This is a genomic window from Pseudomonas sp. MWU12-2319, from assembly GCF_023242525.1.
Classification (GTDB): domain Bacteria; phylum Pseudomonadota; class Gammaproteobacteria; order Pseudomonadales; family Pseudomonadaceae; genus Aquipseudomonas; species Aquipseudomonas gingeri_D.
The window spans coordinates 1-230,686 of record NZ_JALJES010000006.1; the positions used below are offsets into that span (position 1 = coordinate 1).

189 protein-coding genes and 5 pseudogenes (1 of these 194 cut by a window edge) are annotated in these 230,686 nt (G+C 62.4%); 114 read left to right on the plus strand and 80 right to left on the minus strand.

Going from position 1 to position 230,686, the window contains the following annotated elements; translation table 11 throughout:
• The 3 genes from M5C01_RS11565 to M5C01_RS11575 form a co-directional block, all read left to right on the plus strand.
• Positions 1-4,900 (plus strand): non-ribosomal peptide synthetase (locus M5C01_RS11565; protein WP_248764312.1); only part of this gene is annotated, 4,900 nt, incomplete at its 5' end.
• Between the two features lie 64 nt (positions 4,901-4,964).
• Positions 4,965-6,122 carry a macrolide transporter subunit MacA gene (gene macA, locus M5C01_RS11570; RefSeq protein ID WP_152738620.1) on the plus strand — a complete coding sequence of 386 codons (1,158 nt, stop codon included), beginning with the start codon at positions 4,965-4,967 and terminating at the stop codon, positions 6,120-6,122.
• A 2-nt stretch (positions 6,123-6,124) separates the two neighbouring features.
• Positions 6,125-8,086, plus strand: a complete 1,962-nt coding sequence (locus M5C01_RS11575) for a MacB family efflux pump subunit (protein ID WP_152738622.1) — start codon at positions 6,125-6,127, stop codon at positions 8,084-8,086.
• 118 nt (positions 8,087-8,204) lie between these two features.
• Here the strand turns inward: M5C01_RS11575 and M5C01_RS11580 are convergent, their stop codons facing one another.
• Complete coding sequence (locus M5C01_RS11580) at positions 8,205-9,539, minus strand: diaminobutyrate--2-oxoglutarate transaminase family protein (RefSeq protein ID WP_152738625.1); 1,335 nt, start codon at positions 9,537-9,539, stop codon at positions 8,205-8,207.
• 277 nt (positions 9,540-9,816) lie between these two features.
• On the opposite strand from M5C01_RS11580, the gene M5C01_RS11585 reads away from it, so the two are divergent.
• From M5C01_RS11585 to M5C01_RS11595, 3 genes are read left to right on the plus strand one after another with little or no spacing between them, the layout of a single operon-like run.
• Positions 9,817-11,247, plus strand: a complete 1,431-nt coding sequence (locus M5C01_RS11585) for an efflux transporter outer membrane subunit (protein WP_152738628.1) — start codon at positions 9,817-9,819, stop codon at positions 11,245-11,247.
• Positions 11,244-12,347, plus strand: coding sequence for an efflux RND transporter periplasmic adaptor subunit (locus tag M5C01_RS11590; RefSeq protein ID WP_152738631.1), 1,104 nt, complete (start codon positions 11,244-11,246; stop codon positions 12,345-12,347). The genes M5C01_RS11585 and M5C01_RS11590 overlap by 4 nt, the downstream gene beginning before the upstream one ends.
• A complete protein-coding gene (locus M5C01_RS11595; RefSeq protein WP_152738634.1) occupies positions 12,344-15,376 on the plus strand; it encodes an efflux RND transporter permease subunit in 3,033 nt (1,010 codons plus the stop codon). Before M5C01_RS11590 ends, M5C01_RS11595 begins: the two co-directional genes overlap by 4 nt.
• A 47-nt stretch (positions 15,377-15,423) precedes the next feature.
• Here the strand turns inward: M5C01_RS11595 and M5C01_RS11600 are convergent, their stop codons facing one another.
• Positions 15,424-16,248, minus strand: a complete 825-nt coding sequence (locus tag M5C01_RS11600; RefSeq protein WP_152738637.1) for a helix-turn-helix transcriptional regulator — start codon at positions 16,246-16,248, stop codon at positions 15,424-15,426.
• A gap of 72 nt (positions 16,249-16,320) precedes the next feature.
• On the minus strand, positions 16,321-17,082 hold the full coding sequence (locus M5C01_RS11605) for an acyl-homoserine-lactone synthase (RefSeq protein WP_152738640.1): 762 nt from the start codon (positions 17,080-17,082) through the stop codon (positions 16,321-16,323).
• A 379-nt stretch (positions 17,083-17,461) separates the two neighbouring features.
• Here M5C01_RS11605 and M5C01_RS11610 point away from each other — a divergent pair, with 379 nt between their 5' ends.
• Entirely contained in the window at positions 17,462-18,061 is a 600-nt protein-coding gene (locus M5C01_RS11610; RefSeq protein ID WP_152738643.1) for a threonine transporter RhtB, read from the plus strand.
• Positions 18,062-18,135: 74 nt separating this feature from the next.
• Here M5C01_RS11610 and M5C01_RS11615 read toward each other — a convergent pair whose 3' ends face one another.
• Positions 18,136-18,867: a LuxR family transcriptional regulator gene (locus M5C01_RS11615; protein WP_178129823.1), complete on the minus strand. Its 732-nt coding sequence runs from the start codon at positions 18,865-18,867 to the stop codon at positions 18,136-18,138.
• Positions 18,868-19,257: 390 nt separating this feature from the next.
• Here M5C01_RS11615 and M5C01_RS11620 point away from each other — a divergent pair, with 390 nt between their 5' ends.
• The 5 genes and pseudogenes from M5C01_RS11620 to M5C01_RS11640 all read left to right on the plus strand — a co-directional run.
• Positions 19,258-20,025: a hypothetical protein gene (locus M5C01_RS11620; protein WP_152738648.1), complete on the plus strand. Its 768-nt coding sequence runs from the start codon at positions 19,258-19,260 to the stop codon at positions 20,023-20,025.
• Positions 20,026-20,053: 28 nt separating this feature from the next.
• Positions 20,054-20,503, plus strand: a complete 450-nt coding sequence (locus M5C01_RS11625; protein WP_152738651.1) for a hypothetical protein — start codon at positions 20,054-20,056, stop codon at positions 20,501-20,503.
• Positions 20,504-20,634: 131 nt separating this feature from the next.
• Positions 20,635-21,300, plus strand: coding sequence for a response regulator (locus M5C01_RS11630; RefSeq protein WP_103498117.1), 666 nt, complete (start codon positions 20,635-20,637; stop codon positions 21,298-21,300).
• The gene (locus M5C01_RS11635) at positions 21,276-22,634 is read left to right on the plus strand and encodes an ATP-binding protein (protein ID WP_152738654.1); all 1,359 of its coding nucleotides are present in this window, start codon (positions 21,276-21,278) and stop codon (positions 22,632-22,634) included. Before M5C01_RS11630 ends, M5C01_RS11635 begins: the two co-directional genes overlap by 25 nt.
• 272 nt (positions 22,635-22,906) lie before the next feature.
• A pseudogene (locus tag M5C01_RS11640) lies at positions 22,907-23,635 on the plus strand (2OG-Fe(II) oxygenase family protein); the annotation flags it as partial.
• Here the strand turns inward: M5C01_RS11640 and M5C01_RS11645 are convergent.
• Complete coding sequence (locus M5C01_RS11645; RefSeq protein WP_103498111.1) at positions 23,613-24,356, minus strand: GntR family transcriptional regulator; 744 nt, start codon at positions 24,354-24,356, stop codon at positions 23,613-23,615. The pseudogene M5C01_RS11640 and the gene M5C01_RS11645 overlap by 23 nt on opposite strands.
• A gap of 141 nt (positions 24,357-24,497) precedes the next feature.
• On the opposite strand from M5C01_RS11645, the gene M5C01_RS11650 reads away from it, so the two are divergent.
• The 6 genes from M5C01_RS11650 to M5C01_RS11675 all read left to right on the plus strand — a co-directional run bounded on the left by M5C01_RS11650 (position 24,498) and on the right by M5C01_RS11675 (position 30,251).
• Positions 24,498-25,346 (plus strand): ABC transporter ATP-binding protein, encoded by an 849-nt coding sequence (locus M5C01_RS11650; protein ID WP_152738656.1) that lies wholly within the window; start codon positions 24,498-24,500, stop codon positions 25,344-25,346.
• Positions 25,343-26,344 (plus strand): ABC transporter substrate-binding protein, encoded by a 1,002-nt coding sequence (locus M5C01_RS11655; protein ID WP_152738659.1) that lies wholly within the window; start codon positions 25,343-25,345, stop codon positions 26,342-26,344. The genes M5C01_RS11650 and M5C01_RS11655 overlap by 4 nt, the downstream gene beginning before the upstream one ends.
• Positions 26,345-26,352: 8 nt before the next feature.
• The gene (locus M5C01_RS11660) at positions 26,353-27,102 is read left to right on the plus strand and encodes an ABC transporter permease (RefSeq protein ID WP_152738662.1); all 750 of its coding nucleotides are present in this window, start codon (positions 26,353-26,355) and stop codon (positions 27,100-27,102) included.
• A 49-nt stretch (positions 27,103-27,151) separates the two neighbouring features.
• The gene (locus M5C01_RS11665; RefSeq protein WP_178129824.1) at positions 27,152-29,521 is read left to right on the plus strand and encodes a hypothetical protein; all 2,370 of its coding nucleotides are present in this window, start codon (positions 27,152-27,154) and stop codon (positions 29,519-29,521) included.
• A gap of 104 nt (positions 29,522-29,625) precedes the next feature.
• On the plus strand, positions 29,626-29,787 hold the full coding sequence (locus tag M5C01_RS11670; protein ID WP_218171277.1) for a hypothetical protein: 162 nt from the start codon (positions 29,626-29,628) through the stop codon (positions 29,785-29,787).
• Positions 29,788-29,921: 134 nt separating this feature from the next.
• Positions 29,922-30,251, plus strand: coding sequence for a DHCW motif cupin fold protein (locus tag M5C01_RS11675; protein WP_152738665.1), 330 nt, complete (start codon positions 29,922-29,924; stop codon positions 30,249-30,251).
• A gap of 176 nt (positions 30,252-30,427) precedes the next feature.
• Here the strand turns inward: M5C01_RS11675 and M5C01_RS32965 are convergent.
• From M5C01_RS32965 to M5C01_RS11690, 4 genes and pseudogenes are all read right to left on the minus strand, one after another.
• Positions 30,428-30,530: pseudogene (locus tag M5C01_RS32965) on the minus strand (diaminopimelate epimerase); the annotation flags it as partial.
• A gap of 59 nt (positions 30,531-30,589) precedes the next feature.
• Positions 30,590-31,039, minus strand: a complete 450-nt coding sequence (locus M5C01_RS11680) for a hypothetical protein (RefSeq protein ID WP_152738669.1) — start codon at positions 31,037-31,039, stop codon at positions 30,590-30,592.
• Positions 31,040-31,252: 213 nt separating this feature from the next.
• Entirely contained in the window at positions 31,253-32,320 is a 1,068-nt protein-coding gene (locus M5C01_RS11685; protein ID WP_152738672.1) for an NAD(P)-dependent alcohol dehydrogenase, read from the minus strand.
• Between the two features lie 135 nt (positions 32,321-32,455).
• The gene (locus M5C01_RS11690) at positions 32,456-33,121 is read right to left on the minus strand and encodes an O-methyltransferase (RefSeq protein WP_152738675.1); all 666 of its coding nucleotides are present in this window, start codon (positions 33,119-33,121) and stop codon (positions 32,456-32,458) included.
• 81 nt (positions 33,122-33,202) lie between these two features.
• On the opposite strand from M5C01_RS11690, the gene M5C01_RS11695 reads away from it, so the two are divergent.
• Positions 33,203-33,835 (plus strand): TetR family transcriptional regulator, encoded by a 633-nt coding sequence (locus tag M5C01_RS11695; protein WP_152738678.1) that lies wholly within the window; start codon positions 33,203-33,205, stop codon positions 33,833-33,835.
• A gap of 14 nt (positions 33,836-33,849) precedes the next feature.
• Here the strand turns inward: M5C01_RS11695 and M5C01_RS11700 are convergent, their stop codons facing one another.
• Positions 33,850-35,382 (minus strand): MFS transporter, encoded by a 1,533-nt coding sequence (locus M5C01_RS11700; RefSeq protein ID WP_152738681.1) that lies wholly within the window; start codon positions 35,380-35,382, stop codon positions 33,850-33,852.
• A gap of 180 nt (positions 35,383-35,562) precedes the next feature.
• On the opposite strand from M5C01_RS11700, the gene M5C01_RS11705 reads away from it, so the two are divergent.
• Entirely contained in the window at positions 35,563-36,540 is a 978-nt protein-coding gene (locus M5C01_RS11705; RefSeq protein ID WP_178129825.1) for a LysR family transcriptional regulator, read from the plus strand.
• A 9-nt stretch (positions 36,541-36,549) separates the two neighbouring features.
• On the opposite strand, the gene M5C01_RS11710 is transcribed toward M5C01_RS11705, so the two are convergent.
• On the minus strand, positions 36,550-37,023 hold the full coding sequence (locus M5C01_RS11710) for a MarR family winged helix-turn-helix transcriptional regulator (protein WP_248764313.1): 474 nt from the start codon (positions 37,021-37,023) through the stop codon (positions 36,550-36,552).
• A 290-nt stretch (positions 37,024-37,313) separates the two neighbouring features.
• Here M5C01_RS11710 and M5C01_RS11715 point away from each other — a divergent pair, with 290 nt between their 5' ends.
• From M5C01_RS11715 to M5C01_RS11735, 5 genes are all read left to right on the plus strand, one after another.
• Entirely contained in the window at positions 37,314-40,502 is a 3,189-nt protein-coding gene (locus tag M5C01_RS11715) for an efflux RND transporter permease subunit (protein WP_152738684.1), read from the plus strand.
• A 1-nt stretch (position 40,503) separates the two neighbouring features.
• Positions 40,504-41,676, plus strand: a complete 1,173-nt coding sequence (locus M5C01_RS11720; protein WP_152738687.1) for an efflux RND transporter periplasmic adaptor subunit — start codon at positions 40,504-40,506, stop codon at positions 41,674-41,676.
• Positions 41,669-43,156 (plus strand): efflux transporter outer membrane subunit, encoded by a 1,488-nt coding sequence (locus M5C01_RS11725; RefSeq protein ID WP_152738690.1) that lies wholly within the window; start codon positions 41,669-41,671, stop codon positions 43,154-43,156. The genes M5C01_RS11720 and M5C01_RS11725 overlap by 8 nt, the downstream gene beginning before the upstream one ends.
• A 20-nt stretch (positions 43,157-43,176) precedes the next feature.
• Positions 43,177-44,055 (plus strand): glutathione-dependent disulfide-bond oxidoreductase, encoded by an 879-nt coding sequence (gene yghU / locus M5C01_RS11730; protein WP_152738693.1) that lies wholly within the window; start codon positions 43,177-43,179, stop codon positions 44,053-44,055.
• 132 nt (positions 44,056-44,187) lie between these two features.
• On the plus strand, positions 44,188-44,373 hold the full coding sequence (locus tag M5C01_RS11735; protein ID WP_103496126.1) for a ribbon-helix-helix protein, CopG family: 186 nt from the start codon (positions 44,188-44,190) through the stop codon (positions 44,371-44,373).
• Between the two features lie 30 nt (positions 44,374-44,403).
• Here the strand turns inward: M5C01_RS11735 and M5C01_RS11740 are convergent, their stop codons facing one another.
• The 3 genes from M5C01_RS11740 to M5C01_RS11750 form a co-directional block, all read right to left on the minus strand.
• A complete protein-coding gene (locus M5C01_RS11740; RefSeq protein ID WP_152738696.1) occupies positions 44,404-46,050 on the minus strand; it encodes a SulP family inorganic anion transporter in 1,647 nt (548 codons plus the stop codon).
• A gap of 116 nt (positions 46,051-46,166) precedes the next feature.
• Positions 46,167-46,433 (minus strand): hypothetical protein, encoded by a 267-nt coding sequence (locus M5C01_RS11745; RefSeq protein ID WP_152738699.1) that lies wholly within the window; start codon positions 46,431-46,433, stop codon positions 46,167-46,169.
• 5 nt (positions 46,434-46,438) lie between these two features.
• Entirely contained in the window at positions 46,439-47,236 is a 798-nt protein-coding gene (locus tag M5C01_RS11750; RefSeq protein ID WP_152738702.1) for a thioredoxin family protein, read from the minus strand.
• 122 nt (positions 47,237-47,358) lie between these two features.
• Here M5C01_RS11750 and M5C01_RS11755 point away from each other — a divergent pair, with 122 nt between their 5' ends.
• Together M5C01_RS11755 and M5C01_RS11760 are read left to right on the plus strand one after the other, a co-directional pair.
• Entirely contained in the window at positions 47,359-48,579 is a 1,221-nt protein-coding gene (locus M5C01_RS11755) for a helix-turn-helix domain-containing protein (RefSeq protein ID WP_152738706.1), read from the plus strand.
• Positions 48,580-48,588: 9 nt separating this feature from the next.
• Complete coding sequence (locus M5C01_RS11760; protein ID WP_152738709.1) at positions 48,589-49,221, plus strand: PQQ-binding-like beta-propeller repeat protein; 633 nt, start codon at positions 48,589-48,591, stop codon at positions 49,219-49,221.
• A gap of 114 nt (positions 49,222-49,335) precedes the next feature.
• Here M5C01_RS11760 and M5C01_RS11765 read toward each other — a convergent pair whose 3' ends face one another.
• Positions 49,336-50,103, minus strand: a complete 768-nt coding sequence (locus M5C01_RS11765; protein ID WP_152738713.1) for a DeoR/GlpR family DNA-binding transcription regulator — start codon at positions 50,101-50,103, stop codon at positions 49,336-49,338.
• Positions 50,104-50,365: 262 nt separating this feature from the next.
• Between M5C01_RS11765 and M5C01_RS11770 the strand changes: the two genes are divergently transcribed.
• The 4 genes from M5C01_RS11770 (at position 50,366) to M5C01_RS11785 (ending at position 55,607) form a co-directional block, all read left to right on the plus strand.
• Positions 50,366-51,646 carry an HAD family hydrolase gene (locus tag M5C01_RS11770; RefSeq protein WP_103496119.1) on the plus strand — a complete coding sequence of 427 codons (1,281 nt, stop codon included), beginning with the start codon at positions 50,366-50,368 and terminating at the stop codon, positions 51,644-51,646.
• 243 nt (positions 51,647-51,889) lie between these two features.
• On the plus strand, positions 51,890-52,603 hold the full coding sequence (locus tag M5C01_RS11775; protein ID WP_152738716.1) for a hypothetical protein: 714 nt from the start codon (positions 51,890-51,892) through the stop codon (positions 52,601-52,603).
• A 92-nt stretch (positions 52,604-52,695) separates the two neighbouring features.
• Positions 52,696-54,318: a methyl-accepting chemotaxis protein gene (locus M5C01_RS11780; protein WP_152738719.1), complete on the plus strand. Its 1,623-nt coding sequence runs from the start codon at positions 52,696-52,698 to the stop codon at positions 54,316-54,318.
• A gap of 53 nt (positions 54,319-54,371) precedes the next feature.
• On the plus strand, positions 54,372-55,607 hold the full coding sequence (locus tag M5C01_RS11785; RefSeq protein WP_152738722.1) for an HD-GYP domain-containing protein: 1,236 nt from the start codon (positions 54,372-54,374) through the stop codon (positions 55,605-55,607).
• A 3-nt stretch (positions 55,608-55,610) separates the two neighbouring features.
• On the opposite strand, the gene M5C01_RS11790 is transcribed toward M5C01_RS11785, so the two are convergent.
• On the minus strand, positions 55,611-56,507 hold the full coding sequence (locus tag M5C01_RS11790) for a LysR family transcriptional regulator (RefSeq protein ID WP_152738726.1): 897 nt from the start codon (positions 56,505-56,507) through the stop codon (positions 55,611-55,613).
• Positions 56,508-56,712: 205 nt separating this feature from the next.
• Between M5C01_RS11790 and M5C01_RS11795 the strand changes: the two genes are divergently transcribed.
• Positions 56,713-56,913 carry a co-regulatory protein PtrA N-terminal domain-containing protein gene (locus M5C01_RS11795; protein ID WP_103496115.1) on the plus strand — a complete coding sequence of 67 codons (201 nt, stop codon included), beginning with the start codon at positions 56,713-56,715 and terminating at the stop codon, positions 56,911-56,913.
• 180 nt (positions 56,914-57,093) lie between these two features.
• Here M5C01_RS11795 and tal read toward each other — a convergent pair whose 3' ends face one another.
• Both tal and M5C01_RS11805 read right to left on the minus strand, forming a co-directional pair.
• A complete protein-coding gene (gene tal, locus M5C01_RS11800; protein ID WP_103496114.1) occupies positions 57,094-58,014 on the minus strand; it encodes a transaldolase in 921 nt (306 codons plus the stop codon).
• A 132-nt stretch (positions 58,015-58,146) separates the two neighbouring features.
• Entirely contained in the window at positions 58,147-59,040 is an 894-nt protein-coding gene (locus tag M5C01_RS11805; protein WP_152738729.1) for a LysR family transcriptional regulator, read from the minus strand.
• A gap of 147 nt (positions 59,041-59,187) precedes the next feature.
• Here M5C01_RS11805 and M5C01_RS11810 point away from each other — a divergent pair, with 147 nt between their 5' ends.
• The 8 genes from M5C01_RS11810 (at position 59,188) to dctM (ending at position 67,908) form a co-directional block, all read left to right on the plus strand.
• Positions 59,188-60,015, plus strand: a complete 828-nt coding sequence (locus tag M5C01_RS11810; RefSeq protein ID WP_103496112.1) for a MaoC family dehydratase N-terminal domain-containing protein — start codon at positions 59,188-59,190, stop codon at positions 60,013-60,015.
• Positions 60,016-60,036: 21 nt separating this feature from the next.
• On the plus strand, positions 60,037-61,200 hold the full coding sequence (locus M5C01_RS11815) for an acyl-CoA dehydrogenase family protein (RefSeq protein ID WP_152738732.1): 1,164 nt from the start codon (positions 60,037-60,039) through the stop codon (positions 61,198-61,200).
• Between the two features lie 10 nt (positions 61,201-61,210).
• Positions 61,211-62,560: an MmgE/PrpD family protein gene (locus M5C01_RS11820; protein WP_152738735.1), complete on the plus strand. Its 1,350-nt coding sequence runs from the start codon at positions 61,211-61,213 to the stop codon at positions 62,558-62,560.
• Positions 62,560-63,774, plus strand: a complete 1,215-nt coding sequence (locus M5C01_RS11825) for a CaiB/BaiF CoA-transferase family protein (RefSeq protein ID WP_152738738.1) — start codon at positions 62,560-62,562, stop codon at positions 63,772-63,774. Before M5C01_RS11820 ends, M5C01_RS11825 begins: the two co-directional genes overlap by 1 nt.
• 187 nt (positions 63,775-63,961) lie before the next feature.
• Complete coding sequence (locus M5C01_RS11830) at positions 63,962-64,774, plus strand: CoA ester lyase (RefSeq protein WP_103499832.1); 813 nt, start codon at positions 63,962-63,964, stop codon at positions 64,772-64,774.
• A 193-nt stretch (positions 64,775-64,967) separates the two neighbouring features.
• Positions 64,968-65,954 (plus strand): TRAP transporter substrate-binding protein, encoded by a 987-nt coding sequence (locus M5C01_RS11835; RefSeq protein ID WP_152738741.1) that lies wholly within the window; start codon positions 64,968-64,970, stop codon positions 65,952-65,954.
• Positions 65,955-65,986: 32 nt separating this feature from the next.
• Positions 65,987-66,625, plus strand: coding sequence for a TRAP transporter small permease (locus M5C01_RS11840; protein ID WP_103499830.1), 639 nt, complete (start codon positions 65,987-65,989; stop codon positions 66,623-66,625).
• Positions 66,625-67,908, plus strand: coding sequence for a C4-dicarboxylate TRAP transporter large permease protein DctM (gene dctM, locus M5C01_RS11845; protein WP_100941087.1), 1,284 nt, complete (start codon positions 66,625-66,627; stop codon positions 67,906-67,908). Before M5C01_RS11840 ends, dctM begins: the two co-directional genes overlap by 1 nt.
• A 123-nt stretch (positions 67,909-68,031) precedes the next feature.
• Here dctM and M5C01_RS11850 read toward each other — a convergent pair whose 3' ends face one another.
• Entirely contained in the window at positions 68,032-68,358 is a 327-nt protein-coding gene (locus tag M5C01_RS11850) for a hypothetical protein (protein WP_152738744.1), read from the minus strand.
• A gap of 153 nt (positions 68,359-68,511) precedes the next feature.
• On the opposite strand from M5C01_RS11850, the gene M5C01_RS11855 reads away from it, so the two are divergent.
• Genes M5C01_RS11855 through M5C01_RS11865 form a run of 3 tightly spaced genes read left to right on the plus strand, consistent with a single transcriptional unit; the run spans position 68,512 to position 70,776 of the window.
• The gene (locus M5C01_RS11855) at positions 68,512-69,237 is read left to right on the plus strand and encodes a TonB-dependent outer membrane receptor (RefSeq protein ID WP_248764314.1); all 726 of its coding nucleotides are present in this window, start codon (positions 68,512-68,514) and stop codon (positions 69,235-69,237) included.
• Between the two features lie 5 nt (positions 69,238-69,242).
• Positions 69,243-69,791 (plus strand): sigma-70 family RNA polymerase sigma factor, encoded by a 549-nt coding sequence (locus M5C01_RS11860; protein ID WP_100941089.1) that lies wholly within the window; start codon positions 69,243-69,245, stop codon positions 69,789-69,791.
• 49 nt (positions 69,792-69,840) lie between these two features.
• Positions 69,841-70,776: a FecR domain-containing protein gene (locus tag M5C01_RS11865; protein ID WP_152738747.1), complete on the plus strand. Its 936-nt coding sequence runs from the start codon at positions 69,841-69,843 to the stop codon at positions 70,774-70,776.
• Between the two features lie 172 nt (positions 70,777-70,948).
• On the opposite strand, the gene M5C01_RS11870 is transcribed toward M5C01_RS11865, so the two are convergent.
• Together M5C01_RS11870 and M5C01_RS11875 are read right to left on the minus strand one after the other, a co-directional pair.
• The gene (locus M5C01_RS11870) at positions 70,949-71,560 is read right to left on the minus strand and encodes a prepilin-type N-terminal cleavage/methylation domain-containing protein (protein WP_152738753.1); all 612 of its coding nucleotides are present in this window, start codon (positions 71,558-71,560) and stop codon (positions 70,949-70,951) included.
• Entirely contained in the window at positions 71,557-72,009 is a 453-nt protein-coding gene (locus tag M5C01_RS11875) for a GspH/FimT family pseudopilin (protein ID WP_103497942.1), read from the minus strand. The genes M5C01_RS11870 and M5C01_RS11875 overlap by 4 nt, the downstream gene beginning before the upstream one ends.
• A 247-nt stretch (positions 72,010-72,256) precedes the next feature.
• On the opposite strand from M5C01_RS11875, the gene M5C01_RS11880 reads away from it, so the two are divergent.
• Positions 72,257-72,688, plus strand: coding sequence for a general secretion pathway protein GspC (locus M5C01_RS11880; protein ID WP_152738755.1), 432 nt, complete (start codon positions 72,257-72,259; stop codon positions 72,686-72,688).
• Here the strand turns inward: M5C01_RS11880 and gspI are convergent.
• The 10 genes from gspI to hutH form a co-directional block, all read right to left on the minus strand.
• Complete coding sequence (gspI, locus tag M5C01_RS11885; RefSeq protein ID WP_103497940.1) at positions 72,648-73,064, minus strand: type II secretion system minor pseudopilin GspI; 417 nt, start codon at positions 73,062-73,064, stop codon at positions 72,648-72,650. The genes M5C01_RS11880 and gspI overlap by 41 nt on opposite strands.
• Positions 73,065-73,193: 129 nt before the next feature.
• Positions 73,194-73,931 (minus strand): histidine utilization repressor, encoded by a 738-nt coding sequence (gene hutC, locus M5C01_RS11890; RefSeq protein ID WP_100941096.1) that lies wholly within the window; start codon positions 73,929-73,931, stop codon positions 73,194-73,196.
• Positions 73,932-73,934: 3 nt separating this feature from the next.
• Entirely contained in the window at positions 73,935-75,068 is a 1,134-nt protein-coding gene (gene hisC / locus M5C01_RS11895; RefSeq protein ID WP_103497939.1) for a histidinol-phosphate transaminase, read from the minus strand.
• Positions 75,065-75,904 (minus strand): amino acid ABC transporter ATP-binding protein, encoded by an 840-nt coding sequence (locus M5C01_RS11900; RefSeq protein ID WP_103497938.1) that lies wholly within the window; start codon positions 75,902-75,904, stop codon positions 75,065-75,067. The genes hisC and M5C01_RS11900 overlap by 4 nt, the downstream gene beginning before the upstream one ends.
• 50 nt (positions 75,905-75,954) lie before the next feature.
• The gene (locus M5C01_RS11905) at positions 75,955-76,626 is read right to left on the minus strand and encodes an amino acid ABC transporter permease (RefSeq protein ID WP_103497937.1); all 672 of its coding nucleotides are present in this window, start codon (positions 76,624-76,626) and stop codon (positions 75,955-75,957) included.
• On the minus strand, positions 76,623-77,282 hold the full coding sequence (locus M5C01_RS11910) for an amino acid ABC transporter permease (protein WP_152738758.1): 660 nt from the start codon (positions 77,280-77,282) through the stop codon (positions 76,623-76,625). The genes M5C01_RS11905 and M5C01_RS11910 overlap by 4 nt, the downstream gene beginning before the upstream one ends.
• 73 nt (positions 77,283-77,355) lie before the next feature.
• A complete protein-coding gene (locus tag M5C01_RS11915) occupies positions 77,356-78,192 on the minus strand; it encodes a transporter substrate-binding domain-containing protein (protein ID WP_100941101.1) in 837 nt (278 codons plus the stop codon).
• A 101-nt stretch (positions 78,193-78,293) separates the two neighbouring features.
• Complete coding sequence (locus M5C01_RS11920; protein WP_103497935.1) at positions 78,294-79,670, minus strand: FAD-binding oxidoreductase; 1,377 nt, start codon at positions 79,668-79,670, stop codon at positions 78,294-78,296.
• Positions 79,667-80,872: an alpha-hydroxy acid oxidase gene (locus M5C01_RS11925; protein ID WP_152738761.1), complete on the minus strand. Its 1,206-nt coding sequence runs from the start codon at positions 80,870-80,872 to the stop codon at positions 79,667-79,669. Before M5C01_RS11925 ends, M5C01_RS11920 begins: the two co-directional genes overlap by 4 nt.
• 58 nt (positions 80,873-80,930) lie before the next feature.
• Positions 80,931-82,460 (minus strand): histidine ammonia-lyase, encoded by a 1,530-nt coding sequence (gene hutH / locus M5C01_RS11930; RefSeq protein ID WP_103497933.1) that lies wholly within the window; start codon positions 82,458-82,460, stop codon positions 80,931-80,933.
• A 521-nt stretch (positions 82,461-82,981) separates the two neighbouring features.
• Between hutH and gspG the strand changes: the two genes are divergently transcribed.
• The 7 genes from gspG to gspF are packed head-to-tail and all read left to right on the plus strand — an operon-like array spanning position 82,982 to position 91,137.
• Positions 82,982-83,428: a type II secretion system major pseudopilin GspG gene (gspG, locus tag M5C01_RS11935; protein WP_103497932.1), complete on the plus strand. Its 447-nt coding sequence runs from the start codon at positions 82,982-82,984 to the stop codon at positions 83,426-83,428.
• Positions 83,429-83,436: 8 nt separating this feature from the next.
• A complete protein-coding gene (gspK, locus tag M5C01_RS11940; protein WP_152738764.1) occupies positions 83,437-84,420 on the plus strand; it encodes a type II secretion system minor pseudopilin GspK in 984 nt (327 codons plus the stop codon).
• Positions 84,417-85,574 carry a type II secretion system protein GspL gene (gene gspL / locus M5C01_RS11945; protein WP_152738767.1) on the plus strand — a complete coding sequence of 386 codons (1,158 nt, stop codon included), beginning with the start codon at positions 84,417-84,419 and terminating at the stop codon, positions 85,572-85,574. Before gspK ends, gspL begins: the two co-directional genes overlap by 4 nt.
• Positions 85,567-86,109, plus strand: a complete 543-nt coding sequence (gspM, locus tag M5C01_RS11950; protein ID WP_178129826.1) for a type II secretion system protein GspM — start codon at positions 85,567-85,569, stop codon at positions 86,107-86,109. The genes gspL and gspM overlap by 8 nt, the downstream gene beginning before the upstream one ends.
• A complete protein-coding gene (gene gspD / locus M5C01_RS11955; RefSeq protein WP_152738770.1) occupies positions 86,106-88,511 on the plus strand; it encodes a type II secretion system secretin GspD in 2,406 nt (801 codons plus the stop codon). The genes gspM and gspD overlap by 4 nt, the downstream gene beginning before the upstream one ends.
• On the plus strand, positions 88,508-89,926 hold the full coding sequence (gene gspE / locus M5C01_RS11960; RefSeq protein WP_100941110.1) for a type II secretion system ATPase GspE: 1,419 nt from the start codon (positions 88,508-88,510) through the stop codon (positions 89,924-89,926). Before gspD ends, gspE begins: the two co-directional genes overlap by 4 nt.
• The gene (gene gspF / locus M5C01_RS11965) at positions 89,926-91,137 is read left to right on the plus strand and encodes a type II secretion system inner membrane protein GspF (protein WP_103499064.1); all 1,212 of its coding nucleotides are present in this window, start codon (positions 89,926-89,928) and stop codon (positions 91,135-91,137) included. The genes gspE and gspF overlap by 1 nt, the downstream gene beginning before the upstream one ends.
• Before the next feature lie 144 nt (positions 91,138-91,281).
• Here the strand turns inward: gspF and M5C01_RS11970 are convergent, their stop codons facing one another.
• Complete coding sequence (locus M5C01_RS11970; RefSeq protein WP_152738773.1) at positions 91,282-94,374, minus strand: efflux RND transporter permease subunit; 3,093 nt, start codon at positions 94,372-94,374, stop codon at positions 91,282-91,284.
• Between the two features lie 2 nt (positions 94,375-94,376).
• The gene (locus tag M5C01_RS11975) at positions 94,377-95,534 is read right to left on the minus strand and encodes an efflux RND transporter periplasmic adaptor subunit (RefSeq protein ID WP_103499073.1); all 1,158 of its coding nucleotides are present in this window, start codon (positions 95,532-95,534) and stop codon (positions 94,377-94,379) included.
• A 154-nt stretch (positions 95,535-95,688) separates the two neighbouring features.
• Between M5C01_RS11975 and M5C01_RS11980 the strand changes: the two genes are divergently transcribed.
• Together M5C01_RS11980 and M5C01_RS11985 are read left to right on the plus strand one after the other, a co-directional pair.
• Positions 95,689-96,390, plus strand: coding sequence for a response regulator transcription factor (locus M5C01_RS11980; protein WP_103499074.1), 702 nt, complete (start codon positions 95,689-95,691; stop codon positions 96,388-96,390).
• Positions 96,391-96,394: 4 nt separating this feature from the next.
• Entirely contained in the window at positions 96,395-97,699 is a 1,305-nt protein-coding gene (locus M5C01_RS11985) for an ATP-binding protein (protein WP_103499075.1), read from the plus strand.
• Positions 97,700-97,723: 24 nt separating this feature from the next.
• On the opposite strand, the gene rarD is transcribed toward M5C01_RS11985, so the two are convergent.
• The 3 genes from rarD to M5C01_RS12000 are packed head-to-tail and all read right to left on the minus strand — an operon-like array spanning position 97,724 to position 100,037.
• The gene (gene rarD / locus M5C01_RS11990) at positions 97,724-98,605 is read right to left on the minus strand and encodes an EamA family transporter RarD (protein ID WP_103499076.1); all 882 of its coding nucleotides are present in this window, start codon (positions 98,603-98,605) and stop codon (positions 97,724-97,726) included.
• 7 nt (positions 98,606-98,612) lie between these two features.
• A complete protein-coding gene (locus tag M5C01_RS11995) occupies positions 98,613-99,587 on the minus strand; it encodes a class I SAM-dependent methyltransferase (RefSeq protein WP_152739297.1) in 975 nt (324 codons plus the stop codon).
• A 48-nt stretch (positions 99,588-99,635) separates the two neighbouring features.
• Positions 99,636-100,037 carry a RidA family protein gene (locus M5C01_RS12000; RefSeq protein WP_152738777.1) on the minus strand — a complete coding sequence of 134 codons (402 nt, stop codon included), beginning with the start codon at positions 100,035-100,037 and terminating at the stop codon, positions 99,636-99,638.
• Positions 100,038-100,290: 253 nt separating this feature from the next.
• Here M5C01_RS12000 and M5C01_RS12005 point away from each other — a divergent pair, with 253 nt between their 5' ends.
• The 3 genes from M5C01_RS12005 to M5C01_RS12015 are packed head-to-tail and all read left to right on the plus strand — an operon-like array spanning position 100,291 to position 103,334.
• On the plus strand, positions 100,291-101,610 hold the full coding sequence (locus tag M5C01_RS12005) for an MFS transporter (protein WP_152738780.1): 1,320 nt from the start codon (positions 100,291-100,293) through the stop codon (positions 101,608-101,610).
• A gap of 27 nt (positions 101,611-101,637) precedes the next feature.
• On the plus strand, positions 101,638-102,390 hold the full coding sequence (locus M5C01_RS12010; RefSeq protein ID WP_103499078.1) for an Asp/Glu racemase: 753 nt from the start codon (positions 101,638-101,640) through the stop codon (positions 102,388-102,390).
• Positions 102,391-102,449: 59 nt separating this feature from the next.
• Complete coding sequence (locus M5C01_RS12015; protein ID WP_152738783.1) at positions 102,450-103,334, plus strand: LysR substrate-binding domain-containing protein; 885 nt, start codon at positions 102,450-102,452, stop codon at positions 103,332-103,334.
• Between the two features lie 23 nt (positions 103,335-103,357).
• On the opposite strand, the gene M5C01_RS12020 is transcribed toward M5C01_RS12015, so the two are convergent.
• Both M5C01_RS12020 and M5C01_RS12025 read right to left on the minus strand, forming a co-directional pair.
• Positions 103,358-104,800, minus strand: coding sequence for a SulP family inorganic anion transporter (locus tag M5C01_RS12020; RefSeq protein WP_152738786.1), 1,443 nt, complete (start codon positions 104,798-104,800; stop codon positions 103,358-103,360).
• An 82-nt stretch (positions 104,801-104,882) separates the two neighbouring features.
• Positions 104,883-105,467: pseudogene (locus M5C01_RS12025) on the minus strand (LysR substrate-binding domain-containing protein); the annotation flags it as partial.
• Between the two features lie 38 nt (positions 105,468-105,505).
• Here M5C01_RS12025 and M5C01_RS12030 point away from each other — a divergent pair.
• Together M5C01_RS12030 and M5C01_RS12035 are read left to right on the plus strand one after the other, a co-directional pair.
• A pseudogene (locus M5C01_RS12030) lies at positions 105,506-105,712 on the plus strand (tautomerase family protein); the annotation flags it as partial.
• A gap of 94 nt (positions 105,713-105,806) precedes the next feature.
• Positions 105,807-106,493, plus strand: coding sequence for a GNAT family N-acetyltransferase (locus M5C01_RS12035; protein WP_103499083.1), 687 nt, complete (start codon positions 105,807-105,809; stop codon positions 106,491-106,493).
• Positions 106,494-106,496: 3 nt separating this feature from the next.
• Here M5C01_RS12035 and M5C01_RS12040 read toward each other — a convergent pair whose 3' ends face one another.
• Positions 106,497-107,348 (minus strand): CAP domain-containing protein, encoded by an 852-nt coding sequence (locus M5C01_RS12040; protein WP_152738795.1) that lies wholly within the window; start codon positions 107,346-107,348, stop codon positions 106,497-106,499.
• 410 nt (positions 107,349-107,758) lie between these two features.
• Between M5C01_RS12040 and mqo the strand changes: the two genes are divergently transcribed.
• On the plus strand, positions 107,759-109,405 hold the full coding sequence (gene mqo / locus M5C01_RS12045; RefSeq protein ID WP_152738798.1) for a malate dehydrogenase (quinone): 1,647 nt from the start codon (positions 107,759-107,761) through the stop codon (positions 109,403-109,405).
• A gap of 121 nt (positions 109,406-109,526) precedes the next feature.
• On the opposite strand, the gene M5C01_RS12050 is transcribed toward mqo, so the two are convergent.
• A complete protein-coding gene (locus M5C01_RS12050) occupies positions 109,527-110,453 on the minus strand; it encodes a LysR family transcriptional regulator (protein ID WP_152738801.1) in 927 nt (308 codons plus the stop codon).
• 157 nt (positions 110,454-110,610) lie between these two features.
• Between M5C01_RS12050 and M5C01_RS12055 the strand changes: the two genes are divergently transcribed.
• Together M5C01_RS12055 and M5C01_RS12060 are read left to right on the plus strand one after the other, a co-directional pair.
• Entirely contained in the window at positions 110,611-111,471 is an 861-nt protein-coding gene (locus M5C01_RS12055) for a pirin family protein (protein ID WP_152738806.1), read from the plus strand.
• A gap of 144 nt (positions 111,472-111,615) precedes the next feature.
• On the plus strand, positions 111,616-113,421 hold the full coding sequence (locus M5C01_RS12060; RefSeq protein ID WP_247263187.1) for a sensor domain-containing phosphodiesterase: 1,806 nt from the start codon (positions 111,616-111,618) through the stop codon (positions 113,419-113,421).
• A gap of 9 nt (positions 113,422-113,430) precedes the next feature.
• Here the strand turns inward: M5C01_RS12060 and M5C01_RS12065 are convergent, their stop codons facing one another.
• Complete coding sequence (locus M5C01_RS12065) at positions 113,431-114,444, minus strand: aldo/keto reductase (protein WP_103499088.1); 1,014 nt, start codon at positions 114,442-114,444, stop codon at positions 113,431-113,433.
• Positions 114,445-114,758: 314 nt separating this feature from the next.
• On the opposite strand from M5C01_RS12065, the gene M5C01_RS12070 reads away from it, so the two are divergent.
• A complete protein-coding gene (locus M5C01_RS12070) occupies positions 114,759-114,998 on the plus strand; it encodes a hypothetical protein (protein ID WP_152738809.1) in 240 nt (79 codons plus the stop codon).
• Between the two features lie 74 nt (positions 114,999-115,072).
• Here M5C01_RS12070 and M5C01_RS12075 read toward each other — a convergent pair whose 3' ends face one another.
• On the minus strand, positions 115,073-116,386 hold the full coding sequence (locus M5C01_RS12075) for an MFS transporter (RefSeq protein ID WP_103499090.1): 1,314 nt from the start codon (positions 116,384-116,386) through the stop codon (positions 115,073-115,075).
• A 171-nt stretch (positions 116,387-116,557) separates the two neighbouring features.
• Here M5C01_RS12075 and M5C01_RS12080 point away from each other — a divergent pair, with 171 nt between their 5' ends.
• From M5C01_RS12080 to M5C01_RS12105, 6 genes are all read left to right on the plus strand, one after another.
• A complete protein-coding gene (locus M5C01_RS12080; RefSeq protein WP_152738812.1) occupies positions 116,558-117,688 on the plus strand; it encodes a sugar diacid recognition domain-containing protein in 1,131 nt (376 codons plus the stop codon).
• 99 nt (positions 117,689-117,787) lie between these two features.
• Entirely contained in the window at positions 117,788-118,939 is a 1,152-nt protein-coding gene (locus tag M5C01_RS12085; protein ID WP_152738815.1) for a glycerate kinase, read from the plus strand.
• A gap of 83 nt (positions 118,940-119,022) precedes the next feature.
• Entirely contained in the window at positions 119,023-119,640 is a 618-nt protein-coding gene (locus M5C01_RS12090; protein WP_103499093.1) for a ParB-like protein, read from the plus strand.
• Between the two features lie 22 nt (positions 119,641-119,662).
• Positions 119,663-121,321 carry a SulP family inorganic anion transporter gene (locus M5C01_RS12095; protein WP_248764319.1) on the plus strand — a complete coding sequence of 553 codons (1,659 nt, stop codon included), beginning with the start codon at positions 119,663-119,665 and terminating at the stop codon, positions 121,319-121,321.
• Positions 121,322-121,441: 120 nt separating this feature from the next.
• Positions 121,442-122,716 carry an AAA family ATPase gene (locus M5C01_RS12100; RefSeq protein ID WP_152738821.1) on the plus strand — a complete coding sequence of 425 codons (1,275 nt, stop codon included), beginning with the start codon at positions 121,442-121,444 and terminating at the stop codon, positions 122,714-122,716.
• Entirely contained in the window at positions 122,713-123,444 is a 732-nt protein-coding gene (locus M5C01_RS12105; RefSeq protein ID WP_152738824.1) for a hypothetical protein, read from the plus strand. The genes M5C01_RS12100 and M5C01_RS12105 overlap by 4 nt, the downstream gene beginning before the upstream one ends.
• Positions 123,445-123,468: 24 nt before the next feature.
• On the opposite strand, the gene pncA is transcribed toward M5C01_RS12105, so the two are convergent.
• The 6 genes from pncA to M5C01_RS12135 all read right to left on the minus strand — a co-directional run bounded on the left by pncA (position 123,469) and on the right by M5C01_RS12135 (position 127,513).
• Positions 123,469-124,119, minus strand: a complete 651-nt coding sequence (gene pncA, locus M5C01_RS12110) for a bifunctional nicotinamidase/pyrazinamidase (protein WP_152738827.1) — start codon at positions 124,117-124,119, stop codon at positions 123,469-123,471.
• 139 nt (positions 124,120-124,258) lie between these two features.
• Positions 124,259-125,047: a transcriptional regulator gene (locus M5C01_RS12115; protein ID WP_152738830.1), complete on the minus strand. Its 789-nt coding sequence runs from the start codon at positions 125,045-125,047 to the stop codon at positions 124,259-124,261.
• Positions 125,044-125,541, minus strand: a complete 498-nt coding sequence (locus M5C01_RS12120) for an RNA polymerase sigma factor (RefSeq protein ID WP_152738833.1) — start codon at positions 125,539-125,541, stop codon at positions 125,044-125,046. Before M5C01_RS12120 ends, M5C01_RS12115 begins: the two co-directional genes overlap by 4 nt.
• A gap of 54 nt (positions 125,542-125,595) precedes the next feature.
• The gene (locus M5C01_RS12125) at positions 125,596-126,135 is read right to left on the minus strand and encodes a tetratricopeptide repeat protein (protein ID WP_152738836.1); all 540 of its coding nucleotides are present in this window, start codon (positions 126,133-126,135) and stop codon (positions 125,596-125,598) included.
• 221 nt (positions 126,136-126,356) lie between these two features.
• Complete coding sequence (locus tag M5C01_RS12130; protein WP_152738839.1) at positions 126,357-126,836, minus strand: nuclear transport factor 2 family protein; 480 nt, start codon at positions 126,834-126,836, stop codon at positions 126,357-126,359.
• 113 nt (positions 126,837-126,949) lie between these two features.
• Positions 126,950-127,513 carry a TetR/AcrR family transcriptional regulator gene (locus M5C01_RS12135; protein ID WP_152739300.1) on the minus strand — a complete coding sequence of 188 codons (564 nt, stop codon included), beginning with the start codon at positions 127,511-127,513 and terminating at the stop codon, positions 126,950-126,952.
• Positions 127,514-127,711: 198 nt separating this feature from the next.
• Between M5C01_RS12135 and pssA the strand changes: the two genes are divergently transcribed.
• The gene (gene pssA, locus M5C01_RS12140) at positions 127,712-129,055 is read left to right on the plus strand and encodes a CDP-diacylglycerol--serine O-phosphatidyltransferase (protein WP_152738842.1); all 1,344 of its coding nucleotides are present in this window, start codon (positions 127,712-127,714) and stop codon (positions 129,053-129,055) included.
• 54 nt (positions 129,056-129,109) lie between these two features.
• Here pssA and efeO (M5C01_RS12145) read toward each other — a convergent pair whose 3' ends face one another.
• The 5 genes from efeO (M5C01_RS12145) to M5C01_RS12165 all read right to left on the minus strand — a co-directional run bounded on the left by efeO (M5C01_RS12145) (position 129,110) and on the right by M5C01_RS12165 (position 133,987).
• Positions 129,110-129,934: an iron uptake system protein EfeO gene (efeO, locus tag M5C01_RS12145; protein ID WP_152738845.1), complete on the minus strand. Its 825-nt coding sequence runs from the start codon at positions 129,932-129,934 to the stop codon at positions 129,110-129,112.
• Positions 129,935-129,959: 25 nt separating this feature from the next.
• Positions 129,960-131,270 carry an iron uptake transporter deferrochelatase/peroxidase subunit gene (efeB, locus tag M5C01_RS12150; protein WP_152738848.1) on the minus strand — a complete coding sequence of 437 codons (1,311 nt, stop codon included), beginning with the start codon at positions 131,268-131,270 and terminating at the stop codon, positions 129,960-129,962.
• Positions 131,271-131,289: 19 nt separating this feature from the next.
• Positions 131,290-132,483 carry an iron uptake system protein EfeO gene (gene efeO, locus M5C01_RS12155; RefSeq protein ID WP_152738851.1) on the minus strand — a complete coding sequence of 398 codons (1,194 nt, stop codon included), beginning with the start codon at positions 132,481-132,483 and terminating at the stop codon, positions 131,290-131,292.
• 8 nt (positions 132,484-132,491) lie between these two features.
• Entirely contained in the window at positions 132,492-133,334 is an 843-nt protein-coding gene (gene efeU, locus M5C01_RS12160; RefSeq protein ID WP_103499104.1) for an iron uptake transporter permease EfeU, read from the minus strand.
• A gap of 386 nt (positions 133,335-133,720) precedes the next feature.
• Positions 133,721-133,987: a DUF2790 domain-containing protein gene (locus tag M5C01_RS12165; RefSeq protein WP_152738854.1), complete on the minus strand. Its 267-nt coding sequence runs from the start codon at positions 133,985-133,987 to the stop codon at positions 133,721-133,723.
• A 430-nt stretch (positions 133,988-134,417) separates the two neighbouring features.
• Between M5C01_RS12165 and M5C01_RS12170 the strand changes: the two genes are divergently transcribed.
• The 8 genes from M5C01_RS12170 to M5C01_RS12205 all read left to right on the plus strand — a co-directional run bounded on the left by M5C01_RS12170 (position 134,418) and on the right by M5C01_RS12205 (position 141,091).
• On the plus strand, positions 134,418-135,260 hold the full coding sequence (locus M5C01_RS12170; protein ID WP_103499106.1) for a transporter substrate-binding domain-containing protein: 843 nt from the start codon (positions 134,418-134,420) through the stop codon (positions 135,258-135,260).
• Positions 135,261-135,313: 53 nt separating this feature from the next.
• A complete protein-coding gene (locus tag M5C01_RS12175; protein WP_152738858.1) occupies positions 135,314-135,976 on the plus strand; it encodes an amino acid ABC transporter permease in 663 nt (220 codons plus the stop codon).
• Between the two features lie 9 nt (positions 135,977-135,985).
• Positions 135,986-136,648: an amino acid ABC transporter permease gene (locus M5C01_RS12180; protein WP_100941151.1), complete on the plus strand. Its 663-nt coding sequence runs from the start codon at positions 135,986-135,988 to the stop codon at positions 136,646-136,648.
• Positions 136,645-137,421: an amino acid ABC transporter ATP-binding protein gene (locus tag M5C01_RS12185; RefSeq protein ID WP_100941152.1), complete on the plus strand. Its 777-nt coding sequence runs from the start codon at positions 136,645-136,647 to the stop codon at positions 137,419-137,421. Before M5C01_RS12180 ends, M5C01_RS12185 begins: the two co-directional genes overlap by 4 nt.
• A 22-nt stretch (positions 137,422-137,443) precedes the next feature.
• On the plus strand, positions 137,444-137,830 hold the full coding sequence (locus tag M5C01_RS12190) for a RidA family protein (RefSeq protein WP_103499108.1): 387 nt from the start codon (positions 137,444-137,446) through the stop codon (positions 137,828-137,830).
• Positions 137,831-138,007: 177 nt separating this feature from the next.
• Positions 138,008-138,772: an IclR family transcriptional regulator gene (locus tag M5C01_RS12195; RefSeq protein WP_152738862.1), complete on the plus strand. Its 765-nt coding sequence runs from the start codon at positions 138,008-138,010 to the stop codon at positions 138,770-138,772.
• A 37-nt stretch (positions 138,773-138,809) separates the two neighbouring features.
• On the plus strand, positions 138,810-140,027 hold the full coding sequence (locus M5C01_RS12200; protein ID WP_152738864.1) for an amino acid deaminase: 1,218 nt from the start codon (positions 138,810-138,812) through the stop codon (positions 140,025-140,027).
• Between the two features lie 137 nt (positions 140,028-140,164).
• Entirely contained in the window at positions 140,165-141,091 is a 927-nt protein-coding gene (locus M5C01_RS12205) for a sugar kinase (RefSeq protein WP_152738865.1), read from the plus strand.
• A gap of 157 nt (positions 141,092-141,248) precedes the next feature.
• On the opposite strand, the gene M5C01_RS12210 is transcribed toward M5C01_RS12205, so the two are convergent.
• Together M5C01_RS12210 and M5C01_RS12215 are read right to left on the minus strand one after the other, a co-directional pair.
• Positions 141,249-141,524, minus strand: a complete 276-nt coding sequence (locus tag M5C01_RS12210) for a peptidylprolyl isomerase (RefSeq protein ID WP_103499111.1) — start codon at positions 141,522-141,524, stop codon at positions 141,249-141,251.
• Positions 141,525-141,581: 57 nt separating this feature from the next.
• Positions 141,582-143,225 carry an ATP-binding protein gene (locus tag M5C01_RS12215; protein WP_247263186.1) on the minus strand — a complete coding sequence of 548 codons (1,644 nt, stop codon included), beginning with the start codon at positions 143,223-143,225 and terminating at the stop codon, positions 141,582-141,584.
• Between the two features lie 135 nt (positions 143,226-143,360).
• On the opposite strand from M5C01_RS12215, the gene M5C01_RS12220 reads away from it, so the two are divergent.
• Complete coding sequence (locus tag M5C01_RS12220) at positions 143,361-144,530, plus strand: PilT/PilU family type 4a pilus ATPase (RefSeq protein WP_103495651.1); 1,170 nt, start codon at positions 143,361-143,363, stop codon at positions 144,528-144,530.
• Positions 144,531-144,633: 103 nt separating this feature from the next.
• Here M5C01_RS12220 and M5C01_RS12225 read toward each other — a convergent pair whose 3' ends face one another.
• From M5C01_RS12225 to M5C01_RS12260, 8 genes are all read right to left on the minus strand, one after another.
• On the minus strand, positions 144,634-145,572 hold the full coding sequence (locus M5C01_RS12225) for a carbohydrate kinase (RefSeq protein WP_152738867.1): 939 nt from the start codon (positions 145,570-145,572) through the stop codon (positions 144,634-144,636).
• A 6-nt stretch (positions 145,573-145,578) separates the two neighbouring features.
• Positions 145,579-147,069, minus strand: a complete 1,491-nt coding sequence (gene xylB / locus M5C01_RS12230) for a xylulokinase (RefSeq protein WP_152738869.1) — start codon at positions 147,067-147,069, stop codon at positions 145,579-145,581.
• A gap of 128 nt (positions 147,070-147,197) precedes the next feature.
• Positions 147,198-148,682, minus strand: a complete 1,485-nt coding sequence (locus tag M5C01_RS12235; protein ID WP_152738871.1) for a mannitol dehydrogenase family protein — start codon at positions 148,680-148,682, stop codon at positions 147,198-147,200.
• A gap of 18 nt (positions 148,683-148,700) precedes the next feature.
• Entirely contained in the window at positions 148,701-149,804 is a 1,104-nt protein-coding gene (ugpC, locus tag M5C01_RS12240) for a sn-glycerol-3-phosphate ABC transporter ATP-binding protein UgpC (RefSeq protein WP_103495647.1), read from the minus strand.
• 21 nt (positions 149,805-149,825) lie between these two features.
• Positions 149,826-150,662 (minus strand): carbohydrate ABC transporter permease, encoded by an 837-nt coding sequence (locus M5C01_RS12245; RefSeq protein WP_100941163.1) that lies wholly within the window; start codon positions 150,660-150,662, stop codon positions 149,826-149,828.
• 10 nt (positions 150,663-150,672) lie between these two features.
• Entirely contained in the window at positions 150,673-151,572 is a 900-nt protein-coding gene (locus M5C01_RS12250; protein WP_248764320.1) for a sugar ABC transporter permease, read from the minus strand.
• A gap of 177 nt (positions 151,573-151,749) precedes the next feature.
• Positions 151,750-153,060 carry a sugar ABC transporter substrate-binding protein gene (locus M5C01_RS12255; protein ID WP_103495653.1) on the minus strand — a complete coding sequence of 437 codons (1,311 nt, stop codon included), beginning with the start codon at positions 153,058-153,060 and terminating at the stop codon, positions 151,750-151,752.
• Positions 153,061-153,347: 287 nt separating this feature from the next.
• Positions 153,348-154,319 (minus strand): DNA-binding protein, encoded by a 972-nt coding sequence (locus M5C01_RS12260; protein WP_152738873.1) that lies wholly within the window; start codon positions 154,317-154,319, stop codon positions 153,348-153,350.
• Between the two features lie 177 nt (positions 154,320-154,496).
• On the opposite strand from M5C01_RS12260, the gene M5C01_RS12265 reads away from it, so the two are divergent.
• From M5C01_RS12265 to ahpF, 3 genes are all read left to right on the plus strand, one after another.
• Positions 154,497-155,441, plus strand: a complete 945-nt coding sequence (locus M5C01_RS12265) for a site-specific integrase (protein WP_103495644.1) — start codon at positions 154,497-154,499, stop codon at positions 155,439-155,441.
• A 132-nt stretch (positions 155,442-155,573) separates the two neighbouring features.
• A complete protein-coding gene (ahpC, locus tag M5C01_RS12270; RefSeq protein WP_100941167.1) occupies positions 155,574-156,137 on the plus strand; it encodes an alkyl hydroperoxide reductase subunit C in 564 nt (187 codons plus the stop codon).
• Between the two features lie 125 nt (positions 156,138-156,262).
• Positions 156,263-157,828: an alkyl hydroperoxide reductase subunit F gene (gene ahpF, locus M5C01_RS12275; RefSeq protein WP_103495642.1), complete on the plus strand. Its 1,566-nt coding sequence runs from the start codon at positions 156,263-156,265 to the stop codon at positions 157,826-157,828.
• A gap of 66 nt (positions 157,829-157,894) precedes the next feature.
• On the opposite strand, the gene gloA is transcribed toward ahpF, so the two are convergent.
• From gloA to M5C01_RS12295, 4 genes are all read right to left on the minus strand, one after another.
• Positions 157,895-158,425 (minus strand): lactoylglutathione lyase, encoded by a 531-nt coding sequence (gene gloA, locus M5C01_RS12280; protein WP_103495641.1) that lies wholly within the window; start codon positions 158,423-158,425, stop codon positions 157,895-157,897.
• 610 nt (positions 158,426-159,035) lie between these two features.
• The gene (locus M5C01_RS12285) at positions 159,036-159,392 is read right to left on the minus strand and encodes a histone-like nucleoid-structuring protein, MvaT/MvaU family (RefSeq protein ID WP_103495640.1); all 357 of its coding nucleotides are present in this window, start codon (positions 159,390-159,392) and stop codon (positions 159,036-159,038) included.
• A 242-nt stretch (positions 159,393-159,634) separates the two neighbouring features.
• Entirely contained in the window at positions 159,635-161,206 is a 1,572-nt protein-coding gene (locus M5C01_RS12290; protein ID WP_152738875.1) for an EAL domain-containing protein, read from the minus strand.
• 149 nt (positions 161,207-161,355) lie between these two features.
• Positions 161,356-162,228: a LysR family transcriptional regulator gene (locus M5C01_RS12295; protein WP_152738877.1), complete on the minus strand. Its 873-nt coding sequence runs from the start codon at positions 162,226-162,228 to the stop codon at positions 161,356-161,358.
• An 88-nt stretch (positions 162,229-162,316) separates the two neighbouring features.
• On the opposite strand from M5C01_RS12295, the gene M5C01_RS12300 reads away from it, so the two are divergent.
• Positions 162,317-163,258, plus strand: coding sequence for an EamA family transporter (locus tag M5C01_RS12300; protein WP_152738879.1), 942 nt, complete (start codon positions 162,317-162,319; stop codon positions 163,256-163,258).
• 246 nt (positions 163,259-163,504) lie between these two features.
• A complete protein-coding gene (gene hppD / locus M5C01_RS12305; RefSeq protein WP_152738881.1) occupies positions 163,505-164,581 on the plus strand; it encodes a 4-hydroxyphenylpyruvate dioxygenase in 1,077 nt (358 codons plus the stop codon).
• A gap of 122 nt (positions 164,582-164,703) precedes the next feature.
• Here the strand turns inward: hppD and M5C01_RS12310 are convergent, their stop codons facing one another.
• The gene (locus tag M5C01_RS12310; protein ID WP_152738883.1) at positions 164,704-165,345 is read right to left on the minus strand and encodes a DUF1345 domain-containing protein; all 642 of its coding nucleotides are present in this window, start codon (positions 165,343-165,345) and stop codon (positions 164,704-164,706) included.
• Positions 165,346-165,746: 401 nt separating this feature from the next.
• Between M5C01_RS12310 and M5C01_RS12315 the strand changes: the two genes are divergently transcribed.
• From M5C01_RS12315 to M5C01_RS12450, 28 genes are all read left to right on the plus strand, one after another.
• Positions 165,747-166,925, plus strand: coding sequence for a substrate-binding domain-containing protein (locus tag M5C01_RS12315; protein ID WP_152738885.1), 1,179 nt, complete (start codon positions 165,747-165,749; stop codon positions 166,923-166,925).
• A 214-nt stretch (positions 166,926-167,139) separates the two neighbouring features.
• Entirely contained in the window at positions 167,140-179,544 is a 12,405-nt protein-coding gene (locus M5C01_RS12320) for a filamentous haemagglutinin family protein (protein ID WP_152738887.1), read from the plus strand.
• Between the two features lie 221 nt (positions 179,545-179,765).
• Positions 179,766-180,368 carry a transposase gene (locus tag M5C01_RS12325; protein WP_152738889.1) on the plus strand — a complete coding sequence of 201 codons (603 nt, stop codon included), beginning with the start codon at positions 179,766-179,768 and terminating at the stop codon, positions 180,366-180,368.
• 73 nt (positions 180,369-180,441) lie between these two features.
• Entirely contained in the window at positions 180,442-182,052 is a 1,611-nt protein-coding gene (locus M5C01_RS12330) for a ShlB/FhaC/HecB family hemolysin secretion/activation protein (RefSeq protein WP_248764321.1), read from the plus strand.
• A gap of 22 nt (positions 182,053-182,074) precedes the next feature.
• Positions 182,075-183,913, plus strand: coding sequence for a MotA/TolQ/ExbB proton channel family protein (locus tag M5C01_RS12335; RefSeq protein ID WP_152738891.1), 1,839 nt, complete (start codon positions 182,075-182,077; stop codon positions 183,911-183,913).
• 11 nt (positions 183,914-183,924) lie between these two features.
• Positions 183,925-184,350 carry a biopolymer transporter ExbD gene (locus M5C01_RS12340; RefSeq protein WP_152738893.1) on the plus strand — a complete coding sequence of 142 codons (426 nt, stop codon included), beginning with the start codon at positions 183,925-183,927 and terminating at the stop codon, positions 184,348-184,350.
• 2 nt (positions 184,351-184,352) lie between these two features.
• Positions 184,353-185,057 (plus strand): energy transducer TonB, encoded by a 705-nt coding sequence (locus M5C01_RS12345; protein ID WP_152738895.1) that lies wholly within the window; start codon positions 184,353-184,355, stop codon positions 185,055-185,057.
• Positions 185,058-185,097: 40 nt separating this feature from the next.
• Entirely contained in the window at positions 185,098-186,795 is a 1,698-nt protein-coding gene (locus tag M5C01_RS12350) for a putative porin (protein WP_152738897.1), read from the plus strand.
• A gap of 16 nt (positions 186,796-186,811) precedes the next feature.
• Positions 186,812-187,459 (plus strand): DNA repair protein, encoded by a 648-nt coding sequence (locus M5C01_RS12355; RefSeq protein WP_152738900.1) that lies wholly within the window; start codon positions 186,812-186,814, stop codon positions 187,457-187,459.
• 20 nt (positions 187,460-187,479) lie between these two features.
• On the plus strand, positions 187,480-187,968 hold the full coding sequence (locus tag M5C01_RS12360) for a YbjN domain-containing protein (protein ID WP_152738903.1): 489 nt from the start codon (positions 187,480-187,482) through the stop codon (positions 187,966-187,968).
• Entirely contained in the window at positions 187,965-188,918 is a 954-nt protein-coding gene (locus M5C01_RS12365) for a peptidylprolyl isomerase (RefSeq protein ID WP_178129827.1), read from the plus strand. Before M5C01_RS12360 ends, M5C01_RS12365 begins: the two co-directional genes overlap by 4 nt.
• A gap of 57 nt (positions 188,919-188,975) precedes the next feature.
• The gene (locus M5C01_RS12370) at positions 188,976-189,953 is read left to right on the plus strand and encodes a LysR family transcriptional regulator (protein ID WP_152738907.1); all 978 of its coding nucleotides are present in this window, start codon (positions 188,976-188,978) and stop codon (positions 189,951-189,953) included.
• 331 nt (positions 189,954-190,284) lie between these two features.
• Entirely contained in the window at positions 190,285-191,217 is a 933-nt protein-coding gene (locus M5C01_RS12375; RefSeq protein ID WP_152738910.1) for an NAD-dependent epimerase/dehydratase family protein, read from the plus strand.
• A gap of 79 nt (positions 191,218-191,296) precedes the next feature.
• Complete coding sequence (locus tag M5C01_RS12380; RefSeq protein WP_152738913.1) at positions 191,297-194,107, plus strand: bifunctional glycoside hydrolase 114/ polysaccharide deacetylase family protein; 2,811 nt, start codon at positions 191,297-191,299, stop codon at positions 194,105-194,107.
• On the plus strand, positions 194,085-197,675 hold the full coding sequence (locus M5C01_RS12385; RefSeq protein ID WP_152738916.1) for a tetratricopeptide repeat protein: 3,591 nt from the start codon (positions 194,085-194,087) through the stop codon (positions 197,673-197,675). The genes M5C01_RS12380 and M5C01_RS12385 overlap by 23 nt, the downstream gene beginning before the upstream one ends.
• A gap of 28 nt (positions 197,676-197,703) precedes the next feature.
• Complete coding sequence (locus tag M5C01_RS12390; protein WP_152738919.1) at positions 197,704-198,225, plus strand: penicillin-binding protein activator LpoB; 522 nt, start codon at positions 197,704-197,706, stop codon at positions 198,223-198,225.
• A 5-nt stretch (positions 198,226-198,230) separates the two neighbouring features.
• Entirely contained in the window at positions 198,231-199,601 is a 1,371-nt protein-coding gene (locus M5C01_RS12395) for a PelD GGDEF domain-containing protein (RefSeq protein WP_152738922.1), read from the plus strand.
• A complete protein-coding gene (locus tag M5C01_RS12400; protein ID WP_152738925.1) occupies positions 199,579-200,568 on the plus strand; it encodes a HEAT repeat domain-containing protein in 990 nt (329 codons plus the stop codon). The genes M5C01_RS12395 and M5C01_RS12400 overlap by 23 nt, the downstream gene beginning before the upstream one ends.
• Complete coding sequence (pelF, locus tag M5C01_RS12405) at positions 200,565-202,082, plus strand: GT4 family glycosyltransferase PelF (protein ID WP_103494082.1); 1,518 nt, start codon at positions 200,565-200,567, stop codon at positions 202,080-202,082. Before M5C01_RS12400 ends, pelF begins: the two co-directional genes overlap by 4 nt.
• On the plus strand, positions 202,083-203,453 hold the full coding sequence (gene pelG, locus M5C01_RS12410; RefSeq protein WP_103494083.1) for an exopolysaccharide Pel transporter PelG: 1,371 nt from the start codon (positions 202,083-202,085) through the stop codon (positions 203,451-203,453).
• A 113-nt stretch (positions 203,454-203,566) separates the two neighbouring features.
• A complete protein-coding gene (locus M5C01_RS12415) occupies positions 203,567-204,085 on the plus strand; it encodes a GNAT family N-acetyltransferase (RefSeq protein ID WP_152738928.1) in 519 nt (172 codons plus the stop codon).
• Between the two features lie 109 nt (positions 204,086-204,194).
• Positions 204,195-204,689, plus strand: coding sequence for a hypothetical protein (locus M5C01_RS12420; protein ID WP_103494085.1), 495 nt, complete (start codon positions 204,195-204,197; stop codon positions 204,687-204,689).
• Between the two features lie 161 nt (positions 204,690-204,850).
• Positions 204,851-205,351 (plus strand): thiol peroxidase, encoded by a 501-nt coding sequence (tpx, locus tag M5C01_RS12425; protein WP_152738931.1) that lies wholly within the window; start codon positions 204,851-204,853, stop codon positions 205,349-205,351.
• Between the two features lie 194 nt (positions 205,352-205,545).
• Positions 205,546-206,046, plus strand: a complete 501-nt coding sequence (gene tpx, locus M5C01_RS12430; RefSeq protein WP_152738934.1) for a thiol peroxidase — start codon at positions 205,546-205,548, stop codon at positions 206,044-206,046.
• Between the two features lie 190 nt (positions 206,047-206,236).
• Positions 206,237-207,541, plus strand: a complete 1,305-nt coding sequence (locus tag M5C01_RS12435) for an MdtA/MuxA family multidrug efflux RND transporter periplasmic adaptor subunit (RefSeq protein ID WP_152738937.1) — start codon at positions 206,237-206,239, stop codon at positions 207,539-207,541.
• Positions 207,538-210,639, plus strand: coding sequence for an MdtB/MuxB family multidrug efflux RND transporter permease subunit (locus M5C01_RS12440; protein ID WP_103494088.1), 3,102 nt, complete (start codon positions 207,538-207,540; stop codon positions 210,637-210,639). Before M5C01_RS12435 ends, M5C01_RS12440 begins: the two co-directional genes overlap by 4 nt.
• Entirely contained in the window at positions 210,636-213,743 is a 3,108-nt protein-coding gene (locus tag M5C01_RS12445) for a multidrug efflux RND transporter permease subunit (protein ID WP_152738939.1), read from the plus strand. Before M5C01_RS12440 ends, M5C01_RS12445 begins: the two co-directional genes overlap by 4 nt.
• Positions 213,740-215,230, plus strand: coding sequence for an efflux transporter outer membrane subunit (locus M5C01_RS12450; protein WP_152738942.1), 1,491 nt, complete (start codon positions 213,740-213,742; stop codon positions 215,228-215,230). Before M5C01_RS12445 ends, M5C01_RS12450 begins: the two co-directional genes overlap by 4 nt.
• A gap of 185 nt (positions 215,231-215,415) precedes the next feature.
• Here the strand turns inward: M5C01_RS12450 and M5C01_RS12455 are convergent, their stop codons facing one another.
• The 7 genes from M5C01_RS12455 to argH all read right to left on the minus strand — a co-directional run bounded on the left by M5C01_RS12455 (position 215,416) and on the right by argH (position 222,534).
• Positions 215,416-216,588, minus strand: coding sequence for an MFS transporter (locus tag M5C01_RS12455; protein ID WP_178129828.1), 1,173 nt, complete (start codon positions 216,586-216,588; stop codon positions 215,416-215,418).
• 70 nt (positions 216,589-216,658) lie between these two features.
• The gene (locus tag M5C01_RS12460) at positions 216,659-217,564 is read right to left on the minus strand and encodes a polysaccharide deacetylase (RefSeq protein ID WP_152738949.1); all 906 of its coding nucleotides are present in this window, start codon (positions 217,562-217,564) and stop codon (positions 216,659-216,661) included.
• On the minus strand, positions 217,557-218,399 hold the full coding sequence (locus tag M5C01_RS12465) for a polysaccharide deacetylase (protein WP_152738951.1): 843 nt from the start codon (positions 218,397-218,399) through the stop codon (positions 217,557-217,559). The genes M5C01_RS12460 and M5C01_RS12465 overlap by 8 nt, the downstream gene beginning before the upstream one ends.
• Positions 218,400-218,415: 16 nt before the next feature.
• Complete coding sequence (locus tag M5C01_RS12470) at positions 218,416-219,234, minus strand: ABC transporter substrate-binding protein (RefSeq protein WP_152738956.1); 819 nt, start codon at positions 219,232-219,234, stop codon at positions 218,416-218,418.
• A 38-nt stretch (positions 219,235-219,272) separates the two neighbouring features.
• Positions 219,273-220,037 carry an amino acid ABC transporter ATP-binding protein gene (locus M5C01_RS12475; RefSeq protein ID WP_103494095.1) on the minus strand — a complete coding sequence of 255 codons (765 nt, stop codon included), beginning with the start codon at positions 220,035-220,037 and terminating at the stop codon, positions 219,273-219,275.
• 20 nt (positions 220,038-220,057) lie between these two features.
• The gene (locus M5C01_RS12480; RefSeq protein WP_152738959.1) at positions 220,058-220,936 is read right to left on the minus strand and encodes an amino acid ABC transporter permease; all 879 of its coding nucleotides are present in this window, start codon (positions 220,934-220,936) and stop codon (positions 220,058-220,060) included.
• Between the two features lie 170 nt (positions 220,937-221,106).
• Positions 221,107-222,534: an argininosuccinate lyase gene (gene argH, locus M5C01_RS12485; RefSeq protein WP_152738962.1), complete on the minus strand. Its 1,428-nt coding sequence runs from the start codon at positions 222,532-222,534 to the stop codon at positions 221,107-221,109.
• A gap of 299 nt (positions 222,535-222,833) precedes the next feature.
• On the opposite strand from argH, the gene M5C01_RS12490 reads away from it, so the two are divergent.
• Positions 222,834-223,805: a LysR family transcriptional regulator gene (locus M5C01_RS12490; RefSeq protein WP_152739309.1), complete on the plus strand. Its 972-nt coding sequence runs from the start codon at positions 222,834-222,836 to the stop codon at positions 223,803-223,805.
• A gap of 24 nt (positions 223,806-223,829) precedes the next feature.
• Here M5C01_RS12490 and M5C01_RS12495 read toward each other — a convergent pair.
• The 5 genes and pseudogenes from M5C01_RS12495 to M5C01_RS12515 form a co-directional block, all read right to left on the minus strand.
• Positions 223,830-223,961 (minus strand): annotated as a pseudogene (locus tag M5C01_RS12495) (type VI secretion system contractile sheath small subunit); the annotation flags it as partial.
• A 371-nt stretch (positions 223,962-224,332) separates the two neighbouring features.
• Positions 224,333-225,610 (minus strand): HlyD family efflux transporter periplasmic adaptor subunit, encoded by a 1,278-nt coding sequence (locus tag M5C01_RS12500; RefSeq protein WP_152738964.1) that lies wholly within the window; start codon positions 225,608-225,610, stop codon positions 224,333-224,335.
• On the minus strand, positions 225,600-227,090 hold the full coding sequence (locus M5C01_RS12505) for a TolC family protein (RefSeq protein WP_152738967.1): 1,491 nt from the start codon (positions 227,088-227,090) through the stop codon (positions 225,600-225,602). Before M5C01_RS12505 ends, M5C01_RS12500 begins: the two co-directional genes overlap by 11 nt.
• A complete protein-coding gene (locus M5C01_RS12510; protein WP_152738970.1) occupies positions 227,083-228,282 on the minus strand; it encodes an ABC transporter permease in 1,200 nt (399 codons plus the stop codon). The genes M5C01_RS12505 and M5C01_RS12510 overlap by 8 nt, the downstream gene beginning before the upstream one ends.
• Entirely contained in the window at positions 228,279-228,983 is a 705-nt protein-coding gene (locus tag M5C01_RS12515) for an ABC transporter ATP-binding protein (protein ID WP_152738973.1), read from the minus strand. The genes M5C01_RS12510 and M5C01_RS12515 overlap by 4 nt, the downstream gene beginning before the upstream one ends.
• A gap of 466 nt (positions 228,984-229,449) precedes the next feature.
• Between M5C01_RS12515 and M5C01_RS12520 the strand changes: the two genes are divergently transcribed.
• Entirely contained in the window at positions 229,450-230,205 is a 756-nt protein-coding gene (locus tag M5C01_RS12520; RefSeq protein WP_103494101.1) for a TetR/AcrR family transcriptional regulator, read from the plus strand.
• A gap of 176 nt (positions 230,206-230,381) precedes the next feature.
• Positions 230,382-230,686: the start of a formate dehydrogenase-N subunit alpha gene (gene fdnG / locus M5C01_RS12525; protein WP_152738975.1), read on the plus strand. Its footprint extends 2,761 nt past the window's final position; 305 of the gene's 3,066 nt are visible here — the first part of the coding sequence; its start codon is at positions 230,382-230,384; its stop codon lies beyond the right edge, outside the window.

Sequence of the window (230,686 nt, forward strand, 5' to 3'; positions counted from 1 at the left end):
TCTGCTGCCATTGGTCAATCTGACCCAGGTGCAGATCGACCGGGTAGTGGCGAGCGTACCGGGTGGCGCGGTGAATATTCAGGACATCTACCCGCTGGCACCGTTGCAGGAGGGGATTCTCTATCACCACCTGGCGGCGGAGCAGGGCGATCCCTATGTGCAGCAGGCGCTGTTCTACCTGGAAGACCGCGCGCGGCTGTTGGCGTTTATCGACGCCTTCGAGGGTGTGATCGGTCGCCACGATATCCTGCGCACCGCCGTGTTGTGGGAAGGCCTGGACGAGCCGTTGCAAGTGGTGCTGCGTCGGGCACCGATGGTGCTGGAAGAAATGACCTTTGCGCCTGAGTCCGGTGATATCGCCAGCCAGCTGCGTGGGCATTTCGATCCGTTGCACTACCGGCTCGATGTGCGTCAGGCGCCATTACTGCGCCTGGCCTGCGCCTACGACGCCGCTCAGCAGCGTTGGGTCGCCTTGCTGCTGTTCCACCACATGGCCCTCGACCACACCGCGCTGGACGTGGTGCGCCACGAGATGCAGGCCTATCTGCTGGGGCAGCAGGCGCAACTGGGGGCGGCGGTGCCGTATCGCAACTACGTGGCCCAGGCCCGTCTGGGTGTCAGCCAGGCCGCTCACGAAGCCTTCTTCCGCGACATGCTCGGCGATGTCGACGAGTCGACCCTGCCGTTCGGCCTGGCCGATGTGCAGGGTGACGGCAGCGCCATCGAGCAGGCCCACCTGATGGTCGACGAAACCTTGAGCCTGCGCTTGCGTCAATGTGCACGCCAGCTCGGCGTCAGCGCCGCCAGCTTGCATCACCAGGCCTGGGCCCAGGTGGTCGGCGGCCTCAGCGGTCGCGAGGACGTGGTGTTCGGCACCGTGCTGATGGGCCGGATGCAAGGCGGCGAGGGGGCGGATCGGGCGTTGGGGATGTTTATCAACACCTTGCCTTTGCGCATCGAGGTCGGAGCGCAGGGTGCTCGGGCCGGTGTCCGGGCGACCCATGCCCGCCTGAGCGCCTTGCTCGGTCACGAGCACGCTTCCCTGGCCCTGGCCCAGCGTTGCAGCGGCGTCGCCGCTCCGGCACCGCTGTTCAGTGCCTTGCTCAACTACCGGCACAGTGGCGGGCAGCTCGACAACCAAGCCCAGGCGGCGTGGAACGGGATCGAGAGCCTGGGTGGCGATGAGTGGACCAACTACCCGCTGTCCCTGAGTATCGATGACCTCGGCGAAGCCTTTGTGCTGACCGCGCAAGTGGTGGCCGAAATCGGTGCCCAGCGCATCTGCGGCTACATGCATGCGGCGCTGGACAACCTGGTGGAAGCGCTGGAACGCACGCCGGAAATGCCGTTGCACGATCTGCCGATCCTGCCGCTGGCGGAACGTCGGCAGTTGCTGCTCGACTTCAACCGGACCGAACGTGCCTATCCCCACGGCCAGTTGATCCATCAGCTGTTCGAGGCCCATGCGGCGGCACGGCCACAGGCAATCGCGGCTCGTCAGGGTGAGTTGACTGTGAGCTACGGTGAACTTGATACCCGCGCCAATGCCTTGGCCCACAACCTGCGCGAGCAGGGCGTGGTGCCGGGTACCCGGGTGGCGATCCTGCTGGATCGTTCGATTGACTTGCTGGCGAGCCTGTTGGCGACCCTCAAGTGCGGCGCCGCTTACCTGGCGCTGGATCGCCTGGCCCCCGAGGAGCGCGTGCGCTTCATGCTCGAGGACAGCGAGGCAACGGTGCTGCTGACCCGCAGCGACCTGTCGGCCCCCGAAGGCACGCCACGCCTGAACCTGGATACCCTGGAGTCGCTGACCCTGGCGGTCAACCAGGCGCCACCGGCACTTGAGGGCAACACGGCGGGAGACACCCCGGCCTGCATCATCTACACCTCCGGTTCCACCGGTCAGCCCAAGGGTGTGATCGTCAGTCACAACGGCCTGGCGCGTCTGGTCCAGGACAATGGCTACTACGATTTCTCTCCCGAGGATCGCGTGGCCTTCTCCTCCAACCCGGCGTTCGACGCCAGCAGCCCGGAGATCTGGGGTGCCTTGCTCAATGGTGGGCAGTCGGTGATTGTCGAGCATCAGGTGCTGCTTGAACCGACGGCCTTTGCCCAGTTGCTGCAGCGCAGCGAAGTGACGGTGTTGATCACTTCCACGGCCTTGTTCAACCTGTATGCCGGGTTGATCCCCGAAGCCCTGGCGGGACTGCGCATGGTCATGTGCGGTGGCGAGCGGGCTGATCCGGCGTCGTTCCAGCGGGTGCGCGAGCACTCGTCCACGGTCCGCCTGTTCAACGGTTACGGTCCGACCGAAGCCACCACCTGCGCCAGCCGTTACGAGGTGTTCGACATACTGCCGGGCACCCTCGGCCTGCCGATCGGCCAGCCCAACGCCAACGTGCGCATCTATGTGCTCAATGCCCGGCGCGAGCCGGTGCCGGTGGGTGTGGTCGGCGAGATGTATATCGGCGGTGCCGGGGTCGCGCTGGGTTACCTGAATCGCCCGGAAATGACCGCCGAACGCTTCAGCGACGACCTGTTCGCCGAGCATCTCGGTGGCCGGCTCTACCGCACCGGTGACCTGGCGCGCTGGCTGCCGGACGGCAACCTCGAGTACCTGGCGCGCAACGATGGTCAGGTGAAGATCCGTGGTTTCCGCGTGGAGCTGGGGGAAATCGAGACCTGCCTGCATCACTGTGCCGGTGTGCGCAACGCCGTGGTGGTGGCGCGCGAGGACAGCCCGGGCGACAAGTACCTGGTGGCTTATTACACCGTGCAAGCCGACGGCGAAGTCCCGGAGTCCGAAGCTCTGCGTGCGCAACTGGCCGCCGACTTGCCGGAATATATGGTCCCGGGTGTCTGCATGCGCCTGGATGCCTTGCCCCTGACGCTCAACGGCAAGGTTGATGTGCGGGCACTGCCGGCACCGGAGGCGGAGCAGTTCGCCACCCACGCCTTCGAGGCGCCGCATGGCGATCTGGAACATCGTCTGGCGCAGGTCTGGGCCGAGGTGCTCGACCTGGAGCGGATCGGGCGGCATGACAGTTTCTTCGCCCTGGGCGGTCATTCGCTGCTGGCGGTGCGCCTGGTCAGCCAACTGACGCTGGCCGGGTTGCCGGTGTCGCTGGCCGAGCTGTTCCAGCACGCCAGTGTCGCGGCGCTGGCCGGGTTGCTGGAAAGTCGCACAGGTGAAGTGCGTTCGAATGAGCAACTGGTGCCGGTACGCACCACCGGTAGCCAACGGCCGTTGTTCCTGGTTCACGAGTTCACCGGCCTGGACCTGTACTTCCCGACCCTGGGTCAGCATATCGACAGCGATATCCCGGTCTACGGCCTGCCTGGCGTGGCCCTCGGGCAGACGCAGTTGCAGACCATGGAATGCCTGGCGACCCGTCTGTTGCACCTGATGCGCACGGTCCAGCCGCAAGGGCCTTATCGCCTGGCCGGCTGGTCGTTCGGCGGGGTGTTGGCCTATGAGATCGCCATCCAGTTGGTTGGCCTCGACGAGGAAGTGGAGTTCGTCGGCTTGATCGACACTTATCTGCCGCGCCTGGTGGATCAGGGCCGGGCCCGCTGGAATTCGGATAATGCGCACCAACAGCATCTGCTGGAACACTGCGAGCGGTTCTGGACGGGGCGCGCGGAGTCTGCGGATGTCCTGGCGCGGTTGGAGGCGTTGCGTGCGCAACTGCAGTCCTTCGATTTCGACGGCCTGCTGCAACGCTGCCGCGAACAGGGCGTGCTGCCGCCGGAGCTCGATGTCTACGGGACCCAGGATCTTTGGCAGTACCTGGATCGCGAAGTCGCCCACGGTCATGCCCAAGCTCACTACACGGTGTACGCCAACAGCGTGCCGGTGCATCTGTTTACCGCCAGCGAGCGGGCCCATGACGCACCGGCCCATAGCGGCTACCTGGGTTGGGATGATGTGCTGCCGCTGAGCCAGTTGCACAGCATCAAGGTGCCGGGTGATCACCAGAGCCTGATGCAGGCGCCGCATATCGAAGGTCTGGCGCAGGCGATCAACACGGCGCTGGCCGGTCTGGCCGGTCGTCCGTCGCCGACCCGCGGTGTTCACCAACCGTTGCTGACGATCCAGGGCGGGAGCCGCGATCACACGCCGGTGTTCTGCGTGCCGGGGGCCGGCGACAGTGTCACGGGCTTTATCGGCCTGACCGATGCGTTTGGTCCGCACTGGCCGATCCATGGCCTGCAACCGCGCGGGCTGGATGGTCGCACGGTGCCCTACAGCCTGGTGGAGACGGCCGCCGAGGCTTATCTGCTGGCCATCGACAGCGTGCATCCGACCGGGCCGGTGCATCTGCTCGGTCACTCCTTCGGTGGCTGGGTGGTCTTTGAAATGGCCCAGCGCCTGACGGCGCGGGGTCGCGAGGTGGCTTCGCTGACCTTGATCGACAGCGAGTCGCCGGGGGGCAACGGTGTGGTGGGTAAACCTTATACGGCGATGGGCGTTCTGGAGCGCCTGATCGAGACCATGCAACTGGCCGCGGGCAAGTCGATGGAGGTCGATCAGGCCGCCTTCGCGGCGCAGGACGATGCCGGCCAGATGCGCTTGCTGCATGCCGGGATGGTGCGGGCCGGGTTGTTGCCGCAGCGTTCGGCGCCGGACTCGATGCGTGGGCCGGCACGGGCTTTCGGCACGGCCTTGCGTACCCGTTATCAACCGTCGTCGATCTACACCGGGCCGGTTCGCCTGGTGCTGGCCGACGACCCGGTGCTGGACGCGGCGGGCAACCAGCGCGAGCAGCAGTCGATGGTCGCCGGCTGGCGCCGTTGTGCACCGGATCTCACCGTCTGGCGTGGGCCGGGCAACCATTTCACCATCCTCAAGGCGCCGCATGTGCAACATCTGGCGAGCTGGTGGCGAACCCATCAATAACACAGTCTCTTCAAGCCCGGCGGCGGGGCCGCCGGGTCAACCCTCAACACATTCGTGGCTTTCTATGAAAAAGTTGAAGTTTCGCAAAGTGGTAATCGTGGTAGTGCTGCTGGTTCTGGCGGCGATTATTTTCTACAGCGTGCAGGCCCCGGCAAAACCGCCGGAGTACCTGACCGCCAAGGTCGAACGCACGGATATCGAGAACTCCGTGCTGGCCAGCGGGGTACTGCAAGGTATCAAGCAGGTCGATGTCGGTGCGCAGGTCTCGGGCCAGCTCAAGTCGCTGAAGGTCAAGCTCGGCGACAAGGTCACCCAGGGCCAGTGGCTGGCGGAAATCGATCCGGTGGTGCTGCAGAACGCCCTGCGCCAGACGCAGGTCAATGAAGAGAACCTGATCGCGCAGAAACAGGCGGCGGCCTCGCAACTCAAGGATGCCAAGGCGACCTACGAGCGCTACAAGCTGCTGCGTGAGGACGACGCGATTTCCAAGCAGGACTTCGAGACCGCGCAATCGAACTTCGAGGTCAAGAGTGCCAACCTGCTGTCGCTGGAAGCGCAGGTCAGGGACGCACGGATCCAGGTCGAGACCGCCCGGATCAATCTGGGCTACACCCGTATCGTCGCGCCGATCAACGGTGATGTGGTGGGCATCGTGACCCAGGAAGGCCAGACCGTGATCGCCAGCCAGCTGACGCCGGTGATCCTCAAGCTCGCTGACCTGGACACCATGACCATCAAGGCCCAGGTCTCCGAGGCCGACGTGATTCATATCGTCCCGGGCCAGGAGGTGTATTTCACTATCCTCGGTGACGCCGACAAACGTTATTACGCCAAGTTGCGCGGCACTGAGCCGGCGCCGCAGAACTTCCTCGATGCCCAGGCCACCGGCGCCAGCAAGCAGAACACCGCGGTCTTCTACAACGCCTTGTTCGATGTGCCGAACCCGGATCATCGCCTGCGCATTTCCATGACCGCCCAGGTGCATATCGTCCGTGACCAGGCCAAGACCGTATTGACGGTGCCGGTGGCGGCACTGGGTGACAAGAACCAGGACGGCACCTTCCCGGTACGGGTGGTGGATGATCAGGGCCAGGCGCAGATCCGCAATGTGCAGACCGGCATCAACAACAATGTGCGGGTCGAGATCAAGAGCGGCCTGGCCGAGGGTGACAAAGTCGTGATCGGCGAGCCGTCGGCAACACCTGTGGTAGCGGGAGCCTGACCATGAGCCGACCCCTGCTGGAACTCAAGGGCATTACCCGCCGTTTCGTCGCCGGTGAGAAGGATTTCATCGCGCTCAATGACATCAACCTGACGATCAATGCCGGCGAGCTGGTGGCGATTACCGGCGCCTCGGGCTCCGGCAAGTCGACCCTGATGAACGTGCTCGGTTGCCTGGATCACGCCAACAGCGGCAGCTACAAGGTCGACGGGCGTGAAACCAGCACCCTCAGTGACGATGAGCTGGCGGAGTTGCGCCGGGATCACTTCGGCTTCATTTTCCAGCGCTATCACCTGTTGCCGCACCTGGGGGCGACCCACAACGTCGAAATGCCGGCGGTCTATGCCGGCACCGGCGAGACCAAGCGCTACAGCCGCGCCCAGGAACTGCTGGTGCGCCTGGGCCTGGCGGGGCACCTGGAACATCGGCCGAGCCAGTTGTCGGGCGGTCAGCAGCAGCGGGTCAGTATCGCCCGGGCGTTGATGAACGGTGGCGAAATCATCCTCGCCGACGAACCCACCGGGGCCCTGGACAGCGTCAGCGGCAAGGAGGTGATGAAGATCCTGCTGGAGCTCAACAGCGCCGGGCACACGGTGATCCTGGTGACCCACGATGAAAAGGTCGCGGCCCATGCCGAGCGCATCATCGAGATGCGTGACGGCGAGATCATCGCCGACCGGGTCAACGCCAATCGCCCGGTGGTCAACGAGAAAGCCAGCGAGCGCCTACCGGCCAAGCCCAAGCAGGGCAACCGGCTGATGGCCAGTCTGGCGCTGTTCCAGGAAGCCTTCGTGATGGCCTGGGTGGCGCTGATCTCGCACCGTATGCGGACCTTGCTGACCATGCTCGGGATCATTATCGGCATCACTTCGGTGGTGTCGATCGTGGCCATTGGCGAAGGGGCCAAGCGCTATGTGCTCAAGGACATCCAGGCCATCGGCAGCAACACCATCGAGATCTTTCCCGGTAGCGACTTCGGCGACAACAAGGCGGGGTCCATCGAGACCCTGGCACTGTCCGATGTCGCGGCCTTGAGCGGCTTGTACTATATCGACAGTGCCTCGCCGAATATCGGGCGCAACCTGTTGGTGCGCTACCGCAACCTCGATGTGACGGCGACGGTCAGTGGGGTCAGCCCGAGTTACTTCCAGGTGCGCGGCACCAAGATAGGCTCGGGGGTGTCCTTCACCAAGGACGACGCCAGGCGCCAGGCGCAGGTGGTGGTGATCGACTACAACACCCGTACCCGCCTGTTCGGCCCGACGGTGGACCCGCTGGGCCAGGTGATCCTGGTGGATAACCTGCCGTGTACGGTGATTGGCGTGACCGAGGACAAGAAGAACATCTTCAACACCAGCAAGAACCTGAATATCTGGATGCCCTACGAAACCGCGGCGGGTCGGGTGTTGGGCCAGAGCTTCCTGGACAGCATCACGGTGCGGATGAAGGATGGCCAGCCGAGCAAGGTGGTCGAGGACAACGTCAGCAAGCTGATGGAGAAACGCCACGGGACCAAGGACTTCTTCACCTACAACCTCGACAGCGTGATGCAGACGGTACAGAAGACCAGCCAGTCGCTGGCGTTGCTGTTGTCGTTGATCGCGGTGATCTCGCTGGCGGTGGGGGGCATCGGGGTGATGAATATCATGCTGGTGTCGGTGACCGAACGGACCCGTGAGATCGGCATTCGCATGGCCGTGGGGGCTCGTCAGTCGGATATCCGCCAGCAGTTCCTGGTGGAGGCGGTGATGGTCTGCCTGATCGGCGGGGTGATCGGCATCAGCCTGTCGTTCGGCATCGGCTATGTGTTTTCCCTGCTGGTCAAGGAGTGGCAGATGGTGTTCTCGGTGAGCTCGATTGTCACTGCCTTCATCTGTTCGACGCTGATCGGTATCGTCTTCGGCTTCGTGCCGGCACGCAATGCCGCGCGGCTTGATCCGATCGAGGCGTTGGCGCGGGATTAAGAAGAAGGGCCCGTCGTTTGTACGACGGGCCCTTTTTGATCTCTCAGGGTGACGCTGATCGTGTGGGAGCGGTGCCTGCCCGCGAAGCTTTCAGCGTCGCGGGCAAGCACCGATGGGCTCAGCCTACCGCGCTGACGCTGGTAACCCGTGCCGCGCTGCTGCTCTTGAGAGCCTGTTCGAAGCGATCGAGGACTTGGCCCACTTCCGACTCGGTAATGTTCAGGGGGGGCAGGAAGCGCAGGACCGCGCTATGGCGTCCGCCGGTCTCGATCATCATGCCGTTGTCGAAGCACTCCAGCTTGATCGCCCGCGCCCGTGCGCCATCACCCAGCCCTGGACGCGAGCCGGTGCCCGGCTTGACGATTTCCACCCCGAGCATCAGGCCACGGCCGCGCACATCGCCGATAAAGGGGAAGTGCCGGGCAATATCCTCCAACCCGCTTTGCAACTGCTCGCCGCGCCGCGCGGCATTGCCCACCAGGTCGTGCTCCCTGATGTAGCGCATGGTCGTCGCCCCGGCGACCATGGCCACCTGGTTGCCACGGAAGGTCCCGGCGTGCATGCCCGGGCCCCAGGTGTCCAGGTGCTCGGCATAGACGATCACCGACATCGGGTAGCCGCCACCGATGGCCTTGGACAGCACCAGGATATCCGGCGTGATCCCGGAATGTTCGATGGCGAACAGGCTGCCAGTACGCCCCAGTCCGGTCTGCACTTCGTCGATGATCAGCAGGATGCCCTGCTCACGGGTGATCTCGCGCAGGGCCCGCAGCCACTCGGCCGAGGCCGCGATGCAGCCACCTTCGCCCTGGACCACTTCGACCACCACCGCCGCGGGCTTCGACACACCGCTTTCCGGGTCACAGAGCACGGTGCGGATGTAGTCGATGGAGAGACGGTCGGTGTGTTCGCCATCGGTGCCGAACGGGCAGCGGAAGCGGTAGGGGAACGGCAGGAAGTGGGTGCCCTGGGCTATCAGGCCCGCCTTGGGATTGAGGTTGCCCATGGCCGACAGTGCCCCGGCGGTCATGCCGTGGTAGCCGCCATGGAAGGCCATCAGTGGGGAGCGTTGAGTGTAATGGCGGGCCAGCTTGATCGCCGCTTCGACCGCGTCCGAGCCGCTGGGGCCGCAGAAGAGGATCTTGCTGTGGTCACGCAGGCCGGCCGGCAGGGTCGCGAACAGCTCCTGGACGAAGGCGTGCTTGGCCGGGGTGGCCAGGTCCAGGGCCTGCTGCAGGTGATCGCTGTTGAGAAACTCGATCACCGCATCACGCACCACCGCTGGGTTGTGACCCAACGCGAGGGTGCCGGCATTCGACAGGCAGTCGAGGTACTCCTGACCGTTGGCATCCTTGACCCGCATGCCCCTGCCGCTGACAAACAGGCGTTGGAACGTCGCTGCATAGGTGCGCGCGTTCGACTCCAGTTTCTTGAGATTACTTAACTCTTCCATAGTCGATCACTCATTGGCACAGGTGCGAATTCATTGGCGGCTCATTTCGAGCTGAGCCCGATTCTGTAAGAGCCCTGCGGTGATCGCCACTTTATTGCGTCCGGGATGTCCCCGTTTTCCACGCCAGACAGGCCGTGGCTGCTGGGGTTAAATGCGTGCCACGAAAGGACTTTATGGCGCGGGAAGAAAACACCGCGCCGGCCCTCGTAGCCGTCTGCGCCATCACCCGTTTTCCTATTTCCCAGGACGCCTGTGCCTAGGTGTCTTCGAGAGCGTTATGCCTATCGCCAAACCTGCCGCCCACCGCCTGCTGTCGATGTTGTTCGCGACGCTGTTGGGTGGTTGTACCTTGGGGCCGGATTACCACTTGCCGGCAGTGGCCGTGGCCCGCCAGTGGCATGCGCCGTTGCCCCATGGGGCCTCGGTGGTGGGGTTGCACGATTGGTGGCAGCAGTTCAATGACCCGGCGCTGGCGACCCTGCTGCAGCTGGCCGAGGCGGACAGCCCTTCCCTTGATCGGGCCCTGGCGCGTATCGCCCAGGCCCGCGCAACCCTGGCCGGCAGCATCGCCGACGCCCAGCCGCAGCTCAACGGCGGGCTGACCAAGGCCCGGGCCGGCCTGCGCCAGAGCGGGTTGAAGCAGCGCGGCACCACCTCCGGTGCCACCCTTGATGCGGCCTGGGAACTGGATCTGTTCGGCAAGCTGCGGCGCAACGACGAAGCGTCGCGCAACTTGCTTGAGGCCCGTGTCGATGACTGGCACGACGCCCGGGTGTCGCTGGCCGCCGAGGTCGGTGATGACTTCGTGCAATACCGCGGCTGCCAGATGCTGGTGAACGCTTACCGAGACCAGGCGCAATCCCAGGGCCAGACCGCACGTCTGACCCGGCTGTCGTTCCAGGCCGGCTTCACCTCCGCCGCCGACGCCGCGCTGACCGATGCCAGCGCCGCCGCCAGCAGCGCGACCCTGACCAATCAACAAAGCGAGTGTGATGTGTTGCTCAAGAGCCTGGTGGCCCTGACCGGCGGCGCCGAAGAACAGGTGCGCGAAGTGCTCGCCCAGACGCCGGCGCGGCTGCCCGAGCCGGCGTTGCTGGACGTGCGGGAAATTCCCGCCAACCTGTTGCGCCAGCGCCCGGACCTGGCCTCCAGCGAACGCGAGCTGGCCGCGGCGAATGCACAGATCGGCGCTGCCCAGGCCGACCGACTGCCGAGCCTGGGCCTGGTCGGCTCGTTTGCCGTGGGCAACACCAGCGGCGCCTACAGCCGCAACTGGAGCCTCGGCCCGCAACTCAGCGTGCCCCTGTTCGATGGTGGCAAGCGCCGGGCTGCGGTGGACTCGGCCCGGGCCGGGTACGACGCGGCCCTGGCGACCTATCGACAGACCCTGCGCACGGCGGTCATGGAGGTCGAGCAGTCGCTGGTACGCCTGGATGCCACGCGGCATTCGGAAGTCGATGCGCAGCGCGCCACCGACGGTTACCAGGAGTATTTTCAGGCCATCGATCGTAACTGGCACGCCGGCAACGCCAGCCTGCTGGATCGTGAGTTGGCCCGTCGTTCGGCGTTGTCGGCGCAGATCGAGCTGATCACCTTGCAGCAGAATCAGGTGCGCTACTGGATCGCGCTGTACAAGGCCCTGGGCGGTGGCTGGCAGGATAATCGCGCGGGACTTGCCGGCGCCGCGCCGACGCGAGGCGGGGCATGAAGCCGAGCCTGGGTTATGGGCTGCTGGCGGTTGCCGCCCTGGCACTTTCGGGGTGGCTGCTGTTTGGCCGCGCCGCCTCGGCACCGGCCGCCGCGGTCGTGCCGGCCACCAGCCTGAGTGTCGAGACGGTTCAGCCGCGCCGCGAAGACTGGCCGCAGGAGTTGCTGGCCAGCGGTGCGCTCGCGCCCTGGCAGGAAGCCGTGATCAGTGCCGAAACCGGCAGCCTGCGCATCGCCAGCTTGAACGCCGATATCGGTGACCGGGTGAAGCAGGGCCAGGTGCTCGCGACCTTGGCCGATGACAGCGTGCTGGCCGAGGAAAACAAGCAGAAAGCCGCGGTCGCCCAGGCCGTTGCGCAGTTGCAGGAGGCCCGTTCCAATGCGCGGCGTGCGGCATTGGTCGGGCAGAGCGGGGCCTTGTCGGAGCAGCAACTGGAAGAATATCGGGTCAAGGTGCAGACCGCCGAGGCCAATCTGGCGGCGGCGAACGCCGACCTGCGCACCACCCGCATCAAGCTGACACAGACCCGCATCGTCGCGGTGGACGACGGGATCATCTCCGCCCGCAAGGCCTTGCTCGGCGACGTGGTGGCAGCTGGCGCCGAACTGTTCCGGATGATTCGTGATGGCCGTATTGAATGGCAGGCTGAGCTGGACGCGCAACAGTTGTCGGGAGTGCGGGCCGGCCAGCCCGCCCGCGTGACGCTGCCAGGTGGCACGCAGGTCGAAGGGCGGGTGCGGCTGGTCTCGCCGGTACTCGACAGCAAGACCAGCCGGGCGCTGGTCTATGTGTCCTTGCCGAGGGGCTCCATGGCGCGGGCCGGCATGTACGCCAGCGGCCGTATCGAACTGCCGACCCGTGCGGCGCTGACCGTTCCGGACACCGCCGTGGTCCTGCGCGATGGGCGTTCCTACGTGTTTGTGCTGGGCCAGGACATGCATGTCAACCAACAGGGCGTAGAGGTCGGGCGCCGTCGCGGGCAGGCGCTGGAGATCGTCGGCGGCCTGGCGGAACAGGCGCGGATCGTGCGCAGTGGCGGCGCATTCCTCAGTGACGGGGCGAGTGTGACCCTGGTCGGCAGCGAGGCCCAGGTCCGATGAATATTTCCGCGTTGTCGATTCGTTACCCGGTCCCGGCGGTCATGCTGTTCGTGCTGCTTACCCTGTTCGGTGTGTTCGGCCTGGAACGCCTCGGCATCCAGGACTTCCCGGACACCGATCTGCCCACAGTCGTCATCAGTGCCTCGCTGGAAGGCGCGGCGCCCGAGCAGCTGGAAACCGAGGTGGCACGCAAGATCGAGGACAAACTGACCTCGCTACGGCTGTTGCAACATGTCACCACGCTGATTGCCGACGGCAGCGTGAGCATCAACGTGACCTTTGCCATCGACAAGGACGGCAACGAAGCCCTCAATGAAGTGCGCAATGCGGTGGACAGCGCCACGCCGGAGTTGCCGGCGAACCTCGATACGCCGTCGGTATCGCGCCTGACCACCAATACCTCGGCGCTGCTGACCTATGTCATCGGCGCACCGCGGATGGACGAAGAGGCCTTGTCGTGGTTTGTCGACAATGAACTGAGTAAGCAACTGCTGGCGGTACGCGGGGTGGCCAAGATCGTCCGGGTCGGTGGCGTGGACCGCGAAGTCCAGGTCGACCTCGACCCGGCGATGATGGCCGGCCTGGGCCTGAGCGTGAACGACGTGGCCGGCCGCCTGCGGGCCATGCAGAAAGACAATTCCGGCGGCCAGGGTGACCTCGGCAGCGGCCAGCAGGCCTTGCGCATCCTCGGCGCTATCGACGATCCGGCGGCGCTCGGGGCCATCCGCATTCCCATCAGTGACGGGCGCATGCTCGCCTTGCAGCAGTTGGCCACGGTGCGTGATACCCATGCCGAGCGCAGCACCCGGGCTTATCGCGACGGCCAGCCGCTGATCGGCTTCCAGGTGATCCGCTCCCTGGGCTTTTCCGACGTCGGGGTGACCGCCGATGTCCGCCAGGCGATGAGCCGGTTTGCCGGGCAACACGAGGATATTCACGTCGAAGAGGCGAGTAACACCGTTGCACCGGTGCTGGACAACTATCGCGGTTCCATGGCGCTGTTGTACGAGGGCATGTTGCTGGCCGTCCTGGTGGTCTGGTGGTTTCTGCGGGACTGGCGGGCCACCATTGTCGTTGCCACGGCACTGCCGCTGTCGATCATCCCGACCTTCGGCGTGATGTATTTCGCTGGCTTCACCCTCAACACCATTTCCCTGTTGGCCCTGGCCCTGGTGATCGGCATCCTGGTGGACGATGCCATCGTCGAGGTGGAGAACATCGCGCGGCACCTGCGTATGGGCAAAAGTCCACGGCAGGCGGCGATCGAGGCTTCCGACGAAATCGGCCTGGCGGTGCTGGCAACCACCGTGACCCTGGTGGCGGTGTTCCTGCCCACGGCCTTTATGGGCGGGATTTCCGGCAAGCTGTTCCGGCAGTTCGGCGTGACCGCCAGCACGGCGTTGATCTTTTCCCTGTTGGTGGCGCGCTTGTTGACGCCGATGATGGCGGCGTATGTGCTCAAGGCCGGGCCGCATGTCGAGCATGACAGCCGCTTGATGACTCGTTACCTGGGCTGGATCCACGCCAGCCTGACCCGGCGCAAGACCACCATGGCCCTGGTCGGCGTGCTGTTGCTCGGCTCCCTGGCGCTGATTCCGCTGCTGCCCACCAGCTTTCTGCCGGCCCAGGACAATGCCCGCAGCACCATCAGCCTGGAATTGCCGCCGGGCAGCAGCCTGGCGCAGACTGCGGCGATCACCCTGCAGGCCGATGCGCGCCTGCGCGCCATCGCCGAAGTGGCCCACGTTTTCGCCGCAGTGGGCAGTGGCGATATTGCCGGCGGTGGTAATCGCAAGTCGGTCCTGACCGTCGACCTGCTACCGCGCAACCAGCGCGAGCTCAAACAGTCGGCGGTCGAAGCGAAGATGCGCGACGCCCTGCGGGGGTTGCCCGGGGTGCGGGTCAATGTCGGCGGCGACGGCAGTGGCGAACGCCTGCAAATCGTCCTGGCCAGCGATGACGGCGACTTGCTCGAGCGTACCGCCGCGGCCCTTGAGCCGCAGTTGCGGCAACTCAAGGGCATCGGCAACGTGACGTCGAGCACGGCGGTGCAGCGCCCGGAAATCCAGATGCGTCCGGATTTTGTCCGCGCAGCCGAACAAGGTATCAGTAGCCAGGACATTGCCGACACCTTGCGCATGGCCACCTACGGCGATTTTTCATCGTCCCTTGGCAAGATCAATCTGTCCCAGCGCCAGGTGGATGTCCGGGTGCGCATGCAACCGCAGGTGCGCAGTGACCTGGAGACCATCGCCCAGTTACGGGTCAAGGGCCGTGACGGCCAGGTCGCGCTGGCTTCCCTGGGGCAGATCAGCATGGGCAGCGGCCCGGCGCAGATCGATCGGCTCGATCGCCTGCGCAATATCACCCTGTCCATTGAACTCAATGGGCGCAATCTGGGCGAGGTGATGGAGCAGGCCAGGCAGTTGCCGGTGATGCAGCACCTGCCGGCCCAAGTGAAACTGGTGGAGCAGGGCGAGTTGCAGTTGATGAGCGAGTTGTTCGGCAACTTCAGCCTGGCCATGGCCGTCGGCGTGTTCTGTGTCTATTCGGTACTGGTGCTGCTGTTCCATGACTTCATGCAGCCGCTGACCATCCTCTCGGCCTTGCCCCTGTCGTTGGGCGGAGCCTTGTTGGCGCTGTTGATCGGTGGGATGAGCTTTTCCCTGGCCTCGGTCATCGGCTTGCTGATGCTGATGGGGATCGTGACCAAGAACTCTATTCTATTGGTGGAGTACGCGATCATGGCCCGTCGTGACCAGGGCATGAGCCGCTATGAGGCGTTGATCGATGCCTGCCACAAACGGGCGCAGCCGATTCTGATGACCACCATCGCAATGGGCGCGGGCATGCTGCCGACGGCGCTGGGATGGGGAGGGGAGTCGAGTTTCCGCCAGCCGATGGCGGTGGTGGTGATCGGCGGCCTGTTGGCCTCGACGGTGCTCAGCCTGTTGGTGGTGCCGGTGATCTTTACGTATATCGATGATGGGCTTGAAGGGGTCAAGCGGTTCTTTCGCACACCTCGATAGATGCAACAGGCTGCTATCGAGGTGTTTTCACGAATGAGAGCAAAACGTCAGAGGGCGTTTTGCAGGGCGAGGGTGTTTTCCAGGCCCGTCCTGGCGTCCGCCGAATGCATCCAGCGGATCAGCGAACGACGGCCGCCGATGCCCATCTTGATGGAGGCACGCTTGAGATAGCTTTCCACTGTATTGACCCGTAGCGCCAGCTGGTCGGCCAGTTCCGGTGCCGTACGCCCGGCCAGCAGGCCGACGCAGACTTCGGTTTCCCGTGAGGACAGATTCAACCCGGACATCTCCAGGCGTTCGATAAAGCGCTGACGCAAGGCATCCATGCCGCCGTTTTCCAGCTCCTGGGTGATCGAGAGGGCTTCCTGACGGACCGGCGTCGGCAACAGGGCCTCGATATGCTCGCCTATCATGGGCAGCAACAGGCAGGAGAAATCCTGGAGGAGCGCGCGTTCCTGCGTGGAAAACCCCAGGGACGGATTGGATCGATAGACCGACAGCGCGTAGCAGCGATTTTTCGTGCGGCATATCAGGTGCAGGTGGTTGGGGGAAGCGTGCTGCGTGGACGCTCGCTGGCAGCAGGCCAGCTCGGTTTGGGGGGCCGGCCAGGTGTCGTCACCTGGCTGGGCGGGCTGCTTGACCGACGAGGCATTCATCAGGGTGTCGGTGCAGATCGGGCTGATGCCCACGCCACCGATACTCGAGGTGATCGACTGTGCGGCATTCGCGGTGTCGATCCGCAGCTCGGTGATGTGCGTGGCGTCGACGGGCAGTTGGGCAGCAATCAGGTCATGCAGCACGCGCGGAAAATTACGGTTGCCGGTGCTGGCAATCACTTTGCCGACTGACGGGAAAAGTCTTTGCAAGTTCATCCGTTCTCCATTTTTTTATTCTGGGCACATCGGCAAGCGCCGCCCACGGTCCATGAGGATTATTGGTGCGTATTAGTTTATTTGGGTCATATAACGAGTTGCGTTGCTTAAATGAGTCGCGCCGTAATCGACGGCAGGCAATGCAATCAACGGCGGCTGATCGCCTGTCAGGCACTGCATATGATTTATCTTGAGCATATTGTCATAGATTCTGGGCGTACACTCCAAGGTGCCATAGATGACTTTCTCACCCTTGCTGCCTTGTGCCACATTGTGTCGATGGAGGGCCCAGCCAGAGCGCCTTAGAATTTTTTCCATCATGGCATCTACAATAACCTCATAAGTGCTGACCTCTTGGCTACGGGCAAACTGTAACATTGCCATGAACAGTGCGGCGGTACGAAAATCAACTTTGGTCTTGCTGAAGTCGTTGCTCGATGTGTCGGTGCTCAACAGTGCAAAGCGGGTGGCCTCCCAGCAGTCAAACGGGTCGGGCCTGGACAGATCGTCACTGAGCATGAAGCTCAAGGCGCCACACATCAGGGTCGGTTTACAGGAGGGGCGAAGTCTGACACAACCGGTCACCAGTGGCCCTTTGTGGGAGTAAATATAGATCGCATCATCATTGTCATATTCATCGAATTCATAATCGCTGCCGGCGTAGCTTTCAATATCCCATTTCCGGCGATCGATAAAAGCGGCTTTGCGGATACTGAGTATTTGCTCTAATGCCTGGGTCGGCAGTTCGCTGTAGCTGGCGATAGCGATATGCACGTCGGAGAAAATGTACGAGTGCTCGGAGAAAATGTACGAGTGAGGGAAATAGCCGATCATAAGTACGTCGCGGATAGGGAGGAGGTGCTTATTTATAGTGATCCTGTATAAGCGCGGCAACTGTACTTAAGTGCAGGTGGCTGGCGAGGGCAAAGTACTGTTTAATTGTCGTCGTGAGACTTTCGCTGACCCGGCTGTTTATCGGCGTTTGGCAGGTTGTACGATAACTGTGATGGGTGGGGGGGGATTATAAGAATGTGGTCCCCGTCGCTGTGACAATGCTCACGAGTTGGCCTTCTATTTGAAGAGTCTGGACGCGAATTCATCAAGCTGCAACAAAGGCAAGGGTGTTTTTGCTGTTAATAGGAAAACGGATTTTCCACTCTGGAAAATAAGTCGACTGGAAAATAAATCTATTTTGGATTTTCGGGGGGGGGTCATGTATTACATTGCAATTGCAATGCTCACGGTATTACTGGTGCCAGGGCCGACCAATTCGCTGCTGCTGCAGTCTGGGGTCAGTCGCGGTCTGGGCGGTTATTCGCTGAAGTTGATTCTTGCCGAATGGACGGCCTACCTGATCCAGATTTCCGCCTGGGGTATATCCATCGATGCGCTGACCGCCAATTACGGCTGGGTGGTGGTGGCGACGAAGATCCTCGCGGTGGTTTTCCTGTTCTACATTTCGCTGAAGCTGTGGTTTTCGGTGCATCTGGATACGTCAGGCAAGCCCGCTGCCATCTCGGTTTCGGCGCTGTTCCTGGCGACACTGACCAATCCGAAAGGGCTGTTTTTTGCTTCGTTCGTTGCCCCCGCCGGAACCTTCATGCACCTGGAAAGTTATCTTTCATTCATGGCGATCTTCTCCCTGGTTATTCTTCCCGTGGGGATTGTTTGGGTGGGACTGGGAGCGGTCTTTGGGCGCAATCTGCCATCGATAATATCTGGTAATCGGGTCAATAGATTTGTTTCATTGGTCATTGGTTTGTTTGCCAGTATGGCATTGTATAACTTGGCCTCGAATGTAATATTGGCGTGACGAGAACACGTGAGTCGGCCCCGCAAGTGCGAGACCTGTGCGGCGATGAAGGGGGGCGACTCGAGCGTGGACAGTTAAAAGATATTGTGCCGAATGGCCTTGACCATGGCCTGCTTGACATTGGTACAGCCCATTTTTTCGGTGATTTTCTTGGCGTAGAATTTCACCGTCCTTTCAGTGATACTCATGATCAGGCCGATTTCCTGGTAATTCTTGCCGAGGGCCAGCCAGTGGAGGAATTCAATTTCCCTGGGACTCAGCGAGAGGAGCTCTTCCTGGCTCACCTCAATCGGTCGATATTGATGGGCAATGGTCCCGATGGCCTTGATCAGGAACATGTTCGACTGGACGATACGATCAAAGTCAGGGTCGCCCTCAACACAGGGCAGGTGCAGGGAACCAAAGGCGCTGCCGGGTTCATGAAGGGGAATGCTGAAGCCTTGATCAATGCCATAGCGCGCGGATTGTTCGAAGACTTTGCTGGGCGCATGAGTGCAATCGTTTACCGTCGTCCAGAAGAACGGCCGCGAAGTGATGGCCGCGTTGGCCATCACCGGGTCGGACTTGTAGAGCGCCTGCTTGCGGTAGGTCTCAACCCATTCGGCGGGGTAGCTGCTGTGGATCGAGATATCACCGTTATCAACTAAGTGCGAATCGAGGTAGACATAGGCAAATCGTGTTATTTCCAGTTTATAGAATACCCAGGTCAAGACATCTACATAGGTTTTTGTGCTGGCCCCAGGGATGTTGTTCTCAACTTCTCTAACCAAGTCAAACGTATGTTTGATTGTGCGGAGTTTAGGCATGACAAGCGGGCTCCGGTTGGCTGGATGTGCTCTGTTATATGGATCCAAATGGGGTATGTCTGACTTATAGCATCGCCCGAAAACCATTTCAATATGTGTCAAATAGAAAACATAATTTGACGCAAGGGTGATTAAATCACTTATTTTTGACGCTTTGTGCTTTCGCCTGCTCGGCCAAGTGGTCAAGTTTTCTCGATGATTAAGGGCGTATTAAGAGTTTCGGGATAATCGCAGGGGGATGTAATGGGATCAGAGCGCCGTTCTCTTCATTCCTCCCTCAGGCCTGAGGGAACCTGTCGATAGCGCCGCCCCCCCCTCAGTCTCAGCTAAGTTTACCTGGGTAGTCTCCTCCCTGCGCCGATTGTGGCGCCGTTAAGGAGACGCCCGCAGATGAAAGCGCTGACCACAGCCGACTGGCTGAACAAGGTTCCGGAAGTGACACTGTCCTTCTGGGTGATCAAGATCATGTCCACCACCGTGGGCGAAACCGCGGCCGATTTCCTCGCTGTCGACGCCGGCCTGGGGCAGGGCCTGACCAGCATCGGCATGGCCGTACTGCTGGCCATCGCCTTGTTCGGCCAGTTGCGAACCCGTGCCTATACCCCTTGGATCTATTGGCTCAGCGTGGTGCTGGTGAGTGTGGTCGGGACGCAGATCACCGACCTGCTCACGGACAAGCTGGGCATCAGCCTGTATGTCAGCACGGCGATCTTCTCGGTGTTGCTGGCGATCAATTTCGGTATCTGGTATGCCCGCGAACGCAACCTTTCGATCAATGAAATCGTTACGCCGCGCCGGGAGTGGTTCTACTGGACGACAGTGCTCTGCACCTTTGCTCTCGGTACGGCGGCGGGCGACCTGGCCACCGAGGCCCTGGGGCTTGGCTTCACCCTCGGTTCGCTGATTTTCGCCGGGTTGATCGCCTTGACCCTGATCGCCTGGCGCCTGGGCGGCAACGCCGTGCTGACTTTCTGGATCGCCTACATCCTGACCCGTCCGTTCGGTGCGTCCCTGGGTGACCTGCTGACCCAGGCCAAGACCTACGGCGGCCTGGGCATGGGCGCCGCCTGGACCAGCGCGATCTTCCTCAGCGTCATCCTGATCCTGGTGGTCGTCGCGCAGTTCAGCGTCGGCAACCGCAAGCTCGCCACTCGATAACCCATTCAAATACACCCAAGGAATTGTCATGTTCAACGTTCAAACCGTTATGCGCAAAGCCGCTGTTCTTTCCGTGATTGCCGTCCTCGGCCTGGCCGCCGGCTGCTCCAAACCCACTGACGCGGCCAAGGTTGCCGCGGCACCGGGCACGGCCAGCGCACCTGTGGCAGCAAGCCAGGCCACGGCCTCGAAACTCGGCGACCTGTCGGCCTTCCAGAACATTGCCGTCGATGTCGCCGCCCTGGTCGAGAAGAACGATCTGGCGGGCGCCAAGACGCGGATCAAGGACCTGGAGCTGGCCTGGGACTCCGCCGAAGCCGGCCTCAAACCGCGTGCCGCGAGCGATTGGCACGTGCTCGACAAGGCCATCGACAACTCGCTGGATGCCCTGCGTGCCGGCAGCCCGAAACAGGCCGACTGCAAGGCGACGATGGATGAGTTGCTGAAAACCTTCAACGCCATGCAAGGTAAAAAATGATCTTGAGTCACCCGGTTCGAATTTTGTTGGCCGGATAAATCGCTTCGTGCACGGGTGAACAGATGCTTCAATGCAGGCTCGGCAATCATCACGCAGGATGAGCGCCGAGTCTTTTTTTTGCGGAGAGGGATATGCGGGTATTACTGGTCGAAGACGATCCCATGATCGGCGAGGCGATCCAGGGCGCATTGATGGATGCCAGTTACGCCGCCGACTGGGTCAACAACGGCACGACCGCCCTCACGGCGCTGGACACCCAGCACTATGACCTGGTGCTGCTCGACCTCGGCCTGCCGGGCAAGGACGGGCTCGAAGTGCTGGGTTGTATTCGCGCTCGCGGTAACGGCGTGCCGCTGTTGATCATCACCGCCCGCGACAGCCTCGATGATCGCCTGGAGGGCCTGGATGGTGGTGCCGACGACTATCTGCTCAAACCTTTCGACATGGCTGAATTGCTCGCGCGCATGCGCGCCGTCCTGCGCCGCAAGGGTGGTACCGCGCTGTCGCAACTGAGCAACGGCGTGGTCTCCCTCGACCTGATCTCGAAACAGGCCAGTACCGAGGCAATCCCCGAGGTCCAGCTCTCCAGTCGCGAGTTTGCCTTGTTGCAGGCCCTGCTGATCCGACCGGGGGCAATTCTCTCGCGCAGCGATCTGGAAGACCGGATCTATGGTTGGGACAACGAAGTGGAAAGCAACGCGGTGGAGTTTCTGATCCACGGCTTGCGACGCAAGCTGGGCAGCCATGTGATCAAGAACGTCAGGGGCATGGGATGGATGGTTTCAAAAAACGCCTGAGTGAGTCGGTCCAGCTCAGGCTGTCGGTCTCGCTGTCGCTGGCGATTCTGATCGTCGCCCTGCTGGCCGGGGTCTTTGCCTTTGTCTCGGCTTTCGACGAGGCCCTCGAAATGCAGGACAACACCCTGCATCAGGTGGCCGTGCTGTTCGAACGTCAGCAGATGACGCTGACCTATCCACGGCCGGAGGGCGTGGTTGCCGGCGACGATGAAGAGTCCCGGGTGACCGTGCAGTATCTGGGCGATGACAAGCGAGCCCCGGCCAATGTCGAGACCGGTGGACCGCTGCCGCTACCGGCGACCCTGGCCGATGGCCTGTCGACGCTGACGGTTGCTGGCGAACCGTTCCGGGTGCTGGTCAGGACCTTGGGCAACGGTCAGCGCATCGCGGTGTCCCAGGAAACCGGTATCCGTGACAGGGATGCCCGTGAAAGTGCCTGGCGCGGCCTGTTGCCGTTTCTGATCCTGTTTCCCGTGCTGCTGTTGGTGGTGGCTGACCTGTTGCGCAAGTTGTTCCGGCCTATCACGGTGCTGGCGGCGGAGATCGATCGGCGTGGCGAGCAGGAGCTCCACGCGATTGACGAAAATCATGTTCCGGCAGAAGTCCGGCCCTTTGTGCTGGCGATCAATCGCCTGCTCGGCCGGGTCGCCCAGTCGATGGAAAGCCAACAGCGTTTTGTTGCTGACGCCGCCCACGAATTGCGTTCGCCTCTGACTGCACTGTCCCTGCAAGCCGAGCGGCTGGCTGCCAGCGAGATGTCGGGTCTGGCCCGGGAGCGCCTGTTTGTCTTGCGGCGTGGCATCGAGCGGGGCAAGAGCCTGATCGAGCAACTGTTGGCGCTGGCCACCGCCCAGTCGAACGCGACGCCGTCCAGTGCGCCGGTCTCGGTGCACGCGGTCTATCGTCGGGTACTGGAGGACTTATTGCCGCTGGCCGAACTCAAGCAGATCGATATCGGCGTCGAGGGGGCAGAGGACGTGCACCTGGCGCTCAGCGAGATCGACCTGCTGGCGCTGGTCAGGAATCTGGTGGACAACGCCATTCGTTATACGCCCGCCGGTGGCCGTGTCGACCTATGGGTCAGCCGGGAGCAGGGGGGAGTGCTATTGCAGGTCAAGGACAGCGGCCCCGGTATCGGCGTTGAAGAACGCGAGCGGGTGTTCGATCCCTTCTATCGCAGCCTGGGCAGCCAGGCAGTCGGTTCCGGGCTAGGGCTGTCCATCGTCAAGGCCATCGCCGAGCGTAGCGGAGCGCATATCCGCCTGGAGTATTGCGACGAAGTGGCACAACGCGGGTTATGCGTTTCGCTGTGGTGGCCGCTGACGACAGCCTAAGCTAATGCAAAAAAGATATTTATTGAGGGTTTTTAAGATCGTATAGCTTTAACCCAGTGCTGATCAATCGCTGGGTTCCTTGTCTTTCCCCTGCCTTGAGCAGCTGTTTATCGGCGTGTCAGTTCGACTGATTGCGGGATGAATACCTTTTCAAATCACAGGGGAGTGAACCATGCCGAACTCGCTGGACATCACCGCGCTGCCTTTGCTGGACCTGTCCTTGCTCGAGGGCAGTTGCGAGCAGCGTCAGGGCTTTCTCGATGCACTGCGCCATGTCGCTGCGCCTGCTGCGGGCTTTCGCCCAGGCCCTGTCATTGCACGAACAGGCTTTCGACCCGCTGTATGGCGACAGGCCCAATGAATATATCAAGCTGATCCGCTACCCCGGCCGCGCACCAGGCGAAAGCCGCCAGGGCGTGGGTGCCCACAAGGATTCCGGCTTCCTCGGTTTCCTCTTGCAGGACCAGCAGGCGGGTCTGCAAGTGGAGGTCGAGGAGGGCCGCTGGATTGATGCGTTGCCCCGGGACAATACCCTGGTGGTGAATATCGGCGAATTGCTCGATCTGGTCGGCCTGGGGGGCAAGGCCGAGGCATTTCCTTCGCAACTGTCCGGCGGGCAGAAACAGCGGGTAGGTATCGCCCGGGCCCTGGCGGCGCGGCCGGCCTATCTGCTCTCGGATGAAGCCACCAGCGCCCTCGACCCGGAAACCACGGCATCGATTCTTGAGCTGTTGCGCGATATCAATCGCCGGTTGGGGCTGACCATTGTGCTGATCACCCATGAGCTGGACGTGATCAAGTCGATCTGCGATCACGCGGCTGTGCTGGATCAGGGACGGCTGCTGGAGTCCGGGCCCCTGGAAAGATTACCGGCCGAGCGGGATTCGTCTCTCGATCGCTCCTTGAGATCGGCGACTGCATCCTGGTGGTCCGAGAGGGCAGAGTGGGGAGACCGAAGTCGATTGCCAGGCTCTGCTTTCAAGAAGCGGGGCTGGATTTGAACACTCCGCTGAGGACAAACGCATAGCGCTCCGGACGGATAAAAAAGGTGGTCCGGTCACAGCAGCGGCCATCGGCAAAATACGAGGTGCGCTCCATCACCAGCAGCGCCGCGCCACGTTTCACATTCAGGGTATTGGCCAGGTGCTTGTCGGCTTCCTGGGCGCGAATCGCCATATCGGCGCGGGTGACCGGGGCGCCGGTGATCGATTCCAGGATCGAATAGATCGGGCGGTTCTCGACAGCCGTCCACACTACATTCGCCAGTTCGGCCGGCAGATGGCTGCGGCCCAGGGCGATGGGGTCGTCGTCGACAAAGTGCAGGCGCTCCAGCAGCAGGCACTGGTCGGTCTCCGCAAACAGGGCGTGCAGCGCCTCGGGCACCGGCTGCAACTGATGATCGAGGACCCGCATGCTCGGCTTGAGGCCTTGCAACAACAGCGCCTCATGAAAACTGCGCAAGGCATCGAGACCATGGCGAACCTGCTTGGCCGCGACGAAGGTGCCTTTGCCTTGCTTGCGTTCCACTACGCCGTCGTCGCTGAGCTTGCCCACGGCCAGGCGGATGGTCACCCGGCTCACCGCAAAGCGCTGGCCCAACTCGGCCTCCGAGGGCAGCTTGCCACTGGGTTCGTAGGCGCCGCGCTGAATCTCCTCCAGCAACTGATGGGCTATCTGTTCGTAGAGCGAGGTGGTGCTGTCACGAAGAATGGGCGTGGACACTGCGGGGTTCCGTGATCTGAGAAGCCTGGCGCCCGGCGGAGCCTTCACTTCTAAGGTTATAAAAATCGGTTATTGGGATGACTTGTATTAATACGTATTATGTCAGGTATTCCCATTGTAGACGACCTGACGACACTTGCCATGCCAGAAAACCTCCTTCGTGCGCCGCAGCCAGCCGATGCATTGAGCGTCGAGCAGATCAGCTTCAGCTACCCCAATGGTCATCGGGTGTTTTCCTCCTTCAGTCTCAGTGCCGCCCCCGGTGAGTTTGTCGCAATTCTCGGGCCGTCCGGCTGTGGCAAGACCACCTTGCTGAACCTGTTGTCGGGGTTTGTCCGACCGCAGGCGGGGCAGATCCGTTTGAACCAGGCCACGGTGAGTCCGGAGCGTTCGGAGTTGGGTTATGTGTTTCAGTCGCCGCAGTTGTTTCCCTGGCTGACAGCCCTGGAAAATGTCCGTTTCGGCTTGCGCATGGCCGCTGATAGCAGCGAGTCGCAGCAGCGCGAACAGGCCATGCAGTACCTGCGCCTCGTCGGCTTGGAGCAGGCCGCGCAACGTTTGCCCCATCAGCTTTCCGGCGGGATGCAGCAACGGGTCTCGCTGGCTCGTACCCTGGCGCTGGAGCCGGAGGTCTTGCTGATGGATGAGCCGTTCGCCGCACTGGATGCCATCAGCCGTAACCACATGAATGAAGAAACCCTGCGCATCTGGGCCGAACTGGGCCAGACCGTATTGTTCATTACCCATGACATCGACGAAGCGGTGTTCCTGGCGGACCGGGTCATCGTCCTCAATATTGCCCCGGGCGGTATTCACAGCGAACTGAAGATCCAGCTGCCACGGCCACGCTCCAATCTGAAAACCCGCCGCCTGCCGGCTTTCCTCGATTACCGCAATGAACTGATGGAGCGTATTTCCCAGGTCATGGCGCTGTCCGAGGCCCGTGTTTCCTCTCCCTCTCCCTGCCTTGAACTCGAGTCGATCCAATGATCAAACGTACGCTGCTTGCCCTTTCATTGTCGGTTGCCGCCATGGCCGGCAGTTCATTGGCCGTCGCTGGGGAAGCCAAGCCGCTACGGGTGGGGTATGTCTTCGCCATGGCCAACGCCCCGGCATTGATCGCGGACAAGGAGGGGTACTACCGTGACGAAGGCCTGAACGTGGATCTCCGGGCGCTGGGTGATGGTCCGGTGATCCAGCAAGCGCTGGCGGCCGGTGAGCTGGACGTGGCCTATGTCGGTACGCCACCGGTGTACCAGTGGTTTTCCCGAGGCTTGCAGAGCCGGATCCTGGCCAAGGTCAATTACGGCCAGGCGGCGGTGATCGTCGACAGCAAAAGCCCGATCAACGCCCTGGCCGAGCTCAAGGGTAAAAAACTTGCCGGGGTGAAGAAGGGCAGCGGCATGGACGTGCTGCTGCGCGGCTATGTGCTCAAGGAAAAAGCCGGGCTCAACCCTGACCATGATCTCGATATTATCGACATGCCCCCCGGCAATATGAACGCGGCCCTGGAGCGTGGCATTGTCGATGCGGCGTTCTCCTGGGAACCCTTTGTCAGCCAATCCTTGCTGCGGGGTTCGAGCCGGGTCCTGTTCGATGTCAACCAGGCCTTGCCCCAGTACCCCTGGTACGTGGTGATCGCGCTGCCGAAAACCTTGCAGGAACGCCCGGACGACGTGGTCAAACTGCTGCGCGCGCATCGCAAGGCCATTGCCTTTCTCAACGAACATCCTGACGAGTCGAACCGGATCATCGCCGAGGCATTCAAGCTTGAAGCGGTGCAAGGGCCGGACGGCAAGACCATCGCCCCGGAAACCATCGTTGCCCAGGCCCGTACCCGGCTGGGGTGGTCGGCGGACCTGGAGGCCACGGACATCCAGTTTATCCAGCGCCTGATGAACTACTCCCATGACCTGGGTTTTATCGACACCACGCTCAAGACCGAGCAGATCGTCGACACCTCCTACCTGGAAAAAGCTTCGCGCTGAGTCTGCCCATGTCCTTGCCAAAACCGAATTGGGGATGGGCCTCGCTGCCGTTCCTGCTGTTGATCTGGGTGGCCCTGGCCAGTCGTTTTCCCACCTACATTTTGCCGCAACCCTGGGACGTCGCTCGTGAGGCCCTGCGTTGGCTGGGCGACGGCTCGCTCTGGCAGCACTTGCAAGCCAGTGTCCTGGAAGAGCTCGGCGGGTTCTGCGCGGCGGTGATTGTCGCCGTACTGCTGGGGGCGGCGGGTGGGTTGTCTTCGCGCTTGCGTGACTTCATCGCACCACTCAACAGCCTGTTCATGGCCATCCCGCCGATCGCCTGGGCGCCGCTGATCATGATCATCTTCGGCCTGGGTTATGTGTCCATCGTGCTGGTGATCTTTATCGCCGCGGTGTTCCCCATGGCGGTGACGATCCAGGAGGGCGTGCAGGGCATTCGCGGCGGGGAAGTTCGCGCGGCCCGCACGCTGGGGGCCAGCCCCTGGCAGTTGCTGGCCCATGTCTACCTGCCGGCCTCGCTGCCGTTTGTCACGGCGGCCCTGCGCATCGGCTTCAGCCAGGGTTGGCGGGCGCTGGTGGCGGCGGAAATGATCGGCGCCTCCCGGGGCATCGGCTGGATGGTCTCCACCGGTGGCCAGATCGGCAACAGCAGCCAGGTGCTGCTGGGCATTGTCCTGATCGGGCTGACCGCCTGGCTGATGGAGAGTTTTGTGTTCCGGCGCATCGAGCGTCATTACCAGCAATGGCGCGAGCAATAAGTCGCCGGTGCCCCTTTCAAACCTTCGCTGAACCCATACGAGGTGTCATGTGAGTAACCAGTTCGATCCCCGCGAAGCCGGGCACTACATTGCCCCGCAAGGCCTGTATGAACGCAACAAGCAACGCCCCTTCCTGGGGGCGATCAGCTGTGATCGGCAGACCCTGGTGGCCGGCCAATGGGACGAGATCACCCTGGTCTACGAGGTCGGTGGCAGCGGCTTGGCGGACGGTGCCTGGTTGAAGCTGGCGTTCAAGTTCTACTCCGACTGGGCGTTGTTCCAGACCTCGAACCCGGCCGGTCCCAACTACGTCAGTGCCGAATATCAGGCCGGTGAATTGGTGCCGGGGCAGAGCCAGGCCACGGTGCAGCACCTCAAGGTGCGCTTTGACCAGAAGGGCCATGAGCGGCCGTTCCAGAAAGCCGTGATCATCGATATCGTCGACGGATACCTCAATCCTGGCGACCGTATCGTCATCCGCCTTGGTGACCGACGCCAGGGCGGCGCGGGTACGCGGGTGCAGAGTTTCGTCGAGAAGGACTTCCGTTTCCGCTTGTTTATCGACCCGCTGGGCAGCTCGAAGTTTGCCGAAGTGCCGGGTGATCCGTTGCTGGATATCGTCCCGGGACCGGCGCAAAGCGTGCAACTGATCGTGCCGCGGCTGGTCAGCGCGGGTGAAGCGTTCGACGTGCTGCTGCGGGTCGACGATGCCTGGGGCAATACCTGTCGCCAGCTGCCACTGGAAGGGCTATTGACCCTGACCGGTCCTGAAGGCGAACAGCGGCAACAGCCGTTCCGCCTGGCGGCCGAGGGTTGGGCGATTGCCCGGCTTGAGGGGTTGAAGTTCGGCGCGGTAGGCGAGTGGCGCTTGTCAGCGGAGGTGCAGGGGGCGTTTGTGCGCGGGGCCCGGGCCTTTGTGACGGTCGACCCGGCGGGTACGGCATTGCGTCCGCTCTATGCGGACCTGCATGTGCATTCCGACGACACCGTGGGCACCAATGACACCTTGTACAACCTCAGTTATGGCCGTGACGTCGCCGGGCTCGATGTGCTCGGTTATACCGCCAACGACTTCAATATCACCGAGCAGCGCTGGGACCAGGCGGTCAAGTTGATCCACGAGCTCAATGAGCCGGGTCGCTTTGTCTGCTATCCCGGTACCGAATGGTGCGGCAATTCCTGCGCCGGCGGTGACCGCAATGTGGTGTTCCTGCACGGTCGAAAGCCGGAATTTCCTTTCGACAACCAGGGGCGATTGGTTCGTTCCTTCGAATGGAACGAGTTTACTGCCGGGACCATCAAGCCCGGCGCCTGGCCGGTGGACGAGCTGTATGCCGCCTATGCCAAGGACCCCGAAGGCCATCTGATGATGCCGCACGTGGGTGGGCGTCGTTGCAACCTGGATTGGCATCATCCGGAGCTGGAACGTCTGATTGAAGTGGGCTCGGCGTGGGGGCAGTTCCATTGGGTCTACGCCGAAGCCTTGCAACGTGGATATCGGGTGGGAGCTGCCGCCAACAGCGATGAACACCAGGGCCGTTGCGGCGGCGGTGTGCCGGCCACGGCGGTGTTCGGTTCCCGTGGCGGGCTGACCGGGGTGGTCGCCGACAGTTTTGACCGTGACAGCGTCGGCAAGGCATTGCGTGCCCGTCGGACCTTTGCCACCACCGGCGAGCGCTCGTTCGCCAGCCTGCGCCAGGGTGCGCACTTTATGGGTGAGGTGTTCACTGCACGGGCGGATGCGAGCCTGGATTATCGCTTGCTGGGGGAGGCGGGTTGGGAGCAGGTCGAGTTGTTCGACGGCGAGCAGCGGGTCTGGTCGCGCAACCTGCATGAGGAACTGGGTTTCTCGGGGCACGGCATTCGCCTGCGGTTGGGGGGGGCACGGATCAAGGACCGTTATCGCGGTGCCTACTGGACGGGTGAGATCCAGGTCACTGGCGCGGTGATCAAGGGCTTCCGCGCATTGGGTCTCGATCATCCCGAACAGACCGTGTGGCGCAAGGATGCAACGACACTGGCGTTTCGCACCGATACCAATGGCGATACCGACAGCATCGAGATCGACCTGTCGCAACTGGCGGGGGCGACCTTGCAGATTCACAGCCGTATCGATAATTACATCAAGGTCGGCGACCCGTCCGAGCCACAACCTTATGTGCATGCGCCGACGGTGCTGATGGAATTGTCCGGTGAGCAACTGCTGGCCCAGGGGCAGGTAATCGAGGAACTGCCGGGGGCGGAGTTGAAGGTGTCCCTGGAGCGGACAACCGACGCGTTGTTGCCGCGAGAGGTGCAAGGGCGGATCGAGCTGGCGGCGTTGCGGTTGGAGGCGGGGCGTGAGCATCCGTTGTTTATCTGTGCACGGCAGCGGGATCAGTCGAGGGTCTGGACTTCGGCGTTGTTTTTGACGGTGTAGGCCGGCCAGGAAGCGCAGGGCGCCAACCGTCCAGGGCTGGCGCCTTGGGTTGAAATAGGCTATCTGTTTGGGCATCGCGAGGATGCTGGACTCAGGAGCGGATGATGGCCAATACACCGGATAACGATGAAGCCCTGGAGGTCCAGCGGATGTGCGAGGTTGCGCAGTTGTACTTGAAGAGAACCCTGACACCCCGGGAGGTTGAAGAGATCGTCGCTTTTGTGGCGGCTAAAAGGGCGCGGACGGAAAGTCGCCAGAAGGGATGATGAATGAGCCTTTACAGGTTTCGTGTCTCGTCAGTATTCGAGGTGCGTATGCCTGCGATCCTGTTCATCTGTATCTATCTGGCGCCCTGGTGGCTTGATAGAGTTTGAGGCTCTTCTCGGCAAGGAACTGCTCCATGGACCTGACTGCTATCCCCTTCGGTACGACTGATTGGTCGACTATCGAGCCCGTCGCCCATCCGGGCCAGACAGGCACCGCCTATTGGCGGACTTGTCAGTTTGGCGCTGCCCGTGTGCGGATGGTCGAGTACAGTCCCGGATACCTGGCCGACCACTGGTGCTGGAGAGGGCATATCCTGCTGTGCCTGGAGGGTGAGTTGGACACGGAGCTGGAAGATGGCCGTCGGTTTACACTGGCTGCGGGGATGAGCTATCAGGTCGGCAACAATAACGAGGGGCATCGTTCATCCACTACCAACGGGGCCAAGTTGTTTATTGTGGACTGAGCACGTCGTCTAATATGGCTGCGGTTATTTCCTTAAGAAATTGCATGGCCTGGAACTGGGGGAGCTTGACCGTCCGTTGAAATGACTTTCAAAAAAACGCTCAAGACAGTTGCTCCCACAGGTATTGTGTTTGCCCCTATGATCAGTAGAGGGACCTGGGCCTGCAGAAAATGGCTCGCAATGGTTCCGGAGCAAATCGGTTCAACTGATCCGGTCAGGACCATGCACCGTTCCACCGTCACATTCCACCTCGACGGTATCGTCCAGAAGGCCACGGCGAAAGAAGGTGCAGTGCGGATTGCCCATGCTGCACGTCATACGGGGCCTGTTTTTCCGCCTTATTTTATCTTGGGCATATCCAGTATGGATCTGATAAAGGCGTCGTCGGCATTGACCAGGAGTTCAGACACGTACCACTGGCCTTGCACCTGCCTGAAACCGATATGAATACCGATTAATTGCCCGTCATCGCGTTCGATCAGATAGGCTCTGTTTTCAAACACTTCACCTTTGGTCTCTTTGGGGGTCAAGTGTATTTTGTATATTTCATGTTTCCCGAGCCAGGCGGAAAGTGTGTTCTGGCTTTTGGAGATGAGATCCTTCTCCTTGGTTTGCCACTTGTCAAAGTGTCCGGAAAAAGCCTTGCTCCAGCAATCCGAGGCCAACTTGTTTTCAATGCACTGACTGTATTGGTTCTCGAACTCGTCTTTGTAGGCAATGGCGTCGTTGGCGTAGGCGGAACTTGCAGTTGCCAGGAGGGACAGGCAAAAAACAGCTTTCTTGAACATTCTGATCTCATCTTGAATTTAGGGATTTGCCTTTCGGTTCAACCCTGTCTTGCTTAGCCACCGGCATTCGCTTTCGCTCTTGCAGCCACCGATGGATCACGCGTCGTGGTCCTACAGTACCTCACCAGGTTCAGGAGTGGATAGTCGGCTTCGGAAGCTGGCGATGACAGCGCGCCCGGCGCTGTCATCGCGGTGCCGGGAGGAAGGGCTCGATCAGGCCGCGTTGGCTTCTTTCTTCAGGCTCTTGATGTCAATCACAAAACGGTATTTGACGTCGCCCTTGAGCATGCGGCCATAGGCTTCGTTGATGTCCTGGATATCGATCATCTCGATATCCGAGACCAGTCCGTGCCTGGCGCAGAAGTCCAGCATGTCCTGGGTTTCCTGGATGCCGCCGATCAGGGAACCGGCGAGGCTGCGGCGCTTGAAGATCAGGTTGAACACCGAAGGCGAAGGGTGCGGACTGTCAGGGGCGCCGACCAGGGTCATGGTGCCGTCGCGCCTGAGCAGGGCGAGGAAGGCGTCCAGGTCGTGGGGCGCGGCCACGGTGTTGAGGATGAAGTCCAGGGTGTTGGCGAACGCGGCCATTTCATCCGCGTTCTTCGACACCACGACTTCATCGGCGCCCAGGCGCAGGCCGTCTTCACGCTTGTTCGGCGAGGTGGTGAACAGCACCACATGCGCGCCCATGGCATGGGCGATTTTCACCGCCATGTGCCCCAGGCCGCCGAGACCGACCACCCCGACTTTTTTGCCAGGACCGACTTTCCAATGGTGCAGCGGCGAATAGGTGGTGATGCCGGCACACAGCAGCGGCGCGACGGCTGCCAGATTGGCTTCACCGTGGGAAATGCGCAGGACGAACTTTTCCTTGACGACGATATTGTCCGAATAACCGCCATAGGTGTTTTCACCGCCGAACACCGGGCCGTTGTAGGTGCCGGTGAAGCCGCTCTCGCAATATTGCTCTTCACCTTCGACGCAGGATGCACAGTGCTGGCAGCTGTCGACCATGCAGCCGACACCGGCCAGGTCGCCGACCTTGAATTTGCTGACATTGGCACCGACCGCGGTAACCCGGCCGACAATTTCATGCCCCGGTACCGACGGGTACAAGGTGTTGTGCCATTCATTACGCGCGGTGTGCAGGTCGGAGTGGCAGACGCCGCAGTAGAGGATCTCGATCTGCACATCGTCGGCGCCGGGAGCGCGACGTTCGAAGGTGAAAGGCTTGAGTGAATCCTTGGGATTTTGGGCCGCGTAGCTATACGTCTTGGTCATGGCGTCGTCACCTTGGGTTTCATGGGGCAGGAAATAACTTGACCAGCATAGCCACTGAATCGTTCAGGCGGATGACGATCCTGAGACAGGGGGACAAGCCGGTCTATCCCTTTCCGCAAGCCCCCCCCGATTGGCTCAGCCCTGCCACATGGACAGTTCGACGTCTTCGGCGAACGGCGTGGACAGGTAACCCTCGGCAGGATTGCGCACCCGTGCCAGGTACTCGGGGCTATGGTCGGCATTGTCGGCGATGATCAGCGCGCCAGGCCGCAGGCGGCTCTGCAGCAGGCCGAGGATCTCGGGGTAGAGCGCCTTGGCACCGTCGAGCAGGACCAGGTCGATGCTTTCCGGAAGGTCGACACTGAGGGTTTGCAAGGCATCGCCCTCGCGGATATCCACCAGGTCGAGCAGCCCGCCGAGCGCCAGGTTGTTCCGTGCCCGTAGCACCTTGGATGGCTCGAATTCGCTGGTGATCAAGCGGCCGCCGCCATTGTCCCGCAGGGCGGCGGCGAGGTGCAGGGTCGAGAGGCCGAACGAGGTGCCGAATTCGACAATGGTCCGTGCCGTGCAACTGCGCGCCAGCATATACAGGAGTGTCCCGGTCTCCCGCGAGACCGCCAGGGGAAAATCCTTCAGGCGGGTATAGAACTCGAGGTAGTCGGTCTTGCTGCGCATCAGGCGCACGCGCTCTTCTTCCGAGATATTGCCGGCGGCGGCGACGAGGGTTGGCCAGGTTTCATCGGCCTCGGCGAACAGGCGGTCGAGCAGGGGCGCGAGGGGGGCTTGGGTCAGGGTTTTCATGGGGTTTTCCAAGTGGGGTCGGTGAGGGTTTATAATGCGAATAAACCTTCATGTTTTCTATTCGCATTGCGAGCCTTGCCCATGACCGATCGCCCAAGTACGCGGATTACCTCACGCAAACAGCCCAAGCAGGCTCGTTCCAATGACCTGGTCGATTCGATTCTGCAAGCGGCTATTCAGGTTTTGGCGAAGGAGGGCATGCGCCGCTTTACCACTACGCGGGTGGCTGAGCGGGCCGGGGTCAGTGTCGGTTCGGTGTATCAATACTTCCCGAACAAAGCCGCGATCCTCTTCCGCCTGCAAAGCGATGAGTGGCGCGAGACCAGCGAGATGCTGCGCGGCATCCTTGAAGACACCCGTAATCCGCCGCTGGAGCGGTTGCGTCTGCTGGTTCATGTCTTTATCCGCTCCGAATGCGATGAGGCCGAGGTGCGCGTGGCACTGGATGACGCCGCGCCGTTTTATCGCGATGCACCCGAGGCGCAGGAGGTAAGGGCGGCGGGCAAACAGGCTGTCGAAGTGTTCATGCGCGAGGTACTGCCCGAGGCCTCGGACGCGACCCGGGCCGTGGCCGGCGATCTGATCAAGGTGACGCTCAGTTCGGTGGGCAAGCAGTTTTCGGAAAGCCCACGGACCCCGGCGCAGATCGAAACCTATGCGGATGCCATGGCCGACATGTTTTGCGCCTACCTGCGAGGCCTCGGACACTGTTGATAGCCCTCGTCGGATCAGGCCGCCTGATCCAGCACCTGGTCATCCCGTTCGGTATCGCTGTCATTCTCGACCGAGCTCCGGTCGAGAAACAGAAACACCACGGCGGCCGTCAGCACGGTGATAGCCGTCAGTACCCACAGCAAGGTGCTGAACGCGGCACTGTAGCCCTCGGCCAATGCCGCGCGTCCGGCGGCGGGCAGCAATTGCATGGCGCCGGCAAGATCGCCGGTGGCCAGATGCTGTGCGGCGCCGACGATATCGGGTGTCACCGTACCGCCGAGGTGGCTGGCGGTGAAGGCCGACAGCAGCGCCATGACGACGGCAATGGCCACACCTTCACCGGCCACCCGGGTGGTGCTGAAAATACCGGTGGCCATGCCGGCGCGCTCCTTGGGCACCACGCTGACCGCCATGCCATCCATCAAGCCCCAGGGCAGGCTGATGCCGACACCGATGACGAACATGGGCCAGGCCAGCGCGGTGGTACTGCTGCCCACCGGTACATGGCCCAGCCAGAACAGCCCGGCGGCACACACCAGCAAGCCACTGCCGCACAAGGTCGAGGGCGACAACCAGCGGGTCAGGTAGCCGGCGACAATCGGCAATACCAACAGTGGCGCCGACAACGCGACCAGCAACCAGCCGGCGGCGATCTCGCTCATGCCTTCGATGCCGACGAAACGGATTGGCAGCAGGATCAGCAGCACCACAAAGGAATAGGCCGGTGCGGCCGCCAGCAACTGCACGCCGACGAAGCGCGGGAAGCGGAACAGCGTCAGGTCGAGCATCGGCTGGGCGACCCGCTGTTCGATGATGACGAAGGCGGCGAAGGACAGCAGCGCGACGGCGAACAGTGCGAGCACCAGCGGATCGGCCCAACCGCTTTCCGGCGCCTTGAGGATGGCAAAGGTGAAGATCCCCAGCGCCCAGGTGAAGGTGATCGCACCGGGCCAATCGATACCGGCCGCCTCGGGGTTGCGCGACTCGTTCATATAGCGCGTGGCCAGGATCAGTGAAATCGCCGCCAGCACGGTGATCAGCAGGAAGATCACCTGCCAGCCGAATGCCTCGATCATCACGCCGGCGGCCACGGGGCCGAAGGCCAGGCCGATACCGAAGCTGGTTCCGACGAAACTGAACGCCCGGATGCGTCCCGGGCCTTCGAAGACTTGGGCCAGGGCGGCCATGCCACTGGAGAAGGCGGCCGCGGCGGCCAGTCCCTGGGCTGCGCGCAGGACGTCGAACAGTGCCAGGTCAGGGGCGAAGGGTAAGGCCGCGGCGAGCAGGGCAAAAGCGCTGACGCCGCCGATAAAGACTTTCTTGCGGCCATAGTTGTCAGCCAGCGCGCCGGCCAGCATCAGGCAACTGCCGAAGGTCAGCATAAAGGCGTTGGTGACCCAGTTCAGTTCCATCGGCGAGCCGCCGAAGGTGCGGCTGATGGCGGGCAGGGCCACGGCCGCCGCGGTGAAGTTGAAGGGCATGGTGATGGCCGTGATGCAGACGGCCAGCAGTATCAGCCTCTGTTGAAGCAAGAGTGGAGTGGGCATCTTGAGAGATCCTTGTAGCGGGCGGGTGTATCTGCCCTGGGTAAGCGAGACGACGGCCGCGATTTGCTGGTTTGTCCGGGCTGTCGGAACATGCAAGGATTTTAAAGAGCGGGTAATCTGGCAAAAAGCGGTAAAAATTCCGCCCATATCGGAATAAAAGGATCGAATAGGAGGCGGCAGGTGGATCGACTGAGTGGCTTGATGGCCTTTATCCGCACGGCCGAACTGGGCAGTTTCGTCGCGGCGGGCCGGGCGTTGGGGCTGTCGGCTTCGGCCGTCGGCAAGGGCGTGACCCGGCTTGAACAGCAGTTGGGCGTGCGGCTGTTTCAACGCTCGACCCGCAGCCTCAGCCTGACCGACGAGGGCCGGGTGTTCCAGGAGCGTTGCCGGCGCATCCTCGATGACCTCGACGACGCCCAGGCGACCTTGTCGCAGTCCACGGAAATCCCCCGTGGGCGCTTGCGCATCAGCATGCCGGCGGCCAGCTATCATCTGTTCCAGTCGGTACTGACGGCGTTCATGGCGCTATATCCCGATATCGAACTGGACCTCGACTTCAGCGACAAGCTGGTGGATGTGATCGAGGAAGGGGTGGATATCGTCATTCGCAGCGGCGAATTGCCGGACTCGCGGCTGATGAGCCGACCTTTGCCGGGCGTGCAACCGGTGCTGTGCGCCGCGCCGGCTTATCTGGAACGCCACGGCACGCCGAAGACCCCGGCCGAACTGGACGATCACCTGGCGGTGCGTTTTCGCTATTTCAAGAATGGCAAGCTGCTGGACTTTCCGTTGATGCGCGAGGAGGGCGCGCGGGAGCCACGGACCCGCACGGTGATGATCAGCAACAATATGGAAATGGTGCTTGCGGCACTGCTCAAGGGCTTTGGTCTGGGCGTCATCCCGGATTTCCTGGCCCGCGAGGCCCTGGCCGACGGCTCGCTGCGCTGCCTGCTGCATGGCTATCTGATCCCTCCGGACAGCATGAGCATCGTCTGGCCTTCGAGCCGCCAGCTGTCGCGCAAGATTCGCGTCTTCGTGGACTTCATGTGCGAGCAGCTGGAGCAGGAGGCGGTGCAGTTGCGTGCGACCCTCGCGCAGGAGTGTCTCTATGCCCGCAGGAGCGAGAGTCCGCTTGCTCGCGATGGAGCTGAGCGCTGATCCCGTACCTCAGTCGTTGCCGAGCAATGAGCGGGCGAAGTCATCCGAGGCTATAAAATCCAGGGTCTTGCGCAGTTGCAGGGATTCCTCCGCACCGAACGCCTGCTCGAAACGGCACGACATCCGCTGGGAGATCTGCCGGGCTTCTTCGTATTTGCGCAGGCCTTCCTCGGTCAGCAGCACGCGCCGGCTGCGCCGGTCGAGCTCGTCCACCTGCAACACCACCAACCCGTCGCGCACCAGCGGCTTGAGGGTATGGCCGAGTGCGGAAAGGTCCATCACCAGGGACTGGGCCAGGTCACGCATTTTCGGCCGGTCGGCGCGGGCGATATGCGACAGCAGGGAATACTGGGTAGCTTTCAGGCCGCAGGCTGCGAACGCTTCGTCATAGATTTGTCCCAGGCGCCGGGACGCACGGCGCACAGCACCGTTGGCGCAACTGCTGGTCTGGGGGCTGTCAAGACTGGGTGGCGCACATTTCAAGGACTGATCACTCTCTAATGCAAAGGTCGAGCCAGTAATTATGCCTGTGACCGCCTCGAGAACAAGGTTTTTTCAGGTCATGGCCGAAAACGGCCTGTCTGACAAGAAATATACTTGCGTATGCCTCTAAGATCTATATCGTGGCATATACCTCTTTATGACCTGGATGTCAGGGCAATTTGCCCGGGTGGAAAAGGCGACAGGGCAGGAGCAGGGCGCTACGGCCAGCGTCCCTTTCGCCTGCATCACGTACCTTCTTCCGTGTTCAATCCCCTGTCTGGATCACACCTATGCTGAGCCTTGTGCGCATCGCATTGCGGCGCCCCTACACCTTCCTGGTGTTGGCTATCTTCATTCTGATCGTCGGGCCGCTGGCCGCCTGGCGTACGCCGACCGATATCTTTCCGGAAATCCGCATCCCCGTGATTGCCGTGATCTGGCAGTACACCGGGTTGCCACCGGATCAGATGGCCGGCCGTATCACCTCGCCCTTCGAGCGGGTCCTGACCACCACGGTCAACGACATCCGCCATATCGAGGCGCAGTCGCTGAACGGTTTCGGCATCGTCAAGGTGTACTTCCAGCCGGGGGTCAATATCAGCACCGCGAACGCGCAACTGACCTCGGTGTCCCAGGCGATCCTGCGCAACCTGCCACCCGGCACCGTGCCGCCCTTGATTCTCAATTACAGCGCCTCGACGGTCCCTATCGTGCAACTGGCGTTATCGGGTAACGGGCTCAGCGAACAGAAGCTCGGCGACCTGGGGCTCAATACCGTGCGCCTGTTGCTCACTTCGGTGGCCGGTGCCGCCGTGCCTTATCCGTTCGGCGGCAAGACCCGCCAGGTGCAGATCGACCTCGATTCAGCGCGGATGCAGGCCCGCGGGCTTTCGGCCCAGGACGTCGCCACCGCCCTGGCGACGCAGAACGTGATCACTCCGGTCGGCACGCAAAAGATCGGCAGCTACGAATATATGCTGCAACTGAACAACGCGCCTTCGGACTTCCGCGACCTGGAAAACCTGCCGATCAAGACCGCAGACGGTACCACGGTATTGATTCGTGACGTGGCGACGGTGCGCGACGGCAACCCGCCGCAGACCAATATCGTCCACGTCAACGGCAACCGCTCGGTGTTGATCCCGGTGCTCAAGACCGGTTCGGCCTCGACCCTGGGGGTGATCGCCGGGATCAAGGACAAGCTGGCCGAATCCAAGGCGGCCTTGCCGCCGAACCTGAATATCGACCTGATCGGCGACCAGTCGCTGTTCGTCCGTGCGGCCATCAGCGGTGTAGCTCGCGAAGGGATCATTGCCGCGGCACTGACCAGCCTGATGATCCTGCTGTTCCTCGGCAGCTGGCGTTCGACGGTGATTATCGCCGTGTCGATTCCGCTGGCGATCCTGTCCTCGATTGCCACCCTGTCGATGCTCGGCGAGACCCTCAACATCATGACCCTGGGCGGGCTCGCGCTGGCGGTGGGGATCCTGGTGGACGATGCCACGGTGACCATCGAGAACATCAACTGGCACCTGGAACACGGCAAGCCGGTGGAGACGGCGATACTCGATGGCGCCGCGCAGATCGTCACGCCGGCGTTTGTCTCGCTACTGTGTATCTGTATCGTATTCGTACCGATGTTCTTCCTCGACGGGGTTGCGCGTTTCCTGTTCGTGCCGATGGCCGAAGCGGTGATCTTCGCCATGATCGCCTCGTTCATCCTCTCGCGGACCCTGGTTCCGACCCTCGCCAACTACCTGCTCAAACCCCATGTACATGGGGATGACGGGAAGCCCCATGTAGCGCCGTCGAACAATCCGCTGGTGAAGTTCCAGCGCGGTTTCGAGTCGGCTTTCGAGACCTTTCGCGGGTATTACCACGGGGCCCTGGAAAGCGCCTTGCAGCATCGGCGTACGGTCGTGGTGGCGATGCTGGCCTTTGTCGTGGCCTCGTTCGCCCTGGTGCCGTTCCTGGGGCGCAACTTTTTTCCCGAGGTCGACTCCGGGCAGATCCTGCTGCACGTGCGCGCTCCGGTGGGCACACGGGTGGAGAGCACCGCGCAGCTGATTGCCGAGATCGAGAAGTCGGTCCGCACGATAATCGAGCCCGAGCAACTGGCCGCGCTGGTGGACAATATCGGCTTGCCCATCAGCGGTATCAACACCGCCTACAACAACACCGGGACCGTGGGCTCCCAGGACAGCGATATCCAGATCAGCCTGAAAGAGGGACATCGGCCAACCGCCGAGTACATAAAGGAACTGCGCGAGACCCTGCCCCGTGAGTTCCCCAATGCGGTGTTCTCGTTCCCGGCCTCGGACATTGTCGGGCAGATCCTCAACTTCGGCTCTTCGGCGCCGATCGACCTGCAGATCAGCGGTAACAACCTGGCGGCCAACTTCACCTATGCCAGCAGCCTGCTGCGTGATATCCGCCGGGTCCCCGGCGTGGTGGATGCGCGTCTTCAACAGTCGCAGCAACTGCCGACGTTCAAGATCGATGTCGACCGGACCCGGGCGCAACTGGTCGGCCTGACCGAGCGTGACGTCACCAACAGCCTGGTGGTCAACCTCGCCGGTTCCAGCCAGGTGGCGCCGACGTTCTGGCTCAACACGGCCAACGGCGTGTCCTACCCGATCGTCCTGCAGACACCGCAATACAGCCTCGACAGCCTGGCAGCCCTGCATAACCTGCCGTTGACGGGTAATGCCAGCGCCGCCGCGGACCAGACCCTCGGCGCCCTGGCGTCGATCGAGCGCAGCCATAGCAACTCGGTGGTGACCCAGTCGGATATCCAGTCGGTGGTGGAGATCCTGACCTCGATCCAGGGCCGTGACCTGGGCGGGGTGTCCGCGGATATCCAGAAGATCATCGCGGCCCATGCCAGCGACATCCCCACCGGTTCGAAAGTACAGTTGCAGGGCCAGGTGCAGACCATGAACTCGGCCTTCAACGGCCTGCTGTTCGGCTTGCTCGGCGCGGTGGTGCTGATCTATCTGCTGATCGTGGTCAACTTCCAGTCCTGGAGCGATCCGTTCGTGATCATCACTGCCTTGCCGGCGGCCCTGGCCGGGATTGTCTGGATGCTCTTCGTGACCCACACGCCGCTGTCGGTGCCGGCCCTGACGGGGGCGATCATGTGCATGGGCGTGGCCACGGCCAACGCCATCCTGGTGGTGAGTTTCTGCCGCGAACGCCTGGCCGAACACGGCGATCCGCTCAAGGCCGCCCTGGAAGCCGGTTTTACCCGCCTGCGCCCGGTGCTGATGACCGCCATCGCGATGATTATCGGCATGGCGCCGATGGCCCTGGGCCTGGGGGAGGGCGGTGAGCAGAACGCACCGTTGGGCCGCGCCGTGATCGGCGGCCTGGGCTTCGCCACCATCGCCACGCTGTTCCTGGTTCCACTGATTTTCAGTCTTGTCCATGGGCGCGATGCGCGCGCCGCATCACCTGCCATTGCTGCTCAAGGGGTCTGACATGTCCACCGATACCACCGTACCCAATCCGACCCCCCGCGCACGCTCACGCCGTGGTTTGATCGTTCTTGTGTTGGGACTGGCGTTGCTGGTCGCCGTCGTGGTGCTGGGCATCAGCGTGCGGGCCAACGAGTCGCGGGAGCTGAAAACCTGGACCAACGCCCAGGCGCTGCCCAGCGTCAACCTGATCACCCCGGGCGTCCAGCCCCAGGGGCCGGTGCTCAATCTGCCCGGGCGGATGGAGGCGTATTCGCGGGCCTCGATCTTTGCCCGGGTCAACGGTTACCTCAAGTCCTGGAAAGTCGATATCGGGGCCCACGTCAAGGCCGGGCAACTGCTCGCCGAGATCGATACCCCCGAACTCGACCAGCAACTGCTGCAGGCCCGTGCCAACCTGGCCTCGGCCCAGGCCAATGCCACGCTGGCGCAAACCACGGCCAAGCGCTGGCAGGCGATGCTGGCGTCCGATTCGGTGTCGCGCCAGGATGTCGATGAGCGCACCGGCGACCTGGCGGCGAAACTGGCCAACGTCAAATCGGCCCAGGCCAGTGTCGAGCAGTTGGTCGCGACCAAGGGCTTCCAGCGCCTGACGGCACCCTTCGACGGCGTGGTCACCGCGCGTTCCACCGATGTCGGCGCCCTGATCAGCGCCGGTGGCAGCGCCGGGCGGGAGTTGTTTGCCGTTTCGGATGTCAGCCGCCTGCGGGTCTATGTGCAAGTGCCGCAGACCTTCTCGCCGCAGATCCGCATCGGCACCACGGCCCGGCTCACGGTGCCCGAGTACCGCAAGGAGTCGTTCAACGCCCGGGTGATCGCCACCGCCGACGCGGTGACGGCGGCTTCCGGCAGCACCCTGGTGCAACTGCTGGTGGACAACCCCGGCGGTCGCCTGTTGCCGGGTGGCTACACCAGCGTGCAGTTCGACCTGCCGGTCCAGGCCGATGTGCTGCGCCTGCCGGCCAGTGCCCTGGTGTTCGATGAGCACGGCATGCGGGTCGCGACCCTCGACAAGAACGATCATGTGCTGTTCAAGACCATCAGCATCGCCCGCGACTTCGGCGATACGGTGGAAATCGGCAGCGGCCTGGACGCCGGCGACCGGGTGATCGACACGCCGCCCGATGGCCTGGGCGACAACGATGCGGTGCGGGTGGAGGCCAAGCCCCATGGCTAAGCGCAGCCTGCTGTGGCCATCGGGCCTGTACCTGATCGCCAGCCTTGGCCTGGGCGCCTGCTCGCTGGCGCCGGAGCTGAAAGTGCCGAAGACCCCGGAGCCCGGGCAGTTCCATACCCAGGGCCCGTGGACGCTGGCCACGCCCGACGATCAGGCCAGCCGGGAAGGCTGGTGGCGGATCTACAAGGACCCGCAACTGGATGCGATGCAGCAGCAGTTGCTGGTCAACAACCCGGACCTGAGTGCTGCCTTGGCGCATTATGTCCAGGCCAGGGCGTTCGTCGACCAGACCCGCTCCGGGTTGTTTCCCAAGGTCGAGGCGATCGGCAATGGCCAGCGTATACGCCAGTCGGATACGCGCCCGTTGCGCTCGGCCACGTCGCCGAATGTCTACGACTCGGCAACGCTGGGTATCGAGGTCGACTATGAAGTCGACCTCTGGGGCCGCGTGCGCGACACGGTCGCGGCCGGTGTCAGCGAAGCCCAGGCGTCACAGGCCGACCTGGCCTCGGTACGCTTGAGTCTGCAGGCCCAGTTGACGGACAACTACATCCACCTGCGCGGCCTCGACTGGCAGAACCAGTTGCTGAGCGAAACCCGCGATGCCTATACCAAGGCGTTGAGCCTGACCGAGGGGCTGCACGGTGGTGGGATCGTCTCCGGCCTGGATGTGGCGCGGGCCCGTACCCAGTTGTCGTCGGTCAAGTCGCAGTTGAGCCAGAACCGGGTCCAGCGGGCGCTGATCGAGCATGCAATTGCCGCGATGCTGGGGGAGTCGGCGTCGACCTATGCCATTGCCTCGAACACCGCGCCGATTGCCTTGCCCAGTGTGCCCACGGGCCTGCCTTCGACGCTGTTGCAACGGCGTCCTGACATCGCCGCCGCCGAACGTCGGATCGCCGCGGCCAACGCCCGTATCGGCGTGGCCAAGGCCGCCTGGTTCCCGGCGATTACCCTGAGCGCCCAGGGGGGCTATCAGAGTGACGAGTTCGCCAACCTGCTGACGGCCCCGAACCTGTTCTGGGCGATTGGTCCTTCGCTGGTGGCGACCCTGTTCGACGGTGGTGCGCGCCAGGCCCAGGTGGATATCGCCAAGGCCGCCACCGATGAAGCGGCGGCCAAGTACCGCAGCGTGGTGCTCGGTGCCTTCGAGCAGGTCGAAAACAACCTTTCGACCATCGCCGGGCTCGACAACGCCCTGGTCGACCAGCGAGACGCAGCGGCGGCCGCACAGTATTCCGAAGACCTGTCCCTGGCCCGCTACCGTCAGGGCGCCGTGGCTTACCTGGATGTGGTGACGGCGCAGGTCGCCTCGCTGGAAGCGCGGCGTTCGGTGCTGGAACTGCAGACCCAGCAGTTGAGCGCCAATGTCGGCCTGATCAAGGCGCTGGGCGGCGGTTGGAACATCACGCAGTTGAACGGCAAGCCCGAGGTTGCAGTCAATCAGGCAGCAGCAGGCGGCGCCACGGCACCCCATTGAACCCAAGGAGTCTATCGAGCATGACGAACCCATCGGAGTATCTGCCACCCAAGGTCTGGACCTGGCACACCGAGAATGGCGGGAAATTCGCCAATATCAACCGGCCGATTGCCGGTGCGACCCACGACCAGGACCTGCCGGTCGGACGTCACCCGCTGCAGCTGTATTCCCTGGCCACGCCCAATGGCCAGAAGGTCACCATCCTGCTAGAAGAGCTGCTGGCCCTCGGTCACTCAGGGGCGGAATACGATGCCTGGTTGATCCATATTGGTGAAGGCCAGCAGTTCGGCAGTGGTTTTGTCAGGGTGAATCCGAACTCGAAGATTCCGGCGCTGATGGATTACAGCGGTGCAAAACCGATCCGCATCTTCGAGTCGGGGGCCATCTTGCAGTACCTCGCCGAGAAGTTCGGCGCGTTCTTCCCGACCGATCCCGCGGCCCGGGCCGAATGCCTGTCCTGGCTGTTCTGGCAGATGGGCAGCGCGCCGTACCTGGGCGGTGGTTTTGGGCATTTCTATGCTTATGCGCCGACCAAGATTGAATATGCGATCGACCGTTTTGCCATGGAAACCAAGCGTCAGCTCGATGTGCTCGACCGGCAACTGGCGGTCAGCGAATACATCGCGGGCAGCGAGTACAGCATCGCCGACATGGCGATCTGGCCCTGGTACGGTGGTCTGGTGAAAGGTCGGCTCTACGAGGCGGCGGAATTTCTTTCGGTGCAGGATTACCGGCATGTCCAGCGTTGGGCCGATGCTATCGACGCACGGCCCGCCGTGCAGCGTGGGCGCATGGTCAACCGGGTGTCCGGGGAACTCTCCGGGCAGTTGCGCGAGCGCCACGATGCCAGCGATTTCGCTACCCGCACCCAGGACAAGCTGGCTGTTGCGAGCGAGTAACCCTGTCGATAGCGGCTTCTAAGCAAGATGATGAGGTGGCGTGCGCTGGCCGCCCGGGTGAGGACGTGACAAGCTGGAGCGTGCTTATTATAATTTGATTATCATAAGCCGCTTCAGAGTGTCGGTATCTCCATGGAAAGCAAGACTGCACGCTTGACCGTACTCATTGACCCGGTCAAGAAAAAGGCCCTTGAGGAGCTTTGCGCTGCCCAGGACCTGACGCCGTCCCAGGTGGTCCGCCAGTTGATTCGCGACTACCTGGAAACCCACGGTGTTTCCTATTCGACCCAGAGCAAGACCGCCGGCAAGGTGCAATGACACGGCCGTTCGACGCCGGGCAGACAGGCTTTACTGCCCGGGTTCACGGGTTGCGGTCAGTGCCGAATTGAAGTCGGCATGATAGTGCCCAGGCCCCAGCGCCTGGAGTATCCCGGCCTTGCGCAGCTTGCCGAGGACTTTCTCGTTGGCTTCGCACAACTTCACGATAATGTCTCGGCCATGTAGCTGCTCGATGACTTCGAGCAGGGTCTGCAAACCCGTGATGTCCATGAAGGGCACGTGATTCAGGCGAATGATCAGGGTCCCGGGATCGGTGTGGGTTTGTGCCAGCACCCGTTCGAAGGTTTCCGCCGCCCCGAAGAACAGCGGCCCCTCGATGCCATACACCAGGACATTGGGCGGTAACTCGACCTGGCCGTTGAGGCGCAGCTCGACCTCCAGGTCCTTGCCGACCATTTTCTGCACTTCCACCGAAGACGCCATTCGCCGCATGAATTGCAGCATGGCGAGAATGACGCCGATATTCACGGCAATGGTCAGGTCGCTGAAGACCGTCAGCAGGAAGGTGATCAGCAATATCGCGATATCGGCCCGTGGCGCCCGCTGGAGCATGCGCTTGAAGTGCTTCAGCTCGCTCATGTTGTAGGCCACGACAAACAGAATGGCCGCGAGGGCACACAGCGGGATATTCGAAGCCAATGGCGCCAGGAAGGAAATCAGCAACACCAGGGTCAGCGCATGGGCCAGGCCGGCGAGGGGGCTGTTGCCGCCGTTGCGGATGTTGGTCGCCGTTCGGGCGATGGCGCCGGTCGCGGCAAAGCCGCCGAACAAGGGGCTGAACAGGTTGGCGATGCCCTGGCCGATCAATTCCTGGTTGGAGTCATGCCGGGTGCCGGCCATGCCGTCGGCGACCACCGCCGAGAGTAACGACTCGATGGCGCCCAGCATGGCGATGGCGAACGCCGGGCCGATCAATTCGATGATTCGCGGCAGGGTCACTTCCGGCAGGCTCAAGGTCGGCAACCCCTGGGGGATCCCGCCGAAGGCGCTGCCGATCGTGGCCACCCCGGGAAACTGGAAAAACGACTGCATGACGGTGGCGACCACCATCGCGACCAATGGCCCGGGCACGCGTTTCATACCGGGGAGCCTGGGCGTGAGCAATACCAGCAGCAGGCTCAGGCATGCCAGCAGGGTTGTCGCCGGGTGAAGCTGCGGCAGCGCTTGAAGCAGGTGCCAGAGCTGTTCATGAAAATGACCGGCGGCGACTTTCGGCAGGCCGAAGAAGTCTTTCCATTGTCCGACCCAGATAATCACACCGATGCCGGCGGTGAAACCTACGATCACCGGGTCGGGGATGAACTTGATAATGGCGCCGAGCCGGGTGATCCCGAGCAGCAGCAGGATCGCCCCGGCCATGAACGTCGCTATCTGCAGGCCGTCAATGCCGTAGCGGGCGCTGATACTGGCCAGGATCACGATAAAGGCGCCGGTGGGGCCGGCGATCTGTAGCCGGCTGCCGCCGAACAAGGACACCAGCAGGCCGCCGACAATGGCGGTGTAGATGCCTTGTTCGGGCTTGACCCCCGAGGCGATGGCAAAGGCCATGGACAGCGGTAGCGCGACGATTCCCACGATGACGCCCGCGACCAGATTACGCGGCCAGTGCTTGCGCCCCAGCAATCCGGATTTCCACGCTTCTCGTATCGCGATCATGACGCTTACTCCACGGGGGTCATGTGTATAACATTAACATATGATGATAATAAAACAGCAATAGGATTCTGTAGTCCCCGTCGATGCCGGAATCCTTGCTGTCCACCGTCGTTGAATCAACGGGAGCGTCCGGAAAGCAGCCGTAGCCAGGGCGGTAGATGCAAGGCGCCCATGATCAGGTACATCGTCGCCATGCCGTCGAAGGCAAAGGTTCCCTGCATCGACGAGCAGGCCATCTGCGTGCCCGGGCTGAGGGCCGTGAGCAGTGCCATGCCGGCGAAGGTTGGGGCCGCGGCCAGGCACATCCAGTCGGCAATGCTCAGCGCATTGCCGGCTGGCGCTCCGTTCGATCGATCTTCATTTGTTCGACTGGACAAGAGCATGCTGCTTACTCCTGATCGTATTCGTCGTGGCGGCGCCACCAGATACCCTGCTCGTTGCGGCCCTTGGGCGCGCGGTCGAGCCACTGGTACATGCCCCAGATACCGTCCAACCCACGGGCATAGCTGGAGTAGGTGTGGTAGATCTCGCCCTCTTCAAGCACGAAGGCGCTGAGACCGGGCCGTTCGCGAATGAAAGTGGCTATGTCGGTGCCGGTGGCGGCGGCGGTCCGGGCAATCGGACTTTCACTACCTTGCAGCTGCCACTCCTTGACGGTCTGGCCTCTCTGTGGCCCCGCCAGAGGCGCCTCGCGCAGGTAGTTGTAGACGATGCCGCCTTCGCGCTGCTGCTCCTCGCTGAACCAGACGTTGAAGTCGCTGTTGAAGTCGCTGCCGAACGAGCTGGCCCAGTCGAAGCTCCAGCCCATGCGCTGCTTGAATGCCTGCAGCTTGGCCAGCGGTGCCCGCGAGATGGCGGTAAAGGCAACGTCATGGTGTTCGAGATGGACAACGATGCCATTGAAACCATCGGCGATCGACGAGCAGGACGGGCAGCCCGCGCTGTAATCGGGCCCGAACATGAAGTGATAGACAAGGAGCTGCGAACGGCCCTTGAACAGCTCCAGCAGTGAGACGTTGCCCGCCGGGGTGTCGAAGCGGTAGGCCTTGTCGATCCGTACCCAGGGCAGTGCCTGGCGTCGCCGGGCCAGGGCGTCGCCGCGCCGGGTCAGTTCTTTTTCATCGGCCAGCAGGTCGAGTCGCGCCGCCAGCCATTCTTCGCGTGTGCCAATCTTCTGTGTGCTCATCATGGTTCTCCATTTGCCAGTGCTCGTCGTACCATCGATTGTGCGAGCGGTTACGGGGTGGTCGTTAACAGACTAGGACGGGGCTGGCAGATGGCGGGAGTGACAAGTTTGACGGGATGCCCATGGACGCGATGATCATGGCGGCGGCGCGGCTGCTTGCCAGCGGGGATGTCCTCGGCGCCTTGAAGCGGGTGGCCCTGCGCGACGACGGGCCCGGGCTTGCGCTGCGTGGCATTGCCATGGCGCAGTTGGGTGAGCTGGTGCGTGCCAGGGCGCTGCTCAAGCTGGCCGTCCGTGCCTTCGGGTCGCAAGAGGCGGTGGCGAGGGCACGCTGCATTGTCGCCGAAGCCGAGATTGCACTGGTCTCCCGTGACCTGGCCTGGCCGGTCAAGGCACTCGCCGACGCGCGGGCGGTTCTCGAGGGGCATGGCGATCGCTTGAATGCCGCGCATGCGCGTCATCTCGAAGCCCGGCGCCTGCTGTTGACCGGTCATCTTGGCCAGGCCGAACGTCTGCTGGACGCGCTTGAGCCGAGATTGCTGGCGCCGCCCTTGAGGGCCGCTTACGAGTTGGCCTGCGCCGGGATCGCCATCCGGCGCCTGCACACGGCGGCGGCACGCGCTGCGTTGCAGCGGGCGGAAAATGCCGCCCATGAGGCGGGTATCGGCGTATTGACGGCTGAAGTCGAAAGCGCCTCGCAGGCCCTGAAGATACCTGCGGCACGTCTGATCACGGGGGGTGAGGCGCGTTTGCTGCTGTTGGAGGAAGTCGAGCAACTGTTTGCCTCCGCGGCGTTGGTGGTGGATGCCTGCCGCTACGCTGTGGTTGAAGGTCACACCCAGGTATCGCTGACGACGCGACCGGTCCTGTTCGCGTTGCTCCGTGCCCTCGCCGAGAGCTGGCCGGGTGCGGTCTCGCGGCAGGTGCTGATCGCCCGGGCATTTCGCGGCAAGGAGGCCGATGAATCGCACCGGGTCCGGCTGCGGGTCGAAATAGGGCGGCTGCGGGGTGAAATCCACGCGTTCGCGCAGGTGAGGGCGACCGGCGAGGGCTTTGTGCTTATGCCGCGACAGGCCCATGAGGTGGTTATCCTGGCACCGCCTGTCGAGGAGCGGCATGGTTCGCTGCTCGCCCTTTTGGCCGATGGTGAAGCGTGGTCGAGTTCGGCCCTGGCGATTGCGTTGGGGAGCAGCCCGCGCACGGTGCAGCGGGCGCTCGAAGCCCTGGCGACGACAGGCAAGGTGCAGGCTTTCGGTCGTGGGCCGGCCTGCCGCTGGACGCTCCCGTCCGTGCCGGGGTTCCCGTCAACGTTGTTACTCCCGGGGCCGCTGGACAGCGACTAGACTGAGCTCATGAAAAACTCTCAAGCTGAAATTCTTCGTGAATACGGGCCTTTTCCAGGGGCCGACTCGGTTGCGGGCGTGACCTATGACGGCCAGCACGTCTGGTTTGCCTCGGGTGACAGGCTCAATGCCCTTGATCCGGAAACCGGGGCGGTAGTGCGCTCGATCGATGTCGCCGCGCAGGCCGGCACCGCTTTTGATGGCCGGTACCTGTTCCAGATTGCCGAGGGGCGCATCCGCAAGATCGATCCGAAGACCGGCGAGGTGCTTTCGAGCATACCGGCCCCCGGCGATGGCGGTGACTCCGGGTTGGCATGGGCCGAGGGAACGCTCTGGGTCGGGCAGCATCGGGGGCGTCGGATTCATCAGGTCGATCCCGAAACCGGGGCGGTTCTGCGCATTATCGAATCGAAGCGCTTCGTGACGGGGGTGACCTGGGTTGATGGCGAGCTTTGGCACGGTACCTGGGAAGACGACAAGAGCGATGTAAGGCGGGTGAATCCGCAGACGGGCGCGCTGCTGGAGCGGATCGATATGCCGGCTGGCATGGGGGTGTCGGGGCTTGAGTCCGATGGCCAGGATCGGTTTTTTTGTGGTGGCGGAAACAGCGGCAAGATCCGGGCTGTCCGTCGACCCCGATAAACAGAAGGTTGCCAGCGAGGCCGGTGGTGCCTGTTTGGGCACCATCGCTGGCAAGCTCGCCGGCCGCTGGTAGGGCAGCCTGGCTGCTTTCAAACGTGCGCGAAACCTGGGCCCTCAGGCCAGGATGATTTCCTTGAGCCGGGCCTTCAGTGCCTCGAACGCCACTTCTTCGCTGGCCCGCTGATTGGTCACCAGCACATCGATGCGTTCCGGCGGGCAGAAGCTGATACGGCTCTGTACGCCGAGCTTGCTGTAGTCGGCAAGGATCACCACCCGTTCGGCGTGCTCGGCCATGGCCCGGGCCACCTCGCTTTCGCGGTGATCGTAGTTGCTGGCGCCGTGGTGGGCGTCCACGCCTACCGGCGAGAGCAGCGCGAGGTCGGCGCGATAGCGACCGATTTCCGCCACCGTGGTTGCGCCCACCGTGGCCGGTGAACGGTCACCGAGGGAACCGCCGAGGATGATCACTTCGTTATGCAGGCTGCCCGGTGCGCTGCCGCGCAGGTGCAGCGCGACGTTGAACGCGTTGGTAATCACCGTCAGCCCACCCAGCTTGGCCAGTTCCTGGGCAAGAATTTCAGTGGTGGTGCCAGCGTCGATAAAGATCGTCTGCCCATGGCTGAGCAAACCCACCGCGGCACGGGCCAGGTCACGCTTGAACTTGACGTTGATATGCGCGCGCTCGGCTATCGGCGCCTCGTCCTCGACCATGATCGCGCCACCGTGGATGCGTTTCAGCTCGCCCAGGGCTTCCAGCGCCACCAGATCACGCCGCACTGTTTCGCGGGAAACATTCAGTTCCGTGACGATGCGGTCGGTGGTCACGCGCTGCAAGGTTGCCAGCAGTGCACGAATCCGCTGGTAACGCTCTTCTTGCCACATACCTCATGTCCTTGCTGTTGGGATCAGTATCCGAGCACGCATTGTGGGAGACGGGACAGCGCTGTCAAGTCGGCGGTCCATCACCACCGGTGAGAAAGTGTCGATGTGCCATAAATGTGTAATATTGTGGCATTGTTGTATTTATGTGTATTTGACGTTAGCCTCATTGCCGGGCGGCCGGTTCCCCTGCGCCCTTGCCTTGAAACACGCACTCGCCGTCGCCTCCGTTTGCGACCATTCTTCTAATTCCAGGAGTTATGCCATGCAGCGTCGCCAGTTTCTGAACACCCTTGCCGCCGTTTCCGTTGTCAGTCCCTTGTTGTTGAGCGGCCGCCTTGCCGAGGCCGCGACGACCAAGGCCGTGCCCAGCGAGTTGGACCCGGCGCGCTGGTCGCCGTTGAACCAGAAGCGCCTGCAGGCGGTGATTGACCAGCATGGCGTGAAGAGTGCGTCCTATCACCCGGACAAGCGTCCGTACGCGGTGTTCGACTGGGACAACACCTGCATCATGAACGACTGCGAAGAGGCGCTGCTGGTCTACCAGATGAACAACTTGCAGTACAAACTCAGCCCCGACGAGTTTGCCGCCGTGCTGCGCCAGGACGTACCCAATGGTCCGTTCATGAAGGATTACCTCACGGTCGACGGCAAGCCGGTGAACATGGAAGACATCGCCGCCGACGTCGAAGCCGACTACCGCTGGCTGCACGCCAACTACAAGGGCCTGGCCGGCAGCAAGAGCCTGGAAGAAATCCACGCCACCGACCAGTTCAAGGACTTTTTCACCAAGCTCTACTTCATGTATGACGCGATCTGCGACAGCTATCCGGTGGAGATCGGCTACAAATGGATCATCTACTTCTACAAGAACATGAGCACCGCCGAGTTGCAGGCGATGGCCGAGGCGTCCAATAACCACGACCTGGGTGATGGCCTGCGCAAGGTCAAGTACGAGAGCCCGAGCAGCCTGCCGGGCAAGGCCGGGGTGGTCGCCGATACGCACTTCCACGGTATCCGTATCCACGAGGAAATCCGTGGTTTGATGCACACGCTGCGGGCCAACGGCATTGACGTGTATGTCAGCACCGCGTCCATCGACGATGTGGTCCGGGTGTTCGCCGGCAACCCCAACTACGGCTACGGCGTACCGCCGGAAAACGTGATCGGCCTGCGCCTGTCCATGACCGACGGCAAGTACGACAGCAGTTACCTGCCGAACTGGCACTTCAACTACGGCCCGGGCAAGACCATCGGCATCAAGAATATCCTGGTGGCGAAGAAGGGTTATGGCCCGGTGCTGGTGGCCGGTGACAGCGACGGCGATGCCTGGATGCTGCGTGACTTCAAGGACACCGCCGTGGGCGTGATCGTCAACCGCATGAAAAAGGGCGAGATCGGTGCCGACAGCCAGAAGGCCGCCGAGCAGTTGGGCAAGGCCGATGCGCGGTTCATCCTGCAGGGGCGCGACGAGCAGACCGGCCTGATGATCCCGGACGAGAAATCGATCAAGTACGGCAAGACCGAGCGCAAGCTGCTGGCCTGAGTCCGTCGGCTCGCGGGTGGCGCAAGGTCGCCCGCGAGTCGCGCTGTTATCCGGCTTGTTGATCCTGGCGCTGTCCAGGGTCGCAAGTCAGTTGTTGCGCACTCTTCAACATTCCGTTCGACGTGCACTATCCCGCTACGACTTTTCCTCGATTACCCGTTGTTACAGTGATCTCTCGAACGCAAGTTTTGTGACTTGTCGTTAGGTCATCAACCGGTTTTTCTATTTATCGAGAGTCGTTTTATGAATACCGACGCACCCGTCAGCAACACCGCGCTTATCCTGCTTGAGGGCAGGAACGATATCCCCAGCGTCAGCGACCTGGCCACTCATAAAGTACCCGCCCCCGATCTTGTTACGGTAGTGACCCTGCGCGATCTGACTCACCCCGATCAACCGGTGACGCTGGATACCAGCCGGCAAAAGGGCGTGCTGTTCAGTGTCAAATACGCGTTGTGCCAAAGACAGGCCAGGGGCCGTTATGAACTGTTCAGCCGAGTGTATTTCGGCGACACGCTTACCCATGAGGGACACCACCCGGTGACACTGGGCGATCAGGATCAAAGGGATATCGTCATTCGCGTGGATCCCAGGACCAGTCCGCCTCCCGTTGCAGTTACCCGGCTGGTGGTTCTTGAGGGCACTGGCGATTGGACAACCCGGGAAGCTCGTGATCCAGATCGGGTGACGGTGGTCAAACTGATGGATGTCACTGATCCTGCACAGTCGATCATTATGGACATGAGTCGAAGAACAGGAAGTCAGTTCGAAATAAAATACGCCCACTGTCAAGTTCGGCCCGGGCATGTCTATCAATTGTCAGGTGAGACTTACCAGAAAGATCAGATCACTCATGTCGGAAGTATGGGGATTAACCTGGATGGCAATGGGCACAAAGGCCTGTCCATAGAGTTTCGTAAACTTGTTGATCGGGACCTGATGCCGCGCGAGCGCTGAGACCGATCTTTTGCGGGGGACGTACTACACTGGTGGAGTGATGGCGTCCGCCGCATTTGAACGCTCAAGCAGCCTGGCCTCGGAGTAGTTTCATGAAAACAAGGAACATCAGGTTGACTTCCAGATCCCTGCTCGGTTTCGGGCTGATCTGTCTGCTGCTGATCAGCCTCGGGCTGACCTCGCTGTACCGCATGAAAGAAATCCACGATGCCTCCCTGGAGTTGCAAACCAACTGGTTGCCGAGTGTGCGCCAGGCCAGCCGCGTTCAAGATGCCGGGCAGCTCTACCGGCTCGATGCCCGCCGTTTTGTCATGGATGAAGACCGCCAAAGCAAAACTTCCCTGGACAAACTGCAGGCGCTGAAAATTGCCCTGAGCCAGGAAACCGAAAAATACGCTTCGCGGGTTTCCAGTCCCGAGGAAAAACAACTTTATGACCAGGTGGTCGTGAATGTGCGCAATTATCAGGATCTGATCGATCGATTGGTGAGCATGAGTTCGAGCGCGTCCTTCGAGACCATGACCCACTTCATTCGTGACACCACCAGTGACGCGGCGAAAAAGTTGCAGACTTCGATTCAAGCGCTGATCCAGCTCAACGAGGAGGGGGCCGAGCGCTCGGGGCAGGTGGCGAATGCCAGCTATGACAGCGCATTCCTGCTGACGCTGATATTCATTGTCCTGGCCCTGGTGGTCACCTGCGTCGTGGCGCTGCTGTTTACCCGCAGCATCGCGCAGCCGATCAATGCCTTGCGCCTGTCGATGCAGAAGATCGCCGACGGCGACCTGAAGAGCAAGGTGGAGATCAGCGGACGGGATGAAATCACCGACTTGCAGACCGTCGCCGCCGCCATGCGTTCGAGTCTGAAGAACACCATCGAACATATCTCCGACTCATCCCGGCAACTGGCTTCCGCGGCGGAGCAGATGAGCGCGATTACCCACGAGTCGACGGCGGGTATTCAGCAGCAGAGCATCGAAACCGATCAGGCTGCCACTGCCGTCAACCAGATGACCGCGGCCGTGGAAGAAGTGGCCAGGAATGCCGTTTCGGCCTCAGAGTCGACCCAGGCTTCGGAGCGCTCGGCGCGGGTCGTCCAGGACCGTGTGGGCGAGACCATCGACTCCATCGAGCGCTTGAGCAGCCGCGTCGAACAGACCAAGAGCGATATAGAAGGCCTGGCCGGGCAAGCCCTGCACATTGCCAAGGTGCTTGACGTGATCGGCTCCATCGCCGAACAGACCAACCTGCTGGCGTTGAACGCCGCCATCGAGGCCGCACGGGCCGGCGAGCAGGGCCGTGGCTTTGCGGTAGTGGCGGATGAGGTGCGCGCGCTGGCCCATCGGACCCAGCAGTCGACCCAGGAAATCGAGCAGATGGTCAAGGGCATCCAGGTCGACTCGAAGAAGGCCGTGGAATCGATGAACCACAGCAGCGAAGAAACCCGGGTGACCCGCTCGCTGGCCCATGAGACGGGCCTGGCAATCGAGGAAGTGACCTTGTCGATTTCCCATATCAATGACAAGAACCTGCTGATCGCCACGGCGTCCGAGCAACAGGCGCAGGTGGCCAGGTCGGTCGATCGCAACCTGGTGAGCATTCGCGATCTGTCCATCCAGAGTTCGTCGGCCGCCAGCCAGACGTCGATTGCCAGCAGCGAACTGTCCAAACTGGCCGGGGGCCTGAATCACCTGATTGCGCGGTTTTCACTGTAGCCAGGCCCCTGGGGGGAGGCGCTTGAGTGTGACAAGAAACCAGGATGTCCATCATGCTAAGACAGATACAGGTGAGCGAGCTTCGTGTCGGCATGTATGTGCAATCCTTCTGTGGCTCCTGGATGGACCACCCGTTCTGGCGCAGTCACTTTCTGCTGGATGATGAAGCTGATCTGCAAAAGATTCGTGCTTCCGGCCTCGCCGCGCTCTGGATAGATACCGACAAGGGTCTGGATGTCGAGGTCGAGGAACCCGCTGCGCCGGAGCTTGAGGCACTGGCGATTCCGGCGCGGGAGCGGCCACGCAATCGCCCGCGGATTGCCATGAGCGACGAGGTGGTCCATGCGCTGAATCTGTGCGCCCGGACCAAGGCCGCGGTGCTGAGCCTGTTCGGCGACTTGCGCATGGGCAGGGCGGTTCATCCCGAGCAGATCTCCCACCTGATCGCGGAAATCTCCGATTCATTGATGCGCCATCCCGACGCCTTGATCAGCCTGGCCCGGCTCAAGACCAGCGATGAATACACCTATATGCATTCGGTGGCGGTGTGCGCGCTGATGATGAGCCTGGCCTACCGCCTGAACCTGCCCGAGGGCCTGGTGAAAGAGGCCGGCATGGCGGGCATCCTGCACGAAGTGGGCAAGATGATGGTGCCTGCCGAGTTGCTCGGTAAAACCTCGCCACTCACCGAGGCCGAGTTCGATATCCTGCGCCACCATCCGGAGATCGGCGCGAAGATGATTCTCGACACCCACCATTTCAGCCCGAGGGTGGTGGATGTCTGCCTGCATCATCACGAGCGAATCGATGGCAGCGGCTATCCGCACAAACTCTGCGGCACGCAGATCAGCCTGTTTTCGCGGATGGCCGCGGTGTGTGACAGCTACGACTCGGTGACCTCCGAGCGACATGGCAAGCAGGCCTGGACGGCGGCCGAGGCCATTCGAAAAATGGCCGATTGGAAAGGCCAGTTCGATGAGCAGATCTTCCATGCCTTCGTCCGCTGCATCGGTATCTATCCGGTGGGGGCCCTGGTGCTGTTGCACAGCGGTCGCCTGGGGATCGTCCTGGAGCAACACGAGCATTCATTGCTGACGCCCCGGGTGAAGGTGTTCTACTCCGCGAAGCTGCGAATGCCCATTGCCCAGAGTGTTATCGATCTTGCTGTTGTCAGCGAACAGGACTCGATTGTCAGCCTGGAGTCGGTCAAGAAGTGGGGATTCAAGCACCTGGACGAACTGTGGTCGGGTATTTCCATCGGCAAGCAATCGATCTTCAGTACCGCCTAGGGGTCAGGCGGCGACTTCCACCGCCAGTGCCTTGACCAGGAATTCGATAAACGCCCGGGTCTTCTGCGGCACCCGGCGCGCCGAGGGATAGACCGCGTTGATGCTGATCGCCGGGGCTTGCCACTCGCACAGCACCGGCACCAGGGTACCGGCGGCCAGGGCGTCCTCGACGATAAAGTCCGGTAGCAAGGCGATGCCCATGCCGGCTTGGGCCGCCTGGGCCAGCAGGTCGCCATTGTTGGCATGCAGGGGGCCGGTGACATTGACCCGCTGGGTTTCCTTGCCATTGCTCAGTTGCAGGCTGACACCGCTTTGCAGATAGCCGTAGTTCAGGCATTGGTGGGCCGTCAGGTCCTTGGGTGTTTGCGGTGTGCCTGCTCGGGCCAGATAAGCCGGCGAGGCCACCATGATGCGCGGCGCGGGAGCGAGCAAACGGGCGACCAGGGACGAGTCTGGCAGGCTGGCGATGCGGATGGTGACATCGAAGCCGCCGCGCACCGGGTCGACTTGCTGGTCGCTGAGCACCAGTTGCAGTTCCACGTTCGGATGCTGTTGGTGAAACAGTGGGATCAACGGCCCCAACCGCCGCAGGCCGAAGGACATGGGCGCGTTGACCCGCAGCACGCCGCGCAGTTCGCCGACGCCGTCGCGGGCCCGTTGTTCGGTTTCATCCAGGGACGCCAGCAGCTCGCGAGCCGCCTCGTAGTATTCCGCGCCGGCTTCGGTCAGGTGCAGGCTGCGGGTGGTGCGTTGCAGCAGTTGCACGCCAATGGCCTCTTCCAGCGCCTGGATCTGCTTGCTGACTTTCGAGCGCGGCACATCCATGGCCCGGGCCGCCGCGGCAAAGCCATTGGCGCCGACGGTGGCGACGAAGGCGCGCATGCAGTCGATACGATCCATATTGTCTCTTTTCCAGAATCAATGCTTTGCCGATTCTAGGGCGTTGACTTGAGCTTATCCAGCACCGGGGATGGCGCGTCTCGAATTGATGTTCCTGTAAAAAATTTCATCCTGCGGGGAACAGGCTGAAATGCACCGTTCGATAGGATGAGCCCAAGTCAGCCGGAACCCGTGCTGACGAACTCAAACTATTGGAGAGTGACTGATGAAATCCCTTAAAGCGTTGTTGATCGTAACCCTGATGACCGCCTCCGTTGCGGCCATGGCCGAAGGCGGCGGTGATAAAGTCATGGCCCGAATGGACGCGGCCCGCGATACGTCCATGGCCTATTACCAGCAGGCTGAAAAGGCCCAGGCCGTGGCAGCCGGCAAGCAGGCGTCCGATAGCGTCGAACGCACCAACTGACGGTGCGGGTCGAGCAGCCCAGCGGTTCGCCCCACAGGCGTTTGACGCCTGGTGAGGCGGGCCGGGTCAGGAAAGAAAAGGCATCAAGCGAGTCGCTGACTAGCCGTGTGGCAGGAGGACTCGAAAAGAGCGTTGCCCTGGGCAGAGGAGTAACCGACTGCCCGGGTTGTCATTGGCGTATCAGTGAGCCAGCAGGGCTTCGAGCTTTTCCTGGTCACGGGCGAACTGACGAATACCCTCGGCCAGTTTCTCGGTGGCCATGGCGTCTTCGTTGGAGGCCCAGCGGAACTGCGCTTCGTTCAGGTTCAAGCGTGGTTCACCGGCGGCCCCCGGCACCAGTCGACGTTCCAGCTGGCCTTCGTCCTGGCCCAGTTTTTCCAGCAGGTCGGGGCTGATGGTCAGGCGGTCGCAACCGGCCAGTTGTTCGATCTGGTTGAGGTTGCGGAAGCTGGCACCCATGACCACGGTCTTGTAGTCGTTGGACTTGTAGTAGTTGTAGATACGGGTGACCGACTGCACGCCCGGATCGTCGGCACCGCTGTACTCGTTGCCGGTGGACTTCTTGTACCAGTCGTAGATCCGGCCCACGAACGGCGAGATCAGGAACACCCCGGCATCGGCGCAGGCCGCGGCCTGGGCGAAGGAGAACAGCAGGGTCAGGTTGGTCTGGATACCCTCTTTTTCCAGCTTTTCGGCGGCGCGGATGCCTTCCCAGGTCGAAGCCAGCTTGATCAGCACGCGGTCACGGCCTACGCCGACCTTGTCGTACAGCTCGACCAACTGGTGGGCCTTGCTCAGCAGGGCACTTTCATCGAAGGACAGGCGTGCGTCGACTTCGGTGGAAATCCGCCCTGGAATCACTTTGAGAATGCCACTGCCCACGGACACCGCGAAATGGTCGCAGGCCAGGCCCACATCGCCCTTGGCGTGGGACACGGCGGCCTTGAGCAGGTCGGCGTAGCCTGGCAGCGCGGCGGCCTTGAGCAGCAGCGAAGGGTTGGTGGTGGCGTCGACCGGCTTCAGGCGGGTAATGGCGTCGAGGTCGCCGGTGTCCGCGACCACGGTGGTGAATTGCTTGAGTTGTGCAAGCTTCGAAGTCATGAGCGTCTCTGTCGGGAAGGGCGTGGATCCATGCACTGATTGAGTGCGGCTGCGGTGAAAAGTTCGGTCAGTCGAATGTCATCAAGAATGCCGCCGAAGCAGGGGTTTGTGCAACCCAAACTGTCGGGCGGTTCAGGTTTGTGCACTGGGCATCAGCGTGGCGATCAAGGCGCGGATGGTCCCGGGCAGGGCTTCGAGTTCGCGCACCAGGATGCTGCGCTCGCGAATCGCCCAGGGCTCGTCCAGCGCCACGGTCACCAGTTCCATGGTCCGGCTGTGCCGCACGGCGGCGGACTCGGGAATGATGCCGATGCCCACCCCGGCCTCGACCATGCGGCAGATGGCTTCGAAGCTGGAGACCTGGATACGCAATGACAGGGTCTTGCCGAGCCGTTCGACATGCTCGCGCAGAAAGCTTAGCAAGGTGCTGCCTTCATGCAGGCCGATATGTTGGAACGCCAGGGTCTGGCCGAGGGTCACCGATGGCTGCGCCGCCAATGGATGGTCCACCGGCATGATCAGCACCAGGCGGTCGGTGCTGAAGTGCATCACCTGCAGGCCGCTGGCTTCCACGGGACCGGCGATGATGCCCATGTCGGTGGTGCCGTCGAGTACGCCACGGACGATATCCCGCGACAGCCGTTCCTGCAGGTCCACCGTGACCCCGGGACGCTGGGAGAGAAAGCCGGCCAGCACCTCCGGGAGGAACTCGGTCACCGCCGTGGTGTTGGCGAAGATACGGATATGCCCGGCCGAATCGCCGCCGTAGCTGGTGAACTCGCTCTTCAGATAGTCGACCTGACGCATGATCAGCCGCGCATGTTGCAGCAAGCGCTGGCCGGCCGGGGTGACTTCCACGCCACGGCTGTCGCGGTACAGCAGGCGGGTGTCGAGTTGCGCTTCCAGGGCCTTGATCCGCGCGCTGGCGGCCGCCGGGGAGAGGAAGGCGCGCCGGGCGCCCTGGGTCAGGCTCGGCGATTCGGCGATATGGATGAAGAGGCGTAGATCCGCCAGGTCGAAATGCATGGGGCGACTCCGGTCAGGGGCTGCGTGCAGGTAGGACGTTGGCGTTCAGCATAACTGAACGCCGGCTTATAGAAATGCAAATTCTCGGAACGGGCTGCACCTTGCATCATCGGTTCATGACAACAACCGGCAAGGGGAAAACCTTCCATGAGTGCAACGGATCTGAGTGCCTGGCTAGGACGGACCGAAGAAGCCCACGACCAATTGAGCCGCAACCTGCTCAAGCGTATCGCCGCGACCTTCGGCGAACCGGCTCCGGCCCATGGCGAGGCATTGCCGCCGCTGTGGCAATGGTGTTTCTTCCAGGAACCGCTGGCCGAGAGCCTGTTGGGCGGCGACGGGCATCCGGCCCGTGGTGGCTTCCTGCCGCCGGCGGATAATCGCAACCGTATGTGGGCCGGCGGGCGCCTGGAGTTCTTCGAGCACCTGCGTGCCGGTCACGATGCCACCCGGCTGTCGACCATCAGCCATATCGAGGAAAAACAGGGGCGTAGCGGTGCCTTGCTGTTTGTCACCGTGCGGCATGAATACTCCCAGGACGGCCGGCTGGCGATTCGCGAAGAACAGGACATCGTCTACCGCGAGCCCACCCCCCCGAAGCAGAGCAGCGGCGAAGCCCTGATCGAGGGCGGCTGGCGCGAAGCCGTGGAGCCGACGCCGACCCTGCTGTTTCGCTACAGCGCCGTGACCTTCAACGGCCACCGCATCCACTACGACTACCCCTATGTCACCGGCACCGAAGGCTATTCCGGCCTGGTGGTGCACGGTCCGATGATCGCCACCCTGAACCTGCGGGCGTTCTGCCGGGCCAATCCCCAGGCAACCCCGCGGCGTTTTTCCTATCGCGGCGTGCGCCCGCTGATCGCACCACAACCCTTCGAAGTCGGCGGACGGATCCTCAGTCCCGGCGTCGCCCAGCTCTGGGCCGGCAACGCCGCCGGCCTGGCCCAGCAGGCTGAAGTGCACTTCGACTAACAATAAAAAGGCCGTCACCCGATGAATCCGAATAACAACGAAGAACTCAATGCCATTCGCGAAGGCGTGCGCGCCCTATGTGCCGAATTCGACGCCGCCTACTGGCGCAAGATAGATGAAGAGAAGGGTTTTCCCGAGGCTTTCGTCAAAGCCCTGACCGACGCCGGCTGGCTGTCGGCAATGATTCCCGAAGAGTACGGCGGCTCCGGCCTGGGTCTGGCCGAAGCCTCGGTGATCCTTGAGGAAGTGAACCGCTGCGGCGGCAACTCCGGCACGGTGCACGGCCAGATGTACAACATGTTCACCTTGTTGCGCCACGGCAGCCAAGCACAGAAAAGCTTCTACCTGCCCAAGCTGGCCAGTGGCGAGTTGCGCCTGCAATCGATGGGTGTCACCGAACCCACCACCGGCACCGACACCACCAAGATCAAGACCACCGCGATCAGGCACGGCGACAAGTACGTGATCAATGGGCAGAAGGTCTGGATCTCGCGGGTCCAGCATTCCGACCTGATGATCCTGCTGGCCCGGACCACGCCGCTGGCCGAGGTGCAGAAGAAATCCGAAGGCATGTCGATTTTCCTGGTCGACCTGCGCGAGGCCATCGGCAACGGCCTGACCGTGCAGCCCATCGCCAATATGGTCAACCACGAGACCAACGAGCTGTTCTTCGACAACTTGGAAATCCCCGCCGACAGCCTGATCGGCGAAGAGGGCAAGGGCTTTCGCTACATCCTCGACGGCCTGAATGCCGAACGCACGCTGATCGCCGCCGAGTGCATCGGCGACGGCCGCTGGTTTATCGAAAAAGCCAGCGCCTATGCCCGCGACCGGGTGGTGTTCGGCCGCCCCATCGGGCAGAACCAGGGCGTGCAGTTCCCGATTGCCGAAGCCCATATCGAGATCGAGGCCGCCGACCTGATGCGCTGGCGCGCCTGCGAGGAATACGACAGCGGCCAGAACGCCGGGGCCAGCGCCAATATGGCCAAGTACCTGGCGGCCAAGGCGTCCTGGGAAGCGGCCAACGCCTGCCTGCAGACCCATGGCGGTTTTGGTTTCGCCTGTGAATACGACGTCGAGCGCAAGTTCCGCGAGACCCGCCTGTACCAGGTGGCGCCGATCTCCACCAACCTGATCCTGTCCTACGTGGCCGAGCACCTGCTCGAACTGCCACGCAGCTTCTGAGGCGCCGCGCATGAGCCATACCCAAGCCCTCTGCGAATTCCTCGCCGACCTGCGTTACGAACAGGTACCGCAAGCGGTGTTCGAGCGTACCGAAGATCTGTTCCTCGATTGGCTGGCCTCGGCCCTGGCCAGCCAGGGCGCCCATCCGATTCCGTTGTTCGAGGCCTATGCCCGCAAGATGGGCCCGGCAAGCGGCCCGGCGCGGATCCTGGTCAATGGCCAGGGCAGTTCGGCGTACTTCGCCGCCCTGGTGAATGCCGCGTCCTCCCATCTGGTGGAGCAGGACGATCTGCACAACAGTTCCGTGCTGCACCCGGCCACGGTGGTGTTCCCGGCGGCCCTGGCGGCGGCCCAGGATCTCGGCAAGTCCGGCCGCGAGCTGTTGCTGGCCTCGCTGGCCGGCTATGAGGCGGGGATTCGTATCGGCGAGTTCCTCGGGCGTTCGCACTATCGGATCTTCCACACCACGGCCACCGTCGGCACCCTGGCGGCGGCCGTGGCCGTGGGCAAGCTGATGGACTTCGACCAGGGACAGTTCAGCAACCTGCTGGGCAGCGCCGGCACCCAGGCCGCCGGGCTCTGGGAGTTCCTCCGGGATGCCGCCGATTCCAAGCAGTTGCACACCGCCAAGGCTGCGGCGGACGGCCTATTGGCCGCCTACCTGACGGCGGATGGCCTGACCGGGGCGCGCAATATTCTCGAAGGTGACCAGGGGCTGGCCGCCGGGATGTCCAGCGATGCCGATCCGACGAAGTTGTCCGATCGCCTGGGCAGCCGCTGGGCGCTGGTGGAAACCTCGTTCAAGTTCCACGCGTCCTGTCGCCACACCCATCCGGCCGCTGATGCGTTGCTGGAGCTGATGTGGCAGGAAGGCTTGAGTCATGAACAGATTCGGCATGTGGAAACCCGTGTGCATCAGGGTGCCATTGATGTGCTCGGACGGGTCAAGGTGCCGCAGACGGTGCACCAGGCCAAGTTCTCCATGGGCACCGTGCTGGGCCTGATCGCCGTGCATGGCAAGGCCGGGCTGCCGGAGTTCCACCAACTGTCCTTGACCGATCCGGCCGTATCGGCGTTTCGCGAGAAGGTCAGCATGACCTTGGACCCGGAAGTCGATGGCGCCTATCCCCAGCGCTGGTTGGGCCGGGTGCTGGTCACCACGGTTGACGGGCGCACCCTGTACGGCGCCATCGACGAGCCCAAGGGTGATCCTGGCAACAGCCTGTCGCGGGCCGAGCTGGAAGACAAATTCCGCCGTCTGCTGCAGTTCTCCGGGGCGCGCTCGGCCGAGCAGGCCGAGGGTTTGATCCGTCAGGTCTGGGACCTGCGTAATACCACTGACTTGAAGGAGCTGCGCTGATGAATACGGCAGCAGGCAATACCCCGGCACCGCGCCCGTTGGACGGCATCACGGTGATCAGCCTCGAACACGCCATTGCCGCACCGTTCTGTACGCGGCAACTGGCGGATCTGGGCGCACGGGTGGTGAAGATCGAGCGCCCCGGCAGCGGCGACTTTGCCCGTGGTTATGACGAACGTGTTCGCGGCCTGGCCTCGCACTTCGTCTGGACCAACCGTTCCAAGGAAAGCCTGACCCTGGACCTCAAGCAGGACCAGGCCGGCGATATTCTCGAAAATCTGCTGGGGCAGGCCGATGTACTGGTGCAGAACCTCGCGCCGGGGGCTGCCGCGCGAATGGGTTTGTCCTTCGAGGCGCTGCATGAACGCTTTCCACGGCTGATCGTCTGCGATATCTCCGGTTATGGCGAAGGTGGTCCTTATGAGAAGAAAAAGGCCTACGACCTTTTGATCCAGAGCGAGGGTGGCTTTCTTTCGGTGACCGGTGGGCCGGGTGAGGAAGAGCTGGCGAAGGCCGGCTGCTCCATCGCCGATATCTCCGCCGGGATGTACGCCTACAGCGGCATTCTCTCGGCGTTGCTGCTGCGGGAGAAAACCGGGGAGGGCAGCCGCATCGACGTCAGCATGCTGGAAAGCCTGGTGGAGTGGATGGGCTACCCGATGTATTACGCCTTCGACGGTGCGCCGCCGCCGCCACGGGCCGGTGCGGCGCACTCGACCATTTATCCCTACGGGCCGTTTCCGGCGGGCGACGGCGGCACCGTGATGCTCGGGTTGCAGAACGAGCGTGAGTGGGCGGCGTTCTGCGACAGGGTGCTGCTGACCCCCGAGCTGGCGGTGGACGAGCGCTTTTCGGCCAACTTCAAGCGTTCGGCCAACCGTGAGGTGTTGCGCCAGATCATCGTCGACAGCTTTGCCCGGCTCAGCACCGAGCAGGTGATTGCCCGGTTGGAAGAGGCGCAGATCGCCAATGCCCGGGTCAACGACATGCAGGGCGTGTGGGATCACCCGCAGCTCAAGGCCCGGGATGGCTGGCGCGAGGTCGGGAGTCCGGCGGGGAAGCTCCCGGCGTTGCTGCCGCCGGCGCGCAATGCGGCGTTTGAGCCGCGTATGGAGGCGGTGCCGGGGTTGGGCGAGCACACCGGGGCGATCCTCAGTGAGTTGGGCTTTTCCGCGGAGGCGGTGGAGCGGCTGCGGGTGGATGGGGTGGTTTGAAAAGAATGGGCTGCTCTCAAGGGCCCCTTCGCGGGCAAGCCCTGCTCCTACAGTTTGGCGTCGTACACAAATATGGGGAACGACAGAGGACTGTAGGAGCAGGGCTTGTCGGAACGCCGCACCGCCACGAAGAACGATAACACGGTCCCCCCAGACAGACCGTGCAACCAAAAACAAGGAACACAACATGTCTTCATCCATTGCCCGCTCCGCGCTCTTCGTGCCCGGCAGCCGTCCCGAGCGTTTCGCCAAGGCCCTGGCCAGCGGCGCCGATGCCGTGATCGTCGATTTCGAAGATGCCGTCGAAGAACCGCTCAAACGAATTGCCCGTGACCACCTCGGCCAATTCCTTACCGCCAATCCCCAGGCCCGGGTCCTGGTCCGCATCAACGCCCCGGACCACACCGAACACAGCGCCGACCTGGCGTTCTGCAAGCAACACCCTGGTGTCAGCGGCGTGCTGCTGCCCAAGGTTGAGAACGCCGCCCAGGTCGGCGCCGTGGCGGCGACCGGCAAACCCGTCTGGCCGATCATCGAAAGTGCCCGCGGTTTGTTGAGCCTGGCTGAAATCGCCAGCGCCCCCGGCGTCGAGCGCTTGTCCTTCGGCGGCCTGGACCTGGCCCTTGACCTCAACCTGAGCAGCGGCTCGGACGCCGCGCAGTTCGCCCTCGACCAGGCACGCCTGGCGGTGATCGTGCATTCACGGGCCGCCGGCCTGGTCGCCCCACTGGACGGCGTACACCCGGCCATCGACGACCCCGAGGGCCTGCGCCGCTCAATCCGCCATGCCTATGAAATGGGCTTTGCCGGTGCGTTGTGCATTCACCCCCGGCAGGTGCCGGTGATCCACGCGGCCTTGGCGCCGAGTGCCGAAGACCTGGCCTGGGCCCGCCGCGTGGTGGACGCCGGCAGTGACGGCGCCGGAGCCTATCAGGTCGACGGGCAGATGGTCGACGCCCCGGTCTTGTTGCGGGCCCGCCGCTTGTTGGCGCTGGTGTAGGCCATCACCGCAGGCTCGACAGGCCGATCCTTGGCCGCTGATCGGAGACCGCGTCGTACTCAGCCTTCGGCAATAAACCCAGAGTTTACGGAGCGTTCACCTGAGCCGAACGCAGGTACTCAGAATTCGAAATTCTCTATACGCATGGCTTTAGGCAACCTGCCTACAACACAACAATAAGAAGGTGACTTACATGTTCAAGTTGACCCGGGCGCTGTTCTGCGCCGCCACCTTGCTCACCGTGGGCCTCGCGCAGGCGGCCGAGCCCATCGTGATCAAGTTCGCCCACGTCGTCGCGGAAAACACACCCAAGGGGCAGGGCGCGCTGCTGTTCAAGAAGCTCGCCGAAGAACGCCTGCCGGGCCGGGTCAAGGTCGAGGTCTATCCCAACTCGTCGCTGTTCGGTGACGGCAAGGAAATGGAAGCCCTGCTGCTGGGTGACGTACAGATGCTGGCACCGTCCCTGGCCAAGTTCGAGCAGTACACCAAGCAGATCCAGATCTACGACCTGCCGTTCCTGTTCAACGACATGGCCGCCGTCGACCGCTTCCAGGCGGCCCAGGGCAAGGCGCTGCTGACTGCGATGCAGGGCAAGGGCATTCTCGGCCTGGCCTATTGGCACAACGGCCTGAAGCAGATTTCCGCGAACAAGGCGCTGCACGTACCGGGCGATGCCCGTGGCCTGAAGTTCCGCGTCCAGGCTTCCAGTGTGCTGGAGGAGCAGTTCAAGGCGATCCGCGCCAATCCACGCAAGATGAGCTTCGCCGAGGTCTACCAGGGTTTGCAGACCGGCACCGTCAACGGCACCGAGAACACCTGGTCGAACTATGAAAGCCAGAAGGTCAACGAGGTGCAGAAGTACTTCACCGAGTCCAACCATGGCCTGATCGACTACATGGTGATCACCAACAGCAAGTTCTGGGATGGCCTGCCGCCGGATATTCGCAGCGAGCTGGAAAAGATCATGGCCGAGGTCACCGTCGAGGTGAACAAGCAGGCCGAAGCGCTGAACCAGAGCGCCAAGCAGAAGATCATCGACGCCAAGACCAGCGAAATCATCGAGCTGAGCCCCCAAGAGCGCGGGCAATGGCGTGAGGCGATGAAGCCGGTGTGGAAGAAGTTCGAGGGTGAGATCGGTGCCGACCTGATCGATGCGGCGGACAAGTCCAACCAGCCCTGATACCTCCTTTTCCCTCTCGCGGAGTCCTGTCCATGCAAACGCAACCCTTGCGGCGCATCTGGGAACATTTCGAGGAAGGCTTTATCGCTTTCCTGCTGGCGGCCATGACGCTGGTGACCTTTGTCTATGTGATGGCCAACAACATCTACACGCTGTTCTTCAACCTGGCTGATCGCTGGGCCTGGAGCCGCGCCTTCTTCAACAGCCTGGGCGACGCCACCATGACCGTGGCCCAGGACATGACCTGGAGCGTGGCCCTGACCAAGGCCATGTTCGGCTGGCTGATCTTCTTCGGTATCTCCTACGGCGTGCGCACCGCCGGCCACCTCGGGGTCGACGCCCTGGTCAAGCTGACCCCGCGTCCGGTGCAACGCTACCTGGCGCTGCTCGCCTGCGCCTGCTGCCTGGCCTACGCCGGGCTGTTCATGGTGGCCAGCTACAAGTGGCTGAGCGCGGTGCTCGCCGCCGGGATCGGTGCCGAAGACCTCGACCAGTATGGGATCAAGGTCGGCTATATCGTGGTGATCGTGCCGGTGGGTTTTGCCCTGGTGCTGATCCGCTACCTGGAAATCTTCTACCGCATTTTCACCCGTCGCCAGGCCGGTCTGGGCCTGGCCGATGAAGCCGGCGAAGCGAGCAAGCTGGCAAGTGAACACAAGGAGCAGCACTGATGGCCGTTCTCTGTCTGTTTCTGCTGTTGTTCACCTTCATGTTCCTCGGCGTGCCCATTGCGATTTCCCTGGGACTGTCCGGCGCGGTGTCGATCCTGATCTTCAGCCAGGATTCCCTCAGTTCCCTGGCGATCAAGCTGTTCGAGACTTCGGACGCCTACACCTTCCTGGCGATTCCGTTCTTCCTGTTGTCCGGTGCGTTCATGACCACCGGCGGCGTGGCCAAGCGCTTGATCGATTTCGCCAACGCCTGTGTCGGGCATATTCGCGGGGGCCTGGCGATTGCCGCCGTGCTGGCCTGCATGTTGTTCGCCGCCTTGTCCGGTTCCTCGCCGGCGACGGTGGCGGCGGTGGGTTCCATCGCGGTGGCGGGGATGGTCCGTTCGGGTTATCCGAAGGAGTTCGGTGCCGGGATCATCTGCAATGCCGGGACCCTGGGCATCCTGATTCCGCCGTCGATCGTCATGGTGGTGTACTCGGCGGCCACGGAAACCTCGGTGGGCAAGCTGTTTATGGCCGGGGTGATTCCCGGGCTGCTGCTGGGCCTGATGCTGATGGTGGCGATCTATATTGTTGCGCGGATCAAGAAATTACCTGCGCAGCCACGGGCGACCTTCCGCGAGTGGTTGACGGCGGCGCGCCGTGCCTTCTGGGGGTTGCTGTTGCTGGTGATCATCCTCGGCGGGATCTACAGCGGCCTGTTCACCCCGACCGAAGCGGCGGCGGTGGCGGCGGTGTATTCGGCGTTTGTCGCCTTGTTTATCTACAAGGACATGAAGATCCGCGATTGTCCCAAGGTGCTGATGGAGTCGGGTCGACTGGCGATCATGCTGATGTTCATCATCGCCAACGCCATCCTGTTCGCCCATGTGCTGACCACCGAGCAGATCCCGCAGCAGATCACCAACTGGGTGGTGTCCGAAGGGCTGACGCCGATCGGCTTCCTGATGATGGTCAACGTGGTGCTGTTGGTTGCCGGTAGTTTTATGGAGCCGTCGGCCATTGTGCTGATCCTGGCGCCGATCTTCTTCCCGATTGCGGTGAAGCTGGGGATTGACCCGATTCACCTGGGGATCGTCATGGTGGTGAATATGGAAATCGGCCTGGTGCACCCGCCGGTGGGGTTGAACCTGTTCGTGACCTCGGCGGTAACCGGGCTCACCCTGGGACAGACTATCCGTGCGGCGTTGCCGTGGTTGATGATCCTGCTGGCGTTCCTGATCCTGGTGACCTACGTGCCGATGATCTCGCTGACGCTGCCGCACTGGTTGGGCATGCCTTGATGCTCTGGAAGAGCAAGGCCAGCCCACGAAGCTTTTGGCGATCTTGAGGGCCTCTTCGCTGGCAAGCCAGGCTCCTACAAGGACCGCGCCTGGCTTCGAATTTCCTTCAAGGGCAGCCAGGGGTCACTGGCCCGCTGGTGGCCGCTGCGGCATCACCGAGGTGCCGAAGGTATTGCCCATGCGTACACTGGTGGCGGCCGGCGTTGCCAGGCCCAGTTTGTTGGGGGCTTTTTTGCTGATGTCGGGGTTCAGTGCTTCCTGGTTCTTCTGCCGCGCCTGGGTCTGCTCCGGGTCGCTCATCTGCTGGCTCAGGCAGTTGTAGTCCGGGGCCTTGTAGCCGCCGACACTGACGTCGATGCAACCGACCGGTTGCGCGGTCGGCTCAGCGGCCAGCGCCGAGCCCGATAGCGCGAGCAACAACAGCGCGGTAAGGGTTGATGAGTATTTCATTGACGCCTCCTGGCGACCCTGGAAGAAGGGTTTCTCTGGTCCTTTAGTCTAGATCAAAGCCGTTCGCCACCAGGTGATGGTTTTTTTGCAATGAACGTAACATCAGGTTCATAAACAGCCCTCAGGATGACGATTTTCAGGAACACGTCAGCTGTGCAGGGACTTCGATCCGTGGCGGTGCGTCTGTCGTTCTTTCGCTATCCCTTGGCGAGCCTGGTCCTGGCCGGCTGGCTGCTGGGCGGGATTTGTTCGTGCCTGGCGGCGGAACCGGTACAGCTTGATCCCGAGGCGCGCCTGGACCTGGACATTGCCGCCCAGGAACTGGCAGGTGCACTGGATACCTTCAGTCGCCTGACCGGCATGGCGGTGCTGGTGGACCGTGATCTGACCCGCGCACGCCGATCCTTTGCCGTGCAGGGTCGCTATCGGGCCAGCGAAGCCCTGAGCCTGTTGCTCACCGGTACTGGCCTGATGACGCGTTACGCCCGGGCCGATGCCTTCACCCTGCAAGTGGCGCAAGTCAACGAGCGGCCGACGGGCAAGGGGAGCGAGGGTTCGGCGGCGAGAGCCATGGCAAGCAGTTATGCCCAGGCGATCCAGGTGGCGATCGAGCAGGCCTTGTGTGCGTTGCCGCTGACCCGGCCGGGGACTTACCGGGCGGTGTTGCAGGTGTGGATCGGGCGTGCCGGTGATGTCCAGTACAGCCGCCTGGTCAGTTCCACCGGAGATATTCAGCGCGACGGGGCGCTGGTGGCACGGTTGAGTGGTGTGCGTGTCAGGCGTCCCGCGCCAACGTCGCTGCATCAACCGATAACCCTTCTAATAACGCCGAACTCAGCAGGAAGCAGCATGGAATGCACAGAGCGGGAAGGAGCCTGATAAGTATGAAGAATATCGGGCAGAGTCCTATGGTCCGGTTGTTCCTGACCTCCTATGACGACTTCAAGGCGCGCTTGCGCCGACGCCTGGGTTCCGAGGATCTGGCCAACGACGTCCTGCACGAAACCTATCTGCGGGTCGACCGCATGGAAGCGCCGCTCAACCTCACCCAGCCCAACGCCTATCTGTACCGCATGGCGCTGAATATCGCCGCCGATCGCCGCCAGGCCGACGCGCGCTTGTTGACGGGCGAGGAAATCGAGGAACTGTTGCAGGTCAGCGACGAATCCCAGGACCCGGAGCGGGTCGTGGGTGGGCAGAAGGAGATCCAGTTGCTGCTCAGCGCCCTGTATGAACTGCCGCCACGGCGACGGCGGATCTTTATCGCGGCGCGTCTGGAAGAAGCGCCGCACCTGGAGATTTCCCAACGTTTCGGGATTTCCACGCGCATGGTCGAAAAGGAATTGAAGGCCGCCCTGGGGCATTGCGCGGCACGCCTTGAAAGAAAAGTGATTCAGCGGTTCGGTCCCGGTGCGGGAAAACCGTCTAGGTAATAGACCAGCAAAATTTTCTTGAGTACCTGCGCGCTTGAACACGACTTCCATGACTGATTCCCGGGCCGGCGAGACCGCTCGATTGCATAGCGAAGCCCAGGATTGGCTGATCCTCCTGACCTCGGGGCGGGCCACCGCTGGCGATGCCCGGGCCTTGCGCCAGTGGTGCGCGCAGAGCCCGGAACACGCCCAGGCGTTCGAACGCAGCAAGTCGATGTGGCACTCCCTCAAGCCGGCCGCCTTGCAATTGCAGCATCCGCCCCGTGCCCGGCAGTTTGGCCGAAGGGCTTTTCTCGGGGCTGCCATTGCGGCGTCGGCGGCTTTTTTCCTGGTGCGCGAAACGATACCCGGCGGTTTTTCCGGGCTGGGTGCCGATTACGTCACCGAAGTTGGCGAGCAGCGGCGCATCGACCTGAGCGACGATATCCGCCTGGAGCTCAACACCCAGACCCGGATCAATCGTCTGGCGGCGGTCGGCGGCAGCCCGCGGATCGAACTGGTCAGTGGTGAAGTGGAAGTGGTGACGCGCTCGCGTGAGTCGATCAGCGTCCAGGCCGGTCCGGGCTGGTTACATGCCGATCAGGTGCGTTTCAACGTGCGTCATATTGACCAGAGCGTTTGTGTGACCTGTATCGAAGGTCTGCTGACGGTGCAGGTGCAGGGCCGCAGCTTTCGTCTGGAGAGTGGCCGACAGTTGACCTATGACGCCCGGCATACCGGCGAGCCGCAAACGGTCGATGCGGCGAACGTGATCGCCTGGCGTAACAAGATGCTGGTGTTCAATGATGCGACCCTGGCCTCGGTGATCGACGAGATCAACCGCTATCGCCCGGGCATGCTGGTGTTGCTCAATGCCGAGTTGGGCAAACGCAAGGTCCAGGCGCGTTTCAGTCTCGATCAGTTGGCGGGGGTGGCGTTGTTGATCCGCGATGCCTACGGAGCCAAGTGCACCGAGTTGCCGGGTGGCGTGGTGTTGCTCAGCTGATTCTGGGCTGTCGATTGTAGATACTCCTCTTGCCCCGGTCCCTGTCGGAGCTGCCCTTGTGGGAGCGGAGCTTGCCCGCGAAGAGGCCATTGAGATCGCCAAAAGCTTCGCGGGCAAGCTCCGCTCCCACAAGGTGTGCGTTCAGCTTTCGAGCAAGTGAGTCCAGGTAACGCTATTCCAGCGGGCCCAGCACCTGCCGATAACGCTCCGGCCCCTGGGGTGTGTCGCGCACCAGGGTGATTTCCAGGCCCCGGGGATTATCCTGATGATTACCGCCCAGGTTGCGCCAGCCCTTGCCCGGTTGCCAGACCCGCAAGTCCATTTCCCGCACCTGAGCCAGTACCGCGACACCCTCCTTGGCCGCCGGCAACGGGAATTGCGTGCGCGCCGGTCCAGCAGCGCGATACAGAGTGCCGCCCTGCAACCACCAGCGCACCCGTTGCAGAGCGCCGTCCTGCTGCGGCGCGGCGCGGATCAGCTCCAGGCGAAAGCCCTTGCCCTCGGCGCTGCGTACGCTCAGGGCCACGGGGGCGGGCGGGGCTTCGTGTTCGGTATCCACCACCACCGGTTCCACCAGTTCAATGCCGGCGCGCAGCGCCACATCACGCTCCAACTGCCCCAACGCCGCCAGCAGTTCGCGGGTCTGTCCGGCGCTGGCCTTGAGGTGTTCGTCGGCGCGGTTGACGCTGTCCAGCCCGCGCCAGGCGATCACGCTGACAATCGCCATCAGCATGATCGCGACCATCACTTCGATCAGGGTAAAGCCTTGCTGGCGCCTGTTCATTGCACCTTCACCTCGCCGGTGGCGCTACGCAGCACGCTGATACTGTGCTGGCCGTCGGAGAGCGACAGGCGCAACGGCACGCCGATCCACTCGGCGGTCAACAGCAGGCTTTTGCCCGGGTCGATACGCACCTGCATCGGTGTGCTCAGCCAGGCACGGGGGCGCAGTTGCGGGTCCTGGGCGAACTGCTCGACGCCGCCCTGGTCGTCGCCGCGGCTGAAGCGATAACCCTTGCTGTCGCTCAGCCAGCGAATCGGCCGGCCATCGGCCCGGACCTCGGCCTGGGCTACCTGCAGGGCCTGGGCCAGTGTCTCGGCGTCCTTGCGCAGCAGGTGCAACGGGTCCGGCTTGATGCTCAGGCCAATGGCCGCACTGGCGATACCGATGATGACCAGCACCACCATCAGTTCGATCAGGGTGAAACCGGCTTGGGGGCGCACGACATCCATTCGACAAGGGCTCCTTGGGGGTTGATACAGGCTGCGCCGCGAAGATGATGAGCATGTGAAATAAAAACGTGAGAATTGACAGGTAGTCTGATGGGAGCGCGTTTCTGTGGGAGTCGGCTTGCTGGCGATACGAATTCATGGTCGACATCGTTGTCGCCTGATATATCGCTATCGCTGGCAAGCCAGCTCCCACAGGGATTTGCGGCGCAGCCTCTGTTTCGGATCACTGTCGAGAAGGACCTCAAGCATGCAATGGACTCACCGTTTTTCCCCGCCGCAGTTCGTTCAGGCGCTGGCCTTGCTCGCGGCCCTGGCCGGTGCGCTGACCTGGTCCAGCCTGTTGCTGAAACCTGCGCCATCGCTGTTACCCGAAGGCCTGCCGCAAACCGCCGGCACCCGCAGCGACAACCCCGCCCTGCAATGGTTTTCCAACCAGCCGGCGGTGCTCGATATCAAGGTCTCCGGGGTCATGGCCGGAGTGCACGGGGCGGTGGCGATCCTCAGTCTCAACGACGGCCCTCCGCGCAGTTTCCTGGCGGGCGAAACCCTGAGCCAGGGCGTGCGCCTGCTGGCCATCGAGCCCGAGGGCATTGTTGTCGAACGCGGCACGGAAAAACTCCACCTGAACGTGACCCGCCTCAGTGCTGCGCCGTTCCTGCCGAAGCTGACCCGCCCTTGAGTGCCGGTTGGGCCGGGCTCAGCACGGTTTCCAACTGGGCCAGCGGTGGCGCCTCGCGGCTGCGATCGAGGACCAGGATATCGACTTTGAACAGACCGGCGCCGAACGCGCCGATCATCTGGTCGCAGCGCAACATCAGCCGGCCCTGATCGCATTCGAAGGATTTGCGCCCGACGGGCAGGCGTCCTTCCAGGCGCAATTCCGCCAGACGGCTCTGGGCCGCCAGCAAGGCGATGGATTTGTCCCGCAACAGCCCGTTGCTCTGGGTCATCACCCCGGCCATGCGCACGGCGGCGGACAGCGCGACGGCGATGATTGTCAGGGCCACCAGCACTTCGATCAGGGTGAAACCACCTTGGTGGTGTGGACGGGGCATCAAGTCGACTCGAGAGGGGAACCCGGGCTCAAGACTAGGGGGCTTGTTTGACCGCCTGCTGACCAAAGCTCCCGAGCTTTTCGCAACGGCTTGCCGTTGATTCGCCTTCAGCCGCTGACAGGTCTTCCCTTAACTGTCCCTGTGGGCGCCACTCACCGGCAGGCGGCTGCCGAGGCGATACCGCGACGAGGGATGGGTCAGGCGAACGTAGGTGACAATCTTGTTCTGGCTCCAGGTCCGCCGTACCAGGATCAGGCATGGCTCCAGGGCGTCGATCTGCATATGCCGGCTTTCGTCGCTGCTGGGGTGACCGGCCTCGACAATATGCTCCATCTCGTCGGGACGAATGACCTGCAACAGGTAGCGCGCCGGTTGCAGCTGTTCACCGAACTCCTGTTGCAGAAAGTCCGGCACCAGCTCGGGATTGACATAGCGATCCTCGAACTGCACCGGCACGCCTTCTTCGCTGTGCACGCAGATCAGGTGAAACACCGACGAGCCGGTAGGCAGCGCCAGCGCGGCGGCCACCGGCATCGAGGCCGCCTCGCGGCCCAGGTGCAGGACCCGGCAGGAATAGCTGTGCCCGCGGGCGATGATTTCATCGGCAATATTGGTGATGCGCAGCAGATTCGATTGCGGCTTGCTTTCGGCGACAAAGGTGCCGACGCCGGAGATACGCAACAGATGACCTTCTTCCGTCAGCTCGCGCAAGGCCCGGTTGACGGTCATGCGCGAAATGCCCAGTTCCTGCACCAGGCGGTTTTCCGAGGGGATCAAGTCGCCAGGCTTCCATTCGCCGCTGCGCAGCTTGTCTTGCACAAAGTCCTTCGCGCGCCGATAGAGGGCTTGCGGTGCATTTTTGATCATGGGTCAGTCCGCATCTTTTTGAGCGGCAAGAACACTTGCCAGGGCTTTGAGAAAAAGGTCGTTATCCTCACAGCTACCGATGGAGACACGCAAGTACTCTGTGTAGCCGTCTTCACGCCAGGGTTTGACGATAATGCCCTTGCCCAGCAAGGCCTGGTTGATGGTTTCAGCCGGATAGGGCGTGCTGAAGAAGAGGAAGTTGGCCAGCGACGGCGCGGTGTCCAGGCCCAGGTTCTGCAAGGCAATCACCATATGCCGGCGCTCATGGGCGACGTGGGCGAGGGTGGCTTGCAGGTGCTCCTCGTCGGCCAGGGCGGCAATCGCCGCGGCCTGGGCCACGCGATTGATATTGAACGGCGTGCGCAGGCGGTCGATCAGGTCGGCCAGCATCGGGTCGCTGACGATGCCGTAGCCGATCCGCAAACCGGCCAGGGAATACGCCTTGGAGAAGGTTCGCAGCAGGATAAAGGGCTTGCCGCTGGCCTGGATCAGACCGAGGCAATCGGGATAACCCTCTTCGAATTGCGCGTACTCGTAGTAGGCTTCGTCGAACACCAACAGGCATTGGGCCGGCAGTGCCGCCAACAGGCGTTGCAGCTCGTCGGCATCGAGGGTGCAGCCGACCGGGTTGGAAGGGCAGGAAAACATCAGCAGACGGGTTTTCGGCGTCAGGGCCTGAATCATTGCCGGCACGTCGAAACGGCCTTCATCGGTCATCGGCACGCCCGTTACCCGGGCCCCGGCGGCGATAGGGTAGATAAAGTGCAGGCCGAACGAGGGCACCACGGTGACCACTTCATCGCCATGGTCGAGGAACACCCGGCTGATAATGCTCAGCAAATCTTCGGAGCCGTTGCCGAACACCAACTGATTGCCCGGCACGCCGAGTTTGGCGCTGAGGGCCGCGCGCAGTTCCAGGCAGCTGGCATCCGGGTACAGCGCTATGCTGGAACAGGCCAGGGTCATGGCTGCGGCGACCGCCGGTGCCGGCCCCAGCGGGTTTTCGTTGCTGCCCAGCTTGGCCACCCGGGTCAGCCCGAAGCGTTTGCGCACCGCTTCGGTGCCAAGGCCGGCGTTGTAGCTGGCCAGATCACGCACCTGGGGGCGGGCGAGGAGTTGCAGTTCAGCAGCGTTCATACCGGGGAAGCCTCTTTGTTGTCTTGCCAGAACGCATTGCGATCCAGATAGTTCTGCAGGAATTGCTGCAGACGGGGGTGTTCGGTGTTGTGGAAGATTTGCTGCGGGGTGCCCTGGGCCACCACCTGGCCCTGGTCGAGGAACACCACCGAATCGGCGACCTGGGCGGCGAAACCCATCTCATGGGTGACCACCACCATGGTCATGCCTTCCTTGGCCAGGGTCTTCATGACCTGCAGGACTTCGCCCACCAGCTCCGGGTCGAGGGCCGAAGTCGGTTCGTCGAACAGCATGATGTGCGGCTCCATGGCCAGCGCCCGGGCAATCGCCACGCGCTGCTGCTGACCGCCGGAGAGCTGGATCGGATAGACATCGGCCTTGTGCGCCAGGCCGACTTTGTCGAGCATCGCCAGGGCGCGCTTACGGGCTTCGGCGGCCGGCAGCTTGCGCACCCGCAGCAGGGCTTCGCTGACATTGCCCAACGCGGTCATGTGCGGCCACAGGTTGAACTGCTGGAAGACCATGCCGATATTGCGTCGGACCTGATTGATCTGCGCTTGCGCGGCGCGTTTGCGGCCCTTGCCGTTGTCCGGCACATAGCCGAGCAACTGGCCTTCGATATGGATCTCGCCTTCGTCGTACTCTTCGAGAAAGGCCATGCTCCGTAGCAGGGTGCTTTTGCCCGAGCCGGAAGGGCCGATCAGGCACACCACTTCGGAATGCCGGACCTGCAGGTCGATCCCCTTGAGTACACGCAGGGCGCCGAAGCTCTTGCCGACATTGTGCAGGCGCACCATGGGTTGCGAGTCGCCGGGGAGTTGTTCGGAGGTCTTCATGGGGTCACCTTGTTTCGGGACAATGGGTGGCAGGGGGCGTTGTTGGATAGTCATTGCGGCTGCCTGCTCATAAAGCGGCCGACCCGGGTCTCCAGGACCATGCCCAGGCGTGAACAGAACTCCACCAGCAGCAGATAGCCGATACACAGCACCAGCAGGGTTTCGACGAAGGCGAAGGTTTGCGAGCCGATACCGGTCATGACCATGGTCAGCTCCGGGATGGTGATGATCGACAGCACCGCGGTTTCCTTGCACAGGATGGTCACCAGGTTGACCAGCGCCGGCAGGATGATCACCAGCATCTGCGGCAACTGGATGCGCAGGATGCATTGCCAGCGGGTGATGCCCAGGCAGTCGGCCGCCTCCAGTTGGCCACGGGCCACCGACTCGAAACCGGTGCGGAAGATCTCCGCGAAGTACACGCTGCCATAGATGCCCAGCCCGAGGATCCCGGCGGGAACAGGGTCCAGGCTGAGGCCGAAGGACGGTCCGCCGTAATAGACCAGGAACAGCTGGACCAGGAATGGCGTGCTGCGAATGACCTCGATAAACGCCCGTAGCGGTGCGCGAATCAGGTTGTTGCCGAACAACTGGGCCACGGCAATCAGCAAGCCGAGGAACAACCCCAGGACCACCCCGGCGGACCAGGTGCCGAGGGTGACCGTGAAGCCCTGGGCGATATCGTCGAGGTGCTCGGTAATGACCCGGTAGTCGAAGATCATGTCAGTTGCTCCTTCATGCGTCGTTCCAACAGGCCGCCGCAGAACGCCAGTGGGATATTGATCAGACAATAGAAGCCGGCCAGCATCAGGTAGTCCTGGACGAACAGGTAGTCGCTGGCCGCCAGGTTCTGCGCGGTACGGGTCAGGTCGGCGAGACCTACCACCGACACCAGCGAGGAAGCCTTGATCAGCAGGATCATTTCATTGACCAGGGCCGGCAGGGTCAGGCGCACGGCTTGCGGCACGCGGATGCGGATCAGCATCTGCCGGGTACTCAGGCCCAGCAGCCCGGCTGCCTCCAATTGCCCCCCGGGGATGGCCAGGAAGCCACCCCGGAGGATCTCGGCGATATAAGCCCCGGCGCACAACGACAGGCTGATGATCGCGGCCGTCAGCGGCGACACATTGGGCAGGCCGACCCGTGGCAGGAAGTAATAGACAAAGAGCAATTGCACCAGCAGCGGAATGCCGCGGAACACGAAGATGTAGCCGCCCCCCAGGCGCCTGAACAACGGCACCGGCGACAGGCGCAGGCTGGCGATCAGGATGCCGATGAAAAAGCCGATCACCAGGGCTGCGGTGGAAACCTCGAGGGTCACCAGCAGGCTGGTCAGCAGCAACGGCAGGTTCTGCAAAAATAAAGGCCAATCGAACATTGCGGTGACTCCAACTCAGCTGATCGCCGGCCAGGCTTGGCCGGCGATCAGGTCCTCCAATGGGCAGGCGGATTTACCAGGTTGGGGTGAAGTCGGCTTGCGGCACATTCATCTCGGCACCCAGCCATTTCTTCTGCAAGGCCGCCAGGCGCCCGTCCGCATGCATTTTCAGCAGGGCGGCATCGAGTGCGGCGATCAGGCTGTTGGCGTCGTCATCCTTGCGTCCCAGGTAGGCGAAGTAGGAGGTCTTGCCGAACGGAGGCTGGACCACTTTGAAGGCATTGCTGCGCTGGGCGGCGACATAGGAGATGTTCGGCAGCGAGTTGGCGACGGCGACGATGCGCTTGGCCGCCAGGTCCGCGTAGGCCTGGTTGTTGTCGACGTATTCGCGGATGGTGACTTTCTCTGGCAGGGTGGCGGCGAAGGTCTTCAGTTCCTCGAGTTGCGCCGAGCCCTTGCCCGCGCCCACGGCCTTGCCGGCGATGTCCTGCGGTTTGGTGATGCTGTTGTCGTTGGCTCCGATCATCAAGGCCACGGTGGCTTCGGCGATCGGCAGCATGAAGTGATAACGCTCTTTACGGGCCTGGGTGACGATGATCGGGCCGGCGACCACGTCGAATTTCTTCGCTTCAAGCCCTGGCAATACGCTTGGCCACGGCAGGTCGAGGAATTTCACCTTGACTCCCAGTTCCTTGCCCAACTGCTCGAACAGCTCGGAGTTGAGGCCTTTCTGCTTGCCGTTGTCGGTGAAATCGAAAGGCGCAAATTGCAGCTCGGTACCTACCACCAGTTCACCGGCTTTCTTGACGTCCGCCAGTTGATCAGCATGTGCCGCCAGGGAAGCGACGCTCAGGGTGAGCGCCAGGCACAGGCCGTTGAATCGTTTACTGAATAGAGAATCGAGTTGCATGGTGTCACTCCTTCAGGGGATGCAGCGAGGTTGAGTGTGTGTTCCTGCGGTGATTCAGCTTGGTAACAGCAGTTAACGTGCCATTGCGGTATATACAGCCCTCAGGCGAGAATCTTGCCCGGGTTGAGAATGCCGTTGGGGTCGAAGCAGTCCTTGAGTTGGCGCATCACGGCGAGGGCCTCGGGGCCGACCGAGTGATGGAGAAACTCGCGCTTGAGCAGTCCGATGCCATGTTCGGCGGACACCGAGCCGCCGAGTTCGCCGACCGCGCTGTAGACCAGCTCCTCGATGGCCAGGATCGGCGCGGGTTGGGGCAGGGACGCACAGTCCAGGGTCAGGTGCAGGTTGCTGTCACCGATGTGGCCGAAGTACACACTGTGGTTGCCCGGCCAGTGCTGTTCCAGGCGTATGCGGCAACGCTCGACGAAGTCGCCGATCAGGCCGATGGGCAGGCTGACGTCGAAATTCAATGGGGTCATGCGGACAGGAAACTCACCGGTGGCTTCGCGGATCTTCCAGAGTCCCCGGGCCTGGGCCTGGGAGCTGGCGAGAACCGCATCAAGGACCTCACCGGCGGCGAACGCCTCTTCCAGTGAGGTTTCCAGCTGCTCCTGGGAACCGGCGGACTCCAGCAGCACATATAGCGGATGCTCCAGTGACATCGGTGCCGTCGAGTTTTCCAGCCAACTGACGCCGAGGCGGAAGAAGTCCTGCCACATCAATTCATAGGCCTGCGGCGTGCCGACACTGCGCTGGATCCGCCGCAGCAGGCTGACCGCGCTGGCGTAGTCGGGCAGGGCGCAGAGCAGGGTGCTGGTCTGGCCCGGTTGCGGGGCGAGCTTCAAGACCGCGCGGGTAATCACGCCCAAGGTGCCTTCGCTGCCGATAAAGCACTGTTTCAGGTCATAACCACAGTTGTTCTTGATCATCTTGTTGCGCAGATCGAGCACCCGGCCATCGGCCAGGACCACTTCCAGTCCGAGTACCAGGTCGCGGGTCATGCCGTAGCGGATCACCGCATTGCCACCGGCATTGGTGGCGATATTGCCGCCGATCTGGCACGAGCCGCGAGCGCCGAGGTCCAGGGGGAAGACAAAACCGGCGTTGAGCGCCGCCTGCTGGATTTCCTCCAGCGTGGTGCCGGCCAGGACGCTGATGGTGGCGGCGGCGGGGTCGATCTCTTCAATGCCGCGCAGGCGTTCCAGGGACAGGGCGATATCGTCGGCCCTGGGCACAGCGCCGCCCGCCAGCCCGGTCATGCCGCCCTGGGGAACCACCGATTGTCCGGCACCATTGCAGATCCGCAAGGCACTCGCCACGTCCGCCGTGGTTCGTGGCAACAGCAGCGCGGCGGGACAGGCCGGGGCATGGCCGGTCCAGTCGCTGTAGTGACGCTGACTGATATCGGCGCCGGTGACGACGGCGTCATTCCCCAACGCCTGACGCAGCAGTTCGAGGGTGTGTGGTAAATCGCTCATCGGCTCAACTCACGGTCGGAAAGGGTAGAGGGCGTCGTCACCAGGGCACGACGATCAAGCTGGTTCAGGTTCGCAGTGCCCAGCAAGGACAGGGCCAGGCGCAGCTCTTGCGCCAGCAGATCGAGGGCATGGCCGGCGCCGGCCTGTCCGCCGACGGCGACTCCATACAGGGTAGATCGCCCCAGCAACACCGCGTCGGCCCCCAGTGCACAGGCTTTGAGAATGTCGCTGCCGCGCCGGATACCGCTGTCGAGCAGCAACGCGAGCTTGCCCTTGGCCACGGCGGCAATTGCCGGCAGGCAGTCGAGGCTGGCGGGAACCCCGTCGAGTTGACGGCCGCCATGGTTGCTGACCACCAACCCGTCGAGTCCCAACGTCACGGCTTTTTCGGCATCCGCCGGGTGCAGCACGCCCTTGAGCAGCAGCCGATGGGGCCAGCGCTCGCGTAACCGGGCCAGTGCGTCCCAGTCGAGACCGGTGTCCATCTGGCTGCCGATAAAGTGCGCGGCGCCTTCGATGGTGCGTTGTCCGGGCGGCAGGTAGCGCTCGATATTGCCCAGGATCGGCAGGCCCCGTGGCCATAGCGCCTGGGCCATCCAGCGTGGGTGACAGAGTACGTCGAGCTGGTTGCGCAGGCTCAGTTGCCGGGGGCGGACGAAGTTGCGCCGATCCCATTCGCGATTGCCCAGCAGTACGGCGTCGCTGGTCAGCAGCAAGGTCCTGCAACCGACCGCGTCGGCCCGTTGCAGCAGGTCCGCGCCAACGGCGGGGTCACGCAGGCAATAGAGCTGGAACCAGAGATTGACCTCGGGCACCGCCGTGACCAATTGTTCCAGGGAACTGGTGGACACGGTACTCAAGGTAAAGGGCAGGCCGCGCTCGGTGGCGGCGCGGGCCAAATGAATATCGGCATCGCGGTAAAGCATCGCGTTGTAGCCAGTGGGGCCGATGGCCATGGGCAGCGGCAGCTCTCGCCCGAACAGCGAGCGCTGGGTTTGCGTCACCGAGCAGGGCATCAGGGTGCGCGGTAACAGCGCTATATCAGCAAACGCCCGGCGATTGCGGCGTAGCGTCAGCTCTTCCTCCGCTCCGCCTTCCAGGTATTCCCAGGCGAAATGCGGCAGGCGTTGCCGGGCCATGACGGCCAGTTCGGCAATGCTCTGTGCCCGGTGAAAATCCGGCCCTGAATAGTAGCGACGCATGGCGATCCCTATGGCGTGAAGAAAGTGGCGCAGCAGGGCTGCGCCAACCCGGTGTTAATCAGGCATACAGACGTGCGGCGGGCAACCAGCTCTCGAAGGCGGCGGATTCGACCCAGTTCCTGGCCGCCGCGATATCGGGCGCGAAGTAACGGTCTTCGTCGTAGTGCGCGACCTCGCGGCGAATCATCGCCAGGACTTCAGCGAGTTTTTCCGAGGTCTTGAGCGGGGCATGCAGGTCGACGCCCTGGGCGGCACCGAGCAGTTCGATGGCCACCACGGCGCTGCTGTTGCCGGCCATATCCAGCAAGCGGCGAGCCGCAAAGGTCGCCATCGACACATGGTCTTCCTGGTTGGCCGAGGTCGGCAGGCTGTCCACCGAGGCCGGGTGGGCCAGGGTCTTGTTCTCCGAGGCGAGGGCCGCGGCGGTGACCTGGGCGATCATGAACCCCGAGTTCAGGCCGCCTTCGCGGACCAGAAAGGCCGGCAGACCGGAGAGCGCCGGGTCGACCAGTTGCGCGATCCGTCGTTCGGACAGGGCACCGATTTCGGAGATCGCCAGGGCCAGCACATCAGCGGCCATCGCCACCGGTTCGGCGTGGAAGTTGCCACCCGAGAGCACGTCGCCGTCGGCGCTGAACACCAATGGGTTATCCGAAACCGCGTTGGATTCACGCAGGAACACCCCGGCGGCGAAGCGCAGATGGTCCAGGCAAGCGCCCATGACCTGCGGCTGGCAGCGCAGCGAGTAGGGATCCTGGACCCGGGCGCAATCGATATGGGATTGACGGATCTCGCTGTTCGCCAGCAGTTCACGATAGAACTGGGCCACGTCGATTTGTCCGGGCTGACCGCGTACCGCCTGGATGCGCGGGTCGAAGGGCACGTCCGAGCCTTTCAAGGCTTCCACGCAGAGGCTGCCGGCCACCACGGCGGCGCTGAACAGTTTCTCGGCGGCAAACAGCCCGCGCAACGCCAGTGCGGTGGAGACCTGGGTGCCGTTGATCAGCGCCAGGCCTTCCTTCGGCCCCAGCACCATGGGTTCCAGGCCGGCAATCGCCAGGCCTTCGACGGCATCCATTTCCCGCCCTTCATGGCGCACGCGACCGACGCCGATCAGCACGGCGGACATATGGGCCAGCGGTGCCAGGTCGCCCGAGGCGCCCACCGAGCCCTGGGACGGGATGCACGGATAGACCTTGGCGTGATAGAGCTTGACCAGCGCTTCGATCACTTCCCAGCGGATCCCGGAAAAACCACGGGCCAGCGAGCCGACCTTCAATGCCATGATCAGGCCGACGCTGGCATCATCGAGCAGCGGCCCGGTGCCGGTGCAGTGGGAGAGCAGCAGGTTGCGTTGCAGCTTGGCCAGCGACTCGGTGGCAATCGAGGTCCTGGCCAGCAGGCCGAAGCCGGTGTTGATGCCGTACACGGTGCGCTGGTTGGCGATGATCTCGTTCACCGTGCGGGTGCTGGCGTCGACGTTTTCGCGAGCGGCGGGGTCCAGCTCGATCGCGCATTGCTTCTGATAGATGACGCGCAGTTGATCCAGGGTGAGTTGACCGGGCTTGAGCTGCAGAGGTGCGGGCATGGCAGTGTCCTAAGGCGGAGGGTGGGTGGAATAGGTGGCTATATGTTCCTGTATATACAGGATGAGCAATATGCGGGCCAGAACTGCTATTCCGCCCAGAGAGTGGCGTTTCAGACCCGATTCCCGTTGCTTGCGAAAAAATGACAGTGGCTGTTGAATCTTGAATGTGTAACCAAAAGCCGCACCAAAACCGCGCCTCCCGCACACTGTTGGGGCGAATTGAAACCAATGGTAGTAGGGTTTTTCGCGAAAAAAGGCTTGCGGGCAACGGATGGTCGCTTTGGCCTGCAAGGTGTCGCGGGGAGATAAAGGCGGGGAAGCAATGATGAAAATTCATGCTGTATATACAGGTTGTGGCGATTTCACTCGCCAAACGACTGGCCGGGCTTCGCGAGACTGAACGCTGGCGCTAGAAACGCGCAACGGGGTGGCAGGTATTTCCTCCCGAGGATTTTCAATACCGGTGACATATCTTCTTGCAACAATCCGCGGCGAATCGAATCAAGCCAAGGAATGTCGAGATGGATATCGCGCACATCAGTTCCCGCTCGCGGATCGGCGCCCAGAAAGGGTTCACGCTGATCGAGATCATGGTCGTGGTGGTCATTCTCGGGATCCTCGCGGCCATTGTGGTGCCCAAGGTTCTCGACCGCCCCGACCAGGCCCGGGTCACCGCCGCCCGGCAGGACATCGGCAGCCTGATGCAGGCCCTCAAGCTCTATCGCCTCGACCACGGCACCTACCCGAACCAGAACCAGGGCCTGAAGGTCCTGGCCGAGCGCCCGGCGAATGCCAAGGACAGCACTTGGCGCTCCTATCTCGAACGCCTGCCCAACGATCCGTGGGGGCGTCCTTACCAGTACCTCAACCCCGGGGCCAACGGTGAAGTCGATGTGTTCTCCCTGGGCGCCGACGGCAAGCCGGGCGGCGAAGGCACCGATGCTGATATCGGCTCCTGGCAGTTGTAGTCCGGGCCATGACCAATCCTTCGCTGACAGCCGCCGGGCAACGCGGCATGGCGATTATCAGCGCCTTGCTGATTGCCGCCGTGGTCGCGGTGATCGCCGGCGGCATGCTCGCGCGCCAGACTGTCTTCACCCGTAGCCTCGAAGCCGAGCAGTCGCGGGTCCAGGGCGCCTGGCTATTGCGCGGCGGCCTGGAGCTGAGTCGGCAATTGCTCTGGGATGCCCGCCAGCACGATCCCTTGACCCGTCTTGACCAGGCCTGGGCCCAGCCGCTGTCCGCCGCCGGCCTGAGCGAGCGCGGCGGGCACTTCAGCGGGCGCCTGGAAGACGAGCAGGGCAAGTTCAACCTGCGCAATCTGGTCCGCGACAGCCGGGTCGATCCCGATCAGGTGCGGGCTTTCCAGCAGTTGTGCGAGTCGATCGGCGTCAAGCCTGCCGTGGGCCAGCGGATTGTCCAGCGGGTGACCGCCGCTTACGCGCTGCTGCCGGATAATGACCCCGTCGCGCCGCCGGTCAAGGGCAGCTTTGACAGCGGTCGGCTGACCTCTCCGGGAACCGCGCTCAAGCCGCTGCCGGCGACCCGGCCGATGTTGCACAGCCTGGATGACCTCGGCGCCCTGGCGGGTGTGGACGACGCGGTGCTGGCGCTGCTGGCACCCCATGTGACGATCCTGCCGGCCAACACCTGGGTCAACGGCAATACCGCCAGCGCCGAAGTCCTGGCTTCCCAGGTGCCTGGGCTGTCGTTGTCGCGTGCGCGCAATCTGGTGTCTGAGCGTGATGCCGGACGCTGGTTTATCAACCGGGGCGATTTCGTCAATCGCCTGCGGATGCCCGAGCTGGTGGTCAGCGATATCAAGGTCGGCATCACCAGCGACTGGTTCCGCCTCAATGCCCGTTCACGCAGCGACAGCCGCCGGGTCAGCCTGGCGGTGCTGTTATATCGCCAGGAATTGCAGATGCCCCAGGTGATCTGGTCGCGGGTGGGTGTATGACTGCCCTGCGCCTGGCCTTGCCGCCGTTGGAGACGCTGACCCTGGACAGCCCGCTGGAGTTTGCCTGGCTGGATCGCCAGGGCAAGCTGACCGACCAGGGCCGCGGCAGCCTGGCGCAGTTGGGGCAGGTGCACAAAGGCGTCGCCGTAGAGTGTTACCTGCATCCGCGCGACAGTCTGCTGGCCAGTCTCGAATTACCCAACCTGCCGCCGGCCAGGATCCAGGCGGCGGTGGGCTGTGCGGCCCAGGCGCTGATCCTTGGCGGTTGCGAGTCGATGCATATCGTCCACAGCCCGCGGGATGCCGAAGGGCAGGTGCAGGTCGCCTGGTTGCAACGGGCGCTGCTGGAGCACTTGGGCACTGTGCTGCGCCAGTCCGGGCTCAAGTTGCGTGGCCTGTACCCAGCGGCCTACTGCTTGCCGGTGGACGCGACCCAAGCGCCGGTGGTGGCGGTGCGCGACGAGCATCTGCTGATGCGCCGCAGCCAGGACCAGGCCCAGGTTCATCCGGCCGTCGACGCGGCACTGACGGAGCTGCTCAATAGCGGTGGCGTGGTGCATTGGGTCGGTGCCGCGGCGCCGGACAACGCGCTGGTCCAGAGCCTGCCCGAAGACCGGGCCTGGTCTGGCAAGGCGCCGGGTTGGGGTTTGCACGGTGCGGTCCAGCCGATGGCCGGCAACGCCGGTGGTTGGGGACGCGCGGTTGCCTGCATGGTGCTTGCGGTGGCGGTCTGGGCCGTGGGTCTCAACCTCTATGCCGCTCGCCAGGTGGAACAAGGCCAGCAACTCAAGGCCTGGATGACCCAACGGGTCAAGCAGGCATTCCCGGCCTTGCCGATGATCCTCAATCCATTGCAACAGGCCCGTCAGCAATTGGCCTTGCGCGAGAACGGCGCGCCCGGTGACAGCGGTTTTACCCGGTTGGTCCAGCAGGCCGGCAGTGCCATGCCCTTTATGGTCGGCAGCCTGCAAACCCTGGTCTTCGAACACGGCGAACTGCACCTGAGCCCGCTGCCGGGCACGCCGGGCGGCGGTCGCGACAAGGCCTGGCAACTCAGCCTGACCCAGGCCGGGGTGGAAGCGACGGCCGCTGCCGATGGTTGGGTCCTGAAAACCACCGGCCCACAACCGCTGGCGGAGAACGACAGTGAATAAGGCCTTTATCAATCGCTATCGAAACCGCTGGCGCCAGCTTTCGAGCCAGGCCCGTCTGTATTGGCAAAGCCTGGCCCCGCGCGAGCGACAGTTGGTGCTGGGTATGGCGGTGGGCGTCTCGGGCCTGCTGGTGTGGTTCGTGCTGATCCAGCCACCGTTGCAGAAGATCGACTTCTGGCGCCTGGAAACGCCCAGGTTGCGGACCCAGGCGCAGACCCTCGACGGCCTGCTGCACGGGCTTGCCGGCCCGAATGCCGGCAATGTCGAGGCCGGATTGCGCAGCAGCCTGGACGCTGGAGGGCTGGCCGGACATTACCAATTGCAAGGTGTCGGCGGCGGCTGGCTACTGACCTTCGACGATGTCCCGGCGGATGGCCTGGTGGGCTGGCTGCTGGGCACCCCCCCTTTATTCACCCTGGAAGTGGTCGAGGCCCGCTTGCAGCGCAAAGGCACGACCGAACCCGATGACACGGCAGGCAAACTGTCCGGAACCGTTCGCATGGATCAGGCGCTTGGCGCTAAGGAAGCTTCATGAAGTGGTCAGGTTCTTTATCGGCCTTGCGTTGTCGGCAGGCCGCGGCGCCCTGGTTGTTGATGGCTTTGAGTGCCTGCAGCAATAGCCCACCGGAGTCGCAGCCACCCTTGCTGGTGGAAAGCGAGTTGGGCCGGCCCCTGGCCTCGACGGTCAAGAATGGCGATGCCGTGGCCGATCGGCAGCGGCTCCAGACCCAGGTGGAACAGCAACATCGCCAGCCCCGTGCGCCGATCAGTCCCGCAGCGGGCCGGGGCGCGGCCAAGGGCAGTCCGGCGCCCAGCCCCTTGGGCAACCAGCCGGTGCAGTTGAATTTCGTCGATGCCGATATCCAGGCGGTGGTCCGTGCCTTGTCGCGTTCCACCGGGCAACAGTTCCTGGTGGACCCACGGGTCAAGGGTAACCTGACCCTGGTTTCCGAAGGCGAAGTACCGGCCCATCAGGCCTATGACATGTTGCTGGCGGCCTTGCGCATGCAGGGTTTCAGCGTGGTGGATGTCGGCGGGGTCAGCCAGGTGGTGCCGGAAGCCGATGCCAAGCTGCTCGGTGGGCCGATCTACAGCGCCGACCGTCCGGCCCAGGGCGGCATGCTGACCCGGACCTTCCGCCTGCAATACGAAAACGCGGTGAACCTGATCCCGGTGCTGCGCCCCATTGTCTCGCCGAACAATCCGATCAATGCCTACCCGGGCAATAACACCGTGGTGATCACCGATTACGCGCAGAACCTGGATCGGGTCGCCACGCTGATCGCCAGTATCGACACCCCCAGTGCCATCGACACCGATGTGGTGACGATCCAGAACGGCATTGCCAGCGATATCGCCAGCATGGTCTCCGAATTGCTGGACAGCCCCGGCAATGATCCGACCCAGAAGATCATCGTGCTCGGCGACCCGCGTTCCAATTCGATCATCATTCGCTCCGGCAGCCCGGAGCGCACGCAACTTGCACGGGAATTGATCTACAAGCTGGACAATGCCCAGAGCAACCCGAGCAACCTGCACGTGGTGTACCTGCGCAATGCCCAGGCCGGCAAGTTGGCCCAGGCCCTGCGCGGGCTGCTCACCGGGGAAAGCGACAGCGGTGATGGCAAGGGCGACCCGACCCGGGCCATGCTCAGTAACGGCGGGATGAACAGCAACAGCGGCAGCCAGAACGGCCAGGCCGGCACGCAGAGCAGCAGCGGCACCACAAGCAGTGGCACCGGCACCACGGGCGGTTCGTCCTACGGGCAGGGCGCGCGCGCCGGGGGCTCGCAGGCGGGCGGTGCAAATCAGGGCTCGGACCAGAGCGTGGCCTTCTCGGCAGGCGGGGTGACCATCCAGGCCGATGCCACCACCAATACCTTGCTGATCAGCGCGCCGGACCCGCTGTATCGCAATCTGCGGGAAGTCATCGACCAACTGGACCAGCGCCGCGCCCAGGTGGTGATCGAAAGCCTGATCGTCGAAGTCAGCGAAGACGATGCCAATGAGTTCGGCGTGCAATGGCAAGCCGGCAACCTGGCCGGCAATGGGGTGATCGGTGGGGTCAACCTGGGCGGCACCAATCTGGTCAGCACCGCGAAGAACAGTATTGATGTACTGCCCCAGGGGCTGAGCCTCGGCTTGGTCAAGGGATCGGTGAATATCCCCGGCGTGGGGCAGGTCATGGACCTCAAGGTGCTGGCCCGGGCCTTGAAATCCAAGGGCGGTTCCAACGTGCTGTCGACGCCGAACCTGCTGACCCTGGACAACGAAGTGGCGAGCATCTTCGTCGGCCAGACCATTCCCTTTGTCAGCGGCCAGTACGTTACCAACGCCAGCAGCTCTGGCAGCAATCCGTTCCAGACCATCCAGCGCGAGGAGGTCGGTCTCAAGCTCAATGTGCGGCCGCAGATTTCCGAAGGCGGCACGGTCAAGCTGGATATCTACCAGGAAGTCAGTACGGTGGACGACCGGGCTTCGGCGGCGGCCGCCGGCACGGTGACCAACAAGCGTGCGATCGACACCAGCATCCTGCTGGATGACGGCCAGATCATGGTTCTCGGTGGCCTGTTGCAGGACGGTTATACCCAGACCAATGACGGCGTGCCCTTTCTGTCGAGTATTCCCGGGATCGGTGCGCTGTTTCGCCATGAGCGGCGCGAGACCAACAAGACCAACCTGATGGTGTTCCTGCGGCCCTATATCATTCGCGACGGTGCGGCGGGACGCAGCATCACCCTGAACCGTTATGACTTTATTCGCCGGGCCCAGGGCAGCCTGCAACCGGATCGCAGTTGGGCCATGCCGGATATGCAGGCCCCGCAGTTGCCGAATGCGGCCCAGGCGATCCCGGGTTCCGCGCCGTCGGCCCCGCAAACGCCACGGGCGGCGATTCGCGCGGTGCCGTTGTCGGTCAACGAGCGTGCCCAGCCATGAGTGCGCTGCCTTACGCCTGGGCCAAGGCGCAGCGGGTGTTGCTGCGCGACGGTGAGGATGGGGCGGTATTGACCGCCTGTCCCTCGACCCCGGGCTGGGCCATCAGCGAAGTCCGCCGACAGTTCGGTCCGGCCCGCCTGGAACAGGTCCGCGACGAGGAACTGGACGGCCTGCTCGCCAGCGCCTATGCCGATACCGGCAGTGCGGCGGCGGTGGTCGGGGCGGCGGAAAACGAGGTGGACCTCGACCGGCTGATGCAGGACATCCCGGAAATCACCGACCTGCTCGACACTCAGGACGGCGCCCCGGTGATCCGCATGATCAACGCCTTGCTGACCCAGGCCGCGCGGGACGAGGCCAGCGATATCCATATCGAACCCTTCGAGACCCATTCGGTGGTGCGCTACCGGGTCGATGGCACCCTGCGCGATGTGGTCTCGCCGCGCAAGGCGCTACATGGCGCGCTGGTGTCGCGGATCAAGATCATGGCGCAGCTGGATATCGCCGAGAAACGCCTGCCCCAGGACGGTCGCATCGCCTTGCGCGTGGCTGGTCGCCCTATCGATATCCGCGTTTCCACCGTGCCCACCGGCCATGGCGAACGGGTGGTGATGCGCCTGCTGGACAAGCAGGCCGGGCGTCTGCAACTGGAAACCCTGGGCATGGACCCCGATGTGCTGTCCCGGCTCGACCATCTGATCCGTCAACCCCACGGCATCGTGCTGGTCACCGGGCCCACCGGCAGCGGCAAGACCACCAGCCTCTACGCCGCCCTGGCCCGGCTCGACGCCAGTACCAGCAATATCCTCACCGTCGAGGACCCGGTGGAATACGACCTGCCGGGCATCAGCCAGATCCAGGTGAATGCCAAGATCGACATGACTTTCGCCCTGGCCTTGCGGGCGATCCTGCGCCAGGACCCGGACATCATCATGATCGGCGAGATACGCGACCTTGAGACCGCGCAGATTGCCGTGCAGGCTTCGCTCACCGGGCACCTGGTGCTGGCGACCCTGCACACCAATGACGCGGTATCGGCGGTCAACCGCCTGATCGACATGGGCGTGGAACCGTTTCTACTGGCTTCGTCGATGCTCGGTGTGCTCGCCCAGCGTCTGGTCCGGCGCCTGTGCCAACACTGTCGCCAGGAAGATCCGGCCGCGCCCGGCACCTGGCGTCCGTTGGGCTGCAGCGTGTGCAATCACACTGGCTATAGCGGCCGCACCGGTATTCACGAGCTGTTCTGTATTGACGACGATATCCGCAGCCTGATCCACCAGGGTGCCGGCGAGCAGGCCCTGCGCCTGGCCGCCCGTGCCGCCGGGATGTTGAGCATGCGCGAGGACGGCGAGCGCTGGGTACGCAGCGGCGCCACCGCGCCGGAAGAAATCCTTCGCGTGACACGGGACGCCTGATGAATCGGTATCGCTTCGAAGCCGCCGACGCCCTGGGCAAGATCGAAACCGGCCATCTGGAAGCCGACAGCCAGGGCGCTGCCATGGGCCTGCTGCGCAGTCGCGGGTTGACCGCCTTGCTGGTCCAGGCCGACGGCGTCCAGGGCGGTGGCAGCGCCAGCGGGATGTTCAGCGCCAAACTGTCGGACAACGACCTGGCCTGGGCCACCCGGCAACTGGCGAGCCTGCTGGGCGCCAGCCTGCCGCTGGAAGCCGCGTTGAGCGCGACGGTGGAGCAGGCCGAGCGCAAGCACATTGCCCAGACCCTGAGCGCGGTGCGCGCCGATGTGCGCGGCGGCATGCGCCTGGCCGAAGCCCTGGCCAAGCGACCACGGGACTTTCCCGATATCTACCGGGCGCTGATCGCGGCGGGCGAGGAGTCCGGCGACCTGGCCCAGGTGATGGAGCGGTTGGCGGATTACATCGAGGAACGCAACAACCTGCGGGGCAAGATTCTCACCGCGTTCATCTATCCGGGAGTGGTGGGATTGGTGTCGGTGGCCATTGTGATTTTCCTGCTCAGTTATGTGGTGCCCCAGGTGGTCAGCGCTTTTTCCCAGGCGCGCCAGGATCTGCCGGGGCTGACGGTGGCGATGCTCAATGCCAGTGACTTTATCCGCGCCTGGGGCTGGTTGTGTTTTGGTGTCCTGGTGGGCGGTTTGTGGGGCTGGCGCTTGTATTTGCGCAATCCGGCGGCGCGGCTGGGCTGGCACAGTCGGATCTTGCGCCTGCCGCTGATCGGCCGCTTTGTGCTGGGACTGAACACCGCGCGATTTGCCTCGACCCTGGCGATTCTCGGCGGTGCCGGGGTGCCGTTGTTGCGGGCCCTGGAGGCGGCGCGGCAGACGGTGTCCAATGATCGTTTGAGCCTGAGCGTGACCGAGGCCACGGCGCGGGTCCGTGAAGGGGTGAACCTGGCGGCGGCGTTGAAGGTGGAGAAGGTGTTTCCACCAGTGCTGATCCATCTGATCGCCAGCGGGGAGAAGACCGGCTCGTTGCCGCCGATGCTGGAGCGGGCGGCGCAGACCTTGTCACGGGATATCGAGCGGCGGGCCATGGGTATGACCGCGCTGCTCGAACCGCTGATGATCGTGGTGATGGGGGCGGTGGTGCTGCTGATCGTGATGGCGGTGTTGCTGCCGATCATCGAGATCAATCAGTTGGTGCAATAGCTGGGGGAGGTGGGTTGGCTGGACGGGCCTTTTCGCGGGCAAGCCCTGCTCCTACAGTACGGCGTCGTACACCGATTTTGTACACGACACGAAACTGTAGGAGCAGGGCTTGCCCGCGAAGGGGCCCTTGAGGTCACCCTATAATCATGCCCCCTTGCGCCTGGCCAGCCTCATCACCACCACAAAAAACACCGGCACGAACAGCACCGCCAGCGTCGCCGTGATCATCCCGCCGATCACCCCGGTGCCGATGGCCTGCTGGCTCGCCGAGCTGGCGCCAGTGGCAATCGCCAGCGGCACCACGCCGAGGATAAACGCCAGGGACGTCATGATGATCGGGCGCAGGCGCAGGCGCGCTGCCTGCACCGTTGCGTCCAGCAGATCATGGCCCTCGTCATAGAGACTCTTGGCGAACTCGATAATCAAAATCGCGTTCTTCGCCGACAGGCCGATGATGGTGATCAACCCCACCTTGAAGAACACATCGTTGGGCATCCCGCGCAAGGTCACCGCCAGCACCGCGCCAAGCACCCCCAGGGGCACGACCAGCAGCACCGAAGTCGGGATCGACCAGCTTTCATACAGCGCCGCCAGACAGAGGAACACCACCAGCAGCGACAGCCCCAGCAGCGTGGTTGCCTGGGAACCGGACAAACGCTCCTGCAACGACAAGCCGGTCCATTCCAGGCCCAACCCCGTCGGCAACTGCGTTACCAGCCGTTCCATCTCCGCCATTGCCTGCCCGGTGCTGTGCCCGGCCTTGGGCTCGCCGGAAATGGCAATTGCCGGATAACCGTTGTAGCGGGTCAGTTGCGCCGGGCCCTGGGTCCACTGCGCCTGGACAAAGGCCGACAACGGCACCATTTTTCCGTTGCTGTTGCGCACATTGATTTTCAGCAGATCGGCCACCTGGCTGCGTTGGTCGCCTTCGGCCTGGATCACCACCCGTTGCATGCGCCCCTGGTTCGGGAAGTCGTTGACATAGCTCGAGCCCAGGGCGGTGGAGAGCAGGGCGCCGATATCGGCAAAGGACACCCCCAGGGCATTGGCCTGCTGGCGGTCGACCTCCAACTGCACCTGTGGCGCTTCGGCCAGGGCGCTTTCACGGACATTGGCCAGCACCGGGCTCTTCTCGGCCGCTTCCAGCAACTGGCTGCGAGCCTTCATCAGCGCCTCATGGCCGACGCCGCCGCGGTCCTGCAAGCGGAATTCGAAACCGCTGGAGGTGCCGAGGCCGTCCACCGGAGGCGGCAGGATGGCGTAGGCCACGGCGTCCTTGATCTCGCCCAACGCCAGGTTGGCGCGGTCGGCAATGGCTTGCGCCGAGTCCTTGGCACTACGCGCCGACCAGTCCTTCAGGGTGGTGAAGGCCAGGGCGGCGTTCTGCCCGCTGCCGGAGAAGCTGAAGCCGAGGATCATGGTGGTGTCACCGACCCCCGGTTCCGTGGCGTTATGCGCCTCGATCTGCTCCACCACCTTGATCGTGCGGTTCTGGCTCGCCCCCGGCGGCAGCTGGATATCGGTGATGGTGTAGCCCTGGTCTTCCACCGGCAGGAACGAGGCGGGCAGGCGCATGAAGCACAACCCCAGCACGACCAGCAACAGGCCGTAGACCAGCAGGTAACGGCCGCTGCGTTTCAGCGCATAGACCACCCAGCCTTCATATTTATTGCTCAGCTGTTCGAAACGCCGGTTGAACGCGCCGAAGAAACCGCCCTTGGCGTGATGTTCGCCCGGGGCAATCGGCTTGAGCAGGGTGGCGCACAAGGCTGGGGTCAGGGTCAGGGCGAGGAAGGCCGAGAACAGGATCGAGGTGGCCATGGACAGCGAGAACTGCTGGTAGATCACCCCCACCGAGCCCTGCATGAAGGCCATGGGAATAAACACTGCCACCAGCACCAGGGTGATGCCGACGATGGCGCCGCTGATCTGGCCCATGGCCTTGCGGGTGGCGTCCCGTGGTGACAACCCCTCGTTGGCCATGATCCGCTCGACGTTCTCCACCACCACAATGGCGTCGTCCACCAGGATGCCGATGGCCAGGACCATGCCGAACATGGTCAGCACGTTGATCGAGAAACCCAGGGCCAGCATGGTGGCGAAGGTGCCCATCAGCGCCACCGGCACCACCAGGGTCGGGATCAGGGTGTAGCGGATGTTCTGCAGGAACAGGAACATCACCGCGAACACCAGCAGCATGGCTTCGCCCAGGGTGTAGATCACCTTGGTGATCGAGACCTTGACGAAGGGCGAGGTGTCGTAGGGGATCTTGTATTCGACCCCAGCCGGGAAGTAGCGCGACAACTCGTCGAGCTTGGCCCGCACCAGGGTGGCGGTGTGCAGGGCATTGGCGCCGGGGCTCAACTGCACGCTGAAGGCGGTGGACGGCTTGCCGTTCAGGCGGGTGCCGTACTGGTAGTCCTGGCTGCCGATTTCCACCCGGGCGACATCGCCGATGCGCACGCTGGAACCGTCGGGATTGGCCCGCAGGACGATATCGGCGAACTCCTTCGGGGTGCTCAGCTGGCCCTTGACCAGCACCGCCGCGTTGATTTCCTGGGTCGGCCGGGCCGGCAGGGCGCCGATGCTGCCCGCCGAGACCTGGGCGTTCTGCCCGGCCACGGCGGCGCTGACATCCGCCGGGGTCAGGTTGAAACCCACCAGCTTCTGCGGGTCGATCCAGATCCGCATGGCCCGTTCGGCGCCGTACAACTGTGCCTTGCCGACACCGTCGAGGCGCTTGATCTCGTTCATCACGTTGCGCGCCAGGTAGTCGCTGAGGGCGCTTTCGTCGTATTTGCCGTCACTGGAGGTGAGGGTGGCGAGCAGCAGGAAGCCGGCGGAAACCTTTTCCACCTGCAAGCCTTGCTGGGTCACGGCGGCGGGCAGGCGCGGCTCCACCGCTTTCAGGCGGTTCTGCACATCGACCTGGGCCATTTCCGGGTTGGTGCCGGGCTGGAAGGTCGCGGTGATGGTGGCGCTGCCCAGGCTGCTCTGGGATTCGAAATACAGCAGGTGGTCGGCGCCGTTGAGCTCCTGCTCGATCAGGCTGACCACGCCTTGATCCACGGTCTGCGCCGAGGCGCCCGGGTAAACGGCGTAGATTTCCACCTTGGGCGGCGCGACGTTGGGGTACTGGGCCACTGGCAACTGCGGGATGGCCAGGGCGCCGGCCAGCAGGATGAACAAGGCGACCACCCAGGCGAACACCGGCCGGTCGATAAAGAAATGCGGCATGCTCACTGTCCTTTGGACTGGGCGAGGGGAAGAGGGCTGTCGTCGACCTGCACCCGCTCTCCGGGCCGGGCGTGTTGCAGGCCCTCTACGACGATGCGTTGGCCGGCCTTGAGGCCGTCGGTGACGATCCAGCGATCGTTCTGCACCGCGCCCAACTGCACCGGCTGTTGGCTGATCCGCTGTTCGGCATCCACCAGCAGCACCTGGGCGATCCCGGCGCTGTCACGCTGGATGGCCCGTTGCGGCACGGTGATCGCTTCGCGGTTGACCGCTTGCTCGACGCGGACCCGGACGAAACTGCCGGGCAGCAGGTCGAGGTCCGGGTTGGGGAACTCGCTGCGCAGGATCACCTGGCCAGTGCCGGGGTCGACGCTGATATCGGTGAACAGCAACTTGCCAGGCAGCGGGTAGGCACTGCCGTCGTCCTGGATCAGCGTGGCCTTGGCCTGGTTCTGCCCGACCTGCTGCAACTGCCCGGCGCGCAGGGCGCGGCGCAGGTCGTTCAACTCGCGGGTGGATTGGGTCAGGTCGGCGTGGATCGGATTCAACTGCTGGATCAGCGCCAGGGCGGTGGTTTCGTTCTGGCCGACCAGGGCGCCTTCGGTTACCAGCGCGCGGCCGATACGTCCGGAAATCGGCGCGGTGACGGTGGCGTAGCCGAGGTTGAGCCGGGCCCGCTGCACGGCGGCCTTGTTCGCGGCGACATCGGCGGCACTCTGGCGCGCGGCGGCTTCGGCGTTGTCGTAGTCCTGGCGGCTGACGGCGTTACTCTCCACCAGATCGCGGTAGCGCTGGTGTTGCAAGCGGGTCTGGAAGGCATTGGCCTCGGCCTTTTGCAGGCTGGCAACCGCACTGTCGAGGTCGGCCTTGAACGGCGCCGGGTCGATGCGGAACAACACGTCGCCCTGTTTCACGTCGCTGCCCTCACGAAACACCTGCTGCAGCACCACGCCGGCCACCCGCGCGCGGACTTCGGCGATGCGCGGCGCGGCGATGCGTCCGCTCAGTTCGCTATTGATCGACAGGCTTTGGCTCTTGAGGATCTCGACCCGAACCTTGGGCGGGGGCGGCGTTTGCGGGGCATTCGCGGATTTGTCACAGGCGCTCAGGGCCAGCGCCAGGGCTGACAGGCAGAGCGGGGCAAGCAGCTTCTTCAACATAACAGAGTCCCAATAATGGCCCCCGCATGCTAAGGGCCGTGGTCAAGCGGTGCTGTGAAGCTATGTAGGGCGTTGGTGAAAAAGTGTGAAGCTTCTGCTCTCGGACGTGCGTAGGCGTATATCCTTCACGGTTTTCCGCTTCGTAAATTTACCTATGCCTAACATTCTGCTGGTCGAAGACGACAGCGCCCTCAGTGAATTGATCGCCAGCTACCTGGAGCGCAACGGCTACCAGGTCAATGTGCTGGCCCGTGGCGACCAGGTGCGCGAGCGGGCGAAACAGACCCCGCCGGACCTGGTGATCCTCGACCTGATGCTGCCGGGCCTCGACGGCCTGCAGGTGTGCCGCCTGTTGCGCGCCGATTCGGCGACGCTGCCGATCCTGATGCTCACCGCCCGTGATGACAGCCATGATCAGGTACTGGGCCTGGAGATGGGCGCCGACGACTATGTGACCAAACCCTGCGAACCCCGGGTATTGCTGGCCCGGGTACGGACCCTGTTGCGCCGTAGCAGCCTGGCCGATCCGCAGGTGGCCAGCGACCGGATCCTGATGGGCAACCTGTGCATCGACCTCTCGGAACGCACCGTGACCTGGCGCGAACAGCCGGTGGAGCTGTCCAGCGGCGAATACAACCTGCTGGTGGTGCTGGCCCGGCATGCCGGCGAAGTGCTCAGTCGCGACCAGATCCTCCAGCGCCTGCGCGGCATCGAGTTCAACGGCACCGACCGTTCGGTGGACGTGGCGATTTCCAAGTTGCGCCGCAAGTTCGACGACCATGCCGGCGAGGCGCGCAAGATCAAGACCGTCTGGGGCAAGGGTTACCTGTTCAGTCGCTCCGAATGGGAGTACTGAAACCATGCTGAAGATCCTGGTGCGGCTGTACCTGATCACCATCGTCACCTTCAGTGCGGCGATCTATCTGGTGCCTGAGCTGGTGATCGGGGTCTTCCACGAGCGCTTCATGCGTTACAACATGGACCAGTCGCGGGGCTTGCAGAGCCTGCTGATCGAACAGTTTCGCCAGGTGCCGAAAGAGCAGTGGCCGGCAATGGCCACTCGCCTGGACCAGCGCTTCGGGCCCTTGCAGGTCAGCTTGACCCGTGTCGATGACCCGAGCTTCAGCGCGCCGGAGCAACAACGCCTGCGCGGCGGTGAGGATGTGCTCCGCCTCGGTGATTGGGGCACACGGACCCTGGCGGTGTCGCCGCTGGATGAGCAATGGGCGGTGGCCCTGCAAGTCCCGCCCGACCCGCTGGACGTGAACCTGTTGTACTGGAGCATGAACGTACTGATTGGCGCGGCGTTGCTGGCCTGCCTGCTGTTCTGGCTGCGCCCGCACTGGCGCGACCTGGAACGTCTCAAGCAGACCGCTCGGCGCCTTGGCCAGGGGCAGTTGAGCGAACGCACGAATATCCCGCCACGCTCCAATATCGGTGAGCTGGCGGCGGTGTTCGACACCATGGCCGGCGATGTCGAAGGCCTGCTCAACCAGCAGCGTGATTTGCTCAACGCGGTGTCCCACGAACTGCGGACACCCTTGACCCGCCTCGACTTCGGCCTGGCCCTGGCCTTGTCCGAGGATCTGCCGCCGGCGTCCCGCGAGCGCCTGCAAGGGCTGGTGGCGCATATCCGCGAGTTGGACGAGCTGGTGTTGGAATTGCTGTCCTATAGCCGTTTGCAGAACCCGGCCCGCTTGCCGGATCGGGTCATGGTCTCGCTGGACGAGTTCGTCGACAGTATCCTCGGCAGTTTCGACGAGGAGCTGGAAGCCCCGGACACCGTGCTGGACGTCTTGATGCACGGGTCGCTGGACCGCTTTGTGCTGGATCCGCGCCTGACCGCGCGGGCGGTACAGAACCTCTTGCGCAATGCCATGCGTTATTGCGAGCGGCGGATCCAGATTGGCGTCAGGGTCAACCCGGAAGGTTGCGAGCTGTGGGTCGATGACGACGGCATTGGCATTCCCGAGCCGGATCGGGAGCGGATTTTCGAGCCGTTCTATCGCCTGGACCGCAGTCGCGATCGTGCCACCGGCGGCTTTGGCCTGGGCCTGGCCATCAGCCGGCGGGCGCTGGAAGCCCAGGGCGGCACCCTGACCGCTGAGCAATCGCCGCTGGGTGGGGCGCGTTTCCGCTTGTGGTTGCCGACCGTGGCCTGCTAGAGACGCTTCGCTGCTGCGGCTGGATTACTTGCGCCGCTGCTTGACCAGGCGCTTTACCCCTTCCAGCACCAATACCGCCACCGCCAGCCAGATCGGCAGGTAGGTCAGCCATTCTCCCGGTCCGATGCTTTCCCCCAGCAACAGGGCGACGATCACCAGCAGCACGGGTTCCACATATCCCAGCAGCCCGAACAGTCCGAAGGCCAGCATCCGGCTCGCCAACAGGTAGCAGATCAGCGCGGCGGTACTGATCACCCCCAGCAAGGGAATCAGGGCATACAGCGCCGGCCGTTGGCTGACCACGGCAAAGCCCTGTTCGCCGTGTTGTACGAACCACCACGCCACCGGCAGCAGCAACATCATCTCGAACCAGAGTCCGCCCAGGTTGTGGGTGGCGTTGCGCCGACGCAACACGAAGTAGATCGGATAGCCGATGGCTACCAGCAGGGTGGTCCAGGAAAAGCTGCCGACCCGGTACAACTCGTTGAGTACGCCACAGAGGGCGAGCAGGGCGGCCACGGTCTGCAGCCGCGACAAGCGTTCGCCGTAGACGATGCGGCCGGTGAGCACCATGGTCAGCGGCAAGAGGAAGTAGCCCAGGGATACATCCAGGCTATGCCCGTTGAGCGGTGCCCAGAGGAACACCCAAAGCTGTAAACCGAGCAGTGCCGAAGACAACAGCAATTTGAGCAGCAGCAGTGGCTGCTGCCGGACTCGGACGAGGATCGCGGGGACCAGCTTCCAGTCTCCGGATACCAGCATGAACACCGTCATGCAAGGCGCGGTCAGGAGCATTCGCCAACCGAAGATCTCCTCGCCGTTGAGGGGCGCGAGCAGAGACGTATAGAAATACATGATGGCGAACAGGCAGGACGCCAACACCGATAAAACGATACCTCTGGACACAACAGCCTCACGCAACAGTGGATTCGGTTTTTTCCGGCAGGATAGCACCCTGCTTGAACAACAAGGCCTTCAACCCGCTTTCAGCGTCGATATCGGGGAACTCCGGCGGATTGTCCAGGCGGCGTTCGAACAGCATGCCCGGCGCTTCGCGGGTCACGCCATCGATCAGGAAGTCCGAACCCACGGCCGGATCGTTCATACAGGCGAGGACCCGGCCGTCGGCGCTGAGCAGTTCCGGCAGACGGCGCAAGACCCGCTGGTAATCCTTGCTCAACAGGAAGCTGCCTTTCTGGAAGGACGGCGGGTCGATGATCACCAGATCAAACGGGCCGCTGCTGATGACCTTGCCCCAGGACTTGAACAGGTCGTGGCCGAGAAAGCCGACCTTGCCCAGGTTGTGGCCATTCAGGCGATGATTGTCACGCCCACGGCTCAGGGCCGCGCGGGACATATCCAGGTTGAGCACATGGGCGGCCCCGCCGGCGAGCGCCGCCACGGAAAAGCCGCAGGTGTAGGCGAACAGGTTCAGCACCCGCTTGCCCTGGGCATTGGCCCGCACCCAGTCGCGGCCGTAGCGCATATCGAGAAACAGGCCGTTGTTCTGTTTCTTGCCCAGGTCGACCTGATAGCGCAGGCCGCCTTCGGTAATGACCCATTCCTCAATGGCCTGGCCCACCAGCCATTCGGCGGGGCTCAGGGGCAGGTAACGATGGTGCAGCAATAAAGTGTGCGCACCACTGGCCAGCCAAGTGGGTGACTGGCTGATCTCGATCAGCAGGTCCTTGAGGGCTTGCAGTTGCTCGGGCTCCGGCTCCTTGAACAGCGAAACCAGCACCACGCCCTGCAGCCAGTCGACGGTCAGTTGCTCCAGTCCCGGCCAGCAGCGGCCCCGGCCGTGGAACAGGCGCCGGGTTTCCGCTGGGGCGGCCGCCAGGGCCGTGAGCAGGTGAGTGTGGAGGGTGGACAAGGCGTCGGGGTTCATCAGGCGGTGCCGGCAAGGAAAAAGGGCCGGCATTCTAACCCTATCCGTCTATGTCGCTGTGGGTTGTACCGCCACGCATTTGATTTCCACCAGCAACCCCGGGTGGGCCAGTTCGCTGACGCCGATGCAGGTCCAGGCGCACAGGCCCTTGGGGAACACCCGGTTCTTGACCTCGCGGAATACCGCCATGTGCCGGGACATGTGCACGTGGTAGGTGGTCATCTCGACCACATCCTCGAAGCTACAACCGCCGGCGGCCAGCACCAGGCGCAGGTTTTCCCAGGCCGCCGCGAACTGCCGGGCGGGATCCTCGATGACCTCCAGTTGCGGCGTGCGGCCCACCTGGCCCGCGCAGTAGAGCGTGGCGCCGACCTTTACGGCAGGTGCATAACCCGCGCGTTCGGCAATCAGGGTCATGGATTCCGGGATGATGATTTCACGGTCAGTCATTGCGTGCTCCGCCACATTCACAAGAGCGCCGAGGGTAGCGTATTGCCACACCGGTGTGCCGTTCAGCGACGTTGTGCCGCATGAAACGACCCTTGCTGCCTGCTTCGATCTGCCATCGCCATCCGCGATGGCAGGCTCGCCAATGCCTGATATACGCCTCAATGGGCCCTTATTAAGATCGGCTTCACCTGAACAGTCGTTTGTTGGTGGACGACCTTCTAAAAATAATAAGTTGGCTCCATGAGGTTCCTCCATGAAAAACCTGGCTTCCACGGTCACGGCCGATGCTGTTCCGGTAGACGCTGATGGTAAGCTCAGCAGCTCCCAGCGCTATGTCACCCTGGGTGGCTCATGGGCCGCCTGGCTGTTTGATGCACTGGATGCGACGGTTTTCGGTTTTGTGCTGCTGGCGATCGCCAAGACCTTCTCCGTCGGCCTGAACGACGTGGTCTCCACGGTGGCCTGGTTTCTGCTGGCAACCGGGATCGGCGGTTTTTTCCTCGGCAATATCTCCGACAAGATCGGCCGCAAGAAAACCATGATGCTCTCGGTGTTCGTCTATGGCAGTGGCACCTTGCTCTGCGGTTTTGCCGACAGTCTCTGGCAACTCAACCTGTTTCGCTTCTGCGTCGGCATCGCCGTCGGCGGCCTGTGGTCCGCGGCCGCGGCGCTGGTCTCGGAAATCTGGCCGCCGGCCGGGCGCGCCAAGGCCTTTGCGGTGATGCAGACCGGTTGGTCGGCCGGCGGCCTGCTGGCGGCGATTTTTGCCTGGAGCTTTCTCGACGCCAGCAACCCCGAATCATGGCGCAAGCTGTTTATCTATGCCTCGATCCCGGCCTATTTCACCCTGGTGTTCATCTGGCTGTTCGTCAAGGAGTCGCCGGTCTGGCTGGCCAACCGCGAGTTCATGCGGCGTAACGCCGACAAGGGCCGCCTGATGGAAATCTTCGGGGCTCAGTACCTGAAAGTGACCTTGCTGGGCCTTAGCATTTCGGTGCTGGGCATGTACGGCTACTGGATCATCACCACCTTCATGCCGGCCTATCTGCAGAACATCCTCAATGTGCGCATCGATCAGGCGCCGGTGTTCGTGATCTGGATCGGTATCGGTGCGACCATCGGTTACCTGGCCTACGGCTATCTGGCGGAAAAAATCGGCCGCCGCCTGGCGTTCGCGATCTTCTTTGCCGGCATGGCGATCATGGTGCCGGTGTTCGCCTACTCGGCGACCCTGATGCCATTGACCGACGGCAAGCTACTGTTCACCAGTGGCAACGTGCTTACCCTGGGTTCGCTGGCGGCACTGCTGGGTTTCTTCACCGGTTACTTCAGTGGCTTCGGTGCCTGGTACTCGGAACTCTTCCCGACCAGCATCCGCTCCACCGCCTCGGGCTTCTGCTTCAACTTCGGTCGGGTCGGCGCCATTGCCGGGATCAAGCTGGTGCCGGTGCTGATTCCGCTGATCGGCTTCACCGCGACCATTTCTCTCGCCTCTGTTTCCTATGCCATCGCCGCGCTCATGGTGTTCACGCTGCAGGAAACCAAAGGCGTCCAACTTACCAGCGGCAACTGATCCGCCCCCTTGATAGAGAACCGACCCATGAAAAACTTCCGAATCGGCCAGATTGTGCCCAGTTCCAATACCACCATGGAAACCGAGATCCCGGCGATGCTGACCTCGCGCTACTCGCTGTTTCCCGAGGAACACTTCACGTTCCACTCCTCGCGCATGCGCATGATGCACGTCAGTCCCGAAGAGCTGAAAAAGATGGATATCGACAGCGATCGCTGTGCGCTGGAGCTCAGCGACGCACGGGTCGATGTCATGGCCTACGCCTGCCTGGTGGCGATCATGTGCCAGGGCGCCGGTTACCACAAAGTCTCCCAGGAGCGCCTGGGCAAAACCGTCGCCGGCAACCACTCGAACGCCCCGGTGTTGAGTTCCGCCGGCGCGCTGATCGACAGCCTGAACCTGCTCGAATACAAGAAGGTCTCGATCATCACGCCGTATATGAAGCCCCTGACCCAGCAGGTCATCGACTATATCGAGGCGGCCGGGATCGAAGTGGTCGACTCCATCAGCCTGGAAGTCTCCGATAACCTGGCGGTCGGTCGCCTGGACCCGATGAACCTGGTGGCCCACGCCGACAAGCTGAATATCGGCCAGGCCGACGGCGTGGTGCTGTCGTGCTGCGTACAGATGCCCTCGCTGCCGGCGATCCAGATCGTCCAGGATCGCCTCGACAAACCGGTGCTGTCGGCGTCGGTGGCAACGGTCTACCAGATGCTGAAACATCTCGGCCTCAAGGCCCAGGTGCCGAACGCCGGGCATCTGTTGTCCGGGGCGTTCTGAGTCGGCAGCGGACGGGGTACTATGGGCGCCACTCAGGCCCGTATGCCCCGGTACCGCCCATGAAGCTCGATCCCGTCTCCTTGCGACTCTTTGTCAGTGTCATCGAAGAGGGCACCATTGCCGCCGCCGCCAAGCGCGAACATATCGCCGCGGCGGCGGTGAGCAAGCGGCTCAGCGAGCTGGAAGAGCTGCTCGAGTCGAAACTGCTCAATCGCACCAACAAGGGCATCACCCCCACCGACGCCGGGCTGTCGCTGCTGTTCATGGCCCGCAGTGCGCTGAACAACCTCAACGAAATCGTCGTGCAGATGCGCGATTACTCCCATGGTCGGCGTGGCTCGGTGCATGTCCTGGCCAATATCTCGGCCATCACCCAGTTCATGCCGGGGCTGGTCAAGTCCTTCATGACCGCGTACCCGCTGATCAATATCAGCCTGGAGGAACAGCAGAGCCTGGCGATTACCAAGGCGGTGGCGGAAAACCGCGCCGAGATCGGTATCTTCACCCGTCTGCCCCATGGCGCGGACATCGAGGTCTTCCCGTTCCGCAGCGACCGGCTGGTGCTGCTGGTGCCCGACGATCACCCGTTGGCGGCGCGGGAGTCGGTCAGCTTCGGTGAAACCCTGGATTATGAATGCGTCGCCTTGCGCAGCGGCACCCACCTCAATTTCCAGTTGATCAAGGCCGCCAACGACCTGGGCCGCTCGTTGAAAATCCGCATGGAAGTGTCCAGCTACGACGCGCTGTGCCTGATGGTGCAGGCCGGGGTGGGCATCGGCATCATGCCGCAGGGCAGCGTGGGGATTTACAACCTGAGCGGGACCCGGGTGGTCGGACTCGACGAGACCTGGGCCTGCCGTGAACTCAGTGTCTGTGTGAGGTCCCGTGAGGCGCTGTCGGTCGCGGCGGGACTGTTTCTCCAGCACCTGATCGCGCAGCGCTGAGCCTCAGCGCTGCGCGGCGGGGCTTATTGGTGCGCGCCGGCGCGCTTGAGCAGGCGCTTGCAACGTTCGGACAGATGAAACATCTGCAGGTGCTTGCCGGCCTTCTCGTAGCGCTCGCGCAGGGTCTTCAACGCGGCAATGGCCGAGTAGTCGACGAAGTTCAGGTGGCGGCAGTCGAGGGTCACCTGGGCGGGGTCGTTGGCCGGGTCGAACTGATTGAGAAAGGGCGCCGTGGAGGCAAAGAACAGGGTGCCATGGAGGCGGTAAAGCTTGCTGCCGTCGGCCTCCAGATGGCTGTCGGCGTACAGCTCCCGGGCCTGCTGCCAGGCGAAGTTGAGCGCGGCGACGACGATCCCGCAGAGCACGGCGGTGGCGAGGTCGGTGAACACGGTGATGACGGTCACCGCGAGGATTACCAGCACGTCATTCAGCGGCACCTTGTTCAGGACCCGTAGCGAGGCCCAGGCAAAGGTCTGTTGCGCAACCACGAACATGACGCCGACCAGGGCTGCCAGCGGAATACGCTCGATAAAGGGTGAGAGGAACAGGATAAACAGCAGGATCATCACCCCGGCGACGATCCCGGACAGCCGGCCGCGGCCACCGGAACTGAGGTTGATCACGGTCTGGCCGATCATGGCGCAGCCGCCCATGCCGCCGAACAGGCCGGAAACCATGTTGGCCACGCCCAATGCCGCGCATTCGCGATCCGGGTAGCCGCGGCTTTCGGTGATCTCGTCGGTCAGGTTCAGGGTCAGCAGGGTTTCCAGCAGGCCGACCATGGCCATCAGGAACGCGTAGGGGGCGACGATCCGCAGGGTTTCCAGGTTCCATGGCAGTTGCGGCAGGGCCAGCACCGGCAGGCCACCGGCAATATGCGCCATATCGCCGAGGGTACGGGTCGGCAAATCGAGCAGGTACACCGCCAGGCCCACGCCAAGGATCGCCACCAGTGCCGGCGGCACGCTGCGGGTCAGGCGCGGTAGCAGGTAGACGATGGCCATGGTCAGCAGCACCAGCCCGCTCATCAGGTACAGCGGCTTGCCACTTAGCCAGGTTTCGCCGCTCTTGAAGTGTTCCAGTTGGGCCAGGGCGATGATGATCGCCAGGCCGTTGACGAAACCGAGCATCACCGGGTGCGGGACCATGCGCACCAGCTTGCCCAGCCGCAGCAGGCCGAAGGCGAGCATGATCAGCCCGCCCAGCAGCACGGTGGCGAGCAGGTACTGCACGCCGTGTTGCACCACCAGCGCGACGATCACCACGGCCATCGACCCGGCGGCGCCGGAGATCATGCCCGGGCGTCCGCCCAACAGCGCGGTCAGGGTGCAGATGATAAAGGCGCCGTACAGGCCCATCAGTGGATTGAGGTGGGCGACCAGGGCGAAGGCGATGCATTCGGGCAGCAGGGCGAAGGCGGTGGTCAGTCCGGCCAGGGCGTCGGCGCGCAGGCGTTGGGGTTTCATGGCGTACCTGAAAGACGAGCCGGCAGCACCGGCGGCGAAAAGAAGGGGGCGGATGGTACGCAATTGAATGGGCGGCGGCCAGTTAGCGCAGTTCGGCGAGGCTTGCCTGGATCAACTCGGACAGCTGTCGTACCGCCGCTGTCGGCGCCGCCACGGCCTGGTGCAGGACATAACCGAGCATGGGCAGCGCCGGCAGGCTTTCAATCAGCGCAAGCTGAGGGGGCAGGCCGATGCGGGTGCGTAAAGTGATACCGAGTCCGGCCGATACGGCGGCCCAGATGCCACTGACACTCGGGCTGGTCAGCACCACTCGCCAGGGGATACGCGCCTGGTCCAGGGCTTTGGTTGCCGCGCTGCGCAAAATGCATGGCGCATCGAAGACCACCAGGGGCAAAGGCAGGTTGTCGGCAGGAGAGGGCGCCGGCAACTCGCGCGAGCCGATCCAGTGCATCTGCGTTTCACCGAGGCGCGTGGCGTGCGGGGTGCTGGCGCCGGCTTCCCAGGCCAGCGCCAGGTCCAGGCGGCCATTCTCGATCCTCGATAACAGCTCGGCGTTGCGGGCGATGCTGACCTCAAGGCTGACCAGTGGGTGGACCCTGGAAAAACGCCGCAGCACGTCGCTGAGCAGATGTTCGGCGAAATCATCCTGCAAGCCGATGCGCACCGTGGCTTCGATACGGGCGCCTTGCAGACGGCTGACGCGACTACCTGGGCGGGCCGCGCAGCGAGGACTTTGTGCTGATTGCGATTACCGCCGGGCGCATCAGGGATACCGCGACGAAACAGTGCTTTTATCGGCGGTTGGTAGAGCGGCTGAGTGTGGCGCCGGGGATTGATCCTGAGGATGTCATGGTGGTGATCAGCACCACCCAGGCCGATGAGTGGTCGTTTGCGGGAGGGCGGGGTAACTGACACACCGCCTGACCCGGGCAAGACCGGTTATCATGCGCGGCCCTTCGCTGCCGACTGCCGAGGGTGCGTCTCAACCCTCGGAGCCCGATGTTCGATGTCCACGATCACCTTGTTTGAAACCCCGCCCCCGGAGTCGATCCATAGCCAGATCCAGCAGATGGTCGTGGATTACGTCACCGACGTCAGTCAGGTGGCTATTGCGCCGAGCAACCCGCTCTACAACCTGTATCAGTATGGCGTCGGTTATGAGGTGCATCTCTATATGCAGGCGATGGACGGCTCCAAGGGCCTGGCCGTCGAATTGATCGTGGCAACCGATGCCCGGGATCCCGAGAAGGTCATCGGTTTCCTGCTGTATTTACCGGTCAAGGATGATCCGCAAGCCTGCTCGATCGCTTATATGGCGGTGCGTGAAGGCCATCGGCGCCAGGGTGTGGCGCGTGCGATGCTGCAACCGGTGCTCCAGCGCTATCCCCACGCGGAACTGGCCTGTGTCGTCGGCAAGGTGCCAGTGTTCGAGGCCCTGGGTTTCCAGGTGCTGGCCGCGCGCGGGCCGCAGGTATTGATGAATACCCGTGACCACGGCACGGACGGGCTGGTGGCGGTGCTGGATATCGCGCCGATCTATCGTTCCCTGGAGGTGCGACAGATTCATGCCTACCTGTTGCAACAACACGGCAAGCGCGCGATGGTCGACGCCGAGAAGCAGCGTGACCGCCAGCTCGACCAGATGACCCGCCACGCCAGGGCTTTTGTCCTGGAGCGGCTGGGCGACCATTGATAGTTACGGGGTGCCGAACATCGCGGTCCAGTAGATCCCGGAATCGCTCTTCGGGTCCACCACGTAGGCCGCGCCCAGCTCACGGAATCGTGGATTCATCAGGTTGGCGCAGTGACCGGGGCTGGCCAGCCAGCCGTCGACCACCTTGCGTACGGTGTCCTGGCCGGCGGCGATATTTTCGCCGATCATCTGGCCGTTGTAGCCCGCCAGCTCGGCCCGATCCCCCGGCATGTGTCCGTCACGGTCCTTGTGATCGAAGAAGTTGTTGTTGGCCATATTCCGGCTATGGCCTTCAGCGGCGCTCGCCAGTACCGCGTTCCAGGCCAGGGGCGTGGTGGCGGCGAACGCCTGGCCGCCGCATTGGTGCGCTTGCGTGCGGGCGCTGTTGATCTGCTCGAGCAGTTTCTGGCCTTCCGCCTGCCAGTCGCCCAGGCGCGCGCTCAGCAGCGGCCGCGCCAGCACGATGCGCCATTCACGTCCCTCGCGGTTGACGCCGATATCGACGAACTGCGGGTTCAGCACCACCTGGCAGAAACTTTCCTCCACCGCTTTCATCGCCGCCGCCGCGTCACGTGGCCCCGAGAGGCTGATCGCCTGCACGGTGACCATCGGATACGCCTTGGCACTCAGCGCCTGCTGCAAGTCGCCCGGGTTATTGATGGGCAACACCAGGCGGGGATCGCTGACCAGTGGCGGCAACTCCAGTGAGGCCTGGCTTCCACAGCGCTGCACCTGGCTGCGGTAGTGGTTGATCGAGTCAACCAGTTGCACCTGATCAACAGGGGCGGCGTTGGCCGCGAACACCGGGCCCAGCGTCAGCGTGGCCAGACCGATAAGCGATGGTATGAAGCGCATGGGCATCTCCCTGGGACGGACTGCGCCCATCATGCCGGATTTCCCACTGCAGGAGCACTTGAACCTTGGCCGGCTTATCCTACAATTTCGGTAGGTTTTCTCTGTGTAAAGGCGAGGCATTTTCATCCAGTCACGTAGCTGAGGTATTATGTCGCAGCACGGAAGCGTCTAGCGTGCCTATCCGAGGTGACCGGACGTCGAAGGAATCGAGAAAAAAGCCTTACTGGCTGAGTCGTATGAGCTGACAGATTGCGCTTGTCGACCAGGTCCGGGCAGAGGCAAACAAAATGAGTGTCACCCAACGTAGCTGAAGCCAATGACTAATAAAAAGTCAGCGCAGGAGGGACATGAACGTGAGGCCGGTGGTTTTTCATGGGCCTTGTATGTCTACCTATCCTAGGTATTACCGAATGTTGAAGAAACTGAACACAGCACTGCTGGGGCTGGCAGTGACGATGGGCGCGATGTCCGTACACGCGGCCGAGACAAAGAAAGTCGATGTGCTACTTATCGGCGGGGGCATCATGAGTTCGACCCTGGGGATCTGGCTCAATGAGTTGCAGCCGGACTGGTCGATGGAAATGGTCGAGCGCCTCGATGGCGTCGCCGAAGAAAGCTCCAATGGCTGGAACAACGCCGGTACCGGTCACTCCGCCCTGGCCGAGTCGAACTACACGCCGTACGACAAGAACGGCAAGATCGATATTTCCAAGGCGATCGAGATCAACGAGTCGTTCCAGATCACCCGTCAGTTCCTGTCCTGGCAGGTCCGTCAGGGCGTGCTGAAGAACCCGCATTCGTTCATCAACTCGACGCCGCACATGAGCTTCATGTGGGGTGACGACAACGTCAAGTTCCTCAAGGATCGCTACGCGGCGCTGCAGACCAGCCCGCTGTTCAGCGGCATGCAGTACACCGAAGATCAGGAACAGATCAAGAAGTGGGTCCCGCTGATGATGGAGGGGCGTGATCCGAAGCAGAAGATCGCGGCCACCTGGACGCCTATCGGCACCGACGTGAACTTCGGCGAAATCACCCGCCAGTACGTCGCTTACCTGCAGGCCCAGCCTAACTTCAAGCTGAAGCTGTCCAGCGAAGTCGAGGACATCAAGCGCAATGACGACGGCACCTGGCGCGTCACCTACAAGAACCTGAAGGACGGCAGCGAAACCGCGGCCGACGCCAAGTTCGTGTTCATCGGTGCCGGTGGCGGTGCGCTGCACCTGCTGCAGAAGTCCGGCATCCCTGAGGCCAACGACTACGCGGCCTTCCCGGTCGGCGGTTCGTTCCTGGTCACCGATAACCAGGACATCGCCCTCAAGCATATGGCCAAGGCCTACGGTATTGCTTCGACCGGCGCGCCACCCATGTCGGTTCCGCACCTGGACACCCGTGTGCTGGATGGCAAGCGCGTGATCCTGTTCGGGCCATTCGCGACCTTCTCCACCAAGTTCCTGAAGAACGGTTCGTACTTCGACCTGCTGACCAGTACCACCACCCACAACGTCTGGCCGATGACCCGCGTCGGGATCGAGCAGTACCCGCTGGTGGAGTACCTGGCCGGTCAGTTGATGATGTCGGATGACGACCGCTTCAACGCCTTGAAAGAATACTTCCCTGAAGCGAAGAAAGAAGACTGGCGCCTGTGGCAAGCCGGTCAGCGCGTGCAGATCATCAAGCGTGACGAAGAGAAGGGCGGCGTCCTGAAACTCGGTACCGAGGTGGTCACCGCCAAGGACAACAGCATCGCCGGCCTGCTGGGTGCATCGCCAGGTGCTTCCACCGCCGCGCCGATCATGTTGACCATTCTGGAACGGGTCTTCAAGGACCAGGTTGCGACGCCTGCCTGGCAGGAAAAACTGCACCAGATCGTGCCGAGCTACGGCACCAAGCTGAACGGCAACCCTGCAGCGGTCCAGAAAGAATGGGACTACACCGCTGAAGTCCTGCAGCTGACCAAGCCTCCGGTGATCGGTCAGACCGCTGCTGCGCCAGCCGCACCGGCTGCGACTGACAAGCCAAAAGCCGACACTCCAGCGGCTGACATGGCGCTGTAAAGACCCGGCCTCGCTTCGGCGAGGCGCTGTAAACCGAAGAACACCCATTGCCCGCTCATGCGACCGGCCAGTGGGTGTTTTTTTATGTCCACGAAAAAAGGCTTTCGGCGAACGATGGATATCACTCAAGGTCAGGGACAGGCTTAGGCCATCCATCCTGCCCATGGAGTTTGTCCATGAAGGTGTCGATAAACGTCGACACCGCCAGGGGCAACTGGCGCCGGCTCGGATAGATCACGTTCATGCCCTGGCTCTTGCGCTGGTAACCGGGCAATACCGGCACCAGCAGGCCTGCCTGGACATCGAGGCGAGCCATGGTCGGCGGCAACAGGACGATGCCCAGGCCCGCCAGGGCGGCCTTGCGCAGCGCCTGGGCGGTGTTGGCGCTGAAGCGGCCGCTGACCTGCACTTCCTCCATGACGCCGGCCGGGCTGCTCAGGCGCCAGGTGGCGTGGCCGCTGGGGTGTGGGGCGCTGATGCAGTCATGTTGAACCAGCGCCTGCAAGGTCAGCGGCACGCCATGCGTCGCGAGATAGGCTGGGCTGGCCACCAGGCCGTCGCTACGGGGCCCCAGCAGTTGGCGTCCGACAAAGGCCGAATCCTGCAGGGGGCCGGCGCGAAAGGCGACGTCGATCTGTTCGGCGATCAGGTCGGCCTTGGCGTCGCTGAGGACGAAGTCGAGCTTGACCTGGGGGTAACGGGCGAGAAATTCGGCGACCCAGTCCATCGGGAAAAACTCGAAGAAGTCGGCGGTCGCCGCCACCCGTACCAGGCCACTGGGAACCTGGCTGCCGCCTTGCAGCTCGTGGCTGGCGTCGAGCAGACCGTCGACGGCCCCGGCGCAACGGGCATGGAAGGCCTGGCCGGCGCCGGTCAGCGTCAGCTTGCGGGTGGAGCGTTGCATCAGACGCGTGTCGAGCCGGGCTTCGAGCTGCTGGATTCGCCGGCTCAGGGTATTGGCCGGTACACCCAGGTGCCGAGCGGCCTCGGCAAAGCTGCCGTAGCGTACCACCTGGACGAACATGGCAATTTCATTCAGGTCGAGCATGGCGAAATTACTCACATAAATGGATGAGTGAAATCCAATTATGCCATCTAGTCCGGTAATAGAGAGCAATCCATACTGCGTCGCAACTGGCCCGGGACCGCGTTTGCATTGATTGCCGTCCCGGGATTTATCCGATCATTTTTCAGGAGCATTCCCCATGCCGGCAAGTACCGCCATTGCCCGTACCCCGCAGCGGCGGACCATTGTTCATCGGACCCACGGCAGTACCCACGGGGCGATTACGCGCCTGGTAAGTCCCGGCGACCTGGGCGCGTGGCTCAAACCGTTCGTCTTTCTCGATCGTTTCAGCTTCCAGACGAAAGCCGGTCAGCCGGGGTTTGGCATGCACCCGCATTCCGGCATCGCCACGTTGAGCTATTTGAGCGAAGGCGAGTTTTTCTATGAAGACAGCACCGGCGAAAAAGGCCGCCTGCTGGCCGGTGGTGTTGAATGGATGCAGGCCGGCAATGGTGTCTGGCACACAGGTTCGATCGTGCCAGAGGTCAGCCATGTGCGCGGCTTTCAGCTCTGGGTGGCGTTGCCGGCGGCCGATGAGAATGCTCTGGCACGCAGCCAGTACCTGACCCCGTCGCAGGTGCCACAGGAAGGACCGGCGCGGGTGCTGCTGGGGCGCTACGGTGAGGCGCAAAGCCTGATCGCGGCCCCCGCGCCGATGAACTACCTAGCCGTACACTTGAAAGACGGTGAACGCTGGACCTACACACCACCGGCCGGTCACAGCGTGGGTTGGCTGGCGGTCGATATCGGCCAGCTTGACGCCGGTGACGCTGGCGGGCCGCTCGGCGAGGGTGAATTGGCGATTTTCGAGGAGCGCGAGGAGGTCATCGATCTCGTGGCCCGGGGTGATACCACCTTCGTGCTAGGCTCAGCGCACAAGCATCCCCATGAACTGGTGCTGGGCAATTATTCGGTGCATACCAGCGCCGCGGCGCTGGCCCGGGGCGAGGCCGAGATTCTCCATATCGGTCGACGTCTGCGTGAGGAGGGGCGTCTGTAACCGATCGGGTACACGGCTTTCTGCTCTCTGTCAGACACTGGTCGCATTTTTCTGGATATTATTCGGTGCCCGCGCAATGATTAGCGGCAAAAGGCCATCTTCCCCGGCCGACTGAACGACTCGGATTGACGACAACAGGTACTGATGAAAAAACTCACGACAGTCGAGCAGATGTTGTTGCGTGATCGCGAAGAAGAGGAGCGGCTGGCCGCCCTGCATGCCTTCGACCTGATGGATGTTGCCCGCGAAGAGTGTTTCGAGCGGATCTGCCGGTTGGTCGCCTCGCGCTTTCAAGCGCCGGTGGCGATCGTCAGCCTGATCGACAAGGACCGCCAGTGGTTCCTCGCCACCACCGGCTTTTCCGCTCAGCAAGCGCCCGAGCTGGAGTTGTCGTTCTGTGCCCACACGATCCGCCAAAGCGGCGTGTTCGTGGTCGACAACGCCTGCCTGGACCCGCGTTTTGCCGACTTCCCCCTGGTCCAGGGCGACGGTGCGCTGACGTTTTATGCCGGCGCGCCCCTGCGTACCGACGGCGGCTATGCCATCGGCAGCGTGTGTATCCTCGATACGGTAGCCCACGACCTGACGCCGGAAGACCACGCGGCCCTGGAAGATTTCGCCGCGCTGATCATGCAGTTGATCGAGCGCCAGCACCTGCTCAAGCGTGTGGATGCGGTCAGCGGCCTGCCCAACCGTACGCAGTTTCTCTCCGACCTGCAGGGCTTGATCCAGGCCGGCGAGATCCGCAAGAGGGTTCTGGTGACGGTCGATGCCCTGGACACCGATTGGGCGCACCGTTTGACCGTGGCGGAGGGCATGGTGCCCTTCGAAGCGGTGCTGCGGGATATGGCCTCGCGGATCCAGGCGTTTATCGGCACCGGGATCAAGATCTATCACGTGATGGTCAAGGGCTTTGCCTTCACCATGCAGATGGACGCCGTCGAGGCGCGGGGCTTTTTACCGCGGCTGGTGGATTGGCTGCGCCGGGCGCCCATCAGCGAGAATCTGCCGATGGTACCCACGGTCTGCGCGGGGTTGCTGGAGTTCGAGGGGGGCTCGGAAACGGCCCGGGAGCTGCTGCGCAAGGGCTTGTTCGCCCTGGAGACCGCCCGGCAGAAAGCCCAGCCCTATGCCTATTACAACCATCAGGACGACGTTACCTTCCGCCGTCTGTTCAGCCTGTTGCCGGATATCACGCCGGCCCTGAAGGCCGATGATGTGTTCCTGGTCTATCAACCGCGCTTCTCGTTGCGCGATGGCGCGCACCTGAGTGCCGAGGCGCTGATTCGCTGGAACCATCGGTTACATGGCTTTATTTCGCCGGCGGAGTTCATTCCGATTGTCGAGAAAAGCTCGCTGATCCATTCGGTGACGGATTGGGTGATCGAGCGGGTTGTGACGCTGATTGCCAACACCGGTTATGCCCGGGACAAGAAAATATCCCTCAACCTGTCCTCGCGGGATTTTTACGGGCGCAATGTCGCCGATGTCATTGCCCAGCGCTGTGGGGCCCATGGGGTCGACCCGGCAATGCTCGAGGTTGAAATCACCGAAGGCGAGTGGCTGCGTTCCAGCGCCGGGGTGATCGAGCAACTTCAGCAACTGAGGGATATGGGCGTCGATGTGGCCATCGACGACTTCGGTACCGGCTACAGCAACTTCTCTTATCTGCACAAGATCCCGGCCAATATCCTCAAGCTCGATCAGTCGATGATTTTCGACCTGGAGCACAGTGCCCAGCATCAGCGGGTGGCCAAGTCGATCATCGGCGTGGCCCGCGACCTGGGCTACCGGACGGTGGCCGAGGGCGTGGAAAGTTTCGGCTGCCTGGAAATACTCAAGCACTTCGGCTGTGACGAGGCCCAAGGCTACTTTCTTTCCAGGCCGGTCGAAGAGGCACTGTATTTCCAGCAGGCGGCACTGGATCGGTTCCCCCTGAAGACGGGCTGAGGCCCGCCTTCAAACGCCCCGTGGCAGGCGTCCGGAGACAAAGTGACTGACATCGTTGAAACCCGGGGTGGACGCATGCCCCGGAGTCACCAGCGAGTCGACGAAGGCTTCGTCCTCGGCGCTGATCTTCACCGTCAGTGCCTTGGTGTAGCTGTCCCATTGCTCCTCGGTGCGCGGGCCGACAATCGCCGAGCTGACCGCCGTATTGTTCAGCACCCAGGCAATCGCGAACTCCACCAGGCCGACGCCACGCTGTTGGGTATACGCCTGCAACTGCTGGGCAATGCGCAATGATTCCACCCGCCATTCGGTCTCGAGGATGCGCTTGTCCTGGCGTCCGGCCCGGCTGTTGGCATCCGGCGCGACATCCGGGGCGTATTTGCCGCTGAGCACGCCACGGGCCAGCGGGCTGTAGGGCACCACGCCGAGGCCGTAGGCGGCAGCGGCGGTGATCTGCTCGGTCTCGGCCTGGCGGTTGACGATGTTGTACAGCGGTTGGCTGATCACCGGCTTGTCCACCCCCAGGCGCTCGGCCACGCGGATCACTTCGGCAATCCGCCAGCCGCGATAGTTGGACAGGCCCCAATGGCGGATCTTGCCCTGGCGCAACAGGTCGCCGATGGCCGATATGGTGACCTCCAGCGGGGTGCTGTGGTCTTCGCGGTGCAGGTAGTAGATATCCAGGTAGTCGGTGCCCAGGCGTCCGAGGCTGGCTTCGATGGCATTGAACAGGTGCTTGCGGCTCAGGCCGCTGCGGTTCGGCTTGCCGTCCACCGGGCCGAAACCGGCCTTGGTCGCGAGGATCCACTCATGGCGATGGCGGGCAATCGCTTCGCCGACGATTTCCTCGGAGCGCCCGCCGGTGTAGACGTCGGCGGTGTCGATAAAGTTGATGCCCTGGTCCCAGGCCTTGTCGATGATGCGCAAGGAGGTTTCGGTGTCGGTTTGTTCACCGAACATCATGCTGCCCAGTGTCAAGGTGCTGACTTGCAATCCGGAATGGCCGAGGGTGCGGTAACTCATGAACAACATCCTTTTGCACGAAAGAGAAGGTGCTCATCAGATACCAGAATACCGCTGTTGAGCAATCCCTCAATCAACTCACCGATATCCGACAGCCTTGTCAGGGGAAACTGCGCAAAAGTTTCATGTAGTCCGGTGCTCTCCAGGGAACGGGCACGGCAATGTCAACTACTTGACCGTTCGTCGGAACTGTCAATTCTGACAGGTTGTTACAGTAGTCCGAACTAAAGTCATATATAGCCAAGAGACCCGCTTGTCCGGCGAGTACAGTTGTAAAGGCCATCAGGACATAACCCCGTTCAATATGGAGAGACATGATGCTTAATTCGAAACGTCTTAAGGCGCTGGCCATGGCGATCGTTGTTGCCCAGGCGGCTGTGGTCCCGATGGTGATGGCGCAGGCGCAAGTTGCGCCGACGACTCAGACCCAGAAGGTCACTTCCGAGAAGGCTGGTATTCAACTTGCCACGAAAAAGCACAAGAAGCACAAAAAACACGCCAAGAAAGCCATGACCTCCACGACTCAAAGCGTGAGCGCGAACGCCACCGTCTGACTCTAGTCATTGGGGGAAACGTGCCCGAGGGACGACAGCGATGTCGAGCCTCGGGCTTTTTTATGGCCGCTGTTTCACGCCGCCCGCAAGGTGCGGGTCATGCGCAGGGCCAGCAGGCTGCCGGCGACGATCACCGCGGCCAGCACATACAGGGCCGCATCGGTGGAGCCGCTGGCATCCTTGACCCAGCCCACCAGGTACGGGCTGAGGAAACCGGCCATCTGGCCCATGGAGTTGATCAACGCCAGGCCACCGGCGGCCGCGCCGGCGCTGAGCAGGGCGGTGGGCACCGGCCAGAACATCGGCAGGCCGGTGAGGGCACCCATGGTCGCAATCGTCAGGCCGAGAATGGCAATGGCCGGCGAAGTGGCGAAATTGACCGCGATCAACAGGCCGACGGCACCCATCAACATAGGTACCGCCAGGTGCCAGCGACGCTCCTTGCGCAGGTCGGCGGAGCGGCCCACCAGCAACATGAACACTGCCGCCAGCAGGTAGGGAATCGCACTGAGCCAGCCTATGACCAGGTTGTCGCTGAATCCCAGGTTCTTGATAATCGACGGCAACCAGAAGTTGATGGCGTAGACGCCGCTCTGGATGCAGAAATAGATCAGGCCAAAGGCCCAGATCGCCGGGTTCTTGAACACTTCACCCAGGGAGTCGCTGACAGCCTTGGGTTTGTTCGCGGCATCCTCGGCCTGGTCGTCTTCGAGTACGGCGCGTTCCTCGGTAGTCAGCCACTTGGCGTTGGCGAATTTGTCCGCCAGCAGGAAAAACGCCGCGATGCCCAGGGCAATGGTCGGGATCCCTTGCAACAGGAACATCCACTGCCAGCCGGCAAGGCCGCCCTGACCGGCGGCAAAGTGGTTGAGGATCCAGCCGGAGAAAGGACTGCCGAGCAGGCCCGAGACCGGGATCGCCGACATGAACAGGGCCATGATCCGCCCACGGCGGAAGCTCGGGAACCACTGCGAGAGGTACAGCACCACGCCGGGGAAGAAGCCGGCTTCGGCGGCCCCGGTGAACAGGCGCAAGGTATAGAACTGGATCGGCGTGCTGACGAACAGCAGGCAGGTCGACAACACGCCCCAGGTGATCATCATCAGGGCAATCCAGCGCCGCGGACCGAAGCGACTCAGCGCCAGGTTGCTCGGCACGCCGCAGAGCACGTAGCCGATAAAGAAAATCCCGGCCCCGAGGCCGTAGATGGTTTCGCTGAATTTCAACGCGTCGAGCATCTGCAGCTTGGCAAATCCAACATTGACCCGGTCGAGGTAGTTGAACAGGTAGCAGATGAAGATAAAGGGGATCAGGCGCAGGGTGATGCGCTTGTATACGGCGTTTTTCAAGTCAGCGGTGGCCTGGGATATCGCGGCGCTCTGTGACATGGCGGTCTCTCTTTATTATGATTTTTTGCGAGGCAAGGGTAACTTGATCGCCCTGTGAGTCTCGGTCACCCCGGTCTTGCTGTCTTTGTGCCAGTGCACAGGGTTTGCCGGTGTACCCTGTGCTGCTGAACAAACGTTCGTTGATCCCCCTGAACCAAGGACCCTACCGCTATGTTCGAACTGGACCATGACCTTGCGCAGGATATCGTCGATCGTACGATGGCCATTCTGCCGTACAACGTCAATGTCATGGACAGCCAGGGCCTGATCCTGGGCAGCGGCGAGCCGGGGCGGATCAATACCCGCCACGAGGGTGCGCAGTTGGTCTTGGCCAATGGCCGGGTGGTGGTGATCGACGAGCAGGCGGCCAAGTGCCTGAAGGGCGTGCAGCCAGGGATCAACCTGCCGCTGATGCACGATGAGCGGCTGATCGGCGTGCTGGGCATTACCGGTGAGCCGGAGCAATTGCGTACTTACGCCGAGCTGGTGCGCATGACCGCCGAAATGCTGGTCGGCCAGCGCCATCAGCAGGCTGAACGGCAGTGGCGGCGCCAGCGCTGTGATGATCTGCTGGCCTTGTTGCTCAGTGACGAGGGCGACTCGCCGCGTTTGATCGACGAGGCCCGGCAGATGGGGCTCAAGCCGCAGTTGTCACGGATTCCCTATCTGTTCGAGCTGGACCCGGGGCAGAGTGCCGAAGCGCTGATGGCCTGGTTGCAGTCGCGTTATCCCGACAGTTGGTGCGTGAGTGGGTCGACCGCCTCGCTGCTGTGGTGTCGGCCGGCGACGGCGATCCTCGACGATCAGCGTCTGCTGGAGAAGCTCGACAGCCTGGGTTGGAAGATCGCCCGAGTCGCCGCGGGTGGGCAGGCTGACGGTTTGCAGGGTTTGCGCCGCTGCTATCGTCGGGTCGGTGATTTGCTTGCTTATGGCCGGGAGGTCTTGCCCCACAGTCGTTTGTTGCACCTCAATCGCTATCGCCTGCCGGTGATGCTCTGGCGGCATCGCAGCGACGATGCGCTGGAAGAGTTGCTCAAGCCGCTGCGCAAGGTGATCGCCAAGGACAGCAACGGCCAGTTGCTCGCCACCTTGCGCAGTTGGTGCGAGCATGACGGTCAGAGCCAGGGCTGTGCCGAGGCGTTGGGGATTCACCGCAACAGCCTGCGCTATCGGATGGAGCGGATTGCCGAGATCAGTGGTGTCGACCCGCTGCGCCTGGACGGGATGCTGGCGTTGTACCTGGGGGTGCAATTGTTGCCCCACAGCGAATCGCCGGTGCCGGCCGCTGGGGGCGCTTTGTAGGAATGAACAATAAAGCCCTCCCGGGCTTGTGCAGCAGACCGGCGTCATTCCCTGTTTCAACTGGCAGCATGGACGCCACAAGAACTGGAGATCGTCCCCATGAAAATCATCATCGCCCCCGATTCGTTCAAGGACAGCCTCAGCGCCGAAGGTGTGGCCCGAGCGATTGCCGAAGGCCTGGCCCAGGTAATGCCCGAGGCGCAGCTGATTGAATGCCCGATGGCGGATGGCGGCGAGGGGACGGTGGCGGCGGTGTTGGCCGTGTGCAACGGCGAGTTGCGCCAGCAGCGGGTGCGCGGCCCCCTGGGCACACCGGTGGACGCGCATTGGGGCTGGTTGCCGGCCAGCGCCACGGCGATTATCGAGATGGCCGAGGCCAGCGGTTTGCAGCTGGTTCCGAGGGAACAGCGCAATGCCTGCATCACCAGCACCTTCGGCACCGGCGAGTTGATCCGCGCGGCCCTGGATGCCGGTGCGCAACGGGTCATCCTGGCGATTGGCGGCAGCGCCACCAACGACGCTGGTGCCGGTGCCTTGCAGGCCTTGGGTGTAGGGCTGTTCGATGCCCGGGGACAGGTGGTGCAAGCGGGGGGCCTGGCCTTGGCCGGTGTCGCGCGGGTGACCCTTGAGGGGCTGGACCCGCGTCTCGACCGGGTGCGTTTCGAGATCGCCGCCGATGTAAACAATCCCTTGTGCGGGGAGCAGGGCGCTTCGGCGATCTTCGGCCCGCAGAAAGGCGCGACACCGGCCCAGGTGCGTGAACTGGACGCGGCCCTCGGGCATTTTGCCGATCTGTGCGCGCAGGTGCAGGGCCAGGATGTGCGTGATGAGCCGGGCAGCGGTGCGGCGGGCGGCTTGGGCTTTGCCGCCAAGGCCTTCTTCGGGGCGTGCTTTCGTCCCGGTGTGGAGGTGGTGGCGGAACTGGTGGGGCTGGCCGAGGCGGTGCGCGGCGCTGATCTGGTGATTACCGGCGAAGGTCGCTTCGACGCCCAGACCCTGCGCGGCAAGACCCCGTTCGGCGTGGCGCGGATTGCCCGGGAGCAGGGCGTGCCGGTGATCGTGCTGGCAGGGACCCTCGGTGAAGGTTATGAGCAGATGTACGCCCATGGGGTCGACGCGGCCTTTGCCCTGGTGTCCGGGCCGATGAGCCTGGAGCAGGCCTGTCGTGACGCGCCACGGCTGTTGAGCGCGCGAGCCGGGGACATTGCCCGGGTCTGGAAGCTGGCGGCAGGGCCTGTCCGTGAAGAATGATAATGCGCGGTGTCTCCTCGGGCCATTCAGGGCTAAGCTTGCGATCAGTCCAGGTTTCGGACTTGTCTGCCCGGAGATGTTCAATGGCTCGTGCCCGCCCGCAACTGATCAGCGCAAAGCTTGCAAAACTGCACCCCACCCAAGTCACCGTCGGCCTGCAAGAGGTCGCCCTCAAGCAAGCCCAATGGCAGACCCTCAAGCGCAAGGAGCGCGAAGCCGCCCTCGATAATCACTGGTTTCCCTGCGTCCTCGGGCCTGAAGGCCGGCACTACATCGTCGATCACCACCACTTCGGCCTGGCGCTGATGCAGGAGGAGGTGAAGAAGGTCTCATTGGTGGTGCTCAAGGACCTCTCGTTCGTCGAACCCGCCAGCTTCTGGACCATCATGGACTTCCACCAGTGGGTCCATCCCTACGATGCCAAGGGCATTCGCCGCGGTTACGACAAAGTGCCCGGGTCTATCGGCGAACTGCAGGACGACCCCTATCGCAGCCTTGCCGGCGCCTTGCGCCGGGTCGGTGGGTTCGCCAAGGATGTCACGCCCTTCAGCGAGTTTCTCTGGGCCGACTTCTTCCGCACGCGGATCACCGTCGCTGAACTCAATGCGTCCAGCGAGCACCTGCAGGCAACCGCCCTCAAGCTGGCTCGCAGTCAGGCCGCGCGTTATCTGCCGGGTTGGAGTGGTCCGATCGATGCCTGAGCCGTCCGCACTGCCCACCCCGATGCCCGCCGCGCAACCGAAACGCGGCTGGGCGGATCTGATTGCCGGGCTGTCGATTGCCGGTTTGCTGTTACCCGAAGCGGTCGCCTATTCGAGCATCGCCAACGTGCCACCCCAGGCCGGGGTTATCGCGTTGTTTGCCGGGCTGTTCTGCTACGGCCTGTTCGGCACCAGCCGTTACGCCATCGTCTCCGCCACCTCCTCGTCGGCCGCGGTGCTGGCGGCGGCGACGGTCTCGGTGGCGGGGCCCGACATGGCGCTGCGCCTGACCATGGCCATCGGCCTGGTGATGATCACTGGCCTGATGTTCCTGCTCGCCGGTTTGTTCAAGCTGGGCAGCGTCACGTCCTTCATCGCCAAGCCGGTGCTACGCGGTTTTGCCTTCGGCCTGGCGGTGACCATCATCCTCAAGCAGGTCGCGAGCATCGTCCATGTGAGTCCCGCCCACAGCGACCTGATCCGCTTCGTGCCCGAATTGCTCAGCCAGTTGCCGCGCTGGAACTGGGCCGGGGTCGCGGTGGCGGTGGTCGCCCTGGTACTGCTCTCGGTACTGGGCCGCTACCGGCGCCTGCCGGGCGGCTTGCTGGTGGTGATGCTCGGTGTGGCTGCCGGCAAATGGCTGGATTTGCCCGGCTATGGCGTCGACCTGATCGGTGTGATCGACCTGCAACTGACGGTGCCGTCGCTGCCGCGCCTGGCGTTTTCCGACTGGCTGAAGCTGGTGGAACTGGGCTTTGCCATGGTGATGATCCTCTACGCCGAGTCCTATGGTTCCATCAGCGCCTTTGCCCTCAAGCACGGCGATCGGGTGAACTCCAACCGCGACCTGCTGGTACTGGGCGGCGCCAACCTGTTGTCCGGCCTGTTCCATGGCATGCCCGCCGGTGCCGGCTACTCGGCGACCTCGGCCAATGATGCGGCGGGTGCTACCTCACGGTTGGCCGGGGTGGTGGCGGCGTTGGTGGTGCTGGTGATCGTGCTGACCCTGTTGCCGCTGATCGCCCTGACGCCGGAGCCGGTGCTGGCGGCCATCGTTATTCATGCCTTGACCCGGGCCCTGAGCCTGGAGCCCTTGCATCGCTACTTCGTCTGGCGCCGCGACCGGGTCCTGGCGATCTGCGCGGTGGCCGCGGTGCTGCTGCTCGGGGTGCTGGACGGTCTGCTGGCGGCGGTGGCGATCAGCCTGATGCTGATGTTGAGGCAGATGTCTTCAGCCTCGGTCCAGGTGCTCGGGCATATTGCCGAGGGCCATGATTTCGTCGACTGCCAGCTGCATCCCCAGGCACGGGAAGTCCCCGGGGTGCTGATCGTGCGCCCGGGCGAGCCGTTGTTCTTCGCCAACGCCGAACGCATCCTTGGCAGCGTCTCGCGGCGGGTTCGCGAGCAAGGTGAGGCCGTGCATTCGGTGATTCTCAGCCTGGAGGAGTCACCGGACCTGGACGGCACCAGCCTCGAAGCCCTGCAGGACTTCATCATGCGTTTCCCGACCGAGGGCAAGCGGCTGCTGATCGCACGCTTGAAGCACGAGGCGCATCAGGCCCTGCTGGCGCTACCGAGCGAGACGCTGGCACAGGTGACGCTCAGTGACTTGAGCGTGTTTGCGGTGGTGCAATCGGTCATGGAGGAGGGCAATCAAGCCAAGGAAGTGGAAGCTCAATAGTTCAGGGGGGCTGTCACAGTTTGTGGGCGCCTACGTCGTGACAGCCCCTCTGATAGTTACTATGATCGTCGCACTTTATTGGATACCGGCTGATTGTGCCGGGCAAGCTGGAAACCCATCATGCAGATCAAGCGATTCACCCTCGTCAATTTTCGTGGGATCGAGCGTATCGAGCTCGACTTCAAGGAGCGAACGACTGCGCTTGTGGGGGTTAATGGTGTCGGCAAATCGTCGATTCTGGATGCGTTGGCTATTGCGCTTTCCAGCCTGACGTCCAGGATCATCGACCAAGCTTCAAAGTCTCGGTCTATATCTCAAGACGATATCCGCATAGGTTCAGAGTACACCCGCCTGAGCACTGTCACCCAATGGGACAGTCTGTCAGAGGAGCTGAGCTGGGCCATTGCATTAAATCGAAAATCAGGCAAACACCCGGAAGAGCGTAGCAGTGATCTGGCGCGTTTGAACTCAGCTGTGAATTCGTTGGCTAATGCAATAGCCCATTACGAACTCGTTGAGTCCAGCGAGATTCAAGCTCCCCTGGCTGTCTACTACGATGTACATCGTGCTGTTCTTGAGGTACCTCTTCGTGTTAGAGAACGATTGAATAACGCTATTGCCGAGGGGTATGAGGATGCGCTGGGTCATGGCGGAGCAGATTTTAAACGATTTTTTATCTGGTTTAGAAACCAGGAAGATCTGGAGAATGAAAAGCGTCGCGATGACTCGGACTTTCGTGATGTAGAGCTTTCTGCGGTTCGCGAAGCCATCGAGATATTCACAGGATTCAAGGATATCCGAATCAGACGTAAACCTTCTTTGCGGATGACCCTTCTTAAGGGGGATCGTGAGCTTAACATTTTGCAGCTCTCGGATGGTGAGCGTTGCCTGCTGGCAATGATAGGGGATTTGGCACGTCGGCTGACACTGTTGAATCCAGGAATCAAGGAGCCTTTGTTGGGACGAGGTGTGGTCTTGATTGATGAGTTGGATCTTCATCTTCATCCTGCATGGCAAAGGACCGTGGTATCCAATTTGGAAAGAACATTCCCTAATTGCCAGTTCATCATTACCACGCACTCACCGCAAATTCTTGGAGAGTTGCCAGCAACAGCAGTGATGCTTCTCAAGGAGGGCGGTTATATTGGCCATCCCGAACGATCGCTGGGATTGAGTAGCGGAGAGGTGCTTGAGGAGTTGATGGGAGGGAGGGCCCAAAGCCTGATAGCCAGTGGTCCTCTTAGTGTCATCAGGCGCTTGCTGGAGGACGACAAGTTCGATGAGGCCCAGGCGGGATTGGACGTATTACGCCACAAGGTCGGGGACATTCCTGACGTCCTGGAAATTCAGAGCAGTATTGATTCTCTGAGGTGGATTGAAGAGGACCGTCCATGAGGAGTATTCAAAAAGGAGTTGAACCCCCAGCGCTGACTGCCTGGAAACATGCCAATCGTCGCTCCCCCCAGAATCTGACTTATTCCGGCGGAGGTTTCCCGACAGAAGACGTGCGTCGTGCACTCCTGCTGGAGCAGTTTCATCTGTGTGCTTATACGATGCGGCGGTTGTTGACTCAGCAGAAATGTTCAACCAAAGTTGAGGTGGTTGCGGGTAAGGAGACGGCGCTCAGTTGTCATATTGAACATATCTATCCTCAGGCAGAGCATCAAAGTCGGAGCATTGATTATACGAATATGGTGGCGTGCTTCCCGCCCAGTCAGGGATCGACGGCTTGTGCGTTCGGGGCGGTTGAGAAAAAGAATTATGATCCTGCGCAAGAGCCTTTCGAATCGCCGCTCGGACAAAACGCGAGTACCCAGTTCTTTTTTCATGAGAGTGGTTTGGTAGAAGGACTTTCAGACCGAGCCAGGAAAACTGTAAAAGTGTTGAATTTAAATGCGTCAGTCTTGGTCAATGATCGCAAGGCCGTTATTCGGGGGGCAATAAAGCCTGGAGGTAAGTACCTTAGCTCAACGGCAGCGCTGCAAGTTGTCAGGAAAATGGGTATTCCCGACGCTCAACATTGCCTTCCTGCTTACTGTGAAGCCATCAGGCAGTTAGCCCAGCGTCTCGCCAAAAAGCAACAGGGGCGTGAAGCTGGGCTACGTAAGCAAGCCCGTAAGTGATAAAGCGCAAAATGGACGATGTAGCTACGCCAATGCCATCGAGTCGATGAGTTTCACCCCGGCGGTTTCCATCTCTCCCAGCGCACGTTGCAGTGAGCCGTCCAGGTCGATGGCCCGGCAGGCGTCGATGATCAGCAGGGTGCTGAAACCCGCCGTCCGTGCATCCAGGGCCGACCAGGCGACGCAGTAGTCCAACGCCAGGCCGACCAGATAGACCGTATCGATACCCCGTTCCTTCAGATAACCGGAAAGGCCGGTGGGCGTACGCCGGTCGGCTTCGACGAAGGCCGAATAACTGTCGATCTCGCGGTTGCAGCCCTTGCGCACGATCAATTGCGCATGGGGCAGGTCCAGGTCCGCATGCAGCTGCGCGCCGTGGCTGCCTTGCACGCAATGGTCCGGCCAGAGGGTTTGCGTGCCATAGGGTAGTTGCACGCTGTCGAAGGGCGCATGGCCCGGATGGCTGCTGGCGAACGAGACATGGCCGCGGGGATGCCAGTCCTGGGCGATGACCACATTGCGAAAGCGGGCGCCCAGGCGGTTGATCAGTGGCACGATCTCGTCGCCGCCCTGGACCGCCAGTTGGCCGCCGGGAATGAAGTCATTCTGCATATCGATCACGACCAGGGCGCAACGCGGGTCGTTCAGGGGCGGCAGGTTGTGAGACGGGGACATGGGACCTCCTTGGAAATTGGGTTCGGCCTCGAACAGTCTAGTCGTTGTGCTTGCGCCAGGCGCCGCCTCGGACCGTCGGTGGTCGGCCGCGAGACGGGTAGGTTATTGGCCTGGCAGGCGCCCGGCCACATCGCCTGGTTCAACTGGCGAAACGCTGCCTGAGCAGGTCGGCCATATTGTTCAGCTCCGCCACCGAGTTGCGCCCGATCAACATGTAGGCATAGGTCGGCCCGGACCAGAACACCACATTCATGCCATGGCGCACTTCCTGGGCCATGGCCCGGGTCCCGGTTTTCGAGTGGGTGATGCACAACGCCAGCGGCCCATGTTGCGGGTCCAGGTAGTTGATCTGGGCAATCGGTATATGTTCGTACTCGAGCATCTGCGCGCGTTTGAGTTGCACAACCGGCAGTTGCACCTGGGCGGGGTCAAGCGCCAGCCCGAGGTACTGCTGGACACTTTGCAACTGGGCCCGGTGAGTGGCGTCGTCGCCGGGCAGGTTCTCCAGGGTCTGTGCCGTGTACAGCGCCATATAGTCGGCCACCAGCCCACGCCAGCTGATTTCGCTCGACGGCGGGGGTGTCTGCCAGACCTGGAACAGTCGATCCGCGGCAATCCCCGCGACCATGAAGCTGGCGGCCACGGCGAGGAAACGGCGTCGACTCATCGGCGTCGCGGCCTTTTTTTCTGTCGGCAGGCTGTGCAGCATGGTCTCCAGTCGAGCCTGGGGCGCCTGTTCGAGCAGTTCGTCATAGGCTTGCTGGAACGGCAGTTCGCTGCGCATCAGCCACTCGAGACGCTCGGCCACGCTTTCGTCGCGGGCCAGCGCGGCCTCGATCCGGCTGCGTTCCTCGGCGTCCACTTCGTCGTCGAGAAAGGCCACCAACTGTTCATCGGTCGGGGTGTAGTGCGAGAGCTGGTCAGTCATCGCCGTTCTCCGCTGTTGGCGCTGGGCACGGCACGCAGGGGCGGATGTTCCGCCAACTTCACCCGTGCGGCGGCCAGCCGGCTCATGACCGTACCGATGGGTACTTCGAGCACCTGGGCCACTTCCTTGTAGGACAGACCTTCGACATAGGCGAGAAATACGGTTTCGCGCTGGGCGTCGGGCAGGGCGTCGACGCGCCGGATCACCTGGGAGGCCAGGACGTGGGTCTGCGCCACCTGTTCGCCGTCAAAGCTCAAGGCTTCGTCGGCATCCACCAGGCCCTGGCCGCGGCGAACCCGTTGGGAGCGCACTTCATTGAGCCAGATCGAATGCAGGATGCTCAGCAGCCAGCGGTCCATACGCGTGCCCGAGACGAACTGATCGCCTCGCTCCAGGGCGCGGACGCAGGTGGCCTGCACCAGGTCTTCGGCGATATGGCGTTGCCGGGACAGCACCAGCGCGTAACGCCACAGGCGCGGCAGGTGCTGTCCCATCTCGGTGCGTATTTCCTTGTCGCTGGCGATGACAACCTCCGCCTTTAACGGTGATCAGCTGGGAATCGGGTGCGCGATGGCGTCGGCCAGGTCTTCATATTCTTCGCAACCGGTGCCGCAGAGCGACTTGATGCTCTGCAACTGCACCTGGGCCAGGTCGAGGCGGCCCTTGATCACGTAGGCTTCACCGAGGTATTCGCGGACCTGGGCGTAGTTCGGGTCCAGCTCCAGGGCCTGCAGATAGTAGCCGATACCTTCGTCGGTACGGCCCAGCTTACGGGTGGCGTAACCGCGATAGTTCAGGGCCTTGGCGGTATTGGGTTGCTTGAGGGTGTCGAGCAGATCCAGGGCGGCTTGATAGTCCCCGTTCTTGGCCAGGCGGTAGGCGTAGTCGGTGCGGTCTTCGTCGGGAGTCAGGCTGCTGACAAACGGCACGCAGGCCTTTTTGGCTTTGTTCCACACCTGCCCCTTGGGGCAGGTCGGCGGCATCGATTCCGGTTTTTCGCCCGAGGCGAATGCCGGCGTGCTCAACAGGGCCGCGGCCATGCAACTGGCCATCAGGAAAGGAACCGCGAAGGTGGCTTTGATGCTCATCGGTAATGCTCCGGTATCTGTTGGCTAGTAAACACTGATGCGTCGGGTTTTATTCGTGGCCACTGAAATTTATTTGCGACGCCTGTCGATCGCAATGCTTGTTATGGATTGAACACCTGATGTTGGGAATTTATTCAAGGCTGCAGAAAAAAATCGCCCATCAGGCGATTTTTTGCAAAGGCGATCATTCCCACCCGGGGCGGGAATGATCGAGGGAGGGGTTACAGCCCCAGGTCGGAGAGGCTTGGATGATCGTCCGGGCGGCGCCCCAACGGCCAGTGGAACTTGCGCTCCTCGGCCTTGATCGGCATGTCGTTGATGCAGGCATGCCGGTTGGACATCAGGCCGTTCTGGTCGAATTCCCAGTTTTCGTTGCCGTAGGAACGGAACCAGTTGCCCGAGTCGTCATGCCACTCATAGGCATAACGTACGGCGATGCGGTTGTCGGTAAAGGCCCAGAGTTCCTTGATCAGGCGGTAATCCAGTTCCTTGGCCCATTTGCGGGTCAGGAACGCCTTGGCTTCCTCACGGTTGTGGGCGAACTCGGCACGGTTACGCCATTGGGTGTCCAGGGTGTAGGCCAGGGACACGCGCTGCGGGTCACGGGAGTTCCAGCCGTCTTCGGCCAGGCGGATCTTCTGGATCGCCGATTCACGGGTGAAGGGGGGAAGCGGCGGGCGAACGTCAGCGTCAGATGACATGGCAATGTCTCCAATTGAGTAGGGTTCAGACAAGTTGTCGCGCTTGGGTCAAGCGGTCGGTGGCCCGCCCGCCACTCGCTCATCCGGAGCGTAATGGCGGTTCGGGGCACGACTCAGAGCGCCAATAACGTTCGCGCCATGCATTGCGCATTATCGGCTGCACCGGGGTCGCCCATGACAAGTGCAACGGTAATGGCGCCGTCGATCAGGATCAGCAACTGTTTGCCAGTGGCCAGGGGATCGGCGATGCCATGTGCTTCACAGAGCTCGACCACATAGTCGAGCAACTTCTGTTTATGTTCCCGGGCCAATTGCCGCACCGGGTCCTTGGGGTCGCCGGTTTCGCCGGCGGTGTTGATAAAGGCGCAGCCGCGAAAGCCTTCGCTGGCGAACCAGCCGCCGAGCACGCTGAACAGGGCCAGCAGGCGGGCACCGGAGCTTTCGGCCTGGTCGACTTCACCGCGGTACCACTGCATCCAGCGGATATCCCGGCGGCGCAAGGCTTCCAGGGTCAGATCGTCCTTGGTGCCGAAGTACTTGTAGAGGCTTTTACGTGCCACCCCGGAAGTGCGCACCAGAAGATCGATGCCGGTGGCATGGATGCCACCTTGATAGATCAACTGCTCGGCGGTATCCAGCAGGTTTTCGCGGGTCTGGTTCGGAGTGATTTCGTTCATGGGAAAGAGAGTAGAACGATCGTTCTCCATGGTCAATCGTCTTTTTCAAATAAATCCATGGCGGGTGACAGGAGGACGGGCAGGGGGCGCATCGGGGAACGACTCCAGGTTGGCAGCAAAGCCCTCTTCGAAGGCGCGTCCGAGAGCGGCGCATGGTGTAGACTCAGCGATCCTTCGCATTCGACCCTAGCGAGCCCTATGCCGTCGCTCTTCAAACGCTCCCTGTTGCCCAAACTGCGCAGCTTCCCGCTGGCTGCCGAGGCTTTGACCATCCTGCCTTCGGCCGCCGAGTTCCGGCGTTGCCTGCTGGAGAAGATCGCCGGTGCCCGGCAGCGCATCACGCTGGTGGCGTTGTACCTGCAGGAAGACGAAGCCGGACAGGAAATCCTCGATGCCCTGCATGCGGCCAAGTCGGCCCATCCGCAGCTGGAGATTGTCGTCGTGGTCGACTGGCTACGGGCCCAGCGCGGTTTGATCGGTGCCGGCAAGCAGCCGGGCAACAGCGCCTGGTACCAGGCGCAAACCCGCGACCACACCACTGAAGTGCCGATCTACGGGGTGCCGGTGCAGACCCGCGAACTGTTCGGCGTGCTCCACCTCAAGGGTTTCGTGATCGACGACTGCGTGATCTACAGCGGCGCCAGCCTGAACAACGTCTACTTGCACAAGTTCGACAAATACCGCTTCGACCGTTACCACGTGCTGCAAAACGCCGCACTGGCCGACTCGATGCAGGGGTTGATACGCAACGAGCTGCTGGCCTCCCGGGCGGTGCGCCGCCTTGACGTGCCGGAGCTGCCGACGACCCGCAGCCTGCGCGGCGACATCGGCGATTTGCGCAGCCGCTTGAAGAAAGCCGGCTATGACACCACGGCCGGCAGTGAACCGACCTTCGGCCTGTCGGTCAGCCCGGTGATGGGCCTGGGCAAGAACAACCCGCTGAACCGCCTGGTCTGCGAACTGATCGCCTCCAGCCAGCAGCAACTGACTATCTGCACGCCCTATTTCAACATGCCGCTGGCGGTGACCCGGGAAATCAACCGGGCCCTGGAGCGTGGGGTGAAGATCGATATCATCGTCGGCGACAAGACCGCCAACGACTTCTATATCCCGCCGAGCCAGCCGTTCAAGGTGATCGCCGCCTTGCCCTATCTCTACGAGATCAGCCTGCGGCGTTTCGCCAAGCGTCACCAGCCGGTGATCGACAGCGGGCAGTTGAACCTGCACCTGTGGCGTGACGGTGACAACACCTATCACCTCAAGGGCATGTGGGTCGACGAGCGTTATACCTTGCTGACGGGGAACAACCTCAATCCACGGGCGTTCCGGCTGGATCTGGAGAATGCCTTGCTGATCGACGATCCACGTCGCGAGTTGTGCGAGGTGCGGGCCAAGGAGTTGGCGCTGATCATGGAAAACACCCAGCGGATCGACAGCTTCAAGAGCCTGGAAACCCTGGTGGACTATCCGGAAGCGGTGGGCAAGTTCCTGCGGCGGGTCAGTCGGGTGCGGATCGAGCGGTTGTTGTATCGGATGTTGTAAAGCGCGGATGAGGTCATCCCGGGCGATCGCAATCCCCCGGGATAACCACCGGCCTCAGTTCAGGCCCAGCTTGCCACGCAGGGTCGACAGGTCTTCAGCCAGGGTCGTGACCGGACCCACCAGGGCCTTGCGGTCGGCATCCTTGACCTTGTCATAGGTTTCGAAACCGCCATCCTTGGTCTTGTACTTGGCCAGGATCTTGTCCACGGCGGCGAAGTTCTTGTCCACCTTGGCGGCGAAAGCCTTGTCCTGCTTCTCGATCTGCGGCCGGAACAGGTCGACGATTTTCTTCGCGCCGTCGATGTTGCCCTGGAAGTCATACAGGTCGGTGTGGCTGTAACGGTCTTCTTCACCGGAGATCTTGGTCGCGGCGACTTCTTCCAGCAGCGCGGCGGCACCGCCGACGACTTTCTCAGGAGGGAAGGTCAGGCCGGCAACGCGGGTCTGCAGGTCCTTGACGTCCTTGTTCAGGCCGTCGGCCAGGGCGCCCAGGCCGTCGGTGGTGTTTTCCGAGAACAGGCTGTATTCGATGCGGTGGAAGCCGGTGAAGTCTTCAGCCTTCACGCCTTTTTCATGGTCGTTGACGCGGGAGTCGATGGCGCCGTCCAGGTCATTGAACAGCTCGGCGATCGGCTCGATCTTCTCGTAGTGCACGCGAGTCGGTGCGTAGAGCTTCTTGGCGGTGGCCAGGTCGCCTTTTTTCACCGCGTCGGTGAACTGCTGGGTCTTGCTGACCAGCTCATCGATCTCCGCGGTCACATAGATCTTGTAGTCGGACACCGGGCCCACCAGATCCAGCGGCGCGGTGGCCGCGAAAGCCGAAAGCGGCGTGTGGAGCAAGCCAAGGGCCAACAACAAAGCAAGAGGCGACTTCTTCATGGGGCGTTTCCTGGTGAGTTAAGGATTAAGCGGTGGTTTTTTGTTTTGCAGCTGAAAGCAGTGAGCGACCGATAAAGTCCTGATCGCCCGTGACCCCCGGCAAGGTGAAGAAATAACCGCCGCCGATAGGCTTGAGGTATTCCTCCAGGGGCTCACCGTTGAGCCGGGTTTGTACGGCGATAAAGCCTTGCGCCAGGTCCGCCTGGTAGCAGATGAACAGCAGGCCCATTTCCAGCTGGCCGTTCTTGCTCACGCCATTGGAGTAGTTGAATGGGCGACGCAGGATCAGGTTGCGTTGGGTTTCGGTGGTGCGCGGGTTGGCCAGGCGGATATGCGCATCGAGCTTGGTCAGCTTGCCTTCCGGGTCCTTGCTGTAGTCGGGGATATCGCTTTCCTTCTGGCCGCCCATGGGCGCGCCAGTCGCCTTGACCCGGCCGATGATGCTTTGCTGTTCCTGCAACGGCGTGCGGTCCCAGCGCTCCACCAGGTTGCGGATGATCCGCACCGCCTGGTAGCTGCCGGCCACGGCCCAGGCCGGTTCATTGGCTCCGGGCTGGACCCAGACGATACGGTCCATGGCGCTGCCATCGTTGGAGTCCGGGTTGGCCGAGCCGTCACGGAAACCGAGGAAGTTGCGTGCGCTCTGGGCCGGTTCGCCGGCCTTGAGCGGCGCCTGGGCCGGTACCGTGCCTTCCTGTTTCCAGCGCACCAGCAGCAGGTCCGGGGTGTTCTTGACGATATCGCGCAGGGCGTGAATGTTGGTGTCCGGGGTGTTCGAGCAGAACTGGATACTCAGGTCGCCGTGGCACAGTTCCGCTTGCAGCGCGTCGTTGGGGAAGCCGACCATGCGGATCAGGTGCTTGGGTTTTACGCCGGCCAGGCCGTAACGCTCGTCGAACAGCGACTCGCCTACCGCGACGGTGATGGTCAGGTTGTCCGGGGTGACCACCGGGCCGAGAATCCCGGAATCCAGGGGCGGCAGTTTTTCATCGACCTGTTTCACCGGGCCGCCGCTCATCAGGAACGCGATGCGCTTGTTCAGGGTGCGGAACAGGCGTTCGAGTTCCTCGCTGTCGCTGGCCAGGACGTCGAAGGAGACGATCATGCCGGCGGCCGGACGCGGGGTGACGATCCCGGTCTGGTGCTTGCCGTGGAAGTCGTGGCGGTCCTCGGTCTTGTCGCTGCTCGGGGCTTCGGTGACCTGGGCCTGGCTGGCGGCCATGGCCGGGCAGCTCAGGGCGCTGCCGGCGAGGGCGGCGCCGGCCACCCCCATGCCCAGCAGGACGCGACGGCGCTGGGCGGAGAATTCGGTGTTGTTGTGTTCTGAATCGCTCATGTTCGTATCGTCTGCTTGGTTACAGGCCGGAAAGGCCGAGGGCGGGATCGATTCCATCGAGTGCATCGGCCAGGTCCTTGGCCTTGTTGCTGATCTGCTGGCGTTGCGCGGCACTTACGGTGTCGTAGGTGACATAGCCGTCGGCGTTGCGCAGTCCGTTGAATTCGGCGTCGAGGGCCGTGGCGGCGCTGTCGATCTTCACCAATAGCTCGCCGGACGACTTGAGCAGCAGCGGTCGCATCAGGTCGATGACCTTTTGTGCGGCTTGCAGGTTGGCGGCGAAGCCGTCCAGGTCGACGTGGCTGTAGCGCTCTTCTTCGCCGCCGCTGGCGCGGGTATCGGCCATGCTGCGCAGGCTGCGCACGACGATGCTGACCAGTTGTTCCGGCGGCAGCGATTGGGCCAGCAGTTGCTGCTTGAGGTTGGCGACATCGGCTTGCAGGTGCTGGGCGACCGGCACCAGGCCGTCGACGCTGCGTTGCTGGAACAGGCCGTACTCGATACGGTGGAAGCCGCCGAAGCCGGGGTCCTGTTCGCGTTTTTCGTAATAGTCGGCGCGGGCATTGATCGCGTTATCCAGTTCGGCGAGCCGCTGGGCGGCCGGGGCCAGACGCTGATAGGCGGCACGGGCCGGGGCATAGAGCGCCTGGGCCTGGGTCAGGTCACCGGCGGTAATCGCCTGTTCCAGTGCATCGACGGCCTTGATCAGTGCGTTGCCCTGGCTGCTCAGGTAGACGCGGAACTCCGACAACGGCCCGATAAAGGCGGTCATTGACGGACGCGCCTTGGCCGCGGCCTCGGAAGCCGCCGTAGGCGTGACGTGCAGGGTGCCGCGCGGATTGCTCAGCAGGCCGCAGGTAATGGCGTAGTCGCCGGGTTGCAGGTTGGCATTGATCACCTGGCTCAGGCCCGGGGCGATGTTCTCGCGCTCCTCGAGCACCAGTACGCCGTCGAGGATCTCCCACTCGACCGCGCGTTGCGAACTGTTGAGGATGCGGAAGCTGTTCTGCCCAGCCGGCACGCTCAGGGCATTTGGCTCGCAGCCGTGGGCCTGGATGGTCACGGTGATTTCGTTGTGATGGGCCTGGCGTTTGCTCGCGGCCAGTTGCGAGGCGTAATAGAACAGTCCACCGGCCGCGATCATCACGATCACCGAGCCGGCTACCGCCCAGCGCAGGGCCTGGGGCGGTTTGCCAGTTGCAGGGTTGGACATGGGTAACCTTACTGGTTGGGAACGGAAGAAGTGTGCTTGGGTGCCGGTGCCGTGCTCGGCAGGAAGAACAGCACCAGGGTGAACGCCAGGTACAGCAGGTAGGCGCCGAGGACGCTGACCGTCGGCGCATCCTGGTAACCGAACATGCCGGCCAGGACCGAGCCCGCCGGGCCGTCCATCGGCAGCGTGGCGCTGATATCGAAGACCACGGTTTGCAGGTGGTTCCACAGGCCGGCTTCATGCAGGGCCTGGACCGAATTGGCGAGGATGCCGGCGGCGACCACCAGGATGAACAGGCCGGTCCAGCGGAAGAACAGACCCAGGTTCAGGCGCATGCTGCCGCTGTAGATGGCGAAACCGATGAAAATCGCCAGGATCAGGCCGAGCAGGGCGCCGATGGGCGCGCCCGGACCGTCACTCTGCTGGAACACCGCCAGCAGGAAGAACACGGTTTCCAGGCCTTCGCGGGCCACGGCGAAAAACACCATGGCAATCAGCGCCCAGACCTGATGTTTGGAACCGGCGAGTGCCTGGTCGAGGGATTCGTGCAGCGCGTGCTTGATGGAGCGGGCGACCTTGCGCATCCAGAACACCATCGAACTGAGGATGCCGACGGCGACCAGCCCGACCAGGCCTTCGAAGAGTTCCTGCTGTTTCTGCGGGAACTCGGCACTGACCAGCTCCAGGCCACCACCGACCAGCAGGGCAAGGGCGGCGGCGAGAAACACGCCGATCCACACCGCCGGCATCCACTGACCCCGGCCTGTCTGCTTGAGGTAACTGGCGATAATGCCAACGATAAGCGCGGCTTCAATGCCTTCGCGCAGCATGATCAGGAAGGGAACCAGCATTCGGCAACGCACCACTGTTAGAGAAGATGGTAATTTGTAACATAATGATACTCATTACTAAACAGTTTTGATTACCAATTGCTGAATGGTGTCTGAACGAGAGGGGTAGAAGAGGGAATGCCGTGTATGCAGCAAGTGATTGCTGTCCAGCGGTCGTGCCCTATGTCAGAGCAGGAGTTGACGCGACTCCGTGGGCCGGGCATGTCTGCGGAAGCGATTGCCTGGCGCCGCAGTCTATGGTGAATGGCCGTTTGCAGCGGTTCGCGGGCAAGCCCTGCTCCTACAGGCCTATGTCGGACACAAGCTTTGTATTCGACGTCGCACTGTAGGAGCAGGGCTTGCCCGCGAAGCTTGTGGCGTCTTCAAGGCCACCTTTGCAGGCGGAATCAGTTATTGAAGTTACAGGCGTCCGACAGCTTGAGGTAGCTGACGTTCTCGGGCTTGCCGGCAGTGTCGATGAACTTCATATCGGCGGTAACCACTTTGCAGTCCTGGCTCGGTTGCTCGGTCATCGAGGTGACCTTGGCGATGTTCAGGGGCATGCCGTAGTGATAAGGCACGGGTTGTCTGGTGCTGGAGGTGTCGGCCTGGGCCAGGCCGGCGAAGGTCGAGAGGGCCAGGGCACCCATCACCAACAGGGTTCGTAGTTTCATGGTGTTTCTCCTGAGCGGCTTGAGCGTTCACCCCGGCACCACGAGTGGCGCGGGGTATGCCGCGGAGGGCGTCAGGGCAAGCCTGCGCGAGCGCGGTCAATTTCACTTTCCGTCTGCAGGATTAACGCGGAATTAAGTGCTGGGCTTTCTATTAGCTTGCTAACGGAACTGCCAAAGGCCGCCCCCAAATCACCCACCCCCGCACCGCCTTGGGGCCTTCACACCCACACCCTCGTAGCCTTCCGTAGCACCATGCTGTGCTACCGCCTGTGACATTGCTTTTTCGGAAAATTTTATCTCATTGATTTTTATTGAGTTTATAGCCTCGATTGCAGTGCGCTGAATCTGCTGGCACAGATTCTGCTGTCTATTCCGTTGTTACATACTAGGTTCCGTTATAGCGGAATACACATCATCGGAGTGCAACGTCATGCAGCGTGGACTTTCCTTGTTTAAAGCCTGTGTTTTTCTTCTGGCGGCTTCGGCGGCGGTTGCTGCGCAAGCGGCGGACAGCAAGCTCGATAGCGTGCTCAAACGCGGTCACTTGATTGTAGGCACCGGCAGCACCAACGCGCCGTGGCACTTCCAGGGCGCCGACGGCAAGTTGCAGGGGTTCGATATCGATATCGGCGGCATGATCGCCAAGGGGCTGTTCAACGACGCCAGCAAAGTCGAATACGTGGTGCAGTCTTCCGATGCGCGGATTCCCAACCTGCTGACCGACAAGGTCGATATCAGCTGCCAGTTCATCACCGTCACCGCCAGCCGTGCCCAGCAGGTTGCTTTCACCCTGCCGTACTACCGCGAGGGTGTCGCGCTGCTGCTGCCAGCCAATAGCAAGTACAAGGAAATCGACAGCCTGCGTGCCGCCGGCGACGGCGTTACCGTGGCCGTGCTGCAGAATGTCTACGCCGAGGAACTGGTGCACCAGGCACTGCCCAAGGCCAAGGTCGACCAGTACGACAGCGTTGACCTGATGTACCAGGCCATGAGCACCGGTCGCGCCGATGCCGCCGCCACCGACCAGTCCTCGGTCAAGTACCTGATGGTGCAGAAACCTGGCATGTACCGCAGCCCGGCCTTTGCCTGGAGCCCACAGACCTATGCCTGCGCGGTCAAGCGCGGCGACCAGGACTGGCTGAACTTCGTCAACACCGCGCTGCATGAAGCCATGACCGGCGTCGAGTTCCCCACCTACGCAGCCTCCTTCAAGAAATGGTTCGGCGTCGATCTTCCTTCGCCGGAAATCGGTTTCCCTGTCGAATTCAAGTGATCCGTTAAGGGCAGGGCGCCGCACTCGGCGCCCCGTCGAAGGTACTGCGAACCATGAACTATCAGTTGAACTTTGCCGCCGTCTGGCGCGATTTCGACACCTTGCTGGCGGGACTGGGCCTGGGCCTGGAACTGGCCCTGGTGTCCATCGCCATCGGTTGTGTGATCGGCCTGATGATGGCGTTTGCCTTGCTCAGCAAGCATCGCGCATTGCGGGCACTGGCCTCGGTGTATGTGACGGTGATCCGTAATACGCCGATCCTGGTGTTGATCCTGTTGATCTACTTCGCCATGCCGAGCCTGGGCATCCGGCTGGACAAGATTCCCTCGTTTATCGTCACGCTGTCGCTGTATGCCGGGGCCTATCTGACCGAGGTGTTCCGCGCCGGCCTGCTGAGCATTCCCAAGGGCCAGCGCGAAGCCGGGCTGGCCATCGGCCTCGGCGAATGGCAGGTGCGGGCCTATGTCACCGTGCCGGTGATGTTGCGCAACGTGCTGCCGGCGCTGTCCAACAACTTTATTTCCCTGTTCAAGGACACCTCCCTGGCGGCGGCCATCGCCGTGCCGGAGCTGACCTATCACGCCCGCAAGATCAACGTGGAAAGCTACCGGGTGATCGAAACCTGGATGGTCACCACGGCGCTCTATGTGGTCGCTTGTTACCTCATTGCCCTGATGCTGCGTTACCTCGAGCAGCGTCTGGCGATCCGCCGATAGGAGACACTCATGTACGAATCGCAAAGTTGGTGGCATGAGTTGTGGATCGCCCGGGAAACCCTCTGGGAGGGATTCCAGACCAGTGTCGCGGTCTCGCTCCTGGCGATTGTCTGCGGCACCCTGATCGGCATTGTCGCCGGGCTGGTGCTGACCTACGGCAAGTTCTGGATGCGCGCGCCGTTTCGTCTGTATGTCGACCTGATCCGTGGCACCCCGGTGTTCGTCCTGGTCCTCGCCTGCTTCTACATGGCCCCGGCCCTGGGCTGGCAGATCAGCGCCTTCCAGGCCGGTGCCCTGGGCCTGACGCTGTTCTGTGGTTCCCACGTGGCGGAGATCGTGCGCGGCTCGATGCAGGCCATCCCCCGGGGGCAGATGGAAGCGAGCAAGGCCATCGGCCTGACCTTCCACCAGGCCCTGGGTTATGTGCTGCTACCCCAGGCGCTGCGGCAGATCCTGCCGACCTGGGTCAACTCGTCCACCGAGATCGTCAAGGCTTCGACCCTGCTTTCGGTGATCGGTGTCGCCGAGCTGCTGCTCAGCACCCAGCAGGTGATCGCCCGGACCTTCATGACCCTGGAGTTCTATCTGTTCGCCGGTTTCTTGTTCTTCATCATCAACTACTCGATCGAGTTGCTCGGTCGGCATATTGAAAAGCGGGTGGCCTTGCCATGACGACTGATTCCCAAGCACTGCTCAGCATTCGCGGGCTGCACAAACAATACGGCAAGCTCGAAGTGCTCAAGGGCGTCGACCTGGACATGCAGCGCGGCAACGTGGTCACGCTGATCGGCTCCAGCGGCTCGGGCAAGACCACGCTGCTGCGCTGCGTAAACCTGCTGGAAGAGTTCCAGGGCGGCCAGATCACCCTGGACGGCGAGTCCATCGGCTACAGCGAAGTGAACGGCAAGCGTGTCCGTCACCCGGAAAAAGTCATTGCCCAGCACCGGGCCATGACCGGCATGGCGTTCCAGCAGTTCAACCTGTTTCCGCACCTGACGGCCTTGCAGAACGTGACCCTGGGCCTGCTCAAGGTCAAGAAGCTGCCCAAGGACCAGGCCGTCGCGCTGGCGGAGAAGTGGCTGGAGCGGGTCGGCCTGCTGGAGCGGCGTAATCACTTTCCGGGGCAGTTGTCCGGCGGACAGCAGCAGCGGGTGGCGATTGCCCGGGCCATTGCGATGAACCCCAGCCTGATGCTGTTCGACGAAGTGACTTCGGCCCTCGACCCGGAGCTGGTGGGTGAGGTGCTGGCGGTGATCAAGGGCCTGGCGGAAGAGGGCATGACCATGTTGCTGGTCACCCACGAGATGCGCTTTGCCTTTGAGGTCTCGGACAAGATCGTATTCATGAACCAGGGGCGTATTGAAGAACAGGGGCCACCCAAAGAACTGTTCGAACGCCCGCAGTCGCCGCGTCTCGCGGAATTTCTGAAAAACACCCGCTTTTAATTTTTTATTCAAGGAGAACAGTATGAGCATTACTCGTTATGGCACCGGCAGCACCGCGGGTGGCGGTCAGCCGCGTCCTTTCGCCCGGGCCGTCGAAGCCGACGGTTGGTTGCATGTGTCCGGCCAGGTGCCGGCGCTGGATGGCGAAATCATTGTTGGCGGTATCGTCGAGCAGACTCACCAGACCATGAAGAACCTGATCGCGATTCTCGAAGAGGCCGGTTATGGCCTGGAAGATGTGGTCCGCGCCGGTGTCTGGCTGGAAGATCCGCGGGATTTCTGGAGCTTCAACAAGGTGTTTTCCGAGTACTTCACGCCCGAGCACGCTCCGGCGCGGGCCTGTGTCCAGGCGAATATGATGGTCGACTGCAAGGTCGAGATCGATTGCATCGCGTACAAGAAGAAGTGATGAAACCTTGAGGGCCTCTTCGCGGGCAAGCCCTGCTCCTACAAATTTTTGTCGAACACTCATTTTGTACACGACACAACACTGTAGGAGCAGGGCTTGCCCGCGAAAGCGATCTAACAGTCGCCGCAGGACTCTGGGTAAACTCCCCGGCAATTTTTCCAATGGGATGGCACTGACATGACCGAAGACACCATCAAGCGCCGGGCCAAAGGGCTGGACCGGGCGTTCGATATCCTCGATTACCTCAAGGAGGTCGGCCAGCCGCTGCGTCCCAACGACATTGCCAGCGGTATCGGCAGCCCCAAATCCACGGTCTACGAGCTGGTGGCATCACTGCTGGAGCGGCGCATCCTCGAGTCGGTCGGCAAGGAGGGCCATGTCTACCTGGGCCGCCAGCTGTATTTTCTCGGCCAGGCGCACCTGCGGCACTTCGACCTGACCCGCGAGGCCGACCACGCCTTGCAGGAGATCGTCAGCCAGACCCGGGAAACCGCGCAGATGTGCCTGCTCAACGGGCGCAAATACACCGTGGCGCTGATGAAGGAAGGTGAGCGGCATTTCCGGATTTCCTCGGATATCGGCGAAAACGCGCCGATCCCCTGGACCGCTTCCGGGCGCCTGCTGCTGGCGCACCTGAGCGACCAGCAGATCATCGACCTGATCGACCAGGATGACTTTATCCTGCCGGACGGCCAGCGCCTGCCGCTGGAGGTATTCCTCAAGGAAATCCGCCAGGCCGGGATCGACGGGTTCTTTTCCTTCGACAGCGTCGCCGACACCTTTACTCATTGCTTCGCCGCGCCCGTCAAGGACGAGCGGGGCATTTGCATCGCCACCCTGTGCATCGTTGCCCCACGGGCCGATGCCAAGACCAACTACAACGACTATCGCCGGGTGCTGATCGAGAGCGCGAACAACCTGGCCCGTCGCATCAACGACTAGCGCGGCCGCCAAGGGCGCCGCCGATAAGGAGTTTGGAATGTCTACTGCCTTGAACTTCGCCGCCGTGGAAAAAGGCGCCGCCAACGTCGGCGCGCAACTGGTGAGCGATGTCAGCCTGCCGGCGCTGGTGCTCCACCGCGACGCCCTGGAGCACAATATCCGCTGGATGCAGGACTTCGTCAGCCGTAGCGGTGCCGAACTGGCGCCCCATGGCAAGACCAGCATGGTCCCGGCGCTGTTCGCTCGGCAACTGGCCGCCGGGGCCTGGGGCATCACCCTGGCGACCGCCGTGCAGACCCGTGCCGCCTACGCGGCGGGTGTCCGCCGGGTGCTGATGGCCAACCAACTGGTGGGCGCGCCGAACATGGCGCTGATCGCCGAGTTGTTGGCCGATGCCCAGTTCGAGTTTTACTGCATGGTCGATCACCCGGACAACGTTGCGGCCCTGGGGGCTTTCTTCGCCGAACGCGGCCTGCGTTTGAACGTGATGATCGAGTATGGCGTGGTCGGCGGTCGTTGCGGTTGCCGCAGCGAACAGGAGGTGCTGGACCTGGCCCGGGCGATCAAGGCCCAGCCGGCACTGGCCCTGACCGGTATCGAAGGTTACGAAGGGGTGATTCACGGCGATCAGGCCGAGAGCGGGATCCGCGCCTTCGCCGGTTCCCTGGTGCGGCTGGCGGTGGACCTGCAGAACAGCGGCGCGTTTGATATCGGCAAGCCGATCATCACCGCCTCGGGGTCGGCCTGGTATGACCTGATCGCCGAGGAATTCGAGGCCCAGGACGCTGACGGACGTTTTCTCAGTGTGTTGCGCCCGGGCAGTTATGTCGCCCACGACCATGGTATCTACAAGGACGCCCAGTGCTGCGTGTTGCATCGTCGGGGGGATCTGAGCGAAGGCTTGCGTCCGGCGCTGGAGGTCTGGGCCCATGTGCAATCGATGCCGGAACCGGGGTTTGCGGTGATCGCCCTGGGCAAGCGCGATGTGGCATTCGATGCCGGGTTGCCGGTGTCGTTGCTGCGTTATCAGCCGGGGGTGTTGCCAGCGGTGGGCGAGGATCTCAGCGCCTGCAAGGTCACGGCGGTGATGGACCAGCATGCGTTCATGACGGTGGCGCCGGGTTGTGAGTTGAAGGTCGGGGATATCGTCTCGTTTGGTACTTCGCATCCGTGCCTGACCTTCGACAAGTGGCGGGTCGGTTGCATTGTCGATGAACAGTTGAGCGTGATTGAAACCTTCGAGACCTGTTTCTAAGCGGATATTGCTTTCGCGGGCAAGCCCTGCTCCCACAGGTTTTCGGTTGTTCGCAACATTGCGGTTCAACCTGGATTTAATGTGGGAGCGGAGCTTGCCCGCGAAGAGGCCCGCCCTGACACCACGAGACTTTCCGAATGATCCCCCTGAACCTGCCCCCACCGCGCATCGCCCTGATCGGCGAATGCATGATCGAACTGCAACAACACACCGACGGCAGCCTGCACCAGAGCTTCGGCGGCGACACCCTGAACACCGCCGTCTACCTGTCCCGCGAACTGGGCGGACGGGCTTCGGTGGACTATGTCACCGCCCTGGGCGATGACAGCTTCAGCGACAGCATGTGCCGGATCTGGCGCGAGGAAGGCATCGGCCTGGACCTGGTGCAACGCCTGCCGGGGCGCTTGCCCGGGTTGTATTGCATCCAGACCGACGCCAAGGGCGAGCGACGCTTTCTCTACTGGCGCAACGAAGCGGCCGTGCGCGACTGCTTCACCGCGCCGACAGCCGCGCCGGTGCTGGCGGCTTTGCCGGATTACGACGTGCTGTATTTCAGCGGCATCACCCTGGCGGTGCTGGGCGAGCTCGGGCGGGAAAAGCTGATTGCCGTGCTGCAGGAGGCCCGCCGGGGCGATACCCGGGTGGTTTTCGACAACAACTACCGGCCGCGTCTCTGGGCGGATGTCGAGCAGGCGCGCGAGGCGTATCGCTCGGTATTGCCCTATGTCGACCTGGCCTTGTTGACCCTGGAAGACGAGCAGGCGCTGTTCGATTATGCCGATGGCGAGGCGGTGTTCCGTGCCTATGAGGATATCGGCATCCCGGAAGTGGTGATCAAGCGGGGGGCGGAGAGTTGCCTGATTCACTGCGAGGGCGCGGCGTTCGAGGTGCCGTCGCAGAAGGTCGAGACGGTGGTCGATACCACGGCGGCGGGGGATTCGTTCAGTGCGGCGTATCTGGCCAGTCGCCTGACGGGCAGTGATCCACAAGAGGCGGCCTTGGCCGGGCATCGGCTGGCGAGTCGGGTGATTCAGGTGCGTGGGGCGCTGATTCCGCGAGACTGATCGGGAAAATACAGTGTTCTTGCGGGCCTCTTCGCGGGCAAGCCCTGCTCCTACAGGTTGGTGTCGTACACAAAGTTTGTGATCGACACAGTGCTGTAGGAGCAGGGCTTGTCGGATCGCCGCACCGCCGCGAAGAACGATAACGCGGTCCCCCGGTTCAATCGCGATAGAAAACCTGCACCAGGTGATACCCGAACTTGCTCTTGATCGGCCCATGCACGGTACGCAGCGGTTTCTTGAAAATCACCTGGTCGATAGCCCCGACCATCTGCCCCGGACGGACTTCCCCCAGATCCCCACCGCGCTTGCCGGACGGGCAGGTGGAGTACTTCTTGGCCAGCACATCAAAGGCTTCGCCCTTGACGATACGTAGCCTGAGTTGTTCGGCTTCCTCGGCGGTCTTGACCAGGATATGACGGGCTTGGGCTTTCATCGATTCGTTACCTTGAAACCTTGGGGCATGCGACGGGCGCGGGATTATGCCCGAAGATCAGGACGTTTGCCCGATCATGTCGCGCACCCGGTTCGCCAGTGCATCCAGGGTAAAAGGCTTGGCGATCAGATCCATGCCCGGTTCAAGAAAACCCTGGCGCTCGGCGGCCTTCTCGGCATAACCGGTCATAAACAACACCTTGAGCCCCGGACGGTGCTGACGGGCAACTTCCGCCAATTGCCGGCCGTTCATCCCCGGCAGGCCGACATCGGTCACCAGCAGGTCGATGCGCAAGCTCGACTCCAGCAGCGGCAAGGCGGTCCGCGCGTCCGCCGCCGGGTGCACGGTATAACCCAGCTCGTCGAGGACATTGAGCACCAGCATCCGTACCGCCGGATCATCCTCCACCACCATCACCGACTCGTCGACCTCGGCCAGCGGCGATTCCGCGGGTTGCAGCGCCGGTCGCGGCGTCTCGGTTTGCGGCGCGTGATAGCGCGGCAGGTACAAGCGTACGCAGGTGCCTTTGCCCGGCTCGCTTTCCAGGGTGACGTGACCGCCGGACTGCTGGGCAAAGCCATAGATCATCGACAAACCCAGGCCCGTGCCCTGGCCGATGGGTTTGGTGGTGAAGAACGGGTCGAACGCCTTGGCCAGGATCAACGGGCTCATGCCGGTGCCGTTGTCGCTGACGCCGATCATCACATAGTCACCGGCCTTGACCGGTTCCAGGGTGCTGATATCGCCGCCATCGAGGTAGCTGTTGCTGGTCACGACGCGCAGCTCGCCGCCGTCGGGCATGGCGTCGCGGGCATTGATCACCAGGTTGAGCAGGGCGCTTTCCAGTTGCCCGGTGTCGGTGTTGACCGGCCACACGTCCTGGCCCAACTCGACTTTCAGGGTGATATGGGCCCCTTTGGTACGACTGAACAGCTCTTCCAGCGAGCGCACCAGTTGGTTGGGGTCGATACGTTTGCGGTCCAGCGATTGCCGCCGGGAAAACGCCAGCAGCCGGTGGGTGAGGGCCGCGGCCCGTTGCGCCGAGCTCACGGCGGCGTCGGCAAAACGGCCGATTTCGTCGCTACGTCCGGCGGCGATGTAACGTTGCATCAGGTCCAGGCTGCCGATTATGCCGGTGAGCATATTGTTGAAATCATGGGCGATGCCGCCGGTGAGTTGTCCCACCGCTTCCATTTTCTGCGCATGACGCAAGGCTTCTTCGGCCCGCTCGCGCTCGAACATCTCGTTCTGCAAGCGCTGGTTGGACTCGGCCAGCGCCCGGGTGCGCTGGGCGACGCGCTCTTCCAGGGTCTCGTTGAGATTGCGCAGGGCCTCTTCGGTGCGTTTGTGTTCGGTGATATCCAGCGCGGCACCGACAAAGCGCTGTGCCCGACCATGGGGGTCGAGGTGGCAGCGGCCCCGGGCAAAGACCCAGCGCACCTGGCCGTCGGCCTGCAATACCCGGTATTCTTCAGCGTGCTCGGTGTGCTGCTCCAGGCACTGCTTGATGCCGTGGGCCACCAGGGCACGGTCCTCAGGGTGCACACTGTCCAAGTAGACATTGATGGGCGTCTGGCTGGCCAGCGCCGGGTCGACTCCGTGCAATTGGGCGAAGTGGGCATCGGCGACAAAAAGATCCTGGTCGATATCCCAGTCCCAGGTACCGAGTCGGGTGGCGGTGTCGCCTTGAGATCCGTTCATAAACCTGCCTTGAAGGTGAAGCTTTGGGTTGCGCCGCGGCTTATTATCCCGCCAAGCTGTAGACATTCGTCACATTGAAATGACACAAGCTTAATCGCTAAACCTCTTTTTGACTGTATTGCGGACACCTTTGCCATGGATATCCACGCACTGCTGAAAACCCTGGCCGCCCAGGACGGTTCGGACCTGTACCTGTCCACCGGTGCGCCGCCCTGCGCCAAATTCAACGGCGTGCTCAAGCCGCTGGGCGGTGAATCGCTGAAACTCGGGGAAGTGGCGGCCATTGCCGACGGTATCATGGACGCCGAACAACGCCTGCAGTTCGAGCGCGAACTGGAAATGAACCTGGCGCTGTCCTTGCCGGGTGTCGGCCGTTTCCGGATCAATATCTTCAAGCAACGCAACGAAGTGTCCATCGTCGCGCGCAATATCAAGCTGGAAATCCCTCGTTTCGAAGACCTCAAGCTGCCGCCGATCCTGCTCGATACCATCATGGAAAAACGCGGGTTGGTGCTGTTCGTCGGCGCCACCGGTTCGGGCAAGTCGACGTCGCTGGCGGCGTTGATCGATTACCGCAACCGCCACAGCAGTGGCCATATCATCACCATCGAAGACCCGGTGGAGTATATCCATCGGCACAAGAAGTCGATCATCAACCAGCGCGAAGTCGGGGTCGACACCCGCAGTTTCCACGCGGCGCTGAAAAATACCCTGCGCCAGGCCCCGGACGTGATCCTGATCGGCGAGATCCGCGACCGCGAAACCATGGAGCACGCCCTGGCCTTCGCCGATACCGGGCACCTGGCGATCTCCACCCTGCACGCCAACAACGCCAACCAGGCGCTGGACCGCATCATCAACTTCTTCCCGGAAGACCGCCGGCCGCAGTTGCTCAACGACCTGGGCAACAACCTCAAGGCCTTCGTTTCACAGCGTCTGGTCGCGACCCTGGACGGCAAGCGCCGGGCGGCGGTGGAAGTGATGCTGGGCACGCCGACGGTGCGTGATTTTATCAAGCGCAACGAGTTCTCCGAGCTCAAGGGCATCATGGAGAAGTCCGAGCTGATCGGCATGCGTACCTTCGATACGGCGCTGTTCGAGCTGGTGGTAGAGGGCGCGATCGACGAGGAAGAGGCGCTGAAGAACGCCGACTCGGTGAACAACCTGCGCCTGCGCCTGAAACTGCATCAGGATACCGCGGCCCTCACCGTGCAGAAGACGCCTCCCGCGCCGCCGGTCGCGGCGAAGGAGCTGGACGCCAAGGATTGGGGGTTGGTGGAGGATGGCAACTCTCCGCGCGGTTGAATCTGTTGCCGGATTGGAATGCTTTGTCCCGACGTGACTGACAGGTTTCGGCAGCCCCCGTTATTGCTGGTCACGAGGGCGGCAGTCTTGGGCAGGGGCGTTGTTACACCACCTGATGGCGATAGGGCAGGTCGGGCCCGGTTCGGCTGCAGGTGATCGCCGCGGCACTGACGGCGAAATTCAGCATCGCGTCGATCTGGGGCTTGTCCAGGCGTTCCAGACCTTGCACCGAGTCCAACTGCTGCTCGGTCAACCAGGCGATCAGGGCCGCCTGGAAGGTATCGCCGGCACCGACGGTATCGGCGGTGACGACTTCACGGGCCGGCACCGACCAGTGACCATGCCGGCGACTGTAGACGCTGGCGCCCTGGGTGCCACGGGTCAGGAACACCAGTTGGCAGCGCTGGGCCAGCCATTCCTGGGCGATGCTCTGCGGGTCGCGATCTGGATAGAGCAGGCTCAGGTCCTCGTCGCTGACCTTGATCATGTCGGCATGTTCGGCCAGGGTCGCGATACGTTGGCGCCACAGTTCGATATTCGGTTCCGGGTTGAGCCTGACATTGGGATCGAGGGTGATCAGCCGGCGCCCGCTTTCCCGGCGTACCAGGGTCAGCAGGGTGTCGGCAATCGGTTGCACCACCAGGGAGAACGAGCCGATATGCAACCCACGCACCTCGTCGCCGAGTTTCGGCAGGTGGCCCGGTAGCAACTGGCGGTCGGCGCAGCCCTCACCACGGAAACTGTAATGGGGCGAGCCGTCGGCGCCCACGGCGACCATCGCCAGGGTGGTGGGGGCGTCGAAGTCCAGCAGGTAATCCGCGCGTACACCTTCTTCCTGCAGGACTTGCTGCAGGCGGCGCCCGAGGTAGTCGGTGGACAGCCCGGCAAACAATGCCGCATCGACCCCCAGACGGCGCAGGCCGACCGCAACGTTGAACGGCGAACCGCCGGCAATCGCCTTGAAATTCACTTTCGAGGCTTGCCCGCTCGCATCAGGCTCACTAAAAAAATCGAACAGCGCTTCACCACAGACCAGATACATGGGTACTCACTCTTGAAGGGCCGCTACCTGTTGGCGGTAGTGCTGATAAACGGGTTGGTAGGCGGCGACGTTGGCCGCGATTGGCCGGGTTTCGCTCGTCAGATCGAGACTGACGCAACGTTCGCACAGTTCGGCCAGATTTTGCACGCCGGCGGACTCGCACCAGGCCGCCTGGATCGCCGCACCGAGGGCCGCGGCTTCACTCTGGCGGGTGCAGACCACCGGGGTGTCCATGATATCGGCGACCATCTGCCGCCACACCGGACTTTTCGAACCGCCACCGGTCAGGCGGATACCGTGGCTCCGCAGGCCGGCTTCGCGTAGCAGGTCCAATCCGTAACGCAGGCCGAAGGTGGTGCCCTCGACCACCGCGCGACAGAGATTGGCCTGGGTCAGGTTGGTCAGGGTCAGGCCTGACAGGCTGCCCGTGGCCTGGGGCAGGGCGGGGACTCGTTCGCCGTTGAGAAACGGCAGCATGCTGACCCCTTCGGCGCCGATCGGAGCTTGCTCGACCCGGGCATTGAAGTCGTCGAGCCCGATATCGAACAGCCCACGCACGGCGCCGGTGGCGTTGGTCAGGTTCATGGTGCAGATCAGCGGCAGCCAGCCGCCGCTGGAGGAGCAGAAGGCCGCGACCGAGGCGTGGGGGCTGATCAGCGGCTGGTCGGCATAGGCATAGACCGTACCGGACGAGCCCAGGCTCATGGTGATGATCCCGGCCTGGATATTGCCGGTGCCGATGGCGCCCATCATGTTGTCGCCACCACCGCTGGAGACCAGGGCGTTGGGGTTGATGCCCAGCAGCCCGGCGATCCCAGGAAGGATCCGGCCCACCGGCTGATGGGCTTCGATCAGCTCCGGCAAGGCCGCTTGCAGGCGCCCGCTGGGGTCGATCTCGCGCAGCAGCGGGAGGTCCCAGCAGCGCTTGCGCACATCGAAATAGCCGCTGCCCGAGGCGTCGCCGTATTCCGCGCAGCTACGGCCGGTAAGCCAGTAGTTGAGGTAATCGTGGGGCAGCAGGATATGGGCGATCCGGGCGAACAGGTCCGGGTGCTGCTCTTGGGTCCAGAGCAACTTGGATACGGTATAACCAGGAGCGATGACCAGGCCTAGGCGTTCGAGTGAACCCTGTTCGCCTCCCAACTGTTCCAGAAGACGCTGGTTTTCCGGGGTGGTTTCGGTGTCGCACCAGAGCTTGGCCGGGCGCAGGACCTGGCCTTGTTCATCGAGCAGGACCAGGCCGTGTTGCTGGCCGGAGACGCCGATAGCGAGGATCGCCTGGCCGTCGACGCTGGCCGCGGCCAGTGCTTGCCGGGTGGATTGGACGAAAGCGTCCAGCCATTGCCCGGTGTCCTGTTCACGGCGGCCGTTGGCACCGCTGATCATCGTATGAGGTGCCGAGCCCTGGCCCAGCACCTGACCGCTGACGCTGTCGAGGACGATGGCCTTGGTGCCTTGGGTACCGCAATCGATACCGAGATAGAGTTTCTGATTCATGACGGTGCCCGGAGTTGGAACTGGATCACTGCATCGTTGTGGGAGCTGAGCTTGCTCGCGAAGGCGTCCGTGAGACCGCCAAAAGCTTCGCGGGCAAGCTCCGCTCCCACAGGTTCATGTTTCGATCTCTAGGCCGTAATCTTGGCCAACAAACGCTCCAGCGTCTTGCTCACGCCCACTTCCCGCAAGCTGTTGAAGCAGCGTTCGAAAGCGGCGATAAACTCGGCGGACTGGGGAATCGCGGTGCCGAAAATCTCCTCGACAGCGAACAGCCGCTGCACGATCAAGGTGTCATCCGCCACCAGCGCCTGGCAGAATTCGGCCCGTGGGTCCGGAATGCTGTAGGTCGTGCCGTTTTCATCGACACCCTTGAGGTACAGGGCCCAGGCCGCCACAACCAGCGCCGCGCGCTCGGTCTCGCGACCGTCGGCGATCAGCCGGTTGATGGTCGGGACAGTGAATTTGGGAAACTTCGACGAGCCATCGGAGCAGACCCGCTCCAACTGGTCGGCAATCGCCTGGTTGGAGAAGCGCTGCACCAGGGTGTCCTTGTACTCGGTCAGGTCGATACCCGGCACCGGCGCCAGCTGCGGGGTAACGTCCAGGTCCATGTAGGCACGCATGTACTTGACGAACAGCGGGTCGTTCATGGTCTCGTGGACAAACCGGTAACCCTTGAGGAAACCCAGGTAGGTCAGGGCCAGGTGGCTGCCGTTGAGCAGCTTGATCTTCATCTCTTCATAGGGCGTGACGTCGCCGGTGAACTGCACGCCAACCTTTTCCCAGGCCGGGCGGCCGTTGACGAACTTGTCTTCCAGCACCCATTGCACAAAAGGTTCGCAAACTACCGGCCAGGCGTCGTCGACGGCGTGTTCGTCGTGCAGTTGCAGGCGGTGGGCGGTGCTGGTCATCGGCGTGATGCGATCGACCATGGCATTGGGAAAGCTCACATGGGTGGCGATCCAGTCATGCAGGTCGGCGTCGCGCAAGGCGGCGAAGGCCAGCAGGGCCTTGCGGGCCACCGCGCCGTTGTGGGGCAGGTTGTCGCAGGACATCAGGGTGAAGGCCGGGATACCGGCGGCCCGGCGCTTGGCCAGGGCCGCGCAGAGAAAGCCGAAGACGGTCTGCGGCGCCTCGGGGTGGCTGAGGTCGTGCTGGATCTGCGGCAGGTGCGTCATGAACTCGCCGTTGCTGTCGTCGATGCAGTAACCACCTTCGGTGATGGTCAGCGAAACGATGCGGATCTCTGCCGAGGCCAGCTTGTCGATCAGCGCCTGGCGGTCGTCCTCGGCCAGCAGCATATCGCTGATGGCGCCGATCACCCGGACTTCGGTGTCGTCGCTGTCGCCCAGCTCAAACAAGGTGAAGAGGTAGTCCTGCCCGGCCAGGTCATCCCGGGCGCGGCGGTCTTCGCTGCGCAGGCCGGCCCCGCAGATGGCCCAGTCCAGGCCCTCGCCGGTGTTCATCAGGGCATCGGTGTAGTACGCCTGGTGGGCGCGATGGAAACCGCCGACGCCGATATGGACGATGCCCTGGCGGGTATCGGCCAGGTTGTAGAGGGGCAGGCGCACTTCAGGGGCCAGTCGATGCAGATTCTGCTTGTTCAGTTTCATGGCTAAGGCTCTCGGCAATCAGGCGGCAGCGCGCAACGGACGGGCGACCGCTACACCGTTGGCATCGAATAAATGGCAGTGGCTGCTGTCCAGGTGCAGCTTGAGGGTTTCCCCGTACTGGCTGGCCATGTCCCCGCGGATACGCATGGTCAGGGCTTCGCCGGAGGCGGTGCGCACATGGCAGAAGGTGTCGCTGCCCAGGCGCTCGCCGACATCGGCGGTGACCTGCAAGGTGCAGTCGCCGGGCTTGGCGAGTTCCAGGTGCTCCGGGCGAATCCCCAGGGTCACCGGGCTGCCGACGCTGAGGCCGGGGTCGCTCAGCGGCAGGCTGATGCGGGTGCCGGCCTCCAGTTCGACTTCACAGCCCTGGCCGTCGAGGCGACTGACCTTGCCCTTGAGAAAGCCCATTTTCGGCGTGCCGAGGAAGCCGGCGACAAACAGGTTGGCCGGTGCGTGATAGAGCTCCAGGGGCGAACCGACCTGCTCGACGCGCCCGGCATTGAGCACCACCACCTTGTCGGCCAGGGTCATGGCTTCGACCTGGTCGTGGGTCACGTAGATCATGGTGGCCTGCAACTCTTTGTGCAGGCGCGCCAGTTCCAGGCGCATCTGCACCCGCAGGGCGGCGTCGAGGTTGGACAGCGGTTCGTCGAACAGGAAAATCTTCGGGTTGCGCACAATGGCGCGGCCGATGGCGACGCGCTGGCGCTGGCCGCCGGAGAGTTGCTTGGGCTTGCGCTCCAGCAGCGGGCCGAGCTCCAGGATCCGCGCGGCTTCATTGACCTTGCGTTCCACCTCGGTCTTGGCCTCGCCGGCCAGGTCGAGGGCGAAGGACATGTTCTTGCGTACGCTCATATGCGGGTATAGGGCGTAGGTCTGGAACACCATCGCCAGGTCGCGCTTGGCCGGGCTGACTTCGGTGATATCGCGACCGTCCAGCTCGATGGTGCCGGAGGTGACCTCCTCGAGCCCCGCGATCAGTCGTAGCAGGGTCGATTTACCGCAGCCCGACGGGCCGACGAAGACCACGAACTCGCGGTCGTTCACTTGCAGGTCGATGCCCTTGATGATGGACAGGCCTTCGAAGCCCTTTTGCAGATTCTTGATTTTCAGGTTGGCCATGGTGAGGCTCCTTTTAAGTATTTATTTCACAGCGCCGAAGGACAAACCGCGCACCAATTGCTTCTGGCTGATCCAGCCGAAGATCAGGATCGGCGCACAGGCCAGGGTCGAAACGGCCGATAATTTGGCCCAGAACAAACCTTCGGGGCTTGAGTAGGAGGCGATCAATGCGGTCAGCGGCGCGGCCTGGGAGGAGGTCAGGTTCAATGACCAGAAAGCCTCGTTCCAGCACAGGATCAGCGACAGCAGCAGGGTCGAGGCCAGCCCGCCCTTGCTGATCGGCAGCAGCACCCGGACCATTTCCTGCCACAGGGTCGCGCCGTCGAGGCGGGCCGCCTCGAGGATGTCCTTGGGGATGTCCTTGAAGTAGGTGTAAATCATCCAGACCACGATCGGCAGGTTGATCAGGGTGTAGATCACGATCAGCGCCAGGCGCGTGTCCAACAGGCCGAAGGATTTGGCCAGCAGGTAGATCGGCATCAGCACGCCCACCGGCGGCAGCATCTTGGTGGAGAGCATCCACAGCAGGGTGCGTTTGGTCCTTTGGGTTTCATAGAACGCCATGGAGTAGGCCGCCGGCACCGCGATCAGCATGCACAGCAAGGTGGCGCTGAAGGAGATCACCACCGAGTTCCAGGCGAAGTGGAAGTAGTCGCTGCGCTCCTGGATATGCAGGTAGTTTTCCAGCGTCGGGGTGAAGAAGAACTGCGGCGGCGTGGCGAACGCGTCGATCTCGGTCTTGAAGCTGGTCAGCACCATCCAGAAGATCGGGAAGAAGATCAGGATCGCGATGGCCCAGGCCAGGGTGCCGAGCAGAACGCTTTGCAGGCGCCGGGATTGTTTGAGTGTGAGGGTCATGGCGCGGGCCTCAAGGCTTGTCTGTCAGGTTTTTGCCGATCATCCGGACCAGGATGATCGCGGCGATATTGGCAATGATCACCGCGATCAGGCCGCCGGCCGAAGCCATGCCGACATCGAACTGCACCAGGGCCTGGTTGTAGATCAGGTAGGCCAGGTTGGTCGAGGCGTAGCCCGGACCACCGTTGGTGGTGGTGAAAATCTCCGCGAACACCGAGAGCAGGAAGATGGTTTCGATCATCACCACCACGGCAATCGGCCGGGCCAGGTGCGGCAGGGTCAGGTGCCAGAAGATCGCCACCGGACCTGCTCCGTCGAGGCGCGCGGCTTCTTTCTGTTCCTGATCGAGGGACTGCATGGCGGTCATCAGGATCAGGATGGCGAAGGGCAGCCACTGCCAGGAGACGATGATGATGATCGACAGCAGCGGGTAATGGGCCAGCCAGTCCACCGGCTGTGCGCCGAATACTCGCCACAGCGCGGCGAGAATCCCCGAGACCGGGTGGAAAATCAGGTTTTTCCAGATCAGCGCACCGACGGTGGGCATGATGAAGAAGGGCGAAATCAACAGGACCCGGACAATGCCGCGGCCGAAGAACTCACTGGCTTCCAGCAGCGCCGAGATCAGCACGCCGAACACCACGCTGATCAGCAGCACGCTGCCCACCAGGAGCAGGGTGTTGGTGGCGCCCGGGAGAAAGCCCGAGTCGGTCAGGAAGTAGGTGTAGTTTTCCAGGCCGACAAACTGGTTCTCGCCCGGATAGAGCAGGTTGTAGCGGATCAGCGAAAAGTAAACGGTCATGCCCAGGGGCACGATCATCCACAGCAGCAACAGGCCGACTGATGGTGAGACCAGAAACCAGCCGGGGTTGCGCAAACGGCTTTTGCGCAGCGGCTGGGGTATATCCATATGGGCTTTGGCAGTGGAGGTATTCATGGTGATCAGAACCAATGGAAGGCAAATAGCGAACAGGTATTGCGCGGGTTCGGGAGGACGGGCTTGCTGGCGATGACGGCTTTGAGGCCGTCAAAAGCTTCGCGAGCAAGCTCTGCTCCTACAGGGACGGTGTGTTGTCCCTGAATGGGGTTACTTCGGATAACCCGCGCGTTTCATTTCGCGTTCGGTGAAGGTCTGGGCATCGGCCAGGGCCTTGTCGACGGTGGTCTGGCCGGTCAGTGCGGCGGAGAACTGCTTGCCGACCTGGGTGCCGATGGCCTGGAACTCGGGAATGGTCACCAGCTGGATCCCGACATAAGGCACGGGCTTGGCGCTCGGGTCTTTCGGGTTGGCAGCCTTCAGTGATTCCAGAGTGATCTTGGCGAACGGCGCGGCCTTCATGTAGGCATCGCTGTAGGTCGAGGCGCGAGTGCCTGGCGGTACGTTGGCAATGCCGTCTTCCTTGGCCACCAGCGCGCCGTATTCCTTGGAGGTGGCCCAGCTGCTGAAGACTTTCGCCGCGTCCTTGGCCTTGGAACTGGTCGGGATCGCCAGGGCCCAGGAGTAGAGCCAGGCCGAGCCTTTCTCGGTGACCTGATGCGGCGCGTAGGTAAAGCCGACGTGGTCGGCGACCTTGCTCTGGGTCTTGTCGGTGACGAAGGAACCGGCCACGCTGGCGTCGACCCACATGGCGCACTTGCCGCTGTTGAACAGCGCCAGGTTTTCGTTGAAACCGTTACTCGAAGCGCCCGGCGGGCCGGCTTTTTTCATGGTGTCGACGTAGAAGTTCAGGGCGTTCTTCCACTCCGGACCGTTGAATTCCGGCTGCCACTTCTCATCGAACCAGCGCGCGCCGTAGGCATTGGCCACGGTGGTGATCAGGGCCATGTTCTCGCCCCAGCCGGCCTTGCCCCGCAGGCAGATACCGTATTGCTCCTTGTCGGGGTGGTTGAGCTTGCCGGCGAACTCGCCGATCTGTTCCCAGGTCGGGCGCTCGGGCATGGTCAGGCCGGCGTCCTTGAACAGGTCGGTGCGGTAGTAGGTCATGGAGCTTTCGGCGTAGAACGGCAGGGCGAACAGGGTGCCCTTGACGGAAAGGCCATCACGCACCGACGGGAATACGTCATCGATATCGTAGGCGGCAGGCAGGTTGTTCATCGGTTCCAGCCAGCCTTTGGCGCCCCAGAGTGCAGCTTCGTACATGCCGATGGTCAGCACGTCGAACTGGCCGCCCTGGGTGGCGATATCGGTGGTCAGGCGTTGGCGCAGGACGTTTTCTTCCAGAACCACCCAGTTGAGCTTGATGTCCGGGTGCTCGGCTTCGAAGGTTTTCGACAGCTTCTGCATGCGAATCATGTCGCTGTTGTTGACGGTGGCGATGGTCAGGGTCTGGGCGGCAAGACTGACGCCGCTGAGGGTGAGACCGGTGGTGACAAGCAGTGCGGTGGCAATGGCTTTCATCGAACACTCCTCTTCATTGCGCACGGAGGCGCTGAAGGTCAGTTTATTGTTGTTGTGTCTTCCGGTGTCCAGGAAGAATCTGGCATTGATTACAGCCTTCAAACGCCGTCCTGACAAATCCTTGACGACACTTCGTTCGGTACTTTTTTGCACTGGGGCAGAATGTCGCAGGTCGGCGAAACCGCTGATCGAGATAGGGGAGTGGGGATTTATGGGGGGATGAGGGGGTGAATCCGTATAGATTCGCGAGGATACGGCTTCTTGTTGAGGCCGTATCGCCAGTCGGGCTACAGGGGGGCGTGAAGCTCTTTCAGTGCGGTTTCGGATTCAGCCAGCTTGCGTTCAAGCGCTTGACTTCGTCCCTGCTGATCAGTCAGTTCAAGCTTAAGCGACTCACTTTCCGCCAAGGCCACCCGCAGGCGCTCCTGGAGCAGGGTGCTGGCATTCTCCAGCGTTCGTGCGTGCTGAATCTGGTGCTCTGTGCGCAGCCGTTCCTTTTCCAGTTGCTCCTGCGCCAGTTTGAGCGCCTTCGCGCTTCCTCGGCTTTCCGCCAGCAGCCGCTCATTGTCACGGTGCAACTGGGTGATTTCGTCCTGGCGTACCAGCGCGCCCTGCTGAGCCTGGCGTAACTCCATCTGTACCTGTTGGATCTGCGTCTCATGTCGGCGCTGTTCCTGGTCGCGCTGATCGCGGGCTGCACTGCGGAAGTGCTCCAGTGCTTCGCGGGCGTGCAGATGCTTGTCCTCCAGCGAGCGGATCTGCTGGTCCTTGTCCTTGAGGCGCAATTCGTAATCGCTACAGGCCTGGCTCAGCCCGGCGTTGCGGGTCTGTTCGGTCTGCAGCATCGAGCGGGTGGTTTGCAGGTTGCGCGACTCATCGGCCAGGGCCACGGCCTGGATCTCGAACTGGCGCTGCTGTTGCTCCATCTGCCGGGCCATCTCGGCCAATTGCGCCTGCCATTCGGCTTTTTCCGCCGCCAGTTGTGCCCGGGCCTGCTCGACAGGTTCCCGAGCCTGTTCCTGGAGGCGTTGTGCCAGGCGCGAAACCAGCTCGCCCAGCTCTTCGTCGAGTGACTCCGTGGGCGCCACACGGCGCAGATCACTGTCATCCAGCTCCTTGAGATAGCGATGGATGGTGGTTTTGGACCCGGTATTGCCCATTTCGATACGTACCGCATCGATGCTCGGGTGCTCGCCGCGGGCGAGGATCGCCAAGCGTGCCGTTTGCACCACTGCCTTGTTTACGCCGCCGCGAGCCATGTTCTCTCCTACGATTTCGTACTGTGGTACGTACCATGTATTTACATAGCATATAGATAAAAGTGAAAAGCCGATATTTGAAATTATTGACACGGGATATACTGGTATTACCCCATGTGATAAGCCGCTTTCGCGATTTTGCCCGGGGAATCAGTACGAATGTCGGGAATCGAGGTCATGAACGAGCTGGACCGCTACCTGCAGGCGGCGACGCGGGACAACACCCGTCGCAGCTATCAGGCCGCCATAGAACATTTCGAAGTGAGTTGGGGCGGTTTCCTGCCGGCCACCAGTGACAGCGTGGTGCGCTACCTGATGGCCCATGCCGGCGTACTGTCGATCAACACGTTGAAGCTGCGGCTGTCAGCCCTGGCGCAATGGCACAACAGCCAGGGTTTCGCCGATCCGACCAAGGCGCCTCTGGTGCGCAAGGTGTTCAAGGGCATTCGCGCCCTGCACCCGGCGCGGGAGAAACAGGCCGAACCGCTGCAGTTGCAGCATCTGGAGCAAGTCGTCGCCAGTCTTGATGGGCAAGCGACCCTGGCCCTGGCCGCCGATGATCGACCGATGCTGCTGCGCGCCCGACGAGACAAGGCGCTGATCCTGCTGGGCTTCTGGCGGGGCTTTCGCAGCGACGAGCTCTGTCGCCTGGAAATCGAGCATGTCCGAGCTGTCGCAGGCTCCGGCATGACGCTGTATTTGCCGCGCAGCAAAAGCGACCGCGACAACCTCGGCCAGACCTACCAGGCCCCGGCCTTGCAGCGCCTGTGCCCGGTGCAGGCCTATATCGACTGGATCAACAGCGCCGCGCTGGTGCGTGGCCCGGTGTTTCGCGCCATTGACCGTTGGGGGCACCTGGGCGAGGAGGGCTTGCACGCCAATAGCATCATCCCCTTGCTGCGCCAGGCCCTGGAGCGCGCCGGGATTGCCGCCGAGCACTACACCAGCCATTCCTTGCGCCGTGGCTTCGCCACCTGGGCCCATCGCAGCGGCTGGGACCTGAAGTCGCTGATGAGTTATGTCGGTTGGAAGGACATGAAATCGGCCATGCGTTATATAGAGGCCAGCCCGTTTCCGGGCATGGGGCTCATCGTCGAAAAGCCGGTGGATCAAGGAGCATAAGATTTCTTCTATTAATAGTGTCTGCTCATAGCGAAAACCAATCGCGAGCATCAGCTTTGCCAATGAGCCAGAACGCAAAAGAATGGCTAGGATTCTCCCATCAACTTCTTAACCCCTGACGGAGAGTCAACGATGCCTATCATCAACAGCCAAGTTAAACCGTTCAAAGCAACCGCTTTCAAAAACGGCGCATTCGTCGAAGTCTCGGACGCTGACCTGAAAGGCAAGTGGTCGGTCGTGTTCTTCTACCCAGCTGACTTCACCTTCGTTTGCCCAACCGAACTGGAAGACCTGGCTGACAACTACGCCGAGTTCCAGAAACTGGGTGTTGAAATCTACAGCGTGTCGACCGACACCCACTTTGCCCACGCTGCCTGGCACAACACTTCGCCAGCCATCGGCAAAATCCAGTACACCATGATCGGCGACCCGACCCTGACCATCTCCCGCAACTTCGACGTACTGATCGAAGAAGCTGGCCTGGCCGACCGCGGTACTTTCGTGATCAACCCGGAAGGCCAGATTAAAATCGTTGAACTCAACGATGGCGGTGTCGGCCGTGACGCTTCCGAGCTGCTGCGCAAGATCAAGGCCGCTCAGTACGTTGCCGCTCACCCAGGCGAAGTCTGCCCAGCCAAGTGGAAAGAAGGCGAGGCCACCCTGGCTCCGTCCCTGGACCTGGTCGGCAAGATCTAAGTCCGTGAGTCATTCAAGGGCGGTCATCCGCACTTCATAAGTCAGCCGCACCGCCCCATAACGCCCGGGTGGTAATCACCTGGGCGTTGTTATTTCTACAGTATTGAAAAAGGGAAATCGCCCGCATGTTGGACGCCAATCTTAAAGCCCAGTTGAAGTCGTACCTGGAACGGGTTACGCAACCGATCGAGATCGTCGCCTCCCTTGATGACGGCGCGAAATCTCAGGAAATGCTCGCACTGCTCAAAGAAGTCGCCAGCCTTTCCACCCAGATCACCTTGTTGGACAACGGCCTTGATGCGCGCAAGCCATCGTTCTCGTTGAATCGCCCGGGAGCCGATATCAGCCTGCGTTTCGCCGGTATCCCCATGGGCCACGAATTCACTTCGCTGGTGCTGGCCCTGCTGCAAGTCGGCGGCCACCCTTCGAAGGCCAGTGTCGAAGTGATCGAACAGATCCGCTCGCTCAAGGGTGAGTTCAACTTCGAGACTTACTTCTCGCTGTCCTGCCAGAACTGCCCGGACGTGGTCCAGGCGCTGAACCTGATGGCGGTGCTGAACCCGAACATCCGCCACGTCGCCATCGACGGCGCGCTGTTCCAGGACGAAGTCAATGATCGCAAGATCATGGCTGTACCCAGTGTCTACCTCAACGGTGTGAACTTCGGCCAGGGCCGCATGGGCCTCGAGGAAATCCTCGGCAAGCTCGACACCGGCGCCATCGAGAAACAGGCGGAAAAAATCAGCGCCAAGGACGCCTTTGATGTCCTGGTGGTCGGCGGTGGCCCGGCCGGTGCCGCGGCGGCGATCTACGCTGCGCGCAAAGGTATTCGTACCGGTGTCGCGGCGGAGCGTTTCGGTGGCCAGGTGCTGGACACCATGGCGATCGAGAACTTTATCTCGGTCCAGGAAACCGAAGGGCCGAAACTGGCCAGCGCCCTGGAAGAGCATGTTCGCCAGTACGATGTCGATATCATGAACCTGCAACGGGCCAGTGCCCTGGTGCCGGCGAAGAATGCCGGTGAACTGCACGAGGTGCGTTTTGAAAGCGGTGCCAGCCTCAAGGCCAAGACCGTGATCCTTGCCACCGGCGCCCGCTGGCGAGAAATGGGGGTGCCGGGCGAGCAGGAATACAAGGCCAAGGGCGTGTGCTTCTGCCCGCACTGTGACGGCCCGCTGTTCAAGGGCAAGCGTGTCGCGGTGATCGGTGGCGGCAACTCCGGTGTCGAGGCGGCCATCGACCTGGCCGGTATCGTCAGCCATGTAACGCTGCTGGAGTTCGACAGCAAGCTGCGCGCCGATGCCGTGCTGCAACGCAAGCTCTACAGCCTGCCGAATGTCAACGTCGTGACCAGCGCGCTGACCAGTGAAGTCAAGGGCGACGGGCAGAAGGTCACCGGCCTGGTCTACAAGGACCGTGATTCGGGTGAGTTCCACACCGTCGAGCTGGAAGGCATTTTTGTGCAGATCGGCCTGTTGCCGAACACCGACTGGCTCAAGGGCAGTGTCGAGCTGTCGCCGCGCGGCGAGATCATCGTCGATGCCCGTGGTGAAACCTCGTTGCCTGGCATTTTCGCGGCCGGTGACGTGACTACGGTGCCGTACAAACAGATCGTGATCGCGGTGGGCGAGGGTGCCAAGGCCTCCCTGAGCGCCTTTGACCATCTGATCCGCAGCTCCGCTCCGGCTTGATATGGAAGCGTATTAAAAAGCCCCATGAATCCCTGATTCATGGGGCTTTTTCTTGACCGGGCGCTATCAGATGTCTTGCAACGGCGCCGGCTGGATGATTTCTACCCAGTAGGCGTCCGGGTCCTTGACGAAGGCCAGGCTTTTCATGCGACCGTCGGTCAGGCGTTTCTGGAATTCGACGCCCAGCTCTTCGAAGCGCGCGCAGGCCGCACGAATATCCGGCACCGAAATGCAGATATGGCCGAAGCCCCGTGGATCGGTATTGCCGTTGTGGTAGGCAAAATCAGGATCGCTTTCGGTGCCGTGGTTGTGGGTCAGTTCCAGGATGCCGGGAATCGACTTCATCCACTGGGTCCGTTCGGCAGCGTCGGCCGGGATCTGCGCCTTGTCCACCAGGGCAAGGAAATACAGGCTGAATTCGGCTTCCGGGAAATCACGTTTCTCCACCAGGGAGAAACCCAGCACGCGGGTGTAGAAGTCCAGGGACCGGGTGGCATCCTTGACCCGCAGCATGGTGTGGTTGAACACGAAGCCCTGGGTGGCGGCGTCGGGTTGGGCGGTAACGCCGGGGAAGGTGTTCAGGTCTTGCAGGCTCATGGGCTCTCCGCAAAGCAGGTGAAAAAAAGCGGGCGATCATGGACGCGGCAGGCAGACTCGCCGATTCCGATCCTGTGGGACAGGATCATACTGAAGCGGGGCGCGGGCGCCAAATTCGGACGGGCGGATTTTAGACTCGGGCACAGATATGCCGGGTAATAGCGGGCTACTTCGATTTTGTCGGGAAGTTATAGCGAAGTGTATAAAACTTGCCGAAGAGGCATAAAGAAGCCCGCCGAAGCGGGCATGGGGCGCTAATCCTTTAGCAGTCTGCATCCTGTAAGAATCGATGTGAAAAATGTGTGAAGAACGTGAATGGCTTGTTTTTCATCCGACAGACGTAATAGAGGTAGCGCATTCCCTCCGCTGGCTGTGAGAGATTTTTTACATGCAATTAAGAACAGTCGGAACGCTTGGGGTCGGTGAATAACGGGCGCGGTGTCGTTTTTGAGTGCTGCATTTCCGACGTTTGTCGCCGAGTAGGAACTCTTGCCTGAAAGAGTTGTCCCCGACAGACGCCGATTGTCGCCATCATGATACCGGGCGGTATGATTTTTGGGCTGCAAGGAAAAGCCCTGCCTGGGCAGGGCTTTTGCGTTCAAGCGTGAAGTCAGCCGCGCAGCCAGGAATCAACGGTCGCTGCCCCGTATTGTTCTTTCCAGGCTTTCAGGCCACGGTGATTGCCGCCCTTGGTCTCGATCAGTTCGCCAGTGTGAGGGTTCTGGTAAACCTTGACCACGCGGGCGCGCCGCTGTTTGGGCGCCGCGGCGCCAGTTCTGCTTGGGTTCGGGTCGAGGATCGCGACGATGTCGCGCAGGCTCTTGTCGTAGGTTTTCATCAGGCCCTTGAGTTTTTCCTCGAACTCGATCTCCTTTTTGAGTCCGGCGTCATTCTTCAGGGCTTCCAGCTGGGCGAGTTGTTCTTTAAGGGCCTGTTCTGCGGCACGAAATACGGCGAGTTTGGACAAGATGTTTATCTCCACGAGTTGTATTCGGCTGCCATCCACCTAAAACAAAACGACAAGCCAATGCTTGCAACGGCTTTCGTCACGCGTATGCACCTGGGTGTGGCAGTGCGGAAAGTTACTTATAAGCCTGGGGGCTTCCTATCAAATTACTGCAGGCATGAAAAAGTGTAGTAGTTATCAGGCCAAGAGTAAATAACGTGGGTTAGACGTTGAAGAAATACCGATAGACAAGTGTCAGTGTCTTATTCTGACAGCACGACTTTATCCTCTTGCACGCTGATCTGTCGTTTGAAATTGTTAAGAAAGTCTTCCGCCGGCAATGGTTTACCAAACAAGTAGCCCTGGAGAAACTCGACGCCTCGGGCGCTCAGGTAGTCGCGTTGTAGTGGCGTTTCGACACCTTCGGCAACGATGCCCAGTTCGAGCTTGGCGCTCAATTCGATAATGCTCTCCAGGATATGCCCGGACAAGGCGTCGGCGCCGATCATGGCGACGAAGCTCTGGTCGATTTTCAGGTAGTCGACGTTGAACTGGCGCAAATAACTGAGGCTTGAATGCCCGGTGCCGAAGTCGTCAATGGCAATCATCACGCCCATCTCGCGCAACTGGGCGAACAATTGCCGGGCAACGGCGCTGGGTTCGATCAGTTCCCGTTCCGTCAATTCCAATACCAGGCGCACCTGGCCCGGAGCAAAGGCGGCAAGAAAGTCACGGCAGTCGTCCAGCAGTGCGAGATCCTGGCAATGTCGGGCGGTGATATTCACGCCGACGTGAAAGCCGGGTTCAAAGGCCGCCGCGTGCGGGGCGAGGAGGGTGGCGGTCTGTTGCAGCAATGAACGGGTCATCGGTACGATCAGGCCGGAGTCTTCGGCCAGGGGAATGAACAGGTCCGGGCGCACCAACCCCTCACGGGGATGCTGCCAGCGCATCAGCACTTCCGCCCCGGCCCATTGGCGGCTATCGCTGCGCACCACCGGCTGGAAATAAGGAATGAATTCGCGGGCTTCGAGGGCTCGCCGCAGCTCGTGGGTCGGTGCGTTGGAGCGATTTTGCAACCAGCGCGTCGTGGCCGCGGCCAGCACTCCAAATACCAGCAGCAAGGCCATCAGGGCCGGGTATTCCTTGCCGACGTAACGCCAGGCTTCTCCCGCCGGGAAGCCTGAACTGACGCTGAAGGGGAAGCGACTGGAGGACAAGCTCGCCTGACCGACGGCAAACCCGGGGGCTTCACCCTCGCGTACCTGGCCCTGGCCGGAGATCCAGACATTGCCGACCTGCAGGCGCAAGCCGGCCTCACGCCCGATCAGGCGCAGGATATTGGCCAGGTGATAACCGTCGATACTGACCATGGCAGCGCCTTTGCCGTCCTGCAGGCGGTAGACCAGCAGTGAGGACTTGGGGGTGACCGGATTACCGTTCATCAACCAGAGCGTGCCGTCGACATAGTCCGCCGGGTCGACCGCTTCCTGATAAGGCCCGAACAAGGAAGTGCAATACAGGTTGTTGTTCCAGGCCAGGTTCGCGGCCCGGACAAAGGGCCGCCGGGTGACCTGTTCGCGCAGGGCCAGTTTGACGTCGTCGCAGGGCTGGCCGGCCAGGGGCAGGATGACATTGGCGGACTCGGCGGCATTGTCGAGCATCAGGTCGAACTGCTTCAGGGCCTCGCCGGCGGTTTTCCCGGCGTTCTGGCTCAAGGTCCGACCGGCTTGCCAATGCAGGATGGCGATCCCGGAGAGAATCGGCAGCAGGCCGATCAGCAGGCTCAAGGCGTAACGGGCGATCCAGGAGCGAGAACCTTTGGCGGTCAATGGCATTGAAGGGAACCTGTAGGGGCAAGGGCGCCTGGAAGAGTAATGCTGCTCACTTACTTAATCTTGATTACCTACCTTGTGGGAGCTGGCTTGCCGGCGATGGCGTCCGTAAGAGCGCCAAAAGCTTCGCAGACAAGCACCGCTCCCACAGGCTATCTATATTCGAATCGACTGGCCAGGTCGATAAAAGCCTGGGTTGCCGGTGAGACCTGGCGTCGGTCGAGCACGGCGATCCCGATCTGGCGTATGACCGGCGGCGACAACGGCCGGCTGACGTAACCGGGGGCCGGGTGTTCCGGCAGGGATTGTTCGGCCACCACGGTCACGCCTTCACCACGGGCAACGGTCGCCAGGGTGCTGAGCAGTTGCGCGGTACGGTAGCGAATGTCCGGAACCAGTCGCTGGGCCGCGAACAGCTGGGACACCAACTCCCCGGAACCGGCTCCGGTGAGAATGAACGGATCCTGGCACAGCGCCTTGAGTTCAATGGCCGGCTGCTCGCACAACGGGTGGCCGACGGGGAGCAGGGCGACCATCTGGTCTTCCACCAGGGCAAAGGTGTCGAAGCGCTCCTGCGGCAGCACCACGAAACCCACGTCGATCCGCCGCTCTTCCAGCCATTGCAGTACCTGTCGATCAGGACCTTCGTCGACCTGCACCTGGATACCCGGATGTGCCTGCCGGTAGCGGGCCAGCAGCGTCGGCAGCAGCTTGGTCGAGGAAGTGGGCCCGAACGAGCCGATACGCAGGGTCCCGCGTTTCATGCCTCGGGCATCGGCGGCCTCCTGGCGCAAGGTGTCCGCCAGGCCCAGCATGGCCCGGGCCCGTTGCAGCAACTGTGCGCCGATATCCGTCAGTTCCACCTGGCCCTGGTGCCGACGCAGCAACTCGACACCCAACTCCTGCTCAAGCCCCTTGAGGGCATGGGAAACCGCCGACTGGCTGATCCCCAGGCGCAGGGCCGCACTGGTAAAGCCGCGCAGTTCGGCGACCTGGGAAAACACTTCCAGCTGGGTCAGGGTCATGAGCTTTTACTCATTTCACGATGAGTCGACATAAATAAAATAATGCAGCCAGTTTGACAACCCTCGTAATCGATCAGCAGGAGAAACCATGCACACACAGGTGTCCACCTTCGCCGCAGGCAGCGACCTGCGGGTCTACTTCAAGCTTGCCGGAGTCTCGATGATCTGGGGCGGGACCTTTGTCGCCGGGCGCTTCCTGTCCAGCGATATCGCGCCGTTGTTGCTGGCCAGCCTGCGCTTTCTCCTGGCCAGTGTGATCCTGCTGGTGTTTATCGTGGCGACGCGTATTACGCTGGTGCTGCCGGACAGGAAGCAATTGGCTCAATTGGCGCTGCTGGGATTTTTCGGCATTTTTCTCTACAACCTCTGCTTCTTTTATGGCCTGCACTACATCAATGCTTCGCGGGCGTCATTGATCGTCGTGCTGAATCCGGCGGTATTCGGGCTGGCTTCATGGCTGTTCTTCAAGGAGCGGCTGAACGTAGCGAAGGTGCTCGGCATCCTGGTCTGCATGGGCGGTGCGGGGCTGGTGATTATCAGCGGCAACCGCAGCCTGTTCGACGGAGCGGCCCAGACCTGGATCGGTGACCTGCTGATCTTCGGCTGCGTGCTGTCCTGGGCGGTCTACTCGCTGTTCTCCCGTAACCTGACCCGGGTGCTGGGCCCGCTGACCACCGTGACCTATTCGATCTGGCTTGGTACGGCCATGCTCTGGCTGGCCACCTGGCTGCGCGGGGAGGCGAGTCTTGCGCTCATCGAAACCTTGAATCCACAACAGATGATGAGCCTGGTCTACCTCGGCGGCCTAGGTTCGGCGCTGGCCTATATCTGGTATTACGATGGCATCCAGCATATCGGTGCAACGCGTGCTGGCGTGTTTATCGGCCTCAATCCGTTGACCGCGGTGATCTGTGGCGCGCTATTGCTGGGCGAGCAGTTGACGCTGATCATGTGCCTGGGCGGCGGGTTGATCCTGGCCGGCATCTACCTGTGCAACCGACCGGCTTTGCGGCTGCCCGGGTCGAAATAAAAAAGGGATACGGACAAACCGGGTTACGCCATGTAGAATCTGGTTACGCATATAAGAATAACGTCTTCTGGCAGCAGAAGCCTCGCCCTGAGAGACTGGGTCGACATGAAGATATTTGGGTTCCAACTGATCTACGGCGATTTCCTGGCCCGCAGTGTGCGGGGCATCTCCTGTGCGCCACCCGCCAACGTCCGCATTGATAGCAACTAACTGACCGTTACTTGATAAAAATGATGAGGCGTCACCATGACCGATATCTTCGAAAACCCGATGGGCCTGATGGGCTTCGAGTTCATTGAATTCGCATCGCCGACCCCGAACACCCTGGAGCCGATCTTCGAGATCATGGGCTTCAGCAAGGTCGCGACCCACCGCTCCAAGAACGTGCACCTGTATCGCCAGGGCGCTATCAACCTGATCCTCAACAACGAACCCCACAGCGTGGCGTCGTACTTTGCCGCCGAGCACGGTCCTTCGGTGTGTGGCATGGCCTTCCGCGTGAAAAACGCCCAGCAAGCCTATGCCCGTGCCCTGGAGCTGGGTGCCCAGCCGATCCATATCGCCACCGGCCCGATGGAGCTGAACCTGCCGGCGATCAAGGGCATCGGCGGCGCGCCGCTGTACCTGATCGACCGTTACGGCGAAGGCAGCTCGATCTATGACATCGACTTCGTCTACCTTGATGGCGTCGACCGCAATCCTCCAGGCGCGGGCCTGAAGATCATCGACCACCTGACCCACAACGTCTATCGCGGGCGCATGGCCTACTGGGCGAACTTCTACGAGAAACTGTTCAACTTCCGCGAGATCCGTTACTTCGATATCAAGGGCGAATACACCGGCCTGACCTCAAAGGCCATGACCGCGCCGGACGGCATGATCCGCATCCCGTTGAACGAAGAATCGTCCAAGGGCGCGGGCCAGATCGAAGAGTTCCTGATGCAGTTCAACGGCGAGGGCATCCAGCACGTGGCCTTCCTCACCGACGACCTGGTCAAGACCTGGGATCAGTTGAAGAAGATCGGCATGCGCTTCATGACCGCGCCGCCGGAGACTTACTACGAGATGCTCGAAGGCCGTCTGCCGAACCATGGCGAACCGGTCGACGAACTGAAATCGCGCGGGATCCTGCTGGACGGTTCTTCCCAGGAAGGCGACAAGCGCCTGCTGCTGCAGATCTTCTCGGAAACCCTGATGGGGCCGGTGTTCTTCGAATTCATCCAGCGTAAAGGCGACGATGGTTTCGGCGAGGGCAACTTCAAGGCGCTGTTCGAGTCGATCGAGCGAGACCAGGTTCGCCGTGGTGTACTCGCGACCGAGTAACGCCCCGTTTTCTAAAGGCATACGCAACCCCTGTAGGAGCAGGGCTTGCCCGCGAAGGCGTTCTCAAGGACGCCAAAAGCTTCGCGGGCAAGCCCAGCTCCTACAGGACGGTGTGTTCTGGCTCAGCCAAACAACCCCGCCGCAATATTGATCGAAAACCCCAGAATCGCCGTATTGAACAGAAAGCCGATCAACGATTGCGCCAGCACCACCTTGCGCAATGCCTTGGTGGCTACGCCCACGTCCGAAGTCTGTACCGCCACGCTGATGGTGAAAGAGAAGTACAGGAAGTCCCAATAGTCCGGATGTTTCTCGCCATCGGCAAAGCGCAGGGGCGATTCTTCAGGCTCTCCCAGATAAAACTGCCGCGCATAGTGCACGCTGAAGATCACCCCGATCAGCAGCCACGAGCCCATCACCGTCAGCCCGGTAAAGCCGTAATGCAGCAGGCGCGTGTGCATCTCCAGGTCCTTGCTGCCCGCCAGTTCGACGGTGATCGCCGCCAGGCTGGCAATCGCGGCAATCGACACCATCAGCAAGACTGTCCCGGCATTTTCGTCTTCGCGTTCGACGAAGCGTTGCACATTTTCGGGTCGGGAGCGCACGGTCAGCCACAGCATCATGGCCAGGTAGGCCCAGACGCCGGCATTCCAGCCGATCAGGATCTTGGTCAGTACCGGACTGACCGGAGCCAGTGCACCGACGGCCAGGCCGAGGAGGGCGGAGAGGGTCAAGCGTGGATGGGTTCGGGCGAGATGGGGCATTGGCGCGCTCTGTTTTCAAGTATTCGCGCACCTTAACATGGACCTCGTCATACAGAATCGCCGCGCCCCCCGTGCAGTGAGTTCGAAGAGCTCGGGTTCCTCGTTCTGTCATATCCCGGCGACCCGGCCCGTGTCTCGCCGCCTCCAGCGCAAGGCTCTTTGCCACTCCCGTAAAAGTGCCGGTATTACGTGGTGAAAGCGTCGCGAACACCCGAGAATTTATTTAAAAATCAATAAGATTCACCCGAGGTTTTTTCCTTTATCTGTCACCGGAACTTGAGAAGTTCTCATTCATGGCCTCACCCCTCAAGTCGTCTGGAACTAAGGCGACGCCTCGAGCGCCATGGCGTCAAGAACGAGCAAGTCACTCAACGTACGAACACGACGAAAGGAGATTCTTCATGTTTAAGCGCAATGTTCTCGCGGTATCCCTGACCCTCGCTGCCCTGTGCTCCGCCCAGGCAGCCATGGCCGCTGTCAACGGCGGTGGCGGTACCCTCGCGGCTCCGTTCTACAACACTTCCGGTGTTCTGCCTTCTGGTTTTGCTGCTTATATCGGTGTTGGCAGCGGCGCGGGCAAACTCGCGTTTCTGAACAACGATGCAACCCAGTTCGGCCTGTCCGCCACCACCAACGTGCACTGGGCTGGTAGCGACTCGAAACTCGCGACTACCGATATCTCCACTTACAACACCAACCACGGCGCGGCCTGGGGCCCACTGATTCAGGTGCCTGCAATGGCGACTGCGGTGACGATTCCGTTCAACAAGGCCGGTGGCAACCTGAACCTGACCACTGACCAACTGTGCGGTATTTTCTCTGGTCGTCTGGCGGACTGGAGCAACGTTACAGGTTCTGGTCGTACCGGCACCATCACCGTGGCCTATCGCAGTGACAGCAGTGGTACCACTGAACTGTTCACCCGTTACCTGAACGCCAAGTGCACCAATCCGCTTGATGGTTCTTTCGCAATCACCACGACCTTTGCTGGCAGCCACACCGCCGCCAAAGGCGTCAACCCTCCAACCGTCATCACCGCCAAGGGCAGCCCGGCTGTCATGTCCCTGGTAAACAGCACCGATGGCGCCATTACTTACATGAGCCCGGACGTTGCGGTGACCACCACGGCCGGTCTGGACGATGCGACCAAAATCGCCACCATCAACAGCGTTGCCCCCAACCTCGCCAACGTCGGTACCGCCGTCTCTGGTGTCACTCCACCTCCAGCGGCCAACCGTGCCGATCCTAACGCTTGGGCACCGATTTTCGCTGCAACGACCAACCCTAGTGATCCAAGCGTTTTTGCTTTCCCTGCGACCGGCTACCCGATCATCGGCTTCACCAACATGATCTTCAGCCAGTGCTATGCCGATCCAACCCAGACTGGTCTGGTGCGTTCGTTCCTGACCCAGCAATACGGTACTGGTACCAGTGCCAACGATGCAGCGGTAACGGCTAACCGTTTCGTTCCAATGTCCGCAGCCTTCAAGTCCGCCTTGCGCGGCAGCTTCCTGACCGCCACCAGCGCTCAGTACGTCGGTAACACCAGCGTCTGCAACGCCATCGGTCGTCCGCTGTAACCCTCGCGTCAACGTAGCGCAATACCCGGTCAGCAACGGTGCAAGCCGTTGCTGATTTTTTGCGTATGCCTACAACTCGATATCGCTCATATGAATATTCGATGACAAAGGTTCGGTCCCGATCCCCGGTATCCGCCTTAGTCATATAAGCGACACCGGCCTGCGACAGGCTGGCGTGGCAGCCCACTGTGCAACAGACTAAGGAAGGGTAGTGATGCTCCGCTGCAAACCTCCGGCAAGACTTAATGCTCAAGCGCGCCATGGCGAACCGTCGATATGGGCGCTCAAGCCCGTGGCCCAGGCGATTGCCCTGTTGCTGGTGGCCGGCAGTGCCCAGGCGCAGACTGCATTCAGTGCCGGCTGGTTTGCCGACAAGGGCGCTGCCCAGGCCGCTAGTGCCGGCCAGCCGGGTGTACAGTTGCCGGGCATGCCGCCACCGTTGGCGCAACAGCAGCAGGCCAACCAGCAGTTGCAGCGGTCATTGGCCAACTTCAATAACAGCGTCGCCGCGATTGCCGCGCAACAGGCGGCGCAGGCCGCTGGCCGCCAGGCTGCCCTGGCTCGTCTGCCGACGGTGCCGGACGGCCTGGGGGAGGGCGGCCTGAAGGTCGATACCGGACTGACCCAGGGCTGGCTCAATGCCAAGGCGCCGGTGCAGACCCAGGCCGATGGCAAGACCACCGTGACCATCACCCAGACTGCCGACAAGGCCATTCTCAACTGGGAAACCTTCAACGTCGGGCGCAATACCACCGTCGATTTCTCCCAGCAGTCGAACTGGGCCGTGCTCAACCGGATCAACGACCCACAGTCGCGGCCAAGCGAGATCCAAGGCCAGATCAAGGGCAATGGCACGGTCATGCTGGTCAACCGCAACGGGGTAATCTTCAGCGGTACCAGCCAGGTCAACGTGCGTAACCTGGTGGCCGCCGCCGCAAACATCAGCGACTCCCAGTTCAGCAAGGGGTTGTATGTCGACAGCACCGGCACACAACCGACCTTTACCGATGCCGTGGGGCAGATCCAGGTAGAGCGCGGGGCGCAGATCCAGACCTTGAATCCCGCGACATCCACCGACTCGGGCGGTTATGCCTTGCTGCTGGGCAGCGAGGTGCTCAACGACGGCAGCCTGGTTACCCCGAACGGCCAGGTCACCCTGGCGGCGGGCGACAACTTCTATATTCGCCAAGGGCTATCCACTGCCGGCAACCCGCGTTCGACCACCCGTGGCAACGAGGTGGCCAGCACCCTGAACAGCGGCAGCCGTTCAGGGACGGTGATCAACAGCGGCTTGATCACCGCGTCCACCGGCGATATCACCTTGACTGGCCACCAGGTGCTGCAAAACGGCGTGATCGCCAGCAGCACCTCGACCAATACCCGTGGCACGGTGCACTTGCTCAACTCGGCGGGTGACAGTACCGGCAGCATCACCCTGGGCACGGGCAGCACCACCGCTATCCTGCTCGATGCCAGCACGACCGGCCTGGACAGCCAGCGCGCCGCCGCACTGGCCGCACTCAACGGTAGCCCCAGCAACCTGATCACCGGCAAGTTCGATAACCTGAGCAGCGTGGTCGACCGCATCGAGCAGTCTCGGGTGGAGATCGTCAGCGGCGGTACCGTGGATTTCCAGAACGGTTCGCTGACCCTCGCCACCGGCGGCCAGGTTGCGGTCAGCGCAGGGCAACGCAGCCTGGTGCGCGACGGCTCGATCATCGATGTATCCGGTGCGGTCGGAGTCAAGGTGGCCATGGAGGCCAACTCGATCAAGGTCAACGTGCAGGGCAACGAGCTGCGTGACGCTTCTGGCAACCGTGATGCAGGCAAGCTGAGCAGCAGCGATGTCTGGGTCGATGTGCGTGACCTGGTCTATGTACCGGCCGGCACCGACGGTTACCCCACGGCGCGTTGGTACACCGCCGGCGGCTTGTTGGAAGTCAGCGGTTACCTGGGCACGCAAGGGCATGGCGTCGGCGAGTGGATGGCCCAGGGTGGCACCCTGACGTTTACCGGCAAGGATGTGGTCACCCAGCAGGGCGCCCAGATCAATCTGTCCGGCGGTACCCTGGATGTGCAAAGCGGTTATATCAAACAGACCTGGCTGACGGGCTCCGACGGGCGTCTGTATGAGTTGTCCAGCGCCCCGGGCGACCTGCTCTACACCGGGGTCTACAAGGGGTTCGCCGATACGAGCGTGCGCTGGGGGCAGACGGATTATTACTACAATCCGTTGATCGCTCCGCGCCAGCGTTACGAGCTGGGTTACACCGTGGGTCGCGACGCCGGCAACCTGGTGATTTCGACCGGCAGCGCGGTACTTGAAGGTCAGGTGATCGGTGATGTGTATCAGGGGCCTCAACAGAATCAGGCCGCCAATCCGACCCTCGATGGTTATCAGCAATCGCAGACGGCGGTGGCTCGCCGCGCGCAATTGATCGCCGGCACCTACACACCGATCTATGACCCGATCGCGGGGGTGGTCAATTACAACCTCGGCGCCAGCCTGAATCAGGTCAGCTTCGCGGCCAACCCGACTGCCATCGCTGCGGGCGTGGACCTCGGTTCAGTGGTCCCGGTTAGCCGGCAGGGCACGTTGGTGCTGGACACCAACCAGCTCAACGGTTTCCAGCTGGGCGCAATCAAGGTCGCCGCCAAACAACAGATCGAGGTCGATAACAACCTGAGTGTCACCAATGGCGGCACCATCACCCTCTATGGCCCGCAAGTCACGGTGAATGCCGACCTGACGGCCCGTGGCGGTACGCTGCAATTGGGCAACGTATTGAATCAGATCGACCCTAATCAGTCGTTCAAGCTGCGAGACACGCTGATCGCAGCCCCCGGCAGTTCAGTGGCCAGTACCACCGTGGCCGCGGGTGTAACGCTCAACACCGCGGGCCTGTGGACCAACCAGTTGCTGGACTCGACCGACAACCAGGGCCTGCCCTATGTCAACGGCGGCCTGGTTTCCCTGCGCAGCAGCGGCAATCTGAGCCTGCAGGCCGGAAGCCTGATCGATGTGTCGTCCGGCGCGGTGTTGCAGGCCAACGGCAAGCTCCTCGGCGGCAAGGGGGGCAGCCTGATCCTGGCGGCCAATGCCGGGGGCTTCGGCGTGGGCGGTGTGCTGAGCCTGGGCGGCGATATTCGTGCCGTGGGTGTCAACGGCGGCGGCACCTTGACCCTGCAAAGCAGCCAGGTGGTGATCGGTACGCCGACAACACCGGTAAGCGGTGCGGTCGAACTGGACGGTGACTTCTTCAAGCAAGGTTTCTCGGCCTACGACATCACGGGTAACGAGGGGCTGACCGTCGCCGACGGTACTCAGGTGGACGTGAGCCAACCGGTCTATCGTCTGGGCGACAATGCCACCACCGTCGCTTCCGGCAGCGACCCGGCGCAGGCGCTGCAAATCTGGACACCTGACCTCTATCAACAGGATCCGCTCAAGGGCGTGCTGACTCAACGGCGCGGCGCCAGCTTGAGCCTGAAGGCCGGTACGCTCAACCCCACGGATGCACAGCGGGCAACCACTGTACTGACCGTGGGCAGTGGCGCGGTGATCAGTGTCGATCCGGGTCAGGCCATCAGCCTGGGCAGTATTGGCCAACTGACCGTGAACGGCACGCTGAATGCCTGGGGCGGGAAAGTCAGCCTCAATGAAGTCGGTGCCGTGGACCCTTCGCAGGATGTAAATGGCACAGGTAATAGTCGCTCTATCCTACTTGGCGATGAGGCGCTGATCGATGTCGCGGCAAGGGCGGCCACCGCAGTGGACATGCGTGGGCAAGTCTACGGCCAGGTGTCCGGCGGCGGCTCCATTGTCATCGGCGGCGGTGCAATCAATGCGGCGGCCGGCACCGCCACGGCGGCCGATCTTTTTATCGTGGTGAGCAAAGGTGCACGCCTGGAGGCCTCGGGCACCCAGGCCAACCTGGATATCGCCGGTCAGGGCCGCACGCTGGTGGCCAGTAATGGCGGCAGCATTTCCCTGGGGGCCAACAATGGCCTCTATCTGTTGGGCAGTTTCACCGCCCGTGCCGGCGGCCAGGGGGCGGCGGGAGGCAGTCTGTCGGTGGTATTGCAGACGCCGCTTTACTCGCTCACTGGCGGCACAGTCCCGATAGCGACCGACCGCGTGTTGCAGGTTCGAGAACTGGTACTGGGGCAAACCGCCGACTCCGGCCTCGCTCCAGACCTCAATGCGCTGGTCTACGGCCACGGGCAACTGGCCGCCGATCAGGTCCAGACGGGTGGATTCGATAATCTCGCCCTCTACAGTCAGGGTTTCCTGTCCTTCAACGGTAATCTGGACCTTCGCTTGGGCCAGAGCCTGCAACTCTATGCTGGTGCATTCACGTTGCCGGAAAATGTGTCGGACAATATTCACGTCCATGTTGCCGCGCCTTCCCTGTTGCTCGCTGGGGTCCAGCCTCCAATCCTCTCATACGATACATCCCCCGTATCCACAGGAGGTTTTTCCAGTTCGTTATTACCGAGCCAAGCTGATTTTTCTGCCGAGGGGGCGGTGATCGACCTGCGCAACAATGTGGTGTTCGGTTCCAAAGGCTCCTTTGTCAAGAGCCGCGATGACCGGGCCCCAGTGGTGCAGCAGGTCGAGCGACGCGGTTTCGATCAGGTGAATCTGACCAGCCAGGGTGACTTGCGCTTTCTGGCAGGTATACCAACAGGTACCGCGACTCCATCGACGCAACTGATCACGGCTGGCGATCTGCATCTGAGCGCCGCGCAGTTGTATCCCGAAACGGGCAGTATCGCGGCAGTGTCAGCGGGGGCAGGGGATACACTGGGAACGCGGCTCTTGACCATAGGTCGCACCACCCAGGCGATTCCCCAACTGCCGTATTCGGCGTTTGGCAGCCTGACCCTGCTCGCCCCCAATATTGAGCAAGGCGGTGTGGTGCGCGCGCCGCTGGGGCTGATTCAACTTGGCAATGGCAGCACCAAACGCGTGGAGTTGCTGCCCGACAGTCTCACTTCCGTCAGCGGCAACGGCCTGATCATGCCTTACGGCGGGACCTCGGACGGGCAGACTTATCTGTACAACGGCCAGAACGTCACCTTGTATGGGCAGACTGGCTTGAGTGGTGGCAGTGGGATCGGCGTGGTCATGGGCGGCCAATCGGTCGTGGTTTCGGCCGGTGCCACTTTGGACCTCTCCGGTGGTGGCGACCTGCTTGGCGCCGGATTCGTTTCCGGCCGTGGCGGCTCCACCGACGCGCGCTACAACCCGCTGGTGCAAGTCAACCCCAACGGCACCTTCGTCTTGCCGGGCCTGGCGACCAACCCGGTGTATGCCATCGTGCCTGGCGTGCAGCAGGTGTATGCGCCGTCGGCGGGCAAGTCCGGCGCGCAGGATCCGGTGCTCGGCCAGCAAATCACCATTGGCGCCGGGGTACCGGGGTTGGCGCCGGGTACCTATACGCTGTTGCCTTCCACCTATGCACTGCTGCCCGGCGCTTTCAGGGTTGAATTGAACGGTCTGGCGGGTGTTGGCACGGGGGCTGGTGCACAGGCCATGCGCAACGGTTCCTGGAGCACTGCCGGGCAACTGTCGATCGCCAATACTGGCATTCGCAACAGCGTTGCCAGCCAGGTCATCCTGACATCGGCGAATGTATTGCGCACCTATTCGCAATATAACGAAACCAGCTATGACCAGTTTGCTATCGCCGATGCCTCCAGATTGGGCGTACCGCGCCCGATGATCGAAGCGGATGCGAAGAGCCTGCAACTGAACCTAGTGCAAGGTGCAACCGGCAGCGCCTTTTCGTTCGACGGCATCGGTCGCTTTGGTGCCGCTGAGGGCGGCCATGCCGGTACGGTCGGGGTGATCAGTTCGGGAGGCGCAATCGAGGTAGTATCAGCGGGAACACTTGCTCCGGCATCCTTTGTCGGGGTGACGGTAGACGATCGCAGCCTGAATGCCTTGGGCGCCGCAAGCCTGATGATCGGTGGCATGCCGGCGATCAGCTATGGACAGGGAGGAAATTACATCGGTTTGGGCTCCAACCTCAGCAGCAGCGTGGTGTTGCGTAGCGGCGCGAAACTGGCGGCTCCAGAGGTGCTGTTGGTGTCCAGCGGCGGAGCGATCACGGTCGAGCAGGGCGCCTCGATCAATACTCTAGGTATGGGGCCTACGGCATACGATGCCAGTCAGGGTTATATCTACGACCTGACGACGGTTGGCTTCCCCAGTACCACCCGCTACAACTTCCTCGGGGTTTCCAATGGCTTGCTCCAGGTTCTGGCACCTTCGTTGCCAGGTGACGCGGGCATCCATGTCGGGGTCTGCAGCTCGGCATCTTGCACGGGCCAGACCGAACTGTATTCCTCGGGCTCTATCGTCGTGGGCACGGGCAATGATTTCGTGCTTGCCGATAACGTACGCTATGGCACGCGCCACCTGACCCTGGCCCTGAGTGCCATCAACCTCGGAAGCGACCAGGCCCTGGCCGATGCCGCCACCCGCAACCTGTTGCCGGCAGGTCTGAGTTTGAATCAGAGCGTGCTGACACGCTTGCTCAAGGGCGATACCCAATACGGTGCTCCGGCCCTGGAAACCCTTGAACTGGCCGCTCACGACAGCGTGAATGTGTACGGCAGCACAACACTCGATACCTACGACCCTTTGACCGGCAAGTCGCTGCTCAGCAATCTGATCCTCAGTACCCCGGCCATTTATGGCGCCGGCGGTGCGGCTGATGTGGCGACCATTCACACCGCCGACCTGATCTGGAACGGCGCTGCCAACCCCGCTGGCAATGTGGTCGCCGGCGGTGCTGGCACAGGCAGCGGACGCTTGAATCTGCAGACCGAAACCCTGGAGTTCGGCTATGGTCCGTACGCACAACCCAATTCGGTCGCCAGCCTGGACCGGTTGCTCCTTGGCTTTTCCCAGGTCGATATCAGCGCCAGCCAACGGGTGACTGCCAACCACAAGGGCAGTCTGTCGGTGTACCAGAGCCAGGGCGCTTATCAGGCGGGCTCGGGCTTTGCCTATAGCGGTGGCAACCTGAATATCTCCACGCCCTTGTTGACGGGCGAAGCCGGCTCGGTGAACACCATCACCGTCGGTGGCGCGCTCAATGTCACGGCACTGTCCGGCACCCAGACCCGCACTGGCGGCCAGGGTGCAAAACTTTCGTTGAACGCCAACAGCCTGGCCCTGGACACCGCCGTGGTGTTGTCCAGCGGTCAATTGAACCTGACCGCTACGCAAGACCTGACGCTGGGTGACGGCGCGCAGATCGATATGGCCGGCCGAGCGATCAAATTCAATGATGTGACCCAATACAGCTGGGGCGGCGACGTCACCCTCAAAAGCATCACCGGCAATATCTACCAGGCCGCAGGTTCGCGTATCGACTTGTCGGCGCAAAACAACCGTGCCGGTCAATTCACCGCCCAGGCCGTGGACCCGGCGGAAGGACTGGTCGACCTGCAGGGCAGCATCCTTGGCAGCAGCAGCGGCTTCTACGATGCCGGAGGTACCTATCTGCCTTACCTGGGCGGTTTTGCCAATATCCAGGCGCAGCGTCTGGGGGCAAATGGCGCTGAAGACGCTTCATTCGCCGCCCTCAACCAACGCCTGAACGCCGGGCAGGTCTATGGCGCCCGTACCTTCCAGATCAAGCAGGGCAACCTGACCATCGGCAATGACCTCAAGGCCAATGCCATTGTGATTTCGCTGGATAACGGCAGCCTGCTGGTCAACGGCAAGGTCGATGCCAGCGGCGTTCAGGTGGGCAGTATCAATCTGTCGGCCAGCCAGGGTCTGACTCTGGCCGGTAACGCAGTTCTGGATGCCCACGGCAGCGGTTTGCAAGTCGACAGCCAAGGCAAGATCATCGATTCGCCGAATCGCGCCATGGTCGAGCTGAATTCCGGCCAGGAACTGTTGACTCTGGCCAGTGGCGCCACCATCGACCTAAGGGCCGGCACTGGCGTGGCGTTGGGCAGCGGGCCGGGCCAGAACGATGGCCGGGCACGCGGCACCCTGGAGCTCGATGCACCGCGCCTGGGAGGGGTCTCGGCCGGCGATATCGCCATCGATGCCAGCGGTAACCTGGCGATTCGCGGGGCGCGCTCCATCGCGGTCAATGGCACCTGGCAGTATAGCGATGCGCCGCTGGGAACCGACCCTGCGGCCAGCGGCCGACCTTACCAGGTGATCACCCAGTCTTACCTGGATGGCATCGACCGGCAAAACAGCGCATTTGTCGATGCGGCGCTGCTTAACAACAATCTGCTGCAGAACAAACTCGCGGGTTTGTATAACGCTACTTATGGTGATGTTCTGCACCTGCGCCCTGCAGTAGAGATTGTCAGTGCCACGCCGGGTGGCGACCTGGTGGTCCAGGGTGATATCGACCTGTCGGGTTATCGTTACGCCAGCCTCAACCCGTTCACCCAGAAAACCGGGGTGTACGGTTCTGGCGAAGTGGGCAAGCTGGCCTTGCGCGCCGGCGGTGACCTTAATATCTACGGCAGCATCACCGACGGCTTTGCGCCGCCTCCGAAGACCGATGACGACACAGGCTGGTTGCTGTTGTCCGGGATCGACTTCTCGGGTGGCAATATCGTGGTACCCGGGGCGGGCGTGACCCTGGCCGACGGTACCCGTTTCCCGGCGGGCTCGACGCTGAACTACGATGTACCGCTCAGGGCCGTGACCCTGGTGTCGGGCACGCGTTTGCCCGTCAGCGTGACCCTGGACCAGCCATTGTCGCTGCCCGCCGGCACCGTGCTGGCTGCCGCTGTACGCGACAGCAACGGCAACCTGTTGTTCGCCGCCGGTACGCTGTTGACCCAGGCACAAAACCTGCCGGCCGGCACACAACTGGATGCCGGCACGCTACTAAGCGCCGATACCGCCCTGCGTGCATTCAGTTGGCCGAAGGGCGTGGCGTTGCCGAGCATCGCCGGCAGTTCCCAGTCATCAACCAATGTGCTCACACTCAATGGTGATCTGGCCCTGGCCCGCGGCGCACTGATTCCTTCAGGGACCAATGTGCTGCTGCCGGGCGGCGTGGGTTCGGTGCAACTGCGCCCTGAAGTCGCCGGACGCCAGGGCGAGCTCTGGGGCATAGCCCCAATGCTTGCCGAGGGCTCCCAATCATGGTCATTACGTTTGGTGGCAGGAGCGGACACCTCTGCGGCGGACAATCGTGTTGTGCAAGTTAGTCCTGTCCATGGCGACCTGCAGCTCGCCGACAGCCATTATGGTATGTATCGCGTTGGGACTCCGGTCTACACCGCACAAGGATCTCTTGATGCTTGGGGTGATCTCAGCATGGTTGGCCAACCTGTTGATTTCGTTGCCATAGGTTGGCCAACGTTCTGTACTGATATACCTGGAGATTGTGGAATAGATCCAAACGGGCCCTATACAGTCAAGGCGGGTAGCTCGCGCTTCAGTGTCATCCGCACAGGGGCTGCCGATCTTGAACTGGTGTCCGGCGGCAATTTGAGCATGGATTCGTTGTTTGGCGTCTACACAGCTGGCACGTCCTCCAGCGTGACTTCGGCCAATGACCCTTATAACCAGCCTAGGGCTCTGGGCCCTAATGGAACCGTCCTCAGTAGTGGCGGCGACAATCTGGTAAACGGCGGCAGCGACAGTGTTTATCGCGCCTGGTATCCCGGGGGCGGTGGTAACCTTACGCTCAAGGTCGGTGGTGATTTGAGTGGGAATATTGTCTTGCCCACCAATAATGGGATAACCAAACCCAATGGAGATACCGACCATGATTCGGCTAGTACCTCCGACTGGCTTTGGCGTCAGGGTAGTGGCAATGTCAATACAGGAACCTCACCACAGCCGACTGCATGGTGGATCAATTTCGGTACCTACGCTGCATCGCTGAGCGCCCCTCCCGGTGTCGATCAGATGCTCGGCTTTACCGGGTTCGGTACCTTGGGCGGCGGTAACCTGAACGTTCAGGTTGCAGGCAGTGCGGGTATCTTGGCGGGCATGGCTGGTCATGACATCGGCGGCGATAGTGTCAACCCGCGTACCCAGGGATTGGTATTGGCCGTGGGGAGCACGGGGCGAGTCGCCGCCGATGGCAGCGTGCAGGTGACCGGGGGCGGCAACCTGACCTTGAGGGTGGGTGGGGATCTGAACCCGGCAGCGACCGCCGCCATCAACAATCAGGCCACCGACGATCAGAACGGGGTAATCACCAACTTGCGTGGTCACGTCGTATTGGACAGCACCACTGTTGGCGCATTGACACTCTTGTATGGCAGTAACGACAGACAGCAGGCGCCTGGAGAAACCCGTGGCTACACAGCCTTCACTTCAACGCGAAGCCTTGCGGGCGGGGGCCTGACGTTGGTACCGGGAGATGCAACCTTTGACCTGTCGACGTTGGGCGATCTGGTCGTACAAACGGTGAGCGACCCAGGGCGCGTCGTTGCGCTGAATGCGTCGCCTTACCTGGCCAGCGATGGCAGCCATGGCAATGGCCTGAGCTGGTTCTCGCTGTGGACCGACCACACGGCCATCAACCTGTTCTCAGCGGGCGGCAACCTGACGCCAGTGTTCGCAGGGGCGGCCTCCGACAATGCCGTGGTCTATCCTTCTATCCTGAATGGCATTGCCGCGAACGGCAGTATTTATTACGGTGATGCGGCCAACAGCAACTCTGCTGCTACCGTTGCCGCCGCGCTAACCCTGGCGCCCTCGAACAAAGGGCAGTTGCAGCTTCTGGCCGCCAATTCGATCTATGGCGGTAATCTGACGATCAGCCAATCCAGCGCAAACCCGGACGCGCTGACCACGCCTGAACGGCCTGCATTTGTTGCACAATCGTCAAGCGGTCTTCCAATTGCTGGCAGTAGCAATCTATCGGCGGATGGCAACCAGCTCTTCTTCGGCAGCGTCGGGCCTTTGTTCGCGTTCGGTCCCGATAGTGTTTCTGGACAGTGGAACCCAGACGCTGAGCCTGCACGCTTCTATGCGCTGACTGGAGACCTGATCGGGGTAAGAACGGGTCGTATCGTTACTTACAGTGTTACCTCCGATTCCCGTTATGGTCAAACCTGGTATGAAGGCGGTGGACCGGTCTGGATGCAGGCGGGGCGAGATATTGTCAGCAGTGGTAGTTCACCTGCCGGAGAAGTCGACTATCGAAGTACCTATCGAACAGTTGGCAACCTCTTCGTCCAAAACAACCCCACCGACATCTCCCTGGTCTCGGCCGGTCGCGACATCCTCTACAGCAACTTCAATGTCGCCGGTCCCGGCACCCTGGTGGTCAGTGCGGGGCGCAATGTCCTGATGGCGGACAAGACCAGCATTACCAGCCTCGGCGCCGTGGTACCTGGCGACTCCCGCCCGGGCGCCAGCATCGTCATGCAGGCCGGCGTCGGCCCCAACGGTCCTGACTACCAGGCCTTTATCGCCCCCTACCTGGACCCGTCGAATCAGGCCCAGGCCGGAACGCCGCTGGCCAGCCAGCCGGGCAAGGTGGCCAAGACCTACGACACCGAACTGGTGGCCTGGCTCGGCGAGCGTTATGGCTTTACCGGCAGCGTCGACGAAGCACGAGCCTATTACGCCGCGCTACCGGCCCAGCAGCAGGACATCTTCGCCCGTACCGTCTACTTCGCCGAACTCAAGGCCGCCGGCCGCGAGTACACCCTGGCCGGCGGTGTTCGCCAGGGCAGCTACCTGCGAGGCCGCGATGCGATTGCCGCGCTATTCCCGGAGAAGGACGTCGCCGGCAACCCGATCCTCTACCAGGGCGCGATCACCCTCTACGGCCCATCGGGCGTGCACACCAACTTCGGCGGCGATATCCAGATGCTTGCCCCCGGTGGCGGCCTGGTGTTCGGCATCGAAGGTAGCGCACCGCCGTCCACGGCGGGGATCGTCACCCAGGGCCAGGGCGATATCCAGCTCTTCGCCCAGGACAGCATCCTGCTGGGCCAGAGCCGGGTCATGACCACCTTCGGCGGTTCGATCACCGCCTGGTCGGCCGAAGGCGATATCAACGCCGGTCGCGGTTCCAAGACCACCGTGGTCTACACGCCGCCCAAGCGGGTCTATGACACCTGGGGCAACGTGAGCCTGTCGCCGGCGGTGCCGAGCACCGGGGCCGGTATTGCCACCCTGAACCCGATTCCGGAGGTGCTGCCGGGGGATATCGACCTGATCGCGCCACTGGGCACAATCGATGCGGGGGAGGCGGGGATCCGCGTCTCGGGCAACGTCAATATCGCCGCCTTGCAGGTGGTGAACGCGGCGAACATCCAGGTGCAGGGCAAGTCTTCGGGCGTGCCGGTGGTGGCCTCGATCAATACCGGGGCGATCACCTCGGCCAGCGCCGCGGCCACCTCGGCAGCCCAGGCGGCCGACAACGTCGCACGCCAGCAGCAGGCCAGCGCGCGGCAGAACCTGCCGTCGGTGTTCAGCGTGCAGGTCCTGAGCTTCGGCCAGGAACACCTGGAGCCTTCGCGCGACGGTGCCAGCCGCGGCACGCCGAACTACAACCCCGACAGCCCGGTGCAAGTGCTGGGTGCCGGGCCGTTGAGCGAGCAGGCCCGGGCCCGCCTGACCGAGGAGGAGAGGGGCAATCTGACCTTGTAATGAACCGATGTTTCTCCTCAGGGGCGGCCGTACTGGCCGCCTTTTTTTTGCCTGCGAAACCGTCTTCCACACACCTCGAACGCCGCCATGGAATGAAGCTTTTATGACAAAAGTTCGGTAGCACAAGGCCAGCCCGGTCATGGATATGTGAAGCGGTCAAGGGCACGCAAGGGGACCTGTCCCCATGCCATGGCAAGGCCGGCAGAGAGACGAGGAGAACTATGGAACGTTACTCGAAAGTGGGCATGCAGGAACTGGATCAGCGTTTGTCGAAGATCGTCGAGGCGGCCCGCAAGAAGCCCGTCTCGGTCTATCGCTACGGTGCGCCCTGGGTCTGGATTGTCTCCCAGGACGACTGGCAGGGCGCCCTGAAGGAAGTCTCCAGCTATATCCCGCCCGGCCATTCCCTGGTGTTGCTGCGTCCGCAGATCGACGACCTGCTCGACGACGATCGTGAACTCCTGCGCTCGCTGAATGCCGACTCCGGCATGCAGATCGCCCCCCAGACCGTCATGCACATCCTCTTGCTGCAACTGCTGTATTCGGTACCCAGCGAGCAGCAACTCTACGAGCAGCTCAATTACAACCTGCTGTTCCGCTGGTTCGTCGGCCTCGACCTGAACCAGAAGGTCTGGAACTTCAGTGTGCTGAGCAAGGACATCGCCACGCTGCTGGATCACCCACAGGCGGTGCTGTTGATCCAGAAAATCATCGGTGAAGTGTTCTGCGGCGCCTTGCTGCAGATGCCGGAGTTCTCCCTGAACTTCGCCCAGCTGCATACCTGGCTGGCCCGGCACCCGTCGATATCGAACGTGAATAACTGAAGTGTCCGGGGTATTGACCCGGGCCCATGCGGCCTCGACTGCGTTCGTGGCCATTTTGAATCAAGGGGGCGGTGTGGAGCATTTGTTCTTCAAAAGGGCACGACCGGGACTGGCCGGGCACTGGCTGCCGGTGTGTGGCGGCCTGGTCCTGGCGGTGCTGGGGCGTCCGCTGCTGGCCGATGACGCGCCGGCCAAGCTGGTCGACGTCAACGAATACGTCGTGCGCGGCAACACCGTGCTGCAAACGCGGGATATCGAGGAGGCGGTGTACCCGTTCCTCGGTCCGCAAAAAGCCCTGAGCGATATCGAGGGCGCCCGCGAGGCCTTGCAGAAAAGCTACCAGGCCAAGGGTTACCAGTCGGTGTACGTCGAGTTGCCGGAGCAGAAGGTCGAGGGCGGCATTGTCTACCTGCAGATCAGCGAAACCAAGGTCGGCCGGGTCCGGGTGGTCGGTGCCCAGCACTATTCGCCCGTGGAGATCCGTGACGATGTCCCGGCCCTGAAGGAAGGCGACGTCCCCAACTTCGCCCATGTCCAGAGTGAACTGGCGGCGCTGAACAAGAGCCCCGGTCGCCAGGTCATGCCGCTGGTCCGCGAAGGTCAGCGCCCGGGGACCATGGACGTCGACCTGCAAGTCGACGACAAGAATCCCTGGCACGGCAGTGTCGGCCTGAACAACGACCACAGCGCCGACACCAAGGACCTGCGCGCCGTCACCTCGATCGGCTACGACAACCTCTGGCAGTTGGGCCACAGCATCTCCCTGACCTATTTCACCGCACCGGAGGACCAGAGCAATGCCAAGGTCTGGTCCGGCTCTTACAGCGCACCGCTGAACGACCGCTGGGCCGTGCAGTTTTCCGGTTACCAGTCCGACAGCAACGTCGCCACCATCGGCGGCAGCAACGTGCTCGGCAAGGGCCATTCCTATGGCGTCTCGGGCATCTACACCGTGCCGGGGGGCGGCATCTGGTCCAACTCGCTGTCCCTGGGGGTGGATTTCAAGGACTTCAAGGAGCAGCTCAAGCTCGGCGGCAGCAGCGACACGGTGCCGCTCAAGTACGCGCCGTTGACCTTCGGCTACAACGGCTACCGCTACACCGAGAAATCCCAGCTGGGCCTTGGCCTGAGCCTGGTGGTCGGGACCCGGGCCTTCTTCGGCTACGGCAGCAACGACCAGGAATTCGACAACAAGCGTTATCGCTCCAGCCCCAGCTTCGCCGTGCTCAAGGGTGACCTGAGTTACACCCAGGACATTTTCGGCGAGTGGCAGAGCGCGTCCAAGACCTCGTTCCAACTGGCCTCCGGGCCACTGATTTCCAACGAGCAGATGTCCGCCGGTGGCGCCACCTCGGTGCGCGGTTACCTCGCCGCGGAAGTCACCGGCGATCAAGGCTTTCTGTTTTCCCAGGAGCTGCGCACGCCGTCCCTGGCCAAGTACCTGGGTAGCTATGTCCAGGAGTGGCGCTTGTATGCCTTCGCCGAGGGTGCCCAGTTGTACCTGCGCGAGCCGCTGCCTGAACAGAAGGCCGATTACAGCCTGGCCAGTGTCGGTCTCGGCACTCGGGCCAGCCTGAGCAAATGGCTGTCCGGCAGCCTCGACTGGGGCTATCCGCTGGTCAATGGACCGAACACGCAGAAGCAGGACTCGCGTTTGCATTTCAGCCTGCAAGCGACTTTCTGAACCTAATTACGGAGCAATTTTCATGCAGCGCCTGATGATATCCCTGTTGATCTGCCTGGGCCTCGCGCTCCCGGCGACCGCCAATGCCTGGTGGCAGGACGACTGGCACTACCGCAAGCAGATTACCGTCGACACCACGCCACAAGGCGCGGCGATCAACGACGCTCCCGGCCGTAGCAGCCTGCTGGTGCGCCTGCACACTGGCAACTTCACTTTCGACGGGGTCAAGGAGGACGGCTCGGACCTGCGCTTCGTCGCGGCGGACGACAAGACCCTGCTCAACTACCAGATCGAAAGCTTCGACCCGCTGATGGGCATGGCGCTGATCTGGGTCGATGTGCCCAAGGTCGAAGGGGGCCAACGCCAGGACCTGTGGATGTACTACGGCAACGCGAAGGCACCGGCGGTCAGCAACGGCCAACTGGCGTTCGATCCCAACTACACCGCGGTCTATCACTTTGACGGCGCAGCGGGCACGCCGCCGAAGGATGCCACTGCTTTCGCCAACAACGCGCAGAACGCCACCGGCAGCCGTATCGACGGCGTGATCGGCGGTGCCTTGCAGTTGGGCGGCCAGGCCTTGTCGCTGCCGGCCAGTCCGTCGCTGCAATACAGCGCCGGCGGTGCCCTGACCCTGAGCGCCTGGGTGCGCCTGGACCAGGCCACGGGCGAGCAGTCGGTGATCACCCGCCGTGAAGGCGGTCATGCCTTTGTGCTCGGTGTCAGCCAGGGCACGCCATTCGTGGAGGTCAATGGCCAGCGCGGGGTTTCGACCCAGGCGCTGAACCCGGGGCAATGGCAGCACCTGGCCGTCACCGTCCAGGGCAGCAAGGTGACGCTGTTCGTCAACGGTCGCGAGACCGCGAGCCTGGCCCAGGAAGTCCCTGCGTTCAACTCGCCGATCGCCGTGGGTGCCGAGTTGCCGGTCGCCGCCGCCGATCCGGCGGCTCCGGTCGCCGCGCTCTACCAACCCTTCCAGGGCGCCATCGACGAACTGCGCCTGTCCAAGGTCGTGCGTCCGGCCGCCGCGCTGCTGGCCGATGCCATGTCCCAGGGGGCCGAATCGAAGCTGGTGGCCTATGGCGCAGACGAAGAGCAGTCGGGCTTCGGCTTCGGCAGCCTGGGCTTCCTGCTCAAGGCGGTGCCGGCGGACGCCTGGGTGATCATCGCGGTCCTGGTGCTGATGATGTTCCAGTCGTGGTTCATCATGATCCGCAAAAACGGCACCCTGGGCCGGGTCAGCCGGGCCAACGAACTGTTTCGCGAGCAATTCGCCCAGATCGGCACCCGCCTGGAAATGTTTGCCGACGACCAGGACCTGGCCCGACGCCTGGAGCATTCCTCGCTGTGGCGCCTGTACCTGGTGGCGGTCAAGGAGATCCGTACTCGCCGTGCCCAGGGCGCCGATACCTCGACGGTCTCGGCGGCGACCATCGAGGCGATCCGCTGCTCCATGGACGGCGTGCGCACCCGGGAAAACCAGCAACTGAGCTCGAAGCTGTCGACCCTGTCCAATGCCATCGCCGGCGGCCCTTATATCGGCCTGCTCGGCACCGTGCTGGGGATCATGGTGGTGTTCCTCGGCACGGCCATGGCCGGTGACGTGAATATCAACGCCATCGCCCCCGGCATGGCGGCGGCCTTGCTGGCCACGGCCATGGGCCTGTTTGTCGCGATCCCGGCGCTGTTCGGCTACAACCGCCTGATCACCCGCAACAAGGAAGTCAGCGCCGACATGCGGGTGTTCGTCGACGAGTTCATCACCCGCCTGGCCGAGATGCACGGCGAGAGCCACTCCCACGAAAACGCCCAGCGCCGTGGCCTGCATGCCGATCAACCAACCACGTCGATTCCGGCCTGAGGGGAACAGCCATGGCTAGCGTAAATGCCTCCCACGACGATGACGATGATGCGCCAGTGGACAGCATCAATATCACGCCCCTGGTGGACGTGCTGATGGTGGTGCTGGTGATGTTCATCCTCACCGCCACCGCCCAGGTCTCGGGCATCCAGATCCACCTGCCCAAGGCCAGCGCCTCGGTGTCGATGTCCCAGGCCAAGACCAAGGCCATCTCGGTCAACGACGGTGGCCAGGTGTTTCTCGACGCCTATCCGGTGACGCTGCCGGAGCTGGAGGAGCGCCTGCGCATCGAGAAGGCCCAGAGTCCGGACTTTCCGATCATCGTGCGCGGCGACGCCACGGTGCAGTACCAGAAAGTCATCGAAGTGCTTGACCTGCTGCGGCGCCTGGAGTTGTCCCAGGTCGGGCTGGTCACCGGCAAACCGACCCAGGGCTGACCATGACCGCGAAATTACCGATCAGCCCCGACCCCGTGAAGAAGTCGCCGTTGCGCCCGTTGAAATGGGGCGCGGGGCTGCTGCTGGGGGCCGTTGCGGCCTGGTTCCTGTGGCAGTGGGCCCACGACATGAGTGGTGTGCGCCGGGAGGCACCGAAGGTGCCGATGCTGATTCCGTTGCCGCCACCTCCGCCACCGCCACCCGAGCCGGAAAAACCCAAGGAGCCGGAAACCCCGGTGGAAGAAAAGATCCCCGAACCAACCCCGGAACCGGAACAGGTCAAGCCCCAGGACGAAGCGCCGCCGTCACCGGTCAACGACCTGGAAAACCCGATGCAGATCGACGGCGACGCCCAGTCTGGCGGTGACGCTTTCAACATCGGCGCGGGCAAGGGCGGCGGCATGGCCGGAGCCGGAGGAGGGCGCCTGGGCAACGGCACCTACAGCCAGTTCCTGGCGTATTCCTTCCAGCGTTTGCTCAAGGAAGACCCGCAACTGCGCAACCTGGCTTTTGCGCTGCAGACCGATATCTGGCTGAGCGCGGCCGGAGAGATCACCCGGGCCGAGCTGGTCAAGTCCAGTGGCGATCCGAAGCTCGATGCCCAGGTACTGGCCGCCCTGCGCGCCGCGCCGCGTTTGAGCGAACGGCCGCCGGCGTCGATCACCCTGCCGGTGCGTATTGCCTTGCAAGGCCGGCGTCCCGGCTAGTTCACCCCATTCGCAGTCTTGTCATAGGAGTTGTGTGCAAATGATTTCCAATGTGAATCGATTGAGCCTGGCGGTCGGCCTGGTCATCGCGACCCTGGTCGGCCAGGCGGCAGCGGCAACGCCCGCGGCGCCGTCGGAAAACGCCACGATCAACCTGATCCGCCTGCTGGTGCAGCAGGGCGTGCTCAAGCAGGAACAGGCCGACGGGCTGATCGCCCAGGCCGAGAAAGAAGCCCTGCAGGCGCGCCAGGCCAGCGCCGTTGCCGCCAGCGGGCCGCCCGCGACGCCAGGCGAGGTTCGCGTGCAATACGTCCCGGCCATTGTCCGCGATCAGATCCGCGACCAGGTCAAGGCCGAAGTCATGGCCACCGCCAAGCAGGAAAACTGGGCGCAGCCCAATACCTTCCCGGATTGGGTCTCGCGCATCAGCTTCGACGGCGACCTGCGCCTGCGCGACGAGTCGCGTTATTACTCCAGCGGCAACAGCAACCAGATCGTCGACTTTGCCAAGCTCAATGCCAGCGGCCCCTACGACGTCAACCCGAAAACCAGCACCAGCCTGCCACCGTTGCTCAACACCCGCGAAGATCGCGGCGACTCCCTGCGCATCCGCGCCCGGCTGGGTATGAAGGCGGTTGTCGCCCCGGACTGGACCGCTGGCATCCGCATCGGCACCGGTACCGACAACAACCCGGTCTCGACCACCCAGGTGCTCGGCGGTGGTTTCGCCAAGAAAGACCTCTGGCTCGACCAGGGCTACCTGACCTGGAAGTACTCCGACCGCTTGAGCCTCACCGGCGGGCGTATCGCCAACCCGTTCTTCTCCACCGACATCTTGTATTCCCCCGACCTGAACTTCGATGGTGTGGCGGCGATCTTCAACCAGAAGCTCAACGCCGACTGGGGCGTGTTCGGCACCGTTGGCGCGTTCCCCATCGAGTACAGCTCCGACACCGCCAGCAGCAACGGCTACGACAAGCAAAAAAGCGCCGACAAGTGGCTCTACGGTCTGCAAGCCGGGGCGACCTGGCAGTTCAGCGAGCACAACAAGCTCAAGGGGGCGTTGGCCTACTATCGTTTCGACGACATCGAAGGCCAGCGCTCCGACACCTGTAGACCTTGGGCCGGGGACCCGGGTTGCAGCTCCGACGGCACCCGCGCCGCGTTCATGCAGAAGGGCAACACGGTGTTCCTGCTGCGGGACATCGCCATCAACCCTTTGACCCCGACCACCACGGCACAACCGCAATTCGTCGGCCTGGCCTCGAAGTTCAATCTGCTGGACCTGAACCTGGTGCTCGACAGCGACCTGCCGGAAGACTTCAAGCTGCGCAGCCAGGCCGACTACGTGCACAACCTGGGCTACGACGAAGGCGAAATGAACCGACGGGCCGCGGGCCAGATCGTCAACAACCTGGACAACGACGGCAAAATCCAGAGCGGCGCCAATGCCATGATGGTCCAGTTCACCCTCGGCAACGCCCTGGACCTCAAGCGCCAGGGCGACTGGAACGTCTTCGGCGGCTACAAGTACATCCAGCCGGATGCCTTGCCCGACGGTTTCAACGACAACTCGTTCCACCTCGGCGGGACCAACGCCAAGGGCTTCTTCCTCGGGGCCAACTACGGCCTGGACAAGAACGTGATCGCCACCGCGCGCTGGCTCAACTCGGAGGCGGTGTATGGCGCGCCGTTCGATATCGATGTCATGCAGCTTGAAATCAACACGCGCTTCTAAGCGCGAGGGAGACCCCATGAACATGCGAGCCCAGGTGCGTTGGTCGACGTTGTTGCTGCTGGTCGGCGTGGCGCTGGCCAATGGCGCGTCCGCCGAAGGCATGGAAGAGCGCCTGCGCACCCAGTTGCGTAGCACCACCCAGCAATTGCAAGCGTTGCAGAGCGAACAGGCCCAGGCCGGCGCGGCACGGATCGCCGCCGAAAACCAGACCAAGGCGGCCCAGGCGCAGATCAAGCAGCTCGAAGCAGAGCTGGCCAAGGCCAAGGGGTTGAGCGAGCAGTTGGTCGGCCAGCAACAGAACCTGCAAAACCAGGCCCAGGCGTTTGCCGCCGCCAGCAACGAACAGTTGGGCAAGTTCAAGAAAGCCTATGACGACCTGCTGGTGCTGGCCAAGGCCAAGGAAGCCGAGCGCGCGCGCTTGCAGGTGCAGTTGACCGAGCGTGACACACAAGTGCAGCAATGTTCGGTCAAGAATCAACAGATGTACGGGGTCGCCAAGGAGATCCTCGCCGCCTACGAAAAAATCGATGTGGCCGAGGTGATGAAGATTCGCCAGCCGTTTGCCGGCGGGGCCCGGGTCAAGTTCGAGGAAATGGCGCAGACCTTCGGCGACAACCTCTACAAGAACCAGTTCGATGCGACCCACGCATCCGTCAATCAATGACCTGCAAGGAAGAACAATTTATGAGCGAACAATTGATCGAGCACGTGACCCCGGACAGCCTGACCTTGCTGCTGCAAGGCGCCGGCTACCGGGTCAATCGCACCGAGCAGAACGGTATCGTGCAACTGCTCAGCGCCAGCCAGGGCATCGGTTACGCCGTGCGCTTCGGTAATCCATCGGCCGGCGAGGGGGGGTATGTCGACTTCACCTACAGCTGTGCCCTGCGGGTGCAAGGTGAGCTGCCGGCCGGCCTGGCCGAGTTGTGGAATGCTTCGCGGCGTTTTGCCCGCATGTCGGTACAGGGCGAGTTCCTGGTGATGGAAATGGATGTGGTGGTGGCCGCCGGTGTCAGCGCCAACTACCTGCGCGGCAACCTGGAACTCTGGGATCGCCTGCTGCAGGAGTTCATTGTCTACCTGCGTGACTACAGCCAGCAGGCGGCGCAGTTGCAGGCCCAACCGCAAGCCGGTGTCGAGCCTGCGGCCCATGAGGAGGAGGCGACCCTGTGAAAAAACGCAACCTGTTGGCCGGCGCCGGTGCGCTGGCCGTGCTGGTCGGTGCGGTGGCCCTGGTCATGCGCCCGGGCAGCGATCCGGTGGCGGCGGTGCAGCCGGCACCCGCCACGCTGCAACCGACGTCGAACGCCCCGGCCGTGGCCCGCCTGGGCAACCAGCAAGTCGATGCCCAGGAACTGAAAGCCGTGTTTGCGGCCCTGCCGGCCGATTCCCGTGAGCAACTGCGCGGCAATCGTGCGGCCCTGGAAAGCTGGCTGCGGACGCGCCTGGCAGAAAAGGCGCTGATCGAACAGGCCGATGCCCAGGGCTGGCCGCAGCGCCCGGATATCGAGCAGCAGACCCGCGCCGCCGCCGAGCAGATCGTCTTTCGCAGCTACCTGGCGTCGGTCAGCCAGGTGCCGGCGGACTACCCCAGCGCCGAGGAACTGCAACAGGCCTATGACAGCGGCAAATCGGCCTGGCAGACGCCGCCGTTGTACCGGGTCAGCCAGATTTTCCTCGCCGTGCCGGATCAGCAGTCGCTGGAAAGCGTGCGTAAACAGGCGGTGGAACTGAGTCGTCGAGCCCAGGCCGCACCGGGAGAATTCGCCGCGCTGGCGGGCCAGTATTCCCAGGATCGCGACAGCGCCAAGCGCGGTGGCGATGCCGGTCTGCAACCGCTGCAGCAACTGCTGCCGGAGGTGCGTGGCGCGGTGTCGCGGCTCAAGACCGGTGCGGTGGCGGATCCGGTGCAGAGTCCGGCGGGCTTCCATATCGTCAAGCTCAACGAAATACAGCCGGCGCGCACCGCGACCCTGGACGAACTGCGTGACCGTCTGCGCGAAGCCTTGCGCAGCCAGCGTCAGGAACAGATTGCCAAGGCTTACCTGGCAGGCATGCTCAACACCGCGACCTTGAGTGTCGACGGTGCGGCCTTGAACCAGGTGCTGGAAGAAAAGCCCTGACAAGAAATTGCCATTGGATGGTTGGGCGTCCCCGGATGCCGACAGGGAGTCAGTATTATGTCGTTGAATGAAGACGCCCCGCGAGTGGGCGTCATGGGCTACCACAGCCCGAGCGAGCCGCACGAGCCCTGGCTGGCCTTGGCCAGGCTGATGGAACCGCAGACGGCCCAGGTCTTTCTGGCCAGTGCCCGCTGCGGCTGCTTTATGCAGGCGGCGCGCAGCTTGAATATCAAGTCGACCCAACTGCGCAAGCAGTTGGCGTTGCTGGAAGAACGCGCCAATCGACCGCTGCTCGTGTATGAGGGCAGCAGCCTGATCCTCAGCCGTGACGGCCAGCAGTTGCAGGCGCAACTGCTCGCTTTGGCCCATGAACGGCGCCTGCCGATCCTGGAACAGCCGCTGGTACGCCTGGCGATTGCCGAGTCGATCCTGCACGACATCCTCGGTCGCGACCTCATCGCGCTGTTGCGCCGCAATGCCAGCATCCGCCTGGAAATCATCCCGGTGGACAGCGTGATGTCCTTGCAGGCCTTGAGCGCCGACGTGGTGGTCTGGCTGTGCGGCCCGGACTCGCCGGTCTCGGGGCCGAGCTTCGCCATCAGCCCGCCGCAGCCCCTGGTACGGCTGGATTACCTGCCGCATATCGCCAAGCGTTATTCGCGGGTGGCGGCACGCCCGGATGTGATTGCCGATCTTGAAGACTACATGTTGGTGCAATGGCAGCACGATCGGCAGATCGACGACTTCCAACCGTGGAACCATCTGGTGGAGCAGCGCCTGGCGGGCGTGGTGCAGGTGCATTCCTATGAGCTGATGCTGGAAATGATCCGGTGCGGCGCCTGCATCGGTTTGTTGCCTTGTTATATCACCCGTTTCGATCGTGGGCTGGTGGCACTGCCGGGGTTGTTCGAGGAACCCATGCAGCGTCGGGCCTGGCTGGCGACTCGCCGTGAGGCCGAGGGCAGGGAAGAGGTGCAGTTGATCGTCGATCTGGTGCTGGGCACGTTCAGGGAGCGGCGGGAGTGGTTTGAGTAGCGGTGATGCCAGCTCGTGGGTTTCAGATTTGCAGTCTACAGCCAAAATATTGGCTTTTTTTGAGGGCTGGTTAAAAAATATAAAAAACATAGACATATTCTTGACGATATCAGCTTGATATCCCACTATGGCGTGCTTGAGTAATTGACTTTACTCATGTTTTTTTGACGCCATCGTTCTGAAGACTCTCCATGAAAAGGCGACACAGCCCTTAAAAGAGAGCGGGCGGCGCAGGAAAGATCAGCCATCAAGGCGAATAGCCTCGGCTCCCTTCCAGCAGTGCCAGCATCAGACGATGAAGATTGCGCCACATTTTCTCTTGGGATGATTTATGTCTGCCGAACGGATACTGGTTACAGGGGGCGCCGGCTTCATTGGCTCTCATCTTGTGGATGCGTTATTGGCCAAAGGCCATGCCGTTCGGGTCCTGGACGATCTGTCCAGCGGTAAGGTGAGTAACCTGCCGATGAACAATGCTTCCCTGAAGCTGGTGGTCGGTGATGTCGCCGATGCCGCCGTCCTGGCTGAAGCCATGCAGGGTTGCAGTGCGGTGGTGCACCTGGCCGCCGTGGCCTCGGTCCAGGCCTCGGTCGAAGACCCGGTGCGTACCCACCAGAGCAATTTCATTGGCACCCTACGGGTTTGCGAGGCGATGCTCGCCGCCGGTATCCGGCGTGTGGTGTTTGCCTCCAGCGCGGCGGTGTATGGCAATAACGGGGAGGGCACCGCGATTGCTGAAGACACGCCCAAATCCCCCCTGACACCCTATGCGGCGGACAAACTCGCCAGCGAGCACTACCTGGATTTCTATCGCCGCCAGCATGGACTGGAGCCAGTGATCCTGCGCTTCTTCAATATTTTCGGGCCGCGCCAGGACCCGTCATCGCCGTACTCCGGAGTCATCAGCATTTTCAGCGAGCGGGCGAAAGCCGCACGGCCGATCACGGTGTTCGGCGACGGTGGGCAAACCCGCGATTTTGTCTATGTCGAAGACCTGGTGAAGATCCTCGTCCAGGGTCTCGAATGTGCGCAGCCTCCCGTCGATGCCACCAATGTCGGGCTCGGTGGCGTGACTACGCTCAATGACCTGATTGCCGCCCTGGAACAGATCAGCGGCAAGTCCCTGAACCTGAGTCATGCCCCGGCCCGCTCCGGAGACATCCGGCACTCCAAGGCGGACAACCGCCGATTGTGCGAACGCTTTGAGCTAGGAGCGTCGACCGCCATGGCCGACGGTTTGGCACGCCTCTATCGCAGTCTTTAGTTGCATCGCCTTGCAGGCGCCCGATTGCGTGGCGCCGGTAGTCTGATGTTGCGCGGATTGATCTACTAAAGAGTGAGTTATGAAAATCGAGTTTCCCAGGGCGCGCGTCTGCAAAATGGTGCGGCGTCTGTTCGCCGCGTTGGCATTGTGTGTAACGAATTCAGCGTTACAGGCCGCTCCGGCGGCTCCCGCCAGCGTCGGATTCTGGTACGCCGAGCAGCCGCCCTTGCAGGAGTTGGCACAGTTCGAATGGGCCGTGGTCGAACCCGGCCATATGACCGGTGCCGATGTTGCCACCTTGCGCAAACTCGGCAGCCAGCCATTCGCCTACCTGTCGGTGGGTGAGTTCGACGGCGACCGTGCCGCCCTGGACAAGGAAGCGCTGACACAGGGCGCCAGCAGCATCCGTAACAAGGCCTGGGACAGCCAGGTCATGGACATCGCCACGCCGGCCTGGCGGGAACATCTGTTCAAGCGCGCCAAAGCGTTGCAGGAGCAGGGCTATGCCGGCCTGTTCCTCGATACCCTCGACAGCTTTCAATTGCTCCCCGAAGCCAACCGCGAACCGCAGCGCAAGGCGCTGGTAGCGTTTCTGCGCGAGCTGCACCGCCGCCAGCCAGACCTCAAGCTGTTCTTCAATCGCGGCTTCGAGGTACTGGCTGAGCTCGATGACGTAGCCTCGGCCGTCGCCGTCGAATCGATCCATGCCGGTTGGGATGCCTCGGCCAAGCGTTATCGCCCGGTGTCCGAGTCCGACCGCAACTGGCTGGAAGGTGAGCTCAAACCGCTGCGGGCGCGGAATATCCCGCTGGTGGCCATCGACTACCTGCCGTCCACGCGGCGTGAAGAAGCCCGCAAACTGGTCCGTCAGTTGAGCCAGGAAGGCTTTATCCCGGTGGTCACGACCCCGGACCTCAATGCCATCAGCATGAGCACCGTGGAGGTGCAGCCGCGGCGTATCGCCATGCTCTATGACCCGCGTGAAGGTGAACTCTATGATCACGCCGGCCACCGGATGCTCGGAGGCCTGTTGGAATACCTGGGTTATCGGGTGGATTACCTGCCGGTCGACGACAGCTTGCCGTCCTACAGCTTCGCCGGTTTGTACGCCGGGGTGGTGGTGTGGATGACCAGCGGCCCGCCGCAAGACAGTCGTGCCTTTTATAGCTGGATCGGCAAGCGCCTGGATGAACAGGTCCCCCTGGCGATCATGGCCGGCCTGCCGATCGAAGACCGCTCGCTGCTCAAGCGCCTGGGCCTGAACCTCGCCGCGCCGGGGGATCGCGATACCTTGCAGGTACTCAGCCAGGACAAGGCGCTGCTCGGTGCCTTTGAGGCGCCAGTGGTCCCACGCAGCCGCGAGTTGACCCGGGTGACGCTGCTGCCCGGCGGACCGCAACCGGGCTTGTTGCTGGGTGACGGCAAGGGCGGCAAGTTCGCCCCCGTGGTCACCGGCGACTGGGGCGGCATGGCCCTGGCACCCTATGTCGTGGAAGCCAATGTCGAACGGACCCGCTGGATTCTCGATCCGTTCGCGTTCATCCAGAAAGCCTTGCGCCTGCCGGCCCAGCCACGCCCGGACAGCACTACCGAAAATGGCCGGCGGATCGCCACGGTGCATATCGATGGCGATGGTTTTCCGTCCCACGCCGAAGTGCGCGGCACGCCGTATTCCGGGCGCCAGGTGCTGGCCGACTACATTCGTCCCAATCCGTTCCTGACCTCGGTGTCGATCATTGAAGGCGAGGTCGGGCCCAAGGGCATGTCGCCTTTCCTGGCCCGGGAGCTGGAACCGATCGCCCAGGAGATCTTTGCCGATCCCAAGGTCGAAGTGGCGACCCACACCTACAGCCATCCGTTCTATATGCAGCCGGACAAGGCCAGGCAGGACGAAGATTTCCATGCCGAATACGGCTTGCGGCTGAATATCCCGGGCTACAAGACCCTCGACTACCAGCGCGAGATCGTTGGCTCGCGGGACTACATCAATAGCCGTCTGACCACCGCGAAAAAGCCGGTGAAGATGATCTTCTGGCCGGGTGATGCGTTGCCAAGCGCGGAAACCATCAAGCTGGCCTATGACGCCGGGCTGAAGAACGTCAACGGTGGCCAGACCATCCTGACCAAGGCCAATCCGTCGCTGACCGGCCTGTATCCCTTGTTGCGGCCCACCGCCGGTGGCTTGCAGTACTACGCGCCGGTGATCAACGAGAATATGTACACCAACCTGTGGAAGGGCCCGTACTACGGTTTTCGCGATGTGATCGATACCTTCGAGTTGACCGACAGCCCACGACGCCTGCGCGGCATTCATCTGTATTACCACTTCTATTCGGGGACCAAGCAGGCATCGATCAAGGCCATGACCGACATCTACCAGTTCATGCGCGGCCAGCAACCGATGTCGTTATGGATGAGCGATTACCTGGATCGGCTTCACGGTCTGTACCAGGCCAGCCTGGCTCGAACCGCCGAGGGCGATTGGCAGGTGCGTGGGATGGATGGATTGCGCACCCTGCGCCTGGATCCGGCGCTCGGCTGGCCGGACCTGGGTCGTTCCCAGGGCGTGGCCGGTGTCCGCGATCTGCCCCAGGGCCGTTATGTGGCGCTGAGCAGCGACCGGGCGCTGTTGGCTCTGCGAGCTGAGCGTGACCCGCGCCCGGCGCTGGAGCTGGCGAATATCCCCTTGCTTGACTGGCGTTATGTGAATGACCGGCAGGTGACCTTCGCCTTCGCCGGCGAATTCAACCTGGAGTTTTCGGTACGCTCGGCCGGCGCCTGCCGGGTCGAGGTTGACGGGCAACATTACGCGGGCCGGTCCGAACAAGGCCTGTGGCATTTCCAACTTCCGCTGAAGCAGGTGAGCGATGCCCAACTCCTCTGCAACTAAGGCTAAAAGCACGCGGCTGCTCAATCCCTGGGCGCTGCTGCTGGTGGCGATCGCCGTCGGCGTGCTGCTGTGGGCGACCTTTCATAATGAAGAAGCCTTTCGTCCCAAGGGTGGCGCGCCGGACGAGGTTTCGGCCAGCTACGCCGAGGTGCTGCTGGCGGCGCACCCGCAGAACAGCGAGCTGCGAACCCAGTTGCTCGACCTGCTGATCCAGCTGGGTGAATACCCACGCGCCGAAAAGCATCTGGCTGATTGGCCGCAAGCCGATTCGACCCTGCAAACCTATTATCGGCTGCAACTCGATGCCCTGGCATTGAACAACAGCAGCGATAGCCCGGCATTGCAGGCTCTGGCCGAACGTTTCAAGGCCTTCGACTACAAGTCGTTGCCAACGCCCCAACTCGAACACCTGGCGCCGTTGGCCCTGAGCGCCCAGGCACCGGGCCTGGCCGCGGATAGCTATGCCGAACTGGCGCGCCGCGATCCGCGACAGCATGACCAACGGCTGACCGAAGCGGCGAAATGGTACCTGGCCAGTGAACAGCCCGGACGGGCGGCGGATCTCTATATCGAGCTGCTTGCAAGTAGCCAGAAACCCGAAGAGCGGCGCCAGTTCCTCCAGGCCGCCTTCGAGGGCCTGGTAGCCGCTGATCGAGGCGATCAGGCGGCCGAGCTGCTGGCCAGGGAGTTGCTCGCGCAACCGGATGGCCAATTCGATCCGGCGCTGCTTGACCTGGGCGTCGATGTGGCGGTGGCGCATAACCGTACCGACCTGGCTGAGCAGTTTTTTAGCGAATGGCGCAAATTGCAGCCCGACAGCCCGCAAGTGCTGGCCAAGGAGTTCAAGCAGCGCCTGGCCTTCGGCGATCTGCCGGGGGCGCACGCGGCGGGCTTGCAACTGCTCGAACAGCGCCCGGACGATCCGGCGTTGCTGGAGCAGATGGCCCATATCGCCGAATGGCAGGACGACTCGGCAGCCGCGCTGGGCTACTGGATCGCCCTGAGCAAACTGCGCGACAACCCTGCTGAATTCGAGCACACCTGGCGCCTGGCGATGCAGACCTACGACTTCGATCGGGGTATTCCGGTGCTGGCGGGGATCATGGACACGCGAGCGTTGACCAATGTCGAGCTGGATGCCCTGGTGTACGCCGAAGAGTCACGTGGCACTCCCGAGCAGGCTGAAGCCTGGTTGCGTCGTTATGTCGCCAAGTATCCGAAACATCGCCTGGCCTGGGTCCGGCTGTTGCAGAACCTGGAAAACACCGAGCAATACACGGCGCGCCTGGACGTCTGGCAGAGCTTCGCCAAACGCTTCCCTCTGAGCAGTACCGAACGGGTCGACTGGGCCAACAACCACCTCAAGCTGTTTGACAGCCCGTCGGCCTGGAAGGTGATCACGGCGGTCGATGGCAACAAGATCAATGATCTCGACTATTGGCAATCCCGCGCGGCGCTGGCCTGGGACCTGGAGCTGGACGACGAGCTGCGGCTCGCGCTGGAGAAAATGCTCGCCATCAAGGGCTCGCTCAATACCGGCGACGAGAGTGAGCTGATTGCTCTCTATCGAACCCGGGATCCACGCAAGGCCTTGCAGTTGACCGTCGACAGCTGGAAGCAGGGTCACGCCCCGCAGCGCCTGGTGGCCGCCTTGCAACTGGCCCAGGACCTTCAGGACTGGCCGCTGGTGATCGATCTGCTCAAGGATGCCGAGCAGTACCCGGAGGCTTCCGAGCGGTCCCAGGTGCTGGCGGCCCGTGGTGCGTTGGCCGTGCAGCAAGGGCAGAGCGAGGAGGCCTTGCGCCTGTATCGCCTGGGGTTGAGCCGTTTCCCGGATGACAATACCTTCCGTGAGCGCCTGCTGTGGCTGTACGTCGACCTGGGCCGTAGCAGCGAAATCAAACCGTTGCTGCAGCAATGGCGTGCCCTGGCCCGTAGCGACAGCAGCTTGTGGCTGCCGTTTGCCGCCGCCAGCCAGTTGGTCGGGCGCAACACCGAGGCCCTGGCCTGGTATCGCCTCTACCTGCAAGCCAACGCCGGGGACTGGATGGTCCAGGCGGCCTATGCCGATGCGCTGGAAGGCGCCGGTTACGCCGAGTCGGCCCAGCGCTTGCGGCTCAAGCTCGACCGCGAGGTGACGCCGGAGCAGATTCGCGCCACCCCGCAGGGCTACAGCACCTGGTTACGCCTGCTGGCCAGCAGCTATTCGTCGCGCAAGGCGCTGAACCAGGCAATGCAATGGCGGGATGGCTCCAAACCGATGCTGCAACTGTGGTTCGACCAGTTGTTGGCACGCCTGGATAACCTCAATCAGTCGGCGCAGAAAGACGACTGGTTGGCCTGGGCCCGTAGCCGTGGCCTGAAGATCAATGGCTACGAGCAGATCCAGGAAGCCCTGCGCGGCAGCAATCGGGCCGCATTGGAACACCTGGTGAGCAGCGGCGAGCTGGATCCGGCGCAGCAGGTCGAGGCGCTCAATAGCCTGGGACGCGGCGCTGAAGCCCTGGCCGTGGACCTGTCGGCACTGGGTGACGATCAGCCGCCGGCGATCCGTGAGCAATTGCGCCGCCAGGCCATTGAAATGACCGAGCGCACCCCGCAGGGCGTGCTGCTCGCCTGGGAGCATCAGGACTACGGTGGACTGGTATTCAACGGTCCACGGCTGACCAGCGCGCGTTATCTGAACGACAACTGGTACGCCAAGCTGGTGCTGGAGCAGGGTCGATACAGTGGCGAGACCCTGGAGCCGTCGCGTTTGGGCAGCGAGACCAATACCGAGCTGACCTTGCAGCGGCAACTGGAGAGTGGCAATTACAAGCTGATCTTCGACAGCAGCCTGCGCCAGGACGATGACCGCAATGGGCTCGGTGTCAGCCGGACCTGGCAGGTGGACAGCGGCAACGAGCTGGATGCCGGTGCCGACTGGCACCGCAAGAACGAGGACAGCGGGTTGATGCGCGCGTTCGGCCGCCAGGATGATCTCTGGGCCGGCGGACGGCATCGCTACTCGGCTCGCGACCAGTTGTCCTGGAACCTGGCCCAGCGCTGGTTCGCGACCCGCGGCGGCGATGATCTGGGCAAGGGCCAGGCACTGAAGATCGAGTTTGACCACACCTTGCAGTTCGAAGGGCCGAACTGGGAACTGCGCAGCGGTATCGACTACCAGCAGAACAGCTTGAACAACCGCTCACTGGCCAATCTGGCCAATACCCTGGGCGGGGGCATCGACCTGGCCGGGCTCGAACTTGACGATCCGAGTCAGATCACCAGCCAGACCTTGCTGCAGAAACAGTACGGCCAGTGGTTCTTCGGCAGTTCCTGGCGGCGCGGTTTCCCCGGCGCACTGAACCGCACGCGCGGGCAGTACACCTGGCTGGTGGATCTCAGCACGGGCTGGCAGTGGACCGATAACACCATCAACTACGCCGTCAGTACCGGTGTCGGTACCGAGGTATTGGGCAATGACGAATTGGCAGTGACCTTCGGCTACCAGTCGGCGCCGCAAGGCGGCACAGGCAAGTCTGGCGGTACCGCGGGCGTCAGTTACAGCGTGCGTTTTGGACGCTGATCATGGAATTCAAAGAGGAGTTAACCTTATGCAAACGATTCGTTGCGTGAGTCTGGCGATGGTCGCCGTGTTGATGGCCGGTTGCAGCAGCTTTACCGGCCAAAACAGTCCGGAACTGTCGAGCAAGGCCCGTTGGGGGGTGTTGCCGCTGGTCAACTATTCCCAGACGCCACAAGCCGGTGAGCGCGGCGAGCAGATCCTGCTCAGCGTGTTGAGCAGCCGTGGCCTGCAACCGCAGGTCTATGCCGGCCCGCCAGGGCAGGGCGAACAGGCCCTGCTCGACGATAACGAGCGCCTCGCCGGGGCAATGGACTGGGCCCGTGAACAGAAGCTCGACTATGTGGTGTCCGGCAGCGTCGAAGAGTGGCAGTACAAGAACGGCCTGGATGGCGAACCGGCGGTGGGTATCAGCCTGCGGGTGGTCGAAGCCGGCACCGGCAAGGTCCTCTGGAGCAATAGCGGTGCCCGCGCCGGCTGGTCCCGCGAAAGCCTGGCCGGCGCGGCCCAGAAGGTCCTCGACAAGCTTGTCGGCGGCCTGCGGATCGAGTGACTGCGATGAACTCTCCACACATGGACTACGCGCTGGCACCGCGCGCCAGCGGTCCGGCGTCATGGCTGGAAACCTTCCTGGTGACCGCGCTGGTCATCGGCTTCGGTCTCTGGCTGACACCTGAAGACCCGTTGCAGGTACGCGGCGGGTTTCCCTGGTCGCTATTGGCGCCGCTGTTGCTGGGGGTCCGTTACGGCTTTGTCCGTGGCCTGATCAGTGCCAGCCTGCTGGTGGCGACGTTCTTCGTCCTGCGCCAGTCGGGACTGCAAGGCTACGCGCAGATCGCGCCGTCCTACATTGTCGGCGTGCTGGTCTGCGGGATGCTGGTAGGTGAAGTGCGGGATCTGTGGGAACGGCGCCTGTTGCGCTTGCAGATGGCCAACGAGTATCGCCAGTACCGGCTCGACGATTTCACCCGGGCGCACCAGATACTGCGGGTCTCCCACGATCGCCTGGAGCAGCGCCTGGCGGGCAGCGACCAGAGCCTGCGCAGCTCGTTGCTGGGCCTGCGTGAGCGCCTGCGTGCCGCGCCCAATGGCGAAGATTCGCTGTCGTTGCTGGCCGAACCGGTGCTGACCTTGCTCGGCCAGTACGGTTCGTTGCGGGTGGCCGGGCTGTACCGTCTGGACTCGCCGCGCAACGCCGCACCGAGCTTGACCCTGTTGGCCTCCACCGGGGTCATGGGGACTCTGGACAACCAGGACCTGCTGGTCAAGTTGTGCCTGGAGCGCGAAGAACTGGTGAGCGTGCGCGAAGAGCTGATCGACGCTGGCGGCCAAGCCTCGGTGTCGTCGTTGCAGGCGTGCATTCCGCTGCTGGATACCGAGGGCCGGATGCTGGCAATCCTCGCGGTCCGGCAGATGCCGTTCTTTGCTTTCCAGGAACGGACCCTCAGTCTGCTGGCCTTGCTGGCCGGGCATATTGCCGATCTGCTGCACCACGACCCGCAGGTGCTGCAACTGGAGGATGCCGACGCCCAGCACTTCACCCGCCAGCTCAAGCGTTCGTTGCTGGATGTCGAACGGCACGGTTTGTCCGGCTGCCTCTATGCCTTCGAGCTGACCCGGAGCAACGATGAGCTGGCCCGGCTGTTCGAACGCAGCCAGCGTGGACTGGACCTGCACCTGACCTTGGCCAACAACCGCGGGCATGCGTTGTTGCTGGTGCTGCTGCCGCTGACCAGCGCCGAGGGCGCCCAAGGTTATCTGATGCGTCTGGGCACGCTGATCCACGAACACTTCGGCATGAGCGTGGAGCTGTCCGGCCTTGGGGTCAATGTCTTGCCTTACGATCTGGAGTCGGCCCGGCAACGGGACGGGCTGCGTAACTTCCTGCATAACGAGTGTGGCCTGAATGTTCAGCAAGTGGCTGTTTAGCGGGGCGCTGTTTTTCGAAGCCGGGAGCTGGGCCAGTCTGACGACCCGCCTGCCCGACCCGCAGATCGCGCTCCTGTACACCATGACCCATGGCATCGCCTGCGGCCTGTTGACCGCGGCGGTGTGGCTGTTGCTGCCGGCGCGTTACCGCGCGCCGTTGCCATGGAGCCCGTTGTTTATCTTCAGCCTGGCGTTTTTTGTGCCGCTGATCGGTGCCGTGGGGGTGGTCGCGGCGATCTTTCCGGCCCTGTACCTGCCACGCAAGCGCGAGATGCAGATGTGGCAGGCAGTGGGCATTCCCGACCTGCCGTTTCGGGCGCAGATCCAGCTGCATTCGCCAACCTTCGGCGACAGTGGCCTGCAGGATGTGTTGCGCCATGCGTCGGACCCGGACCAGCGCCTGGCGGCACTGCTCGCCACTCGACGGATGCCGGGCAAGGAAGCGGTGCCGATTCTCAAGCTGGCCCTGGGCGATCCGAGCGACGATGTCCGTCTGCTGGCGTATTCGATGCTCGACAAGCAGGAAAGCGATATCAACCTGCGTATCCAGTCATCCCTCGCGCAGTTGCCCGGCGCGCCCGCACAGAAGGCCGGGGCCTTGCACGCCACGCTGGCTCGCTGGTACTGGGAGCTGGCCTACCTGGGCCTGGCCCAGGGCAGCGTCCAGCAGCACGTCCTCGGGCAAGCCGGCGAGCATGCCGAGCTGGCGCTGAAAGCGGGTGAGGGCGGTGAGTTGCTGCTGCTGGCCGGGCGTATTGCCCTGGAACGCGGCGATATCGGCAAGGCGCGCCTGCATATGCACCAGGCCGAGCAGGCGGGCATGGACCCGGCCAAAGTCCTGCCGTTCAGTGCTGAAATTGCCTTTGAAACGGGACGCTATAGCGAGATTCCGGGGCTGTTGAAAAGCCTGCCGCCGGAGCTGCAACAACGCCCGCCCTTTGCCGGGCTGGTAAGGACCTGGACATGAAAAAGCCCGCCAATCCAACGCCAATCGCCGATGTCTGCCTGCTGCTCGAAGGTACCTGGCCCTATGTACGCGGCGGTGTATCCGGCTGGATTCACCAACTGATCCTCGGGTTGCCGCAACTGACCTTTTCGGTGCTGTTCATCGGTGGCCAGCGTGAAGCCTATGGTCAGCGGCGCTATGAGATCCCGGCGAACGTGGTGCATATCGAAGAGGTGTACCTGGAGGAAGCCTGGCGTAATCCGAAGCGCAAGCGGGTCGCGCATAGCGCGTCCCTCGAAGAACTGAGCAATCTCTACCGCTATCTGCACAACCCCGAGAAGCCGCCCGCCGAGCTGGGCTTTGGCGTGCTCGACGCCCTGGCCCAGGGGCGGATTACCCTGGACGATGTGCTCTATAGCCGCCCCAGCTGGGAGGCCCTGACCGAAGGTTATGAGCAGCATTGCGCCGATCCGTCCTTCGTCAATTATTTCTGGACCCTGCGCACCATGCAGTCGCCACTGCTGATGCTGGCCGATGCCGCCCGACGGATGCCGCGAGCACGGGTCCTGCACTCGATTTCCACCGGTTATGCGGGGCTTGTGGGCTGTATCCTCAAGCAGTTGTGGGGTTGCCAGTTGCTGTTGAGCGAGCATGGGATCTACACCAAGGAGCGCAAGATCGACCTGGCCCAGGCCAGTTGGATCGCCGAAAGCAACAACCAGGCGCTCAACGACAGCATGGCTACCGGCACCGGTTATATCCGCATGCTCTGGGTGCGCTTCTTCGAACGCATCGGCCATCTGGTGTACGAGAGCGCCGACCAGATCATTGCCTTGTACGATGGCAACCGCCAGCGACAGATCAAGGACGGCGCGCCGCCGGCGCGTACCCAGGTGATCCCCAACGGCATCAACCTGGAGCTCTGGACCCAGGCCCTCAACGCCCGTGCCGCAGGGATCGCGCCGGTGGTCGGGCTGATCGGTCGGGTCGTGCCGATCAAGGATGTGAAGACCTTCCTGCGCGCCATGCGCGGGGTGGTCAGCGTGATGCCGCAGGTCGAGGGCTGGATTGTCGGGCCGGAAGAGGAAGACCCCGAATACGTCGCCGAGTGTCGCAGCCTGGTGGCCAGTCTGGGCCTGGAAAAACAGGTGCTGTTCCTCGGCTTCCAGAAAATCCAGGAGATCCTGCCGCAACTGGGCCTGATGGTCCTGACCTCGATCAGCGAGGCGCAGCCCCTGGTGATTCTCGAAGCCTGGGCCGCCGGCACGCCGGTGGTGAGCAGCGACGTCGGCTCCTGCCGCGAACTGATCGAGGGCGGCACCGCGGCCGACCGTGATCTCGGGCTGGCCGGGGAGGTGGTGGCAATCGCTGATCCACAGGCCACGTCCCTGGCGATCACCGATCTGCTGCGCAGCCCCGAGCGCTGGAAGTCGGCCCAGGCCGCGGGTTTGCTGCGGGTTCACCGTTACTACAGCGAGACCTTGATGATCGACCGTTATCGCACGCTTTATCACGCTGCCATGGGGACTGTGTAAATGGCCGGCATCGGTTTCGAACTGCGCAAGATTCTCTCGCGCGACTCCTACACGGCGACGCTGCACGCGTATGTCTACGCCGGCCTGATCAGTTCCGGACCCTGGGTCCTGTCGATTCTCAGCGTGATGCTGGTGGGGGTCATCAGCCTTGGGCTGGTGGTCCCGGAGGTGTTGATCCGCCAGTTCCTGATCACGGTGACCTACCTGATGGCCACGTCGCTGATCCTCACCGGCGGGCTGCAGCTGTTTTTCACCCGTTTCGTCTCCGACCGCCTGTTCGAGCGCAAGTACGAGCAGATCCTGCCGAACCTGGTCGGCGTGCTGCTGCTGGTGACCCTGGGCTCCGGGCTGCTGGGCATCATCCTGTTGGCCACGCTGTTCGACCAGCCGCTGGTCTACCGGTTGCTGACGCTGGCCAACTTCGTGGTGCTCTGCAACTTGTGGCTGGTGATCATCTTCCTCTCCGGGATGAAGGCCTATAACCGCATCCTGCTGGTGATGCTGGCGGGTTATGCGCTGATGGTCGGCAGCGCGTTCTTCCTGCGTTACCTGGGGATGGAAGGCTTGCTGCTGGCGTTGTTGCTCGGCCACAGCACACTGCTGTTCCTGTTTCTCTACGACATCCTGCGTGAGTACCGCGCCGAGAAACTGGTGGCCTTCGACTTCCTCGATCGGCGCCAGGTATTTGTCAGCCTGCTGCTCACCGGGCTCTGCTACAACCTGGGGATCTGGATCGACAAGTTGATCTTCTGGTTCAATCCGGACACCTCGAGCCAGGTGATCGGACCGATGCGCGCCTCGATTCTCTATGACTTGCCGATCTTCCTCGCCTACCTGGCGATCATTCCCGGGATGGCGGTGTTCCTGGTGCGGATCGAAACCGACTTCGCCGAATGGTACGACCGCCTGTTTCGCGCGGTGCGTGATGGCGAGACCTTGCGCCATATCGCTTCGTTGAAAGCCGAAATGACCTTCTCGATTCGCCAGGGCCTGCTGGAAATCTGCAAGGTCCAGGGGCTGACGGTGGTCCTGCTGTTCCTGTTCGGTCCGCGCCTGCTGGAGTGGCTGGGCATGTCCAGCTACTACTTGCCGCTGTTCTACATCGACCTGATCGGGGTGAGCATCCAGGTGGTGTTCATGGCGATTCTCAACGTGTTTTTCTACCTCGACAAACGGGCGATCGTGTTGGAACTGTGCCTGTTGTTCGTCGTGCTCAACGCCGCCTTGACCTTTCTCAGCCTCTACCTGGGGCCGAGTTTCTTCGGTTACGGGTTCACCTTTTCGCTGCTGGCGTGCGTGCTGCTGGGGTTGGCGCGCTTGTCGACCGCGCTGGATGACCTGGAGTACGAAACCTTTATGCTGTCGCGCTAAGGGGTAAAATGGTCTTGCGGTAGCGCAAGAGCGGATGCCGGAGCAGGCTTTGCCAGCTTGCCGCGAATCACTCTACACTGGCTGGCCTTGTTATTTTTATGGATAAAAAAACGATGCCAGCCGACACCCCCTCCATCGTCATCGAGCGTTTCCGCGAAGCCCATATCGACGGCATAACGGCTCTCTATAACGAACCCGCCGTTTGCCGCCAGGTACTGCAAATGCCGTTTCAGTCTGTCGAAGTCTGGCGTCAGCGGCTGCTCCAGCGCCAGGACAATGAACGCTTGCTCTCGTTGGTGGCGCTGCATCAGGGCGTGGTGATCGGCAGTTGCTCCCTGGAACAATACGCTCGTGTGCGCCGCAGCCACGCCGGCACCATCGGCATGGGCGTGGCAAGCGCCTGGCAGGGCAAGGGCGTCGGTTCGAAACTGCTGGCTGCCGTGCTGGATGTGGCCGATAACTGGATGAACCTGCACCGGGTCGAGTTGACGGTGTATGCCGATAACGTCGCCGCCCAGGGTCTGTATCGCAAGTTCGGTTTCGAGGATGAGGGCGTGATGCGTGATTACGCGATTCGCGACGGTGGTCTGGTGAATACCCTGAACATGGCGCGGTTTCGTCGGCCAGCCTGAACACTGATCTGGCGGCGTGCGACAGTGCCCGGTCGAGTTAATCGCACATCCCGCGGTGCGATCTGCCATGATCGGGCCTTCGATTCAGGTTCACCCACGGAGCGCTCCAATGAATGGTGTACAGCAACTGGGGGAAATGCTTCGGCACTACGCCGAGACTGAAACACACAAGAAGCAACTGTTTGAAAAGCAATCGGCACACTGGACGGCGCGTATCGTCGAGTTGTTCGATCGCATGGAACAGTGGCTGGCCCCGGTAAAGAGCCCGAACCTGCTGGAAACCCAGCGCGAAGCCTACGTGGCTTTCGGCCCCAACCTGGCGGTGGAAGTATCGCCCTTCAAGACCCAGAAGCTGACGATCCAGATCGCCGGCAGAGTGATGGAGTTTGTCCCGGAGGTCATGGGCACTGGCGGCACGATTTCCATCGCGGTCATGGGCCATACGGCGGCCCGGCATGGCAGCGTTTCGCTGGTGGGTGTGCCGGGAACTGGCGATTGGCAGTGGCGCAAGACCAACGGCCTCAAGGACGCGGACATCTATCCGTTCGATGCCGACTTCCTGGCCCTGCAGTTGCAGAGCCTGATTCCCCGCGAATATCACTGAAGCGTCCGCTGTGGTCGCGCCCGGATTCCCACAAGAAAAAAAGCCCGAGAGGGTTTGCCGGGCCGCAAATCCTGTGACACTTTATCTGCCCCATAGGTCGGGTGGCATTTTCATGTTTAACCCCGACCTTCTTATCGAAACCGTTTAGAAGGATTCAGTTCATGGCTCAAGTCACCCTCAAAGGCGGCCCGGTTCAGGTCAACGGTCAATTGCCGCAGGCCGGCGACAAGGCTCCAGCATTCTCCCTGGTGGGCGCAGGTCTGGCTGACGTAACGCTGGGCAGCTTTGCCGGCAAGCGCAAAGTGTTGAACATTTTCCCAAGCGTCGATACTCCGACCTGTGCGACCTCCGTGCGCAAGTTCAACGCCCAGGCCAACGACGTGGCCAACACCGTGGTGCTGTGCATCTCGGCTGACCTGCCGTTCGCCCAGGCACGCTTCTGCGGCGCCGAAGGCCTGGAAAACGTCCTGAACCTGTCGACCCTGCGTGGCCGTGAGTTCATTAAGAACTACGGCGTTGAAATCGCCGACGGCCCGCTGGCCGGCCTGACCGCTCGCGCCGTCGTCGTGCTGGACGAGAACGACAACGTGCTGCACAGCGAACTGGTCAAGGAAATTGCCGAAGAGCCTAACTACGAAGCGGCCCTGGCTGTTCTGAAGTAATGGCAAGGAGTCGGTTTGCGGTGAAGGCGAGACTGCTATCGCCAGCAGGCCGACTCCCATATTTATTGAGTTCGACGATAGTTAGCGGTAAAACGCCGATTTTGTAAGCCGGTAATAGCAGGGCTAAAGATGACATTGCTATCTAGGAAAGCCCGCTTCAAGGTAGGATTTCGTGTTTACAAGGAGGCAAACACATGGCTCAAGTCACCCGCAGGGGCGTAACGGTCCAGATCAACGGACAATTACCGCTACCCGGCTCCCAGGCTCCCGCGTTTTCCCTGGTGGCCAAGGACCTCTCCGATATCACCCTTGCCAGCCTTGCCGGCCAGCGCAAGGTGTTGAATATCTTCCCCAGTGTCGACACTCCGACCTGCGCCAAGTCCGTGCGCCAGTTCAACGAGCGCGCCAACCAGCTGGAAAACACCGTGGTGCTGTGCATCTCGGCTGACCTGCCATTTGCCCAGGCACGTTTCTGCGGCGCAGAAGGTCTGGACCAGGTCGTCAACCTGTCCACCTTGCGCGGCCGCGAGTTCATGCGCGACTACGGCGTGGAAATCGTCGATGGCCCCCTCGCAGGCCTGACTACCCGTGCGGTCGTAGTCCTCGACGCGCACGACAAGGTGTTGCATAGCGAACTAGTGGCGGATATCGGCCAGGAACCCGATTACGCGGCGGCACTCGCGGCCCTGCAATAAACGGCTCTGAAACAAGTGGTTTATAATTATTTACAGCCTGATCCTGTTCAGGCTGTTTTTATTTGTGCTTCAGTGTCTTACCGAAGCACTGATGAATGTCATGCGAAGGTAAATTGCCGGTAAAGGCGCTTTGCCTGAAACAATTCAGTGCTTATCTTGCAGCCTCCCCAAAAGAAGTTCTCGCGCATAAATGGTTGATCACTCCATGCAATCTTCTGCTTCTCATACTTCTCGTCGTTGGCTGTTCGGCCTGTTGATCCTGTTGATTATTGGCGCACTGTGCTGGCATTTCTGGCCGTCAGGCGCGCATCACAAGGGCACGCAAGCCAAGTCCGTCGCGCACACGGGCAAGTCGGGCATGGCGCGTCCGGGCTTCGGGGCGTCCGCCGGCCCTGTGCCCGTGCGGGTAGCACCGGCGACGGTGGGAGACTTCCCGGTGTACTACAAAGCCCTGGGGACGGTGACGGCCCTCAACACGGTCAACGTGCGTACGCAAGTCGCCGGGCAACTGGTCAAGATTCACTTCCAGGACGGCCAGATGGTCAAGGCCGGTGATGTGCTGGCCGAGATCGATCCGCGCAACTACGAAAGCGCCTTGCTCCAGGCCCAGGGCACCCTCCTGCAAAGCCAGGCGCAATTGAAGAACGCCCAGGTGGATGTGCAGCGCTATCGCGGGCTGTTCGCCGAAGACAGTATCGCCAAGCAGACCCTGGACACCGCCGAGGCCACGGTGCTGCAGTACCAGGGGACGGTCAAGGCCAACCAAGGGGCGGTCGATGCCGCCAAGCTGAACCTGGACTTCACCAGGATCCGCGCGCCGATTTCCGGGCGCCTGGGCCTGCGCCAACTGGACGTCGGCAACCTGCTGGCGGCGAACGACAGCCAGATACTGGTGATCATCACTCAGACCCAGCCGATCAGCGTCGCCTTCACTTTGCCGGAAAACAACCTCGACACCGTGCTCACGCGCTTCCATGGCGGGGCGAAGTTGCCCGCCGAAGCCTGGGACCGTGGCGATGTGAAACAACAGGCCAGCGGTGTATTGCAGAGCATCGACAACCAGATCGACATCACCACCGGCACCCTCAAGTTCAAGGCCCTTTACGATAACCGCGAGCAGAGCCTGTTCCCCAACCAGTTCGTCAATGTGCACTTGCTCGCCGATACCCTGAAAAACGTGGTGCTGGCGCCGAGCGCGGCGATCCAGTTCGGCAACGACGGCACCTTCGTCTATGTCATGGACGGCGACAAGAAGGTCAAGATCCGGCCGCTGAAGGTCGGCGCCAGCGACGGCAATGTCACGGTGATCAAGGATGGCCTGGCCGCCGGTGATCGGGTGGTCCTGGAAGGCACCGACCGCTTGAAGGATGGCGGCGAAGTGGAAGTGGTCAATGACGCCCAGGACGTGCCCAAGGCGCCCGCCGGGCAGTTGAAGGACGGCGCGGCGGCCAAGGCACCGGCTGAAGCCGACAAGGCGAAAAAGGTCGGCGCATGAATCTCTCGCGGCTGTTTATTCTCCGCCCGGTAGCGACCACCCTGAGCATGCTGGCCATTATCCTGGCCGGCCTGATCGCCTATCGGTTGTTGCCGGTGTCGGCGCTGCCCCAGGTCGACTATCCGACGATCCGGGTGATGACCCTCTACCCGGGTGCCAGTCCCGATGTAATGACCAGTGCGGTCACCGCGCCCCTGGAGCGCCAGTTCGGGCAGATGCCCGGGCTGACCCAGATGGCCTCCACCAGTTCCGGCGGGGCCTCGATCCTGACCCTGCGCTTCAACCTGGACATCAACATGGATGTCGCCGAGCAGCAGGTCCAGGCGGCGATCAATGCCGCCACCAACCTGCTGCCCAAGGATTTGCCGGCACCGCCGGTGTACAACAAGGTCAACCCGGCGGACACCCCGGTGCTGACCCTGGCGATCACCTCGAAAACCATGCTGTTGCCCAAGCTCAATGACCTGGTCGACACCCGCATGGCGCAGAAGATCGCCCAGATCAGCGGCGTCGGCATGGTCAGCATTGCCGGCGGCCAGCGCCAGGCGGTACGGATCAAGGTCAATCCCGAGGCCCTGGCGGCCAACAGCCTGAACCTGTCGGATGTGCGCACCCTGATCGGCGCCTCCAACGTCAACCAGCCCAAGGGCAACTTCGACGGCCCGACCCGGGTGTCGATGCTCGACGCCAACGACCAGTTGCGTTCGCCCAAGGAATACGCCGAACTGATCCTCGCCTACAAGAACGGCGCGCCACTGCGGCTCAAGGATGTGGCGCAGATCGTCGATGGCGCCGAGAACGAGCGTCTCGCCGCCTGGGCCAACGAAAACCAGGCCGTGCTGCTGAATATCCAGCGCCAGCCCGGGGCCAACGTGATCGAGGTGGTGGACCGGATCAAGGCCTTGCTGCCGAGTATTACCGACAACCTGCCGGCGGGTATCGAGGTCAAGGTACTGACCGATCGCACCCAGACCATCCGTGCGTCGGTCAGCGACGTCCAGCATGAATTGCTGATCTCCATCGCCCTGGTGGTGATGGTGACCTTCCTGTTCCTGCGCCGGGCCAGCGCCACCATCATTCCCTCGGTGGCCGTACCGCTGTCGCTGATCGGCACCTTTGGCGTGATGTATCTGGCGGGCTTTTCGGTCAACAACCTGACCCTGATGGCCCTGACCATCGCCACCGGCTTCGTGGTCGACGACGCCATCGTCATGCTGGAAAACATCTCGCGTTTCATCGAGGAGGGCGACAGTCCGATGCAGGCGGCGCTCAAGGGCGCCAAGCAGATCGGCTTCACCCTGATCTCGCTGACGCTGTCGCTGATCGCGGTACTGATCCCGCTGTTGTTCATGGCCGATGTGGTCGGGCGGCTGTTCCGCGAGTTCGCCATCACCCTGGCGGTGGCGATCCTGATTTCCCTGGTGGTGTCCCTGACCCTCACGCCGATGATGTGCGCGCGCTTGCTCAAGCGCGAGCCGAAACCCGAAGAACAGGGCCGCTTCTACCGTGCCAGCGGCGCCTGGATCGACTGGTTGATCGAGGCCTACGGCCGCAAGTTGCAGTGGGTGCTCAAGCACCAGTCGCTGACCTTGCTGGTGGCGGTCGGCACCCTGGCGCTGACCGTGTTCCTCTACATGATGGTGCCCAAGGGCTTCTTCCCGGTACAGGATACCGGGGTGATCCAGGGGATTTCCGAAGCGCCGCAGTCGGTGTCCTTTGCCTCCATGAGCCAGCGTCAACAGGAGCTTGCCAAGGTCATCCTCACCGATCCGGATGTGGAGAGCCTGTCGTCGTATATCGGCGTGGACGGCGATAACGCCACGCTCAACAGCGGCCGCTTCCTGATCAATCTCAAGCCGCGCCACCAGCGCCGCGAGACCGCCACGCAGATCATCAACCGCCTGCAACCGGAAGTCGACAAACTGTCGGGGATCCGCCTGTACCTGCAGCCGGTGCAGGACCTGACCATCGAGGATCGGGTCAGCCGCACCCAGTACCAGTTCAGTATGTCCTCGCCGGACCCCGACCTGCTGGCCGAGTGGAGCGGCAAGCTGGTGGACGCCCTGGCCCAGCGCCCGGAACTGACCGATGTCGCCAGCGACTTGCAGGACAAGGGCCTGCAGGTCTTCCTGGTAATCGACCGGGACGCCGCTTCACGCCTTGGCGTGGCGGTGTCGGATATCACCGATGCACTGTATGACGGTTTCGGCCAGCGGCAGATTTCCACCATCTACACCCAGGCCAGCCAGTACCGCGTGGTGCTGCAAGCCCAGGCGGGGGAGAAGATCGGACCGCAGGCGCTGGAGCAGATCCACGTCAAGACCACCAGCGGCGGACAGGTGCGCCTGTCCAGCCTGGCCCGTGTCGAGGAGCGCCAGGCGCAGTTGGCCATCTCCCATATCGGCCAGTTCCCGGCGGTGATGATGTCGTTCAACCTGGCGCCGGGCGTGGCGCTGGGGCAGGCGGTGGAGGTTATCGACCAGGTCAAGCAGGAGATCGGCATGCCGGTGGGCGTGCAGACCCAGTTCCAGGGCGCGGCCGAAGCCTTCCAGGCCTCGCTGTCGAGCACCTTGCTGCTGATCCTGGCGGCGGTGGTGACCATGTACATCGTGCTCGGGGTGCTCTACGAGAGTTATATCCACCCGGTAACGATTCTCTCGACCTTGCCCTCGGCAGCGGTCGGGGCCTTGCTGGCGTTGATTCTGACAGGCAACGACCTGGGCATGATCGCCATTATCGGGATCATCCTGCTGATCGGTATCGTCAAGAAGAACGCGATCATGATGATCGACTTCGCCCTCGACGCCGAGCGCAACCAGGGCATGTTGCCGGAGCAGGCGATCTACCAGGCGGCGCTGCTGCGTTTCCGGCCGATCCTGATGACCACCCTGGCGGCGCTGTTCGGCGCCATTCCGTTGATGCTCGCCACCGGTTCCGGAGCGGAATTGCGTCAACCCCTGGGCCTGGTGATGGTTGGCGGCTTGCTGGTCAGCCAGGTGCTGACGTTGTTCACCACGCCGGTGATCTACCTGTACTTCGATCGCCTCGGACGGCGCTGGGGGCGGCATCCGAGCCGTCTTGAGCAGGTGGAAACATGAACCTGTCGGGACCTTTTATTCGCCGGCCGGTAGCGACCATGCTGCTGAGCCTGGCGATTGTCCTGCTGGGCGCTGTGAGTTTCGGCCTGTTACCGGTTTCGCCGCTGCCGCAAATGGACTTTCCGGTGATCGTGGTCCAGGCCAGCCTGCCGGGTGCCAGCCCGGAAGTCATGGCCTCCACCGTGGCCACGCCGCTGGAACGCTCCTTCGGCGTGATTCCCGGCGTCAACACCATGAGCAGCCGGTCCAGCCAGGGTTCGACCCGGGTGATCCTGCAGTTCGACCTCAACCGCGATATCAACGGCGCGGCGCGGGAGGTCCAGGCGGCCATCAATGCCTCGCGCAACCTGCTGCCCAGCGGTATGCGCAGCATGCCCACCTACAAGAAGGTCAACCCGTCCCAGGCGCCGATCATGGTGCTGTCGCTGACCTCCGACCAGTTGCAGAAGGGCCAGCTTTACGACCTGGCCTCGACCATCCTGTCCCAGAGCCTGTCCCAGGTCCCGGGCGTGGGCGAGGTGCAGATCGGCGGCAGTTCGCTGCCGGCGGTGCGCATCGAACTCGAACCCCAGGCGCTCAACCAGTACGGCGTGGCCCTGGACGATGTACGGACCGCCATTGCCAACGCCAACGTGCGCCGGCCCAAGGGTTCGCTCGAGGATGCCGGCCGCAACTGGCAGATACAGGCCAACGACCAGTTGGAAAAGGCCAAGGACTATGAACCGCTGATCATCCACTACCAGAACGGCGCGGCCCTGCGCCTGGGGGATGTGGCGAAGATCAGCGACAGCGTCGAGGACCGTTACAACGCCGGGTTCTTCAACAATGACGAGGCGGTCCTGCTGGTGATCAACCGCCAGGCCGGCGCCAACATCATCGAGACGGTGAACGAGATCAAGGCGCAACTGCCGACTTTGCAGGCGGTGTTGCCGGCCAGCGTCAAGCTGAACCTGGCCATGGACCGCTCGCCGGTGATCAAGGCCACGCTCCACGAAGCCGAGATGACCCTGCTGATCGCCGTGGCCCTGGTGGTGCTGGTGGTGTATCTGTTCCTCGGCAACTTCCGCGCCTCGTTGATTCCGACCCTGGCGGTGCCGGTGTCGCTGGTCGGCACCTTTGCGGTCATGTACCTCTACGGCTTCTCCTTGAACAACCTGTCGCTGATGGCCCTGATCCTGGCCACCGGGCTGGTGGTGGACGATGCCATCGTGGTACTGGAGAACATTTCCCGGCATATCGACGATGGCATTCCACCGATGAAGGCCGCGTACCTGGGGGCCAAGGAAGTCGGCTTTACCTTGCTGTCGATGAACCTGTCGCTGGTGGTGGTGTTTCTCTCGATCCTGTTTATCGGCGGGATCATCGGCAGCCTGTTCCGCGAGTTCTCCATCACCCTGGCGGCCTCGATCCTGGTTTCGCTGGTGGTGTCCCTGACCCTGACGCCGATGCTCTGCGCGCGCTGGCTCAAGCCGCACCAGCAGGGTGAGCCGAGCCGGCTGCAGCGCTGGAGCGAAAAGGCCAACGAACGCATGATCGCGGCCTATGCCGTCAGCCTGGACTGGGTCCTGCGGCACAAGCGCCTGACCCTGCTCAGCCTGTTCGTCACCATCGGGGTGAACGTCGCCCTGTACGTGGTGGTGCCGAAAACCTTTCTGCCGCAACAGGACACCGGGCAGCTGATCGGCTATGTCCGTGGCGACGACGGCATGTCGTTCGGCAATATGCAGCCGAAGATGGAAATCTTCCGCAAGGCGGTACTGGCCGACCCGGCGGTACAAAGCGTGGCCGGGTTTATCGGTGGCAACAATGGCACCAACAACGCCTTCATGCTGGTGCGCCTCAAGCCGATCAAGGAGCGCAATGTCTCTGCGCAGAACGTTATCGAGCGCCTGCGCACGGAAATGCCCAAGGTGCCGGGTGCCCGACTGATGCTGATGGCCGATCAGGATCTGCAGTTCGGCGGCGGTCGTGAGCAACAGACCGCGCAGTACTCCTACATCCTGCAAAGCGACGATCTTGGCGCGTTGCGCGAGTGGTACCCGAAAGTGGTCACGGCCCTCAAGGCCTTGCCGGAACTGACCGCCATCGATGCACGGGAAGGGCGCGGGGCGCCGCAGACCACCCTGGTGGTCGACCGTGATACCGCCAAACGCCTGGGCGTGGATATGAACACGGTGACCACGGTGCTCAACAACGCCTACAGCCAGCGGCAGATCTCCACCATCTACGACACCCTGAACCAGTATCAGGTGGTGATGGAGATCAACCCGAAATACGCCCAGTCGCCGGAAACCCTCAATCAGGTCAAGGTGATCGGCTCAAGCGGGCAGCGTATTCCGTTGTCGACCATCGCCCATTATGAAAACAGCCTGCAGGACGACCGGGTTGACCACGAGGGTCAGTTCGCCTCCGAAAGCCTGTCGTTCGACATGGCGCCCGGCGTCACGGTGGAGCAGGGCACCGCCGCCATCGAGCGAGCTATCGCCAAGCTCGGCTTGCCGGAAGCGGTGATCGCCAAGATGGCCGGCACCAGCGACGCCTTTGCCGCGACCCAGAAAAGCCAGCCGTTCATGATCCTCGGCGCGCTGGTGGCGGTGTATCTGGTATTGGGCATTCTCTATGAGAGCTACATCCATCCGCTGACCATCCTTTCCACACTTCCGTCGGCCGGGGTCGGTGCCTTGCTCAGTATCTACCTGCTGGGCGGCGAGTTCAGCCTGATCTCGCTGCTGGGGTTGTTCCTGCTGATCGGCGTGGTGAAAAAGAATGCGATCCTGATGATCGACCTGGCGCTGCAACTGGAGCGCCATTCGGGCCTGGACCCGCTGGAGTCGATTCGCCAGGCCTGCCTGCTGCGCCTGCGGCCGATCCTGATGACCACCCTGGCGGCGATCCTCGGTGCCCTGCCGTTGCTGCTGAGCAGTGCCGAAGGCGCTGAAATGCGCCAGCCCCTGGGGTTGACCATTATCGGCGGGTTGATCTTCAGCCAGATCCTGACGCTCTACACCACCCCGGTGGTTTACCTTTATCTCGACCGTTTGCGCCACCGCTTCAACAAGTGGCGTGGTGTACGCACCGATGGTGCTCTGGAAGTTCCGCTATGACTGACCAATCGCAATGCAAAATGCCTCTGGCCGCCCAGCGCCTGGAGACCATCCGTGGCTCACGCCTGCTGAGCCTGGCCTTGTGCGGGCTGCTGCTCAGCGCCTGCGCCGTGGGCCCGGACTACAAGCGTCCGGACGCCGCCGCGCCGGCGCAATACAAGGAAGCCAGCGGCTGGCGTCAGGCGCAGCCCAGCGACTCGCTGGCCCGTGGTGCCTGGTGGGAACTGTATGGCGACCCGACGCTCAATGGCCTGGTGGAAAAACTCAACAGCGCCAACCAGACCGTGGCGCAGTCCGAAGCCCAGTACCGCCAGGCCCTGGCGTTGGTCAAGAGCGCCCGGGGGGCGTTCTTTCCGAGTGTCGACCTGAGTGCCGGAAAAACTCGCTCCAGCCAGGGCACCGGTAGCAGCAACTCGAGCCTGAGCCGTTCATCCAGCGGGATTGTCGACACCTATAACGCCCAACTCGGGGTGAGTTGGGAGGCGGATGTCTGGGGCAAGCTGCGCCGAGGCCTGGAAGCCAACGACGCCAGTGCCCAGGCAAGTTTTGCCGACCTCGCGGCCATGCGCCTGAGCCAACAGTCGAGCCTGGTGCAGAACTACCTGCAACTGCGGGTGATCGACGAACAGAAGCGCCTGCTTGAAGCCACGGTGCAGGCCTACGAGCGCTCATTGAAAAATACCGAAAGCCAGTACCGCTTTGGCGTTTCCGGGAAAGCGGCGATCGCCCAGGCGCAGACCCAGCTCAAGAGTGCCCAGGGCGACCTGATCGACCTGATCTGGCAACGGGCCCAGTTCGAAAACGCCATTGCCGTCATGATCGGCCTGCCACCGGCGCAATTCCAGCTGGCGGCCACCAACAGTGTTCCGGCCTTGCCGGCGATTCCGCTGGGGGTGCCGTCGCAACTGCTGGAGCGGCGTCCGGACATCGCTTCGGCGGAGCGCTCGGTGATCGCGGCCAACGCCAATATCGGCGTGGCGAAAGCGGCTTATTATCCGGACTTCACCCTGAGCCTGTCCGGTGGTTACAGCAGCAGTACCTTTGAGAACTGGATCAGCCTGCCGAACCGTTTCTGGTCGGTGGGCCCTAAGCTGGCCGCCACCTTGTTCGACGGTGGCCAGCGCTCGGCGGAAGTGGACCGGACCGAAGCGGTGTATGACCAGACCGTGGCCAAGTACCGCCAGACCGTGCTGGATGGATTCCGTGAAGTGGAAAACTATATGGTCCAGCTCAAGGTCATGGAAGACGAAGCGACGGTGCGGGCCCAGGCACTGGACGCGGCCCGGGAATCCCTGCGCCTGACCGACAACCAGTACAAGGCGGGCCTGATCACTTACCTGGATGTGGTCACGGTGCAGACCACGGCGTTGACCAACGAGCGTAGCGTGCTGAGCTTGCTGCAGAGCCGGTTGATCGCCAGCGTCCAGTTGATCGCGGCGATGGGCGGTGGTTGGGATGGCAATACCGATTTGAGCGCCAAGCACTGATCGGTATTCGGCTTGGGTTGGATGGCGGTCTTATTGACGCCTTCGCGGGCAAGCTCCGCTCCCACACAGAATGTGCGTCGAACACAGATTTTGTATACGACAAAGACCCTGTGTGGGAGCGGAGCTTGCCCGCGAAGAGGCCCTCAAAGTCACAAAACCTTTATCTGAAGAAACCGCACCCGGCCTCATTTCTGCAATGAGCGCACACCGCGTCCCGCCAGGAAACACAGGCTGCCACCAATCGCCGTGAGCCCGCTGAGGGCATAGAACATCGTCCCTGGCGCCGCATGGATCAGCAGATAACCGCAGATCACCGGACTCAATGCGCCGCCCAGGGCCGCCAGGTTCTGCGCGCCGAGGTAACTGCCCCGCAGATCCTCCGGGGCGATGGTGTCGACGAACAGATATTCCGACGGATAAATGATCATCTCCCCCAGGGTGAAGATGAACATCGCCGCGCACCAGCTCATCAGGTTCTGCGCAAAACTGAAGCCGATCAGCCCGACGATAAACAGGCTGGTGCCGATAGCGATCCAGTAGCGCAACTGCTCACGCTTGAGAAAGCGGCCGATCTGGTACTGCAGCAGGATCACGCTGATGGCGTTGCAGGCCAGGATCGCCGACAAGGTGGTCAGGGCATCCTGGCTGCTGTGGGTCACCAGCAGGAACTGCGAGAGGTACAGCGTGAAGCGGCCATGGACGATGGTGCTCAGCAAGCTGCCACAGGTGAACAGGATCAGCGTCCGATCATTGCGCAGCGTCACCAGGGTCTTGATGAAACTGGGGGGCTTGCCGATCTGGGCCTGGGCGGTCGGGGTGATGCCGAACATCAGGAAAATACTGCCAAAGGCGATGCCGGCGGCCATCAGGAACGGCGCCAGGGGTTGCACTCCGGCGATCACCACGCCGAGCATCGGGCCGGTGGCGTAACCGATATTGGTCAGGGTGTAGCGCAGGGAAAAGACCCTGGCCCGCTGGTCGATGGGCAGGTTCTCGCTGATGATGGCCTTGGAACCGATCAGAAACAGCGCCGACGCGGTCTCGGTCATCACCAGGGTCAGGGTGGTCAGGTACAGGTCATGGGCGAACGTCAGCAGGGTGAAGCCGATGCCGCTGGAGAGCATGGCGAGGATCATCAGCCGGCGTTTTTCCAGACGGTCGATGATATAGCCGCCGTACAACGAGAGCAGGGTGGCGATAAACACCGCGATCCCCATCAGCAGGCCGACATCCTGCTGGTTCAGCCCGAGCTTCCTGCTGAGGAACAGGGTCAGCAGCGGACTGGTGATGGCACGGCTGACGACGATGGTCACGGAGCAGATCATCAGCCGACGGATAACGAGGGAATAGGTGGCCACGGTTGTGCTTATATCCTTGTTTTGGAAACGTCTCTGTCTTTCACCGCAGGGCCTCGAGACCGCTGCAACATCACGGCAGATACTTGCGGTAGTGGCGCTCATAGACCGCCGCCGGATGGTCCGCCGTCATGGCGCGACCATTGTCGTCCCACCACTGGGCTACTTCGGCGCCCGTGGCAATCCAGACGTCGTCGTGTTGCTGAATCCCCTTGAGCAACTCCCGCAGCACACCGATACGCCCCGGCGTGGCAATGACTTCCGGGTGCAGGCGCAGGACGTAGCACAACCCGAACCGATGGAAACCGGCAAAGTCCATCTGCAGGTTGCCCAGGGTATGGCTGTAGGACGCGATCCGCGATTGTGCCGGTGGCACCGCCGGGCTGAGGTTGAAAGCGAAGTAGGGTTCGTCCTCCAGCTCATAGTGCAGCGGCAGTTCGATAACCTGCGGTGCCGTTGGATGGGCGAAGGGCAGGTCGTCGCCACGCCAGGAGGACGACCAGAGGATACCCTCGTCATGCAGGGCCTCGGTGAAACCCGGTAGCCAATTGCCGGCCGGAATCCGAAAGCCTTTGGGTCGTTCTCCCGTCAGTGCCTCCAGGGCCTTGCAACCTTGTGCGAGCGCTGCCTTCTGTTCCTCGAGGGTCAGAGTGTCGTAGTTCTGATGCCTGTAACCGGCACAGGCGATTTCATGGCCGCCGGCCCGGATCGCCCGGATATGCGCCGGCTGTTCCTCGGCGACGATGCCCGGGATGCACCAACTGCTGCGTACCCCCAGTTCCTCGAATAAACCGAGCAGGCGCTCGACCCCGCGCTGGCTGCCATAGCGCCAGACCGACAGGCTTTTGTCGCGCCCGGCAACCTCAGGTGCTTGGGTAAGAATGCCGTGTATATCATTGTAATCAATAGTAATTACTACCGCGCAGCGATAGGGTACCGGCCATGGGCTCTGGAATACGGGACGCTGGAACTCAGCCATGATGATGCTCCTTCAGCCACCAATGGGCGACATCGCGGCAGGTGGCAAACCAGACATCATCGCGTTCGCGCATATGCTCGAACAGCCGCTCCAGCAGCAGGATACGGCCCGGTTTGCCGGTGATCTTGGGGTGAAACAGAGTGGTCAGGCACAGCCCTTCGTCAACTGCGCCATCGAATTCCCGGCACCAGTTGTCCAGGGTCAGCTCATAGCTGGCCGTGCGGTCCAGCCCGGACGGAAAATTCGGTTCGCGGGTGTAGGCAATGGAGGCGTAGTCGTCCATTTCCCAGCGGCCGGGGATTTCCACCAAGGGCTGCGCATGGCCCGGCACCTGCACCAGGTAGGGTCGGTCATCACCGCGCATGCTGCTGGAATAGGTCACCCCGGCGTCGACCAGCATCGCCGGAGTTTCCGCGCGCCAGTCACCGGAGGGCGTGCGAAAGCCCTCGGCGCGGATGTGCAGGTGTTGCCAGAACACCTCGCGGCATTTGTTCATCACGTCCCGCTGCTGGTCCAGCGTCAGGGCGTAAAAGGATTCGTGTTTGTAGCCGTGGTAGGCCACTTCATGTCCGCGTTCGACAATCGCCTGGCATTGCCGGGGCCAGTTTTCCACGACCCAGGCCGGGACGAAGAAGGTGGTCGGCAGGCGGAACTCGTCGAGCAGGTCGAGAATCCGCGGCAACGCCCGATACGGGCCGTAGCCGCCAAAACCGAAGTACTCGGGCTTGTGCCAGATCGAGCCATCGAGCATGGCATCGCCGGTGGGGCCGTCGAGGTCGAACGCCAGGGCCAGGCAGGCTTTGTGCCCATCCGGCCAGGTCGGGGTCGAGGACATGAGTGGCAGCTCCTGTTTACTGGCCCTTGTTCACGGCGATGTTATCGACGGCACCCACCGACAGGTCCCATTTCTTCAGGATGGCCTGGTAGCTGCCGTCGGCGATCATGCTTTGCAGGGCCGCCTGGATAGCGTCACGCAGTTCCTGGTTTTCCTTGCTCACGCCAATCCCGGTGAACTGCACCACCATCGGCGTGCCGATGATCTTGAAGGTGTTTTTCTCCTGGTTCGCGAGGTACGGCAGGGTCTCGCTGCCTTGCACGGCGACGTTGATACGGCTCTGGCGCAGCTGCGCGCGGGCGTCGGCCGAACCTTCGGTGCCGATCACCTTGATCTGTTTGTCAGCCGGGCAGTGTGCGCTGCTCCAGGCGGCGATTTCCGCCGGGAAGGTGGTGCGACGGCTGGTACCGGCGGTCTTGCCGCAGATATCGCTCATCTCGTTGATGTCCTTGTTCTTCTCCAGGGTGTAGAACTGCGAACCACTGGTGAAGTAATCGACGAAGTCCACGGCTTTCTGGCGCTCGGCGGTGTCGGTCATGCCCGAGAGCACGATGTCCACGCGCTTGGTGGTCAGGGCGTTGATCATCTGTTCGAAGGAGGTTTCCTGCCACTTCATTTTCACGCCCATATGCTGCGCCAGGGCGTTGCCCAGGTCGAAGTCGACACCGGTGAGCTCGTTGCTGGCCGGGTCCTTGAAATCCATCGGCGGGTAGTTGGGCATGATCGCGGCGACGATCTCGCCCTTGGCCTTGATGCTGGCGGGCAATTCGGCGGCCCAGGTGAAGCTGGAAGCCATGAGGCCGGCGAGTACTGAGGGAATGACGAAATTCTTCATGGTCGTTCTCTTATGAATGTTGTGAAGGCTCAGGGAACCTAGGTTCGAACGGCAGAAATGAAGCTTTGGGTGCGCGGGTTTTGTGGACTTATTAGAAGTTCTTCGGGGCTTCCTTCCTCCACGATCTGGCCGCCATCCATGAACACCATGCGGTTCGAGACTTCGCGCGCGAAGCCCAGCTCATGGGTGACGACGATCATGGTCATGCCGGTCTGCGCCAGGTCGCGCATCACCGACAGCACCTCTGCGACCAATTCCGGGTCGAGTGCCGAAGTGGGTTCATCGAACAGCATCAGCTTGGGCCGCATCGCCAGGGCCCGGGCGATGGCCACCCGTTGCTGCTGGCCACCGGACAGCTCGATGGGATAGCTGTCGCGCTTGTGCGCCAGGCCGACCCGGGCCAGCAACTCAAGGGCTTCCTCGACCGACTCCTTGGGCGAACGCTTGAGCACCTGGACCGGGCCTTCGATGATGTTTTCCAGCACGGTCATGTGCGGAAACAGGTTGAAGCGCTGGAACACCATGCCGGTGGCCAGCCGCTGGCGGGCGATCTGCGCTTCATTGAGTTCATGCAGCTTGTTGCCGGCGATCCGGTAACCGACCAGTTCACCGTCGACCCACAAGCCACCCTTGTCGATCTTTTCCAACTGGTTGACGCAGCGCAGCAGGGTGCTCTTGCCGGAACCCGAAGGACCGATGATGCACAGCACTTCGCCTTGCTCGACTTCGATATTGATGTCCTTGAGGGCGTGGAACGAGTCGTAGTATTTGTTCAGGCCGACAGCCTTGATGATGCTTCTCATGTTCGAATTCTCCAGGACACTTACGAGCGCTTGCCGGCGCCACGGGCAAAACGCCGTTCCAGGCGACTCTGGCCGAAGGACAGTACGGTGACGGCGACCAGGTACCAGATCCCGGCGACGATCAGTAGCTCCATGACTCGGGCGTTGGCGTAGTAGATGTTCTGGGCGTTGTAGAGCAGTTCCGAGTACTGGATCACGCTCGCCAGGCTGGTCATCTTGACCATGCCGATAAACTCGTTGCCCACTGGCGGGATGATGATGCGCATGGCCTGGGGCAGGATGATCCGGCGCAGGGCTTGCAGTTGCGGCATGCCGATGGACTTGGCGGCTTCATACTGGCCGGTGTCCACCGAGAGCAGGCCGGCGCGGACCACTTCGGCGGTGTAGGCGCCCTGGTTGATCGACAGGCCCAGCAGCGCGGCGACAAAAGGCGTCATCAGGCTGACGGTATCGAGCTGGAATACTCCGGGAATCCCGATGGTCGGGAAGATCAGCGCCAGGTTGAACCACAGCAGCAGTTGCAGGATCAGCGGCGTGCCACGGAACAGCCAGGTGTAGGTGATCGCCACATAGCGCAGGATCGGGTTGGCCGACATGCGCATGATCGCCGTGATCACCCCGAATACCACGCCCAGGGCCATGGCCAGGATCGCCATGATAATGGTGTTCAGCAGCCCGGTGAGGATCGCCTTGGCGGTCAGGAACTGGCCGATATAGGACCATTCGATCTGGCCCAGGGCAAAGGCCCGGACCAGCCCGACCAGGGCGACGACGATCAGGGTGGCGAAGAAAATACGTCCGTAATAGCGCCGCGGTACGTGTTCGTACTGGGTGATATCGAACTGGTTCTCGGCCAGTTTGCGCTCAGCGAGCAAGCGTTCTGCCTGGGATTGGCTCATGGTGTTTCTCCGTATGCGGCGCCGGGGCGCCGCCGTTGTTTCTGGTTACACCGTCCTGTAGAAGCCTGGCTTGTCGGGCCGCCGCATCGCAGCGAAGGGGCCATCAAGGCCGCCAAAAGCTTCGCGGGCAAGCCCTGCTCCTACAGGGGGGCGGTGTTTTCTAAGCCTTGCTACACACGCAGGCCGGCGTATTCGGCGGCCCATTGGTGCTGTGCTTCGAGTGCGATTTTCAACCGGGCGATCTGCTCGCGAACTCGCTCAGGCGCCGTTCCGCCCCAACCGCTACGGGCGGCAATGGCGGCTTCCAGGGTCAGGTAGTCACGCACTTGCGGGGTCAGGCGTGGATCGATCTCGGCCAACAACGCCGGGCTCGCTTCCCACAGTTCCAGATCGCCGGCTTCGCAGGCCTTGACCAGCGCGCCGGTGATTTCATGGGCTTCCTTGAACGGCACGCCGCGCATCGCCAGCCAGTCGGCGACTTCGGTGGCCAGGGTGAAACCCAGGGGCGCCTGGCGCCGCAATTCCTCGACGTTGACGGTCATGGTCGCGACCATCCCGGCCATGGCCGGCAGCACCAGCAACAGGGTGTCGACGCTGTCGAGCACGCCGTTCTTGTCTTCGCTCAGGTCACGGTTATAGGACAGCGGCAAGGATTTGAGGGTCGACAGCAGCCCGGTCAGGTTGCCGATCAGGCGGCCGGCCTTGCCCCGCGCCAGCTCGGCGATATCCGGGTTTTTCTTCTGCGGCATGATCGAACTGCCGGTGGCATAGGCATCGTCCAGCGCCACCCAGCGGAACTGCCGGGACGACCACAGGCAGAACTCTTCGGCCAGGCGCGAGATATTGATCCCGAGCATGCTGGCGACGAACAGGAACTCGGCGACATGGTCACGGCTGGCCACTGCATCGATGGAGTTTTCACAGACGCCGCTGTAACCCATTTCCCGCGCCGATTGCTGCGGCTGGCGAGCAATGGCCGAACCGGCCATGGCCGCCGCGCCCAAGGGCGACAGCGAGGTACGGGCATCCCAGTCCACCAGCCGCTGGACATCCCGCAACATCGCCTGGGCGTGGGCCAGCAGGTGATGGGCGAACACGATCGGCTGGGCCTGCTGCAAGTGGGTGAAGCCGGGGCAGATGCTCTGCACATGTTGCTCGGCCTGGTCGACCAGCGCCTGTTGCAGGGCCAGGACTTCCACCGCCAGGGTGCGCACATGGTCACGCAGGAACAGGCGCAGGTCATTGGCGGTCTGGTCGTTGCGCGAACGCCCGGCGCGCAGCTTGCCGCCCAGGGCGCCGAGGCGCTCGGTCAGCAGGCGCTCGATAAAGGTGTGCACGTCCTCGTCGTCGAGGGTCGGGGCGACACGGCCGGCGCGGAAATCCTCGCCGATGGTGTCCAGGGCCTCGACCATGCTTTTGGTTTCCTGCTCGTCGAGCAGGCCGGCCCGCTGCAATTCGTGGGCATGGGCCCGGGAACCGGCGAGGTCATAGGGGGTGAGGCGGAAATAACCATCCGGGCAGCGGGAGAGGGCGGCCAGGGCGGCGGATGGGCCGCTCTTGAAACGGGCGCCCCAGAGACGGTCGGTGGCTTGAGCCATTGTTGTTTTCCTCCAGCAAATGATCGATTCAACACAGGACCGCCGCCAACCGTCCGGGGAGGGGCAGGGTCATGCACTATCAGGAGGGCAGATTACGAATCCTTGTAGACGCCGCTCGTGGACACCTACAAGTACAAAAGAATGGCGTTTAAACGCTTGCAATCAGCGACTTGTGGCTGATTTGCAAAAAATATCGGTGGTTGCCAAGCCTGGTTTTCTGTGTTCATTATTATCGACCGGCGACGTTTTTCTTGTGGAGCTAAGCCTGTTGAATATGTGGTTCGAGGTCAATAAGCATGATGGAAACCCAGCTTTCCAATTCTGGAAACCCGGCGCCGAAACCCGGACAGCGAGCGCCCTTGGCACTCAGTGGACTGGACTTCAAATTACTCAAAGTGTTCAAGGCGGTGGTCGAGGCCGGGGGCTTCAGCGCGGCTCAGAATGAGCTGAATGTGGGGCTGGCCGCCATCAGCAAGCAGATTTCCGACTTGGAAATCCGCATTGGCATGCGCCTGTGTACCCGTGGACGAGAGGGTTTTTGCCTGACCGAAGAGGGCAGCCTGGTGTACCAGGCATCAATTGATTTGTTTGCCTCGGTCGACAACTTTCGCGACCGACTTAGTTCGGCCCAGAACGAACTGATCGGCGACTTGAGTGTAGGCGTCGTGGACAATACTATTTCCGACCTTAATTCTCCGTTAGTTGCCGCGCTGCGCAAGATTCACGATGAGTCACCGAAAGTAAGATTTCGCCTGCACGCGGCACAGTTGGATGAAGTGGAGCGAGGGGTTGTAGAAGGTCGTTATATTGCGGGGATAGTACCGGTTTATCAAAAAAGAGAAGAGTTTGATTATTTCACGCTCTATGAGGAGCGGGCCGAGGTTTACTGTGGTGTCGGACACCCGCTGTTCGACTCGGAAGACGCGCTCAGCAGTGTCGAAGTGCTGCGTGAGTACCCGTTCGTCAACCACCGTTATGCCATCCATCGCGACAAACTCGACTTTGTCACCTACGACAGTTTTTCCGCCTCGGCGTCCCAGGTGGAGGCTGTGGCGATGCTGGTCCAGACCGGGCGTTTTCTTGGCTTCCTGCCGCAGCACTATGCCGCCCCGTTGGTGGCCAAAGGCTTATTGCGGGCCTTGATGCCGGAGCGGGTCAGCTATTGCACTCCCTTCAATCTGATCCTGCGCCACAACACGACGCGCAGCCCGCTGGTCAAGGCTTTCGCCCAGGCCCTGGGGGTAGATCTCAAAGCGCCGTTGCAGGGATAGGGGCGAGCTGAAGCCGCCAACCCGCTTGCCCAATACCCGCTCATGGACCTCATTGTTAAGCAACACGCTTTCAATCACTTGCCGAAAGCCGGGCTCGTCGTACAACGGTCCCTTGAGTGCGACCAAGGCATCGCGCAGTGCCATCAACTTGCTCAAAGGGAGCCCCGGGTTCGGCGCGGCACCGTTGCCGGGACCTGGCCCGAGGGCGCCCCGGGTGTTCGCCTTGATGGCGGCGGGCGGTAATGGGTCGCAATCTTCATTGGACATGACGGGTTCTCTACAGAATGGGCGCACTGCGTAAGGAGAACAGAGGGTAAAAAGCTCGACCTTTTTAGTCTAAAGCAGGCTCAGCCGGGTGCTAGTTATGAGCGGATTTTAATAGCCGTCATATTTACGTATATATACGTAGGAGCTTTCTAGAAAACCGCTATTCTTGTAGGTAAAACGGCCTTGAGCAACAGGAAGCTTCATCGGAAAGAGCGGGACGTTTTAACCCATGTTGTCCATTGCCCTCCGTCGTCAGCGCGTCACTCCAACAGCCGCACAAACCCGGGTTGTAAACCGAACACCTCGACGCCTTCCGGTGTCGCCTGGCCGGTGGTGACCGCCACGCGCTTGACCGGCTGACCCACCGCCTCGCGGTATTCCACCTCAAGGCCGTTATCGACATGCTGGAGCGCCGCGGGCGGCAGCACGATCGCCTGCTCGTTGCGGTAGGTGATGATAGTCAGCCGGGCACTCATGCCCAGCCGGACCCGTTGCAACTGCTCCTTGCTCAGTTTCGGCACCGAGAGCGTCACCGGGAACTGTGCGCCGCCGCCGGGCGCATCGCTGGGCAGCGCCAGGCTGCTGACAATATCGACGGCGCCGTCGAGGCGCACACCGTCGAAACCGTCTCCCAGGATCTCGACGCTCTGACCTTGATGCAGTTGGTTGATGTCCAGCTCCGAGACCTTGCTGACGATCTTCAGCTGCTCGATATTGGCCAGGCCGAACAAGACCTGCCCCTGGGTGACCCGGCTGCCGTTCTGCACCGGCCCGGCGCTGCTGGCTGTCGAGCCTTGCGGGCCGGACGCCCCCGGAGCCGGCACGACGATACCGGCAAACGGTGCCAACACATTCTTTCCCTCAAGCAGGGTGCGCAAGGCTTCGTACTTGACCGTGGTATTGGTCAATTCCATATCGGCGATCTGGCGATATTCGCCCTTGCCCTGGTCCAGGGCCTGTTGCAGATCACCCTGGGCCGCCGCCAGATCCAGGCGCTGGGTTTGCAGTTGCTGCTGCAGATCGTCCAGCTCGCCACGGGCGATGATGCCGCGCTGGAGCAGGGTCTGGCTTTCGCGCAGCTTGCGCTCGTTGTTGCCGACGGACATTTCCACCGCCCTGAGCGAACGCCGGGCGCGGGCCACCTGTTGGCTGTTGTTCCAGTCCTGCAACTCCTGGACGGCGCGGCGTGCCTTGAGCTGGGCGGACAAGGCGTCGCGCAGCTGGATTTCCAGCAGCGCCGGGTCCATCTGCACCAGTGTCTGCCCGGACTCGACCCGCTGTCCCTGTTCCACCAGCACGGCGCGCACATTTCCGTCGAAGGGCGCGGTAAGGGTGATGGTTTTCTGCGGCTCGATCTTGCCCACCAGGCCGATCTGGTGGACCAGCGGCGCGGTCTGCACCGGGATCCACTGGCCGTTCTTCGGCGGATCGGCAGCCGGGGCGCGATAGCCGATCACCGTGGCGGCGACGACGACCACCAGGCCCAGTGCGCCGCCTTGCAACCAGCGTTTGCGGCGGGTCGTTGTGTCAGTAGTCATTGAGCGCAATGTCCCAGCTCTCCAGAGTCATGCCCAGGGTCAGATCCAACTGGGTCTGGGCGTTCAAATAGGCAATCAGGGCGTTGAGTCGGGCGTTTTCGGCGTTACGCAGGTCGCCTTCATAGCTCAGGACCTGAAAGTTGCTGGAGCGCCCGGCACTGAGCTTTTCCCGCTCGATATCCAGCTTGCGCCGGGAAAGGTCGACGGCGCGCTGGGCGATCTCGTATTGCCGCCAGCGGGTGCCGAGGTCGCGCACCACGTCATTGACGCTGCGCTCCAGCGCCTGCTTGGCATCGGCGAGCGTGATCTGCTGATTCTCGACATCGATCCGGGCATGCACTTCGGCCTGGCGGGTACTGAGGTCGCCGATGGGGATCTGCACCTGCACGCCGGCGTAGCTGTCCCAACGGCGGCTGCCGACGTTGCCGAGGTCATTGTCGGTGCGATCGCGAATCTGGTTGGCCCCGGCGATCAGCGACACATCCCAACGGCTCTGGTCCTTGGCGATCACCAGGTTCAGGTCGGCCTGCTGGCTGCCGAGCAAGGACGCCAGGTAGTCCGGCTGCTGGACCTGGGCCACGCGAAAGGCGTCCTGCTTGTCGATGTTGACCCGGTTGGCTTCCAGCGCCTCGGTGGCGCGGATCGGCGTGGACAGGTCGAGGGCCAGCAGGCGCAATAACGACAGGCGATTGATATCCACCTGGTTGCGGGCTTCCTCGACGCCCAATTCCTGGGTGGCGATATCGGCCTCGGTCTGGACGATTTCGAACTCGGCCATGCGCCCCGCGGCGATCAGCGCCTTGTTCACGTCGAGCAGGGCACGGGCGCGCTTGAGCGCGTCCTGGGTAATGGTCAGTTGTTCCTGGGACCTGAGCACTTCCCGGTAGGAGGTGATGATGTCGCTGATGGTCTGCGCGACATTGGACTTGAGGCTCAGGCGGTTGACCTGCTCGGCGATCCGCGCCACCCGCAGTGGGGCGGTGGTCACATCCCAACCGGCGCCCCGCAGCAGCGGCTGGATAATTGCCAGGTCGAGGCCGTCGCTGCGATAACGACCGGCGACATCGGCATTGGTCAGTTGTTGGGTCCAGGCCATGCTCAGGCGGGTGCCGTACTCGCTGAGCAGGCTGGTGGTCGGCGAGAGGGTGGCATTGCGCGAGCTGTCCTTGGAACCCCGGTTCGCCTGATAGGTGCCACTGAGCAACAGCTTGGGATTGAATACATCTTCAGAAACCCGCAGGTCGAACTTCTGCGCGATCCGTTGCAGGTAGGCGCTGCGGATGCTGCGGTTGTTGCGCAACCCCAGGTACACCGCGTCCCCCAGGGTCAGGTCGGTGTTCTGCTGGCTCAACAATACGCCACGGGCCTGATTGCTCCGCAGACTCGGGGCTGACGGCTGGCCGACCAGATCGTCGCCGGCCAAGGCCGGGCCGTACGAGAGGCAGAGCAGTAGCGCCATCCATGGCCAGGATCTATTCATCGCGCAAGGCCTCCACCGGTTGCAGTCGTGATGCCGAAATCGCCGGATAAAGGCCGAAGAACAGGCCCACCAGCAGGGTACTGCCGACCCCCAATGGCAGCGACAGCACCGCCAGGGAAAATTGCCAGCCGGACATCCGCGCATACAGGTAGGCTGCGGCCATGCCCAGCAGCGCACCGGATAAAGCACCGACGGCGGTCAGGGTGACCGCCTCCAGCAGAAACAGATTACGGATGTCCTTGCGCCGCGCGCCCAGCGCCATGCGCACGCCGATCTCCCGACGGCGCTCGGAGACGTTCATCAGCATCACATTCATCACCCCGACACCGCCGCCGACCAGGGAAATGCCGCCCAGGGCCATCAGCAGGTAGCCGAAGGTCCGGCTTTGCCGGGTCATGCCGTCAATCATCTGTTGCGGTACCTGGACCTCGACCTGGCGGCCCCTGAGGCGCTGTTTCAAGGCCTGGGTCAGGGCATCGGCGACTTGATTGGTGTCCTGGCCGGGGGCCACCCGCACGATGAGATTACTGATCTGCGGGTCGCTCATGATTCGCCCCAGGCCTTCAAGGGGGAGAAACAGCGAGTCGTCGGCCTGCACCGGAATCAGGATGGCCGGCGGTTGGCTGCGGGCGATGCCGATCACCTGGAACAGGTAGTCATTGATGCGGATGCGTTCGCCCAGGCGCAGCGGGTCGCCGGGTTTGCTCAAGGCCTGGGCGATCTTGTGCCCGACCACGACATAGGTTTCGCCGTGATCGAAGTCGGAGATAAAGCGTCCTTCATCCAGTTGCAGGCGCATGGCCCCCATCAACTGGGCGGTGCTGCCCACCAGATTGGCGTTGCTGGCCCGGCCGTGAAACACCACCGCGGCGCTGGACAGGGTGATCGGGGCGATCTCCAGCAGGCCTGGCAACGCAGTGTTCAACGACGACACATCGAGGGTCGCCGGCATCGGCGTGCGTACATCGGCATTGCCGGGAAACTGCACCGACAACGTATCGGTGCCCATGTCCTTGAAGATCGCCGAGGCTTCCTGGGCCGCGTTGTGGCCGATATTGATCAGGGCGATCACCGATGAACTGCCGATGACAATCCCCAGCAAGGCCAGGAGCGAGCGTTTACCCAAGGTCCTCAGGCTGACAAAGGCCTCGTGGAGCAACTGGCTGGCACTTTGTTCGACCTGCACGCTCATGCCGGGCAGGCCTCGCGTATCACGCCGTTGTGCACCCGGATCTGCCGCCCCAGGCGTTGGGCGATCTGCGGGTCGTGGGTGACGATGATCAGCGTGACCTGGCGGACGCGATTGAGCTCCAGCAACAGGTCCATGATTTCCCGGGCGGTGCTGCTGTCGAGGTTGCCGGTGGGTTCGTCGGCGAGGATCACCGAAGGTTCCCCCACCAGCGCCCGGGCAATCGCCACCCGTTGGCGCTGGCCGCCGGAGAGGTCGGCGGGGCGATGGTGCGCGCGCGCCTCCAGGCCGACCTGTTCGAGCATGGCCATGGCCCGGGTCAGTGACTCGCCACGGGGGACACCGCGATAACTCAGGGGCAGGGCGACATTGTCCAGGGCGCTGAGGCGCGCCAGCAGGTTGAAACTCTGGAAGACGAAGCCGATCTGCCGGTTGCGGATCGCCGCCAACTGGTCGGGGCTGGAGCGGAAGATGTCATGGCCGGCAAAACGATAGTGGCCGCTGTCGGGCAGGTCGAGCAACCCGAGGATATTGAGCAGGGTGCTTTTGCCCGAACCGGAAGCGCCGAGAATGGCACAGCTTTCACCGGCCTCGATGGACAGCGAGACATTGTCGAGAATGGTGAGGGTTTGCTCGGCGAGGCGATAACGCTTGGCGATGCCTTGCAGGGAGATGAAGCCTTCGTGAGCAATCGTGTCTGTCATCGCTGATCGCGCCGGCCGGCTTGACCCGGCAGGAGCCTCCGTCCCGGGCGCTTTGTGGGACGCTCAGGCGGTTCTCGGGGCAGGGACAAGCACAAGGTTTATTTTATTGTTTCAAATAATTGTTTGAATAGTAACCGTGATCTTGGGGCGACGCCAGCCGCCGGGTTCAAGGAAGGCCAAGACATTTCAGGCAGGGCTTTGTGACAACTGGATACATTTTATTGGTCGGTCAAGCCGGCCGCGACGAGTGCAGGCACTAGCCTTGCTCACGAGGGACAGCCTGGACACAGTTGCCTCCAACTGTGTCTTTTTGAACCCAAATAGAATGGTTTTCAAACACCCGATAAGACACGGTACCCGGCGTAGAGGCTTGCTTTCAAAGGCTTTCACGGGTATAAAAAATCAAATTTTTTTTTAAAACACTGTTCATCCGGTCAAATTTTCACCCCGCAAAGGCTCCTCACATATGGTCGCAAAGAAACTCAGTGCCCCGAATGTCACCAAGACCCGACTACTGGATGCCACGGAGGCACTGTTTATCAAATACGGCTACGACGCCGTGTTATTGCGCCAGATCACGGAGCGCGCCCAGGTCAACCTGGCCGCGGTGAACTATCACTTCGGGGACAAGGATTCCCTGATGACCGCCTTGCTCATGCAGCGCCTCGGGCCGCTCAACGAGCAGCGCCTGGAACTGTTGGCCAAATGCGAGGAACAGGCGGACGGCCCGCTGGACTGCGAGACCCTGCTGGGGGTTCTGTTCGCCCCGGCCATGGGCCTGGAACGCAGCGGCGACGGTGATGAAAGCCGCTCCTTCATTCGTTTCCTGGGGCGGGTCTACAGCGATACCTCACCCTTTATCCAGGAGTACCTCAAGGAGCATTACCAGCCGGTTTTCGAGCGTTTCTTCAAGGCCTTTGCCCTGGCGCTGCCGGATATGCCGCGCAATGAAGTCGGGGTGCGCCTGCAATTCGCCCTCAAGGCGATTTCCGGGGTGATTGCCGGGACCGAGCTGCGTTTCCTGATGCAGGCCATGAGCCTGGGGCGCCCGGCCACGGATGCCGAAGTCATGGCCAAGCTGATCAGCCTGGTCTCGGCCGCCATCCATGCGCCGATGCAGGACCGCAAAGCCGAGCAGGCGCTGGAGCGCGTGCTGCAGACCCAACGCTCGATTCGCCAGCAGGGCGTGCCGGTCACGGCCAAGGTGGCCGGCAAGCCATAGCGGATTGATCCCTCGTGTATTGGCGCGCCCATGTTTGAGCCGATACCGATGATCAGGTCACGTCGCACAATCGCCAATCATGGCTAGAGTGAAACTGACGGCAATTGTGCCGCCACCGTGATCGTTTCAAAGAGCCCGGCACCTGACCGGGACCTTCACCTGATCGGGAGTACGCGATGGATCTCAACCGTCGTCAGTTCTTCAAGGTCGCCGCCATCGGCCTTGGAGGCTCGAGTCTGGCCGCGTTGGGCATGGCCCCGACGCCCGCCTTCGCCGAGCAAGTGCGCCACTTCAAACTCACCCATACCCATGAAACCCGCAACACCTGCCCGTATTGTTCGGTCGGTTGCGGGCTGATCATGTACAGCCAGGGTGATACCGCGAAGAACGTGGTCCAGGACATCATCCATATCGAGGGCGATGCCGACCATCCGGTCAATCGCGGCACCCTGTGCCCCAAAGGCGCCGGCCTGCTGGACTT

Excerpts from the sequence above, each read along its gene's own strand:
- M5C01_RS12190 (WP_103499108.1), top strand. The coding sequence starts at position 137,444 with ATGAGCATTACTCGTTATGGCACCGGCAGCACCGCGGGTGGCGGTCAG.
- gspG (WP_103497932.1), top strand. The coding sequence starts at position 82,982 with ATGGATATCGCGCACATCAGTTCCCGCTCGCGGATCGGCGCCCAGAAA.
- M5C01_RS11975 (WP_103499073.1), bottom strand. The coding sequence starts at position 95,534 with ATGTTGAAGAAGCTGCTTGCCCCGCTCTGCCTGTCAGCCCTGGCGCTG.
- M5C01_RS12010 (WP_103499078.1), top strand. The coding sequence starts at position 101,638 with ATGAAAAACTTCCGAATCGGCCAGATTGTGCCCAGTTCCAATACCACC.
- M5C01_RS12175 (WP_152738858.1), top strand. The coding sequence starts at position 135,314 with ATGAACTATCAGTTGAACTTTGCCGCCGTCTGGCGCGATTTCGACACC.
- M5C01_RS12170 (WP_103499106.1), top strand. The coding sequence starts at position 134,418 with ATGCAGCGTGGACTTTCCTTGTTTAAAGCCTGTGTTTTTCTTCTGGCG.
- M5C01_RS11700 (WP_152738681.1), bottom strand. The coding sequence starts at position 35,382 with ATGCCCACTCCACTCTTGCTTCAACAGAGGCTGATACTGCTGGCCGTC.
- M5C01_RS12400 (WP_152738925.1), top strand. The coding sequence starts at position 199,579 with ATGTTCAGCAAGTGGCTGTTTAGCGGGGCGCTGTTTTTCGAAGCCGGG.
- M5C01_RS12355 (WP_152738900.1), top strand. The coding sequence starts at position 186,812 with ATGAACATGCGAGCCCAGGTGCGTTGGTCGACGTTGTTGCTGCTGGTC.
- ahpF (WP_103495642.1), top strand. The coding sequence starts at position 156,263 with ATGTTGGACGCCAATCTTAAAGCCCAGTTGAAGTCGTACCTGGAACGG.
- M5C01_RS12350 (WP_152738897.1), top strand. The coding sequence starts at position 185,098 with ATGATTTCCAATGTGAATCGATTGAGCCTGGCGGTCGGCCTGGTCATC.
- ugpC (WP_103495647.1), bottom strand. The coding sequence starts at position 149,804 with ATGGCCAACCTGAAAATCAAGAATCTGCAAAAGGGCTTCGAAGGCCTG.
- M5C01_RS12445 (WP_152738939.1), top strand. The coding sequence starts at position 210,636 with ATGAACCTGTCGGGACCTTTTATTCGCCGGCCGGTAGCGACCATGCTG.
- M5C01_RS12370 (WP_152738907.1), top strand. The coding sequence starts at position 188,976 with ATGTCGTTGAATGAAGACGCCCCGCGAGTGGGCGTCATGGGCTACCAC.
- M5C01_RS12475 (WP_103494095.1), bottom strand. The coding sequence starts at position 220,037 with ATGAGAAGCATCATCAAGGCTGTCGGCCTGAACAAATACTACGACTCG.
- gspD (WP_152738770.1), top strand. The coding sequence starts at position 86,106 with ATGAAGTGGTCAGGTTCTTTATCGGCCTTGCGTTGTCGGCAGGCCGCG.
- M5C01_RS11650 (WP_152738656.1), top strand. The coding sequence starts at position 24,498 with ATGCCAGAAAACCTCCTTCGTGCGCCGCAGCCAGCCGATGCATTGAGC.
- dctM (WP_100941087.1), top strand. The coding sequence starts at position 66,625 with ATGGCCGTTCTCTGTCTGTTTCTGCTGTTGTTCACCTTCATGTTCCTC.
- M5C01_RS11590 (WP_152738631.1), top strand. The coding sequence starts at position 11,244 with ATGAAGCCGAGCCTGGGTTATGGGCTGCTGGCGGTTGCCGCCCTGGCA.
- tal (WP_103496114.1), bottom strand. The coding sequence starts at position 58,014 with ATGACTTCGAAGCTTGCACAACTCAAGCAATTCACCACCGTGGTCGCG.
- M5C01_RS12130 (WP_152738839.1), bottom strand. The coding sequence starts at position 126,836 with ATGTCATCTGACGCTGACGTTCGCCCGCCGCTTCCCCCCTTCACCCGT.
- M5C01_RS12065 (WP_103499088.1), bottom strand. The coding sequence starts at position 114,444 with ATGAGTTACCGCACCCTCGGCCATTCCGGATTGCAAGTCAGCACCTTG.
- M5C01_RS12055 (WP_152738806.1), top strand. The coding sequence starts at position 110,611 with ATGCCGGCAAGTACCGCCATTGCCCGTACCCCGCAGCGGCGGACCATT.
- M5C01_RS11875 (WP_103497942.1), bottom strand. The coding sequence starts at position 72,009 with ATGGATGTCGTGCGCCCCCAAGCCGGTTTCACCCTGATCGAACTGATG.
- M5C01_RS11790 (WP_152738726.1), bottom strand. The coding sequence starts at position 56,507 with ATGGATCGTATCGACTGCATGCGCGCCTTCGTCGCCACCGTCGGCGCC.
- M5C01_RS12345 (WP_152738895.1), top strand. The coding sequence starts at position 184,353 with ATGACCGCGAAATTACCGATCAGCCCCGACCCCGTGAAGAAGTCGCCG.
- M5C01_RS12395 (WP_152738922.1), top strand. The coding sequence starts at position 198,231 with ATGAACTCTCCACACATGGACTACGCGCTGGCACCGCGCGCCAGCGGT.
- M5C01_RS11770 (WP_103496119.1), top strand. The coding sequence starts at position 50,366 with ATGCAGCGTCGCCAGTTTCTGAACACCCTTGCCGCCGTTTCCGTTGTC.
- M5C01_RS11775 (WP_152738716.1), top strand. The coding sequence starts at position 51,890 with ATGAATACCGACGCACCCGTCAGCAACACCGCGCTTATCCTGCTTGAG.
- M5C01_RS11870 (WP_152738753.1), bottom strand. The coding sequence starts at position 71,560 with ATGAACAGGCGCCAGCAAGGCTTTACCCTGATCGAAGTGATGGTCGCG.
- M5C01_RS11795 (WP_103496115.1), top strand. The coding sequence starts at position 56,713 with ATGAAATCCCTTAAAGCGTTGTTGATCGTAACCCTGATGACCGCCTCC.
- M5C01_RS11755 (WP_152738706.1), top strand. The coding sequence starts at position 47,359 with ATGGACGCGATGATCATGGCGGCGGCGCGGCTGCTTGCCAGCGGGGAT.
- M5C01_RS12260 (WP_152738873.1), bottom strand. The coding sequence starts at position 154,319 with ATGGCTCGCGGCGGCGTAAACAAGGCAGTGGTGCAAACGGCACGCTTG.
- M5C01_RS12205 (WP_152738865.1), top strand. The coding sequence starts at position 140,165 with ATGATCCCCCTGAACCTGCCCCCACCGCGCATCGCCCTGATCGGCGAA.
- yghU (WP_152738693.1), top strand. The coding sequence starts at position 43,177 with ATGACGAACCCATCGGAGTATCTGCCACCCAAGGTCTGGACCTGGCAC.
- mqo (WP_152738798.1), top strand. The coding sequence starts at position 107,759 with ATGTTGAAGAAACTGAACACAGCACTGCTGGGGCTGGCAGTGACGATG.
- M5C01_RS11820 (WP_152738735.1), top strand. The coding sequence starts at position 61,211 with ATGAGCCATACCCAAGCCCTCTGCGAATTCCTCGCCGACCTGCGTTAC.
- M5C01_RS12075 (WP_103499090.1), bottom strand. The coding sequence starts at position 116,386 with ATGTCACAGAGCGCCGCGATATCCCAGGCCACCGCTGACTTGAAAAAC.
- M5C01_RS11635 (WP_152738654.1), top strand. The coding sequence starts at position 21,276 with ATGGATGGTTTCAAAAAACGCCTGAGTGAGTCGGTCCAGCTCAGGCTG.
- ahpC (WP_100941167.1), top strand. The coding sequence starts at position 155,574 with ATGCCTATCATCAACAGCCAAGTTAAACCGTTCAAAGCAACCGCTTTC.
- M5C01_RS12310 (WP_152738883.1), bottom strand. The coding sequence starts at position 165,345 with ATGCCCCATCTCGCCCGAACCCATCCACGCTTGACCCTCTCCGCCCTC.
- gspL (WP_152738767.1), top strand. The coding sequence starts at position 84,417 with ATGACTGCCCTGCGCCTGGCCTTGCCGCCGTTGGAGACGCTGACCCTG.
- M5C01_RS11865 (WP_152738747.1), top strand. The coding sequence starts at position 69,841 with ATGACTGATTCCCGGGCCGGCGAGACCGCTCGATTGCATAGCGAAGCC.
- M5C01_RS11575 (WP_152738622.1), top strand. The coding sequence starts at position 6,125 with ATGAGCCGACCCCTGCTGGAACTCAAGGGCATTACCCGCCGTTTCGTC.
- M5C01_RS11995 (WP_152739297.1), bottom strand. The coding sequence starts at position 99,587 with ATGAACCCCGACGCCTTGTCCACCCTCCACACTCACCTGCTCACGGCC.
- M5C01_RS12090 (WP_103499093.1), top strand. The coding sequence starts at position 119,023 with ATGGCTCGTGCCCGCCCGCAACTGATCAGCGCAAAGCTTGCAAAACTG.
- M5C01_RS12235 (WP_152738871.1), bottom strand. The coding sequence starts at position 148,682 with ATGAAACTGAACAAGCAGAATCTGCATCGACTGGCCCCTGAAGTGCGC.
- M5C01_RS11840 (WP_103499830.1), top strand. The coding sequence starts at position 65,987 with ATGCAAACGCAACCCTTGCGGCGCATCTGGGAACATTTCGAGGAAGGC.
- M5C01_RS12340 (WP_152738893.1), top strand. The coding sequence starts at position 183,925 with ATGGCTAGCGTAAATGCCTCCCACGACGATGACGATGATGCGCCAGTG.
- M5C01_RS12185 (WP_100941152.1), top strand. The coding sequence starts at position 136,645 with ATGACGACTGATTCCCAAGCACTGCTCAGCATTCGCGGGCTGCACAAA.
- M5C01_RS11905 (WP_103497937.1), bottom strand. The coding sequence starts at position 76,626 with ATGATCTTCGACTACCGGGTCATTACCGAGCACCTCGACGATATCGCC.
- gspI (WP_103497940.1), bottom strand. The coding sequence starts at position 73,064 with ATGCCCCGTCCACACCACCAAGGTGGTTTCACCCTGATCGAAGTGCTG.
- M5C01_RS12105 (WP_152738824.1), top strand. The coding sequence starts at position 122,713 with ATGAGGAGTATTCAAAAAGGAGTTGAACCCCCAGCGCTGACTGCCTGG.
- hutC (WP_100941096.1), bottom strand. The coding sequence starts at position 73,931 with ATGATCAAAAATGCACCGCAAGCCCTCTATCGGCGCGCGAAGGACTTT.
- M5C01_RS12020 (WP_152738786.1), bottom strand. The coding sequence starts at position 104,800 with ATGAAACCCCAACGCCTGCGCGCCGACGCCCTGGCCGGACTGACCACC.
- M5C01_RS11825 (WP_152738738.1), top strand. The coding sequence starts at position 62,560 with ATGAATACGGCAGCAGGCAATACCCCGGCACCGCGCCCGTTGGACGGC.
- M5C01_RS11670 (WP_218171277.1), top strand. The coding sequence starts at position 29,626 with ATGGCCAATACACCGGATAACGATGAAGCCCTGGAGGTCCAGCGGATG.
- M5C01_RS11680 (WP_152738669.1), bottom strand. The coding sequence starts at position 31,039 with ATGTTCAAGAAAGCTGTTTTTTGCCTGTCCCTCCTGGCAACTGCAAGT.
- M5C01_RS12255 (WP_103495653.1), bottom strand. The coding sequence starts at position 153,060 with ATGAAAGCCATTGCCACCGCACTGCTTGTCACCACCGGTCTCACCCTC.
- M5C01_RS11765 (WP_152738713.1), bottom strand. The coding sequence starts at position 50,103 with ATGTGGCAAGAAGAGCGTTACCAGCGGATTCGTGCACTGCTGGCAACC.
- M5C01_RS12000 (WP_152738777.1), bottom strand. The coding sequence starts at position 100,037 with ATGACTGACCGTGAAATCATCATCCCGGAATCCATGACCCTGATTGCC.
- M5C01_RS11610 (WP_152738643.1), top strand. The coding sequence starts at position 17,462 with ATGTATTACATTGCAATTGCAATGCTCACGGTATTACTGGTGCCAGGG.
- M5C01_RS11615 (WP_178129823.1), bottom strand. The coding sequence starts at position 18,867 with ATGCCTAAACTCCGCACAATCAAACATACGTTTGACTTGGTTAGAGAA.
- M5C01_RS12135 (WP_152739300.1), bottom strand. The coding sequence starts at position 127,513 with ATGAACGAAATCACTCCGAACCAGACCCGCGAAAACCTGCTGGATACC.
- M5C01_RS11715 (WP_152738684.1), top strand. The coding sequence starts at position 37,314 with ATGCTGAGCCTTGTGCGCATCGCATTGCGGCGCCCCTACACCTTCCTG.
- M5C01_RS12335 (WP_152738891.1), top strand. The coding sequence starts at position 182,075 with ATGCAGCGCCTGATGATATCCCTGTTGATCTGCCTGGGCCTCGCGCTC.
- M5C01_RS12040 (WP_152738795.1), bottom strand. The coding sequence starts at position 107,348 with ATGCGCTTCATACCATCGCTTATCGGTCTGGCCACGCTGACGCTGGGC.
- M5C01_RS12200 (WP_152738864.1), top strand. The coding sequence starts at position 138,810 with ATGTCTACTGCCTTGAACTTCGCCGCCGTGGAAAAAGGCGCCGCCAAC.
- M5C01_RS12500 (WP_152738964.1), bottom strand. The coding sequence starts at position 225,610 with ATGACTACTGACACAACGACCCGCCGCAAACGCTGGTTGCAAGGCGGC.
- M5C01_RS12115 (WP_152738830.1), bottom strand. The coding sequence starts at position 125,047 with ATGACTGACCAGCTCTCGCACTACACCCCGACCGATGAACAGTTGGTG.
- M5C01_RS11835 (WP_152738741.1), top strand. The coding sequence starts at position 64,968 with ATGTTCAAGTTGACCCGGGCGCTGTTCTGCGCCGCCACCTTGCTCACC.
- tpx (WP_152738931.1), top strand. The coding sequence starts at position 204,851 with ATGGCTCAAGTCACCCTCAAAGGCGGCCCGGTTCAGGTCAACGGTCAA.
- M5C01_RS11760 (WP_152738709.1), top strand. The coding sequence starts at position 48,589 with ATGAAAAACTCTCAAGCTGAAATTCTTCGTGAATACGGGCCTTTTCCA.
- M5C01_RS11675 (WP_152738665.1), top strand. The coding sequence starts at position 29,922 with ATGGACCTGACTGCTATCCCCTTCGGTACGACTGATTGGTCGACTATC.
- M5C01_RS11880 (WP_152738755.1), top strand. The coding sequence starts at position 72,257 with ATGCAATGGACTCACCGTTTTTCCCCGCCGCAGTTCGTTCAGGCGCTG.
- M5C01_RS12060 (WP_247263187.1), top strand. The coding sequence starts at position 111,616 with ATGAAAAAACTCACGACAGTCGAGCAGATGTTGTTGCGTGATCGCGAA.
- M5C01_RS11970 (WP_152738773.1), bottom strand. The coding sequence starts at position 94,374 with ATGCCGCATTTCTTTATCGACCGGCCGGTGTTCGCCTGGGTGGTCGCC.
- M5C01_RS11815 (WP_152738732.1), top strand. The coding sequence starts at position 60,037 with ATGAATCCGAATAACAACGAAGAACTCAATGCCATTCGCGAAGGCGTG.
- M5C01_RS11745 (WP_152738699.1), bottom strand. The coding sequence starts at position 46,433 with ATGCTCTTGTCCAGTCGAACAAATGAAGATCGATCGAACGGAGCGCCA.
- M5C01_RS12385 (WP_152738916.1), top strand. The coding sequence starts at position 194,085 with ATGCCCAACTCCTCTGCAACTAAGGCTAAAAGCACGCGGCTGCTCAAT.
- M5C01_RS11915 (WP_100941101.1), bottom strand. The coding sequence starts at position 78,192 with ATGCAACTCGATTCTCTATTCAGTAAACGATTCAACGGCCTGTGCCTG.
- efeB (WP_152738848.1), bottom strand. The coding sequence starts at position 131,270 with ATGAGCGATTCAGAACACAACAACACCGAATTCTCCGCCCAGCGCCGT.
- M5C01_RS11725 (WP_152738690.1), top strand. The coding sequence starts at position 41,669 with ATGGCTAAGCGCAGCCTGCTGTGGCCATCGGGCCTGTACCTGATCGCC.
- M5C01_RS12095 (WP_248764319.1), top strand. The coding sequence starts at position 119,663 with ATGCCCGCCGCGCAACCGAAACGCGGCTGGGCGGATCTGATTGCCGGG.
- M5C01_RS11900 (WP_103497938.1), bottom strand. The coding sequence starts at position 75,904 with ATGAAGACCTCCGAACAACTCCCCGGCGACTCGCAACCCATGGTGCGC.
- M5C01_RS12125 (WP_152738836.1), bottom strand. The coding sequence starts at position 126,135 with ATGAGCATCAAAGCCACCTTCGCGGTTCCTTTCCTGATGGCCAGTTGC.
- M5C01_RS11920 (WP_103497935.1), bottom strand. The coding sequence starts at position 79,670 with ATGAGCGATTTACCACACACCCTCGAACTGCTGCGTCAGGCGTTGGGG.
- M5C01_RS12300 (WP_152738879.1), top strand. The coding sequence starts at position 162,317 with ATGCACACACAGGTGTCCACCTTCGCCGCAGGCAGCGACCTGCGGGTC.
- M5C01_RS11685 (WP_152738672.1), bottom strand. The coding sequence starts at position 32,320 with ATGACCAAGACGTATAGCTACGCGGCCCAAAATCCCAAGGATTCACTC.
- M5C01_RS12520 (WP_103494101.1), top strand. The coding sequence starts at position 229,450 with ATGGTCGCAAAGAAACTCAGTGCCCCGAATGTCACCAAGACCCGACTA.
- pssA (WP_152738842.1), top strand. The coding sequence starts at position 127,712 with ATGCCGTCGCTCTTCAAACGCTCCCTGTTGCCCAAACTGCGCAGCTTC.
- efeO (WP_152738845.1), bottom strand. The coding sequence starts at position 129,934 with ATGAAGAAGTCGCCTCTTGCTTTGTTGTTGGCCCTTGGCTTGCTCCAC.
- M5C01_RS11600 (WP_152738637.1), bottom strand. The coding sequence starts at position 16,248 with ATGAACTTGCAAAGACTTTTCCCGTCAGTCGGCAAAGTGATTGCCAGC.
- M5C01_RS12165 (WP_152738854.1), bottom strand. The coding sequence starts at position 133,987 with ATGAAACTACGAACCCTGTTGGTGATGGGTGCCCTGGCCCTCTCGACC.
- M5C01_RS11660 (WP_152738662.1), top strand. The coding sequence starts at position 26,353 with ATGTCCTTGCCAAAACCGAATTGGGGATGGGCCTCGCTGCCGTTCCTG.
- M5C01_RS12050 (WP_152738801.1), bottom strand. The coding sequence starts at position 110,453 with ATGCTCGACCTGAATGAAATTGCCATGTTCGTCCAGGTGGTACGCTAC.
- M5C01_RS11695 (WP_152738678.1), top strand. The coding sequence starts at position 33,203 with ATGACCGATCGCCCAAGTACGCGGATTACCTCACGCAAACAGCCCAAG.
- gspE (WP_100941110.1), top strand. The coding sequence starts at position 88,508 with ATGAGTGCGCTGCCTTACGCCTGGGCCAAGGCGCAGCGGGTGTTGCTG.
- M5C01_RS12480 (WP_152738959.1), bottom strand. The coding sequence starts at position 220,936 with ATGAGCCAATCCCAGGCAGAACGCTTGCTCGCTGAGCGCAAACTGGCC.
- xylB (WP_152738869.1), bottom strand. The coding sequence starts at position 147,069 with ATGAATCAGAAACTCTATCTCGGTATCGATTGCGGTACCCAAGGCACC.
- M5C01_RS11780 (WP_152738719.1), top strand. The coding sequence starts at position 52,696 with ATGAAAACAAGGAACATCAGGTTGACTTCCAGATCCCTGCTCGGTTTC.
- argH (WP_152738962.1), bottom strand. The coding sequence starts at position 222,534 with ATGGCTCAAGCCACCGACCGTCTCTGGGGCGCCCGTTTCAAGAGCGGC.
- pelF (WP_103494082.1), top strand. The coding sequence starts at position 200,565 with ATGAAAAAGCCCGCCAATCCAACGCCAATCGCCGATGTCTGCCTGCTG.
- M5C01_RS11860 (WP_100941089.1), top strand. The coding sequence starts at position 69,243 with ATGAAGAATATCGGGCAGAGTCCTATGGTCCGGTTGTTCCTGACCTCC.
- M5C01_RS12505 (WP_152738967.1), bottom strand. The coding sequence starts at position 227,090 with ATGAATAGATCCTGGCCATGGATGGCGCTACTGCTCTGCCTCTCGTAC.
- M5C01_RS11595 (WP_152738634.1), top strand. The coding sequence starts at position 12,344 with ATGAATATTTCCGCGTTGTCGATTCGTTACCCGGTCCCGGCGGTCATG.
- M5C01_RS12360 (WP_152738903.1), top strand. The coding sequence starts at position 187,480 with ATGAGCGAACAATTGATCGAGCACGTGACCCCGGACAGCCTGACCTTG.
- M5C01_RS11655 (WP_152738659.1), top strand. The coding sequence starts at position 25,343 with ATGATCAAACGTACGCTGCTTGCCCTTTCATTGTCGGTTGCCGCCATG.
- M5C01_RS12470 (WP_152738956.1), bottom strand. The coding sequence starts at position 219,234 with ATGAAGAATTTCGTCATTCCCTCAGTACTCGCCGGCCTCATGGCTTCC.
- M5C01_RS12220 (WP_103495651.1), top strand. The coding sequence starts at position 143,361 with ATGGATATCCACGCACTGCTGAAAACCCTGGCCGCCCAGGACGGTTCG.
- M5C01_RS11580 (WP_152738625.1), bottom strand. The coding sequence starts at position 9,539 with ATGGAAGAGTTAAGTAATCTCAAGAAACTGGAGTCGAACGCGCGCACC.
- M5C01_RS12070 (WP_152738809.1), top strand. The coding sequence starts at position 114,759 with ATGATGCTTAATTCGAAACGTCTTAAGGCGCTGGCCATGGCGATCGTT.
- M5C01_RS11910 (WP_152738758.1), bottom strand. The coding sequence starts at position 77,282 with ATGTTCGATTGGCCTTTATTTTTGCAGAACCTGCCGTTGCTGCTGACC.
- M5C01_RS12180 (WP_100941151.1), top strand. The coding sequence starts at position 135,986 with ATGTACGAATCGCAAAGTTGGTGGCATGAGTTGTGGATCGCCCGGGAA.
- M5C01_RS12315 (WP_152738885.1), top strand. The coding sequence starts at position 165,747 with ATGTTTAAGCGCAATGTTCTCGCGGTATCCCTGACCCTCGCTGCCCTG.
- M5C01_RS11740 (WP_152738696.1), bottom strand. The coding sequence starts at position 46,050 with ATGATCGCGATACGAGAAGCGTGGAAATCCGGATTGCTGGGGCGCAAG.
- M5C01_RS12210 (WP_103499111.1), bottom strand. The coding sequence starts at position 141,524 with ATGAAAGCCCAAGCCCGTCATATCCTGGTCAAGACCGCCGAGGAAGCC.
- M5C01_RS12120 (WP_152738833.1), bottom strand. The coding sequence starts at position 125,541 with ATGGGACAGCACCTGCCGCGCCTGTGGCGTTACGCGCTGGTGCTGTCC.
- M5C01_RS12085 (WP_152738815.1), top strand. The coding sequence starts at position 117,788 with ATGAAAATCATCATCGCCCCCGATTCGTTCAAGGACAGCCTCAGCGCC.
- M5C01_RS12515 (WP_152738973.1), bottom strand. The coding sequence starts at position 228,983 with ATGACAGACACGATTGCTCACGAAGGCTTCATCTCCCTGCAAGGCATC.
- pncA (WP_152738827.1), bottom strand. The coding sequence starts at position 124,119 with ATGTCCCCGTCTCACAACCTGCCGCCCCTGAACGACCCGCGTTGCGCC.
- M5C01_RS11630 (WP_103498117.1), top strand. The coding sequence starts at position 20,635 with ATGCGGGTATTACTGGTCGAAGACGATCCCATGATCGGCGAGGCGATC.
- M5C01_RS11785 (WP_152738722.1), top strand. The coding sequence starts at position 54,372 with ATGCTAAGACAGATACAGGTGAGCGAGCTTCGTGTCGGCATGTATGTG.
- macA (WP_152738620.1), top strand. The coding sequence starts at position 4,965 with ATGAAAAAGTTGAAGTTTCGCAAAGTGGTAATCGTGGTAGTGCTGCTG.
- M5C01_RS12320 (WP_152738887.1), top strand. The coding sequence starts at position 167,140 with ATGCTCCGCTGCAAACCTCCGGCAAGACTTAATGCTCAAGCGCGCCAT.
- M5C01_RS12265 (WP_103495644.1), top strand. The coding sequence starts at position 154,497 with ATGAACGAGCTGGACCGCTACCTGCAGGCGGCGACGCGGGACAACACC.
- M5C01_RS12250 (WP_248764320.1), bottom strand. The coding sequence starts at position 151,572 with ATGGATATACCCCAGCCGCTGCGCAAAAGCCGTTTGCGCAACCCCGGC.
- M5C01_RS11985 (WP_103499075.1), top strand. The coding sequence starts at position 96,395 with ATGCTGAAGATCCTGGTGCGGCTGTACCTGATCACCATCGTCACCTTC.
- M5C01_RS11735 (WP_103496126.1), top strand. The coding sequence starts at position 44,188 with ATGGAAAGCAAGACTGCACGCTTGACCGTACTCATTGACCCGGTCAAG.
- M5C01_RS11980 (WP_103499074.1), top strand. The coding sequence starts at position 95,689 with ATGCCTAACATTCTGCTGGTCGAAGACGACAGCGCCCTCAGTGAATTG.
- M5C01_RS11605 (WP_152738640.1), bottom strand. The coding sequence starts at position 17,082 with ATGATCGGCTATTTCCCTCACTCGTACATTTTCTCCGAGCACTCGTAC.
- M5C01_RS12290 (WP_152738875.1), bottom strand. The coding sequence starts at position 161,206 with ATGCCATTGACCGCCAAAGGTTCTCGCTCCTGGATCGCCCGTTACGCC.
- M5C01_RS11690 (WP_152738675.1), bottom strand. The coding sequence starts at position 33,121 with ATGAAAACCCTGACCCAAGCCCCCCTCGCGCCCCTGCTCGACCGCCTG.
- M5C01_RS12420 (WP_103494085.1), top strand. The coding sequence starts at position 204,195 with ATGAATGGTGTACAGCAACTGGGGGAAATGCTTCGGCACTACGCCGAG.
- M5C01_RS12490 (WP_152739309.1), top strand. The coding sequence starts at position 222,834 with ATGGAAACCCAGCTTTCCAATTCTGGAAACCCGGCGCCGAAACCCGGA.
- M5C01_RS11620 (WP_152738648.1), top strand. The coding sequence starts at position 19,258 with ATGAAAGCGCTGACCACAGCCGACTGGCTGAACAAGGTTCCGGAAGTG.
- M5C01_RS11805 (WP_152738729.1), bottom strand. The coding sequence starts at position 59,040 with ATGCATTTCGACCTGGCGGATCTACGCCTCTTCATCCATATCGCCGAA.
- M5C01_RS12440 (WP_103494088.1), top strand. The coding sequence starts at position 207,538 with ATGAATCTCTCGCGGCTGTTTATTCTCCGCCCGGTAGCGACCACCCTG.
- M5C01_RS12510 (WP_152738970.1), bottom strand. The coding sequence starts at position 228,282 with ATGAGCGTGCAGGTCGAACAAAGTGCCAGCCAGTTGCTCCACGAGGCC.
- M5C01_RS11750 (WP_152738702.1), bottom strand. The coding sequence starts at position 47,236 with ATGAGCACACAGAAGATTGGCACACGCGAAGAATGGCTGGCGGCGCGA.
- M5C01_RS12380 (WP_152738913.1), top strand. The coding sequence starts at position 191,297 with ATGAAAATCGAGTTTCCCAGGGCGCGCGTCTGCAAAATGGTGCGGCGT.
- M5C01_RS11850 (WP_152738744.1), bottom strand. The coding sequence starts at position 68,358 with ATGAAATACTCATCAACCCTTACCGCGCTGTTGTTGCTCGCGCTATCG.
- gloA (WP_103495641.1), bottom strand. The coding sequence starts at position 158,425 with ATGAGCCTGCAAGACCTGAACACCTTCCCCGGCGTTACCGCCCAACCC.
- pelG (WP_103494083.1), top strand. The coding sequence starts at position 202,083 with ATGGCCGGCATCGGTTTCGAACTGCGCAAGATTCTCTCGCGCGACTCC.
- M5C01_RS12245 (WP_100941163.1), bottom strand. The coding sequence starts at position 150,662 with ATGACCCTCACACTCAAACAATCCCGGCGCCTGCAAAGCGTTCTGCTC.
- M5C01_RS12100 (WP_152738821.1), top strand. The coding sequence starts at position 121,442 with ATGCAGATCAAGCGATTCACCCTCGTCAATTTTCGTGGGATCGAGCGT.
- gspF (WP_103499064.1), top strand. The coding sequence starts at position 89,926 with ATGAATCGGTATCGCTTCGAAGCCGCCGACGCCCTGGGCAAGATCGAA.
- tpx (WP_152738934.1), top strand. The coding sequence starts at position 205,546 with ATGGCTCAAGTCACCCGCAGGGGCGTAACGGTCCAGATCAACGGACAA.
- M5C01_RS12295 (WP_152738877.1), bottom strand. The coding sequence starts at position 162,228 with ATGACCCTGACCCAGCTGGAAGTGTTTTCCCAGGTCGCCGAACTGCGC.
- M5C01_RS11720 (WP_152738687.1), top strand. The coding sequence starts at position 40,504 with ATGTCCACCGATACCACCGTACCCAATCCGACCCCCCGCGCACGCTCA.
- M5C01_RS12375 (WP_152738910.1), top strand. The coding sequence starts at position 190,285 with ATGTCTGCCGAACGGATACTGGTTACAGGGGGCGCCGGCTTCATTGGC.
- M5C01_RS11585 (WP_152738628.1), top strand. The coding sequence starts at position 9,817 with ATGCCTATCGCCAAACCTGCCGCCCACCGCCTGCTGTCGATGTTGTTC.
- M5C01_RS12460 (WP_152738949.1), bottom strand. The coding sequence starts at position 217,564 with ATGGCTGAGTTCCAGCGTCCCGTATTCCAGAGCCCATGGCCGGTACCC.
- M5C01_RS11830 (WP_103499832.1), top strand. The coding sequence starts at position 63,962 with ATGTCTTCATCCATTGCCCGCTCCGCGCTCTTCGTGCCCGGCAGCCGT.
- hppD (WP_152738881.1), top strand. The coding sequence starts at position 163,505 with ATGACCGATATCTTCGAAAACCCGATGGGCCTGATGGGCTTCGAGTTC.
- M5C01_RS12035 (WP_103499083.1), top strand. The coding sequence starts at position 105,807 with ATGTCCACGATCACCTTGTTTGAAACCCCGCCCCCGGAGTCGATCCAT.
- M5C01_RS12215 (WP_247263186.1), bottom strand. The coding sequence starts at position 143,225 with ATGAACGGATCTCAAGGCGACACCGCCACCCGACTCGGTACCTGGGAC.
- M5C01_RS12390 (WP_152738919.1), top strand. The coding sequence starts at position 197,704 with ATGCAAACGATTCGTTGCGTGAGTCTGGCGATGGTCGCCGTGTTGATG.
- M5C01_RS12195 (WP_152738862.1), top strand. The coding sequence starts at position 138,008 with ATGACCGAAGACACCATCAAGCGCCGGGCCAAAGGGCTGGACCGGGCG.
- hutH (WP_103497933.1), bottom strand. The coding sequence starts at position 82,460 with ATGCCCGCACCTCTGCAGCTCAAGCCCGGTCAACTCACCCTGGATCAA.
- M5C01_RS12005 (WP_152738780.1), top strand. The coding sequence starts at position 100,291 with ATGAAAAACCTGGCTTCCACGGTCACGGCCGATGCTGTTCCGGTAGAC.
- M5C01_RS12015 (WP_152738783.1), top strand. The coding sequence starts at position 102,450 with ATGAAGCTCGATCCCGTCTCCTTGCGACTCTTTGTCAGTGTCATCGAA.
- M5C01_RS11810 (WP_103496112.1), top strand. The coding sequence starts at position 59,188 with ATGAGTGCAACGGATCTGAGTGCCTGGCTAGGACGGACCGAAGAAGCC.
- hisC (WP_103497939.1), bottom strand. The coding sequence starts at position 75,068 with ATGAACGCTGCTGAACTGCAACTCCTCGCCCGCCCCCAGGTGCGTGAT.
- M5C01_RS11625 (WP_152738651.1), top strand. The coding sequence starts at position 20,054 with ATGTTCAACGTTCAAACCGTTATGCGCAAAGCCGCTGTTCTTTCCGTG.
- efeO (WP_152738851.1), bottom strand. The coding sequence starts at position 132,483 with ATGTCCAACCCTGCAACTGGCAAACCGCCCCAGGCCCTGCGCTGGGCG.
- M5C01_RS12435 (WP_152738937.1), top strand. The coding sequence starts at position 206,237 with ATGGTTGATCACTCCATGCAATCTTCTGCTTCTCATACTTCTCGTCGT.
- M5C01_RS12325 (WP_152738889.1), top strand. The coding sequence starts at position 179,766 with ATGGAACGTTACTCGAAAGTGGGCATGCAGGAACTGGATCAGCGTTTG.
- M5C01_RS12465 (WP_152738951.1), bottom strand. The coding sequence starts at position 218,399 with ATGTCCTCGACCCCGACCTGGCCGGATGGGCACAAAGCCTGCCTGGCC.
- M5C01_RS11925 (WP_152738761.1), bottom strand. The coding sequence starts at position 80,872 with ATGCGTCGCTACTATTCAGGGCCGGATTTTCACCGGGCACAGAGCATT.
- M5C01_RS12225 (WP_152738867.1), bottom strand. The coding sequence starts at position 145,572 with ATGTATCTGGTCTGTGGTGAAGCGCTGTTCGATTTTTTTAGTGAGCCT.
- M5C01_RS12450 (WP_152738942.1), top strand. The coding sequence starts at position 213,740 with ATGACTGACCAATCGCAATGCAAAATGCCTCTGGCCGCCCAGCGCCTG.
- gspK (WP_152738764.1), top strand. The coding sequence starts at position 83,437 with ATGACCAATCCTTCGCTGACAGCCGCCGGGCAACGCGGCATGGCGATT.
- efeU (WP_103499104.1), bottom strand. The coding sequence starts at position 133,334 with ATGCTGGTTCCCTTCCTGATCATGCTGCGCGAAGGCATTGAAGCCGCG.
- M5C01_RS12415 (WP_152738928.1), top strand. The coding sequence starts at position 203,567 with ATGCCAGCCGACACCCCCTCCATCGTCATCGAGCGTTTCCGCGAAGCC.
- M5C01_RS12080 (WP_152738812.1), top strand. The coding sequence starts at position 116,558 with ATGTTCGAACTGGACCATGACCTTGCGCAGGATATCGTCGATCGTACG.